Annotated in this window: 193 protein-coding genes and 3 tRNA genes (2 of these 196 running past the window's edge); 67 read left to right on the forward strand and 129 right to left on the reverse strand. The window is 33.2% G+C overall.

What is annotated here, in order from left to right:
- Both BLT80_RS02170 and dprA read right to left on the reverse strand, forming a co-directional pair.
- Positions 1-3,169, reverse strand: the 5' portion of a protein-coding gene (locus tag BLT80_RS02170; protein WP_092465942.1) for a T9SS type A sorting domain-containing protein. It extends 125 nt beyond the left edge of the window; the window shows 3,169 of its 3,294 coding nt (coding positions 1-3,169); its start codon is at positions 3,167-3,169; the stop codon falls past the left edge of the window.
- Positions 3,170-3,536: 367 nt separating this feature from the next.
- Positions 3,537-4,640, reverse strand: coding sequence for a DNA-processing protein DprA (gene dprA, locus BLT80_RS02175; RefSeq protein WP_092465943.1), 1,104 nt, complete (start codon positions 4,638-4,640; stop codon positions 3,537-3,539).
- 264 nt (positions 4,641-4,904) lie between these two features.
- Between dprA and BLT80_RS02180 the strand changes: the two genes are divergently transcribed.
- A complete protein-coding gene (locus tag BLT80_RS02180) occupies positions 4,905-5,840 on the forward strand; it encodes an HU domain-containing protein (protein WP_092465944.1) in 936 nt (311 codons plus the stop codon).
- A 121-nt stretch (positions 5,841-5,961) separates the two neighbouring features.
- Positions 5,962-6,471 (forward strand): acyl-CoA thioesterase, encoded by a 510-nt coding sequence (locus BLT80_RS02185; RefSeq protein ID WP_092465945.1) that lies wholly within the window; start codon positions 5,962-5,964, stop codon positions 6,469-6,471.
- A gap of 9 nt (positions 6,472-6,480) precedes the next feature.
- Here the strand turns inward: BLT80_RS02185 and BLT80_RS02190 are convergent, their stop codons facing one another.
- From BLT80_RS02190 to BLT80_RS02305, 24 genes are all read right to left on the reverse strand, one after another.
- The gene (locus tag BLT80_RS02190; protein ID WP_245710068.1) at positions 6,481-7,659 is read right to left on the reverse strand and encodes a murein hydrolase activator EnvC family protein; all 1,179 of its coding nucleotides are present in this window, start codon (positions 7,657-7,659) and stop codon (positions 6,481-6,483) included.
- Positions 7,660-7,703: 44 nt separating this feature from the next.
- Entirely contained in the window at positions 7,704-8,498 is a 795-nt protein-coding gene (locus BLT80_RS02195; RefSeq protein WP_092465947.1) for a lipoprotein insertase outer membrane protein LolB1, read from the reverse strand.
- A gap of 3 nt (positions 8,499-8,501) precedes the next feature.
- On the reverse strand, positions 8,502-9,863 hold the full coding sequence (locus tag BLT80_RS02200; RefSeq protein WP_245710071.1) for a tetratricopeptide repeat protein: 1,362 nt from the start codon (positions 9,861-9,863) through the stop codon (positions 8,502-8,504).
- Entirely contained in the window at positions 9,856-10,170 is a 315-nt protein-coding gene (locus tag BLT80_RS02205; RefSeq protein WP_175455532.1) for an antibiotic biosynthesis monooxygenase family protein, read from the reverse strand. The genes BLT80_RS02200 and BLT80_RS02205 overlap by 8 nt, the downstream gene beginning before the upstream one ends.
- A gap of 102 nt (positions 10,171-10,272) precedes the next feature.
- Positions 10,273-11,292: a sugar phosphate nucleotidyltransferase gene (locus BLT80_RS02210; RefSeq protein ID WP_092465950.1), complete on the reverse strand. Its 1,020-nt coding sequence runs from the start codon at positions 11,290-11,292 to the stop codon at positions 10,273-10,275.
- A gap of 130 nt (positions 11,293-11,422) precedes the next feature.
- On the reverse strand, positions 11,423-11,857 hold the full coding sequence (dut, locus tag BLT80_RS02215; protein ID WP_092465951.1) for a dUTP diphosphatase: 435 nt from the start codon (positions 11,855-11,857) through the stop codon (positions 11,423-11,425).
- A 33-nt stretch (positions 11,858-11,890) separates the two neighbouring features.
- Positions 11,891-13,351, reverse strand: a complete 1,461-nt coding sequence (locus tag BLT80_RS02220; RefSeq protein ID WP_092465952.1) for an oligosaccharide flippase family protein — start codon at positions 13,349-13,351, stop codon at positions 11,891-11,893.
- A gap of 182 nt (positions 13,352-13,533) precedes the next feature.
- Entirely contained in the window at positions 13,534-14,073 is a 540-nt protein-coding gene (locus tag BLT80_RS02225) for a hypothetical protein (protein WP_092465953.1), read from the reverse strand.
- Between the two features lie 231 nt (positions 14,074-14,304).
- Positions 14,305-15,165, reverse strand: a complete 861-nt coding sequence (atpG, locus tag BLT80_RS02230; RefSeq protein WP_092465954.1) for an ATP synthase F1 subunit gamma — start codon at positions 15,163-15,165, stop codon at positions 14,305-14,307.
- A gap of 111 nt (positions 15,166-15,276) precedes the next feature.
- Positions 15,277-16,857, reverse strand: coding sequence for a F0F1 ATP synthase subunit alpha (gene atpA / locus BLT80_RS02235; protein ID WP_092465955.1), 1,581 nt, complete (start codon positions 16,855-16,857; stop codon positions 15,277-15,279).
- A gap of 64 nt (positions 16,858-16,921) precedes the next feature.
- Complete coding sequence (gene atpH, locus BLT80_RS02240) at positions 16,922-17,458, reverse strand: ATP synthase F1 subunit delta (RefSeq protein ID WP_092465956.1); 537 nt, start codon at positions 17,456-17,458, stop codon at positions 16,922-16,924.
- A gap of 6 nt (positions 17,459-17,464) precedes the next feature.
- Positions 17,465-17,965 (reverse strand): F0F1 ATP synthase subunit B, encoded by a 501-nt coding sequence (locus tag BLT80_RS02245; protein WP_092465957.1) that lies wholly within the window; start codon positions 17,963-17,965, stop codon positions 17,465-17,467.
- 98 nt (positions 17,966-18,063) lie between these two features.
- Positions 18,064-18,264, reverse strand: coding sequence for an ATP synthase F0 subunit C (gene atpE / locus BLT80_RS02250; protein WP_092465958.1), 201 nt, complete (start codon positions 18,262-18,264; stop codon positions 18,064-18,066).
- Positions 18,265-18,302: 38 nt separating this feature from the next.
- On the reverse strand, positions 18,303-19,481 hold the full coding sequence (gene atpB / locus BLT80_RS02255; RefSeq protein ID WP_092465959.1) for a F0F1 ATP synthase subunit A: 1,179 nt from the start codon (positions 19,479-19,481) through the stop codon (positions 18,303-18,305).
- A gap of 88 nt (positions 19,482-19,569) precedes the next feature.
- A complete protein-coding gene (locus BLT80_RS20455; RefSeq protein ID WP_092465960.1) occupies positions 19,570-19,962 on the reverse strand; it encodes a DUF6168 family protein in 393 nt (130 codons plus the stop codon).
- Complete coding sequence (locus BLT80_RS02265) at positions 19,955-20,176, reverse strand: AtpZ/AtpI family protein (protein WP_245710072.1); 222 nt, start codon at positions 20,174-20,176, stop codon at positions 19,955-19,957. The genes BLT80_RS20455 and BLT80_RS02265 overlap by 8 nt, the downstream gene beginning before the upstream one ends.
- Positions 20,160-20,597, reverse strand: a complete 438-nt coding sequence (locus BLT80_RS02270; protein ID WP_092465962.1) for a bactofilin family protein — start codon at positions 20,595-20,597, stop codon at positions 20,160-20,162. The genes BLT80_RS02265 and BLT80_RS02270 overlap by 17 nt, the downstream gene beginning before the upstream one ends.
- A 17-nt stretch (positions 20,598-20,614) precedes the next feature.
- A complete protein-coding gene (porW, locus tag BLT80_RS02275) occupies positions 20,615-23,197 on the reverse strand; it encodes a type IX secretion system periplasmic lipoprotein PorW/SprE (protein WP_449488719.1) in 2,583 nt (860 codons plus the stop codon).
- A gap of 234 nt (positions 23,198-23,431) precedes the next feature.
- Positions 23,432-24,154 carry an ABC transporter ATP-binding protein gene (locus BLT80_RS02280; RefSeq protein ID WP_092465964.1) on the reverse strand — a complete coding sequence of 241 codons (723 nt, stop codon included), beginning with the start codon at positions 24,152-24,154 and terminating at the stop codon, positions 23,432-23,434.
- A 14-nt stretch (positions 24,155-24,168) separates the two neighbouring features.
- Complete coding sequence (locus tag BLT80_RS02285) at positions 24,169-25,647, reverse strand: DUF5687 family protein (RefSeq protein WP_092465965.1); 1,479 nt, start codon at positions 25,645-25,647, stop codon at positions 24,169-24,171.
- 51 nt (positions 25,648-25,698) lie between these two features.
- Complete coding sequence (locus BLT80_RS02290) at positions 25,699-26,388, reverse strand: hypothetical protein (RefSeq protein WP_092465966.1); 690 nt, start codon at positions 26,386-26,388, stop codon at positions 25,699-25,701.
- Entirely contained in the window at positions 26,389-27,111 is a 723-nt protein-coding gene (locus BLT80_RS02295; RefSeq protein ID WP_092465967.1) for a hypothetical protein, read from the reverse strand.
- Between the two features lie 56 nt (positions 27,112-27,167).
- Positions 27,168-27,815, reverse strand: coding sequence for a hypothetical protein (locus BLT80_RS02300; RefSeq protein WP_092465968.1), 648 nt, complete (start codon positions 27,813-27,815; stop codon positions 27,168-27,170).
- A 74-nt stretch (positions 27,816-27,889) separates the two neighbouring features.
- Complete coding sequence (locus BLT80_RS02305) at positions 27,890-28,222, reverse strand: PadR family transcriptional regulator (protein WP_092465969.1); 333 nt, start codon at positions 28,220-28,222, stop codon at positions 27,890-27,892.
- A gap of 139 nt (positions 28,223-28,361) precedes the next feature.
- Between BLT80_RS02305 and BLT80_RS02310 the strand changes: the two genes are divergently transcribed.
- Positions 28,362-29,420: a ferredoxin--NADP reductase gene (locus BLT80_RS02310; RefSeq protein WP_092465970.1), complete on the forward strand. Its 1,059-nt coding sequence runs from the start codon at positions 28,362-28,364 to the stop codon at positions 29,418-29,420.
- Between the two features lie 209 nt (positions 29,421-29,629).
- Here the strand turns inward: BLT80_RS02310 and BLT80_RS02315 are convergent, their stop codons facing one another.
- Positions 29,630-30,646 carry a glycosyltransferase family 9 protein gene (locus BLT80_RS02315; protein WP_245710073.1) on the reverse strand — a complete coding sequence of 339 codons (1,017 nt, stop codon included), beginning with the start codon at positions 30,644-30,646 and terminating at the stop codon, positions 29,630-29,632.
- 48 nt (positions 30,647-30,694) lie between these two features.
- Positions 30,695-31,303: a DUF4254 domain-containing protein gene (locus BLT80_RS02320; RefSeq protein WP_092465972.1), complete on the reverse strand. Its 609-nt coding sequence runs from the start codon at positions 31,301-31,303 to the stop codon at positions 30,695-30,697.
- 72 nt (positions 31,304-31,375) lie between these two features.
- On the opposite strand from BLT80_RS02320, the gene upp reads away from it, so the two are divergent.
- Entirely contained in the window at positions 31,376-32,035 is a 660-nt protein-coding gene (gene upp, locus BLT80_RS02325) for a uracil phosphoribosyltransferase (RefSeq protein ID WP_092465973.1), read from the forward strand.
- Here upp and BLT80_RS02330 read toward each other — a convergent pair.
- Positions 32,024-32,941, reverse strand: a complete 918-nt coding sequence (locus tag BLT80_RS02330) for a DUF6427 family protein (RefSeq protein WP_092465974.1) — start codon at positions 32,939-32,941, stop codon at positions 32,024-32,026. The two genes, upp and BLT80_RS02330, sit on opposite strands and share 12 nt — an antisense overlap.
- Positions 32,942-33,009: 68 nt before the next feature.
- Between BLT80_RS02330 and BLT80_RS02335 the strand changes: the two genes are divergently transcribed.
- Complete coding sequence (locus tag BLT80_RS02335) at positions 33,010-33,237, forward strand: DUF6341 family protein (RefSeq protein ID WP_092465975.1); 228 nt, start codon at positions 33,010-33,012, stop codon at positions 33,235-33,237.
- Here the strand turns inward: BLT80_RS02335 and purD are convergent.
- Positions 33,232-34,503 (reverse strand): phosphoribosylamine--glycine ligase, encoded by a 1,272-nt coding sequence (gene purD, locus BLT80_RS02340; protein WP_092466862.1) that lies wholly within the window; start codon positions 34,501-34,503, stop codon positions 33,232-33,234. The genes BLT80_RS02335 and purD overlap by 6 nt on opposite strands.
- Before the next feature lie 84 nt (positions 34,504-34,587).
- Here purD and BLT80_RS02345 point away from each other — a divergent pair, with 84 nt between their 5' ends.
- Positions 34,588-35,895 carry a phenylacetate--CoA ligase family protein gene (locus BLT80_RS02345; protein WP_092465976.1) on the forward strand — a complete coding sequence of 436 codons (1,308 nt, stop codon included), beginning with the start codon at positions 34,588-34,590 and terminating at the stop codon, positions 35,893-35,895.
- Here the strand turns inward: BLT80_RS02345 and BLT80_RS02350 are convergent.
- From BLT80_RS02350 to BLT80_RS02475, 26 genes are all read right to left on the reverse strand, one after another.
- The gene (locus tag BLT80_RS02350; RefSeq protein WP_092465977.1) at positions 35,879-36,658 is read right to left on the reverse strand and encodes a glycosyltransferase family 2 protein; all 780 of its coding nucleotides are present in this window, start codon (positions 36,656-36,658) and stop codon (positions 35,879-35,881) included. The two genes, BLT80_RS02345 and BLT80_RS02350, sit on opposite strands and share 17 nt — an antisense overlap.
- A 4-nt stretch (positions 36,659-36,662) precedes the next feature.
- Entirely contained in the window at positions 36,663-38,018 is a 1,356-nt protein-coding gene (locus BLT80_RS02355) for an exopolysaccharide biosynthesis polyprenyl glycosylphosphotransferase (protein ID WP_092465978.1), read from the reverse strand.
- 239 nt (positions 38,019-38,257) lie between these two features.
- Positions 38,258-39,370, reverse strand: coding sequence for a glycosyltransferase (locus BLT80_RS02360; protein ID WP_092465979.1), 1,113 nt, complete (start codon positions 39,368-39,370; stop codon positions 38,258-38,260).
- Positions 39,348-40,145 (reverse strand): hypothetical protein, encoded by a 798-nt coding sequence (locus BLT80_RS02365; RefSeq protein WP_092465980.1) that lies wholly within the window; start codon positions 40,143-40,145, stop codon positions 39,348-39,350. Before BLT80_RS02365 ends, BLT80_RS02360 begins: the two co-directional genes overlap by 23 nt.
- Before the next feature lie 465 nt (positions 40,146-40,610).
- Entirely contained in the window at positions 40,611-41,867 is a 1,257-nt protein-coding gene (locus BLT80_RS02370; protein WP_092465981.1) for a lipopolysaccharide biosynthesis protein, read from the reverse strand.
- Positions 41,868-41,912: 45 nt separating this feature from the next.
- Positions 41,913-42,962, reverse strand: coding sequence for a hypothetical protein (locus tag BLT80_RS02375; protein WP_139181000.1), 1,050 nt, complete (start codon positions 42,960-42,962; stop codon positions 41,913-41,915).
- 31 nt (positions 42,963-42,993) lie between these two features.
- Positions 42,994-44,022 carry an O-antigen ligase family protein gene (locus BLT80_RS02380; RefSeq protein ID WP_175455534.1) on the reverse strand — a complete coding sequence of 343 codons (1,029 nt, stop codon included), beginning with the start codon at positions 44,020-44,022 and terminating at the stop codon, positions 42,994-42,996.
- A gap of 214 nt (positions 44,023-44,236) precedes the next feature.
- Positions 44,237-45,256: a hypothetical protein gene (locus BLT80_RS02385; RefSeq protein WP_092465984.1), complete on the reverse strand. Its 1,020-nt coding sequence runs from the start codon at positions 45,254-45,256 to the stop codon at positions 44,237-44,239.
- Positions 45,240-45,854, reverse strand: a complete 615-nt coding sequence (locus BLT80_RS02390; RefSeq protein ID WP_092465985.1) for an acyltransferase — start codon at positions 45,852-45,854, stop codon at positions 45,240-45,242. Before BLT80_RS02390 ends, BLT80_RS02385 begins: the two co-directional genes overlap by 17 nt.
- Positions 45,855-45,967: 113 nt before the next feature.
- A complete protein-coding gene (locus BLT80_RS02395; protein WP_092465986.1) occupies positions 45,968-46,480 on the reverse strand; it encodes an acyltransferase in 513 nt (170 codons plus the stop codon).
- The gene (locus BLT80_RS02400; protein WP_139181001.1) at positions 46,477-47,337 is read right to left on the reverse strand and encodes a phytanoyl-CoA dioxygenase family protein; all 861 of its coding nucleotides are present in this window, start codon (positions 47,335-47,337) and stop codon (positions 46,477-46,479) included. Before BLT80_RS02400 ends, BLT80_RS02395 begins: the two co-directional genes overlap by 4 nt.
- Positions 47,337-48,056, reverse strand: coding sequence for a hypothetical protein (locus BLT80_RS19830; protein WP_139181002.1), 720 nt, complete (start codon positions 48,054-48,056; stop codon positions 47,337-47,339). Before BLT80_RS19830 ends, BLT80_RS02400 begins: the two co-directional genes overlap by 1 nt.
- 574 nt (positions 48,057-48,630) lie before the next feature.
- The gene (locus BLT80_RS02410; protein WP_092465989.1) at positions 48,631-49,974 is read right to left on the reverse strand and encodes a capsular polysaccharide export protein, LipB/KpsS family; all 1,344 of its coding nucleotides are present in this window, start codon (positions 49,972-49,974) and stop codon (positions 48,631-48,633) included.
- Between the two features lie 2 nt (positions 49,975-49,976).
- Positions 49,977-50,513 (reverse strand): GNAT family N-acetyltransferase, encoded by a 537-nt coding sequence (locus BLT80_RS02415; RefSeq protein WP_092465990.1) that lies wholly within the window; start codon positions 50,511-50,513, stop codon positions 49,977-49,979.
- Positions 50,510-51,574: an N-acetylneuraminate synthase family protein gene (locus BLT80_RS02420; protein WP_092465991.1), complete on the reverse strand. Its 1,065-nt coding sequence runs from the start codon at positions 51,572-51,574 to the stop codon at positions 50,510-50,512. Before BLT80_RS02420 ends, BLT80_RS02415 begins: the two co-directional genes overlap by 4 nt.
- Positions 51,549-52,445 (reverse strand): SDR family oxidoreductase, encoded by an 897-nt coding sequence (locus tag BLT80_RS02425; protein WP_092465992.1) that lies wholly within the window; start codon positions 52,443-52,445, stop codon positions 51,549-51,551. The genes BLT80_RS02420 and BLT80_RS02425 overlap by 26 nt, the downstream gene beginning before the upstream one ends.
- Positions 52,442-53,137, reverse strand: coding sequence for a pseudaminic acid cytidylyltransferase (gene pseF / locus BLT80_RS02430; RefSeq protein WP_092465993.1), 696 nt, complete (start codon positions 53,135-53,137; stop codon positions 52,442-52,444). Before pseF ends, BLT80_RS02425 begins: the two co-directional genes overlap by 4 nt.
- A gap of 7 nt (positions 53,138-53,144) precedes the next feature.
- Entirely contained in the window at positions 53,145-54,164 is a 1,020-nt protein-coding gene (pseB, locus tag BLT80_RS02435) for a UDP-N-acetylglucosamine 4,6-dehydratase (inverting) (protein ID WP_092465994.1), read from the reverse strand.
- A 300-nt stretch (positions 54,165-54,464) separates the two neighbouring features.
- Positions 54,465-55,316, reverse strand: coding sequence for a dTDP-4-dehydrorhamnose reductase (gene rfbD, locus BLT80_RS02440; protein ID WP_092465995.1), 852 nt, complete (start codon positions 55,314-55,316; stop codon positions 54,465-54,467).
- On the reverse strand, positions 55,313-55,858 hold the full coding sequence (gene rfbC / locus BLT80_RS02445) for a dTDP-4-dehydrorhamnose 3,5-epimerase (protein ID WP_092465996.1): 546 nt from the start codon (positions 55,856-55,858) through the stop codon (positions 55,313-55,315). Before rfbC ends, rfbD begins: the two co-directional genes overlap by 4 nt.
- A gap of 1 nt (position 55,859) precedes the next feature.
- The gene (gene rfbA / locus BLT80_RS02450; protein WP_092465997.1) at positions 55,860-56,723 is read right to left on the reverse strand and encodes a glucose-1-phosphate thymidylyltransferase RfbA; all 864 of its coding nucleotides are present in this window, start codon (positions 56,721-56,723) and stop codon (positions 55,860-55,862) included.
- Positions 56,724-56,778: 55 nt separating this feature from the next.
- Positions 56,779-57,795 carry a dTDP-glucose 4,6-dehydratase gene (rfbB, locus tag BLT80_RS02455; protein ID WP_092465998.1) on the reverse strand — a complete coding sequence of 339 codons (1,017 nt, stop codon included), beginning with the start codon at positions 57,793-57,795 and terminating at the stop codon, positions 56,779-56,781.
- On the reverse strand, positions 57,788-58,840 hold the full coding sequence (locus BLT80_RS02460) for a hypothetical protein (protein WP_092465999.1): 1,053 nt from the start codon (positions 58,838-58,840) through the stop codon (positions 57,788-57,790). Before BLT80_RS02460 ends, rfbB begins: the two co-directional genes overlap by 8 nt.
- Before the next feature lie 3 nt (positions 58,841-58,843).
- Positions 58,844-60,535: a DUF6909 family protein gene (locus BLT80_RS02465; RefSeq protein ID WP_092466000.1), complete on the reverse strand. Its 1,692-nt coding sequence runs from the start codon at positions 60,533-60,535 to the stop codon at positions 58,844-58,846.
- Positions 60,536-60,563: 28 nt separating this feature from the next.
- Positions 60,564-62,066 carry a GH3 auxin-responsive promoter family protein gene (locus BLT80_RS02470; protein WP_092466001.1) on the reverse strand — a complete coding sequence of 501 codons (1,503 nt, stop codon included), beginning with the start codon at positions 62,064-62,066 and terminating at the stop codon, positions 60,564-60,566.
- On the reverse strand, positions 62,066-62,935 hold the full coding sequence (locus BLT80_RS02475; protein WP_092466002.1) for a M23 family metallopeptidase: 870 nt from the start codon (positions 62,933-62,935) through the stop codon (positions 62,066-62,068). The genes BLT80_RS02470 and BLT80_RS02475 overlap by 1 nt, the downstream gene beginning before the upstream one ends.
- Positions 62,936-63,050: 115 nt before the next feature.
- Here BLT80_RS02475 and BLT80_RS02480 point away from each other — a divergent pair, with 115 nt between their 5' ends.
- Complete coding sequence (locus BLT80_RS02480; RefSeq protein WP_092466003.1) at positions 63,051-63,233, forward strand: twin-arginine translocase TatA/TatE family subunit; 183 nt, start codon at positions 63,051-63,053, stop codon at positions 63,231-63,233.
- A 95-nt stretch (positions 63,234-63,328) separates the two neighbouring features.
- Here the strand turns inward: BLT80_RS02480 and BLT80_RS02485 are convergent, their stop codons facing one another.
- The 5 genes from BLT80_RS02485 to BLT80_RS02500 all read right to left on the reverse strand — a co-directional run bounded on the left by BLT80_RS02485 (position 63,329) and on the right by BLT80_RS02500 (position 68,295).
- A complete protein-coding gene (locus BLT80_RS02485) occupies positions 63,329-64,309 on the reverse strand; it encodes a DUF4837 family protein (protein ID WP_092466004.1) in 981 nt (326 codons plus the stop codon).
- A 24-nt stretch (positions 64,310-64,333) separates the two neighbouring features.
- The gene (locus BLT80_RS02490; protein WP_092466005.1) at positions 64,334-65,893 is read right to left on the reverse strand and encodes a LysM peptidoglycan-binding domain-containing protein; all 1,560 of its coding nucleotides are present in this window, start codon (positions 65,891-65,893) and stop codon (positions 64,334-64,336) included.
- Between the two features lie 228 nt (positions 65,894-66,121).
- Entirely contained in the window at positions 66,122-66,859 is a 738-nt protein-coding gene (locus BLT80_RS02495) for a hypothetical protein (protein WP_092466006.1), read from the reverse strand.
- 63 nt (positions 66,860-66,922) lie between these two features.
- On the reverse strand, positions 66,923-67,093 hold the full coding sequence (locus tag BLT80_RS19980; RefSeq protein WP_175455535.1) for a hypothetical protein: 171 nt from the start codon (positions 67,091-67,093) through the stop codon (positions 66,923-66,925).
- 14 nt (positions 67,094-67,107) lie between these two features.
- Positions 67,108-68,295, reverse strand: a complete 1,188-nt coding sequence (locus tag BLT80_RS02500) for a phosphoglycerate kinase (RefSeq protein WP_092466007.1) — start codon at positions 68,293-68,295, stop codon at positions 67,108-67,110.
- 65 nt (positions 68,296-68,360) lie between these two features.
- Here BLT80_RS02500 and BLT80_RS02505 point away from each other — a divergent pair, with 65 nt between their 5' ends.
- Entirely contained in the window at positions 68,361-69,521 is a 1,161-nt protein-coding gene (locus BLT80_RS02505) for a DNA polymerase III subunit (RefSeq protein WP_092466008.1), read from the forward strand.
- Between the two features lie 33 nt (positions 69,522-69,554).
- Here the strand turns inward: BLT80_RS02505 and BLT80_RS02510 are convergent, their stop codons facing one another.
- The 5 genes from BLT80_RS02510 to BLT80_RS02530 form a co-directional block, all read right to left on the reverse strand.
- Positions 69,555-70,115 carry an OmpH/Skp family outer membrane protein gene (locus tag BLT80_RS02510; RefSeq protein WP_092466009.1) on the reverse strand — a complete coding sequence of 187 codons (561 nt, stop codon included), beginning with the start codon at positions 70,113-70,115 and terminating at the stop codon, positions 69,555-69,557.
- 260 nt (positions 70,116-70,375) lie between these two features.
- The gene (locus BLT80_RS02515; protein WP_394331381.1) at positions 70,376-71,236 is read right to left on the reverse strand and encodes a class I SAM-dependent methyltransferase; all 861 of its coding nucleotides are present in this window, start codon (positions 71,234-71,236) and stop codon (positions 70,376-70,378) included.
- A 692-nt stretch (positions 71,237-71,928) separates the two neighbouring features.
- Complete coding sequence (gene mnmG, locus BLT80_RS02520; protein WP_092466010.1) at positions 71,929-73,800, reverse strand: tRNA uridine-5-carboxymethylaminomethyl(34) synthesis enzyme MnmG; 1,872 nt, start codon at positions 73,798-73,800, stop codon at positions 71,929-71,931.
- An 81-nt stretch (positions 73,801-73,881) separates the two neighbouring features.
- Positions 73,882-74,292 carry an rRNA maturation RNase YbeY gene (ybeY, locus tag BLT80_RS02525; RefSeq protein ID WP_092466011.1) on the reverse strand — a complete coding sequence of 137 codons (411 nt, stop codon included), beginning with the start codon at positions 74,290-74,292 and terminating at the stop codon, positions 73,882-73,884.
- Positions 74,285-77,899, reverse strand: coding sequence for a DUF4175 family protein (locus BLT80_RS02530; RefSeq protein ID WP_092466012.1), 3,615 nt, complete (start codon positions 77,897-77,899; stop codon positions 74,285-74,287). Before BLT80_RS02530 ends, ybeY begins: the two co-directional genes overlap by 8 nt.
- A 464-nt stretch (positions 77,900-78,363) precedes the next feature.
- Here BLT80_RS02530 and BLT80_RS02535 point away from each other — a divergent pair, with 464 nt between their 5' ends.
- The 5 genes from BLT80_RS02535 (at position 78,364) to BLT80_RS02555 (ending at position 84,098) form a co-directional block, all read left to right on the forward strand.
- Positions 78,364-79,407, forward strand: coding sequence for an alkane 1-monooxygenase (locus BLT80_RS02535; protein WP_092466013.1), 1,044 nt, complete (start codon positions 78,364-78,366; stop codon positions 79,405-79,407).
- A 581-nt stretch (positions 79,408-79,988) separates the two neighbouring features.
- The gene (gene gltX, locus BLT80_RS02540) at positions 79,989-81,503 is read left to right on the forward strand and encodes a glutamate--tRNA ligase (RefSeq protein ID WP_092466014.1); all 1,515 of its coding nucleotides are present in this window, start codon (positions 79,989-79,991) and stop codon (positions 81,501-81,503) included.
- A gap of 55 nt (positions 81,504-81,558) precedes the next feature.
- Positions 81,559-82,542, forward strand: a complete 984-nt coding sequence (locus BLT80_RS02545) for an SGNH/GDSL hydrolase family protein (RefSeq protein WP_092466015.1) — start codon at positions 81,559-81,561, stop codon at positions 82,540-82,542.
- 115 nt (positions 82,543-82,657) lie between these two features.
- Positions 82,658-83,584, forward strand: a complete 927-nt coding sequence (locus BLT80_RS02550; RefSeq protein ID WP_092466016.1) for an SPFH domain-containing protein — start codon at positions 82,658-82,660, stop codon at positions 83,582-83,584.
- Positions 83,574-84,098: a hypothetical protein gene (locus BLT80_RS02555; protein WP_139181003.1), complete on the forward strand. Its 525-nt coding sequence runs from the start codon at positions 83,574-83,576 to the stop codon at positions 84,096-84,098. The genes BLT80_RS02550 and BLT80_RS02555 overlap by 11 nt, the downstream gene beginning before the upstream one ends.
- Positions 84,099-84,150: 52 nt before the next feature.
- On the opposite strand, the gene BLT80_RS02560 is transcribed toward BLT80_RS02555, so the two are convergent.
- Positions 84,151-84,639, reverse strand: coding sequence for a DUF1761 domain-containing protein (locus tag BLT80_RS02560; RefSeq protein ID WP_092466018.1), 489 nt, complete (start codon positions 84,637-84,639; stop codon positions 84,151-84,153).
- Between the two features lie 359 nt (positions 84,640-84,998).
- On the reverse strand, positions 84,999-87,008 hold the full coding sequence (locus BLT80_RS02570) for a glutamine--tRNA ligase/YqeY domain fusion protein (protein ID WP_092466019.1): 2,010 nt from the start codon (positions 87,006-87,008) through the stop codon (positions 84,999-85,001).
- A 155-nt stretch (positions 87,009-87,163) separates the two neighbouring features.
- Here BLT80_RS02570 and BLT80_RS02575 point away from each other — a divergent pair, with 155 nt between their 5' ends.
- From BLT80_RS02575 to BLT80_RS02585, 3 genes are all read left to right on the forward strand, one after another.
- On the forward strand, positions 87,164-87,364 hold the full coding sequence (locus BLT80_RS02575) for a zinc ribbon domain-containing protein (protein WP_092466020.1): 201 nt from the start codon (positions 87,164-87,166) through the stop codon (positions 87,362-87,364).
- Positions 87,365-87,595: 231 nt separating this feature from the next.
- A complete protein-coding gene (gene folB / locus BLT80_RS02580) occupies positions 87,596-87,958 on the forward strand; it encodes a dihydroneopterin aldolase (protein ID WP_092466021.1) in 363 nt (120 codons plus the stop codon).
- Between the two features lie 94 nt (positions 87,959-88,052).
- Positions 88,053-88,123 (forward strand) — tRNA-Cys (locus BLT80_RS02585).
- A gap of 256 nt (positions 88,124-88,379) precedes the next feature.
- Here BLT80_RS02585 and BLT80_RS19985 read toward each other — a convergent pair.
- The 8 genes from BLT80_RS19985 to BLT80_RS02625 form a co-directional block, all read right to left on the reverse strand.
- Positions 88,380-88,535: a GldL-related protein gene (locus BLT80_RS19985; protein ID WP_175455536.1), complete on the reverse strand. Its 156-nt coding sequence runs from the start codon at positions 88,533-88,535 to the stop codon at positions 88,380-88,382.
- A 138-nt stretch (positions 88,536-88,673) separates the two neighbouring features.
- On the reverse strand, positions 88,674-88,913 hold the full coding sequence (locus BLT80_RS02595) for a GldL-related protein (protein WP_092466023.1): 240 nt from the start codon (positions 88,911-88,913) through the stop codon (positions 88,674-88,676).
- 12 nt (positions 88,914-88,925) lie between these two features.
- The gene (locus BLT80_RS02600) at positions 88,926-89,609 is read right to left on the reverse strand and encodes a LysE family translocator (protein WP_092466024.1); all 684 of its coding nucleotides are present in this window, start codon (positions 89,607-89,609) and stop codon (positions 88,926-88,928) included.
- Positions 89,610-89,652: 43 nt separating this feature from the next.
- Complete coding sequence (locus BLT80_RS02605) at positions 89,653-90,324, reverse strand: head GIN domain-containing protein (protein ID WP_092466025.1); 672 nt, start codon at positions 90,322-90,324, stop codon at positions 89,653-89,655.
- A gap of 9 nt (positions 90,325-90,333) precedes the next feature.
- Positions 90,334-90,570 carry a hypothetical protein gene (locus tag BLT80_RS02610; protein WP_092466026.1) on the reverse strand — a complete coding sequence of 79 codons (237 nt, stop codon included), beginning with the start codon at positions 90,568-90,570 and terminating at the stop codon, positions 90,334-90,336.
- A complete protein-coding gene (locus BLT80_RS02615; RefSeq protein WP_092466027.1) occupies positions 90,570-90,869 on the reverse strand; it encodes a YbjQ family protein in 300 nt (99 codons plus the stop codon). Before BLT80_RS02615 ends, BLT80_RS02610 begins: the two co-directional genes overlap by 1 nt.
- A gap of 53 nt (positions 90,870-90,922) precedes the next feature.
- Positions 90,923-93,166 carry a ribonuclease R family protein gene (locus tag BLT80_RS02620; RefSeq protein WP_092466028.1) on the reverse strand — a complete coding sequence of 748 codons (2,244 nt, stop codon included), beginning with the start codon at positions 93,164-93,166 and terminating at the stop codon, positions 90,923-90,925.
- Positions 93,167-93,400: 234 nt separating this feature from the next.
- Positions 93,401-95,881, reverse strand: a complete 2,481-nt coding sequence (locus BLT80_RS02625; protein ID WP_175455537.1) for a T9SS type A sorting domain-containing protein — start codon at positions 95,879-95,881, stop codon at positions 93,401-93,403.
- 648 nt (positions 95,882-96,529) lie between these two features.
- On the opposite strand from BLT80_RS02625, the gene rpiB reads away from it, so the two are divergent.
- From rpiB to BLT80_RS02640, 3 genes are read left to right on the forward strand one after another with little or no spacing between them, the layout of a single operon-like run.
- Positions 96,530-96,964, forward strand: a complete 435-nt coding sequence (rpiB, locus tag BLT80_RS02630) for a ribose 5-phosphate isomerase B (RefSeq protein WP_092466030.1) — start codon at positions 96,530-96,532, stop codon at positions 96,962-96,964.
- 23 nt (positions 96,965-96,987) lie between these two features.
- A complete protein-coding gene (locus tag BLT80_RS02635; RefSeq protein WP_092466031.1) occupies positions 96,988-97,899 on the forward strand; it encodes a cation diffusion facilitator family transporter in 912 nt (303 codons plus the stop codon).
- Positions 97,899-98,342, forward strand: coding sequence for a GNAT family N-acetyltransferase (locus tag BLT80_RS02640; protein WP_092466032.1), 444 nt, complete (start codon positions 97,899-97,901; stop codon positions 98,340-98,342). Before BLT80_RS02635 ends, BLT80_RS02640 begins: the two co-directional genes overlap by 1 nt.
- On the opposite strand, the gene BLT80_RS02645 is transcribed toward BLT80_RS02640, so the two are convergent.
- The 6 genes from BLT80_RS02645 to BLT80_RS02670 all read right to left on the reverse strand — a co-directional run bounded on the left by BLT80_RS02645 (position 98,343) and on the right by BLT80_RS02670 (position 105,847).
- Positions 98,343-99,176, reverse strand: coding sequence for an OmpA family protein (locus BLT80_RS02645; RefSeq protein WP_092466033.1), 834 nt, complete (start codon positions 99,174-99,176; stop codon positions 98,343-98,345). It lies immediately after the preceding gene.
- 65 nt (positions 99,177-99,241) lie between these two features.
- Complete coding sequence (locus BLT80_RS02650; protein WP_092466034.1) at positions 99,242-100,876, reverse strand: S41 family peptidase; 1,635 nt, start codon at positions 100,874-100,876, stop codon at positions 99,242-99,244.
- An 86-nt stretch (positions 100,877-100,962) separates the two neighbouring features.
- Complete coding sequence (rnpA, locus tag BLT80_RS02655) at positions 100,963-101,373, reverse strand: ribonuclease P protein component (RefSeq protein ID WP_092466035.1); 411 nt, start codon at positions 101,371-101,373, stop codon at positions 100,963-100,965.
- An 81-nt stretch (positions 101,374-101,454) separates the two neighbouring features.
- Complete coding sequence (locus BLT80_RS02660) at positions 101,455-103,254, reverse strand: M1 family metallopeptidase (RefSeq protein WP_092466036.1); 1,800 nt, start codon at positions 103,252-103,254, stop codon at positions 101,455-101,457.
- A 102-nt stretch (positions 103,255-103,356) separates the two neighbouring features.
- Positions 103,357-104,958 (reverse strand): S8 family serine peptidase, encoded by a 1,602-nt coding sequence (locus tag BLT80_RS02665; RefSeq protein WP_092466037.1) that lies wholly within the window; start codon positions 104,956-104,958, stop codon positions 103,357-103,359.
- A gap of 28 nt (positions 104,959-104,986) precedes the next feature.
- Positions 104,987-105,847, reverse strand: coding sequence for an MBL fold metallo-hydrolase (locus BLT80_RS02670; RefSeq protein WP_092466038.1), 861 nt, complete (start codon positions 105,845-105,847; stop codon positions 104,987-104,989).
- A gap of 196 nt (positions 105,848-106,043) precedes the next feature.
- Between BLT80_RS02670 and BLT80_RS02675 the strand changes: the two genes are divergently transcribed.
- Together BLT80_RS02675 and BLT80_RS02680 are read left to right on the forward strand one after the other, a co-directional pair.
- A complete protein-coding gene (locus BLT80_RS02675; protein WP_092466864.1) occupies positions 106,044-106,364 on the forward strand; it encodes a DUF202 domain-containing protein in 321 nt (106 codons plus the stop codon).
- An 84-nt stretch (positions 106,365-106,448) separates the two neighbouring features.
- Positions 106,449-108,299, forward strand: a complete 1,851-nt coding sequence (locus tag BLT80_RS02680) for a cation:proton antiporter (protein ID WP_092466039.1) — start codon at positions 106,449-106,451, stop codon at positions 108,297-108,299.
- 114 nt (positions 108,300-108,413) lie between these two features.
- On the opposite strand, the gene lepA is transcribed toward BLT80_RS02680, so the two are convergent.
- Complete coding sequence (lepA, locus tag BLT80_RS02685) at positions 108,414-110,210, reverse strand: translation elongation factor 4 (protein WP_092466040.1); 1,797 nt, start codon at positions 110,208-110,210, stop codon at positions 108,414-108,416.
- A gap of 285 nt (positions 110,211-110,495) precedes the next feature.
- Here lepA and BLT80_RS02690 point away from each other — a divergent pair, with 285 nt between their 5' ends.
- Positions 110,496-112,913 carry a TonB-dependent receptor domain-containing protein gene (locus tag BLT80_RS02690; protein WP_092466041.1) on the forward strand — a complete coding sequence of 806 codons (2,418 nt, stop codon included), beginning with the start codon at positions 110,496-110,498 and terminating at the stop codon, positions 112,911-112,913.
- A 57-nt stretch (positions 112,914-112,970) separates the two neighbouring features.
- Here BLT80_RS02690 and BLT80_RS02695 read toward each other — a convergent pair whose 3' ends face one another.
- The gene (locus tag BLT80_RS02695) at positions 112,971-114,074 is read right to left on the reverse strand and encodes a TolB family protein (RefSeq protein ID WP_092466042.1); all 1,104 of its coding nucleotides are present in this window, start codon (positions 114,072-114,074) and stop codon (positions 112,971-112,973) included.
- A gap of 152 nt (positions 114,075-114,226) precedes the next feature.
- On the opposite strand from BLT80_RS02695, the gene BLT80_RS02700 reads away from it, so the two are divergent.
- Together BLT80_RS02700 and dusB are read left to right on the forward strand one after the other, a co-directional pair.
- Positions 114,227-115,471 (forward strand): M28 family peptidase, encoded by a 1,245-nt coding sequence (locus tag BLT80_RS02700; RefSeq protein WP_092466043.1) that lies wholly within the window; start codon positions 114,227-114,229, stop codon positions 115,469-115,471.
- A gap of 108 nt (positions 115,472-115,579) precedes the next feature.
- The gene (gene dusB, locus BLT80_RS02705) at positions 115,580-116,572 is read left to right on the forward strand and encodes a tRNA dihydrouridine synthase DusB (RefSeq protein WP_092466044.1); all 993 of its coding nucleotides are present in this window, start codon (positions 115,580-115,582) and stop codon (positions 116,570-116,572) included.
- A 558-nt stretch (positions 116,573-117,130) separates the two neighbouring features.
- Here the strand turns inward: dusB and BLT80_RS02710 are convergent.
- Together BLT80_RS02710 and rbfA are read right to left on the reverse strand one after the other, a co-directional pair.
- Positions 117,131-118,333 (reverse strand): ABC transporter permease, encoded by a 1,203-nt coding sequence (locus BLT80_RS02710; RefSeq protein WP_092466045.1) that lies wholly within the window; start codon positions 118,331-118,333, stop codon positions 117,131-117,133.
- A complete protein-coding gene (rbfA, locus tag BLT80_RS02715) occupies positions 118,334-118,732 on the reverse strand; it encodes a 30S ribosome-binding factor RbfA (protein ID WP_092466046.1) in 399 nt (132 codons plus the stop codon).
- A 138-nt stretch (positions 118,733-118,870) separates the two neighbouring features.
- On the opposite strand from rbfA, the gene mce reads away from it, so the two are divergent.
- Both mce and BLT80_RS02725 read left to right on the forward strand, forming a co-directional pair.
- On the forward strand, positions 118,871-119,275 hold the full coding sequence (gene mce, locus BLT80_RS02720; protein ID WP_092466047.1) for a methylmalonyl-CoA epimerase: 405 nt from the start codon (positions 118,871-118,873) through the stop codon (positions 119,273-119,275).
- Between the two features lie 90 nt (positions 119,276-119,365).
- Positions 119,366-119,439, forward strand: a tRNA-Ile gene (locus tag BLT80_RS02725).
- Between the two features lie 423 nt (positions 119,440-119,862).
- On the opposite strand, the gene BLT80_RS02730 is transcribed toward BLT80_RS02725, so the two are convergent.
- Genes BLT80_RS02730 through BLT80_RS02745 form a run of 4 tightly spaced genes read right to left on the reverse strand, consistent with a single transcriptional unit; the run spans position 119,863 to position 123,649 of the window.
- On the reverse strand, positions 119,863-121,158 hold the full coding sequence (locus tag BLT80_RS02730; protein WP_092466048.1) for a TRAP transporter large permease: 1,296 nt from the start codon (positions 121,156-121,158) through the stop codon (positions 119,863-119,865).
- The gene (locus tag BLT80_RS02735; protein WP_092466049.1) at positions 121,158-121,622 is read right to left on the reverse strand and encodes a TRAP transporter small permease; all 465 of its coding nucleotides are present in this window, start codon (positions 121,620-121,622) and stop codon (positions 121,158-121,160) included. The genes BLT80_RS02730 and BLT80_RS02735 overlap by 1 nt, the downstream gene beginning before the upstream one ends.
- Positions 121,623-121,624: 2 nt before the next feature.
- Positions 121,625-122,605: a TRAP transporter substrate-binding protein gene (locus BLT80_RS02740; protein ID WP_092466050.1), complete on the reverse strand. Its 981-nt coding sequence runs from the start codon at positions 122,603-122,605 to the stop codon at positions 121,625-121,627.
- A 24-nt stretch (positions 122,606-122,629) separates the two neighbouring features.
- Entirely contained in the window at positions 122,630-123,649 is a 1,020-nt protein-coding gene (locus BLT80_RS02745) for a LacI family DNA-binding transcriptional regulator (protein WP_092466051.1), read from the reverse strand.
- Between the two features lie 162 nt (positions 123,650-123,811).
- On the opposite strand from BLT80_RS02745, the gene kduI reads away from it, so the two are divergent.
- Genes kduI through BLT80_RS02760 form a run of 3 tightly spaced genes read left to right on the forward strand, consistent with a single transcriptional unit; the run spans position 123,812 to position 126,661 of the window.
- Positions 123,812-124,654 carry a 5-dehydro-4-deoxy-D-glucuronate isomerase gene (gene kduI, locus BLT80_RS02750; RefSeq protein WP_092466052.1) on the forward strand — a complete coding sequence of 281 codons (843 nt, stop codon included), beginning with the start codon at positions 123,812-123,814 and terminating at the stop codon, positions 124,652-124,654.
- A 20-nt stretch (positions 124,655-124,674) separates the two neighbouring features.
- Positions 124,675-125,469, forward strand: coding sequence for a gluconate 5-dehydrogenase (locus tag BLT80_RS02755; RefSeq protein ID WP_092466053.1), 795 nt, complete (start codon positions 124,675-124,677; stop codon positions 125,467-125,469).
- A gap of 16 nt (positions 125,470-125,485) precedes the next feature.
- The gene (locus BLT80_RS02760) at positions 125,486-126,661 is read left to right on the forward strand and encodes a DUF4861 family protein (RefSeq protein ID WP_092466865.1); all 1,176 of its coding nucleotides are present in this window, start codon (positions 125,486-125,488) and stop codon (positions 126,659-126,661) included.
- Positions 126,662-126,754: 93 nt separating this feature from the next.
- Here BLT80_RS02760 and BLT80_RS02765 read toward each other — a convergent pair whose 3' ends face one another.
- The gene (locus BLT80_RS02765) at positions 126,755-127,621 is read right to left on the reverse strand and encodes an AraC family transcriptional regulator (protein ID WP_092466054.1); all 867 of its coding nucleotides are present in this window, start codon (positions 127,619-127,621) and stop codon (positions 126,755-126,757) included.
- Between the two features lie 208 nt (positions 127,622-127,829).
- On the opposite strand from BLT80_RS02765, the gene nqrF reads away from it, so the two are divergent.
- The 3 genes from nqrF to BLT80_RS02780 are packed head-to-tail and all read left to right on the forward strand — an operon-like array spanning position 127,830 to position 131,865.
- Positions 127,830-130,163, forward strand: coding sequence for an NADH:ubiquinone reductase (Na(+)-transporting) subunit F (gene nqrF, locus BLT80_RS02770; RefSeq protein ID WP_217630746.1), 2,334 nt, complete (start codon positions 127,830-127,832; stop codon positions 130,161-130,163).
- Between the two features lie 11 nt (positions 130,164-130,174).
- The gene (locus BLT80_RS02775; protein ID WP_092466055.1) at positions 130,175-130,906 is read left to right on the forward strand and encodes a creatininase family protein; all 732 of its coding nucleotides are present in this window, start codon (positions 130,175-130,177) and stop codon (positions 130,904-130,906) included.
- Positions 130,903-131,865, forward strand: coding sequence for an aldo/keto reductase (locus BLT80_RS02780; RefSeq protein ID WP_092466056.1), 963 nt, complete (start codon positions 130,903-130,905; stop codon positions 131,863-131,865). Before BLT80_RS02775 ends, BLT80_RS02780 begins: the two co-directional genes overlap by 4 nt.
- A gap of 149 nt (positions 131,866-132,014) precedes the next feature.
- Here BLT80_RS02780 and BLT80_RS02785 read toward each other — a convergent pair whose 3' ends face one another.
- The 23 genes from BLT80_RS02785 to BLT80_RS02895 form a co-directional block, all read right to left on the reverse strand.
- Positions 132,015-133,742 (reverse strand): hypothetical protein, encoded by a 1,728-nt coding sequence (locus BLT80_RS02785; protein ID WP_092466057.1) that lies wholly within the window; start codon positions 133,740-133,742, stop codon positions 132,015-132,017.
- Between the two features lie 14 nt (positions 133,743-133,756).
- Complete coding sequence (locus BLT80_RS02790) at positions 133,757-135,427, reverse strand: SusD/RagB family nutrient-binding outer membrane lipoprotein (RefSeq protein ID WP_092466058.1); 1,671 nt, start codon at positions 135,425-135,427, stop codon at positions 133,757-133,759.
- A 3-nt stretch (positions 135,428-135,430) separates the two neighbouring features.
- The gene (locus tag BLT80_RS02795; protein ID WP_092466059.1) at positions 135,431-138,616 is read right to left on the reverse strand and encodes a SusC/RagA family TonB-linked outer membrane protein; all 3,186 of its coding nucleotides are present in this window, start codon (positions 138,614-138,616) and stop codon (positions 135,431-135,433) included.
- A gap of 220 nt (positions 138,617-138,836) precedes the next feature.
- Entirely contained in the window at positions 138,837-140,063 is a 1,227-nt protein-coding gene (locus BLT80_RS02800) for a glycoside hydrolase family protein (protein WP_092466060.1), read from the reverse strand.
- Positions 140,064-140,089: 26 nt separating this feature from the next.
- Positions 140,090-141,748 carry an MFS transporter gene (locus BLT80_RS02805; protein ID WP_092466061.1) on the reverse strand — a complete coding sequence of 553 codons (1,659 nt, stop codon included), beginning with the start codon at positions 141,746-141,748 and terminating at the stop codon, positions 140,090-140,092.
- Positions 141,749-144,055 (reverse strand): GH36-type glycosyl hydrolase domain-containing protein, encoded by a 2,307-nt coding sequence (locus BLT80_RS02810; RefSeq protein ID WP_092466062.1) that lies wholly within the window; start codon positions 144,053-144,055, stop codon positions 141,749-141,751. It abuts the gene before it with no gap.
- A 17-nt stretch (positions 144,056-144,072) separates the two neighbouring features.
- Positions 144,073-146,463 carry an alpha-L-rhamnosidase-related protein gene (locus tag BLT80_RS02815; protein ID WP_139181004.1) on the reverse strand — a complete coding sequence of 797 codons (2,391 nt, stop codon included), beginning with the start codon at positions 146,461-146,463 and terminating at the stop codon, positions 144,073-144,075.
- 41 nt (positions 146,464-146,504) lie between these two features.
- Positions 146,505-148,004, reverse strand: a complete 1,500-nt coding sequence (locus tag BLT80_RS02820; RefSeq protein ID WP_092466064.1) for a sialate O-acetylesterase — start codon at positions 148,002-148,004, stop codon at positions 146,505-146,507.
- A 21-nt stretch (positions 148,005-148,025) separates the two neighbouring features.
- Positions 148,026-148,877: a polysaccharide lyase gene (locus BLT80_RS02825; protein ID WP_092466065.1), complete on the reverse strand. Its 852-nt coding sequence runs from the start codon at positions 148,875-148,877 to the stop codon at positions 148,026-148,028.
- 7 nt (positions 148,878-148,884) lie between these two features.
- On the reverse strand, positions 148,885-149,868 hold the full coding sequence (locus tag BLT80_RS02830; protein WP_092466066.1) for an alpha/beta hydrolase: 984 nt from the start codon (positions 149,866-149,868) through the stop codon (positions 148,885-148,887).
- Positions 149,869-149,898: 30 nt separating this feature from the next.
- On the reverse strand, positions 149,899-156,075 hold the full coding sequence (locus tag BLT80_RS02835) for a choice-of-anchor Q domain-containing protein (protein ID WP_092466067.1): 6,177 nt from the start codon (positions 156,073-156,075) through the stop codon (positions 149,899-149,901).
- 317 nt (positions 156,076-156,392) lie between these two features.
- Positions 156,393-158,033 carry a T9SS type A sorting domain-containing protein gene (locus BLT80_RS02840; RefSeq protein ID WP_092466068.1) on the reverse strand — a complete coding sequence of 547 codons (1,641 nt, stop codon included), beginning with the start codon at positions 158,031-158,033 and terminating at the stop codon, positions 156,393-156,395.
- 33 nt (positions 158,034-158,066) lie between these two features.
- Positions 158,067-160,355 (reverse strand): T9SS type A sorting domain-containing protein, encoded by a 2,289-nt coding sequence (locus tag BLT80_RS02845; protein WP_175455538.1) that lies wholly within the window; start codon positions 160,353-160,355, stop codon positions 158,067-158,069.
- A 354-nt stretch (positions 160,356-160,709) separates the two neighbouring features.
- Positions 160,710-162,833: a right-handed parallel beta-helix repeat-containing protein gene (locus tag BLT80_RS02850; RefSeq protein ID WP_092466070.1), complete on the reverse strand. Its 2,124-nt coding sequence runs from the start codon at positions 162,831-162,833 to the stop codon at positions 160,710-160,712.
- 12 nt (positions 162,834-162,845) lie between these two features.
- Positions 162,846-163,997: an alpha-hydroxy acid oxidase gene (locus tag BLT80_RS02855; protein ID WP_092466071.1), complete on the reverse strand. Its 1,152-nt coding sequence runs from the start codon at positions 163,995-163,997 to the stop codon at positions 162,846-162,848.
- A complete protein-coding gene (locus BLT80_RS02860) occupies positions 163,997-165,382 on the reverse strand; it encodes an FGGY-family carbohydrate kinase (RefSeq protein ID WP_245710075.1) in 1,386 nt (461 codons plus the stop codon). The genes BLT80_RS02855 and BLT80_RS02860 overlap by 1 nt, the downstream gene beginning before the upstream one ends.
- Positions 165,383-165,388: 6 nt before the next feature.
- A complete protein-coding gene (locus BLT80_RS02865; RefSeq protein ID WP_092466072.1) occupies positions 165,389-166,660 on the reverse strand; it encodes a sugar isomerase in 1,272 nt (423 codons plus the stop codon).
- A 21-nt stretch (positions 166,661-166,681) separates the two neighbouring features.
- Positions 166,682-168,781, reverse strand: a complete 2,100-nt coding sequence (locus BLT80_RS02870) for a bifunctional aldolase/short-chain dehydrogenase (RefSeq protein WP_092466073.1) — start codon at positions 168,779-168,781, stop codon at positions 166,682-166,684.
- Positions 168,782-169,417: 636 nt separating this feature from the next.
- Positions 169,418-170,044 carry a Pycsar system effector family protein gene (locus tag BLT80_RS02875; RefSeq protein ID WP_092466074.1) on the reverse strand — a complete coding sequence of 209 codons (627 nt, stop codon included), beginning with the start codon at positions 170,042-170,044 and terminating at the stop codon, positions 169,418-169,420.
- Between the two features lie 161 nt (positions 170,045-170,205).
- Positions 170,206-171,093, reverse strand: a complete 888-nt coding sequence (locus BLT80_RS02880; protein WP_092466075.1) for a DUF6268 family outer membrane beta-barrel protein — start codon at positions 171,091-171,093, stop codon at positions 170,206-170,208.
- A gap of 152 nt (positions 171,094-171,245) precedes the next feature.
- Positions 171,246-171,989, reverse strand: a complete 744-nt coding sequence (locus BLT80_RS02885) for a hypothetical protein (RefSeq protein WP_092466076.1) — start codon at positions 171,987-171,989, stop codon at positions 171,246-171,248.
- An 8-nt stretch (positions 171,990-171,997) separates the two neighbouring features.
- Positions 171,998-173,608 (reverse strand): glutamate synthase-related protein, encoded by a 1,611-nt coding sequence (locus BLT80_RS02890; RefSeq protein WP_092466077.1) that lies wholly within the window; start codon positions 173,606-173,608, stop codon positions 171,998-172,000.
- 357 nt (positions 173,609-173,965) lie between these two features.
- The gene (locus tag BLT80_RS02895; protein WP_092466078.1) at positions 173,966-174,733 is read right to left on the reverse strand and encodes a patatin-like phospholipase family protein; all 768 of its coding nucleotides are present in this window, start codon (positions 174,731-174,733) and stop codon (positions 173,966-173,968) included.
- Between the two features lie 153 nt (positions 174,734-174,886).
- On the opposite strand from BLT80_RS02895, the gene BLT80_RS02900 reads away from it, so the two are divergent.
- A complete protein-coding gene (locus tag BLT80_RS02900) occupies positions 174,887-175,744 on the forward strand; it encodes an EcsC family protein (RefSeq protein WP_092466079.1) in 858 nt (285 codons plus the stop codon).
- Between the two features lie 108 nt (positions 175,745-175,852).
- On the opposite strand, the gene BLT80_RS02905 is transcribed toward BLT80_RS02900, so the two are convergent.
- Positions 175,853-176,935 (reverse strand): hypothetical protein, encoded by a 1,083-nt coding sequence (locus tag BLT80_RS02905; protein ID WP_092466080.1) that lies wholly within the window; start codon positions 176,933-176,935, stop codon positions 175,853-175,855.
- 367 nt (positions 176,936-177,302) lie between these two features.
- Here BLT80_RS02905 and BLT80_RS02910 point away from each other — a divergent pair, with 367 nt between their 5' ends.
- From BLT80_RS02910 to BLT80_RS02925, 4 genes are all read left to right on the forward strand, one after another.
- Positions 177,303-177,821 carry an RNA polymerase sigma factor gene (locus BLT80_RS02910; RefSeq protein ID WP_092466081.1) on the forward strand — a complete coding sequence of 173 codons (519 nt, stop codon included), beginning with the start codon at positions 177,303-177,305 and terminating at the stop codon, positions 177,819-177,821.
- 55 nt (positions 177,822-177,876) lie between these two features.
- Entirely contained in the window at positions 177,877-178,782 is a 906-nt protein-coding gene (locus tag BLT80_RS02915; RefSeq protein ID WP_092466082.1) for a FecR family protein, read from the forward strand.
- Positions 178,769-181,267 (forward strand): TonB-dependent receptor, encoded by a 2,499-nt coding sequence (locus tag BLT80_RS02920; RefSeq protein WP_092466083.1) that lies wholly within the window; start codon positions 178,769-178,771, stop codon positions 181,265-181,267. The genes BLT80_RS02915 and BLT80_RS02920 overlap by 14 nt, the downstream gene beginning before the upstream one ends.
- 247 nt (positions 181,268-181,514) lie before the next feature.
- The gene (locus tag BLT80_RS02925; RefSeq protein ID WP_092466084.1) at positions 181,515-181,700 is read left to right on the forward strand and encodes a PID-CTERM protein-sorting domain-containing protein; all 186 of its coding nucleotides are present in this window, start codon (positions 181,515-181,517) and stop codon (positions 181,698-181,700) included.
- On the opposite strand, the gene BLT80_RS02930 is transcribed toward BLT80_RS02925, so the two are convergent.
- On the reverse strand, positions 181,697-182,287 hold the full coding sequence (locus BLT80_RS02930) for a riboflavin synthase (RefSeq protein WP_092466085.1): 591 nt from the start codon (positions 182,285-182,287) through the stop codon (positions 181,697-181,699). The two genes, BLT80_RS02925 and BLT80_RS02930, sit on opposite strands and share 4 nt — an antisense overlap.
- Positions 182,288-182,338: 51 nt before the next feature.
- On the opposite strand from BLT80_RS02930, the gene pdxA reads away from it, so the two are divergent.
- The 10 genes from pdxA (at position 182,339) to BLT80_RS02980 (ending at position 192,459) form a co-directional block, all read left to right on the forward strand.
- Positions 182,339-183,379, forward strand: a complete 1,041-nt coding sequence (pdxA, locus tag BLT80_RS02935) for a 4-hydroxythreonine-4-phosphate dehydrogenase PdxA (protein WP_092466086.1) — start codon at positions 182,339-182,341, stop codon at positions 183,377-183,379.
- A 79-nt stretch (positions 183,380-183,458) separates the two neighbouring features.
- Positions 183,459-183,998 (forward strand): YceD family protein, encoded by a 540-nt coding sequence (locus tag BLT80_RS02940; protein ID WP_092466087.1) that lies wholly within the window; start codon positions 183,459-183,461, stop codon positions 183,996-183,998.
- Between the two features lie 8 nt (positions 183,999-184,006).
- Positions 184,007-184,210 carry a 50S ribosomal protein L32 gene (rpmF, locus tag BLT80_RS02945; protein WP_092466088.1) on the forward strand — a complete coding sequence of 68 codons (204 nt, stop codon included), beginning with the start codon at positions 184,007-184,009 and terminating at the stop codon, positions 184,208-184,210.
- 178 nt (positions 184,211-184,388) lie between these two features.
- Complete coding sequence (locus tag BLT80_RS02950; RefSeq protein ID WP_092466089.1) at positions 184,389-185,384, forward strand: beta-ketoacyl-ACP synthase III; 996 nt, start codon at positions 184,389-184,391, stop codon at positions 185,382-185,384.
- Between the two features lie 35 nt (positions 185,385-185,419).
- Positions 185,420-185,893, forward strand: coding sequence for an acetyl-CoA carboxylase biotin carboxyl carrier protein (gene accB / locus BLT80_RS02955; protein WP_092466090.1), 474 nt, complete (start codon positions 185,420-185,422; stop codon positions 185,891-185,893).
- Between the two features lie 76 nt (positions 185,894-185,969).
- Positions 185,970-187,322: an acetyl-CoA carboxylase biotin carboxylase subunit gene (gene accC, locus BLT80_RS02960; RefSeq protein WP_092466091.1), complete on the forward strand. Its 1,353-nt coding sequence runs from the start codon at positions 185,970-185,972 to the stop codon at positions 187,320-187,322.
- 133 nt (positions 187,323-187,455) lie between these two features.
- Complete coding sequence (locus tag BLT80_RS02965) at positions 187,456-190,158, forward strand: zinc-dependent metalloprotease (RefSeq protein WP_092466092.1); 2,703 nt, start codon at positions 187,456-187,458, stop codon at positions 190,156-190,158.
- Positions 190,159-190,210: 52 nt separating this feature from the next.
- Positions 190,211-191,326 (forward strand): NAD(P)/FAD-dependent oxidoreductase, encoded by a 1,116-nt coding sequence (locus BLT80_RS02970; protein WP_092466093.1) that lies wholly within the window; start codon positions 190,211-190,213, stop codon positions 191,324-191,326.
- A 3-nt stretch (positions 191,327-191,329) separates the two neighbouring features.
- Positions 191,330-192,007, forward strand: a complete 678-nt coding sequence (gene mtgA / locus BLT80_RS02975) for a monofunctional biosynthetic peptidoglycan transglycosylase (protein WP_092466094.1) — start codon at positions 191,330-191,332, stop codon at positions 192,005-192,007.
- A gap of 2 nt (positions 192,008-192,009) precedes the next feature.
- Positions 192,010-192,459, forward strand: coding sequence for a 3-oxoacyl-ACP synthase (locus tag BLT80_RS02980; protein WP_092466095.1), 450 nt, complete (start codon positions 192,010-192,012; stop codon positions 192,457-192,459).
- An 89-nt stretch (positions 192,460-192,548) separates the two neighbouring features.
- Here BLT80_RS02980 and BLT80_RS02985 read toward each other — a convergent pair whose 3' ends face one another.
- Complete coding sequence (locus BLT80_RS02985) at positions 192,549-193,157, reverse strand: superoxide dismutase (RefSeq protein WP_092466096.1); 609 nt, start codon at positions 193,155-193,157, stop codon at positions 192,549-192,551.
- 115 nt (positions 193,158-193,272) lie between these two features.
- On the opposite strand from BLT80_RS02985, the gene BLT80_RS02990 reads away from it, so the two are divergent.
- The 5 genes from BLT80_RS02990 to BLT80_RS03010 all read left to right on the forward strand — a co-directional run bounded on the left by BLT80_RS02990 (position 193,273) and on the right by BLT80_RS03010 (position 202,832).
- Positions 193,273-196,404 (forward strand): UvrD-helicase domain-containing protein, encoded by a 3,132-nt coding sequence (locus BLT80_RS02990; RefSeq protein WP_092466097.1) that lies wholly within the window; start codon positions 193,273-193,275, stop codon positions 196,402-196,404.
- A 42-nt stretch (positions 196,405-196,446) separates the two neighbouring features.
- Positions 196,447-197,640, forward strand: a complete 1,194-nt coding sequence (kbl, locus tag BLT80_RS02995) for a glycine C-acetyltransferase (RefSeq protein ID WP_092466098.1) — start codon at positions 196,447-196,449, stop codon at positions 197,638-197,640.
- A gap of 134 nt (positions 197,641-197,774) precedes the next feature.
- Positions 197,775-199,172 (forward strand): OmpA family protein, encoded by a 1,398-nt coding sequence (locus BLT80_RS03000; protein ID WP_092466099.1) that lies wholly within the window; start codon positions 197,775-197,777, stop codon positions 199,170-199,172.
- A 61-nt stretch (positions 199,173-199,233) separates the two neighbouring features.
- Entirely contained in the window at positions 199,234-201,993 is a 2,760-nt protein-coding gene (locus BLT80_RS03005; RefSeq protein WP_092466100.1) for a PD-(D/E)XK nuclease family protein, read from the forward strand.
- Entirely contained in the window at positions 201,993-202,832 is an 840-nt protein-coding gene (locus BLT80_RS03010; RefSeq protein ID WP_092466101.1) for an alpha/beta hydrolase family protein, read from the forward strand. Before BLT80_RS03005 ends, BLT80_RS03010 begins: the two co-directional genes overlap by 1 nt.
- A 30-nt stretch (positions 202,833-202,862) precedes the next feature.
- On the opposite strand, the gene BLT80_RS03015 is transcribed toward BLT80_RS03010, so the two are convergent.
- Positions 202,863-202,936 (reverse strand) — tRNA-Ala (locus tag BLT80_RS03015).
- Between the two features lie 37 nt (positions 202,937-202,973).
- Between BLT80_RS03015 and BLT80_RS03020 the strand changes: the two genes are divergently transcribed.
- Genes BLT80_RS03020 through BLT80_RS19990 form a run of 3 tightly spaced genes read left to right on the forward strand, consistent with a single transcriptional unit; the run spans position 202,974 to position 205,008 of the window.
- Positions 202,974-203,474 carry a GNAT family N-acetyltransferase gene (locus BLT80_RS03020; RefSeq protein WP_092466102.1) on the forward strand — a complete coding sequence of 167 codons (501 nt, stop codon included), beginning with the start codon at positions 202,974-202,976 and terminating at the stop codon, positions 203,472-203,474.
- Complete coding sequence (locus BLT80_RS03025) at positions 203,471-204,805, forward strand: MATE family efflux transporter (protein WP_092466103.1); 1,335 nt, start codon at positions 203,471-203,473, stop codon at positions 204,803-204,805. Before BLT80_RS03020 ends, BLT80_RS03025 begins: the two co-directional genes overlap by 4 nt.
- 26 nt (positions 204,806-204,831) lie before the next feature.
- Positions 204,832-205,008, forward strand: coding sequence for a hypothetical protein (locus BLT80_RS19990; RefSeq protein WP_175455539.1), 177 nt, complete (start codon positions 204,832-204,834; stop codon positions 205,006-205,008).
- Between the two features lie 107 nt (positions 205,009-205,115).
- Here BLT80_RS19990 and BLT80_RS03030 read toward each other — a convergent pair whose 3' ends face one another.
- Positions 205,116-205,745 (reverse strand): 2OG-Fe(II) oxygenase, encoded by a 630-nt coding sequence (locus tag BLT80_RS03030; protein WP_092466104.1) that lies wholly within the window; start codon positions 205,743-205,745, stop codon positions 205,116-205,118.
- 125 nt (positions 205,746-205,870) lie between these two features.
- Here BLT80_RS03030 and BLT80_RS03035 point away from each other — a divergent pair, with 125 nt between their 5' ends.
- Both BLT80_RS03035 and BLT80_RS03040 read left to right on the forward strand, forming a co-directional pair.
- Positions 205,871-206,323, forward strand: a complete 453-nt coding sequence (locus tag BLT80_RS03035; RefSeq protein WP_092466105.1) for a 6-pyruvoyl trahydropterin synthase family protein — start codon at positions 205,871-205,873, stop codon at positions 206,321-206,323.
- 10 nt (positions 206,324-206,333) lie between these two features.
- Positions 206,334-207,086 carry a UDP-2,3-diacylglucosamine diphosphatase gene (locus BLT80_RS03040; protein ID WP_092466868.1) on the forward strand — a complete coding sequence of 251 codons (753 nt, stop codon included), beginning with the start codon at positions 206,334-206,336 and terminating at the stop codon, positions 207,084-207,086.
- Here BLT80_RS03040 and nrtS read toward each other — a convergent pair.
- The 5 genes from nrtS to BLT80_RS03065 form a co-directional block, all read right to left on the reverse strand.
- Entirely contained in the window at positions 207,083-207,307 is a 225-nt protein-coding gene (gene nrtS, locus BLT80_RS03045) for a nitrate/nitrite transporter NrtS (protein WP_092466106.1), read from the reverse strand. The genes BLT80_RS03040 and nrtS overlap by 4 nt on opposite strands.
- 66 nt (positions 207,308-207,373) lie before the next feature.
- A complete protein-coding gene (locus BLT80_RS03050; protein WP_092466107.1) occupies positions 207,374-208,645 on the reverse strand; it encodes an MFS transporter in 1,272 nt (423 codons plus the stop codon).
- A gap of 79 nt (positions 208,646-208,724) precedes the next feature.
- Positions 208,725-209,819: an OmpA family protein gene (locus BLT80_RS03055; protein WP_092466108.1), complete on the reverse strand. Its 1,095-nt coding sequence runs from the start codon at positions 209,817-209,819 to the stop codon at positions 208,725-208,727.
- Positions 209,820-209,844: 25 nt separating this feature from the next.
- Entirely contained in the window at positions 209,845-211,536 is a 1,692-nt protein-coding gene (recJ, locus tag BLT80_RS03060; protein WP_092466109.1) for a single-stranded-DNA-specific exonuclease RecJ, read from the reverse strand.
- Between the two features lie 20 nt (positions 211,537-211,556).
- Positions 211,557-211,985 carry an OsmC family protein gene (locus BLT80_RS03065; RefSeq protein WP_092466110.1) on the reverse strand — a complete coding sequence of 143 codons (429 nt, stop codon included), beginning with the start codon at positions 211,983-211,985 and terminating at the stop codon, positions 211,557-211,559.
- Between the two features lie 65 nt (positions 211,986-212,050).
- Between BLT80_RS03065 and BLT80_RS03070 the strand changes: the two genes are divergently transcribed.
- Positions 212,051-212,653 carry a carboxymuconolactone decarboxylase family protein gene (locus BLT80_RS03070; RefSeq protein ID WP_092466111.1) on the forward strand — a complete coding sequence of 201 codons (603 nt, stop codon included), beginning with the start codon at positions 212,051-212,053 and terminating at the stop codon, positions 212,651-212,653.
- Positions 212,654-212,670: 17 nt separating this feature from the next.
- Complete coding sequence (locus tag BLT80_RS03075; RefSeq protein WP_139181005.1) at positions 212,671-213,444, forward strand: toxin-antitoxin system YwqK family antitoxin; 774 nt, start codon at positions 212,671-212,673, stop codon at positions 213,442-213,444.
- 13 nt (positions 213,445-213,457) lie between these two features.
- Here the strand turns inward: BLT80_RS03075 and BLT80_RS03080 are convergent, their stop codons facing one another.
- The 4 genes from BLT80_RS03080 to rsmI form a co-directional block, all read right to left on the reverse strand.
- Positions 213,458-214,033, reverse strand: a complete 576-nt coding sequence (locus BLT80_RS03080; RefSeq protein WP_092466113.1) for a uracil-DNA glycosylase family protein — start codon at positions 214,031-214,033, stop codon at positions 213,458-213,460.
- A 3-nt stretch (positions 214,034-214,036) separates the two neighbouring features.
- Positions 214,037-215,398, reverse strand: a complete 1,362-nt coding sequence (locus BLT80_RS03085; RefSeq protein ID WP_092466114.1) for a dihydrolipoyl dehydrogenase family protein — start codon at positions 215,396-215,398, stop codon at positions 214,037-214,039.
- Positions 215,399-215,488: 90 nt separating this feature from the next.
- Positions 215,489-215,833: a HopJ type III effector protein gene (locus tag BLT80_RS03090; RefSeq protein WP_092466115.1), complete on the reverse strand. Its 345-nt coding sequence runs from the start codon at positions 215,831-215,833 to the stop codon at positions 215,489-215,491.
- 3 nt (positions 215,834-215,836) lie between these two features.
- On the reverse strand, positions 215,837-216,508 hold the full coding sequence (rsmI, locus tag BLT80_RS03095; RefSeq protein WP_092466116.1) for a 16S rRNA (cytidine(1402)-2'-O)-methyltransferase: 672 nt from the start codon (positions 216,506-216,508) through the stop codon (positions 215,837-215,839).
- Between the two features lie 91 nt (positions 216,509-216,599).
- Between rsmI and BLT80_RS03100 the strand changes: the two genes are divergently transcribed.
- Positions 216,600-220,013: a DUF7933 domain-containing protein gene (locus BLT80_RS03100; RefSeq protein WP_092466117.1), complete on the forward strand. Its 3,414-nt coding sequence runs from the start codon at positions 216,600-216,602 to the stop codon at positions 220,011-220,013.
- Here BLT80_RS03100 and BLT80_RS03105 read toward each other — a convergent pair.
- Entirely contained in the window at positions 220,010-220,762 is a 753-nt protein-coding gene (locus tag BLT80_RS03105; RefSeq protein WP_092466118.1) for a hypothetical protein, read from the reverse strand. The genes BLT80_RS03100 and BLT80_RS03105 overlap by 4 nt on opposite strands.
- 174 nt (positions 220,763-220,936) lie before the next feature.
- Between BLT80_RS03105 and BLT80_RS03110 the strand changes: the two genes are divergently transcribed.
- The 7 genes from BLT80_RS03110 to BLT80_RS03140 form a co-directional block, all read left to right on the forward strand.
- Positions 220,937-221,584, forward strand: coding sequence for a thymidine kinase (locus BLT80_RS03110; protein WP_092466119.1), 648 nt, complete (start codon positions 220,937-220,939; stop codon positions 221,582-221,584).
- Positions 221,577-222,686 carry an alanine racemase gene (gene alr / locus BLT80_RS03115; RefSeq protein ID WP_092466120.1) on the forward strand — a complete coding sequence of 370 codons (1,110 nt, stop codon included), beginning with the start codon at positions 221,577-221,579 and terminating at the stop codon, positions 222,684-222,686. Before BLT80_RS03110 ends, alr begins: the two co-directional genes overlap by 8 nt.
- 83 nt (positions 222,687-222,769) lie before the next feature.
- Positions 222,770-223,171 (forward strand): large conductance mechanosensitive channel protein MscL, encoded by a 402-nt coding sequence (gene mscL / locus BLT80_RS03120; protein ID WP_092466121.1) that lies wholly within the window; start codon positions 222,770-222,772, stop codon positions 223,169-223,171.
- A gap of 185 nt (positions 223,172-223,356) precedes the next feature.
- The gene (locus BLT80_RS03125) at positions 223,357-224,346 is read left to right on the forward strand and encodes an aspartate-semialdehyde dehydrogenase (RefSeq protein WP_092466122.1); all 990 of its coding nucleotides are present in this window, start codon (positions 223,357-223,359) and stop codon (positions 224,344-224,346) included.
- Between the two features lie 185 nt (positions 224,347-224,531).
- Positions 224,532-226,697: a prolyl oligopeptidase family serine peptidase gene (locus BLT80_RS03130; protein ID WP_092466123.1), complete on the forward strand. Its 2,166-nt coding sequence runs from the start codon at positions 224,532-224,534 to the stop codon at positions 226,695-226,697.
- 152 nt (positions 226,698-226,849) lie between these two features.
- Positions 226,850-228,211, forward strand: a complete 1,362-nt coding sequence (locus BLT80_RS03135; RefSeq protein WP_245710076.1) for an Ig-like domain-containing protein — start codon at positions 226,850-226,852, stop codon at positions 228,209-228,211.
- 9 nt (positions 228,212-228,220) lie between these two features.
- Positions 228,221-230,686 carry the 5' portion of an FG-GAP-like repeat-containing protein gene (locus BLT80_RS03140; protein ID WP_092466124.1) on the forward strand. The gene runs 9 nt beyond the window's last position, so 2,466 of the gene's 2,475 nt are visible here — the first part of the coding sequence; the start codon lies at positions 228,221-228,223; its stop codon lies off the right edge, out of view.

A 230,686-nucleotide genomic window follows, 5' to 3' on the forward strand; every position in this document is an offset into this window, starting at 1 on the left:
CTATTTGCTTACCATTCATGTCAAACACTTCAACAGTTTCTATAGCCTTTGAAGATTTTACGTAAAACATAGCATCACTAATGTAAGCAAAAGTATTTGAAGCAGAAATCTCATTTACTGAAAGCGTAATTGAAGGAGTATATCGTAAGACAAAACGATCATCAAACACACCTGCTTCTCCTGTAAAAGTATAAGGTGATGTTCTTAAGTTATGAATTACACCGGTATATGTATCCTCTAAGTAAATAGCTTGTTCTTGTGCTTCAAATAAGCTTCCTTCTACTTTACCAATGGCAATTTTGTAAATTCCACTTTGAACTAATTCCATACCTAAAGGCACTGTATTAGAATTTACAAAAGGTAATGGAAGACCTTGTATCACTAATTTTTCGTCATCTGAGATTAGAGAATATAAATTAAAGCCTTCATTGTTAGTGTAAGCATCATAAAGTCTATCTTTTCCATCAGTAGCTCCTTCTGCATAGCCTATTAATGTACTAATAGCACCATTGTTCTCATCAGATAAGCTTAACCATACTAATTGTTTTTCGGTAGCTACAGCGGTGTCTTCAGTGTTTCTAAAAAAATCTGAATTGTCATAAGAGACAAAATTATTATGACGCATAGCGTTAGTGAAATTCACAGAAGTTGTATTTGGTGCTGCATTATCAACTCTTACAAAAAAGGCTTGCCCTGAAGCAATATCGCCATTAAACGTTGATGGAGTTGAAGTCCCTAATGCATTATAAGTAATGTATTGGTTTCCGTAATTTACTCCAAAGTTATCATAAAATGGATTAGTAGCCCCAGTATCAAATACATATGTATCATGAGTCCAAATATCTACACGTCCTTCAAGATCGGAATTAGCTGTTAAGAATTTTTCCGCATCGATAGCCGAAGGATAAGGGTTTCCTATTAAGTTCCAACTGCTGTCATGATAATTCATAGCCAAATAATTAGGAGACTTATAAACATCAATACTAAATGGCCCATTATTAGGCGCACCATAAAATTCAGTTGTAAAACCACTCACTTGATTATTAGCGACTCTAACAATATAGCCCTCTCCAGGAGTCATTATGGCATTAGATGCAGATTCCCAATCTCCATTACCTGAGCCATTATTTCCAGCATTTACATTCCACTGATATGTTGGTGTATTAGAAATTTCTGAAATATTAAAATCTTCTACAGGAGATGACCAATAAATATAATCATATTGTTTGACTTCTTCATCACGTAATGTACGTTTCACTGTGATTTCTCCACTATTTTCAACATCATTAATCTGCACTAGACTCGCATCATCTTCTAAAGTAAAGGTAGCTGCAGGCAAATGATTCACGAGTATGATATCATTACCTTCTACGTCTTTTTCAACATTACCAAATTCATCTAATTGCTTAACCTCCAAGACCTCTGGCTCTACCGTTATTTCGTTATAAATTAGCATTGTTTTGCCTTCAGGAATAACAACATTAGACCCAGACGTTACTCTGCAATCACATCCTACTAAATCTTCTGATTGCGTAGTGTAATCACCTGTATAAACTAAACCTCTTTCTTTCTCTTCTACTGCCCCATATGGAGAACTCCAATCAGTACCATTCCAATAATAAGGTGTACCTCCTTCACTTAAAGTAACAGGCAATATTATAGTCCCACCATTATCGTTAGAAATCTCAATCTTGTAAGTAGCTAAATCTTCTAATTTGACACCAGAAATAGTAAAACTCTCATTTGTTTCATCACTAATTTCTGAGTTATATTTTCTCCATTTGTACTTTAATTCCAAATCCGTTTCTCCAACAGGTGGATCTGTTATGCCGCCAAATCCATCATCTATACCTGCATTAACGTTAAAAGTTATGTCTGTAGTTCCATCTGCTTTACAAACAAACTGAGGTAATAATGGTGCTGCAATAGGTGCTTTTATATCAAAAGCAGATTGGTTATACGCAATAAAAGCCATGTCTGCAGAACCTCCCGCTACTGAATTAATGTTTTTTACAGAATCTATATTAGAAGCATCTAAATCAAAATCCTCTAAATTAAGAGCAATTAATTTAATTAGTCGATCCTCATTCTTATCATAAGTTCTAGATTGCGGAACTGCTGTATTAATATCTGCTCCACTAGGAAGTTTATAAAGATCTAATTGCCATCGACCTTGATTATTATGACCATTATTCAAAAACAACTTTATAGGTGTCCCTATCACATTTCCTCTATCATCTGCGTAATAATAAGTATCCCAACTACCAGAATCTGCAATTTGCGTAATCAATAAATCTGGAATTCCATCATTAATAGCACCAACCTGTCCGTTTCCACTAAAGAAACGAATGGATGCTGTTTGATTATAATTAGTTACCCCCGTTCCTAATTCCAAACCGTTCTTCCCATCTATCATTACTTGAAAAACAGTTAAATCGGCAACATCATCAGATGTAATAACGGTTCCTTCATTAACAACACCATCTACTAAATCAGCTGTAGCTATAAAATTAGCTCCGGAGTTAATGGTCCCAGTAATTCCATTTGTAGAATAGGCTTTAAAAACCTCATTACTAATATTTAAACCATTTATTGTTGAAAGCAAAGCATTATCCACTCCTGTAGAATACGTTACTCCATCATATGTAAAACCTATTAATTCATGGTAATCGTTTGGATAAGTACTCTTATCTCGATAAACATAACTAGAAGATCTCCAATACCCTTGTCCGTTATGATTCCAATTAGTAAAGATTTCGGTTACATGCTCAAAAGATTGAGAACCATCACTACGATCATTACGTTTCAATTTAGCTCCTACATAATCAATTTTTACTAAATTTTCTGAGGCATTCGAACCTAAATAGACATTATTACCGTTTACTTTTAAAATAACATTAGAAATATCATTAGTACCATCAGTAGTGATTTCAAAACTTAACTCCGTACCATCTGGAGTAGCTGAAACTGAGCTAGTACTAATACCATAAATGGAAACAGTTGAAGAGTTTGTAAATCCAGAACCGACTAAGGTAACTACACTGCTCTTAGTAACTCGAGTAGGAAAAACGTCACTAATAATTATTTGAGCATAAAAAGACATGCTTAACAACAACATAAACGTAGTCATTGCTTTTTTAGATGAAACGAAAGATAAAATTGGATTCATAGGTTATTTTTATAATTAATCTTTTGAATCGATAGATACAACTAAGTTTAGTGATACATATCTATTCAGCGTAAATTTGGGTTTAACACTGCAAAAATGAGACAGTTTAAATGAGATTTAAAAAAAATTAGTTGATTTGCAGATAATTTCCTTTCAAACACACTATTTCAAATCGTAATTCACACAAAGAAAATATTTTACAATAAAAACAAATAAAGTATTCAGCGTCTATTTTTATGGTTATTTCTAAATTATCAGTTAATTTTTAGCAAAAAAATTAAGTCTCTTGTTAATAATACATAACAAGTGATAATTATGTTATCATATAATCTAAGATTAGTCTATTACTTCTAAAATTTTGCTAAAACTAAATTGCTTCAAATAACTTACCTGGTAAAGGTCTTACAACTCCCTTTAATTCCATATTAAGTAAAAGCCCAGCTAGTTTATAAGTTGGCATTTCGCATCGTAAGGCAATAACATCGAGCATTGTTTTATTATGCTCTTTTAGAAAATTATATATGATTTTTTCATCGGGTTCTAACTCTACAAATAGTTGTTGCTGCACCGCTGGTTTTTTATCTGATTCCAATTCCCAATTTAACATATAAGGCACATCTAACGGATTGGATAATAAATGAGCTTTCTGAAATTTTATCAAATTATTACAACCTATACTTTGGCTGTCTGTGGTTCTTCCTGGTACAGCAAAAACTTCTCTATTATAAGAATTTGCTATATCGGCAGTAACTAAACTACCTCCTTTTTCTGCAGATTCTATAACGATAGTTGCTTCGCTTAATCCTGCAATAATGCGGTTTCGTTTTAAAAAATTATTTCTATCAAAAGCATCCGAACTCCAAAAATCAGTGTAAAAACCACCATGATTTTCAATATCTGCCACGTACTTCTTGTGCACTTTAGGATAAATCTGGTTAAGGCCATGGGCTAAACACCCTATGGTTTGCAAATTGTGTTTTACTGCAGCCCGTTGGGCTGTGATATCTGTTCCGTAAGCAAAACCAGAAACAATTATTGGGTTAAAGGGAGACAAGGCTTCAACTAGTTTTTCACAAAAGGCGATTCCACTTGTGGTAATTTTGCGAGCCCCAACAATACTTATAATGCGCTGTTGCTTCAAATTAATATTTCCAGATTGGAATAATACAATCGGGCCATCAATACAATGTTTTAAGCGTTCTGGATAAGTGTCTTCTGCAAAATAATGGGAGATGATGTTGTTATCTTTAATAAACCTTAATTCTTGTTCGGCTTCTTCGAGATGTATTTTATCAAAAAGACCTTGAATGGTTATTGATCCAATACCATCAATTTTTAAAATCTTTGATTTCTTTTCTTTTAAAACCGCTTCAGCAGATCCGCAATGATTGATAAGCTTTTTAGCAGTTGTAGCTCCAATTTTTGGAACATGCTGTAAGGCTAAAGCATAAATAAGTTGTTGATCTGTCATTGAATACTCAGTACTTAAGAAAAGTAATCATCTATACACGAATATAATTATTTAATTCTGAATGGATTTGAAATCATCTTAAATAGAAATTGTGATGGCTACTATTTGATATAGTCTAATTAAAAAAAATAATATTATTTCATAAAAAAAATGCATTACGAATTCCTAGCAAATCAAACACATAGAAAAATATTCAATTTGATGTTAATAAATAAACGGTACTTCACTTCTTTCAGAAACAAAAATTTTTAACTTTGCCTTAATATGCAGTTAGAGACTTACATTAGCGACCTTTTATACCGTTACGATTGTGTTACAGTTCCAGAATTCGGAGCTTTCTTAACACGTCGTGTTTCGGCAAAAATACACGAATCCACACATACGTTTTATCCTCCAAAAAAGGCTTTGTCTTTTAACGAGCAATTACAACAAAATGATGGCTTATTAGCTAATTATATCGCTGAGGTTGAAAAAATACCATATACAACAGCTTTAAATAAAATCTCTAAGCAGATAAAGTCTATTAAATCGTATTTGGTTGAAGGGGAAACTATTCAATTTAAAAATATTGGTGAGTTAGTTTTAAATGCTGATGGAAAGATTCAATTTGATCCATCTAGTCATATCAATTACTTAACTGATGCTTTCGGTTTATCTCATTTTTCATCTTCGGACATTACGCGCGAAGTTTATAAAGAAACCGTTGAAGTTATTGAAGAGACCGCACCTATCACATTAACCCCAGAAAAACGTTCTAACCGTAACTGGTTAAAATATGCAGCAACAGCTGTTATACTTTTAGGTTTAGGTGGCTTTGGCGCTGTAACTTACTACAACAATACAATTGAAAATCACAACCAATTAGCACAAGAGCAAGCCAATGAGCAGCTCGATGCTAAAGTGCAAGAAGCAACTTTCATCATTAGTCCATTACCTGCTGCGACACTATCTGTAGAAAAACAAAGTGGTAATTACCACATTGTTGCTGGTGCATTTAGAGTAGAAGCTAATTCTGAAAAGAAGGTAAATCAACTTAGAGCACAAGGATTTAAAGCACGTCAAATTGGTGCAAACCGTTATGGACTGCATGAAGTGGTTTATGGAAGTTTTGAAACCAGAGCTGAAGCACAAACTGAACTTTTCAAGATTCGTAAGGAGCATAATCGTGATGCGTGGTTGTTGATTAAGAAACTTAAGTAATAATTCTCTGATTAGACTCTAGCTGTTTTTGACTAGGTTTTTTTTCACTTTTTACTTTTTACTTATAATAATACTCCTCCATCCTAAATTCGCTCTATCTTTGCACAAATTTTAATATTCTATGGCATCTAGAACCGCATTTCAATCTAAAACCATTGTTACAGATTTGGTATTGCCAAGCGAAACTAATCCTATCAATAACTTATTTGGTGGCGAACTATTAGCTCGTATGGATAGAGCTGCTAGTATTTCTGCTAGACGACACTCTAGACGTATTGTCGTAACAGCATCTGTAAATCACGTGGCTTTTAACAGAGCTATTCCATTAGGAAGTGTTGTAATGATTGAAGCTAAAGTATCTCGTGCATTTTCGTCTTCTATGGAAGTGTATATGGATGTTTGGATTGAAGATAGAGAATCTGGTGACCGTGTTAAAGCTAATGAGGCAATTTACACCTTTGTTGCAGTAGATGAAACGGGGCGACCTGTAAAAGTCCCTGAGCTCGTACCTGAAACTGAATTAGAAATCCAACGTTTTGATGCCGCTTTACGTCGTAAGCAATTAAGTTTACTTTTAGCTGGTAAAATGAAACCTTCTGAAGCTACTGAGTTAAAGGCGCTTTTTGAGTAGTACTTTAATTTACTGTCTGGCTAACCAAGATTCTGGATTCAATTTTATATCATTTTTATAGATTCTAAAATCTAGAAGGGTTTCTCCTGTTATTTTATTACTAAACACTTCACCTATAACTTGACCTGTTGTAATTTTATCTCCTTTTTTTACGTAAAGTTTTCCAAGGTTATGGTAAATCGTTAAATAATCTCCATGCCTTATTAAGATCGTTGGATTTCCTCTTTTCATAACATGAATCGAAGATACGACTCCATTAAAAACCGCTCTGACTTCGGCATTTTTCTCTGTTGCTATTTTTACACCAGAATGATTAACTTCAACTGAACTATCCGTTAAAGAACGCGTTTTACCAAATTTTCCTTTAATAACACCTCTTGTTACTGGCCAACCTAACTTTCCTTTGTTAGCCGCAAAACTAGATGCTAGTTTTTTTGCTTCAGGTGTTAACACAAATTTTCCGGTTGATGATTTTTTACCAACTTCTTTATTCGATGCCGCAATCGCTTCTGCAATTAATCGGTCGATTTCCTTATCTAATTGATCGGCTTCTTGCTTCTTTTGTTTAATTTGAGACGCAAATTTGCCCATATCAGACTTAATGGAAGCCATTAAAACCTCACGTTGTTTTAGCTCTCCTTCAAGTTCGCGTTTGGCAATTCTATTTTCCTCAACTAATTTTTGCTTATCTTCTTTTTGTTTAGATAGTTGAATATTTAACTCTTGTAATTCCTTTGTTTTAAGTTTTATGGCTTCACCCTGCTCTTTCTGATAGTCTCGGTATTGCCTTATATATTGAAGTCGTTTATAAGCTTGTTGAAAATTGCTCGACGATAGTAAAAACATCACTTTACTTTGTTCAGACTTGCTTTTATAAGATTTTACAACCATCGCAGAATAGTCGTCTTTTAATTCTTGTAATTGGGTTCTTAAACTCGTAATTTCTTGTTGATTCGTATTGATTTCTCGAGTCAATAAGTTGGCTTGTTCGTTAGTGATTCTGATTAAGTTTTTTCTAACGTTAACTTTATAATTAATGTCTTCAATAAGTGTAATTGCTGATTTTTCCTCTTTCTTTTTGGTAAATAATAACGCATTAATTTGCTTAATCTCTCTTAACTTTTGCTGACGCTGAGCTTCTAACTCTTTTTGTTTGTCGCTTTGAGCAAAAAGTGAAAAACTGGACATTAAAAGCCCAATTACTAAAATAATATAGAACCGATTTTTAGTCATTATTTGATTTCAATTTCTTTATAGCCTGAAGGAATATTAAATGGGAAACGCACTTCATCATTCAAAGATACCGATTTAAACTCCATGGTAATAGCAACTTCGCTAGTATCTTCAACCGCAATTATTCTTATATTTTCTGGAATAATTTGCGTATCGACTAGTTGATAAGATGAATAATCTACCTGAAGCATTCTTTTTTTCAACGCTTGTTGCATTTGCAGGCTATCCATCTTAAAATGCGAAGGGTTAATTAAATAAAACAACTCTATCAACGCATTTTGATCTTTTGGACTTACAGCATACGAGTTATTATTAACCGAAACCTGATAAGGTTCATCATTAAGATCATAAATAGCTTGACCTAAAAGGATATTTTGGACTTTCATAAAATCGAGATCTATCCCTACAACATCACTTAATAGTTTATAGTCTCCATCAAAATATTCATTATCTAGTTTATTATAGAACTTCACTTTGTCTGGCGTAATCATCATACGCGCCATGCCTAATATGGACTCACTTAACCAAATAACCTTATCCTTTTTTATTCTAAGCGTAAAACTAGCACCTTGTGAACTGTTATTTTGAGAAATATCGATTTTCACTCTAGCCTTTAAAGTTTTAAAGTCAGTGTCTTTCTTTTGGTGCTGTTTAATCACTTGTTTTGCCGTAATCTTATCACTAGCTTCTCCTGAAGCTATAACACGCTTAGTAGAATTACAACTGAAAGCAAATGTTATTAAAATAACACTTAGTGTCAATTTCAATTTTTTATATCCTTGAGGTAACTTCATTAATTATTGGGCTTTTAAAGCTTTTGCCTTTTTAGCAAACGTTTCAGATTTACTAATATTATTTAAGGTTTTGTAGGCAATGCTTAATTCGGAATAAAAATCAGCTTCCATACTGGGGTTATCTATTAAAAAATCTAATCCCATTTCTAAATTGTCAATGGCCTTTTTAGGTGCGCCCAAATTATTATTTGCCACAGCATTTACTAAATATAAAATAGGTTGTGCAGGATATAATTCTAAAGCGCGCTCACTGTCTGTTACAACCGCATTGTAATCTTTTAAATCTAATTGAAGTAATAGGACGTCTTTTATTAATTTAAAGTCATTAGGGCTTTGTTTTAAAGCTTCTTTAAAGTTTGAAAGCGCCTTAGCTTTGTCTCCTGCCTTTAAATAATATTGACCTAAATCGCTATGCGTTTGTGCGTCTTTGTTACCATCTATAAGCGATGTAATATCAATTAAATCCGTTTCGTACTCAGGGTTTTTAGCCACAAAAGCCACAAAATCTTTAAGGACTTTGGCTTTAGCATCTGCATTTATCTCTGGACTTGTTAAAACTGTTTTTACAGAACCGATAGCATCATCCACCTTATTATCTTGAAGGTAAAACTTATATAACGCTAAATGCACAAATTTAGAATCTGGCTTTACTTTTAATAAATTCTGAGCCGCTTTATAAGCATTTTTTTGATCGCCAGTTTGACTATATCTATAAATGAGTTTTAAGTGATTATCCTCATTACTCGGATTGTTTGCAATACGTTGTTCTAAGTTTTCAATACGATCATCTGCATTGCCTGTGATACTATAAATATCGTTTCGCATCCCGTCCCTAGACTCACTCAAACCATATTCAGCATCTAACTCATCTAATAAGTCTAAAGCCAGTTTGTACTTTTCTTCTCTTACATAAAGTGCTGCTAAATCTTCCTTATAATCTGGATGATATTTCACCAATTGCTTAATGGTCTTTAAGGCATTCTTAATGTCATCTTGTTGAAAATACACATCGTAAAGCTCATCTAAAAACCAAACATTATCTGGTTGCATGCTTATTGCTTTTTTTAAATTCTCTTCTGCTGCTCCAAAGTTTTTAAGCTTATTGTAGTTTTTTCCGAGTTCAAAATAGATGACTGGTTTTTTGCTATCGAGATTCAAACATTTTTGAAGGGCCTCTACAGCACGATCATAATTTTCAATGCCTTTTTGTTTTAAGGCTTCAAAGAAATGCTCTTGAAATTCATCTTCCACATTACCTAAATCATCATCTGGTCGTTTGTTAAAATCGACTTGGGCATAGGTCGTCTGCGGAACGATTATCATTCCGAAGAGAAAAACCAATATCAAAATAGTCTTACTATTCACTTTGTTGTTGCTTTAACAAGTCTTCAATCATTTCAAATTTTTCTAACACTTCAAATTTTTCACAAGACGCCTTCATTGTATCTCTAAAATGATTGGCGTCTTCTGGTAAATTTCCACCAGCATTATCAAACGTATTTTTATCAGGCCATTGTGCATAAGCAAAGAAGTTTAACGTATCCTTTTTATGTAATCGAGACCCTAAACTTCCTTCGTATTTGTAAATCAATGATGTTAACCCTTTCCAAGCTTCAATAAATTTTTGTTCTTGATTGGGTTTTATTATAATGGTGTACAATACGATATACATTATTACCTGATTTAATAGATATCTTTCAAAAGTTATTCCAAAAATAAGGTTCAAAATAAAATTTGAACTAAAAATCATGAGATTCCTGCCTACGCAGGAATTTTACTCAATTATAGTATAATCACCAATACTAATCTTAGTAAACTCGCCATTATACTTCACATGATTACCAATCATAGCTTCGTCTAAATTAGCGTTTTTAATAGTGGTTTGATTTTGTATTAAGCTATTTTTAACGGTTGAATTTTCAATAACACAATCTTTTCCTATTGATACATGAGGTCCAACAGTTGTATTTCTTAAAACCGTTCCTTTTCCGATATAACAAGGTTCAATAATTGTTGAATTTTCTAAAACCACAGAAGCATCAACTAATTGCTCTTCCTTATCAGCTGTTAAAAAGCCTAACATTCTTGCATTAGTTTCTAAAGTCACGGCTTTGTTACCGCAATCCATCCACTCGTCAACGGTTCCGGTTTTAAAGATTTTGCCATCTGCCATCATGCGTTTTATACCATCATTGATTTGGTATTCTCCTCCATTCATCACATTTTCATCTAAAACTTCTTGTAATTTATCTTTTAAAACCGCAACATCTTTAAAATAGTAGATGCCTATTACAGCTTGATCACTTACAAAGGTTTCAGGTTTCTCAACCAATTCAACAATGTTTTGGTCGTCATTTAGTTTTACAACTCCGTAGGCTTCAGGATTTGCAACACATTTTGTCCAAATTACACTATCTGCTGTCGGATCTAAATCAAACTCAGCTCTAATCAACGTATCCGCATATGCAATCACAGCAGGACCAGATAACGAAGGCTTAGCACTCATTATAGCATGACCAGTTCCTAAGGGCTGATCTTGTCTATAAATGGATGCTTTGGCGCCTAAACCTTCAGCAAGTTCTGTTAAACTATCTACCACATCATCTCCAAAAAATGCTTGATCACCAAGAACAAACGCAATCTCTTCAATAGGTTGCTTTAAAACTTTAGCGATATCCTTAACTAAACGGTGCACTATAGGTTGACCTGCAACAGGGATTAATGGTTTTGGTACGGTTAAACTATGTGGTCTTAGGCGAGATCCTCGGCCTGCCATTGGTACTATTATTTTCATCGAAAAATTTGTTTTTCGTTTCCACTCGAGTGGAAATCTGTTTAATTTTATTTTTAGGTCATTTTTGCAACCTAATCTTTGTTTTTTAGGTTATATACCTACAAGGTTTTTAAAACCTTGCAGGAAATCCCTATAAGACTCCCGTACTTCCAAAACCACCTTCTCCTCTATCGGTTTCAGTTAATTCTATAGAGTCCACCCATTCTGCACGTTCATGTTTTGCAATGACTAATTGTGCGATGCGTTCACCATTCTGAATCTCAAAATTTTCATTTGAAAGATTGACTAAAATCACACCTATTTCTCCTCTATAATCGGCATCTATTGTTCCTGGCGCGTTTAATACTGTTATCCCTTGTTTTGCAGCTAACCCACTTCTTGGTCTTACTTGTGCTTCAATACCCACAGGTAATTCTATATATAAACCAGTACCAACAATACTACGTTCTAATGGTTTTAAAATTCTAGACTCCGATAAGTTAGCGCGTAAATCCATACCAGCAGATGCAATGGTTTCGTAATGTGGTAAATCGTGATTGGATTTATTGATTATTTTAATTTTCATAAATTTAAGAGTATTCACTGTTCTGATAACAGGTTAATTTCTTTTTAATAAATGCTTCAACTCTTTTTTTTCAAGCTGAAAAACAAGGGTTAAAAATACGATTAATGCGCCAATTCCAATAACATAATTCCCTCTAAAAACATAGAAGTACACCATAGAAAATAATGTAGAAAGCCCCAAATACAGTACTATTTTCTTCAGATCATAAGGAATTGGATAGTATTTTCTTCCATAGTAATAAGATAACAACATCATTATTAAATAAGCCGAAAGTGTCGCTATTGCTGAACCTTTAAAACCTATAACAGGAATTAATACATAATTTAATAATAGCGTTGTAATGGCGCCAAATATTGAAATGTAAGCACCAAACTTCGTCCGATCTGTAATTTTATACCACACTGAAAGGTTATGATAAATCCCTAAACAAAAGTTAGCCAAGAGTATAAACGGAACGATCCACATGGCCTCGTAATAAGCTTCACTACGTATGATAAGCGGCTTTAAAACATCTGCAAAAACAACCACGGTTAAAAAGATAACAGAACCAAAGGCTACAAAATACTCTAAGATTCTCGCATAATTCCTTTGTGGGTTATCGGATTTTGAATGACTAAAGAAGTAAGGTTCTATTCCTAAACGAAAGGCTGTGGCAAACAAGGTCATAAATAACGCTAGCTTATAACATGCAGAGTACATACCAACCTGTTCATCTGCAATATCGGCTGGTAATAATTTTTCTAATAAAATTCGATCGAAGGTTTCATTGACCGAATATGCAATTCCTGCGATAAGCACTGGCATAGCATAACGCATCATTTTTTTCCATAAAACAGTATCGAACTTCAATTTAATTTGAGCGTAGAATGGAAGTAATATTAGAAGTGTTAACCCGCTTGCAATTAAATTAGAAATGAAGATGTAACTGGTTTCGAAATCTGGTTTATAAATAGAGTCAAAAACAGAATTACCTTCAGCTAAATCCTTTAAGTATAATAACAGGAAGACATTGAGCCCAAGATTAACAGCAACGTTTAATATCTTAATAATAGCATATCGCATGGGTTTAGCCGTAGCCCGTAACCATGCAAACGGAATGATAACTAAAGCATCTAACAGTAAAATGATAAATACTAAATTGAGATACTTAAGTTCTATATTTATGAGTGCAGAAATTTGATCTCTAAACAAAAAAGCAATTCCTAATAACGCAAATGAGCTAATTATTAAGGAAATGGCAGAGGTACCTGTTACTTTGTCTTGATTGTCTTCTTTATTGAAAAACCTAAAAAATGCGGTTTCCATACCATAAGCCAACACAACATTAAACAATACGAAGTACGCGAATATAAAAGATATACGTCCATATTCTTCAACAGAAAGTACTTCTGGATCGGTATAAAGTGGCACTAAAATAAAACTTAACATTCTAGGTAGCACAGTCGCTAAGCCATAAATAAATGTTTGTTTAAAAAGTGATTTGAATCCGCTCAATTTAATGGTGTTTATTTAGCTCAAAAGTATTGAAATATTATCAAAAGATGAGCTATTTGTATCCGTGATTACTAGAACGCATCAACATAGTAGTAAAGTGTAAGATGTTACTCTAATTTTTGGCAATAAAAAAAGTCTTACCTAAATAGATAAGACTTTAGTCTATTCTATATAAAAAAAATTTAATGCTCTGTGTCTTCGTTTGCAGAAGCAACTACAGTTAATGCCGTCTTATCATTTAGAGAAGGAGGTCCGTTTTCATAATACGTACCTGAAACTTCATTAACATCAGTTATTTTCAAGTATTTTGTTTCTCCATTTTCTACAAAGCTAATAGCACATTCTGCATCCGATAACGTAAAAGGATAGTCATTTGATTTTTCGGCTACTGTAAAAGTATAATAAGGAGAGTCACTTTTTAGAATTGCAACATATTTATCCTTCTTTTGAACGAGTTTACCTTTTAGGTTTCTAAAGAACACACTATCAATTTTGATATTATCGCTCTTATTTGCAACAGGCACAAACATATTAATTCCGGTACCCCCAACTTTAATTCCAGCATACCATTCTTGAAAGAGAACGGGTTTAACTTTAAACGTAGCGGATTCTTCAAATTGGGTAGTAGTTGCAGCAGCAGCTTTTGAGTTTGAACACTGAAAAGTGAACGAAAACATAACAGCTAAAACAATGGCGTAGGTCGCCTTTCTTAGTAGTTTCATTTTATTGTAGGTTAAGGTTTGGGACTGCAATATATAAAAATATACAAATTAAGCGCCCTAAAACCATATTAATCAGTTATTAGGCGCAAAAAAGAAAGAAAAATCTTACTACAATCGACTTATAAACTAAGAAACCCCCTATTAACTTTTGAAACATTAAGACATAAAAAAACCTAACTATTAATAGTTAGGTTTTATATTAAAACTCTTAGTTTAAACTAAGTATATTATTTAGTTATTCAAAGCTTCAGCTCCACCTACAATCTCTAAAATCTCATTAGTAATTGCCGCTTGTCTTGCTTTGTTGTAAGTCAACTTAAGCTGATCTCTTAACTCTGTTGCATTATCTGTTGCTTTGTGCATTGCTGTCATACGTGCACCATGCTCAGAAGCGAAAGAATCTCTAATACCTTTATATAATTGCGTCTTTAATGACTTAGGGATTAATTCTTCAACGATTTCTAATTTAGAAGGTTCAAAAACATAATCTAAATTAACGTTTTCATCACTTTCAAAAGGGACAATTGGTAAAAATTGTTCTGTCATTATAATTTGCGTTGCTGCATTTCTAAAATGATTATAAACAATTTCAATTTTATCAAACTCGCCAGAAACAAATTTATCCATTAACATTTCCGCTATTTCAGAAACATTATCAAACGTTAAGTCTTCGTACAAATCACTTTTGTTCGCGATTACTTTATTCGTTTTTTTGAATGCGTCATTCGCCTTCTTACCAATAGCTATATAAGATACATCTTTAGTCGCATAAGTGTCATTAGTAAGTCTAGTAACCTGCTTAATGATATTAGAATTAAATGCACCAGCCAAACCTCTATTAGAAGTTACTGCAACAATAAGTACTTTTTTTACCTCGCGTTGCTCTGCATACTTACTACCAGAATCGGCATCTAATGTTGCACTTAAACTCTGAAGCAATTCCGTTAACTTATTAGAATAAGGACGCATTGCTGTAATAGCATCTTGGGCTTTCTTTAACTTAGCAGCAGATACCATTTTCATGGCACTAGTAATCTGCATCGTTGAGGATACCGATGATATTCTGTTTCTAATTTCCTTTAAATTCGCCATCTTTATATGATAAAGACTCTTTGCCTAAGCTCAGAGTGACATTAGCTTAATAATTTAAATTTAGAATTATGAGTAAGCTAAATTTTAACTCATAACTCTAAACTTATAACTTTATGATCTATACTTACCTGAAAGATCTTTTGCTACACTTGTTAATGTATCAATAACCTCATCAGTTAATTTACCAGCTTTAAGTAAATCTAGAGTATCTCTATGCTTAGCATTTAAGAACTCTAAATAATCACGTTCAAATTCTTTTACTTTCTCTACAGGAACATCTTTTAATAAGTTCTTAGAACCAGCATAAATGATTGCAACTTGATCTTCTACTTTAAAAGGATCGTTTTGTGCCTGCTTTAAGATTTCAACGTTACGCTTACCTTTGTTAATTACATTTAAGGTAACAGCATCTAAATCTGAACCAAACTTAGCAAACGCTTCTAATTCACGATACTGAGCTTGATCTAATTTTAATGTACCAGATACCTTTTTCATTGATTTAATCTGAGCGTTACCACCAACACGAGATACAGAAATACCTACATTAATTGCCGGACGAACACCAGAGTTAAATAAATCACCATCTAAGAAAATCTGACCATCTGTAATAGAAATTACGTTAGTTGGGATATATGCTGAAACGTCACCTGCTTGAGTTTCAATAATTGGTAAAGCTGTTAATGAACCACCACCTTTAACCATAGGTTTTAAAACATCAGGAAGGTCATTCATTTCTCTAGCAATAGCATCATTATTAATGATTTTTGCAGAACGCTCTAATAATCTTGAGTGTAAATAAAATACATCACCAGGATATGCCTCACGTCCTGGAGGACGTCTTAATAATAAAGATACCTCACGGTAAGCAACAGCTTGTTTTGATAAATCATCAAATACAATTAAAGCTGGTCTACCAGTATCTCTAAAATACTCACCAATAGATGCTCCTGTAAAAGGCGCATAAACTTGCATCGCAGCAGGATCTGATGCATTTGCAGCAACTATTGTGGTGTAAGCTAAAGCTCCTTTTTCTTCTAAAGTCTTAGCAATTAAAGCTACTGTAGAAGCCTTTTGGCCAATAGCAACATATATACAATATACAGGCTCACCTGCATCGAAAAATTCTTTTTGATTTAAGATAGCATCAATACAAACTGCTGTTTTACCTGTTTGTCTGTCACCAATTACCAACTCACGTTGACCTCTACCAACTGGTATCATAGCATCAATAGCTTTAATACCTGTTTGTAATGGTTCAGTTACTGGTTCTCTGTAGATAACACCCGGTGCTTTACGCTCTAAAGGCATCTCAAAAGTTTCACCTGCAATTGGTCCTTTACCATCAATAGGGTTACCTAAAGTATCTACTACACGTCCAACTATACCCTCACCTACTTTTACAGATGCGATACGTTTCGTACGTTTAACTGTAGAACCTTCTTTAATACCTACTGAAGTACCTAAAAGTACAATACCTACATTATCTTCTTCAAGGTTAAGTACGATACCTTCTGCACCACCTTCAAATTCAACTAATTCACCATATTGTGTATTAGCTAATCCGTAAGCACGTACAATACCATCACCTACAGTTAATACTGTTCCTACTTCGTCTAATGAAGCACCCGCTTCAAAACCTGAAAGTTGTTGTTTTAAGATTGCTGATATTTCAGCTGGTTTTACTTCTGCCATCTTTATTTAGATATTAGATATTAAACGTTCACTTCGACTTCGCTTAGTGACCGAATAACATTTTTTAATTTAGTGTAAATTCTCTTTTTAATTTCTCGAGTTTGTTAGCGATACTAGCATTATACTGAATATCACCTACTCGTAATATGAAACCACCTAAAATGCTTTCATCTATAATATTTTCTACTTCCGCGTCTTTTCCTGTAAGCTCCTTAACCTTAGCTAATACTTTAGTTTTTAAATCCTCAGTAAGTGCAATTGCAGTAGTAACTGTTGCTACTTGGCTACCTCTTAACTCATCGTACAACTTAACATAACTTGAAGCTACTTCATTCAATAAAGGTAACCTTTTGTTAGTAATTAAAGTATCGAATAAATTAGTAGTTGTAACATTCGCATTTTTGAATATTGCTAATAATACCGCTTTTTTATCTGAAGATTTTACAACAGGACTTTGAAGCATCTGATTTAAATCTTCACTCTCAGCGATAGCGTTAGTGATTGATTTCATATCACTATTTACCGCTTCAGCAGATTTTTGATCTGTTGCTAAGCTTAAAACCGCTTTAGCATATCGTATGGCCGCTCTTGATCCTGACATCTCTTATTAGTTTAAAGTTGCTTCACCCAACATAGACTCAACTAATGCAAGTTGCTTGTCTTTGTTAGATAATTCATTACGCACTACTTTTTCAGCGATTTCTATAGATAAACCTGCAACATGACTTTTTAATTCTGCCATAGCTGCTTTCTTTTCACTAGTAATAGCCTCTTGTGCTTGTGCAATCATTTTATTGGCTTGCGTTTTTGCTTCTGCTTCAGCATCTGCAATCATTTTAGTTTTAAGTTCGCGAGCTTCTTTAAGCATCGTTTCTCTTTCTAAACGCGCTTCTTGCAATAACTTTTGGTTATCTGCTTGAAGGTTTGCCATTTCACGCTTTGCTTTTTCTGCTGCATCTAAAGCACCTTGAATACCTTCTTCTCTTTCATTTAATGAAGTAAGAATTGGTTTCCAAGCAAACTTTACCATAAGTGCTATTAATGCCAACAAAAGGATTGTTGACACTACAAATAAACCTGGTGAAAAATCGTTTAATAACTTATCCATATTATTAAGTAATTAAGTGTGTTGTCTTTTTTTAATTTAAAAACACGTCCTGCAACCAACCGTTACAGGATAGTGTTTTTGTAAATTTGATTTGGTTCTTATTTTCCTAAGAATAAAGCTCCAAATGCTAAACCTTCTAAAAGTGCTGCAATAATAATCATCGCTGTTTGAATTTTACCTGTCGCTTCTGGCTGACGAGCAATACCTTCCATTGCTTTTCCACCGATTTGACCAAGTCCAATACCTGCTCCGATTACGATTAATCCCGCACCAATTAAATTGTAAGTTACTGGTTCCATAAAAATTGATATATATAGTTAAATTAAAAAAACTCTTATTAAATGAAATCTCCTCTTACGTCTTCTGCATCAGGAGCTTCATGACCGTGTGCATCGTGCTCATGCTCATGATCGTGTTCTGCCACAGCCATACCAATAAATAAAGCTGAAAGCATTGTAAAAATATACGCTTGTAAAAACGCTACTAATAATTCAATTAGTAATATAAAAAATGATAACACAAAGGATAAGCCTGTTGCACCAACAACACCTAATGATTCCTTTAATGTAAACATAATGGCTATTAAACTCATTAAGACAATATGACCTGCAGAAATGTTTGCAAACAAACGTACTAACAATGAAAAAGGCTTAATAATTAAAGCTCCAGCCAATTCTATGATTGCTAAAACTGGACGAATTAAAATTGGCACACCTGGCATCCAAAATATATGCATCCAATAATCTTTGTTTCCACTAACCGTATAGATAACTAATGTAAATATAGCTAAACACGCTGTTACTGCTAACTGACCCGTAACGTTAAAACCTAAAGGTGTTAAACCCACCAAGTTTAAAATCCATATAAAGAAAAACACAGTTAAAAGATACCCCGTAAATCTACGGTAGTGTTTTTCACCAATATTTGGTCTTGAAATTTCGTCTCTAACGTAAAGCACTAATGGCTCTAACACACGACCAAATCCTGTTGGGATTTGTTTTTTCTTGTATTGACTTGCTAATCTAGAGAACCAAAATAACATCAATAAACCAATTACTAAGATTCCAAATACACTTTTAGTAATTGAAAAATCTAAAACCTTAGTACCATTTGTAGCATGATGTTCAGCATCAAAACTAACCGTTGTTGCTCCTTGTTCTAGCTCGTAAATTTTTGAATGAATTTTAGCGAATTTAAGTCCGCCTTTTTCTACAATCACACCTCCATCATCATTATGATGAAACTCAGAAGACATAAATGTCACCAGACCTTCAGAAGACCAAACAATAACAGGTAAAGGGAAACCAACATGAACACGCTCACCCTCACCGTTTGTATAAGAAAACAATGAAAAATCATGAGAATCCTTAAGGTGATGTAAAATATAATCCTCTACTTCCATTTTTGTATCCACCTCACCCTCACCACTTGCTGTAGTAATTGCAAAAACAGACGCAGGAAGAAACACTAATAGAGCTAGTGCTAAACTTTTAAAACCTTGTTGAAATATCTTCATTGTTATAAAATCAAAAAATAATTCTTCTCAAATTCCGTGCAAAAGTACGTAATTAATTAAAATAACAATGCGTTTTTATGCTAATTATTTAGACCTCGTTTTTCGTGATGATTTTAACGACAAAAAACACCTCTAATCCTAAGAATAAGAGTAGTGGAATTAAAAGATTCAATCGTTCAGTGGTTGTTAAGTCAACTAACCCAAATATCGGTGATTTAAACATTATAAAAAACAAAATACCTTTAATAAATAAAGTCGGTAAGTAGATAAAACCCAATTGCGGTTGAAGTTTTTTAAAAAACGAAAAGAATTTTAGATGTAAACAGATTACAATCGAAGCAATGGCAAAAAACAAATTAGTGTCCCATAAACTAAATCGAACTGAGCTATTTAATTGATTAAGAATGAATTCTTGTAAAAAATGAACAATTATGAATACTATCGAAAATGATAGCATATAGACCGTAAGTGATTTAATCATCTTCTTTAGACACTTTTATAACTTGAGAAATCACCAAATACATTGAAATAAAAACCGATAGAAGTGTTATTGTAGTTTCTAAATAATCCTTGTTATACTTCGCGTCTAGCCATTGACCAAAATAATTTCCAAGAAAAATAGTGCCTCCCATCTGAAATGCAACAGATGTAAACCTAATAAACTTATTAGGTCCTTTATTATTTGCTTTGGACACTTTGCGCTGGTGTAGATTCAGATCTAACTGGCTCATTAGATAGCGACTTAACCGTTCCTTTCATACTACAAGTCGCATTAAAAGTAGCTCCAGGTTCTACAGCCAACTTACTTATGTGGACCTCCCCTTCTATATGTGCTGTGGATTTTAAGGATAACGTACCAGATAAAATAAGTTTACCTGAAAATTTACCTTCAAAGTCGGCATTTTCGCCCTGTAAAGTACCTTTTATATAACCCGATTTACCTACAACTATTTTACCCGAAGTCTTTACGTTACCTTCAACAGTTCCATCAATTCTAAATGGCCCTTGGCTTGCAATGTCACCTACAATTTTAGTGCCTTGCGCTATAATATTTTGCTGAGTAGTTGATTCCATAGTTGATTGTTGTTTTGGTTTTTTTCTGTCTGAAGAAAACATGTTGCTTTGGTTTTAAATTACTGTAATTTTAAATACGCATTTAAGTTCTTATGTCGTTGTATAATTGCATAGTTTGGAGAAGAAATAGCAATATAAGGTCGCGTGATTTTAGGTTTTACAACGCGTCCTCTTTTATCTTTTTCTTCCGTCTTAAGCAATTCTCCAAATCCATTTGCTCCAGCGATACTTTTTAATCCATGTACCACCACAAAGGTAGTATTTTCGTCGTATAGATCTTTAGATGTTGTAAGATCAAAGTATTTTATTTTCTCCACTTCTTCATCCAAAGTCGCAATAAAAGCTTCAATATCTTCACCTGAATTATTTTCAAATTGGAAAATAACATTGAATTTTCTAGCATCATCATCTGCAATAAACTCCTTCTTTTGTAAAGCCGGAAGGGCATCTTTTATAATTTCTTGTGCTTTTTTCCCCTCTTCTGTATTAGCGTAAGTCAATGCAATATAGTTAATCCCTTCTTTATAAGCTTCAAATCCATAAAGTCTCCCTTTTGCGGATGCTTTTAAAATTTCGAACTTTGGCACAAAATCATCCCCTTCAAAGCGCTTAATCTGCACTTCGGCTTCTGTAATTACAGCAGCATATTCTTCATTTTCGAATTGTTTATAGAGATTGGTGTAAATGGTTTCTGGACTATTTTCATCCTTTGATAATTCGGATTGTGGGTTTAATAGAATTTCAGCATAACGAGAATCTGGATACTCTTGGATAATCGCAGTTTTCATGGCTTCTGCCTTTTGGTTTAATCCTAATTCAATATACAAACGATATAAGTTATATTTTGAAGGTAAAATTAATCGGTCCTCAGGATTATGGTCTAAAAGGTCTTCAAATCTCGTTTTTGATAATTGAAACTCTTTAAATTTTTCTTTATAAATAATTCCTAGTTGATAATAGGCATAGTTCCGTTCTGTTGCAATACTATCGAATTCACTTTGACTTGTTGGCAATGATGCTAAATAGGTTTCAGGATCAAAACGCTTGTCTTTGGTTATTTCTCCAACTAACTCTTCATCTTTTGTCGTATTTGCAACATCTGCTCGTTGGTTATTAAACCTCCAATTATCTTGAAGCTTACGTTCTCCCCAAAGTTTTAGAAATTCATTTTTACCATAAGCTACAGTAGTTGGGTTGTAAAAATAAAAACTACTACTATTTCTATTACCTATTCCATTAGGTTGCGGAATTCTAGAGGTTCCTGGAGGATTATTCCCTAAACTTCTCGACGCTGTTTTACCTTTTTGATCTAACCTTGTTGCCTGAGATGGTTGACTTTTTTGCGTTTTCGAGGCTTCTTCTTGCTGCTTTTGTGCTTCTAAAGCCTTTAACTGAAGATCCTCTGTGTGTTTTGTATAAATTGCCAATTGCTCAGACTTTGGAAGACTAACCATTCTTAAAATACTGTCATTGGTTTGCGCAATACCTTCATAGTATATAACATCATCAAGATTTTCGCGCTTCTTTTTTATGATTCGATATGGCTTCGTATTTACAACCATTGCGGTCATTGTACTATCATAATAAGCACCTGCAGTTTTATAGATGTTTCTATCAAAATACATGTTCCCCAAAGTTTCATAACTAAGCGATCTTAAATACTTATCTGAGGTGGTTTTTCTGAGTGATTTATTATAGTATACTTCGGAAAGACTATCTGACGCATTACTGCGATGGTATTCTGCAATGCGGTAATAAATTTTATCTAGAAATGGCCTGTTCTCTCTGTTTTCTTCTAATTCTGCAAGGTATTCTTCAAACTCAATTTGATCACCGTTTAATACATCAAAATTATTCGATTTTTCAATATGTGCATTGATGTAAAAAGATCTTGGTATTTGACGATGCATATCGATAATAGCATCGAATTCTATATTTGCACTATCTCTTTTACCAAATTCATTATACAATTGTCCTTTAATAAAATGGTAACGGGCCTTTTCTCGTTTAACCTTAGTGTTTTCGGCAGCAATAGTAAGCTGAGCCAATGCACTGTCTTTAGATTTTATGTTGAGATAAGCTTGAGCCAAAGCTGCTGTGGCATCCGCTAAATCCTGGCCTTCAATGTCCTCTTCTTTTAATAAGCGTTTTAATTTCTCTATGGCACCAGCGTCATTATCTAAACGCATACTTGTTTTTTCGCGCCAGATTTTAACCTGATTAATTTTATCACTAGTTGGATATTTATTCAAGATATTATTGAATGCTGCCATAGCTGGCACAAAACGTTGATCGAAATAACGGGCTTGTCCTAAAAGTAAATATGCTTCGTCTATTTGAGGATTTTTTTCCTTTCCTCCAATATTCATTCCATGTACTTGGATAGCTTTTATAGCTTTTTCTTCGGCACGTTCAAAATCGGCGTTTTTAGTTTGTCCTGGTAGAAAGATATCTTCAGAGACACTCATTCTTTCGACAGGAAGCAGCTCCCAAAAATTTTCTGTAAACTCATTATTAACTTCATCTTTTCCGCGCTCTAATGCAATATTACCATTATAAAGCACATTATATTTTGTGCCCATGGCATGGAAGTTCCTGTTAATAAATTTATCTTTTTTACGCGAACAACTTTGGGTAAGCATTGCCACGCAACATACAGATAATATGATTTTGTAATAGGTTTTCAAACGTTGGTTCTATTTGGTTAATAGATAACTTAAAAACACTCTGTTTAGTGTGTTAAGTGGTAAAAATAAGGATCTTTTTGAATTTTTGATGTTATTTAATCGTTTTTCGAGGTAGCACACTATCTGAAAGCAAAAAAAAGCCCATAATTAAGACATAATTATGGGCTTTTAAATTATATAAAGATATTGTTATTCTTCCTCTTGAGATACTACGGCGCTACTTCCAAAATGCGCTTCCAATTCTTTTAAAGTGGCAGGATTGGTTTCTAAATCTTTAATCACATTTCCTTTTTCTAAAACAACGATACGTTCACAAACATCTGTCACATGTGTTAAATCGTGACTAGATACTAAAACAGTAACTCCTTGCTTTTCGGCTAAATCTTTTATGATTTGTTTTAGTCGTATTTGAGTTGTTGGATCTAAATTAGCAAACGGTTCATCTAAAATAATAACTTCTGGATGACCTATAAGTGCCGCAACGATACCTGCTTTCTTTTGGTTTCCTTTACTTAAGTCTCTCAAGTATTTTTTCTTACCTATGATTTCACCGTTGAAAAAATCTTCAAATTTTGAGGTTAACGTATCTACATCTGCTTTATTCTGTCCTCGAAGTTCTCCTATAAAATAGAAATACTCTTCTGGTGTTAAATAGCCAATTAAAAAGCTTTCGTCAATAAAAGACGATGTAAATGGTTTCCAATCTTCACTTTCATCTACGACAACATTATTACTGGTAATGTTTCCTGTGGTTGGTTTAATTAGATCGAGTAGTAAACTGAAATAGGTTGTTTTTCCGGCTCCATTATTTCCTACTAACCCAAAACTTTGGCCTTTAGGAATGGTTAATTCTTCAATATTAAGTACGGTTGTTCCGTTATATGCTTTGGTAAGGTCTTTTGTATATATCATAATGCGATGTGTTATTAGTTATCTTGACTAAAGGCGTCAATCATTTTGTATTTTGAGTTTAAATATTTCTTAGTAATGCCTTTCATTAATTTTTTATGAAAAACAATCCCGCCAACACCTAAAAGGATTAATAAAGCAGAAGCGGCTTCAAAACCAACAAGCCAATTGGTAACACCAAATAAAGCCATTGGTATGATCATTAATGGAATTCCGATTATCCATTGTACAGCCCCAGTACCTTGGTAATTAAAAGCGGCTTTTTTATCTAAATCTATTTTTTTTCTATTGAAGGATCCTCCATACAAAATAACATGCGTATTAACACCAATGTTATAAATAGCCGCAGCAAAATGCGCGATTAAAATTTTATATCCAAAATACACATAAGGGATTCCTAATACAAAAAGAAGTACCACACTCATGACCATTAGGATAAATTTTGAACGTAAGTATTGCTCGTATTTAATATTTTGACTCATTAGTAATTTATAGTATCCACTATCCCAAGCCGGAATGAATTGACCGAAATTGATAAGGAAGAATCCTGTAGAGAAAATTCCGATAAAAGCATACATAAACTCCATTTTCAAGAACTGTGGTTGTGGATAAAAGAACAAGCCGTAAAGCACACCAACTAGTAATAACATAGCCATTGATTTGGTTCGTTTGTTTCTCCAAATCAATTTTAAATCGAGTTTCATGAATGGCGCAATGTCACCAAAACGTTCTGTCCATGATAAGTCTGAAGCATTAACTTCAGTGACTTTCGATTTTAATGAACTGTCTAAAAATAGTTTGTTTCTTAAAATTTTGAAGTTGATAGTATAACATACTATAAGTACAACTATGGGAATTAAAATAAGGATTGGGCTGTTTGCAATAGCCAAAAATCCACTACCTATTAATGTTGTTAATGAGAAAATTTCGAAATAATTTAATGCAAATAACACTCCTACAACCGCTACTATTGGTAAAAATGATAGTTCAGAATTTGCAGAAAACGCTTCTATTATAAAGTTTACGAAATTGATAATGAGTACCACAACTATCATCGTAAACATCCATGTTAATATCATTGATGTTTCGTAACCTTCTCCGATTAAGATGATACTAAATGGAATAATAGCAAATAATGGCAGAAAGTTAAAAAATGATACTGCCGATTTTCCTAAAACATAATTCACCACTGTAGAACGCTTTATAGGAAGCGTCAATAAGGGTTTTACGCTCATTACAGGTAGCTTTTGTAAAAAGAATCGCATTAGCAAATCTCCAATAATCCAATAAAACAGATAGTTATTTGCAATGACGAACGGATCTTGATCTGGAAAAGTTTTCCTTAGCAAGAAGAACAATCCGAATCCTAATGCTGCAAAAGAAGCAACAAAATAAAGCGCAAAAAATACCATTAAGATATTGATGACCATATTTTTTTGCCAATATGACGAACGAAAATATTGTTTCCATTCGAGATTGAGAAAGTGTTTTATCATAATGTAATGAAAGGTTGGTTTATGTAGTAAGTATGAAAAAACAGGAATTTGTTACAAACTAAATTCTGGATAAGTTTCATTCAGTAGTTTTTCGGCTTTGTTTGGTATGAGTTCAAAGCTGATATAATTGATTAAAACTAAGGCTGTAAATGCCAATGATAAACCTAGGACAGCATATATGTTGGTTAAAAATTCATCTGAAATTATAAACATATTATAGATCTGAGATAGAAAAATTAACGATGTTGCACCAGCTTGTTTATAGATCATTTCTTCCAACATCCATTTTTTGTTAGAAATTTCCTTTCTGCGTCTAAACTGTCTATTCAGCTGAATCGTTTTATACATAACCCATGAGACAATTAGGACATAAAGAACCACAGAAGCAATTGCTACAAATTCAGAAGAAAATGCTAGATAAAACAATAAAAACAAGGCAATCGTTGAAATAATTTGTGGCAACTCAAACCATTTCTTAAGTTCAGTCCACATATAACGCATATAGCGCTTATTCATAGCTTTAGCTTTTTGTTCAATGGCATCCATAAAACCAAAAATTCCGAATTTTTTGAAGGCTTTGTTTTTAGCGTCTTCAAAACTGAGTTTGGGTTGGTTTTGCCATTGCTCTTCAATATCGTTGGCTAAATGATCTACGAGTTCGGTTTGTAAGTCGTAATGCTCTACAAAATGTTGTCTTGTAAAAGCGTAGAGGTCTTGTATTTGAGATTCAGTGAGTTTCATTTATAAAAACTTAAAGTTAAAAGTTTTCTTATTCTCTTTATATACGTTCTGATACACTTCAATATTGGCTCTAATCACAGGATAAAATAAGCACGCTACAATAACAAAGAAACCATGAGGCATATTTGCAACATTCTCATAACGATCCTTTAAGATATAAAACGAAAGATTATATAACGACCACACTGCCATAGCAGAACTTGTAGCCATAGCAAAACTTAATGATTTTCGAGTAGACTTATCTTTTATAGAATAATACGCAGAGTATATGGTAGGTAGAATTAGCACTATTAAACCGATGAGAAAACATGCTTTAGGTTTAAATTGATAAATGGAAACAAATGCCAAAATAACGGCCAAATACTCTAACCAGAACTTAAAGGTGGAAAACTTAGCTTTAAGATGGTTCCATGTCATTGTTCGGTATTTCCTACCCAATTCTTTCTGTTTATTTCTAGTGAACTTCTTAAATCCAATATTACTTTGATATAATCCGCTTTCAAATATTTTGCTTTTAGGGACGCCAAATTCTATAAACTGATTACCAAAACCTTTATGAACTTCGAGTAAGGCTTCATTAAAAGAAATGCCATCATTCGTTATTTTATCTTCAACCGCAGAAACAATGTGATCTAACAATTCTAAACGCACATCCCAATACTTCACCTCGTTTTTAATGAGATAATTGTCAATGAATTGTATTTCTTCTTTGGTTAGTTTCATTGTTAATTTACTTTTAGACCTGGAAGGTTTTAAAAACCTGCTAGGCCTCCTTCTATTTAGGTTATATTTTTAAATTGGCTTTCGTAACTCATAAATAATTTTACACTTATAATTACCAATACCAACATTAAGGTAAGCGCTAAACTCGCTCCGCCAATTGTCCAAAATAAATCGCTTGTTTCATTTAATTCTCTTGTTCTAATTAAAAAAAGATTAGGTAATTGGTAAAAGGCTAAAAAAGGAAAAGCTAATCGCTCAACCACAGAGAACCGTTTATTGTCTTTTACCCCTTGATAAACCACATAGGTCAATATAAATCCTGTCAAACCAATCAGTGGAACAATTGACAAACAGGCCCTAAACGTCTCTAAACTAGAGTTTTGATATAATACGTAAAAGCCAATGCACAACGCTAAAAACAATAAAGGTGTTATTGGGTTTTTAAGTTCCTTTAAAAATGTTTTCCCTATTTTTTTGTCGGCAGATTTTAAAAATTGTTTGTTATCATTTAAAAGTTGCGCTTTATTTTCAACCATATAATCCTTAAATACATAATAAAACCCGCGCATATCTCCGGATTCCATTCTAGATTCTATATCCGAAGCCACATGATCTACCATTTCCATTCGGATGTCTGCGTAAATGACATCAGAATTATCCAAGTAGTTATCTATAAATTGTATGTCTTCTTTGGTTAGTTTCATTTTAATTTTTAATATCTACAAGGTTTTTGACTTCGACTTCGCTCAGCCACCAAATACCATTGTAGGATAAAGATTTATGCCAATTTCGGATTCACTAAAGCCTGCATCGTTTTAATATACTCGGCTAATTCTTCAAGCTTATTAACGGTTTCTTTGGTTCCGGTTTCGGTGAGTTTATAATATTTACGCAATCGGTTATCTACTTTTGCGACCTCAACATCTAACAAACCTTCAGCTTCTAATTTGTGTAACGCAGGATATAATGCGCCTTCCGTAATTTTAAGTTCACCTTTAGTTAATTCCTTTACCTTTTGGGTAATTTCGTAACCATACATTTTATCATTCTCATTTAATAACTTTAAAATGATGGTGGTTAAACTCCCTTTATATAATTTTGAATTGCTCATCGTAGTACAAATATATACATAATTTTCTTATGTATAAGAATCTTATGTATTATGTTTTATTAAAATTTTAGACCTGCTAGGTTTTAAAAACCTGTTAGGTCTGTGGAAGATTAGTTATCTTTGCAAAAAATTATTTTTAATGGCACATTTTCATTCACTCACTATAAAATCAGTTGATAAAGTAACAGACAGTTCTGTTGCGATAACCTTTGATATTCCCGAAAACCTTAAAGAACAATTCAGCTTTAAAGCCGGACAATACATCACCTTAAAAACGACTATTAATGGCGAAGACATCCGTAGAGATTATTCTATTTGTGCTTCTCAGAATAGTGGAAACGTTACTGTAGCCGTAAAAGCGGTTGAAAAAGGAACGTTTTCTGTTTATGCCAACACTACCTTAAAAGCAGGCGACGTCCTAGAAGTTGCAGAACCAAACGGACGTTTTGTATTTGAAGCTAATGCTGCCAAAACAAGAACTATTGCTGCCTTTGCTGCTGGAAGTGGAATTACTCCAGTACTTAGTATTGCTAAAACACTTTTAGAAGAAGAACCGTTTAGCAACTTTATATTAGTTTACGGTAATAAAACCTTAGCTGACGCAATGTTTGTTGATGAATTATTGCAACTAAAAAAACAATACGATAATCGTTTTCATGCACATTTTATATACAGTCAGTCTCAAGAAACGGATGCTTTATTTGGACGTATTGAAAAAAGCACGGTGAACCTCATTGTAAAAAATAAGTACAAAGGTGTTAGCATTGAAAATTTCTACCTCTGCGGACCTGAGCAAATGATTCATACCGTAAAAGATGTATTGATCGAAAATGGTGTAAAAGAAAAAGCAATTAAGTTTGAATTGTTTACTGCTCCTGTTGAAGCAGGTTCTGATGCTACTACTGTCACAGCTTCTGGTGAAACTAAAATTAAAGTCGTGGTTGATGAGGAAGAGTTTGAATTTAACATGTCACAAAAACAAACCATTCTTGAAGCCGCTTTAAAGCAAGATATCGATGCTCCTTATTCTTGTCAAGGTGGAATTTGCAGTAGTTGTATTGCAAAACTTACTGAAGGTACAGCCGAAATGCGTCAGAATAATATTTTAACGGATAGCGAAGTTGCTCAAGGTTTAATATTGACTTGCCAAGCGCATCCTACTTCGGCTACTGTTGCTGTTGATTATGATGATGTTTAATCTAGATTATTAGATTAGTTAGATTTTTGAATCATTAGATATACTGACCTTTCACGTTTTAATAACGTGAAAGGTCTTTTTATTTTCGATAGGTTCTAGATATAAAATTCTAAAAAACGAATTTCACTCGAACTGACGTAAACTTAGTTCTATACAGTTTCGTCACTTCGAGTGATTTTTGAGGTACGAAAAAATTGTATCGAGAAGTTTTATATAACCGCTTTAATTTTTGAAACGATTACCGCTTCAGAAACACTACTCGCCGCCTTCTCGTAACCTTCTGGGAATTTATTGCCGTAAATAGATGTTGGTATTAATGGGAACTGAGTTCTGTCTGCGGTAAGTGCAAAATCTATAGGTTGATTAAAGGGTGCAAACCCAGCAAAAGGATGTGTTACACCCCAAATTGTAATTACTTTTTTGCCCAACATTGCCGCCATATGTGAATTACCAGAATCCATAGCTAGCATGAGGTCTAAATTTGAAATAAGAATTAATTCTTCCTCTAAATTCAATTGTCCTGCAACGGATTTTACGTTAGTGTATTTAGTTTCAAGCTGATTTAAAAGCTCTACTTCTTTAGCACCACCTCCAAATAAAACAACATTATAGTCTTTAGAAAGCTGCTCAATTACAGTTTCCATTTGCTCTAAGGGATACATTTTACTTTCGTGTGCTGCAAAAGGTGCAATTCCGATAGTTTTGAAGTCTTTATTTGAATGAAAAGCACGTAGTTGTGCTGATAATGGTTTTGGTTTTGGAAATGTTGGATTAGATAAATCAACCGTAAAACCTAAATCTTCAAAAACATCAGCATAACGCTGATGTGTGGTTTTTAGTTGCTTAAAAGACACACCTGATGTTAGTGCTTTCTTTTCGGCTCTACCTTTATTTAATTGGACTACTTTTTTTCCGAAGAAAAATAATTTTAAGATTTTACTACGTAGTACATTGTGTACATCTGCAACTGCATCAAAACGAAGCTTTTTTAATTCCTTAGACAGTTTATAAAGTCCTAAAACGCCTTTGTGTTTACCTTTTAAATCCGCCTTATAGAAGCTTACATTTTCTAAATCTTGAAAAAAAGGTCTGAAAAAGGCTCTGGTAACTACTGTAATTTTTAATTCGGGATGTTGTGCTGAAAGTGCTCGCAAAACAGGAACTGTCATAGCCACGTCTCCCATTGCAGAAAACCTAAGAACGAGTATGTGTTTTGGTTTTGGCATAATTTTGTACAAACCTGTCAGGTTTTAAAAACCCAACAGGTTCACGAACTATTTCTGTCCTCTCAAAACAGGGTTTAGTTCATTATCATTGTACATTTTCATTTGCTTATAAACTTTCATGTATTTGTCTCCATTTGAAATATCCGTAAGCATATCGTCTATTGCGGTACTTAAATCTACACGTTGTTCTAATAAAACATTGAGCTTTGTTTGGCAAGCTGCTTTGTGCGCATCACTAGCGTCATCTCTTACTGTTTCGAGATGCATGTGGTAAATCTTTAATGCTAAAATAGATAAACGATCGATTGCCCAAGCCGGACTTTCAGAATTGATTTTAGCATCTGGTTTTACGGTGACGTCTTTGTATTTATTTAAAAAATAACTATCGATATATTCAACCGTATCCGTTCTATCTTGGTTAGAGGCATCAATCATTCGTTTCAACTTTAAAGCTGCAACCGGATCAATGTTTGGATCTCTAATAATATCTTCGTAAGCCCACTGAACAGTATCAATCCAAGATTTTCTATATAACAAATGTGCGATAAGATCATCGTTTTCATCGTACTTGTTAGTAAAAGGCTGATCTACTGTATTTAAAACTTTATAGGTTTTAATAACCTCTTGAAAAATAGCGTTTGCTTTTTGTGAAAACATAATGAAATTGATTTAATGTTTACAAATATAGTAGGAATTATTAACTTTAACGACTGAACCAATTCCCATAATATGCAAATTCATAACCTTTCTGATACGCCTTCAATTTTAAATACCTTTATGTCTGAATTAAGAGATAAAACGGTTCAGAAAGACAGCATGCGCTTCCGAAGAAATATAGAACGTATTGGTGAAATTATGGGTTATGAATTGAGTAAATCACTTCAATTTAATCCGCATACTATTGCAACTCCCTTAGGTAATTCTGAAACTGTTTTACATCAAAATGATATTGTATTATGCTCTATTTTACGAGCAGGTGTACCACTCCACAATGGTTTGCTAAATTATTTTGATGCCGCAGAAAATGCATTCATTTCAGCGTATAGACAACATAAACACAATCCGGAAAGTTTTGAAATCGTGGTTGAGTATTTGGCTTGTCCGAGTTTAGAGGGTAAAACTTTAATCTTAGCTGATCCGATGTTGGCCACCGGACAATCTATGGTAGCAACTTACGAAGCCTTAAAGCCATTTGGAACGCCTAAAGATATTCATTTGGTAAGTGTTATAGGCGCACAAGAAGGTGTTGATTATGTTTCTAAAGAATTTGGTACTGACGTCAAATTATGGATTGCTGCCATAGATGAGAATTTAAATGAAAAAGGTTATATAATTCCTGGCTTGGGTGATGCTGGTGATTTAGCTTTCGGAAACAAATTACAACATTAAACCTATAATTGGCACTATAATAAAAAGAGCTATAAAAACTTCTTTAAACCAACGTTCTGAAATCACTTCGATATAATTTGCCATAATAATTGAAAATGGCGCAAACAAAAACAGAAACTCACTACCGTTTTTAGCTGGAGCAATAATAGCCACTAAAATAGCAATTATTGAAGACCAAGCAATTAGGAAATAAGAAGGTTTTAATTTTTTGTTCTTATCCGGAATATTTTTAAAATAATAGATAAGCGTCCATACATACGACGTAAATAACACGGTGAACTTAAGAATATTTTCCTTGCTATTATACGCTGTAAAATCTAAGCTTGCATAACGTTTAAAATTTGAAGGTTTTACATAGACATCATCTACAATAATATTATAGACCAAGAGTAATATAATCACTGTTGCCACTCCCATAAATGGAATAATAACATTCTTAAAATCATTTTGAGAATGATAAATCAAAGCTACTATCACTAAAGCGAAAAATAATATGGACCAGAAATAGAATAATGCCGCTAGTGCAATCCAAAACGCAGCATCAAACAATTTCTTTTTTATGTGTAAGTTAGAATGTAAACTTATTAACCGTCTTAAAGCAAAAATTATAAACAGATTAGCCAGCAATAAGTTTGTATGTTTCATTACCTCAGGAAACATACCAAACAGCAAACCAAAGGTCATAATAGCATAACTATTTCTTTGTGTTAGGTTATTTTTAGAAACAATAAAGTCTATTAAAAAAACCAAAAACAACGTCACTGCCCATTTAAAAAGCGTTGCTAAAGAACTATTTAGATCCGAAAAAAGTAGAGTATAGTTGGTTACTACAAATAGCAGGCAAACATAAACTGCCACAAATATGAAGTTTATAGGCTTAGATTTACTAAAAATACTTGTTATCATTAACTCTTTTTGTATTTTTGCTGCTCAATCCCAATTCGACATTAGAATTGGTGTAAATTTATAAAGTTATGAATGATTTCTTTAACGGAATAGCGGATTTATTTGTAAATGTGTTATTTGCACCATTTGACGCACTTAAAGCATTAGAGTTAGAAAGCTGGTTTGCTGCTAACACAATTTCATGGATATTTATTCTCGTTGGCTTCGTTGCATTCGTATATTGGATGCTACAGCTTAAAAAATACAATGAGAACGGAGAAGAAGATAAAAGTATTTCTTCCCATTCTTATTTATAGGTCGAAACCAATATCCTTACGATAATACATCTTATCAAAATGTAGATTTTCTATACTTTGATAGGATTTTTTTATGGCTTCTGGGTACGTGTTTCCATATGACGTAATTGCCATAACACGACCACCAGAAGTAACCACTTTACCGTCTTTTTCAATTGCTCCTGCATGAAATACTATAGAATCTGTAATATGTTCTATTCCTGTAATTTCTTTGCCTTTTTCGTAAGCTTCAGGATACCCGCCAGAAACTAACATTATTGTTGTTGCTGCACGCTCATCAATATCAATAGTAACTTCACTTAAAGTTTGATTTGCCATGGCTTCAAAAACAGTAACTAAGTCTGTTTTTAGTCTTGGTAACACGACTTCCGTTTCAGGGTCACCCATTCTAACATTGTACTCAATCACTTTTGGATCGTCACCAACTTTAATTAAACCAATAAAAATAAACCCAACATAAGGCAAATTATCTTTCTTTAAACCTTCAACGGTAGGTTTTACGACTTGATTTTCAATTTTATCTAAAAATTCTTTAGTAGCAAATGGTACTGGGGAAACTGCTCCCATACCTCCTGTATTTAAACCTGTATCTCCTTCACCAATACGTTTATAATCTTTCGCTGTTGGTAGAATTTTATAGTCTTTTCCGTCCGTTAATACAAAACAGCTTAATTCAATGCCGTCTAAAAATTCTTCGATAACCACTTTGGTACTGGCATCTCCAAATTTTGCATCAACCAACATGCTTTTTAATTCGTCTTTGGCTTCTTGTAAATCATTTAAGATTAAAACACCTTTACCAGCTGCTAATCCATCTGCCTTTAAAACATAAGGTGGACTTAGCGTTTCTAAAAACTTGCATCCTTGTTCCACATTTTCTTTAGTAAAGCTCTCATAAGCTGCTGTCGGAATGTTATGACGTATCATAAACTCTTTAGCAAACTCCTTACTGCCTTCTAATTCTGCAGCTGCTTTTTGTGGTCCGATTACAGCCACATTTTTTAAAGCATCTTCTTCTATAAAGAAATCGTGAATACCTTGTACCAATGGATCTTCTGGTCCGACAACCACCAAATCAATTTTATGTTCTAAAACTGCTGATTTAATGGCCTCAAAGTCAGTAACACCAATATTTAAATTGGTTGCAATTGATTGTGTTCCTGAGTTACCTGGAGCTACAAAAAGCGCCTTACAACGGTCGCTTTGTGCTAATTTCCATGCAAATGTGTGTTCTCTTCCGCCAGAGCCAAGTATTAAAATAGTCATGTCTAAAATTTCTTTAGGCAAAAATAATTGGTTTTAAGTTTAAAAAACAATTAATTTACGGAAACCTTAAAGGCAAAAAACACTTTGCGATTATTCGATTTTTCTTTGAAAGTAAATGGCTTTGCGATTAACAAGGCTAAAACGGCTTTAGCTCAAATTCAGGCGAAAACTGATTTGGATTTTGAAACTTATGTTGAAGCGCAAAAGAATGCCATTGTTTCTTATCATTTAGAACATAATCCCTTTTATAAATCTTTAGGAAAATCTATAGATTTTAACGATTGGAATTCTGTACCCATTATTACCAAACGTCATTTACAGCAACCGCTAGAACAACGCTTAAGTAATGGTTTTACACCTAAAAATGTGTATGTAAATAAAACATCTGGTAGTTCTGGTGATCCCTTTATTTTTGCAAAAGACAAATGGTGCCATGCCTTAACTTGGGCAGAAATAATGAACCGGTTTGGATGGTATGACATCGATTTTAATAGCTCTAAACAAGCGCGTTTTTACGGAATTCCACTAGACAAAAAAGGCTATTACAAAGAACGGTTGAAGGATTATTTTAGTAACAGATTCCGTTTTTCCGTTTTTGATTTGAGTGATAGTGCCTTTGAAACTGCATTAACCAAATTTAAAACGACACACTTCGATTTTATTAATGGTTACACCAGTTCAATTGTTCAGTTTGCAAAATATTTGAAGCGTCGTAACATTATTTTAAAATCAGTTTGCCCGAGCTTAAAAGCCTGCATTGTAACATCAGAAATGTTATTTGATGACGATAAACTATTACTCGAAACTCAATTTGGGCTTCCTGTAATAAACGAATATGGAGCTTCAGAATTAGATCTTATTGCGTTTCAGAATACAAAGGATGAATGGCAAGTGAATAGTGAAACCCTCTATGTTGAAATTTTAGATGAAAACAATACAGTTTTACCTTATGGTGAAGAAGGTAGAGTTGTTATTACATCATTATATAATAAAGCCCATCCATTTATCAGATACGATATTGGTGATATTGGTGTGTTATCTGAAAATAGTACCATTAGAAAACCTATTCTTAAAAAACTGATTGGAAGAACAAATAGTATTGTTGTATTGCCAAGTGGAAAAAAAGCTGCCGGATTAACTTTTTATTATATCACTAAAAGTGTGATTGAAAATGATGGTAACGTTTCCGAATTTATTGTTGAGCAATCTCGTATAGATCATTTTATAATTCGGTATGTCAGTAGCAAAGAACTAGACTCGGATAAAAAAGACGTTATTACCGCAGAAATGAAACGCTATTTAGAAACAGGAATCAATGTTAATTTTGAACGTGTAGAACAATTAAAACGCACTAAAGCAGGAAAATTAAAGCAATTTATTTCGAAGCTATAGGTTGAATTAAACGTTTTTTTACAAATAAATGTTCGAATAGAAACTGTATTAAATAGACTAACGACTTTACATTAGAAAAACCTAAGCCTTTACGATACACATTAAAATTATGCTTTATTAAATTGGTTTTATTAGAAGATAATGAGCCCTTTGTGATGCGATAATAAGCAATTGTCTCTTGAATACCAATTGCAGGTTTATCACTTCTTTTTAATGCCTCTAACCACAATAACCAATCTTGTCGTTTCTTTAAATCCTTAGTGTATATTTTACCTAATTTTTCAGAATTATACATTCCTGTTAAATTCCCTATATAATTTGCCTTTAACAACTTTCCGAACTCCAACTGTGGCAAGGCGTGTACTTTTTTGTTTAGTGCTTGATTTTCTTCATCAATCCATTCGTAACTCCCAAAACTAACATCAGTGATATTATTTTGCATTTGAGCTACCTGTAATTGAAGTTTATTCGTTGCCCAAAGGTCGTCTGCATCTAAGAAGGCAATATAATTTCCTGTAGCCATTTTAGTGCCTAAATTCCTAGCCTCTGCTGCACCTTTATTGTCTTTGTGAGTAAATAGCTTAATTCTGGAATCGCTCTCTGTAAATGGCTTTAAGATGGCCTTTATTTGATCTGAAGAGGCATCGTCTACCAAAAGTAATTCCCAATGAGCATAGGTTTGACTAAGGACACTATTAATCGTTTTTTTTATAACATTGGCATTGTTATACATTGGTGTTATAATAGAAACTAGTGGTTGCATATAATTAATAAGCTTTGTCGTCGCCTTTAATTGCGTTAATAAATGTTTGAATTATTATTTTCATGTCTAAAAGTATTGACCAGTTTTCGATATAAAAAATATCATATTTAACCCTACCAATAATATCTTTATCTGTTTCTACTTCACCTCTAAAACCGCTCGTTTGGGCTAAGCCAGTAATACCCGGTTTTACAAAATGCCTAACCATAAATTTATCAATCTTCTTGGCATACATCGTAGTATGACTTACCATGTGAGGCCTAGGGCCTACTACTGACATATCTCCAAAAAGCACATTAAAAAATTGAGGTAATTCATCTATACTCGTTTTTCTAATAAATTTTCCCACTTTAGTAACGCGCTGATCTCCTCTAGTTGCTTGGTATAAATGTGCATCTTTGTTTGGCATCATTGATCTAAACTTATAACAGTCGAATTCCTTATAATTAAATCCATTTCTAGACTGTTTAAAAAATATTGTCCCTTTAGATTCTATCTTTATCAAAATAGCAATAATCGGTGTTAACCACGACAAAAGAAATACAATGACAAAACTAGAAAAGAGAATATCAAAACCGCGTTTTATAAAAGTATTTACAGAATCCTCTAGCGGAATATTTCTTAATGTAAGAATAGGAATATAGTCATAATACTCATATCGCAGTTTTTTAGAATAAATCTCTTTACTATCTGGAATAAACTTTAATATTTTAAGGTTATTATCAGCAAAATCTACAATATCTGCAATTTGTGAGTTGCTTAACTCTGATATAGAACAATAAATTTCATCTATACCTTCTTCTAAAACATATTGAAAACAGTCTTCTAAAGAGTGCATTTTATTTTTTAAGTTAAAGGTCTTTTTATGAGAATAACCATATTCAGGATTCTTATTAAAGAAGTTATCTAAAGCTAAAGTTTTTTTATTCACACCTAAAATAACCGTCGTTCTATAGTTACCTCCAAACGAAGTTCTATATTTCTGCAACAAATAATAAATCGTGAATTTAAAAATTATAATAGGCAGAAAACTTAATAGTGCATATTTTACAATAGGTCTTGGATATAAATGAAGTTCGTGATACAACCCCGAAAATGCAAAAATGACTAATAAAAATAAAATGAATTGCTTTACAATAAGAGATAAAATACTGATTGGTCTTGTATATCGGTATACCTCATAAAACTGTGAATAAACCGAAAGTAGAATCCAACCTATTGAAATTACAACCGAAAAAACGATTGGGTCTTTTCCTTTAAGTAAATATAACACCGCTATACCATTAATGATAATTAAATCAATAATGTAAGAGATAGGTCTTAAATACCCTGAATATCTTCCTTGTTTGAATAAACTCAATACTTTTCTGTGTAACTAATTTAAGGCTATTATAATGGCTACAAACTTAAACTTAAAGATGCAATAACCCCTAATAACTATTAAATTTAATACAAAAATACGGCATTGACAAAGCTGTTGCCGTAATAATAAAAAAAGACATAAATAAAAAAATAAAATAGAAAACTAAATAAGTAGCATTTCAACTAAAAATAAAAGAGCCAAGGGAAAAAGGAGCAGTTGAACTAGTAGAAATCTATTTATTTTGCAGCTTTAAAACGGTTATATTCTTCGGTTACAAAATCGTTCATTTCTTTTTCAAATCGTTCTTTTGAAAATCGTATTGCGTTCTGCCTCACTGCTGCTGGGTGGAATTCTAATTTTTCGAAAGTAGCAATTATATCAATAATAGACTTTTCAGTTTGATGATTAAATAATAGCCCAGTTTTCCCATTTATCACAGTTTCTTTAGAGCCACCTTTATTATAAGCTATAACGGGTGTACCACAAGCTTGTGCTTCCACCGGAATAATTCCAAAATCTTCTTCGGCTGCAAAAACGAAAGCTCTTGCTTTAGACATATAGCCTTTTAGCTTTTCCGTTTGTAAAAAACCAACAAGTTCAATGTTAGATCGAGCTATGGATTTAATTTTCTTATACTCCGGACCATCACCAGCAACAATCAATTTTTTATCTGGCATGTGATTAAATGCTCTTACAATAAGTTCTATTTTTTTGTAAGGTACCATTCTAGATGCTGTGAAATAGTAATCTTCTTTTTGTTCGACTAATTCAAAACTGTTGACATCAACTGGTGGATAAATAACCTTAGCGTCTCTATTATATATTTTTTTTATTCGGCCTTTAATATAATTTGAATTCGCAATGAAAATATCTACTCGATTAGAATTAATAACGTCCCACATTCGTATTTTATGTAATACTCTTTTAGCGTACATCCCTGATAAAAAGCCAAAATTAGACTCTTCTAAATATTGATGATATAAATCCCATGCGTAGCGCATTGGAGAATGGCAATAACATATATGTAATTGATTTTGGTTGGTCATTACTCCTTTGGCAATGGATGCTGAAGAGCTTAAAACTAAATCATACTCATTTAAATCGAACTGCTCTATAGCATAAGGGAACAACTGCAAAAATTTTCTGTGATTAGATCTAGCAGTCGGTAATGTCTGTATAAAGCTTGTGTTAACGGTTGCTCCGTTTAAAATATAATCTCTGTCTGATTCATTTAAAAAGTCCACCAAAGCATAATGCTCAAAGTCTTTCCAAATGGTATTAAAAGAGTGTATTACTTTTTCAGCACCTCCATTAACATAATACCAATCATGTATTAGTGCTTTTTTCATTTGATATCTTTAAAAAATAATAATGAGTAATTAAAACAAAAAGAAACCCTACAATAGGATAAATTCCTGCTCCTCTCATGTAATTTAATATGGGCAAAAATACATTAATTATTGTAAGGTAAATAAGTATTGGAGAATGAATACTACTTGAAAATGATTTATCATACACATACCTTTGAAACATTCCAAAGAGAAAAAAGAAAAGTAATGTAAACCATCTAAAGTCTATATAAAGACTTCCAAATGCAGTTAAGTATACAAATTTCCTAGGTGATGGATTTACATTATCAAATTCGGTAATAAACCCTAATTTATTGAAAAATTTACGAAAAGGATAAAATGTATACATCCCTTTGGTAACTGCTAAATCTGGCATATCAATAATATGATTATACTCAAAAACACCATGCGTTATGTATTGGCTAGACTGCAATATAATTAATGCATAATCCTTTTGCGCAGAAGAAATGGATTCATCTTCAAAATAATTTAAGACCTGATCATTAGGCTTTAACAGGTCATTATATTTACCATTAATAATTTCATTACGGACGTCTACTGATCCTTCTTTACTCTCTTCTCTACTAAACAAAATTGAAGCAGAAATGACCAATAAACCTATTGCAGAAATCAACACAACACTTATACTTTTTAAGTTGATATTAGGTTTTTTATAATAAAAGATTGAGATTATTAGTATAAGAAATACTTCAAAGAATGGTTTTCTACTTCCAAATAACAGACCTTCTACTAAAGGAAAAAGTAAAAGCAACATGACGAGAATGGTATAGAAATTAAAACGGTATTTGCTTTTTAAAGCGATAACAAATGGGAAAAAATATAGTGATTTAAAAAGGGATGCTATAACAAAAATGATGTTGCTTTTATGACTGTGAAATGCACTTTGATTTCTGTTTGTAATAGCATCATTGGATAAGGAAATTTCTCTTAAAAAGAATAAATCAATCCATCTTAAAACAAAACAAAATAATAAAAAAAGAGTGAGGAACTTAAAAAAGGAAGTATTGTGAGTACTTGTATTAACCGTACTTGTTTTAAATTTAAAAAGTATAAACCCCAAAACTGAAGATAAGTAGCAGCTTACAATAAAAAGTATGGTTTTAGGTTTTATGTCTTCAGTAACTTCGACTGGTAAGAAAAAAAATGTGATAAGCCACAGTAGGACCCCAAAGGCTAGGCTACCAAAAAAAAGTCGATATGTTTTTATAATCTTCACGTATTAAAAGAATAAAAAGTAGTAACCGCTTTCCAACAAAAATATAACAGTAAGTGTTAAAGCTGATTTTTTAAAATAAATATTCTTCTTAGACAATGTATAATATTGAATCATACAAGCTATATAAATAGACGTAAAATGAATATAAATTAATTCAGTAAAGGAAAATTTACCATTGAAAATATATAGCAAAAACCCTACAATACTAATCAATATTAAGAAAAATACATTATTCACCTTTGCTGAGTTTTCTCTATCAATGATATTAGAATTTAAGGCACTTGCTATCCACATAATCATTTGTGCAGAGAGTAAAAAGTAAATACTTTTATAAGTGTCAAATGTATCGTTAAAAAAGTTAGAGAATTCAGAAACGACAAATGGTGAAATAAAGTAAATAACTAATGATAAAGTCGTTATAATAATAAAGAACTTATAAAAATACTGATCTAAAATTAATGGTGAAAAGGTGTAAATTTTCTTAAAATAAGCAATATTAATAATCTGATGAATCATTACTACTATTGCGGCAAGCCTAAAATAAAAGGCATATATACCAACCTCATCAAAACCAAAGAAGAATTCTACTAAAATCCTACCAGAAGTTGTAATTAAAAAAATAAGGAATGTTGACACCAACAAATGAATACTGAACCTTAAAATAGCTCTATAATGGCTTGTAAGGTGCTGTTTTTCGCTTTTAATAAAACGAGAGATTCCAAAAATCACATAGATAAAAGCGTAGGCTAAAACAAAGTTATTAATAACTGTAATACTTGACTGAAAAAAGCCTGTTCTATAGCCTATAAAAAATAGAAATAAAACAATATAGATTCCTGAATCCAATAAAACGGCATAACTCGATTTTTCATGAGATTTTAATTGTGTAGAATAAAACACCTGATTAGCTATTATATAGGATATATTAAAAGCTAAATAAAAATTAACATCCAATTGAAAGCACAAAAATGCAATTTGATTGATTACAAATGGAATTAACAAAATAATAGGATGGAGATTAAACCCCGACTTAAGTTTCTCTTTTTTCTCTCTAATTACAAAATAAGGATAAGCACCAGGAACTCCTAAATTAATGAGCGTGTTGACAATGACTCCTACACCTGCAAGGGCATATTCTAAAATACCGTAATCTGATGTGGAAAGCACATCTGCTAAAATTAATGGTGTAAAATAAACTAATGCCTTTGCAATAGTAAATATAACGCCAAAAGCAGCATGTTTTTTTATGGCATTAATCATTTATTAGTCTTCTATAATTTATTGAACGTTAAAATTAACAATAAATTACTCCATTAACTCTACAATTACACCGTTGTTGGTTTCTTCAAGTATTTCTATTTTTGGATTGTTATTAATCACTTTAAATTTACCAATGGTAAAAGGTCTGGTTTTATCTCCAGAATCGAAATGAGCGGTATATTTCGCCTTAGAGTTCTTCTCGTTAATTGTAATACTTTCAATGAAACTATCATAGCACTTATTAATCCATAAAGCTTTAAATTCTATTTCTTCGCCTTTTGATGCGTCTTGCATGCCAGACATCTTATCACTAGAACCGATACCAAATTTATCAATTATAACCTCACCAATTAAATGGTCTTTTCCTGTAATATATATACCATGTCTATCTGTAGATTTAATATGAAGTTTTTCTATTTGAACGTTAACAGGATTGTTTCCATATCCATCAATAGCCAACGCAGCATGGTTGTGTTGATAAGATACGTCACCAGAACCAAAATCATCAATTTCCAAGTATTTAATTTTAATATTGTTACAGCCATGATAAATATGACAACCTCTTCCCCTCATTTTTCTTAAATTTTTAGTAACATCCGATTTTAAATAAACCGTATCAATACTTATATTATGAGCCTCTGTGATTCCCAATCTGTCAAATGAAACTACTTTTCCTTTTAAGTTTATATTTTCAGGAGATATTTTAGATGGTGCATCGTTAGTGATATGTATTACATCAAATTCCGCCATATCAAATCTAATGTTTAAGTTTTTACGTGAATCTAAAACTAGTGCCATTTTATAATAGCCCTTCGGAAAAAATAATTCGATATTATTATTCTCACATAAATCCAAAACGGTTTTAATTTTAGATTCTTTAGTATATGGATGTGTTGATGCTAGGGATGAATCTGGAAAAATACCATAGCGTCTTACATCTCCAACTTTATAATCAATATTTAAAGCATAATCCTTTTCATTAAATGCTTCTTCAATTTGTGTTGAAATAACATCTTCTGTGCTGGTTTTACTGTTACTATCTTTACAGGATCCTAAAAGGAGCATAAAAGCGAATAAAATAATTGTGGTTTTCATTATTATTTTTTTTAACAAATATAATTGATATTTAGTTTTCAACGAATGTCATTTGATTTTCAAACTTATAAAATAATGGTATAAAAAATGCTGTAAAGACTGTACCATGATGCCTAGCAAAAAATGACTCAAAAAGACACATAAATACTATTGCAAAAGCACAATAAAACATATATGATTTCTTTTTATAACTCTCTTTCACTATAATAACCATAAGTATAATTATAGATAAAAAACCCAATATTCCAACTTTTATATAATCTTCAAAATATTGATTGTGTGCATTAAAGCGTTCTTTAATGCCAGCAATAAAATTTAATTTGACATACTCTGCTTGTAAAGCATTTAAGTAATCACCTGTTCCAACTCCAAAAAACGGATTTTCTTTTATAATATTTAGAGAGGCAAGATTAATCATTACGCGCTGCTCAATTGTGTTTTTTGCGAAAGTAATACTGTTCTTTGTTTTTATGATTTCAATATCAAAATCAGTTGATTTTAGTAATATATTGGTTTTCTTTTGTAACTCTGAAGAACTAAAAAAACCCAAGGTGACAATGGCAAAAACGGAGGTTATCACAGTTAATTTAAGACTTATGCTTTTGTCTTTGAATTCTTTTAGAAAAAAAACAACTAATGAAAAAAGTAAAATCACTAGACTAGATCTACTAGAAAATAACAATAGAAAGAAAATTAATGAAACGGAAATAATAACGTTAAAGAATATCTTTTCCTTTAAAAATATTTCGTGGACGCAAAACATTATACTCAATACTAAAATTATTGATACATAATGTTGGCTAATGCCAAGTTTATCGAATGCAAAATGTACCATTGTATTAAGCGAACGTTCTTCTATAACTATTTGGTAAAGACATAAATAAATCATCACCAAAAGTATCCAAAGCGTCATAATTTTTAATAATAACTTTAGTTTATTGTTACTAATTTTCTCTGATATAATAATAGTAGGCAATAGCAAAAATGGTAATAACCGGGTTATTACATTGACTCCTCTTTTAATGTCCTCAGTATAGGTTAATCCTATTAATTGAATCATAAAATAAAGGATAAAAACAATTACTATTTTATTCCTTTTTACTAGACCAAATTTATATTTTAGATTTGCTTTAGTGTCTATAAAAAAGAAGATAGACATTGCAATTAAAATTTGAGAATTTGAATTATACGTTATGGGGTAGGTGATAATAAAAATTATCAGAAAAAGAAAATAGATTTGTTCTCTTTTTATTTTTGATATGTTTTTTAAAAAACTAATCATTGGTCTCTTCAAAGTGCCTAACAACAATATTTGTAAGATCGTTTGGTAACATTTTTATATAATTTGAATTATTAATGACTTTAAGGTTATCAATTATTGTTGGATAACCAGAACTACCTTCATCGAAATTAACTGTAATTTTAGCATTTGTTTGTTCGCAATCAATTAATACCGAATTCAATTCAGAATTTTGGCATTTATTTATCCAAAGCGCTGCAATATGATCAATTTCATCATTAGAAGCATCTTCCAATCCATGATTAAACTCAACAGACCCGAGCCCAACTTTTTTAACTGTTAATTTTTTTATAGTATGATTATTACCCGTAATATAAACCCCATGTCTATCTGATTTTTCGATTATTGCTTCATTTATTTTTATACTTTCAGGATTATTATTCCAGCCATGTATTTGCAGAGCGGCTAATGAATATCTGTAATAATCACTTCCAGAGCCTAAATCTTCAATTTTTAGATAATTTAATCTTAAATTTTTAACACCAGAATATATATTACATCCTAAGCTGCGTTCATTAAAATTATTTTTTAAAGTATCTGAAGAGATAATTAATGTGTCTATAGAAATATTTTGAGATCCACGAACAAAAAACTTATTATACGTTTTTAATTTACCTTTAAAAGTTATGTTTTGGGAAGGTTTTCCAATTGTATCATCTACTATTTGAACTTGTCCAGAAAATTCAGCACTATCAAAATAAACAGAAACATCCTGTTGCCCTTTTAAAATAAGATTAGTATCATAGAAACCTTTAGGGAATCGAATTTTTATACCCAAATCACCTAACTCTAATATGTTTTTTAAATAACTCTGGTTAACTTTTTGATTTGGAAAAACACCATATCTTCTTACATCACCTTTGGTATAATTAGAATTAATGACATATTCACTTTCATTTACTGTACTTATAACCGCAGTAGCTGAATCTGATTTTCTATTACAAGATATTAATGCTAATAAACAAACGAATATATATTTACTTTTGATAAACATTCTCTACCAAATTTGGCAACTTTACCTCAGTAAGCTCCCGTTTAACGTCTTCAATATCCTTTTCAATAAATCTTAATTTTTGTCCGACGTACATACCCGATTCAGTTAAGTCTTTTGATATAGTAGAATTACTTCCTACTGTAATACCCTGATGTATTTTAATACCAGCATTAATGATACAATTAGATCCTATATATACATTGTTCTTAATATGTATTTCACCATCTATTCTGATGCGATCTGGACCATTAACTGCGTGCAGGTATCCATGCGTCCATAATTGTGAAGCTGCTCCGGCAATAGTAGAAAAATCACCAATGGTTATATTTCTAGTTAAATCTACACTATGTCTAGCGGTAATTTTAGCCAATTGCCCCAACTTCAACACTGATTCACCGTAAGTAATACCTAATGCTCCTCTTGATATTATGTTAGAATTACCTACTGCTCCAATTTTGTCAAAATCTAAACTAAAAGGCCCTCTAATAATGTTTAAATGACCTATATATGCTCTTTCAGAAAGATAAATATTATTTATTTTAATAAAATTAAAATGACCAATACTAGATTTGTTATCTAACACCAATTTATTTACCATAACAAAGGAAAATCCAATCTTACAACTCCAGTGCACCTTGTGACCCAAAATTTTCAAGAAAAAAATTGCTATCTTACTTGGGAAAAAGCAAGCAAAAACGGTTAAGAATCTTATCATACTTGTTTCTCTCTTAGATTTCTATTCCTTGCACCAACAATAATTGCATTTGCAGGCACATCTTTCGTAATTACTGCTCCAGCACCAATCAAAGCATTCTTATGAATGGTTACACCTGCCAATATCAAAGCGTTAGCAGCTACCCAAACGCCATCTTCTATAACTATTGGTTTAGAATAATGCTCATAAGGTGGCTCTAACGTTAAATCCAAAGCAGCTGTTTCTACCATAACACCTCTAGACAATCTAACATTATTACCTATTATAATTTTAGATTTTGCTCCAAGACAGCTATTAGGACCAATTGCAACTCCATCTCCAATTGAAATGTTTTCTCCAAACTTAATTTCAACACTATAATGACAAACACTATCACCTGAATTTGGCACAAGAGCTTTGAACTTAAAATGACTCCAAATTCTAGAATAAATCCAGTTCAGTTTAATAAAAAAAAGCGAAATCCACTTAATTATAAAAATTTTAGATAGTACTCTAATTATTTGTTTCATTCTAAAATTAATCTATTAATATAAGGGTCATAATTGTGAGCACCAATATTTATAGGTTCATAATTTTCAATTCCTATTGGACTTAAAGAATACTGAACCTGAAACAACAAACGTTTACCTTCACTTGGTAATAATCCTTTATGAAACCCGTAAGTATCTACTAAAAATGCTGTTCCCTTTGGAAAAGTAAAATATTTTACTTTTTCCTTTCCAAATGCATCGTAAATTTCTGAATCTTCATAGCGTCTAATTTTTCTAAGCTTAGGCGAAACAGAAGAACCTTCAACATATACATGTGGCCCGTTATTCATTTCTACATCTGTAAGATAAATAAATAATTTACAGAATCTGAAATCGTCAACATCTCTATGGAATAACTGAGCTTGCTCTGCTTGTTCCTTTCCAGAAAATGACCACCACATATTTATGTTGCTAATAGTTGGAGTCGCACCTAAAAAATCCTGTGCTGCATTTAGAATATCACTATTGTTGGCAATGTCTAATATTTCTTTAATTGAGGCTAAATCCTTTCTTCTATAATTGGCAACATGCACTTGTTTAGGAGTCTGAGAAAGTTTAAATGTACCAAGTTCTTTTCTAAATGGATCGTAACATTCAAAATTATCTGCTTTGGTTTTAATACTATTAATTGTGTCTTCATTCAAAAACAACCCTAAATTGGTATAACCGTTTTGGATTAGCTCAGTCGTATTCACCTCAATGCTTTTACCAATATTTTTAGGTATCTGTTTTTTTCCAACTTGAGCAATCTTTCTGTCTGTTAAATAATCTTTCATCCCTGAAGATTTTGCTTTTCGCATGAGATGAAACTTTATTTTATTCAATATTTTGTTCATTACACTTTAGATTTTAAAATTTTTACATATTTAACTTTGCCTCCCGCTCTTGATAGTATAATTTTTCCTGATAACAACGTATAAATCCATGCAAATAATATAAATGCTGACATTGTATATAATCCTTGAGCACCATTAACAAAATTAATTACAGGGAAAAAGAAATTAATAATTAAAAAGTAAAAAAGTAAAGGTACATATTGTATTCTACCTCTTAAGACATGATTATATATACTTTTTTGAAAAACACCGAAAAAAAACATAAACACTAATGAAAACCAACCAAAGTCTATAAAAATAGGTCCAAAAAACGTGGTATAAACACCTGTTCTTGGGGGACTAGCTTGTATTTTTTCTAAATCAATCTCAGTGCCTAATATGATATTCAAAAATTTAGCAAAAATGTTAAAGGTATATGCTCCATAGTGATGATCCGATGAATAGTTATTGTACAAATAACCAAACTCGTACATTCCATGAAGATAGTACTGGACAAAATTGATTGTTCCGAGGTATGAGGATTGATATATTTTGCTATCACTATTAATTATAGACTCTTTTGTTGCTGTAGTTGGCTCGATTGTAAAATTATAATTAGCCTTTGTTAAAATATGTTTTATTGACTTTTCATCAGAACCTGTAAAATCCGTAGTTCTTGTTATAAATAAATTTATTGAGTAAATACCTAATGAAAATAAAAGCACAACTAATAAGATCATCTTTTTTAAGGAAAGTTTAATTCTTTTAAAAAAGAAAAGATATAGTCCAAATAATAAGAGCAAAATAAATAAACCAGACCTAGAGCCTAATACTATAAACTCTAATGAAGCCGAAAAGAAAAGAAATAAGCAAACATAAAACAACAGTGGCTTTTTTTCATTAATGTAAAAATATATAAAGAGCGGTATAAAACTTAAGGGGTTTGTTATTGCCGAAATTATACTAATAACAGAAGGTCCAGATTGCGCCAGAAGCACTCGGTTTTCGGACATTGTGTTACCAAATGAAGTGTCTCTTAAATAAAATTTATCTAAAACTTTTAAAAAAAAACCAGTGAATGCTAAAAAAATAATGAAATACATTATCTTTTTTAAGACAAATACATTTACAGAAAAACTCGTCTGCTTATCTCTTTTAACTGAAGTTAAAGACTTTAAACCCATTAAAAAAAAGACGTAGTTAAGTGCAATATAAAGAATTGGCAAGAACTCTAACTCATACTTTACCTTTAACGGAAAAAGTAAAAAAAGAATAAACCAAGCCAAAAAACCAAATAAGGTTGATTTTACTAAATTATATTTCTTTATAAAATCTAAATTCATTTTTATTCACAACAGACTTAAAGGCCTTCATTAAATTATTTATATTATTATCATTAACACAATTTTTATCTGTAAAAGGATCACTCACAATTCCTTTATAACTTGTGGAGTTCAATAAATTAAGAAAATTTATTTTTTCTTGATTAGACAGTTTATAAAAAACCCCTGTTTTAATAGATTCTATTATTGCTGTTATGTCCGTATTAATTGACCTTAAATATAAGCAATTCTTAGCCGTATTATTAATCGTCTTAATCAAAGTTAAAACTGGTTTATTATTTAGAATACATTCAATTGCAATAGTCCCAGTGACCGTGATCACTAAATCTATATCAGGTAATATAACATCCATTTTTGTAGAATGGTGAAGTGCTATACAATTGTCTGCATTAGCAACGACATCTATTAATTCTCTACTGAGTTCATATTTAGATTTTGGATTAGGCTTAACATACAACGTTACGTCTTTTGGTAAGTTTTCTAAAATCTGCCTTATCAATTCATTTTGATTGCGATAAGGTCTTCCCCAAACATCTAAATTAGCTTCTGGTTGCATTTGTAGAGGATAGAGGATTCTAAATTTATGATTCTTATTAACCTTGCCAACGGCATTAGTATCCCAATCTCGTATATTTTTTTTCTTTTGCTTCTCTAACTTATATTTTATTAATGGATTTGGAGTATTGTAATTTTCCCCATCAATGTAAGCATAGGTTTTTTTTATTTTATCTTTTATAGTTTCAAATTTTGAGGCAGGCGAAAGCCTCATATAGTCTGGAGCCGTTTTTCTATTTACTATTTGGTCTATAAGGTCACTAGCTTCATCGTTAGTTAGTGTTTCATTACTACCTAAATAGGGTTCTAAGGTATCATATTTATAAAAAGAAAATCGTCCTATAGGATATCTACAGGTTGATGGGTTCAAATATAAAATACCATGCTTTTTACAATTTTTTATGGCTAACAACTCATGAAAAGAAGTTGATTCCCCAAAAACAAAATTGGGTTGAATTGAAAGTAGAATTTCTTCAATCTTACTATTGTAATAATAAAAGTAAGATTGGTCCTTTATTTGAAAATGATTCACTTGCCTGTCGCTAATAATTACCTCAGCAACTCCATCATCTGTACAATCAATGTTTTCCTTTTTAGTTGGATAATTTATAATATGAATATTGGTATTGGTAGTGGTTTTAGGCAAAAACTGTTTGTTTTGAACAAGCCAATGTACCTCATGACCGAGTTCTTTTAAATGCTCAGTTATGGGCTCATACAAAAAAGTTTTGTGCCTATTTTCTATAAATAAAAGTTTCATCCTTATATATTGTAATCACTTTTTAGTAAAGAAATAATATAAGAATCCCAATATTTACCATCTTCAAAACAATTTTGTCTAAGTAGTCCGTCTTGTTTAAATTTAAATTTCTTAGTAAAGAAATCTATTTTTCTGGTATCGAACTCATATAGTTCCATCCAAATTTTATTTAAGTTTAGATTATTAAAACCATAATCTACTAATAGCTTTGCTGCTTCATTAGACACTTCTTTATCATCTATATAAATATCATCCTTACCAATATAAAACGAAAAATCTGCAGATCTGTTAATCCAGTTAATATATAACAAACCAGCAGCACCTATTGGCTCATTCGTTTCTATATTTACAATAGTAAACATGAAATTTATATGCTTAGTATTCTGAATACTTTCGAACCATTTTTCTTGATCTGTTAAAGACAATTCCCTAACTTCTCTAAAGTTTCTTCTAAAGTCTACATTATTTCTCCAATCTCTTAAAAACTTTAAATCTTCTCTCTCTAAAGCTCTAAGTCCAACTTTTTTTCCTTTTATCATACGATACTTTCTTTTGTGAAATGTTCCCCAAACACAATATCTTTCTGCAGTTTCTTTCCTATTAATGAATCTAGTTGATAAGGTTGATAACCACCTTCGCCTATAGGTCTAAGAGGTTCTAAATCCGTTTTTGATAATACATGTCCAGCTTTTAAATTAGATGCTGCACATATACATCGTCTTTGTACAACATAGGCTTGTTTCTCATTATCTTCTACACGCTTAACTCCATCACCTAATGCGACCAATAACTCATAAGATCTGTCAACCATATCTCTCCAAGTTGTTGGATTCATTGCAAAACCATGATCTGGACCAATTTGATCGTTACTATCCGTAAAATGCTTCTCAATGACTCGAGCACCTAAGGCAATACTACCAAGAACTGTCGCATGACCACTAGTGTGATCTGATAACCCTAACATGGTATTAGGATACATTTCTTTATAGGTATTTAAAACATTTAAATTACAAAATTTAAAGTTTTCTGCACTACCTGTATAATTTGTATTGCATTGCATTAACACAATATCATTGGTTTTGCTTAATGCCAATTTCATCATTCGTTCTACATCTTCAATATCGCAAGCTCCAGTAGCAAGTAATGTAGGTTTGCCTTTACCTAAAACATAATCTATAATCTCTAACCAAGAGGCATCACCTGAACCAATTTTGTATAATTCAACAAATGAATCTACTAAATCAACAGACTCAAAATCATAAGGACTTGTAAAATAATCTAATCCTACTTTATCACATTCAGCTTTTAAAATGGGTGTCCAATCTTTATTTATACTTGCATCTTCATAAACCTCAAATACCGACTTCGCCCAATTAGATTGATGCGAAAGTTTACCTTTCATGTTCTCAAATCCCAACTTGCTAACAATCTTCTTCGCTGAGAAATTTTGAAATTTTGCCGCATCAGCTCCTGCTTCTTTAACTAAATGAATTAATTCAATAGCTTTTTCTAATGAACCGTTATGATTAGCACCTATATCTGCAATAAAATATAACGTATTATCGTCAACTAATTTATTTCCTAATTTTATCTGCTTCATAATATTGGTTTATAGTTTGTATTGTATTTGCAAGCTTTGGTAATTTCCTCTTGTATTTATCTTGATAATAGACACAACTCAAGGTTTGATCATTACAACGCTTGGCTCTGTCTTTAAAAGATGATATTAAACCACTCCTTACAGTCTTCGTTTCTAATTTTAAAGACTTTAATAGCTCTATCCCAAACTTATATTTGGTAACAATTTCAGTGCCCGAAATATGTAATATTTCATTCGGAAAATCTTCTAAAGAGATTATATGCTTTATTTCATCTGCTAGCTCCCAAATAGAAATAGGATTAAACACAACATCGTCAAAAAGAGAGATATCTTCAGAGGTTTTAGAAGCATTAATTATCCATTCTACAAAACCTGCTTTTTTAGAATTTAAGTTTAGCCCAACAATAGTCGTACGGATTACACAAAACGGCCTATCGCTAAATTTAATAAAAAATTCTCCTAGTTCTTTTGATTTTCCATAGACATTTTCTGGTGAAACACAATCCGTTTCTTTTGCTAAATGAAGGTTAGAAGGAAATACCGCATCCGTTGAGATATAGATAAATTTAACCTCCTTATTTGCCGCCTCTGAAAATTTTTTAACTGAAATACCGTTAATGCTAAAAGCCTCTTCAGGGTTATTATTACAGTAATTTCCATTCGTTAAAGCACCTGAAAGTATTATAATATTAGGGTTAGACCACTCTATAACTTCGTTATAATTCTCAGCGTTTAAATCTAAAACTTTATAATTTTTCGGTTGCTCATCAAAGTTAGAATTTCCTGTTCCAAAAACCTCATGTTCATCCTCTAACATATTAGCTAAAGTCGCCCCTAACATTCCTGATGCACCGGTAATTAAAATCCTCATTTAACATTTTTTAAATACTTATACTTAAATTCGGCCATTTCCCAATCGTCCACTGTATCTATATCGTGAGATTCTATTTCTTTTAATTCAATATAGCCCGTATTATCATTCCAAAGTCTGTTTTGGGTAATCATTTTATCTGTTTTAAACATATAGAATTGACCTAAATCATGATATGATGCTTCCAAATCTTGCGTTCTTAATTGCATATTTTCTGGAGCAATCATTTTTATTCTATGATTTACTAAAACTTTTAAAGCTCTTTGAATAGGGTGACCGTATTTTAAAACAGGAAAAACACAATCTAAGTTATCAAATTTTAGCTTCTTATAGCTGGAAGTTAAGATTTGTTCCGTTACAAAAGGTGCGCATGGATAAATACAACAGGTATAATCAAATACTTGTCCTACTTTTTTGTAAGCCTCTATTACCTCAGCAATAACATCAATTGTAGTTGCAACATCATTAGAGTTTACTTCACTTCTTAAAAAAGGAACTTTTGCACCATACTCTATTGCAATTTTAGCGATTTCCTTGTCATCTGTAGACACCATAACCTCATCAAAAAGATTACTTTTTAATGCCGCCTCTATAGAATATGCAATTATAGGTTTACCTAAAAAGAACTTTATATTCTTTCTTGGTATGCGTTTACTTCCGCCTCTTGCCGGTATAATGGCTATTTTTTTCATGTTAAAACTACACTTCAAATGTTGAATCTACATGTTCTTTTATAAGATGTCTTAAACTTTCAACTGTTTCCCATTCTTCGTTATCACCAGAGTTATAACTAAAGCCTTGTTCTACTTTTTTAGCATTAAAGGTTTTTATAAAATCCTCTGTTTTCCATTTATGAGTAGCAGGTAATATAGTGTAATATTTTCCAAGATCATAGGTGTAAAAGGAATCTGATGTTGTTATCATTTCTTCATGTACTTTCTCGCCTGGTCTAATACCAACTATTGGTTTCTCACAATTTGGACCAATAGCTTCTGCAACATCCGTAATTTTATATGATGGTATTTTTGGAACAAACAATTCTCCTCCCCAAGCATGTTCTAGTGCATGCATAACCATATCTACCCCGCCTTGAAGTGATATATTGAAACGCGTCATATTTGGGTCTGTAATTGGTAATTTATTTTCCTCTTTTTTCTTATTGATAAAAAATGGAATTACAGATCCATTAGACCCCATAACGTTACCATACCTAACTACAGAGAATTTAATAGGTCTATCCCCTTTTATATTATTAGCAGCTATAAATAGTTTATCTGAAGTTAATTTGGTTGCTCCATACAAATTAATTGGTGCACAGGCTTTGTCTGTAGATAATGCTACAACACCCTGAACATTAGTTCTCAAACAAGCATCTACTACATTTTCGGCTCCGTTTATGTTGGTTTTTATACATTCGTCTGGGTTGTACTCTGCGATATGTACATGTTTCATTGCTGCAGCATGAATAACATAATCAATATTTTGAAAAGCCCTAACTAAGCGCTCCTTATCCCTAACATTACCTATAAAAAATCGAATTTGTGGATATCGATCAGGTGGATATTCTTGAGCCATTTGGAATTGCTTTTGCTCGTCCCTAGAGAGAATTACCAACTTTTTTATATCTGGATAGGTCTTGAAAATATGCTTTGTTAGTGCCTTTCCTAATGAACCAGTACCGCCTGTAATTAATATAGATTTATCCTTTAAGCTGAACATAAATACGTCTTGTTTAATGTAATACCATCTGAACGTTTAAATGGTATAGCAAAAATACTATTATTAATGGTTTCAGCAATATATTGTGAGACTAAACCTATAAGAATTAATCTTTTTAATCAATAGTTAAGAATCAATAATAACTTAATTAATTTACTATAATTACCCTAATCCAATGCTATATAATTAACAGGACCATAGCGTGTATTAAGAATGTCTAATTTGAGCTTGTAAATTGGTCTTTACAGGTTTTTAATTCCCCAAACGATTGAAGTAATGACAAATACTTATTTTAAATATTCACCCCTTATAGGCTTTAACTATATTTTCAACACTTTTTTGCCAAGTATTGATTTCCTTATAGATACGCTCTGTTTTACTAAGGTCAAAAACACTATACTTAGGACGCTTGGCTAGCGTCTTAAACACTCCTGAAGGTTTTATACTATCTGTTTTTTTCGAATTATAATTTTTAGCAACCTCTTTAGCAAACCCATACCAAGTGGTATTTCCATTTGCTGAAAAATTGTAAATCCCGTAAGGAATTGAATCCTTATCAATCAAATGAATTATAAAGTCTGCCAAATCTATACAACTCGTAGGAGTACCCTCTTGTTCTGTTGTAATATTTAACGAAGCATCGTCTTCAATTTTATTAATAATAGTTTTTAAGAAGTTTTTACCGTGTAAAGAATATAACCAAGATGTTCTAATTATGTAATGAGGTTTTAATTGTTCTTGAATAAAAAGTTCGCCTTGCAACTTTGATTTTCCGTATTGATTAATAGGATTTGTCTGATCAGTAACAGTATAGGGTTTGTTTTTTTTTCCATCAAACACATAATCCGTTGAGATATGTATGAGTTTTACGTGATACGTATTACAAACTTCAGCTATATTCTTTGCCCCTTCTGCATTAATTAAAAAAGCGTCTTCTGTATTAGTTTCTGCACCTTCTACATCGGTATATGCAGCGCAATTGATACAATATTTAAAACCCGAATCTTTAAAAATAGCCTTTAAACTGTTTTTATTCACAATATCTAAATCATTGCGTGAAAAAAAATGAAATTTAATAACTTCTGAGGGACTGTAGTCTTTAATTGTTTTACCTAATTGGCCATTAGCCCCAAGTACAATTACTTTTTTCATAACCTTGCATTCTTAAAAGTTGGTAAGAGTAAATCCTTATCCGAAATAATCAAATCTTCCTCTAAAAACTTCCAATCTATAGCTAAATTTTCATCGTTGTATAATATCCCTGCTTCTGCTTCCTTATTATAAAAATTATCACACTTATAACTAAATATAGTTTCATCTTCTAATACAAGAAAACCATGTCCAAAACCTCTAGGCACAAATAATTGAGTTTTATTTTGTTCTGAAAGTTCAATGGTAAAGTGCTCACCAAAAGTGGTAGAATTTGATCTTAAATCGACAACAACATCCAAAACCTTACCTTTAATTACTCTAACTAATTTTGCTTGTGCGTACTGACCTAATTGATAGTGCAAGCCCCTTAAAACTCCTTTAGAGGATTGAGATTCATTATCTTGAACAAATTCAACATCTATACCCAATGCTTTATTAAACGCTTTTTGATTGTAGTTTTCTACAAAGTATCCACGTTTATCCTTAAAAACTTGAGGCTCTATTACAAAACACCCCTTTAGCTTGGTCTCTTTTACAGTCATACTATTCGGATACTAAACCTAATAAGTGCTTTCCATAACCACTTTTTGTTAATGGTTTAACCACTTTTATAAATTGTTTCTTATCAATATAGCTCATTCGATATGCAGCTTCTTCTATAGATCCTATTTTTAATCCTTGGCGCTCTTCTATAACTTGTACAAATTGTGAGGCTTGCATTAAAGATTTAAAAGTACCTGTATCTAACCAGGCTGTACCTTTATCTAACACACTAACTTTTAACTTTCCTTGACTTAAGTACATTTTATTAACGTCTGTTATCTCTAACTCTCCACGTTTACTCGGCTTAATATTTTTAGCAATTTCTACAACTGAATTATCGTAAAAATAAATACCAGGAACAGCATAATTTGATTTCGGTTTTTTAGGCTTCTCTTCAATAGAAACCGCTATATCGTTTTCATCAAATTCTACAACTCCATAGCGTTCAGGATCGTGAACATGATAAGCATAAATTATACCTCCGTTTGGATCATTATTTTGCTGCAACAAATCTGCTAATCCTGTACCATAAAAAATATTGTCACCAAGAATCAGTGCAACCTTATCCTCTCCAATAAAATCTTCACCAATGATAAAAGCTTCTGCGAGTCCGTTTGGCGATTCTTGTACGGCGTATTGAAAGTTGCAACCATATGATTTTCCATCTCCTAAAAGTTTTTTAAATAGTGGTAAATCTTGAGGTGTAGAAATAATTAAAATATCCTTTATGCCAGACCACATCAATGTAGAAATAGGATAATATATCATGGGTTTATCGTAAATAGGCATTAACTGCTTACTCACGGCCAAAGTTAATGGGTGTAATCTTGTACCAGACCCTCCTGCTAAAACGATTCCTTTCATTTACTAAATCTTTTCCAATATGGTGTTACTTCGTTTTCAAAAAACAACATTAACCCTATTGCATTTTATATTTTTTAATATACCATTTTATGGTTTTAACGATACCTGACTCAAAGTTTTCGTCTGCAATCCATCCTAATTCACTTTCAATTTTAGAGGCATCAATAGCATATCTAAAATCATGACCAGGCCTATCCTTAACAAACGCTATTTGTTCTGAGTATGGTTTGTCTTTTGGTTCTAATTCATCTAAAATATTACAAATTTTATGTGCTATATATAAATTATCACGTTCGTTTTTGCCCCCTATATTATAGGTTTCACCTGCTTTTCCGTTTTGAAAAGCTAAGTTGATACCTTTACAGTGGTCTTCAACATATAGCCAATCTCTAATATTCTTTCCATCTCCATAAATTGGAATAGGCTCATTATTTAAAGCCTTTCTGATTATAGTTGGAATTAGTTTTTCATCGTGCTGTTTTGGCCCGTAATTATTACTGCAATTAGTCGTAACGACATTCATTCCATACGTGTGAAAATAACTTCGAACAATAAAATCTGAGGATGCCTTTGAGGCGCTATATGGACTATTAGGAGCATAAGGCGTTTGTTCTGTAAACAAACCTGTAGATCCTAAAGTACCATAAACTTCATCCGTTGAAATATGATGAAATCTATTAGTTTCACAGCTGTCTTTAAATGAAAAAGGCGCATCCATCCAATGGTTTTTAGCTACATTTAGTAAATTAAATGTACCATAAACATTAGTATTAATAAAAGCATCTGGATGCTTAATAGAGTTGTCTACATGAGATTCTGCAGCAAAATGAATGACGCTAGAAAAATCATAAGTGCTAAAAAGCTCATTTATAAGTTCTGTATCACAAATATCTCCTTTAATAAATGTGTAATTATAATTGTCCTCAAGTTCTTTTAAATTAGAAAGCTCACCTGCATAAGTGAGCTTATCTAAATTAACAACTTTAATATTCTTATAATGTTCTAAAAAATAGACTATAAAATTTGAACCTATAAAACCTGCTCCACCAGTTATTAAAACATTCTTACTCATAATTTTTAATAAAATTAAAAACTTTTACAATAAAGAAACTTAATAGAAATAGGACTAACACTAAAACAGGAAATATAAGTGAGTAACGTTGGCCCCAACCATGACTCAAACTACCAACCTTACCAAATGAAGACAATACATCAAAATAAGTATTTTCTTCCGCTACAGCTTGATTTAAATAATTTAATGACCTCCTGATCTCTTGCTCTTTTAAAAATAACTCATACTCTTTGGTTGCTGTTTTCTCCTCCTGAAGTGGTAATGCTCCACTTATACCTAGAGATAATTTATTATTTTGAGATTGATTTTTGAGAACTTCTAAATACGTTTTCTGAATACTATCTAAGCGGGATAATTCTGTTGTATATGATAATCTTTGGATATATGCCGTTGTATCTCTTATCTTTTTTTGATGTTTCGAAAAATCATTCTCAAATGTTTTTCTAAACCCTTCATGTAACTTTGGGAAGATATCGATTTTAAATGATTTAGCCTTAATAGCAAATAAGTCACCTGATAAAAGATCTCTATTTTTTAAATATTCAACATAACTCAACTCATCAACCAATGAGGTGTCTATTGATTTTACATATCCATTATACTCAACAAATAAGTCATTTTGGCTCTCTGGGCCAGCCTCCAATTCAAAACCCACCAATTCTTTAGCTTCTAATGTGTCTATTTCAAAAATATTGGACAACTCCGTAACATTACCAGAACCTATTAGTGAATTAAAGTAATCAATATGACTAGACAATTGATATTTAGAATCAAAGTGAGGCTTAACCACCATTTTAGAAAAATAAACTGGTTCAACTGTCTTCTCATAAATGTAACCAACTATAAACGTAATTACAAGTACAGCAGCAAGAAGTTTAAAATACTCCACTAAAGGTTTTAGCACATAAATTATTGCAGAAAAAATGCCCTTAAAAATTCTCCCAATAAAAGAAAAGAACTTTTCAAATAGCTTTCCAATTGCATTAAATAACTGCCCTAAATCAACCTCTTCATTATCGGGTTGCTGTGATAATTTCTCACTCATGTGTTATGAATTAAATATTTGTTCTAGTATTTTTTTTGTAATTACGTATGTTGGCTTGACACCAGAAGTTCCTAAACCACCAGAAGCTAAAGTACCTCCTGTTTCTAAAGGGTTATCACTCGCATAATAAGCATATCTTACTTTAACATCTTCGTTTATACTGCCTCTAACTCTAGATGCTGCTTGAATGGCTTTTTGATAATGCGCTCCTTCCATCTCTAAACCAATGACATTCCATGTTGATTTTTTAAAGAATTTTAAAATCTCTTTATTCTGAAGCGATGTACCTAAAACTGTCACCATTGTACCTTCAAAAACAGAAACACCACAGTCTAGCAAATCCTTTTTACTTAATTCATTTTTAAAAGGATAGTTATCTGCTGTGCCTTCAAAAATATGTGCTGTCGGAATCATAACATCTCCTTTACCACCTTCTAAGATGCCTGCTTTTCCCATAATTGAAATAGATTTTACATCTAGATGAATGTCTTTTCCATCGACATGTATTGGTTTCAAAAACTCATCTAAAGTTTCATAGGCTTGTTCTCCAAAGGCATAATCCATTACAAAAATAACAGCTTTATCTTCTTTAGCTTCCTCTAGATAGTTAAACTCAGTTTTAGAAAAATCGATTTTAGCCGTATCAAAAATCTGAATATCTATATTCGTTCCAGAGGTATCATTTATTTGAATCATTCCATTTTGCAACGCTAGTTTTTCAACTTTATTGCGTAGATCCGAATTTTTAGAATTACTTAAGGTCTCGTACGTTTGAAAAATATCTTTTTTAGCATCTGCACCTTTAAGCGCACCTTTAGCAAATAAAGAATTCATAACACTATGCATATTGGCACTAATGATATGGATTGGTCGTTCTAATAGGCCATTTTTATGCAACTCAGCCTTTATGGTATCTGCCCATATTTCACCATGGATATGATGCCCTAGGCGTTCTCTTAAAACAGGACTAAAGGTTATAGTACGTTTTGAATTATTAATGGTTTCTTCTATGGCAAGTTTACCTAACCAATACACAATGTGTAGTAAACGTTCTGGCTGACTTTCGGTAGCAAATTTTGGATACGCCTCAGTAAGTTCATTAAATGTTCTTCCTAGAATATTAGCCGTATGCGTAATCGCTATTTCACGTTCTTTCTGCGTAAGTTTCTTTGTAGAAAGCACAGCATTCTCTAATTTTTGCCAATCTCTAACCGTTGAACCATCTTCATCAATGATAACACGTTTACTGATTTTATGAGACTCTACAAACAGAAAGGTAAGGTGCGTTAATATATCGTAAATCTCAGAGCGACCTCTTGTGATTTCAATATTCATTTGCTCATCATCTATACGATAGCAATTACGTCTTCGTTTTGGTGGAATTATAGCTTTAAAGTGCGAATTTCCATAACCTTCATCACTTGTTAGGTTAATAAATGTACATTCCTCTATTCCTTGTGGTAAACGATCTACCACATAAAGTAAACCTTCTAATTCTGCTTTTTCTTCTCCAATAGAACCATAGATTTCTGGTCGTAATAACAATAATGCTTCACGTAATGTTTCACCAGAAACTCCCATGGGTTTATAAAACCCACGATTAAACAGGTGTCTCATCGTAATATACATGCGTTCTATAGCACTAGAACTCTCTTGAGCTCTAGTTCTTCCTTGTTTCTTTTTATTTGTAATCATAATCTTAATTTGACCTACAAATATAGGCTTATTTGATTAATTTAAGTTGATGCATACTATCTGCAATTTTTCTATCATTAGCGAGTCTTGGAATCTTATTTTGACCGCCTAATTTTCCAATTGATTTCATATACGTTTGAAATCCGTCTTTTTTAATTTTTGTAATTTTTAATGGTCTAAGAACTTTCCCTTTAATCAAATCCAAATAATAACTATTTTGTTGCTGTAAGGATTGCTCTAAGGCTTCAATTAATTGCGGCTCATTCTCTGGTTCATTTTCAAACTCAATTAACCATTCGTGATACGGTAAGCCTTCCTCTGGACTTATTTGAGGTGCAACCGTAAATTCATTCACTGAAATCGAAGTGTCTTCAGTTGCTTCCTTTAAAGCTTGCTCTACTTCTTTCCCAATAACATGCTCACCAAAAGCAGAAATAAAATGTTTTATTCTTCCACTTACAATCACTCTATATGGTTTTAGTGATGTAAACTCTACAGTGTCTCCAATATTGTATGCCCAAAGCCCTGCTGTTGAAGAAATAATCATTACATAATTTACGCTTAACTTAACATCTGCAATTGTTAGACGTGTTGGATTCTCCTCAAAGAAATGTTCTGCCTCTACAAACTCATAAAATATACCTGAATTTAGCTGAAGCAACATGCCTTTTTCATTCTGTTTATCTTGAAATGCAAAAAAACCTTCACTCGCAGGATATAGTTCTATACTAGCTACTTTTCGTCCTATTAAATTCTCGAATTTAGCTCTGTATGGTTCATAGTTAACCCCTCCAAAAATAAATAGATTGAAGTTTTTAAAGAGATCACCAACGTTCTTACCCGACTTTTCAATCAGTTTTTCAAAATACATTTGCACCCAAGATGGAATCCCAGAAATGATGCTCATATCTTCATTTATAGTTTCATCTACAATGGCTTCAACCTTAGTTTCCCAATCATCAATACAGTTAGTTTCTAAGCTAGGTAATCTATTTTTTTGAAGATATTTAGGGACGTAATGCGCTACAATTCCTGAAAGTCTACCGAGCTTTATACCATTCTTTTCTTCTAAAATTGGACTGCCTTGTAGAAAAATCATTTTACCATCTACAAATTTTGCATTTCCTGTTTCATGGATATACATCAGAATCGCATTTCTAGCCGCTTCAACATGCGTTGGCATACTTTCCTTTGTTATTGGAATGTATTTTGCTCCAGAGGTTGTCCCAGAAGTCTTCGCAAAATAGATAGGTTTACCTTTCCAAAGGATATCTTCTTCACCAGCAACAACACGTTCTACATAAGGTTTTAAATCTTCATAATCTCTTATGGGAACATTATTTTGAAACTCTTTATAACTCGTTATTCCAGCAAAATTGTGGTCTTTTCCAAAAGCGGTGTGCTTAGCTTCAGAAATTAAATTTTCGAAAACTTTTTGTTGGGTTTCAACAGGTCTAGAAGACCATTTTTTAATACGTTTTGCCACATATTTAGCAAATGGCTTAGAAAGTACAGCTTTAAATGAAGGCATTATTCGAAATTGATAAAATTAGTTGGATCTATAGCGTATCCTTTACTCCATAATTCAAAATGAAGGTGAGGCCCAGTGGTTAGTTCGCCTGCATTACCAGACATCGCTATGACTTCACCAGACTTTACAACATCTCCTTGAGATTTGGTGATTGCTGAATTATGTTTATAAACAGAAATCAATTCTCTATTGTGTTCTATAATGACTACATAACCTGTTTCTACAGTCCATTCTGCAAAAATCACAGTGCCATTTGAAGTCGCTTTTACAGGAGTATTAACTGGTACAACAACATCTACAGCATAATGTTTTTCTTCTAAATTATAACCTTCAGAAATAGTACCATTTACGGGTGGAAATAAAATATAACTCGATTGGTCTCCAGAAACCTCAAACAAGTTGTACTTATCTTCCTTAGCTACTTTTTCTCTTAAAAGTGAATCTTCTTTATTAGTAGGAACTTGTAAAATATCTAAATCATTTTTAGCTGCTTCAATAACAGAATCTCTATTAAAATCTAAGGTAGCGACATCTCCTGTAAGTACTTTTCTAATTGATGCATAATAGCGTTTATTTAATTCTAATTCTTGAACCAATGAATCCGTTTTGTAATTCAACATGGTTGCCTTCTTTTTTAATTTTGCTGAAGAATACCCTGGAATATATTCTCTTAATGGCGTAAATGCAATCAATAACACGGTAAAGAACACCAATGAAATTGCAGAAAGCGATGATAATATAAAAACGTTTAATCGGGTTAACTTAATAGCAAAACGCTCTTCAAAAGTGTCTTCGTTGAGTATAACCAAACGATACTTATGCAGTAACTTTTTAGTGAATTTCTTTTCTGATTTTTTCTTTTTTGCCATCGAAACAAAATTAGTTAAAATACTCAAATACTCTTATGATAAAGTCTTAAAGTTGCCACAACAACGTTATTATTAAACTATAATTACTTAACTTTGCTGTCTAAATTAAAAAATTATGAGTTTAAGCATTATACCTCTATTCGTTGGTCCATGGCAGTGGGTTATCATAGGTCTTGCAATTCTTTTATTGTTTGGTGGTAAAAAGATTCCTGAATTAATGAAGGGATTAGGAAGCGGAATTAAAGAATTTAAAGACGCTAGTAAAGACGAATCTGCCGAGAATAAAGAAAATAAATAACGCAGAATCAATAGATTTGGATCTGTTGAAAATAAAAAGAGGTCATCTAAAAACATAATTTTAGATGACCTCTTTTAGTTTATTACTACCGTAAATTAATTGATAGTTATCGATTTAATAATCGATTCTAATTCAAAAATATAGTCTCGTTTCTCTAAGGACGGTGCATAAACATAACCATCAGCAATTAAGTAACGGTTATTTATTTTATCTTCTATAGCATACGTAATAAATGGTCCTGCCATAGTGAAGCCTTTCATTACCCACATACCTCTTACTTCGTAAGCTGGTTTATTATCTATTATGGTTTTAAACATTGATGGAGCATAAGCGTCTTCAACGGCCATATAAATACCATCTTCACCTGGAATTTTAGATTTGGTAATCTCATCTCGCATCTTAACAATATCTACAATCGTACTATCTCCTATAGAAATAGTTTCAAATGGCACTTCATAAAACATAAGTTCCATCGTTTTTGTATTTGAAAGGTTTTTACGTACCCAGAAAAAATCATCACCAGCTTTACTGATTCTATACACCGAAGGAATATTAATAGTAATGCCTAATTTATTTTCCATTTCCTTATCATTTAACAATGATAAATTGATACGTCTTTGCTTTTCCTTTACTTCTTCTTTAGTAAAAGCATCAATGATTTTAGCTTTATTTTCTTCTAATTGCGCAATAATCTCTTTGTCGGTTTTACCTCCAACTACAGCTACTGTTTGCGGTTTAGCAAAAGCGTCATTTACAATTTTAGTAGTCGCTTCAATATTCCCTTTTTCAATTTTAAGTACAATTCTACTTCGTGCAGCAAAACCATCAAACACCTGAGTTGGAATTTGTCGCATATTAAATATTGGTTCTTCTGTTGGTAAGCCATTTAAGGGAGCAGCAAAAATATCTCGAACCCTTTCTCCAACTTCACCTTCCCAAACAATATTATCTGCTACAATAGAAATTGTATTCAAATTTCCGTTTGAAGCTGGTAAATAAATAGTTTTATCGTCTTCTTTTTTATCTCCACATGCTAATAACAACACACAAAATAATACAGTGTAAAGCGCTTTCATAAGTTTATAATTTTTGTTGATTTACTATTTAGACACAATTAGCGTCATTCCTATTTTGAGTTTATTACTACTAATATCGTTCCAATCTTTAATATTTTGAACAGAAACTCCAGAAAACTTTTGAGAAATAGTCCAAAGTGAATCTCCAGACTTAACTTTATAGGTTTGTTTTCCTGCGGCATTCAATACTTTTTTAGTAGATGTTGAAGTACTTGAACCACCATGATTTTTAGGGTAAATGGTTAGTCGCTGACCTATATCCAGGTTATTACTCCTTAGATTATTCCATTGTTTTAGCTGACTTACTCTAACCCCATACTTCCTTGCTATTTTCCCAAGATAATCTCCACTTTGAACACGATACCTAATTTTTGTGTCATCACTAACAACCTGAGGTAATGGCTTTTCGCGCTTATTAAATTCGGTATTAGCAAATTCGTAAATTCTATCTTCATGCGTTACAAAAGTACCAATAGCTTCTCGTGGCAATCGTAACGTATAAGTTTTACCTTCGACCTTCGGAATAATATCGAGTTTATACGCAGGGTTTAAAAACTGTAATTCTTCTATTTTTATACCTGTTGCCTCAGACACATGGTTTAAAGAAATCATTTGTTTTACATGAACCGTATCCGTTTGCACAAGCTGAAAAGGTGGTCGTTCTGGCTTAAAGCCATGTTCTTCTGCATATTCAAAAATGTACATCGTCGCTAAAAATGCAGGCACGTAACCAGCCGTTTCTCTTGGTAAGTTATGACGAATATTCCAATAGTTTTTAGAACCGCCAGATCGTCTAATCGCTTTATTTACATTACCTGGTCCAGAATTATAAGCTGCTAATGCCAAATCCCAATCATTAAAAATACGATATACTCTATTTAAATATTCGGCAGCTGCTTTAGTAGATTTTATAGGATCACTACGATCATCTACGTAACTGCTCACATTTAAATCATGCTCTTTTCCGGTTCCGTACATAAATTGCCAGATACCTGTTGCACCAACACGAGAACGCGCTCTCGGTTTTAATGCCGATTCTACAATCGCCAAATATTTCATCTCTAACGGAATATTTTGACTGTCAAATTCTTGCTCAAACATTGGGAAATAAAAGTGACTTAATCCCATTAAGCGCTCTAAAGAACTACGTCTATGTTTAAGGTAACTTTTAATAACACTTTCTAAAGAGGCATTATATTCTACATTAAATGGCGTTCTAGCATTTAGTCTTGCTAGTCTTGCTTTTAACGTATCTGTTGGAAGCTCAGGATAGTCTACAGGTTTATAATCCATCTCTGTTACCGATTTATAAATCGTATCAAAAAGTGAATTACTATACAATTCCTCTAACCACTTTTTATCGAGTTCAGCGGCTTCGGGTAAATCCTTAAGGTTTTTAACCCCAGTGGTATCTATAATAGGCTGTATTTTCTCACCAGGCTTGAATAGTTTACCATCAATAACCGAACCTTTGCTTGAAACAACTTCAGATGACTTTTTTGAAATACTATCCGTTTGAGTTTGAGAAAACCCAATACAAACAGACAAGTACATACAAGTCAATAAAAATCTTTTTAATGTCATAGTTTACAAAAATTGATTAAGTCAACTTTTTACCAATTGAAATGATTTTTATAAAAGAAATAAACACTTCTTTTCCTAAGTCAATTAATAATCGATATCACGTTGCAGGTAATACAACGTTATATCGCTAAAAATAGTATTTTTTTGCTAGCTACCTTACAATAGCTGTAATTTCCAATAATGCGCAACGTAATACCTTGATACGCGCAAAAGCAATCCGTTTATTACCTAATTAGGAACATAATAAAAAATTGGAGAATTTCTAAAGTTTGGCTCCCCAGCAATACTTCTTTTTGTTAGGTCGCCATTTGTAATATTTATTACCCCTGTTTCATTACGGCCGTCTCCTCTATCAAAAAATTCAAAGGCATCTTCATCTTCATCATATCCAATGGAGGAACGTCCTAAAAATGAATACCCATCGGTAATATCATAAATAATATTACCCTGAATATCTGTTAAATATTCATGAGTTTCAAAATTATATTCTTTTCTTCCTATTAAATATTGCCCTTCAGAATTACCAAATCCTTTAAAAAAGTTGAAACTGATATTTGTATGTTCACTTATGAGTGAAAAGGAGTTTATATCTATCAATTTAACACGTTTTAAAGACGAGTTAAATACACTCTCCATCAACATCAATGTATTTGTACCACTAAAAAAACTATTAGCTTCTATACCATAGCGATCCATTCCGAAATCAGTCGTAATGTTTCGTTCTAATACTTCAGTACCATTTTCAAATGTTTTTAAAACAGCATGGTAATTATTGAGTCCGAATATAGCATGAAACCTGTTTTCAGATTCAAAATAGACTTTACTCATAAGTTGCTCGTTTTCATCAAACTCAATTATCGTTTCTTGTGGAGTAAAATAATACTCATCAGAATTGAATATTTCCGATAAATTAATTCTATTCAGAACAACATTATTAGAAAAATCATTTCGAGTTAAAAAGAACATTTCATTAGTGCTCTTTTTGTTATAATAGCCTAATATGGATAAAATACTATTTTGTGAATCGCTTTACTTTACAACTTCGTTTGTTTGATCTCCAATAAATACAATATCACCATCATCACTAAATAATACTTTATACCTTGCATCTGACTGGTTGTTTGCAGATGAATCATCATTAGACGAACAGGCCATAACCATAAAGGCCACCACAAGTAATAGACTATTATTTAATTTCATAAACTGAGCTGTCTTTAATTTAAAATTGCAGCAATACCAGGTAAAGTCTTACCTTCTAAACTTTCTAACATTGCTCCACCACCTGTACTTACGTAGCTTACTTTGTGTTCAAAACCAAATTGTTTTACTGCAGCAACAGAATCACCACCTCCTACTAAAGAAAAGGCTCCATTTTTAGTCGCATTTGCAATAGAATCACCAAGTGCGATAGTTCCTTTAGAAAAAGTTTCTAATTCAAAAACACCCAATGGGCCGTTCCAAAGTATGGTTTTACATTGGTTAACAACAGCATCAAAATTTTCTCTCGATTTTGGACCAGCATCTAAACCTTGCCATCCATCAGGAATTGCATTAACATCACAAATTTGCGTATTTGCTGTGTTGCTAAAATCATCTGCCGCAACAACATCTACTGGTAAATGAATTTTTACACCTTTAGTTTCCGCTTGCTTTAAAATTTCTAAAGCCAGTTCCATCTTATCATCTTCGCAGATAGAATCACCGATTTTACCGCCTTGTGCTTTAATGAAGGTGAAAGTCATACCACCTCCAATTATTAAGTGATCTACCTTATCTAAAATGTTTTCTATCACTGTAATTTTAGAAGATACTTTTGCTCCACCTAAAACTGCTAACACTGGTTTTTCACCATCTTCCATGACTTTTTTAATACTCTCAATCTCTTTCGCTAACAACAAGCCAAAGCATTTTGCATTAGGAAAAAACTCTGCAACTATCGTTGTAGAAGCATGCGCTCTATGTGCTGTTCCAAAGGCGTCATTCACATAAATATCACCTAATTTTGATAATTGCTCTGCGAAATGCCTGTCTCCTTGCTTTTCTTCTTCGTGAAAACGTAGATTTTCGAGTAATAGAATTTCACCTGGCTCCAATGCATTTGCCATTTCTTCAGCCTCTGCACCTACACAATCATTTGCAAATTTTACCTCTACTCCTAAAATGTCTTCAATTTTATTTACAATGTGTTTTAATGAATATTCATCTTGCACACCTTTTGGACGACCTAAATGCGACATTAATACGCAACTTCCTCCATCTTCTAAAATCTTAATAATTGTTGGTTTTGCTGATACAATTCTTGTAGCATCGGTAACCTGAAAATCATCATTTAATGGTACGTTAAAATCGACGCGTATTAATGCTCTTTTATCTTGAAAGTTGAAATCGTTTAGTGTCTTCATATTTTTGGGTTTTGAAACACAAATATAAAGATTAGAAACAGAAATTTTTTATATAGTTTTGCTTTATGCAATTTTCTAAGGTTTTAGGTCAAAAACATATAAAGAATCATCTTACTACAAGTGTTGATGCTGGCAGAATTGCCCATGCACAACTTTTTGTGGGTCCGGAAGGTTCTGGCACACTCCCAATGGCGTTAGCTTATGCACAATATATATTGTGTAGCAATGTAAATGGTGAAAATACAGGTGGAAAAGAATCCTGTAATATAAAATTTAAGAATTTTTCGCATCCCGATTTGCACTTTGCATTCCCTGTTACAACAAGCGATAAAGTAAAAAGTAAACCTGTTTCTAAATATTATCTCGAAGAATGGAGACAACTTTTAGATCAGCAACCTTATGGAAACCTTTTTGATTGGTATAAGCTTTTAGGTGTAGATAATAAACAAGGTCAAATTGGTGTTGAGGAAGCTTTAGAGATTGTAAAGGCACTGACCTTAAAATCATATGAAGGCGGGCACAAAGTGATGCTCATATGGATGGCAGAAAAAATGAATACAGCTAGTGCCAACAAGCTTTTAAAACTAATTGAAGAGCCACCAAAAGACACCATATTTATTCTTATCGCTGAAGAGGAAGAACAAATTATTAGTACAATTAGATCACGTTGTCAAATATTACACTTTCCGCCACTAGCAGAAGAAGCTATTTCTGAAGCTTTAGTGAAAAACTATCATATTGAAGAATCAGTTGCTACAAAAATAGCACACCAATCTAATGGTAATTATAATAAAGCATGTGATCTTATCTATCACGATAGTGAAGACATTCAGTTTGAAAAATGGTTTGTCTTCTGGATCCGCTCTGCATTTAAAGCTAGAGGAAATAAAGCAGCTATTCACGATTTGATTTCTTGGTCGGAAGAGATTGCCAAAACCGGACGTGAAACACAAAAGAAATTTCTTGATTTCTGCTTAAGCTATTTTAGACAAGCCTTATTACTCAATTATAAAGCAGATGAATTGGTTTATTTAGAACCAAAGTCTGATGATTTTAAACTCGAAAAGTTTGCTCCTTTTGTTCATGATTCTAATATTTTAGAAATTTCAGATGAATTACAGGATGCTATTTATCATATTGAACGAAATGGAAACTCTAAGATTATTCTTACAGACTTATCCATTAAACTAACGCGTTTACTGCATAAAAAAAGCCAAGCTTCTTAGGCTTGGCTTTTTAAAACAAATTACTATTTGTTATTATTTCTCTGTAGTTGCTTCAGCTGAATCGTCTTCTACTTTAGAATCCTTTTTACCGTAAGCTGCATTAATCTCTGTTGTTATCACATCTGTAATATCCTTAGTCTCGATTCCATAAACCACACTACCAGCTTGGTTTTTTCCTAGAATAAATGTGTAACCATTCTTTTTACCATAATCTTCTACAAATTTGTTGAATTTTGAAAGAACAGAATCCATCTCTGTTCTAAACATTTGATCCATTTGTTGTTCTTGTATTTGCATCTGTTGCTGAACTGGTTGCCACTTTTGAGAAAAGGCTTGAGATTCTTCTTGTTGTTTTTGTGGCGATAATTGACTTATACGTTGTTGTATTGATTGCATCTCCATTTGATAAACTCTCGCGATACTATCTCTTTGTTTCGCAAAACTTTCATCCTGAGCTTTGAACTTATCCTCAACATCAATTTTCATTTGATAAGCATTAATAATCTCTCCATTATCTATAAATGCAATTTTTTGTTGCTCTTGGCAAGACGCAGCAGAAATCAAAACTGCTAAACTTAAAATTATTTTTTTCATGTTTAATATTGTTTAAATAGTTGTGAATGTTTTTAAAAAACGTTTCGAGTTTTTGGTTCAATTAAATTTTTGCAAATGTATAAAAGTTAGGTTGTGATTTAGGAAATTATTTAACTATTGATAATTTCTATTAATATTTAGATTTACAATTTCTAAAATCAATTCAAAACGAAGCGAAATAAAGCGTTTTAAGAGCTTTTTGAAATTTTCCATTCCTCTAACTTATTACATACACTAATAACAGAACAGAGTTACTTATATTAAGAATTGTCGTTCTGTAAGACATAAATATGCGAAGAGTATTCACCAGTACGTTTTGCTTTACGATTAGATTGCCATCCAACCAAAAATGCTTTCACCGCATTCATAAATCCAGATTTATATTTTTCTGAAAGTAGGCAGACATAATACGCATCAAATTTCATTGGTAAGGTTTTAACCAACCTAATATTTTTTTCTTTGAATAATTCTGAAATTGAAGTTTTAGAAAAATGCCAAAGGTGCCTTGGTACATCATAAGCTGCCCAAAAGTTTTTGTAATACTCAGCATCGTAACTTTTATAATTAGGAACTGCAATTACTAAAGTGCCATTTGGTTTTAAAAGTGATTTAAATAAAGCTGTGTGCATTTCTAAATCTGGCAAATGCTCTAACACATGCCAAAGTGTAATAACATCAAAACTGTGAGGTTTTAATTTTTTTAATTCCTCTGTTTCAAAAACAGAATTATTTGTTTTTGAATTCGCAATTTGTCGTGCACTTTCGTTAGGTTCAATTCCTGTAATTTCCCAATGATCTTTTAAAGCGGTTTCTAAAAAATCCCCAGTCCCGCATCCAATATCTAAAAGTGTTTTAGATTCAGACTGAAAAGAGTTTATTAATTTCAATTTTCTTTTTAAAGAAATTTCTCTCACTTTGTGGTAGGCGAATTCTAGTAAATTTCGCTTCGTATCTGTGTGCGAAATGTAGTCTTCACTTTGGTAATATTCCGAAAGTTTTTCACCTTCAGGTTGTGGATATGTTTCTAACATATCGAGTTCCTTATTATGCACTAATTGGAATTCTTCTTTAGAAACAGAATGATCTTTTAAGCTTAAATATGTTTGGTTATTTTTTGACACAATTACACTTCTACTTTTAAAATGAATTACAATATTAATTATATAAATTCACTTCTATTTGTTTAACAAATGAAATTTTAGTCTTATTTAAACAAAAAAAACTGAGAATTTTTAACTGATTATTGATTCTAAATTACACCAACAGAATTATGAAATCAAACCCTAATCCATCTGATTTCGATTCAGACATTTTATATCGATCAAACGACATAATTATAAATACTGAAATCTAATTTGGAATCATCCGTTTTATAATTCGATTTTAAATCAAAACTAAAATGTCACCTTTATAGCTACTTAATTATAGACTTTAAAGACGTCTATTTCGTCTATTTGTTTTACTGAATACTAAAATACTTTACGGATTGTACAAAATAGTATTCCTCTTTAAAATTTAAAAACTATGTTTTTCATCCTTACAAAACCATGATTCAGATTTACAAGAAGCAAACACTTTATTATCTTTTTTTTACTTCTACCCTATGATGCATAAAATCAAAATTTATAAAGAACGTTTGTAACATAAACAGAAATCAGATTAGACTTCGTTTTATGAAATCTACTGCAATTATTCTAACTAGATTTTAGAGTTTTTTAGATCTAATATTACCATCAAAATAGATTTACATTCTTCAATTGTTTCACGTGGAACATTATAATACTCAATAATGAGATTCCTGCTTCTGCAGGAATTAGCGTCCTAAGTAAACCAACAACACAGAAATATCATTAGGGTTCACTCCACTAATTCGAGATGCTTGAGAGATGGTTACAGGCTGAATCTTGGTTAGTTTTTGTCTTGCTTCAATACTCATAGATTTCAATTTTGAATAATCAAAACCAGCAGGAATTTTTAAATTCTCTAGTCTATTTAGTTTGTCAGCATTGTTCTTTTCCTTCTCAATATAACCAGCATACTTTACTTGAATTTCAGTTTGCTCTATAACTTCAGTATCTAAATTATTTGCTTGTATATACTGTTCAACTGATTCAAACTGCCTAACATCATCGATAGTAATATTCGGTCTTGCATACAATTTAAACATCTTGTCTTGTTGCTTAACAGGCGCCGAATTTTTTGATTCTAAAATCGGATTTGCTTCATCAGGAGTTACACTTGTCTCTCTAAAAAACTGTACAAAAGCATCCGATTTAGATTGCTTTTCTTCCATACGTTTTAAACGTTTTTCAGAAGCTAAACCTAAATTATACCCTTTTGGTGTTAATCTAAAATCAGCATTATCTTGTCGTAATAAGGTTCTATATTCCGCTCGTGACGTAAACATTCTATACGGCTCTTCAGTCCCTTTTGTAATTAAATCATCTATTAAAACTCCGATATAAGCCTCATCACGTTGTAAAGTAAAAGCATCTTTTTCTTGCACTTTTAGACTCGCATTTATACCCGCCATTAAACCTTGAGAAGCGGCTTCTTCATATCCTGTTGTTCCATTTATTTGTCCAGCAAAATATAAACCTTCAACTAACTTTGTTTCTAAAGTATGCTTTAATTGTGTTGGTGGAAAATAATCATATTCGATTGCATATCCAGGTCTAAAGAATTTTACATTTTCAAATCCCACGACAGAACGCAAGGCTTTAAATTGAACATCTTCTGGCAAAGATGTAGAGAACCCATTAATATAATATTCGCAGGTTTTCCAACCTTCTGGCTCAACAAATAATTGATGACTATTCTTATCCGCGAAACGATTTATCTTATCTTCAATCGACGGACAATAACGTGGTCCCACACTTTGAATTCTACCATTAAACATTGGCGAACGATCAAAGCCTTCACGAAGTAAATCGTGAACCAATTCACTAGTGTGCGTCATATGACAAGAACGCTGCTCCTTTAACGGTTGCGTAGTGTCTAAATAAGAAAACTTTTCAGGATGTTCATCTCCTGGCTGCTCCACCATTTTAGAGAAATCTAACGAACGGCCATCAACTCTCGGAGGAGTTCCGGTTTTCATTCTACCAGATTCAAAACCTAAATTAACGAGCTGTTCTGTAATTCCTGTTGCGGCTCTTTCACCTGCTCTACCACCCCCAAAATTCTTATCACCAATATGAATTAATCCATTCAAAAAAGTACCATTAGTTAAGACCACTGACTTTGCTCTTACTTCAATTCCGAGTGAAGTTTTTACACCAACCACTTTATGATTTTCCACAATTAAGCCAGAAACCATTTCTTGATAGAAGTCCAAATTAGGAGTGCCTTCTAACATCAATCTCCAATCTTCAGCAAAGCGCATTCTATCGGATTGCACTCTTGGACTCCACATGGCAGGTCCTTTAGATTTGTTCAACATCTTAAATTGAATGGCAGATGTATCTGAAACAATTCCACTATAACCTCCTAAAGCATCAATCTCTCTTACAATTTGTCCTTTCGCTATTCCTCCCATTGCAGGATTACAAGACATCTGTGCAATGTTTTGAAGGTTCATGGTAATCAGTAAGGTCTTACTTTCCATATTTGCCGCAGCAGCTGCCGCTTCACTTCCAGCATGGCCACCACCAACAACTATAACATCATAAACTTCGTTAAACATATCGTAATTCCTTTTTGTTCCACGTGGAACAATTAAATTTTAAAATTTTGAGTCTGCAAATATACACTGAATTGATGTGTATTACTTTCGCTTCGCTAAGTAGTAATCTTCTTTAGAACGCATCTCCTTTTCATCTGCATCGGTCTTATCTTTATACCCACAGTAATGCAATACACCATGAATGATGACGCGAGCAATCTCATCTTGAAATGCAACCTTAAAATCGGACGCGTTTTCTTCTACGCGCTCTACAGAGATATAAATATCACCATGTAGTTCCTTTCCTACTGAGTAATCAAAACTAATGACATCGGTCAATGTATCGTGATCTAGAAAATCTACATTCAATTTATGTAAATAATAATCGTTACAAAAGATATAATTAATCTCTCCTTCTTTACAGCTTTCTTCTGATATGGTGTTTGAAATCCATTCAGAAAGTTGTTCTGTATTTTGTAATTTAAACTGGGTTTCGTAATTAAAACTAATCATTGGTGCTTTTAAAATACTCTTGAATTTTCTTCTTAAAATGATTTTGCAAAGGTAGTGCTTGGCGATTTAAAATTTCGGTAGTATTAAAATATTGTTTCGCTGTTGGAATTTGACTTGGGTTTGTTGAATTAAAGTCTTCTGTATTTGTTTCAGATTTACGTTTAGAATCTTGGCCTTGCATAAACGTCGCATTTTCTAATTTTAATAAATTATGCTGAAGATCCATCATCTTTTGAAGCGTCTGATTTGTAAATCCAGAGTTTAATAAATCGAGTTCAATATCCTCCATTTGCTTTATTAATTGTCCGGCTGATTCAATTTTTCCTTCCTTAGCAAATCGGTCTTCTAAGGCTTGTCTTAATTGTTGTTGTTGCTGATAAATTTTAAACAGCTCACCGTTTTGTTCTTCGCTTCCACCTTCACCATAGCCATCATTCTTTTCACCTTCACCGTCACCATTTCGATCACCATCGTTTTTTCCATCTTTGCTTCCCTTACCATCTTTGCCATTCTCTCCTTGCTTTCCTCCTTGTTGTCCTTCGCCATTTTGAGATCCATTTTCACCAGATTGACCACCTTCACCTTGTTTACCTTCTTTCTGTCCGCCTTTTCCGCTCTCACCACTTTCACCGTTCTCTCCTTCTTTACCAGATTTTCCTTTATCTCCTGGCTTATCACCTTCACCTTCTTTGCCATCCTTACCTTCTTCACCAGGTTTATCCCCTTCACCTTCTTTTCCGTCTTCACCTTCTTTTCCTTGTTCACTTTTCTTAACACCTTCCTCCATCTTCTTATTAAGCTCTTCTTGGCTCATAATAATATCTGGTAACTGTTCACCTCCACCACTGCCTTCTCCTGGCGATGGATTCATTTGCATTTCCATATTATCTAAAACATCACTTAAAAAATTAGCTAACTCATTCGTCGCCGTAACCGCATATTGTTGCGCACCCACACCATGATACAGTCTGTTTTCTGTCAATTGATCTAAAGCTTTGTCTATATTAAAATATACATCTGTAATTTGTGAATTTACTTGCTCAGAAATCTTAGGCTGACGCAAAGACAATGCAAACAAACTATCATCAATATGCTCAAAATGAGTCCTGAGATTACTTTGCTCTATAATATACTTACCGTATTTATTATTCTCAATGCTAATACTTTCAAAAGTAGTCATAAGTGCTTCTTGATCAAATGAATACAGTAACAAATTCTCTAATATTTGACGTAAAGCATCGATATCTTCAGACATTTGCTCACCACCTCCGCCACCACCTGCAGCTGCCTTTTTCATCATCTCACTCAACTGCTTCATCTTCTTAGCCGCTTTCTTTTGCTTCTCTTTTGCCTTTTTTTGCTGCTCTTGGGCATCTTGTGGTTTGGCTTCAGAATCGATGGCTTCCTTTTTTTCTAAGGCTTCTTTGGCTTCTTTTTGATCGAATTTTATTTCATCTTCTAGAAACTCATCTCTTGGTATATCCATTGGTTTTTGAAGCTTCCTATCATCACTATTTAATTCTTCTAAATCTTTTTGCAGTTTATCAAATTCTTCATTTAATTTCTCTTGAGCTTCCTTTGTGTTCGCTTCATTCTTTTCAGATAACTTCTCCTGCTCTTCAGCTAATTTTTCTAATTCATTAGCCACCTTTTCAGCTTTCTTCATTAAATAAAAACGCTTGGTCAATTCCAATAGCTGTTTCATGCTACGTTTTTTATTCTTGTTTTGCTTGGCTAATTCTTCAAGTTTTTGAGTGAATTCTTCCTTGTTAATTTTATCCTTTAATTGTTCAAGCTCCTCTAAAAGTTTTTCATCCTTTTTAAGTTGCTCTTCATTTTCCTTTAAGCGTTCTTTTAAATCCTCTTTAAATTGATCATCCTTCTTTTCGTCTTTTTGAAATTCTTCTAAATTTTCTTGTAGCTTTTTGTTGAAATTTTTCATCAACTGCTCTTGATTTTTCTGACGCTTTAGAAAATCTTCAAACTTCTTTTTGTCATTAAAATTTAGACTCTCTTTTTCCTTTTGAGTTTTTGATAACTCTTCTAGCTTTTTATCTTGTTCTTGAAGTTTATCAAACGTCTTACTAATATCTTTTATCGTTTCGTTTTGCTCATTCAGTTGCTTCTGCTCTTCTTCGTCTTTAGTTAATTTACGGTAACTGAATACAGAACTTTTTGTGCGTTTATAATTATGAAGCGCATCGTTATCAAAAACTTCAAAATAGAGTTGGTAGCTGACACCATCTTCAAGATTAAACTGATTTGGAAACGCACTTACAAACTCACTAAAATTAGATTTTGAAATATGAATCGGTTCAACTTCTTTTTTAGATTCATCGTCTGACGGATAATACACCAATTGCAACCTTGATAAACCATAATCATCGCTGGCTTGTCCATAGAAATATAAACTTTGTTGGTCTACAGAATCTTTCTGTACCTTAATATTTAGTTCTGGATAAATATCTCTAACCACATTGATATTATAGGCAAGATTCTCATAATCTTTTAAATCTTCATTACTTGTTGTAATACTGTAATTATAATTTTTATACAATCGTTTTGAAGCTTCAAAATTATCGTTCGTATTTAAAGTGAAGCTTAACGTGTCTTCCGCATAAATTTGAACTCCTGTAGTTGCCTTGGTTTTCGCTCTCCAAGTCACATTAGTCCCTTCTGGAACCACAGCCGAACCTGTACTTTTTAAGACCTCATCTTGCTTTTTAGTATGTTCAGGATAATCTAAAACCATTTCAAAATTTACTAAACTAGGCGTATTAACCACGTTTAATTTATAAGGTTTTGAAGTGACATCATTCGCTGTTAAGGTAAATTCTATGGCTTCTTTAGGTAAGCTAAACGTGTATTGAAATTCCCCAGGTGCTATTTGCTGTAAGAAGTATGATTGCCCATTAAATTTGATTTGTGCATTCTCAGGAATGACATGTCCTGCTGTAGACACATTCAATTTAAAATCCTTATTTTCAATAGCTTGTAAGGATTCATTCAATACAAAAAATTGAAAAGGTGCTGGTGGTTCATAAGCCGTTTTATAATTTACAACACGCTCGTAACTATCGCTAAACCAATCAATCTTTCCTGTTACAAATGATAACAGTATAATCGCCAGTGGAATAGCAGCATATTTTAAATATTTGGTGTTCGACTTAAAATTAACAGCTGCTTTAAAAGGAATAGGTTGTAATTCTTGAGACTTTTGCTCAATACTCGCTAATAATAAATCTGATTGATGTGGGTTTTGATTTAATTGAAGAACGTTTAGTAGTTTGTCATTAACTTCTGGGAAATGATTACCAATTAATTTGGAAGCGGTTTCAAAATTAATGCCTTTTCTAAGTTTGAATAAATGGGCTAAAGGAATGGCTATGAATTTTATGAATAAAGCTAATTCTACTCCAATGAATGTCCAAAATAAGATTGTTCTTGCCGTAGGATTTAACCATAATACATATTCTACAAACAAGGTTATAATAAGGTATAACAACCCAATGGCAAAAAATAATATCACACCTTTTAGTAATTCATTGGTGTAATACCTTTTAATGAATTGTTCTAATTTTTGTTTTATGGTTTCGAAATTGTTCATTTAATTTTAAATCTATTTTCAATGTTCATTTTGTCTTGATACAAAACGAACCAAAAAATCAAAACGATTTATTAGGAAATTGAAAGCACCAATCGCTGATACTTTGATAATTATATTCCACTTTAAACCTTATATTTTCAATCCTTGATTTTCTAATTTAACAATGATTATAGCTCATTATTTCTGAAAATCGTTGCGTCCGACGCTGTCGGAACTACAGGCAATAACAATCTTTTGGTTACCAATAATGGTTAATAGTATTTCAGGAATAATGCTCTAAAAATGCTAAACTACACTCTATATTACCTTTAACTGACTAAACTACGATTTTATTTTAATTGCAATTTCGGGAAAATTGGTAAGATTCTGTTAATTTAGAGGTTTTTGGTGTTAAATTAGGTTCAAATTGAAGCATTCTTAACTTAAACGTGAATTTCTACTTCTAAAAGAATGATAAACAATATATGAAAGATCTTAAATATCTAGCCGCATTTTCAATTCCTTTAGTCTGTTTCTTCAGTTTATATTTTAAAGGCTATTGGGTTTGGGCGACTCCTATTTTTGGATTTGTTTGTATTCCAATTTTAGAACTTATTTTTCCTGTTGATAGTCAAAATTTAAAGCCTATCGAAGTTGATACTAAATTAAAACAAAAGCTATTTGATTGGTTGTTGTATTTAAATCTTCCTATTGTTTATGGTTTAGTTATTTATGGATTATTTACCGTATCAAACACCGCATTAGAAACTTACGAATTCGTCGGAATTATAATTTCTGTTGGAATTGTTTTGGGTGTAAACGGCATAAATGTGGCACATGAACTTGGTCATAGACAAACCACAAACGAACGTTTTTTGGGTAAAGCACTACTGCTTCCTTCATTTTATATGCACTTTTATATTGAACACAATTTTGGTCATCATTTACATGCTGCTACTCCCGAAGATCCCGCAACAGCACGTTATAACCAAAGTGTATATGCATTTTGGTTCACCTCAACATTACGGCAGTATTTTAATGCATGGAAGATTCAACTAAAATTGCTCAAAAACAACAAAAAGCACTTCTTTTCGACTAAAAATGACATGTTTTGGTACGTTTTCTTTCAAATTAGTTATTTAATTGCTGTTTTCTATTTATTTGAAACTAGAGCATTACTCTTTGCTCTTCTTGCAGGAATTATTGGTTTTGTGCTTCTCGAAACCGTGAATTATATTGAGCATTATGGTTTAATGCGATTAAAAACGAAATCTGGTCGTTACGAACGTGTTAAAGAAATTCATTTCTGGAATTCTAATCACGTTATTGGAAGAATTGTCCTGTATGAATTAACCAGACATAGCGATCATCATTATAAAACAACCAAAAAATATCAAATATTAGATTGCCACGACGACAGTCCACAAATGCCATATGGCTATCCAACCTCAATGGTATTAGCTATGATTCCTCCACTTTGGTTTGCCATTATGAATAAACGTGTTCCTAAGACTATGATAACCGATTAGTTTTTAGCTATTATCGTAGTTTTTATTGAATTTAACCATAAATGTGAAACACAAATTAACAAACAAATTACTTACTATTCTACCGATCATTTTGCCTTGATGCAAAACGAACCAAAAATTACTCAATTTTCCATTTAATTAGAAAAGGATTTCGTGAATCTTCGATTTCAAAACGATTTATTAGGAAATTGCAAGCACCACTCACTGATACATTAATAATTTTATTTCTTTATGAAGCTATGAATTCCAATCCTTGATTTATTAATTCAACAAAAATTATGGCTCATTATTTCTGAAAATCGTTGAGTCCGACGTTGTCGAAACTTAGGCACTAATAATCATTTGATTTACATTTCAGAAGATTATGTTTCAATTTGAGATCTAACTCAAAATTTTAGCTTTTGAATGAGTGTTTATCCTGAAGCTTTGTCTATTAATTAAAGTATGATGAACGCATTAGTTTTCAATTAATGAGATTAGAAACTTTGAAGTTTAAACTTTGAACATTGAACTTCAAAAATCTATCTTTGCGCTAGATTCTGAAACAAGTTCAGAATGACAAACTATTTCGATTTTCCGTTATGTCTAAAAACGTACGTGTGCGCTTTGCACCGAGTCCAACAGGACCATTACATATTGGTGGTGTAAGAACCGCTTTATTCAATTATTTATTCGCTAAAAAACATGGAGGTGATTTTGTTCTTAGGATAGAAGATACAGATCAAAACCGTTATGTTGAAGGTGCTGAAGAGTATATTGTAAAATCATTAGATTGGTGCGGTATGTCTTTTGATGAAGGTCCAGGAAAGAATGAAAAATTTGGTCCTTACAGACAAAGCGAGCGCAAGCATTTGTACAAACAATATGCAGATGATTTAATTGCAAATGGAAAAGCGTATTATGCTTTTGATACCTCTGAGCAATTAGATGCAGAACGTAAAGGCCATGAAGCCGAAGGAAAAACCTTTATTTATAACTGGCATAACCGTGCAAAAGGACGTTTAGTAAACTCTTTGGTATTAACTGAAGCTGAAACTAAAGCTAAAATTGAAGCTGGTGATGATTACGTCATTCGATTTAAATCTCCGCAAGATGAAACCTTACATCTTACCGATATTATTCGTGGTAACATGAAGATTGACACCAATGTTTTAGATGATAAAATTTTGTTTAAAAGCGATGGTATGCCAACCTATCACTTAGCAAATATTGTAGATGATCATTTAATGGAAATTACACATGTGATTCGTGGTGAAGAATGGTTACCATCTTTAGCATTACACCAATTATTGTATGATGCTTTCGGTTGGAATGCACCAGAATTTGCACATTTGCCATTGATTTTAAAGCCAACAGGAAAAGGAAAATTAAGTAAACGTGATGGTGATAAAATGGGCTTTCCTGTATTTCCATTAGAATATACAGCACCAGACGGAACGGTGTCTAGAGGTTATAAAGAAGATGGGTATTTCCCTGAAGCTGTGGTTAATTTCTTAGCGTTTTTAGGTTGGAATCCTGGAACAGAACAAGAAATATTTAGTCTAGAGCAATTAGTTTCAGATTTTGATTTCTCAAGAGTAAGTAAATCTGGAGCACGCTTTGATCCGGATAAAACAAAATGGTTTAATCACCATTACATGCAACAGCAATTAGATTTGAATTTGGCTGAACAGTTTAAGGCTACACAACCAGAATTAGCTGAAGTGGATGTGAATTACATTGCATTGGCTGTGGGATTAATAAAAGAACGCTCCACTTTTGTGAGCGATTTTTGGGACTTAAGTCATTTCTTTTTTACGGCTCCGACATCTTATGATGAAAAAGCTTCTAAAAAAGCATTAAAAGAAGATACGGCTGATATTATGAACTCTGTTATTGAACGTGTTAATGCTACTGATGATTTTACGGTTGAAAACCTTCAAACTAACATTAAAGGTTGGATTACAGATAACGAAATTAGTTTTGGAAAAGTAATGATGCCATTAAGACTCGCTTTAGTTGGGGCATTACAAGGACCAGATGTTTTTGATATTATGTATATGATTGGTAAAACAGAAACGGTTAAACGTATTGAAAATTTGATTAAACATATTTAATATAATCAAGACCTGTCAGGTTTTGAAAACCTGACAGGTCTGAAACATCAAAATTATGAAGTCTTATTTTTTCCTTTTAGTATTTAGTCTCGGTTTAGCCACGTCTTGTAAAAGTGAAAAAAAAGTAGAATTACCAATAGATACTGTAGCATTACCATTACACAATAAACGTGTGTTGATATTAGGTAATAGCATTACACAACATGGTTATTATGTAGACTTTATAGACTATTATTTACGTAAGCACTATACTGATAATTCATTAGATATTATCAGTATTGGCTTATCTAGTGAAACTATTTCTGGTAGTTCTGAACCTGGTCGCGACTTTCCAAGACCTAATGTTAGAGAACGTTTAGACAGGGCTTTAAAAGTCATAAAACCAGATGTTGTTTTGGCTTGTTATGGTATGAATGATGGGAATTATCATCCATTAGACAGTCTTAGATTTCAAGACTACAAAAATGGGATTTCAGAATTAAAAACGAAGGTTGAAGGTATTGGAGCACAATTAATCTTAATGACTCCTACCCTTTTTGATCCTAATCCGATTGCAGATCGTGTTTCAAAAGAAGGAGAACCTCATGAATATTGGCACCCTTATTATAAATATAACGACGTCTTAACGGTCTATGCTGATTGGTTATTAAGTTTAGAGACGGAAGAGCTTCAAGTTATAGATTTACATCATCACCTTAATCCTATTTTAGCAAATATGAAACGTATAACAGCGGATTCCACGTTTGTTCCAGATGGTGTACATCCTAATAAAATTGGTCATTTCTATATGGCTCAGAAGATTTTAAAAGATTTATATCCTGAGGTTTCTATTGAAAATCCTGTTTCAGAAATTGAACGTTTAAAAGCTGATTCTGTTTTTACTTTAGTTTCTAAAAGACGTGACTTACGTTCTGAAGGTTGGCGTAATTATGTTGGCTATTCTAAAAATGGTGATACCGTGAAGGCTGATTCTATTTCTGCAACGGTAGCTAAGGTTAAACTATTGGATGACGCTATTTTAAAATTATTGAAACCGTAAAATACGTTATCGTCATTTTAAAATGTTGTACGCCGTAATATCTGCTGCATTTCAATTTATCTCATTAAAATAACTTACTTTTAATGACACTTATTTTTAACTAAAAAAACATGTTATGGAAAATTTCATTCTAATTCCAATTATATTTTTTGGATTAGTCATTTTAGCCTCCTCTTTCTTTATGGTAAAGCAACAAACTGCTGCTATTATAGAACGTTTTGGAAAATTTCAGAGTATTCGTCAATCGGGTTTACAGATGAAAATTCCAATTGTGGATAAGGTAGCAGGCCGTTTGAGTTTAAAAATTCAACAATTAGATGTTATCATCGAAACCAAAACTTTAGATGATGTATTTGTAAAACTAAAAGTTTCTGTACAGTACAAAGTGGTCACAGAAAGTGTTTATGATGCTTTCTATAAGTTAGATTATCCACATGATCAGATTACGAGTTATGTCTTTGATGTGGTACGTGCTGAAGTCCCAAAAATGAAATTAGATGATGTTTTTGTGAAGAAAGATGATATTGCATTGGCCGTAAAAGCGGAATTAAATGATGCTATGATGGACTACGGATTTGATATTATCAGAACTTTAGTGACTGATATTGATCCAGATCCACAAGTAAAAATAGCCATGAACCGTATTAACGCGGCAGATAGAGAAAAAACAGCTGCACAATATGAAGGTGATGCACAACGTATTTTAATTGTTGAAAAAGCCAAAGCAGAAGCAGAAAGTAAGCGTTTACAAGGACAAGGTATTGCTGATCAACGTCGCGAAATTGCTCGTGGTTTAGAAGAATCGGTTGATGTTTTAAATCGTGTTGGTATTAACAGTCAAGAAGCTTCAGCATTAATAGTTGTTACACAGCATTACGATACTTTACAAGCTATTGGAAGTGAAACGAATAGTAACTTAATTCTTTTACCTAATTCACCACAAGCAGGAAGCCAAATGTTGAATGATATGGTCGCTAGTTTTACAGCGAGTAATCAAATTGGTGAAGCCATGAAAAATCAGAAAAAGAAAAATGATGAATAACATAAAAAAGATACTGCTATTTATTTTAATAGCGACAAGTGTAAATGGATTTTCTCAAACTAAAACAGACGCCTTAAAGGATGCTAAAATAACGTCTAAAGCAGGTTTAGAAATGGACTATGAAACGGTTCTTAAACACACACTTCCATCAGTATTAGACATGATGGGTGGTAAAGACGCTGCTTTAAAGGTTATAGAATCTACTTTTGAAAATATGAAAGCACAAGGCTTTGTGTTTGAAAAAGCTGATATTAACGGTGTTTCTGAAATTGTTAAAGAACAAGGTCAGTTTCGTTGTATCATTGAAGGTTACAATCAAATGGTGATGTCTGGACAACGTATTTCTTCTAAAAGTTACCTCTTAGGAATTTATAATGAAGCAGATAAATATTGGTGGTTTATTGAAGCTAAGCAATTAAAAAATGAAGCTTTAACAAAACAAATTTTACCAAATTTTGAAACGGCTCTAGAGATTCCTGAAGATGATCTTAAGGTAGAACCCATAGAAGATTAAATTATAAAAAAACCTCGAAAGTGAATTTTCGAGGTTTTTTTATTTCAATTCGTTATAAACCGCAAAGAATACTTCCCATTACGGTCAATGTAACAATCCAATACCCAGCATTTATAGCGATATATTTTGTGCTTTTTCGTTCAAATAAAGCAATGGTTCCAATAATTGGAAGTGCCCCAAGAATCCCAAACATAGCTCCGTGTAAGGCACCGTGCTTAAATGTTCTAAATGTATTTCCATAATCGGCCATAAACGCTTCATAAGATGGTTTTGCCAATTCTGGCTCTCCTCCTACCATGCTTAAAGCTCCCCATTGATGGTTGGTAAATTGTATTAATAAAAAACTCAGCATAGCAGCAAACACTAATGCTAAGCCAAAAATAATTGCAATATTTCCACTTTTTATGCGCTCTTCTGTCATTCCAGATTCTCGCATCCAAGCCATTCCAAAGCCAAATTTAGGATTGTACCATAACGCTCCAATACATAAAGCAGCGACAGCAGCAATGGGAATGGCAATAAAGTTAATTGGTAATTCCATAGTATAGTGAGATTAATTAGTTGTTTTAAATGTACAAAAAAACCTCATAACTATTGATTATGAGGTTTTTAATATATTTATGACGCTATACTTTAGTGCTCTTCTTTGTATTTATCTCGAATTTCCTTTAACTCATTAAGGTAATTTTCTAAATCTGAAGTATCTAAACTAGCGCTTTCATTGGAACCATGAGGTAATGTACTTCTGGTTTCACTTAACTATTTTTGACGTCCTAGATAATGCTTTTCTATATCTCTCTTTACTATAGAGATTTCTGTGGATATTTTTGCGATTTATTGATAATTACTTGGCTTTAACTAAAGTTAAATATTTATAAATTCAATACGTGTCAAAACTTACTAAATCCCAGAAGCTTCAGCCACTAATACGTCATTTTTATCTTCCTTAGCCTTCTCAATAAACACATTAATAGCATCATTTCTTTCTAAGCCATTTTTAAGCATCACTTTCAACGCAATTAAAGTTGCGATACGAGTACCTGCTTTTTTTACAGCTGTGCCAAATAAAGGCTCTAATTCATCGTAACTAACATCTTTAGCAAGCACTTCTATTTCAGCTTTAGCTTTTAGTTGTTTTTCTTCAGCTAAGTTGGTGTATTTCTTCCCTAATTGCTGAATAACACTTATAGCAGAACGCTTTTGTAAATTTGGTTTTGGTTTGTTTTGATTTTCATTAGTCTGGGGTTTTGGCTTTTGCTTTGCCCAACTATCTCTTAAGCCAACTGTTTTATTAAATACTAATTTTTCAGCTGTGGAATCATCATCCACATTAAAATAGCCTAAGCGTTGAAATTGAAACTGCTCCCCTACTTCAACATCTGCCAAACTCGGTTCTAAATACCCTGTTTTAAGCGTTAAAGATTTCGGGTTTACGTATTCCATAAAATCTTTGTCCTTATCGCTATCTGGCGATTCGTGCATAAACAAACGATCATATTCTCTAATTTCGGCAGTAATAGCATGTTTTATAGACACCCAATGCAGTGTTCCTTTTACTTTTTTAGAGGTGTCTTCATCATAGGTACAATGGATTTCTGTTATCTCTCCATTGACGCCTTTTACAACACTATTGGCTTTAATGATATAGGCATTTTTTAAACGGACTTCGCCTCCAAGTTGTAATCTAAAAAACTTAGCTCCTGCTTCCTCTTTAAAATCCTCTTTTTCAATATAAATTTCTCTAGAAAAAGGTACTTTTCTAAAGCCTGCAGAATCATCTTCCTGATTATTTTCAGCTTCTAACCATTCCTCCTTGTCTTCAGGGTAATTAGTAATCACCACTTTTACCGGATCTAAAACGGCCATCACACGATTGGCTGATTTGTTTAAATCTTCACGAATACAGAATTCTAAAAGTGACACATCAATGACGTTTTCGCGTTTAGCAACTCCTACTTTATCAATAAACTTTCTTATAGAATTTGGTGTATAACCACGGCGACGTAAGCCAGAAATCGTAGGCATACGTGGATCATTCCAACCAGAAACAATTCCTTCTTCAACCAAACGTAATAGCTTACGCTTGCTCATTATGGTGTAACTAAGGTTAAGACGTGCAAATTCGCGTTGTTTAGGTGGCATCGGTAATGCTTCCTTAGCATAATCATATACATGATCTCTAAACCAATTATAAAGCTCTCTATGTGGTTTAAACTCTAATGAACATAAACTGTGCGACACTTGTTCTATATAATCACTTTCACCATGCGTCCAATCGTACATCGGGTAAATACACCAATCGGTACCTGTTCTATGGTGTTCGGTATGCATAATACGATACATCATAGGATCTCGCATGAGCATATTTGGACTTTCCATATCAATTTTAGCACGTAAAATATGTGTGCCAGCTGGGAATTCTCCAGCTTTCATACGTTGGAATAAATCTAAATTTTCTTCCACACTTCTATTTCTATACGGACTATTAGTACCTACTTGAGTTGGTGTTCCTTTTTGTTGTGCAATTTCTTCAGACGTTTGGCTATCGACATAAGCTTTTCCATCTTTTATCATTTGAACTGCCCAATCATACAACTTCTGAAAATAATCAGACGAATACAATTCATTTGCCCATTGGTAACCTAACCAAGCAATATCTTTTTTTATAGCGTCTACATACTCCTGCTCTTCTTTTGCAGGATTTGTATCGTCGAATCTTAAATTTACGGGTGCATTATACGTTTCTCCCAACCCGAAACTAATACCAATAGCTTTGGTATGACCAATGTGTAAATACCCATTTGGCTCCGGTGGAAAACGAAAGCGAAGTTTATCTTTTGATAAACCACTAGCTAAATCTTCTTCTATAATATGCTCAATAAAATTGAGTGCTTTTTTTTCTTCTGACATGTTTTAGGTGTTAGCTGTTAGGTATTAGCTGTCAGGTAAAATCCTTATACAGCTACAATTCTCAACATCATTATTCCAGGTGGTAAAATTAAACAAATTGTAACATTTATTTACTTTTTTAGTCTGATAGTATAAATCAATAACCGAATACTGAAATGAATTATAAATGTCCAAAATGCAATAATAACACTTGTACTGTCGATCAGATGCGAGCCACTGGTGGTACGTTTTCTAAAATCTTTGATATTCAGAATAAAAAATTTACATCAGTGACTTGTAAAAAGTGTACATATACTGAATTCTATAAAGCTAAAACTAGTGCTATTAGTAACATCTTTGATTTGTTTACGAGTTAGAAAAGCGCAAAGACTCCTTCACTTTAAGAACCAAGAAAAAAAGACTTATTAGTGGTAACTGATGCTAATTCAGTTTTTATTTGAGTTTTATCTTTTACATAATTATTGTAAATGTCACTTTAACTTCGCTCAGTAACCAAAAACGAATACACTCAGTGAGCCATATTAATTAACTGAATTAAAATTCTATTAGAAATTCACTTTAAGATAACTTAATATTATTTTTGCTTTATGGGAATAATAAAAGTTGAAAATATAAGAGTCTTTGCTAATCACGGCTGTTTAAAAGAAGAAACAGCTATTGGTAGTGATTACCGTGTAGATATTGAAGTTAAGGCGAATTTACAAACCTCAGCAGCGTCTGATGAATTGAGTGATACTGTAGATTATGTATTACTGAATAAAATTGTTAGAGAAGAAATGGCAAAACCTTCTAAGCTTTTAGAAACAGTTGCTAAACGTATTTTGAATCGTGTTTTTAATGAAGAAGCATTAATTACTAAAGCTACAGTTGCGGTTAGTAAAATTAATCCGCCAATTGGTGGTGATGTTGAGATGGTTACCATAAAAATGACCCAAAAGCGAAAAAAGTAGTGCTATTTAGGGTATAACGTATATAATTTTTATATTTGCGCTCTCGTTAAATTAAGTTTAAATTTATGAGATTCCTTTTTTCAAAGGAATAAAGGGTGTCGTGGCCGAGTGGCTAGGCAGTGGTCTGCAACACCATCTACAGCGGTTCGAATCCGCTCGACACCTCAAAAAGCTTCTAAGTTCTCTTAGAGGCTTTTTTTTATTTTTAAATTTTAATAAAATTTAGATTAATAGATACGCCGTTCGAATCCTAACGTTTTAATGACCTCAAAAAACCTTCTATTTACATTGAGGCTTTTTTATTTTCAAATTTTAAGAAAATTTAGATTAATTGATACGCGATTCGAATCCTATCCCTTTAGTGATCTCGAGAGAACTTCAAGCTATGTTGAGTTTTTTTCGCATGAATCTTAACTCATTATTATTCTATAACTCCTCTTCTATCTACTATAAAGTAATCAAAAATCAATAAAAGACTTAATAACAGCACACCAATTGTAAATAATAAAGCGCCATAAGGCCAATGTTGAATTTTAAAAAGTATTCCGAATACTAATGTAAAAATTGTTAATCCCATCAAAATATAGTAGACTGCTTTTAGAAATCTATTCTTCCTATATGATCTATTTTTAAAATACGAAATACCTTCTACATAAAACCAATAAATAAAGAGTATAAGCAGCAGTATTTCATAGATATATGGCACATAAAAAAGCTAGAATGCATTTGCTAAATAATTGAAAACCCATATTAAAATCATAGCCAATTTAGCATAATCTAAAATGGTTTTCTCTTTTTTGTAAACGAAGCGAATAGTATATAATATTCCGATTGAAATTCCACCAAGCAACATTAAATTATGTGCAAAAGGCCAATGCATAATCTTGAATAACGCTCCAAAAATTAAGACAATAATGGCTATTCGTAACGGAAAAGTTAAGATTTTAGAATTCATTTGTTGACGTTATTAATCAAGAGGATTAACATTTTCAATCTGTTCTATCCCTTTTTCATAAAGATCCGGGAATAAACCTTGACTTAATAGTATAACACCAAAAACTAAAATCACTAAGGCTACAATTTTTTTAGTTTTAAAAATACGTCGTGGAGTGAGTTTACTTTTAAGTCGTTTTGCAGCTGCTATTTTAACCAAATCTGTTAAAAAATAAGCTATTAACATGGTTACAATAAAGATAGTTACGCCGTTTTGAGACGTTGTAATGGAAGTTCCAATAACTATAAACCCTAACCAACCTAATAGTACACCTATATTAATAAAATTGAGTAGAAATCCTTTTACAAAAAGTTTACCATAATCCTTTTTAGGCAATTCAATTCTATGATGTTCCCTTACAATAGATCGGAACGATTTAGAGGTTTTTATAAAACTGATTAATCCGTAAATAACTAGTAAAGTACCTCCAAAAACTAATAGTTTTGGATCGTCTTTTATTTTATCTAAAAGCGTATCTGTGCTTTTAAAAATAACTAAGATGAAAACGATATCAGCGAAAATTACACCTAAATCAAATATAATGGCACTAGTAATGCCTTTGGTTACACTAGTTTCTAATAATACAAAAAAAACTGGTCCAATAGTAAAGGCTAATATTATTCCAAAGGGAATGGCTGTTAAGATATCGTCTAACATGTAAAACTTGCGGTTTACACAAATGTAAGAAACTCAACGGAACTTACATACGTTTTATTTTACCACCAAGAATTGTACGTTCTTCAACTTCTTTTGGTTTGCCATAAATATAGACATTTCCACCTGCTTTAATTCTAGCATTGGCAGTTTCTGTAGCATGGACATAAGCTTCACCAGCTGCGTTAATACTAACGTCTGTCTTTTCGGTAATAAAATTTTCACCGTTAAAAACGCCACCAGTATAAATTGAAATATCTTGATTTTTAGAACTTCCGGTTGTATTAATAATACCTCCAGTAACGGCTCTAAAATTAGCATAAGTCGTTTCTAAATCGGCTGTAATCTCTGCTCCTTCTTGTACTCTTAAATCTATTTCGTATTGCTTTATCGTTTCCTTTACAGTCACTTTTGCACCTTCATTGGCATCTATTTCATCTACAGCAATAAAATAAAGTAATACCACGGTATCGTCACCATCGTAACTTTCTCTAAGATTCATGCGTATTTTAAGCTTCCCATTGTTATTAACAACTTCAACATCATTTCTGTTTTTACCCGAAATAATGACTTTATTTTCATCAGAAGCCATCATTTTGAGATGAATTAAATCAAACACCTTTACCGTTGAAAATTCACCAACTTGTTTTTCAATACCATCTTGAGCATTGATAAATAAAGAGCAAACTAACGCTAATACTAAACCTATTTTTTTCATAAAACATCCTTATTTTAAGGTAAATACTTTTTTCATAAATAACCATTTTAACTGAATTTCGTCTCCAGATTGCTTTTTTACAACCCGTCTTTGAGGAGTTAAAATAATGGTGAATACAGCAGATAATACTGCTAATACCATTTGATTAATATCTACAAAAATAGCTTGAATACTAAATCTGATAATCACATAAATAACGGCAAATATTAAAAAAACGTATATACCAGCTTTTGTACTTGTCTTCATTAAACGGCAACTTTTACTGCAGTTCCTGTTACAGAAACCATTGCATAATTAGAGGTTGTTAACTCAATTTCTACTTTAATACCCACAACGGCATTTGCGTTAAGCTTAGCTGCGTTATCTTGTAACGTTTGAAACGCTTCTTCTTTTACAGTCTCAATACTAACTTGTAATTTGTTGTAATATTTAGACATACTAAATCCCATGGCAATAGCTTGCTTGTTTATGGCAACACCTGTTACAATACCTAAATAATCTATGATATTATGGTTTTCTATAGAATTGGTCGTGGTAAGAATCATCTATTAAAAATTTATTTATAAGGTTTTTTTAGGTCGAAATGTTACAGAACTATTTACGCTTCTGGTTTACCTATCATGTAAAAATCTAAATGTTTTTTAACTAAATCTGCATTCTTAACTTTTACAATAACCTCATCACCTAGCTGATACATGGTTCCGGTTTTTTGCCCAATCATAGCATATTGGTCTTGGTCAAACTGATAGTGATCATCTTTCATATCTCTAACACTCACCATACCTTCACATTTATTAGAAATAATTTCTATGTAAATTCCCCAATCTGTAACTCCAGAAATAACTCCTAAGAATTCTTCGTCTTGATGATCTTGCATAAAACGAATCTGCATGTATTTAATAGAATCTCGCTCAGCTTTGGTAGCTAAGTATTCCATATTACTAGAATGCTTACATTTCTCTTCGTAAATCTCTTGATTAGCCGATTTTTCACCATCTAAATACTGTTGTAATAATCGATGTGCCATCACATCTGGATAACGACGAATTGGCGATGTAAAATGACTATAGTAATCAAATGCTAAACCGTAGTGACCGATATTGTGTGTAGTATATTCGGCTTTAGACATGGTACGAATCGTTAACGTATCTACTAAATTTTGTTCCTTTTTTCCAACTACATCTTTTAATAAATTATTTAAAGACGATGCAATACTGCCTTTATCTTTAAAATTTAATTTATGTCCAAAACGACCAACCACAGTTTGTAGCTGTGCTAATTTAGATTCGTCTGGTTCATCGTGTACACGGTATACAAAAGTTTTCTCAGGTTTCTGTTTTCCAACATATTCTGATACTTTTCTGTTGGCTAATAACATGAATTCTTCAATCATTTTATTAGCATCCTTACTGGTCTTAAAGTGAATACCTATTGGATTTGCTTCTTCATCTAAGTTAAATTTAACTTCAACTTTATCAAAAGAAATGGCTCCATCTCGCATACGTGCTGTACGCATTTTTCGAGCCAATTGGTTCATTTTTATGGTAGCCTGAGCAACCTCTACAGACGTTTGATATACTTCACCAGTCAATGAAACTTCAGCCGGAATTGTAGTATCTATTTTATCAGGGTTCTTTAAAACTTCAACCTCGTTAATTGTGGCATTATTTTCAATAATTGCTTGTGCTTCTTCATAAGCAAAACGCGCATCAGAATACGTTACCGTTCTACCGAACCATTCATTTTTAATTTCACATTTATCATTCATATGAAACACCGCAGAAAAGGTATATTTCTCTTCGTGTGGACGTAATGAACAGGCTCCATTAGATAATATTTCTGGTAACATTGGCACTACACGATCTACTAAATAAATAGACGTCGCACGTTCGTAAGCTTCATCATCTAAAATTGTTCCTGGTTGTAAGTAATGCGAAACATCTGCAATATGAATTCCGATCTCATATAAGCCATTATCTAAAACTTTAAAGGATAAGGCATCATCAAAATCTTTAGCGTCCTTAGGATCTATGGTAAAGGTTAAATCTTTACGCATATCTCTACGTTTTGCAATTTCTTCAGCTGTAATTGAGGTATCAATTTTATTAGCGAAGGCTTCAACATCTTCTGGAAATTCTAATGGTAAGCCATATTCTGCCATGATGGAATTAATCTCCGTACCATGTTCACCTGGTTTTCCTAAAACTTCAATCACTTTTCCGTTAGGTGAATCTGCTTTTTCTGGCCAATCTTCTAAAGAGACCAGTACTTTATCACCATCTTCTGCCTTATTTATTTTATTAATAGGCACAAAAATATCGGTGTACATTTTGTTGCTATCTGCTACAACAAAAGCAAATCCTTTTTTATCATGAATTTGAATGGTACCAACATATTCCGTTTTTGCACGTTTTATAATATTGGTGATTTCTCCTTCTTGCTTGCCTCTATGTTTTCGTTTGTAAGCGTAGAATTCTACTTCATCTCCATGTAAAGCTTTGTTTATATTGTTTGAAGCGATGAAAATATCGTCCTCAAAATCATCTGAAATAATATATCCGTTGCCTTTAGCACCAAGATCTAAAATACCAGTATGATATTCGTTATTAACAACTGCTTTAAATTTACCACGATCTACTTCTTCAATCTCTTCTTTTGCTTTGAGTTGTTGAAGTTTTTTTATAATCTGATTGCGACTACTAGCATCATTAACGCCTAGTTTAGCTGCAATTTGTTTATAGTTGAATGTTGCGTTTCTGTCTTTTTTTAAAATACTAAGAATTGTATTTGTAAGGTTGGAAATCTTATTATTTGAAGGTTTCCTGTGTTTCTTTTTTGTCATTTATAATTGTAATCTATTATTGTATTTGTTATTCTATGTAAGCTTACAAATCCTTTAGATTCTGCAATAAGTCTAAGAATAACAACTTATTTAAAACTTAACTTTAGCGAAGAGAGGTTATTAAGTTTGGTACAAAGTTACGTTTTAATTTTTTAATGGTGTTTAGCTAATGTTAAATTAATAAAAAAGCACTGTAAAATTTACAGCGCTTTAATTTAAAATATGTTTAAAAAACTACTCTACAATTAACTTTTTAGCCGATTTTCCTTTATTTGTTTCTACTTCTACTAGGTATAGACCAGAGGCTAGATTTGAGGTATTTATAATTGATTTATTTGAAGCTAATACTTGTTGACCTAGGTTATTATAAATGGTTACTCGTTTTAAATCTATTTCTTGCCTTAATTTTATATTAACCACATTTTGTGCTGGATTAGGATGGATATTGAAATAATCTATCTTAATATCATTAATGTGTAACCCGTTAGAGGAATTAATCCTAATTATTCTATTTTTCCTTGTACCATTATAACTTGTAAAACTACCAGCAGCAACAACCTGTTCGTCATCTTGAATTCTTAATGCAATAACACTATTATTTGCACCAGTACCAATATTAAAATTAGTATCTAAACTACCATCTGTATTTAAACGCGCTATTCTATTTATTGAGGTACCATTATAACTAGTAAAATCACCACCAATAATTATTTTTCCATCATTTTGAATACCTATTTCTCTCACACCAAATACGCCAGAACCAGCATTAAAACTTGTATCTAAACTGCCATCTGTATATAAGCGTGCAAGATCATTTGTAGAAACACCATTATAACCTGTAAAAAAACCACTAATAATAACTTTTCCATCTTCTTGAATACTTAATTCTCTGATAGCATTATTTGGACCAGGACCAACACTAAAACTCCCAACATTAAAACTCGTATCTAAACTACCATCTGTATTTAACCGAGCAAGGTCATTTGTTGAAGTGCCATTAAAATCAGAAAAATACCCACCAATAATAATTTTACCATCATCTTGCATTCCAATAGAAAAAATTCTACCACTTGCACCAGTACCAATATCAAAACTAGTATCTAAACTGCCATCCGCATTTAAACGCGCTATACCGTTCATAGAAACACCATTAAAACCATCGAAAAATCCAGTAATTATTATTTTTCCATCTTCTTGTATTACAATATCATCAATACTATTTGTAGCACCAGTACCAACATTAAAACTCGTATCTAAACTACCATCTGCATTTAAACGCGTAAGATAATCTGTATAAAAATAATTGCTATTTAAAAAATACCCACTAATAATAACTTTTCCATCTTCTTGAATTGCAATATTATTAATATTACCTAATGTAACTGTATCAACATTGAAGCTGGGGTCTAAACTGCCATCTGTATTTAAACGTGCTATATTATTTGAAGTCATATTATTATAATTAGTAAATGCTCCACTAATAATAACTTTTCCATCTTCTTCTATAGCTATATCACTAATAAAACTATTTGCACCATAACCAACATTAAAACTCACATCTAAATTACCATCTGTATTTAAACGCGTAAGGTATCTTGAGAAAGAACTAGCTACTACATAACCTCCAAAAATAACTTTCCCATCATTTTGAATAGCAATGCTAGCCTCACCACTGATTACCTCATTACTAGCGTTAAAACTCGAATCTAAACTGCCATCTGTATTTAAACGGATAAAATTATTTACAGAAACACCATTATAGTTAGTGAAATAACCATTAATAAAAATATTACCATCATCTTGCATTATAATACTATTAACACTAGCATTTACACCACTACCAATATTAAAAATCGTGTCTAAACTGCCATCTGTATTTAAACGCGCTATTCTATTTACAGAAATACCATTATAATTCGTAAAATAACCTCCAATAATAACTTTACCATTATCTTGAAAAACAATTTCACTAATACCATCATTTAATCCAGTACCAATATTAAAACTAGTATCTAAACTACCATCTGCATTTATGCGAACAAAGTAATTTGAAGAAATATCGTTGTAACTAGTAAAAAAACCGCCAATAATAACTTTGCCATCAGCTTGTATTGCAATACTCCTAACACTATTATTTACACCAGTACCAACATTAAAAGTAGTGTCTAAACTACCATCTGTATTTAAGCGAGCTATTCTATTTATTGAAATACCATTATAGCTTGTAAAGCTACCACCAATAATTATTTTACCATCAGCTTGAATAGTAATTTCTTCAATTTCACTATTTGCACCAGTACCAACATTAAAAGTCGTATCTAAACTTCCATCTGTATTTAAGCGAGCTATTCTATTTACTAAAATACCATTAATACTAGAAAACCATCCTCCAATAATAACTTTGCCATCAGCTTGAATGGCTACTACATGAATACCACCATTATTTACACCAGTACCAACATTAAAAGTCGTATCTAAACTACCATCTGTGTTTAAGCGAGCTATTCCATTTATTAGAATACCATTATAACTAGTAAAATCACCGCTAATAATTATTTTACCATCATTTTGAAGCGTAGTTGCACGTATATAGTCATTAGGACCATCACCTTTACCAATATCAAATGGATTAAATGTAAGATCTAAACTACCATCTTGAGCTATTGCACTTATTGAAAAGCTTAAACATAAAATAAAAAGTAATAACTGTTTCATAATTCTAAAATTTAGTTTTTCTAAAATTAGAATTCGTTTATATATCATACAATACCTAGTATTAGGTATATTTTTATCTAAAAAAACACTTATCAACATATATATACATATAATCAGTTTTCTTTTAAAATTTAAAAAAATAAATGGTGGTTATTATAGTATGTTAATAGTGGCTATAACTTTTTGAAGTTTTATTTTGATTAATCGTAGTTTACATTTTACCACATTTTAGTTAACACTAAGTTTACATCTAAACGCTTCATTTTTAAGCTAAATTAAAAAGCTATTAACAACTGTTAATAACGAATGTTAATAGAATTGACTAACATGTATTTTGTAAAATACTGTTCATTTCAAAACTTTTTAGTTTGATAACTTATTTTAAAAAAATGGTTAACTAATTAGGATATGACATTTTAATTTTGGTTTGGAAAAATAACTGAGTAATCCTAATTTTTGTTTTCAATAGTTGTGAACAGATATTAACAATTACTGGTCATTTTATATAGAGTTATGAACAGTGTTAATACACCTAATCTAAAAACGCATTTTCAAACTTAAAACTAATGGATAAGTAAGACCTTATAAGTTATGCTTAGTTGTAAGCAATTATTAACTTTGATGTCTAATAAGTAAAGACAATTTATTATGACTATTTCAATAGGAAACGATCACGCAGGACCAGATTATAAATTTGCCATTGTAAAGCATTTAGAAGCAAAGGGACATACTATAACTAATTATGGAACAGACAGTCTAGATAGTGTAGATTATCCAGATTTTGTTCATCCGGTTGCTAAAGATGTGGAGGCTAAAAAAGTAGATTTTGGTATTCTTATTTGTGGAAGCGCAAATGGAGTAGCTATGACGGCTAATAAATATCAGCACGTTAGAGCAGGTGTATGTTGGACTAATGAAATCACAGAATTAACACGTTTACATAATAATGCTAATATTATATGTATCCCAGCACGTTTTACATCTATACCACAAGCCATAAAAATGGTAGATACGTTCTTAGAAACTAAATTTGAAGGTGGTCGCCATCAGAACCGTGTAGATAAGATTCCGGCGTCATGTTAATATCAATTCTAAATTGATAATAAATGAGTCACAATCACAACCATTCTCACAGTCCTAAGGATTTAAAGGGACAAAAGCTATTAATTTCAATACTCTTAAATATTGTTATTACAGTAGCTCAGGTTATTGGTGGTTTAGTTTCTGGAAGTTTATCATTATTAAGTGATGCCTTACATAATTTTAGTGATGTTGTTTCTTTAATTGTGAGTTATGTTGCCGCTAAATTATCTAAACAAAAAGCGTCTATCAATAGGACTTTTGGCTATAAACGTGCCGAAATTTTAGCAGCATTCATCAATGCTAGTACACTAGTTATAGTAGCAATTATTTTAATTTTTGAAGCCGTAAAACGTTTTAGAAATCCTCAAGAAATAGAATCTAGCTTAGTGATTTGGTTAGCTATTTTAGCTATTATAGGAAATGGTCTAAGTGTTTTGTTATTAAGAAAAGAGTCTAAAAATAACATCAATATGCGGTCTGCATATCTGCATTTATTAACAGATATGTTAGCAAGTGTTGCTGTATTAATTGGTGGGTTATTAATGAAATACTATCAATTATTTTGGGTCGATAGCTTATTAACCTTATTAATTGCCTTGTATTTAATTTGGGTGGGTTATGATTTATTAAAAACATCAACACGCATGTTAATGCTGTTTACTCCAGATACCATTAATATTAAAGATGTTGTAAGAACTGTAAATAAACTACCTAAAGTAAGTAAGTTGCATCACGTACACATCTGGAATTTAAGTGACGATGAGTTGCATTTAGAAGCCCATTTAGACCTAAAAGAAGACATTTCTACGACTGCCTTTAATGATTTACTTTTAGACATTGAAACGGTCTTACATGATGAATTCAACATCAACCACGTTACCATTCAACCAGAGTTTAACAAAGAAGATCCTAAAGAGGTCATAGTACAAGACTAATGCTAGATATCATAACAAAAAATTTCAACGAATTAACAACGCAAGAACTTTATAATGTACTTCAATTACGAAGCGAAGTGTTTGTTGTTGAACAAGATTGCGTGTACCAAGATATCGATGGAAAAGATCAAAAAGCACTTCATATTTTAGGTTATGACAATAATGTCTTAGTGGCTTACACACGTATTTTTAAACCAGGCTATTATTTTGAAGAATCTAGTATAGGTAGGGTTGTAGTGCAGCAAAAAGCACGAAAATTTAAATATGGTTACGCTATTATGAAGGCTTCTATAGATGCTATTAAAACGCATTATAAGGAAACAACTATTAGAATTTCTGCACAGATGTACTTGAAAAAATTCTATAATAATTTACAATTTCAAGAAGTAGGAGAGGAGTACTTAGAAGATGGTATTCCACATATTAACATGATTAAGTCCTAATTATTTTTCGTAAATACGTGTCACCAAAATTTCGACACGTCTATCTAATTGTGGTTCACCGCCTAATGGTGCTTTTCTACGCATACCAACAAATTTCATTCGGTAGTGTTTAACACCTTTATCTACTAAATAATCGTAGATATATTTTGCGCGTGCCACAGATAGATTACGTTTTTTAGTCTTACGATCAATAGCATCTCTTTCGCCTTGCGTACAACACACATGACCTTCAATTGTAAAATACACATTGGTACGTTCTACTAAGATTTCTGCAATTCTATCGAGTACACCTTTAGATTCTTTAGTTAAATAGCTATAACCTGTTCTAAATAATAAGTTGTCGAGCAAAATTTTGTCTCCTTCTTTTAAATCACCTTTTAATAAATCTTCAGTTTTGTCTACTACTGGCTTTTCTTCTTTAGGTTTTGGAGGATAGACAGGAGTTACAATGATTTCAACCTTACGGTTTAAACCCCGTATTTTATTAAGATCATTTTCTTTAATAATATTGACTAAAATTTTACCTTTTCCATCAACATTAGTCATTTTAGACTCATCAAATTCGTTGTTAGAAAAGACTTCTTTTATAGCATCTGCACGATTTTGAGATAAAACAAGATTATAATTATCACTACCGCGATCATCTGTAAAGCCGTAAATTGATACTTTCTCTATATCGATATCTTCAATTTTAGATAAAAAAAGTAATAACCGACTATGTTCTGTTTCGGGAATATCGTGTTGATCAGTTTCAAAATACACCTCGTGCTTCAATTCTTTTTGAGCAAAAGAGACTTGAAAAGTTAGGCATAAAAGGATAAATAGGGGTTTCATGTTTGTATTATTATTTTCTTACTTATAGAAAATATTTATGACGTTAAATATAAATAATTTTAGCGCTATCTCAAAATACTTGCATACTGCGAAGGATTATTAAGAACATTTAAGGCTTTTTTAATTTCTTCATTATTGGCAGTGTAATAGGTATACAAGCCTTCACTGTAAAAATAACGTTTAATAATTTCGTCTGTAAGTAATGATTTTAATTGTGTTTTATTGTCGTCAATCGCATTTGTTTTGTAATCCTTTAAAGCTTCTGTTAATACATTGTATTCCGAATTAATTTCAGTATCAAGCGACTCTTCTTTAGCAATAGTAAGGGCATTATGCAAAGCGATTTCCGTTTTAGTTTCAAAATTAAAACCACTAGATTTTATATAATTTTTAAACGCTTTAAAGTCCGAATCCGAAAGTGTAAAGTTTTTTAAATCATCTATTTGATGATCATAATAGTAATCTGTTGAAAAGTTGAATACTAAATTTTCATTAGATATTGCTTTGGTAATTGTTGAAAGCTTGGAAAATTCGACTTCTATATCTGGTTCTACGCCACCTCCATCAAATACATCGCGTCCATTTCTGGTTTTAAAAGCATTATAATTTTCTTGTTGTGTTCTTGTGGCTTTACCGTTTTCATCACGATTCCAATAATCTAAGGCCTGAATACAACGACCAGATGGGGTGTAATACCTAGAAATTGTAATCTTCATTTGTGTACCGTAAGTCAATGGTTTTGGTCTTTGTACTAAACCTTTTCCAAAGCTACGTGTGCCAACCACTACAGCACGATCCATATCTTGTAATGCACCAGAAACAATCTCGCTTGCCGAAGCACTTTTACCATCAATTAAAACGACTAATGGAATTTCAGTATCTACAGCTTCACGTTGTGTATAATACGTTTTGTTATATTTTTTGACTTTAGATTTAGTGGTTACCACTAACTGATCTTTAGGCACAAAAATATTCGTCACATTCACCGCTTCATGCAATAAACCACCAGGATTTCCTCTTAAATCTAAAATTAATTGGGTTGCTCCTTGATTTTTTAAAGCTTTAATTGCGCTAATAGTTTCAGAAGAGGCTTTATCATTAAACTTTCTCAGCACCACATAACCAGTCTTTTCATCGACCATGGAGTAGTGCGGAACTGCTTTAATTTCTAGCGATTCTCTAATGATTTTTACAGTATTGATATTACCTTGTCTTTTATAAGTTACAGAAACTTCTGTACCTGCCGCTCCTTGTAATAAGTTGGCAGCGTCGTCTTTAAAATCGGCAACGGTAACTTTATCTACTTTAATAATTTCATCTCCAGCTTTAAGGCCAGCTTTATCTGCTGCATAATTTTGGTAAGGCTCAACAATAACCAATTTATCTTTTAAGGTTAATACCTTAGCTCCAATACCTGTATAATCCCCCGCATTGTTAATTCTAGAAGCTTCTACATCTTGTTCGTTATAAAATTGAGTGTAAGGATCTAAATCGTCTAACATGCTCTTAATAGCAGTATCTATTAAATCTCCAGGATTGGTATCATCTACATAATTCATGTTGATTTCTTTAAAAAGCGTGGTAAATATTTCTATTTGTTTCGCTATTTCAAAAAAGTCGTTCTTAAAAGCTGTGGTGCCAAAAAAGATAAGCACAGCCAAAACAGGAACTAGTATTTTTTTACGTAAAAGTGTTTTCATGTGTCGATTTCTATTGTTTTTTATAGGTCACATGCTGTTTGCTATTCATCATTCTCTTGAAAGATAAAATTTTAAACAAGCTCGTTTCATTTGTCAGAAGTGTCAGAATCTGATTGTTTTACCAAAGGTTCATTTTGAGCTAAAAATTTTTTAAACAACAATTTGATGCTATGATCTAGTTTATCAAAAGTTGTTCCATCTTTACTAAGATACAAAATCATAAACGCATAAGATGCAGAACTATTGTTAAAGTATAACGGTTTATTAAGTCTATAAGCTTCGCGAAGCAAACGTTTAATTTGATTTCTAGAAACGGCTTTTTTATGCAATCGTTTACTTACAGAAACACCTGTTTTTAGTTGTGAGCCATCTTCAAACTCCGTTTTAAGATACACCAACCTAAGAGGGTAAGCGGTTACAGCTTTGCCGTCGGTAAAAAGTTGCTCTATGAGCTTTTTACTTTTGAGTTTATCTTTTTTTGAATAATTGAAGTTCACTTTTAGTTAATCAGGTTTAACAAAAATAGAAAACCGAATCAACATGATGCGGTTTTGATTCATTTATATTACAAGTGTGTATTATTTTGTAAACACATTGTTAGTTCTATCAACATCTGCCATCATCTGAGAATTATCAATCTCTACTGATTTTACAGCTTTTTTAGCATCGAATGAATAGGTTGGTATTGCCCAAGCCCAATCCTTAATAATAGTTGCTGAGGTTGGTTTTTCTCCACGCATCATTTGTAGCGGAATATAAAAATCTTCTGTAGTACCATCCGTATAAGTCACAGAAATATCTAAAGGCATTGGCATTAAACCAATACGTTCTAATGTGATGGATTTACCTTCAACTAAAGCAATACCGTAATCAATAGTATTTGTAGTTTGTGCAAAATCTATAAAATACCAATCGAGTTCAAAATCGGTGATACGTTCTGCAGTTCTAATAACATCGAATGGTTTTGGGTGTTTAAATTTAAAATCTTGAAAGTATTTTTTGATCGTTTTATCTAAGTTATCCTCTCCAATGACATAACCCAATTGCGCTAAAAACACAGCACCTTTACTGTAAGCTGCAGCACCATAAACTCTATTGGTAGCATAACGATCAGAATGTGTGGTTAAGGGTTGCTCTACACCAGAATTTGCTAAAGCTAAATAGCCTCTATAAGATCCAGAAAGCGGATTCGATTTTTTATTTTCACTGAGAGAGTTCATCGCTAAGTTAGAAATATAACTTGTAAAGCCTTCATCCATCCATTCGTGTTTAGACTCGTTAGAAGCCAATAAAAATTGAAACCAAGTATGTGCTAACTCGTGTGCTGTAACACCTAACAAGCTACCGTATTTACGTTCTCCTGTAATTAGAGTACTCATGGCATATTCCATACCGCCATCACCACCTTGTATTACTGAATACTGATCGTATGGGTAATCTCCAATATGTTCATTAAAGAAATCCATTAACAAGGCCGTATCTGCTTGTAATTTCTTCCAATTGGCTAAATAGTCTTGCTCTAAAGTGCTTTTATAATAGAAATGAAGTGTTGGGCCATTTGGCATTTGAAAGGTATCGTGAATATAATCGGGATCTGCAGCCCAAGTAAAGTCATGCACTTTAGGAGCTTTAAAATGATGGGTTTTCTTTCCAGATTTTACAGTTGGTTCACCTTGAAGATATCCTGTTCCACCAACAATATAGTCTTTATCGATAGTTAATTTAACATCAAAATCTCCCCAAACACCATGAAATTCTCTTCCTATGTATGGATCTGCGTGCCAACCTTCATCATCATATTCGGCTAATTTTGGATACCATTGTGACATAGATAAGGCCACACCTTCAGAATTATTTCTACCAGAACGGCGAATTTGAACTGGAACTTGAGCATCAAAATCCATATTAAAAGTTACTTTTTCACCAGGTTGAATTGGCTTATATAATTGTACTTCTAAAACGGTACCAACAGTTTCATAAGAAACAGAAGTTCCGTTTTGTTGTAATGAATTAACTTTTATATAACCAATTTCATTTGGAAGCAGTTTGCTAATACGATCACCAACACGACGATCCGGATCATTAATCGTACGCGAGCGTACATCCATTTCACTACCTGGTTGAAAGGCATTAAAAAATAAATGATAGTATACACGATTTATAACATCTGGCGAGTTATTGGTGTAAATCAATTTCTGCTTGCCTTTATACTGATAGTTATTGACATTCATATCAATTTCCATAGCATAATCTACATGTTGTTGCCAATAGCCAAATGTTGAATCATTTACTGAATTAGAGCTTTGGAGCGTTTTTTCAGCAGAAGCACAAGAGACAAAAATTAAAAGTGAAAAAAGACTAAGAATGGAATGTTTCATAACATTTGTTTTTTAGAAATATAAAGATCTTTTAAATAATTGGGCTATTTAGTTATACTGACTAAATAACCCAATCATTTTAATGTAACCCGAAAAGGATTATTATAATTTTGAAGCCATAATTAAAGCGTTGTAAGCATTAACGATTCTACCAGATGTAGATAAATCTGAAAATGACTTAACGTTGGATGCATCACCACCGACAACAACTTTAGATGTTATTGGTAACCCTGATTCTAAAATGACTTGCTTAACTTGTGCAGCAGTTAATTTAGGGTAGTAAGAACGCACTAAAGCAACGACACCAGCAACGGCAGGTGATGCCATAGATGTACCACTTATGCTTTCATAATCATTCTCTGGAAATGTAGAATAGATATCAGATCCTGGTGCAAAAACATCCACATTCTTTTTTCCATAATTAGAAAATCCAGAGACAATTTTAGAACCATATTTTGAGGTTAATGAACCCACTCGGATATAAGTATTTGAAATTTCAACAAAATCAACATTATCATCTGGGAAATTAGCGCCTTTATCCACATTTTTACTGTCGTTACCTGCAGCATGTACAAAAACTACGTCATTATCTGAAGCATATTTAATAGCATCTCTTACCCATTCTGGATGTGGGGAAAATGATTTACCAAAACTTCCGTTTATTACTTTCGCTCCATTATCTACAGCATAACGAATAGCTAATGCAACATCTTTATCGTACTCATCTCCATTAGGAACAGTTCTAACTGACATAATCTCTACATAATTAGCAACACCATTGGCTCCTTTTCCATTGTTCCGTTCTGCAGCGATAATACCAGCAACGTGCGTTCCGTGAGATTCTGATTTTTTAACAGGCTTAATGTTTCCATTTCCATAGCCCATATCCGATAAATCATTGATATCATCTTTCGTAGTACGACCAGAAAAATCAACATTAAAATGATAGTTTAAACGTTCATTAAAACCTTCTAATGGCTCACTAATTTCTACAATTGCGTCTTTAAAAGTACCTCCATTAGCGTTTATATTTTGTGCAATTTGAATGGCTTGCCCTAAAGCTTCATCTTCTGTTTTAATAGTATTAACATCTTCTATGGTATAGTCGCTTTTACCTAAGTGTGCTGCTAATTTTTCATCAGCATTTTTTAATACATTTAAAATTTGTTCATATCTGGTTTTAGCACCAATATAGGTTTCATATTCCTCTTTTTGTAAAGCCACAGCTTCGTCATATCGCGGATTAGAAGTATCTCCACTTGCTATTAAACGAACATATTCTAACTGCTCATCATAGCCATCTCCTAAGAAATTCCAACCATGTACATCATCAATGTAGCCGTTATTATCGTCATCTATCCCATTGTTTGGTATTTCTCCTTTGTTGGTCCAAATTACTCCATCTAGGTCTTCGTGGTCTATATCAATACCAGAATCAATAACAGCAACGATAACTTTAGTTCCTTTTTTGTTTTTAATAATTTCAGTGTAAGCTTTATCAACACTCATTCCAGGAATGGTATCATTTACAAGGTCTAAATGTCCCCAATTTTTAGCTTCAGCATCCGTTAATTCTGTGACTTTTAAAGGTGAAGAATCTATGTTTTCTATTGGTGTAGAAAGAATTTTTCCGGTACTACCACATCCAAAAAAGAGTGTTCCTGCAAATCCTAAATAGGCTATAATTCTGTAATTAAATTTCATGTGTTGTATTTATTGTTGTTTTATAATTTTAGTTAAATAGTTCGTTTGTTGTGAATGTTTCGTTAAGTCGGACCCCCTTCTCAGTGTGTTTAACGGTTATAATTTCGTTATGTGCGTCGTGTTCTAAAAATAAATAGAAGTTGTTGTCTGCAGCCATATTCAAAAACAACTCTTTTTCATCGAGAGTTAATAAAGGTCTCGTATCATAACCCATTACAAAAGGTAATGGTAAATGACCAACGGTTGGCAATAAATCTGCCATAAAACAAATGGTTTTTCCTTTGTAATTAATCATCGGAATCATTTGTTTATCGGTATGACCATTGGCAAAGAAAATGTCAAAACCTAAATCAGAATTCTTTAAAATAGGATTGTCAGGCACTGAAGTGAATTTTAATTGCCCACTATCTTGCATTGGCAAAATGTTTTCTTTTAAAAACGAAGCGACTTCACGTCTGTTAGGTTCTGTTGCCCATTTCCAATGATCGGCGTTACTCCAAAAGTGTGCATTTTTAAAGGCAGGTTCATAACCTGTTCGGTCTTTATTCCATTGAATACTTCCTCCACAATGATCAAAATGAAGATGCGTCATAAACACATCCGTAATATCATCGCGATGAAATCCGTGAGCGGCTAATGATTTATCGATACTATCATCTCCATAAAGAAAATAGTAACCGTAGAATTTATCGCTTTGTTTGTTGCCCATTCCTGTATCTATTAAGGTAAGACGATTGCCATCTTCAATTAATAAACAACGCGCTGCAATATCTATCATATTGCTATTATCCGCAGGATTGGTACGTTGCCATAAAGATTTTGGTACAACACCAAACATTGCTCCTCCATCGAGCTTAAAATTTCCGGATTGAATAGGATATAATTGCATGTGCAAATTTTTTTATAAAGTCATGCAAATTACTAAAAGCTTTAAAACTAATTGTTGTTAGTCTTAATAAATTAGAGGATATTTAACAATTAAGAGTTGTATAATCTTATATCTATTCTAAAAAATAATTACTTTTAGATATATAAAATGAATTACAATGAAACGCATATCAAAATCACCACTAAAAATTAAGAAAATTAAACTCTTACGATTTGGTCGCGATTTTAAACCAGACCAACAAGTTATTCTTAGAGATTATTTAGCAATAGAACGCACACGCTTGGCTAACGAACGCACACTTTTATCCTATATTCGATCTTCTTTATACTTATTATTAGGGGCAATTGCTTTATACCAACTTAAAGAATTTGCCAATTTTAAATACTTAGCACTTACAGCAATTGTCTTTAGTGTGGTCTTTTTTATCATTGGGGTTTATAGATTTACTTTATTAAAGAAAAGTTTAAAACGTGTATATTATAAATCTGAAGAGAAAGAAGAGAATAATAAAGAATAACTTTAACTAAGAATCCTTTTTATAACTTCAAAGGAAGCTTTCTATAAAAATAGAATTTAGTATTTTCACGCAAAAAGTAGATAGATGTTAGAACTAGCCGGAATTATAATTCTTGGAATATTAGCGCAATGGGTGGCTTGGAAATTTAAAATTCCAGCTATTTTACCCTTAATATTAATAGGATTATTGGTTGGTCCGATTGCAGCGGAATTCTTAAGTGAAGATAAAACCAAGTGGATAGAACCCATTTGGAATGGTACAAAAGGGTTATTTCCAGGCGATAGCTTATATTACTTTGTTTCATTAGCCATAAGTATTATTTTATTTGAAGGAGGTCTCACCTTAAAACGTGCCGAAATAAAGAATGTTGGCCCTGTAATTACCAAACTAATTACCGTCGGTTCTGCCATTACGTTCTTTGGTGCCGGTATTGTAGCACGTTATACGTTTAACTTAAGTTGGGATTTATCGTTTCTTTTTGCAGGACTTATCATTGTTACAGGTCCCACTGTAATTACACCTATTTTACGAAATATTCCACTTAAAAAAGATGTCTCAACCGTTTTAAAATGGGAAGGTATTCTTATTGATCCTATTGGGGCTTTAGTTGCCGTTTTGGTGTTTGAATTTATTAGTGTTGGAGGAGATAGCGGTTTTACCAAAACAGCCTTAATGGAATTTGGTAAAATTGTATTATTTGGTACCACATTTGGTTTTACGTTTGCACACGCTTTAGCTTTTGCGATTAATAAAAAGTTGATTCCACATTATTTATTAAATGTCGTATCGCTATCAACGGTGTTATTAGTGTTCGTTGAATCTGAATTATTTGCACACGAATCGGGCTTACTAGCGGTTGTGGTTATGGGAATGGTTTTAGGAAACAGTAAACTAGATAACCTTAAAGAATTACTCTATTTTAAAGAATCATTGAGTGTCTTATTAATTTCAATTTTATTCATTCTTTTAGCGGCAAATATTGATATTGAAGATTTACTTCTTCTTTACACATGGGATACAGCGATCCTTTTTGCTATTGTTGTTTTTGTCATTAGACCATTGGCTGTATTTGTAAGTACTCAGGGTTCCAAACTAAATCTTAACGAAAAGCTTTTTATAAGTTGGGTTGGGCCCCGTGGTATAGTGGCGGCTGGTATTGCCTCTCTTTTTGGAAGTAAACTAATGCGACAAGGTGTAGAGGGAGCAGAATACATTACTCCTTTGGTGTTTATGATTGTTTTGGGAACGGTTTTATTAAACGCCACCACAGCACGGTTATTTGCAAGACTAGTCGGTGTATTTTTAACAAAATCTAATGGGATTTTAATTGTTGGAGCTTCTAAATTACCACGATTATTAGGGCATTACTTGGTAAATAATGGAAGACACGTGGTGTTAATAGACAGCAATCAAAATAATATAGATAAGGCCAACGAATTAGGTTTAGATGCTTTAAACAGTAACATCTATTCTGATACGCTTTCTGATAATATAGAATTAAATGATGTTGGTTATATTATGGCAATGACAGGAAACTCAGATATTAATGCCTATGTTATTGAAAAATTCAGCAAAGAATTTGGTGAAAATGGTTCGTATAGATTGGTGACTTCAGATGAAATGAACTTTCCAGAAAAAAGCCCAGTAGAAGGTTTATTCTCTCCAACAGATGACTATATTAATTTAATGGAGGTAACGCGCAAATATCCCGCAATACAAGAAATAGACATTGACGATGCTGCACATTATGAAAGTCTGATAGAAATGGCGAGTAAAGATAAGTATACGATTCCGCTGTTTATAAAAGATGATGAAGGTGAACTTCATATTATTTCGGTGCATCAGACGAAAACGGAAGCCATAGGACAAGGTTTTAAATTGGTATATTTAGGTAAACCTTTTGATGTTGAAAAAGTGGCTAATGAAGATAACTAATTTTTAAAAAAGACACTAGTTTCTATTGTATATAAAGCAGTATTTATAAAACTAAAAAGATTCCTATTTACGTAGGAATCTTTTTCGTTTTATAATATAATTTTAAAAGGAAGCTTAATCATTCAGCTTTAAAACAGCCATAAATGCTTCTTGAGGTATTTCTACGTTACCTACTTGTCTCATACGTTTCTTACCTTTTTTCTGCTTTTCTAACAACTTACGTTTACGAGAAATATCTCCACCATAACATTTAGCGGTAACATCTTTACGAAGTGCTTTTACTGTTTCTCTAGAAATAATTTTAGCACCAATAGCCGCTTGAATAGGAATATCAAATTGTTGTCTTGGAATTAATTCCTTCAACTTTTCGCACATTTTTTTACCAATGTTCTGCGCATTGTCTGCATGAATTAAAGCCGATAGTGCATCTACAGGTTGTGCATTTAATAACACATCTAAACGTACTAATTTAGAGACTCTCATTCCTATTGGATGGTAATCAAAAGAGGCATAACCTTTAGAAACCGTTTTTAAACGATCATAAAAATCGAAAACAATTTCTGCTAAAGGCATTTCAAAAATTAACTCTACACGTTCTGTTGTTAAATAGGTTTGATTAACAATCATACCTCGTTTTTCTATACATAAACTCATAACGTTACCTACGAAATCAGATTTTGTAATAATGGTAGCTTTTATAAAAGGTTCTTCCACACGATTTACAGTTGTTGGTTCTGGTAAATCACTTGGGTTATTAACGACAAAAGGGACATCTGGATTTTTGTTTGTAAAAGCATTGTATGATACGTTTGGAACCGTAGTAATAACCGTCATATCAAACTCACGCTCTAAACGTTCTTGTATGATTTCCATATGTAACATACCTAAAAATCCACAACGGAAACCAAAACCTAAAGCAGCAGAACTTTCTGGCATAAACACTAAAGACGCGTCGTTTAGTTGCAACTTTTCCATAGAATTACGAAGTTCTTCGTAATCCTCAGTATCTACAGGATAAATACCTGCAAAAACCATTGGTTTTACATCCTCAAAACCTTCAACAATATTGGTTGTAGGCTTAGCAAAATCTGTAATAGTATCACCAACTTTTACTTCTTTGGCTGTTTTAATTCCTGTAATTAAATACCCAACATCACCAGCTTTTACGCTTTGTTTTGCAACTTGAGTTAATTTTAAAGTTCCAACTTCATCAGCAAAATACTCTTTTCCTGTTGCTACGAATTTTATTTTTTGTCCTTTTTTAATTTCGCCATCAAAGACTCTAAAATAAGTTTCAATACCTCTAAACGTATTATAAACAGAATCAAAAATTAATGCCTGTAAAGGTGCATTTATATCTCCTTTTGGAGCCGGAATGCGTTCGATAATGGCTTTTAAAATATTCTCGACACCAAAACCTGTTTTTCCACTAGCATGAATGACTTCTTCAGGATCACAACCTAAAAGATCAACAATATCGTCCGTAACTTCTTCTGGGTTTGCACTTGGTAAATCCACTTTATTCAATACCGGAATAATCTCTAAATCATTTTCTAATGCCAAGTATAGATTAGAAATCGTTTGCGCCTGAATACTCTGAGCCGCATCTACAATTAATAAAGCTCCTTCACAAGCAGCAATAGATCGTGATACTTCATAAGAAAAATCTACGTGACCAGGAGTATCGATAAGGTTAAGTACATATTTTTCGCCTTCATACATATAATCCATTTGAATAGCGTGGGACTTAATAGTAATACCACGCTCACGTTCCAAGTCCATACTATCTAAAAGTTGGGCTTGTTGTTCTCGTGCTGTAACAGAACCTGTGGCATCTAATAAACGATCTGCTAAGGTACTTTTACCATGGTCAATATGTGCAATAATGCAAAAATTACGAATGTTTTTCATGTCTCTTTTCTAAGGCAATAAGTAATTGGCAAAAGTACATGAATTTTTTCATTTGAATTTTTTAAGTTTTCAAATTAAATAAATTTTATGGGCTAACGAAGTGGTTACTGAAGTGAAGCTAAATTTTATACTTTTTAAGTTTATAAAATTAAGATTTTACTGAAGAAATATAATCGATTTCTTGTGCATTAACGTATCAAATTCAACAGTTAAAAGAGTGCTAATTACGGTAAAACCACAGTAGTAAGTAAAAAACAATTTATATCTTGCAGTCAAACCTATTTTATGATTATACGCTTGCGCCTCTTTTTTTGTGTATGTATTTGTATGCTCTCTCATGTATTGGTGGCTCAAGATTATTCTGTTTCAGGCCGTGTTGTTGACGCTGATAGTAATCCAATTGAATTTGCTAATGTTATTATTTTAACAGAAATAGATGGAGATTATCTAAAAGGCACTTCTACTGACGATAATGGATTTTTTAGTCTAATTAATTTATCAGAAACAACATTTTACCTTAAAATAAGCTACTTGGGCTTTGAAGAGTTTGAACAAAAGATCGTCCTAACAGGAGATTTAGATTTAAAAAATATTCAACTAAGCGATATTCCCGAAAATTTAAATGAAGTCACGGTTATAGCCAAAAAACCGACTATAACACGTAAGCCAGATCGCTTAATTTTTAATGTAGAAAACACAGCTTTAGTAGAGGGTTCTACACTCAGTGTATTAAAGCACACACCTGGAATTATAGTTTCAGAAGGCACTATTAATATTAAAAGTACACCAGCAATCGTTTATATAAATAATAGACGTGTACAATTAACTTCCGAAGAACTCATTACGCTATTAGAAAGTGCACCAGCAAATAGTATTAAATCCGTTGAGGTGATAACAAATCCGCCTGCAAGCTATGATGCAGATTCTGGTGCTGTGATTAATATTATAATGAGTAAAAATTTGGTTACAGGCTATAGAGGCAGTGTGTTTACAAATTATACGCAAGGTGTTTTTCCAAGGTATAACGGAGGAACGAGTCATTATTTTAAAAACAATAAAGTCAACCTTAATCTTAATTATAGTTATACTAAGAATAAAATCAATAGAGACCAAGAGGATACGTTCAATTTTTTAGATGACTCAAATGAAGTAGAAGAGATTTGGAAATCTAACATCAATAGAAACACGTGGTCCGAAAACCACCATCTTAACCTTAATTTTGATTATTATATTAATGACAAAAACACGTTGAGTCTTACAAGTACAGGTTTATACACTCCTTATTATAAGTATCAAATACAAAACAATACGAATATTACAGATGAAAATTTAGTTTTTCAACAACGCTTTACAGCAGACAATTTATCTAGAGATAACAAATACAATATTGGCACCGATTTAATTTTTAGACGCGATTTTAAAAATGATGCCAACTTAATGTTTAATGCACATTATACCATTTACGATTATAGTCGCGACCAAAATGTACTCACTAACAATTTTGATGCTAATAATCTGTTTAGTGGAGATTCTGAATTTAACTCAATCTCTAGTCAAAAGACAAATATTATAACAGGTAAAATTGATTACAGTTTGCCGTTAAATGAAACCTCTAGTTTTGGTGCTGGAGTAAAATATTCTAATGTAAATACCGATAGTGACATTACAAAATTAGATATTGTTGGAAACTCAGAAGTCATAGACGTTAATAATACAGATGCGTTTAGATATGATGAAAAGGTGTTTGCTGCGTATTCTAACTATGCTAAATCTTGGGATAAATGGGAATTAAATATAGGTTTAAGAGTAGAGCAAAGCAATATTGAAGGAGAGTCGTTATCCTTAACAGAAACTAATACTCAAGATTATTTTGGCTGGTTTCCTAATGCCAGTTTATCTAATCAGCTACTAGAAGATGTAAGAATTTATGGGAATTACAAACGAAGTCTTTCTAGACCAAGTTATACGGACTTAAATCCATTTACATTTTTTTTAAATGAAAATAATGTTGTGCTAGGTAACCCTAATTTGGTGCCAACCTATTATGATCACTTTAAAATAGGGACCGATTTTTTAGAGCATTTTACTTTTGAAGTCTATTATGTAAATTATGATGGTGATATTGTAGAATTGCCTCGCCAAAACAATACAACTAATATTGTTGCATACACACCAACTAATCTAGACAAGAAAGTAGAATATGGTTTTGATTTTCAATTCATCTACTCTCCAACAAACATTTGGGATTTATATTTTGTAACCTCATTTTATAATATTTCCGAAGAAGCTGATTTTGGAGAGGGTTTTGTGAAACAAGATCAATGGTCTAACTATAGTATTTTATCTAATAGTTTTTCCTTTTTAAAAGATCAAAGTTTAAGTGCGAGTCTAACATTCACTTGGATTGGTAAAAATTTACAACAATTTCAAACCGTTGAAGACCGATTGGTTTCTGAGTTGAGTTTATCAAAAACTGTTTTTAAGAAAAAAGGAGTTATTTCTCTAGCTGTTGAAGATTTCTTTAATCTACAAAACTATGAAACGTCAACACGTTATTTAAACCAGTCTAGCTCTGGGTTTGGAGATATAGATAGTAGATATATAAAATTAGGCTTCCGCTATAATTTTGGTAACACAAAGCTTAATACTAATGAGCGCACTACAAGTGCTGAAGAACGCGAAAGGCTTAAAGATTTAAACTAATCTTGCCATTCTGCGATAAACAAGTTCGTATCTCAATTTGTATATTTCAGAATATCGCTAATCGCGCCATTCTGCAATAAACAAGTTCGTATCACGTCCACCTCCATTATTTCGATTAGAAGAAAAGACTAAATACTTACCGTCATTAGAAAACACAGGAAATGCATCAAAGGTTTCACTATGGGTAACACGTTTTAAATTTTTACCATCAATATCAATTAAGTATAAATTGAAAGGAAATCCACGTTCAGATTCAAAATTAGAAGAGAATAAAATTTTCTCACCAGAAGGGTGAAAAAACGGACTCCAATTCGCGTTACCTAAATCTGTTAATTGACGTAAATCAGAACCGTCAGCATTACAGATATACAATTCCATATCCGTTGGTTCAACTAAACCTTCAGCTAATAAATCTTTATAATTTTTAATTTCTTCTTCAGTTTTAGGACGTGAAGAACGGAAGATTAGTTTCGTACCATCTGGTGAAAAGAACGCTCCACCATCATAACCTAATTCATTTGTTATTTGCTTTACATCGCTACCATCAATATTCATGGTATATAATTCTAAATCACCACTTCGTGTAGAGGTAAACACAATCTTATCTCCCATTGGTGAAACTGTTGGTTCTGCATCGTAACCCACTTCGTTAGTTAATTGGCTTACAATATTACCTTCTAAATCAGCTACAAAAATATCGTAGGTATCATAGATTGGCCAAATGTATTTTCCGTTTTTTCTAAGTGGAGTTTCAGGGCATGCTTCATCTCCAAGATGCGTAGAAGCATAAATAATATGTTTATTATCTGGCATAAAATACGAACAAGTTGTTCTACCTTTTCCGGTGCTTACCATAGGAGGAGCAATACTATCTGTAAACGTTTCGTTCGCATCCATTATGAACATTTGGTCACACTCAACTCCCCATTTTGTGTTATTAGATTGAAATACTAATTGTTTGTCATCAAAACTCCAATACGCTTCCGCGTTATCCCCACCATAAGTAACTTGTCTTAAAGACTTAAAATGTACTTCTTCAGGGTAGATTAAAGAATCGTATTTTTTAGTCGCACCAGAAGTCGCTTCAGTGGTGGTGTTAGTATCGTTTTTACAAGACGAAAATGTAACGAGTAGAATTAAAATTGAGACGATTCTGTTCATAATTAAAGAATTATAATAAGTGGCTTTTATTACCTAATTTTGTGCAAAAGTAAGATTTATAGATGAAATAAGCCACGAAATATCGCTGATATATGATTCAGTGATAGTTGGTAAAACAAGTTTCTCAAATAAATTAAAAAATAGAATTCGAAATGAAAAAAGCACTAATTTTATTAGCATTAGCGGGATTTATATCTTGTAAAAACGAACCTAAAGTTGCTGAAAATAACATTAAAGACGATGTTACATATTTAGCTGATGATAAACTGGAAGGTCGCCAAACCGGAACACAAGGAGAAGTTTTAGCTTCAGAATACCTTATAGAACGTTTTAAAGCTATAGGAGTGCAACCAAAAGGAACGGAAGGGTATTTACAATCCTTTTCTTTTAAGCCTAAAACAGATCCACATAGTGAAGTTGTATTTACGACCAATGCAGATAGTACAATTACAGGACATAATGTTATTGGGTTTATAGACAATAATGCCAAAACCACAATTGTTATTGGTGCACATTACGATCATTTAGGGTATGGTGGAGAAGGGTCTTTATTTCGTGGTGAAGAAAAAGCAATACATAATGGAGCAGATGATAATGCAAGTGGAGTGGCGGTAATGTTGAATTTGGCTAGTCGGTTAAAAGTAAAAAATGACCAGGCTGAAATTAAGGACAAAAACAATTATTTGTTCATGGCGTTTTCAGGGGAAGAAATGGGTTTATTAGGCTCTAATTACTTTTCTAAAAACCCAACTATCGATGCTGCATCTATTAATTATATGATTAATATGGATATGGTGGGTAGAATGAAAGCCGATAGCACTTTGGCTGTTTATGGTACAGGAACGTCTCCGATGTTTAAACAAACTTTGAAATCTAATAATGATAAATTCAAGATTGTAGAAAACGAAAGTGGAGTAGGACCTAGCGATCACACGTCTTTTTATTTAATAGACATTCCGGTGTTGCATTTCTTTACAGGTCAGCATGAAGATTACCACAAACCAGGTGATGATTCTGATAAATTGAACTATGAAGGCATGAATTTAATTTCAGATTACATCTTCGATATTATTACTGATTTAGATGATAATGGAGAATTAGCGTTTCGTAAAACAAAGAATGAAAGCGAAGAAACTCCGCGTTTTAAAGTCGGACTAGGCGTTGTACCAGATTATTTATACGATGGAAAAGGCATGCGAATCGATGGTACGCGAGAAGATACTCCTGCATTTGCTGCTGGTTTACAAAAAGGTGATGTGGTTCTTAAATTAGGAGACAGCATTATAACTGATATGATGAGTTACATGCGAGCATTATCTGTTTTTGATAATGGTGATGAAGCTGGCATTACAGTTAAGCGTGGAGAGGAAACAATAGATACTAAGGTTCAGTTTTAAAAATAAAGCTAAGAACACCATAATTAATATAGAGCTAGACCTTGCAAGTTTTAAAACTTGTGAGGTCTTTTGATAAAAAGCATTAATTTTGCATCAAAATATATACTCTTGGTTAAAATAGGCGACATAGAATTACCAGACTTTCCATTGCTTTTAGCACCTATGGAAGATGTAAGCGATCCTCCATTCCGTGCATTGTGCAAGGAGCAAGGAGCAGATGTCGTTTATACAGAGTTTGTGTCTAGTGAAGGTTTAATTCGTAATGCAGCAAAAAGCGTTATGAAATTAGATATCTACGAAAAAGAACGGCCAGTTGGTATCCAGATTTTTGGTGCCAATATGGAAAGCATGTTGCAAACTATTGATATCGTCGAAAAATCGAACCCAGATATCATTGATATTAATTTTGGTTGTCCGGTTAAAAAAGTAGTCTCAAAAGGTGCAGGAGCAGGTATTTTGAAAGATATCTGTTTAATGGAGCAATTGACTGCCGAAATGGTAAAGCGTACTAATTTACCAGTCACTGTGAAAACCAGACTTGGTTGGGATCACGATTCTATTAAAATTGTTGAGGTTGCAGAACGTTTACAAGATGTAGGTTGTAAGGCAATATCAATTCATGGTAGAACCAGAGCACAAATGTATAAAGGTGATGCTGATTGGAAGCCAATTGCTGAGGTAAAGAATAATCCACGTATGCATATTCCTGTGTTTGGAAACGGAGATATCGATACACCTGAAAAAGCGATGTTAATGCGCGATTCTTACGGATTAGATGGAGCTATGATTGGTAGAGCATCTATAGGAAATCCATGGTTTTTTAAACAAGTAAAGCACTTTTTTGAAACAGGTGAACATTTAGGACCTATTTCATTAGCAGAACGTGTGGATGCTGCCAGACGTCATCTTCAAATGGCCATAGACTGGAAAGGGGAAACCTTAGGTGTTTTTGAAACCCGAAGACATTATACGAACTATTTTAGAGGCATTCCACATTTTAAAAAATACCGTATGAAAATGGTGACTAGCGATGATTCTAAAGATGTCTTTGCAGCTTTTGATGAGGTATTGGATGTGTTTTCTGATTATCAGTTTGTGTAAGAGTTAGAAGCTGGAAGCGTTATGGTTATAGATTCTCGCTAAGTCGCAAAGACGCAAAGCAGGATGAATTTGTTAGTCTAAATTAGTGATAGGATAGTATTTCTTTTTCTCTGTGCAATCTCCGTGTAACTCTGCGTAATAATTTTCTCGCGAAGTCGTTATGGCGCAAATCATGATGAATCTATCAATGTTAATTATTGAAAGTGTCATACTTATCTTTCTCTGTGAACCTCTGTGCAATCTCCGTGTAACTCTGTGTAAAAATTTTCTCGCGAAGTCGCAAAGGCGCAAATCCTGATGAGTTTTTCAGTGTTAATTATTGAAAGTGTCATACTTATTTTTCTCTGTGAATCTCTGTGCAATCTCCGTATAACTCTGCGTAATGATTTTTAACGTTAAGTCGCAAAGGCGCAAAGCATGATGAATTTTTCAGTTTTAATTATTGAAAGTGTCTTACTTATTTTTCTCTGTGCAATCTCCGCGTAACTCTGTTTAATAATTGTTAAGTCGCAACGGCGCAAATTTGGATGAATAGGTAAGTGTAAACCCTAAACTAATTTAGCTATTAATCAAGCTAGGAGTAATTCGCTGAGAGGCAATTTTAGAAGCCACAATTCCTAGTCCAAAAATGGTTATTAAAACAATAAGGACGTTAAAAAAGTTAATACGAACAGGATATGCTAAATCTGGAGTTAGCATTACAAACTCAAAAGATTGTTGTGTAAATACAATGAGTAATCCAAGAGTAACTCCAATAAGTCCACTCACTACCGTCATTAAACTACCCTGTAAAAAGAAAATAGATTTGATAGTTTTGGTTTCCGTTCCTAAGTAATATAAGGTATTGAGTGATTTCTTCTTGTCTAGAATCATCATTATAATGGCACCAATAACATTAAATAATGCAATGATAATGACTAAAGTAAAGATGAGGTAGATGGCAAGGTTTTCGGTATTCAACATTTTGAATAACGCATCATTTAATTCGGCCCTGTTTTTTATATTGAATTTATCTCCGAAGGCAGTTTTAATTTGAGACCTAATAAGATCTTCATTAGCATAAGGATTCAATTTAATCTCAATAGCACTGCGCTGGTTCTCTTTATAACTAAGTAATTGCTTAGCTAGTTCAATATCCGAAAAAACATAATTATTATTGTACTGCTCGTTGATATCAAATAGACCAACATTATTCACATAAACCGAATTATAATACCCTTGAATAGAAGTGGCTTGGCCTTTTCCAACCTTGGGAACATAAAAGGATAGTGGCTTTAAATAATCGAGAACACCGAAAGACAGATTATTAGAAATTCCCCAACCAGAAACAACTTCATTACTATTAGGAGTAATCCAATTTCCTTTAGTGATCATTGAGTCAATACTCGTAACATCTTGGTAGTTTTTATCTACGCCTTTTAAGGTGGCGATAAGATTTTTATTATCAGATTTAATAAAAATGCGTTCTTCAATAATTTCGGAAGAGGCTGCAATACCTTCAATTTTTAAAAGGGATGTATGATCATTTTCTGACCATTGAAACGATTTACCTTCAGAAGGTAATAATTTCAAATCAGGATCTACAAAAGTGGAAAAATTAAGGCTATAATCCTTTAACCCCGCAAACACAGACAACACAATAAAAAGTGCTGCTGAAGCAATAATAACTCCACCAGAAGCTATTAAGGTCATAATATTTATAGCATTATTACTGCTTTTAGAAAACAGATAACGTTTTGCTATATATAAAGGGAAATTCACTTAAGATTTTTTACGCTTGCCTAATAAGTCTGGATTCTCTAATGGATTGTCTTCTCCTTTTAAAGAACGCTCAATACCATCAATATATTCTAAGGAGTCATCGATAAAAAATTCTAATTGTGGCATACGTCTAAGTTGATGACGTGTACGTTGTGCCAACTCGTGTCTAATCAAAGGTTTGTTAGATTTAATACCTTCGAGTAAAGGTTTTGCTTCTTTATTAGGGAAAATACTTAAGTAAACCTTAGCCACAGAGAGATCTGTAGTTACATTTACTTTGCTTACTGAGATAATAACACCTCGCAAACCACCATCGGTAGCTGCTTTTTGTAATACCTCTGCTAAATCTTGTTGGAGTATACCTCCTATTTTTTTTTGTCTTTGTGTAAATTCTTCCATGATGATTATTATAACTAATCATCTGCAAAAGTAGAGGTTATTTAAGGATTATCTTATTTTTGAGTGTAGAAAATGATTATTACTAATGATAATTTTAAGAATTAAATAAAGAGGTACCTGCTTTTGCAGGCATAAAGGATGAAAAAAATAGAACATATAGGAATTGCTGTTAAGGACATTGAAAAATCGAATTCACTTTTTAAAGCCTTATTTGGCGAAGATCATTATAAGATTGAAGATGTTGAAAGTGAAGGAGTAAAAACCTCATTTTTTAAATGTGGTCCTAATAAAATTGAATTGCTTCAGGCTACTAATGAAGACAGTCCAATCGCAAAATTCATTGAGAAAAAAGGAGAAGGCATGCACCATATTGCTTTTGCGGTTGATGACATTGAACAAGAAATAGAGCGTTTAACAAAAGAAGGCTTTACGATGATTCATAAAAAACCAAAGCAGGGCGCCGATAACAAATTGATTGCTTTTTTGCACCCAAAATCAACAAATGGAGTTTTAATTGAGCTTTGTCAAGACATAAAGGACTAAAACGATTTATTTTTCTTGTAGAGTTTTAAAATATGTAGTAATATTGCACACTCTTTTAAATAAGAGTAAAAATTAGCAGCAATGTTAATGGGTCCCATAGCTCAGTTGGTTAGAGCACCTGACTCATAATCAGGTGGTCCTTGGTTCGAGCCCAAGTGGGACCACTTTTTAAGATTGTAAAGCCTTGTAAACGTTAAGTTTATGAGGCTTTTTCTTTTTGTTAGGAGCTGAAATAAGAGACGAATTATCTAAATAGAATATTTTCTACATTTAGAATCTTACTATATTTATGTTTTAGACCTATTAGTTTTAATAATACTATTTATTTTTAAACGATGTCACCTGTTTTAAGTAATTGAGCAGTTCTAGACTTAACATTGAAACCGTTCTATGTTTTTTCAACGTATTTCGTGATATACGATACTATAGAGCGTATGTTTTTTGAGTTTAATTGCCTAACATCAAAAGGCGATGAAGGTTTGTAATCTTTATCCTTGCTTTAATTCTGTTTTCTCATATAGGTCAATCTTTTCAGTTATAGTCGTAAATGAATATAAATCAAAAAAGATGTTTGCTAAAACAACAAGTTATAATCCAAATATACTTGGTAACCATAAACTTAATTCTGGAAAATAGGTAACCAATATTAAGGAAATTATCATGGCGGCAAAAAGCGGTAAAAGTGGCTTAACAACTTTCTCTATGGTTGTATTTGCGACACCAACTCCTACAAATAAAACGGATCCTACAGGTGGAGTACAGAGTCCAATACATAAATTTAGAATCATGACAATACCAAAATGTACGGGATCCATGCCAAGCTTTTCAACAATAGGTAAAAAGATTGGGGTGAAAATAAGAACTGCTGGTGTCATATCCATAAATATACCAACAACCAATAATATTAAATTAATAATTAGTAATATCACTATTGGATTATTGCTTGCTCCTAGTAAAGCTGTACTAATATCATTTGGAATATTCTCGTAAGACATTACCCAAGACATGCTCGTGGACGCACCAATCAATAACATTACAATTGCTGTAGTGCCACAGGCTTCTAAAGATATTTCTGGTAAATCTTTAAGGGTGATTTCCTTGTACCAAAAGCCTAATAATAAAGTGTAGAGAACTGCAATGGCTGATGCTTCTGTGGCTGTGAAAATGCCTGCTACAATACCTCCAATTACTATAACAAGTAACATTAAACTAGGAAAAGCTCTAAAAAATGTAGTTCCAACTTCTTTTAATGAGCTTTTCTTACCGACTTTATAGCCTTTCTTTTTAGCCCAAAAAGACGCTACGATCATAAGAAATAATCCTGTTAAAATCCCAGGAATATAGCCTGCTAAAAACAAGGCAGCGATGGACACACCACCACTTGCCAATGAATACACAATGAGCACATTACTCGGTGGAATTATTAACCCTGTAGTTGATGATGTTATGTTTACGGCTGCTCCAAATTCTTTTGAATAACCTTCCTTTTCCATTTCAGGTCCTAGAATACTGCCCATTGCGGATGCCGATGCCATTGCAGATCCTGCTATGGCTCCCATTAACATGGCAGCGATTACATTAATTAAGGCTAATCCTCCTGGAAGTGCACCTACAAGTGTTTTAGCAAAATCGATTAAACGATGTGCTATACCACCTTTATTCATAAGTTGTCCGGAGAGTACGAAAAATGGAATTGCTAACAAGGCAAAGCTATCTAAACCAGTTGCCATACGTTGAGACACAGTGGTAAGAGCAGGAAGCATGGATATACTTGTCATCATCGTTAACAGTGATGAAATGGCAATACTCCAGCCTACAGGAACACTAAATAATAATAAACCAATAAAACTAAGTGCTAAAACGAGTATAGGTAGATATTCCATTATAATTCTTTGTTTATAATATCAGAAAGTTTGTAATAGATAATTAAGATGCCACTAACAGGAATTACGGAATAAACAACAGCTAACGGAATTTGCAATGCTGGCGAAGATTGTCGTAAGGTAAATGTTATATACACTAAACGTAGCCCGCCAATAACAAATGCTGCAAGACAAAAAATAATAATAACCCAATTGACAAATGTTTTTAATTTTGTTTGTCCTTCTTTATTCAATCGCGATGGCAATAAATCTATAGCTACATGCATACGCTTTCCAGAAATATAAGCAGCTCCTAAAACACCGACCCAAATCATGAGATATCGTGCTAGTTCGTCTGTAAATGAACTTGGAGCACCCATGACGAATCTTGTAAAGACTTGCCACAATACATTTATAACCATCACTCCCATAATTATGGCTAGTGATGTGCCCAATACCTTATCCACTTTTTTTCTGAATTTCATATTTATTGGCTTTCTTGAATTCTTTTAATAAGGCTATAAACCTGTTCATCATTTTTATAGGACTCATAAATAGATTCCACTTTGTTTTTAAACATCGTTTTGTCTGGTTTAATAATGGTTACTCCTGCTTCTTTCACAGCTTCTAACGCATTTAATTCTGCTTTTGCCCATAGTTTTCTTTGATAGTCTACTGAAACATTAACAGCCGATTGTAGCCATTCTTTTTCTTGAGCGTTCAATGTGTTCCACAAATGCGTACTAATAATCAGTACATCCGGAATCGTAGTGTGTTCGTCTAGAGAAAAAAACTTACAAACTTCATATTGTCTAGAAAGGTAAAATGTTGGAGGGTTGTTTTCTGCGCCATCTACAACTCCTTGTTGTAGAGCGGTATATAATTCTCCCGATGATATTGGAGTAGGAGAACCTCCAAGACTTGTAACCATGCGCATGGCTGTGATGCTTTCCATGACTCTAATTTTTAAGCCTTCTAAATCTTCTGGTGTTTCAACAGGTTGTTCTTTGGTGTAAAAACTTCGACTTCCAGCATCATAATATCCTAAACCTTTCAGCCAATATTTTTGTCCACCGTCCAACAACTCCTTGCCAATAGCACCATCTAAAACATTAAAAGTATGTTTGCGATCTTTAAAAATGAATGGTAGACCAAATACTCTCATATCTGGCGAAAAATTTTCCATCACTGCAGCAGATACTTTGGTCATATCTAAACTTCCTATTTGAATCAACTCTAAGCATTGACGCTCTGAACCTAATTGTTGGTTGGGATATATTTCTAATTTTAATTTTCCTTTTGAATTTTTTTCGAGCTCTTCGCCCATAAGTATCATAGCCTTATGTACAGGATGATTTATGTCTAACCCGTGGGCTAATTTGATCGTTTTTTCATTTTGTAACTTTTCACAAGACGTAAAAGTCATTAATAATAAAAATGAAATAAATATCGGAAGAAATGTTTTCATTAAAAATATATTAGATTAAAGCTTTCACTTTTTTGACGATTGACGTTCTATTAAATTCGAATCCATTATGATGGTTTGTGAGTCTAATGCACCATTTTCTTTCGCTATATGCTTCAATAGTAATTCTGTTGCAGCCTTACCCATTTCAATTCCTGGCTGGTTAATGGTAGTTAACGCAGGATTAATAACTGTTGAAATAGGTTCATTACTAAAACCAACAATGGCAATATCTTCAGGGATTTTAACACCTTTACTAGTTAAATATTTCATAGCTCCAATAGCAGCCACATCATTTGCAGAAAATAGACCATCAATAGGATTTGGTAAGGCTAATAATTTCTCGGAGTTCTTCCTACCATCTTCTTCCATTAATTTAGAGGGAAAAACAAACTCTTCTATAAAAGGTAAACCATGTTTTGAGAGGGCATGTTTATAACCGTTAAATCTGTTTTTATAAATTTCTAAGTTTTGTGGTCCTGAAAAATGAGCTATATTCTTGCATCCTTTTAATATGAGATGCTCTGTCGCCTCAAAACCACCTTTAAAATCGTCAATTAATACATTAGAATAATTAGGAATATCACAATGTCTATCAAAAAAAACGAGTTGAATTCCTTGCTTTTTTAAGACTTCTAAATGCTTATAATCTTTAGTTTCCATTGAAATGGACATAAGTACACCGTCAACGCGTTGACCCATAAGGGTGTTCACTATTTTTTTTTCGCGATTGAATTGCTCCAAGGATTGACAAATAATAACAGTGTATCCAGCTTCATAAGCGGTCTCTTCAATACCACTAATTACAGATGAAAAGAAATGACGCGAAATTCTTGGCACAATAACACCTAATGTGTTTGTCTTGTTTTTTCTTAAACTTGATGCCAAATGGTTACGTTGATATCCCATTTCTGTGGCCTTGGCTAAAACAATATCTTTGGTTTTTTGAATAACCCGTGGACTATCGTTTAAAGCTCTAGATACTGTAGAACTATCAAGATTTAATGACTTAGCAATATCATGTATAGTGACCTTATTGTTTTGCATTTGAAAATTATTTGGTAAATATTTAGTACCTCCTAGATTACACTTTTTTACTATGATAATCAAGTAACACTATGAAACAAATATATGATATTCAAAATACAATCGATTGTATTTTGAATATTTTTATTACTTTTACAAAAATTAACTTAAATATATTTGGCAATGACAACTCACTATCAAACACGCTATGCGGCATCACCACAAGACGTGAAAAATTACGATACTAATAGATTAAGAGACGAATTTTTAATTAGTAACGTCATGGAAGATGATGCTATAAATTTAGTCTATTCTCATTATGATAGATTTATTACTGGTGGAGTAGTTCCTGTGAAAAATGAATTAAAACTTGAATCTATAGATCCTTTAAAAGCAAATTATTTTTTAGAGCGTAGAGAATTAGGAATAATAAATGTTGGTGGTAAAGGCACTGTTTCTGTTAATGGTATAGATTATCAATTAGACTATAAAGAAGCATTGTATATAGGTAGAGAAAACAAAGACGTTATTTTTAGTAGTGAAGATGCGACTAAACCCGCAAAATTTTATTTAAACTCTACACCTGCTCACAAAACTTTTCCAACTAAAAAAATTGGTAGAGAAGATGCAGAAGTCGTAGAATTAGGTGCGTTAGAAACTGCTAACGCTAGAACTATTAGAAAACTAATTGTAAATAGTGTGGTAGAGACATGTCAAGTACAAATGGGTATGACCGAATTGAAAACAGGAAGTGTTTGGAATACCATGCCAGCTCATGTACACGATAGAAGAATGGAGGTTTACTTTTATTTTGAAGTACCAGAAGATCAAGCTGTATGTCATTTTATGGGAGAACCAGAAGAAACAAGACACATTTGGATGGCAAATAACCAAGCTGTAATTTCTCCTCCTTGGTCTATACATTCTGGCTCAGGAACTAGTAACTATATCTTTATTTGGGGTATGGCTGGAGAAAATCTAGACTATGGAGATATGGATCACTGCAACATAAATGAGTTAAAATAATTTATTAAAAAACACAAATTATGTCAATTAACTTATTTGATTTAACAGGGAAAGTAGCATTAATTACTGGAGCTACTCATGGTTTAGGAATGGCAATGGCAAAAGGTATTGGTAATGCTGGAGCTAAGATTATTGTAAACGGAAATTCATCGCAAGCAAAATTAGATGAAGCTATTGCAACATATAAAGAAGCTGGTATTGAGGCCTATGGTTATCTTTTTGATGTTACAGATGAGATGGCTGTAAAAGAAAATATTGAAAAGATTGAAAAAGAAATTGGTCCCATCGATATTTTAGTAAATAATGCGGGTATTATTAAACGCACTCCATTAGTAGATATGGAGGTGGTCGATTTTAAAGCTGTAATTGATGTTGATTTAGTAGCACCTTTTATTGTTTCTAAACATGTTGTGAAAGGAATGATTGAAAGAAAAAGCGGCAAAATCATTAACATTTGTTCTATGATGAGTGAGTTAGGTAGAAATTCTGTTGGAGCTTATGCGGCTGCAAAAGGAGGACTTAAAATGCTTACTCAAAATATGGCTACAGAATGGGCCAAACACAACATACAAACAAATGGAATAGGCCCTGGATATTTTGCAACAAGTCAAACAGAACCAATTAGAGTAGATGGTCATCCTTTTAATGATTTTATTATCAACAGAACACCATCAGGTAAATGGGGAAACCCAGAAGACCTACAAGGGGCAGCCATATTTTTAAGTTCCAAAGCCAGTGATTTTGTTAATGGTCATATTGTGTATGTAGATGGTGGTATACTTGCAACTATTGGTAAACCCGCTAATGAAGACTAGTAACACCTATAATATCATGAAAATCACAAAAAATAGTATTTCTTTATTATTGATAGTGCTTTTATGTGCTTGTGCGCAAGAAAAGAAAAGTACCATTATTAGCGTAAAAAACACATTAGATTTTGAGCGCTCTTTTGAAACTGTAGAAATTAAAAAAGCGTTATTAAATGTAGATAACCTAAATACTATTGGTCTTAAAGATGTAAATACAGGAGAGCTTCAAGTCACCCAATTAGTGGATAACGATGGGGATGGAACTATGGATGAAATTTTATTTCAACCAAAAGTAGCTTCAAAATCTATAGCTAAATTTGAAGTGGTTACTATTACCGACACTGAACAACCTAAAGCACCATATTTATGTTATTCTCGTTTTGTGCCAGAACGGACAGATGACTATACCTGGGAAAATAATAAAGTCGCTTTTCGTGTTTATGGACCAACTGCTCAAAAAATGATTGAAGATGATGTTCCTGGCGGGACGCTATCTAGTGGTGTTGATGCTTGGTTAAAAAGAGTTGAATACCCAATTATTAATAAATGGTACAAAAAAGAAACTGAAACTGACGGAAGTTATCATGTGGATACAGGGGAAGGGTTAGATGATTTTCATGTTGGTGCTAGTCGCGGAGTAGGTGGTATTTCTGTAAAAGTTGATACTACTTATTATAACTCTAAAAACTATACCAAATGGCGTACTATAACAACTGGTCCTCTAAGAACTAGTTTTTATTTGGAATATGAAAATTGGGATTCAGGTGGAAACACAATTATAGAATCAAAAGTAATAAGTTTAGATTTAGGTCAGAATTTTTCAAAATTTAAGGTTTCATTAGAAGGTGCTAAAGCTATTTCTGCTGGTTTAACATTGCATGAAAAAGATGGACAGGTTTTTGGTAATAAACAAGAAGGCTGGGTCAGCTATTGGCAACCTCATGCGGATTCTGAATTAGGAACTGCTATTATTGCTTCTGAAGATTATTTTAATGATTTTGAGACGTTTAATAGTGACTCAACAGACCTTAGCAATGCTTATGCACACCTTAATGTAATAAACAATCAGGTCATATATTACGCTGGTTTCGGGTGGAAAAAGAGTGGTCAGTTTAACACTAAACAAGATTGGAAGAACTATATCATTACATTTTCAGAATGTATAAACAACCCTTTAGAAATTAGCTTGAATAATTAGTATTATAAAAACAAGGCACAAAAAAGCATCTAAATCAAATTTCACCTTACATAATGGTGATAACCAGAAAGCCATAGTTTTAATACGATAAAACTATGGCTTTCTTCTAATTTGTCCAGGAGAATATCCCATTTTGTTTTTAAATACTTTTGAAAAATAAAAAAGAGAATTAAACCCTGTCTTAGCAGAAATTTCTTTTAAAGAAAGCGATGTATTGACCATAAGTCGTTTTGCGTGTTCTAACCGCTCTTGAATAAGATATTGCTGTAAAGAAACACCTGTGTTATTTTTAAATACAGTCCTAAATCTGTTATAACTTAAATGATGCTCACTAGCAAGTTTTTTGAAGTCTACCTCAGTATTAAGGTTTTCTCTTATAAAATCTATTATTTTTTTACAAAGCTCTTCTTCGCGATTACTTGATTCTTGATTTTCATAGGAAATAACATAAGCAACTAACTGAAGAACAATACCTGCTAAAATCTTTTTAAATCCTGGACTATTTCTTTTAACCAATTTTATAGATTGATTAAATAAAAATATTAGCTCTTCCTGGTATCCCATTTGTTTAACATAGGACGTATTATTAGGAAACAAATCTTTAAGGATTTTATTAGATAAAACGTCACCTCTTATTCCCATCCAATACTCTTCCCATCCTGTGTCTTCAGCTGGTTTGTAATTATGCCATTCTCCAGGGTATAATAGCATTACATCTCCTGAATTCACATCCCATTTACCAGATTTTGTCTCTAGAGTACCTCTTCCTGTAGGAACGTAAACAAGATAACATCCCTGCAGCGTTCTTCCCATGGCTTGTTCAAAGTCATGTGTGTCCGGATGACCTTCCATTGGGTATGAAGCTCCAGGATAAATATGCTGATATCCACATGTAGGTACATAAACACCCCAAACCTCTGCTTCAGGGTCGTCAGCTAAATAGTGAAAAAAACTGTCCATATCTAACCAAATGTAGACATTTTGAACAACAAAACCAACAAAACGTCTATTGTTTGGAATAGGTGATTCCTCTAAGTTTGTAAATCATCCAAAATGATGGAAGCTTTTCTCAAGTCGTTATAATCAATTTTCATCGCGTCAATTTATAATAGTAATAATTAGCAGTTTGCAAATTTGACATTAGGTATGAAAATAGTAAAAAAGTAAAATGATAGATTCAGAACCAAAGGTTATAATACATAAAATACATAAAGAAAAGACTTTGGCTCATGAAACGTCAATGCCAAATCCTAAAATTGAATTAGACTACTCACTAACAGGAAAAAATGCTACTAGAGCTATAGAATTAGGACTTGCTGAGGCAGATTGGTATCAAACTCCTGTACCTCGTAAAACTATGCGAAAATTATTGGTAAGAAAGGATGGGCCTGCCATTGTAGATACCATGATTCTTGTTGCTATTTTAATTAGTTCAGCTGCAGCTACCATTTTACTTTGGGGGACCTGGTGGGTTTTGATTCCTTATCTTATTTACGCTGTATTTTATAGTACAAGTTCAGACTCTAGATGGCATGAGTGTAGCCATGGAACAGCATTTAAAACCGATTGGATGAATAATGTGGTTTATGAAGTAGCCTCTTTTATGGTGATGAGAGAATCTGTAGTTTGGCGCTGGAGTCACACCCGTCACCACAGTGATACTATTATTGTCGGACGAGATCCGGAAATTCAAATACCGCGTCCACCGAACATTAAAAATCTCATTTTATCCATATTTAATTGGGGTGGTTACAAAACATTCTTTCCTAGTTTAATTCGGCATGCGTTCGGAAAAATTACGGCATCCGAAAAAACGTATATTCCAGAAACTGAATTCGGAAGAATATTTAAAATTGCTCGTATTTATCTAGCAATTTATACTACTGTGATTTGTTTGTCCATAATTTTGGGTTCTTGGATTCCCATATTTCTATTTGTATTACCTCAAATCTTCGGGACTTGGCTCATGATTGTGCATAATACAACGCAACATGCTGGTTTAGCAGAAAACGTTTTGGATCATCGTTTAAATTGCCGTACCGTTTATATGAATCCGATAAGTAGATTCATATACTGGAATATGAATTATCATACGGAACATCATATGTTTCCGCTTGTGCCTTACCATGCGCTTCCTAAATTACACGAACTTATAAAAGATGATTGCCCACCTGTTTATACGTCTATTTACGACGCTTGGAGTGAAATAATCCCAGCAATAAAAAGACAAGTTAAAGAACCTGGTTATTACGTGAAACGCAAATTGCCAGAAGCAAAAACAATAGCACCTGAAGGTTTGGTAAGGTCTAATGTATTACCAGATGCTGAAGGCTGGTTAGAGATTTGTTCTAACAAGGATTTGGAAAAAGAAGATATTATTAGATTCGATCATGTAAAGAAAACATTTGCTCTTTTTCGTGATAATCAAGGCTGTCTTCATGCTACAGATGGTATTTGCACACATGGGAATACACACTTAAGCGAAGGTTTAATTAAAGGTAAAATCATAGAATGCCCAAAACACAATGGGCGTTTTAATATCGAAGATGGCTCTCCGGCACGCGCCCCAATTTGTCAAGGATTGGCAACTTATCCTATTGAAAATCGAAATGATAAAATCTGGCTTAATATTGAAAAGGCAGGTGGAGCGGGTTCGCGCAAGAAAAAAAGTTATAATTTAAAAGTAATTAGTAACCAAAATGTTTCAACATTTATAAAGGAACTTATTCTTGAGCCTATAAATACGAATGAAGAAATAGAATTTGTACCTGGAGATTATATGCAAATTGACATCCCAGAATACAATCAAATACAATTTAATCAATTTGATATTCCAGAGCCTTATGCTTCCGTTTGGAATCATCAGAGAATTTTTGATTTAAATTGCAGTAATACAAAGGTTGGTCGCGCCAATAATTACTCATTAGCCAATAACGGATTTAAAGAACACGCACTTAAATTTAATGTTCGTATAGCGACTCCTCCTCCAGGTCAAGACTGTCCACCAGGAATTGGATCTAGTTATCTTTTTAATTTAAAACCAGGAGATAATGTAACTGCTACTGGTAGTTTTGGGGATTTCCATATAAAACCTACACACAGAGAAATGGTTTATATTGGAGGTGGTGCAGGTATGGCTCCAATTCGTTCTCATATTGCTCATCTATTTGAAAATGAATCTACCCATAGAAAAGTGAGTTACTGGTATGGAGCACGCTCTAAACAAGAAATTTTTTATGATGACTATTTCAAAGGCATTCAATATCAACATGCTAATTTCAATTTCCAAATAGCACTTTCTGAGCCATTAGAAGAAGATAAATGGGAAGGACAAACGGGTTTTATTCATCAAGTTGTTTTTGATACTTATTTAAAAACACATCCCAACCCTAAAGCCCTAGAATTTTATCTATGCGGTCCACCAAAGATGATTAAGGCATGTACTAAAATGTTGACTCAATTAGGAGTGACAAGTCATCAAATTGCTTTTGATGAGTTTTAATACTGAACAATATGAACACTTTTACTGAAACTACAAATACAGCTTCAACTTGGGGACTATACGAACAAATGCGACCTCAGGAAATTGAAGCTATTCAAGAAAAAACACCTATTGCTTACTTGCCTTGGGGAGCTATTGAATATCATGGAAATCATAATCCTACAGGTCTTGATAGCATAAAAGCGTTTAACCTATGCAAAGACTTAGCAGAAAAAAATGGAGGGCTTGTTTTTCCTGTTGTTAATTTGGCTGCTAATTTAATTAAATCCTATCCTGGTGTAAACTTCCCTAAACATTCTATTGAGTTTTCAGAGAACCTCATTAGGCTTGTTTGTGAAGAATATTTAGAACAACTTGTTGCACAAGGTTTTAAGATTGTTGTTTTATTATCTGGTCATGCTGGTGAACCTCACCTCACCATTTTAAAAACTGTAGCAGAAGAGTTTAATAACAAATATCCTGATAAGAGATTTTGGGCATTGGCTGAATTTGATATTTTACCAAATGATTTATTGGTGGCTAACCATTCTGCCATAGGTGAAACGTCTTTACAGTTATTCTACGCACCCGAAACGGTAGATTTAGAGACTTTACCAAAGGATAGATTAATTACGCTAGAATTAGATGCTGTTTCTGGTGACGATCCAAGATTAGCGACTATAGCATTAGGAGAACAAATTGTAACATCGTTTGTAAAAAATGGCTCTATAATTATAGAAGAGCTAAAACAAAAATATTTATGAAGTATAGAAAATTAGGAAGAACAGGTATAGAAATTAGCGAAATTAGCTTAGGTACTTGGGCTTTTGGAAATAAGGTATATGGAGGTGTTGATGAAAAAGATGGGATAAATACCATTCATGCAGGTATTGATATGGGTGTAAATATTTTTGATACAGCACCTCAATACGGAACTCCAGAACAAGATGGTGTTGCCGAAATTGTTTTAGGAAAAGCTCTAAAAGGCAAACGTGATAAGGTACATGTATCTACAAAATTTGGACGAAATCCTACGATTAAAAACGGAGCTTCTCAATTTTATAAATCTCGAATCATAGACTCTGTAGAAGAAAGTTTGACACGCCTGCAAACCGACTATATCGATGTGTTGTTTTTTCATTCCCCTTTTTCTCCCGAAGAGATTAATGACGATGTTTGGGAAGGAATTGAGCAGGTTAAAAAGCAAGGTAAAGTGCGTTTTATTGGGCATTCTATTTCCATGTTTCATCAAACCGAACAAATGGCTCGACACTGGGCAAAAGAAAGTAAAATAGACGTTATTCAAGTGGTCTTGAGTTTAATGAATAAAGAATCTCAGCAATTAATAGAAGATCTACAAGAATATCCTATTGGAGTGTTCGGTAGAGAGTGTTTGGCTAACGGATTTTTATCAGGAGCTATTACAAAAGACACAAATTTTGCAGAAGGCACATTGAATGCACGCTATTCACGACAAGAAATTGAAGAACGGGTAGACCAAGTAAATGCGTTTAAGTTTTTACTGAGAGATGACGTTAAAAATATGCCTCAAGCAGCGTTACGTTGGGTATTAGATCAAAAAGGGATTTCAACAGTTTTATCAGGAGCCAAAAATATAAGTGAGTTAAAAGGTGCAGTCTCTGCCTCAGAAGCAAAGCCATTTACAGAAACGGAATTAAAATTGGCCAAAGATGTATTGAAAAAAGATTTTGAACCTGCTTAAAACGTTTCATTTATCTAGTTAGGCAACATAGCCGAAGATTACATAATGATAGCGTTAAATTAAATAACCTCCAGCACAATTTATTAATTTGTACTGGAGGTTATATTTTTAGTATGTTTTTAATACTATATTATTTTTGATAACCGATTTTACTCATCTTCTAAAGTAACTGTTAGAATAGGAGCGGTAGCCGCTGATTCTGAACTGTCAAACTGTAAATGCGCCCAAAGTGGCATATCATTTCTGTTAGCACCAATTCTAAGAAACATGAACTCTCCTGCACTTGCACCATTTTCATATTGGTCGTTTATAAAGGTCGCTAAGGTTAGACCTGATGGATCATCCATAACAAATTCACCAAGAGCATCTCCATTTTTAATAAACCCTTTTTGAATTCCAGCAGCAGTTGCATCTGTATCATAATCTCCTGCAAAATAATCTGTTGAAAGCACTTCTGAAGTAGATCTAGGTGCTATAGCATACACATCGAACTCTACCGGTACCCAAGAGTTATTATTAATCACATTAACCTTTAAAACGGCTGATTTTACTCTTTTACCTTCAGGAATTTCTGGTAAAGCAAATGGCATAACACTAACTACTTGATCATCACCTCCAACGCCTGTGGCAACATGGCCACCAAATAACTGGGTCCATGTAGCATCCACAGATCCTCCACTCCAAATTGTGGCATCTGCTGCGTCTGCACTTACATCGAACGCCGCGTTTGGATCTACAATCTCAATAGTAAAAGTCAAATCAGATGATTCTACACCATTGGTAGCAACTATGGTAATATCGTAAATACCTAAATCGCATCCTCCACAATTAGTATAAGGATCAAAAGTTATAACGCCTGATCCAAAGCCATTATCAACAAAATTTGCGAACTGTGGTAAATTATTTGCTTCCATAGTAATATTGCCTCCTAACGGATCTACGGCTTCTATTTCTACGTCTAAAACAGCTCCTTCAGCTAATACAACATTATCCACAGGTAGAAAAACAGGTGCTTGATTTTGTGTTAGCGTTGTGATTTCCATATTTAAAACTCTATGCGTTCCTGGGTCGTCTAAATTAAAATTACCAGCTACCATAGACCAGTAATCTTGGTGCGTAATTTTACGTCTAAATTTATAGTTTTCTCCAATTAGAACAACGTCTCCTCCTTGCTTATTCGCGTATATATCATAAGTCATAGTAACGGCATCAACATCCATTTTTACATGGTAAGTTAAACCTGCATGATACTCTAGCTCGTTATCTGCTGCGTACCCAGTATCATCATAAGCATCTATTTTACCTGAAGGATTTAATCTTACGATACATGAATTATCAGAATACGTTGTTGCGATACCATCTAAGATACCTACAACACCATCCATTATATCTTTACTAGGAATCATATCAAACTCAACAGTAAATTTGCCTGTTTGAGTACCTTGTGGAATTAAAATAGATTGCCATTCGTTAATTCTACTAGTATATCCATCTAGATTACCTCTAAAATTAAAGACTACTGTTTTCTCATATCCAGAAGGACGGGTAGCTATAAAATTAACTCTTTTTGATTCTTCCTCTGTAGGAGCATAGGTATAGTTTAAGTCGTTGCTCAATACCTCACCCGTCTCGTCGTCTACCCACTGTACAGTGGTGTCCTCACTTGGAGATACTTGTAGGCTTAGATCTAATGTTTCTCCTATTAAAACGTCATAACCTTCCCATGCAATACCAGTTATATTATCTCCTTCTCCCCAAAAATAAACGGTTAAATCCGTGTCAGATAATGTTGGATTATTTACATCGTCTTGATTACATGATGATGTAAGAAGTAATAAAATACTAAAAATATAGGCACTATAATTCTTTATTTTCATAATGATTTTTTTTATTAATCTGATAAATCAACTCCTCTTGTTAAACTATTATCCCACCAGATAGGTGCTCCCCAAAAATTGACACCATTATCTAAATGTGCTTCTAAATTGTCTCTATTAAAATTCATTTCAGAATTAGGATATGGTAATCTTCTTGGAATTAGACCATTTAATGTTTGATCCGTATAGGCGTTATCAGTGGCTGGTTTAAGTTTTGGGAAGCCCGACCTTCTCCAGTTTGCAAAGCCTTCTATGCCGTTATAAAAGTTATTAATGTAATGTTGCATGTTTATAGCCTCCATTTTATCAGAAGTATTGCTCCATAAATTTTCAGCATAAACATCAGCACTAAGATCTAAATTTGGTTCTGCACCTAATATTGAAACCAGTTCTTCAATGTTAGCAAAAATGGCATTTTTATAATGTGTTTTAGCATCACCTCCAAAATTAATCCAACCTCTTTGAGCCGCTTCCGCCAACCAAAGCTCTACTTCAGAATAAGATTGATATATTGATGGTAAATCTATACGTGTTAAGTGTCTTCTTATCTGAAGAGGTTTAAAATATTTATCAATTTGAACGGTTCTTCCATTTTTTTCCACAAAACGTGGAGACCAAATATCTGCAGGTGCACCTTCAGGCGCTTCAAATAAAAAGTATCCAGGTGCATATCCTTCAAGAATTCCATAGGTTGCTAAATATTCTTGTGTTATCTCTATACTCGTTTCGGTTGAAGATTTCGAATTATATCTAGACGTGGCATCTTCTTGGTAAGCTGCATACATTCCAAACATCATTAATAGTCTTGGATCATTATTTTCCCTTAAGTAAGAGACATAGGTTTCACAGGTAACCATTATTTCTTCTGAAAAATTTTGGACTTGTGAAAATCCATTTCCTCTAATTTCTGAGGTACCACTTGTACTTACAGTAAAATCACCATGTTCTACTTTTGCAGCGTCATCAATATTTTCCATTACACCGTCTTCAATAGCTGATACTGCTTCTGTTTCGGCTTTAGACAAATTAACGTTGACCAATCTCATGGCATATCTTAACCTTAATGAGTTTGCAAACTTTCTCCATCTCTCAACATCACCATTATACATTAAATCACCTTCTAGAGCCTTAGTGTTATCCAATTGTGTGGCGGCTTCTTTCAATTCCTTAAAGAAATCGTTATAAATGTCTTCTTGATTATCATAAGCTGGATGTAAATTATCTTCCTCTGCTTGTGCTCCAGCTTCAAAATATGGTAAATCTCCATATGTGTCGGTTAGTTGAGCAAAGATCATGACTTTTAAAATTCTTGCTACGGCCTCGTAATTTACAAGTTCAGGATTCTGTTCAGCTTCTTGAATGGCGTAAGTTAAATCACTGATTTCACGATAAGAACTTTTCCACATATACTCCATATAACTTATATCGAGTTTATAGGCTTGCCCATGCGATACTGTCCATCCGTCCGAAATCATTTGCGTAATTGACATATGATATGCGGCTAAAGACCTCCACTGTGTTTCTCTATCTCCTGAGTAGCTCGTTTGTACTTTAGAGATTAAGGTTTTAGGATTTGCTATTGTTGAGGTTGTTGGGTCAACATTTAAGTCGTTAAAATCTTCGCAACTTGTTATTAGTGTTAAAGTAGACACTAGTAATATCAATATTTTTATACTTGTCTTCATTTTTTAAAATTTTGCAGTTAAGTTAAATCCGTAACTTCGTCTTTGTGGTAAAGAACCATATTCGTATCCCTGTCCATTACTAATATTGTAAGTTGACTCGGGATCGACATTAGGGACATTAGAATGAATTAACCATAAGTTTCGACCAATAATAGAAAAGGTTAAACCATTAAGATATTTAATGTTTTTCAATGCTTTTGGGCCTAAAGAATATGATAAAGATACTTCTCTTAATTTTACATATGATGCATCGTAAATAAATGGTTTTATAATATGCGAATTTGCTATACTACCCCAGTAATCTTTAGGATCTACGTAAACATCGTTGGATCTATAATTTGGGTTTCCGTCTACACCAACTCCATCTTCAATAACACCTTGTGCTAAATAACCACCTGTGGCAACCCAACTACTTGGTAGTTCACCTGCACTTTCTCTTTCTGATTCGGACATTGCCCAACCCTCTCTTCCTTCTAAGGTTGCAATATGTGCTCCTTGCTGATGTAATTTCTGATTGGTCATAGATAATATATCTGCTCCAGATTTTACTTGAATTAAAGCTCTTAACTTAAATCCTTTATATTGAATAGCATTAGTAATACCTCCTGTAAATTTATATTGTCCATTACCTAATGAAACTTGTTCATCGGATCTTAATGGCAATCCATTTGGACCTATAATAGGGGTACCATCATCAGTACGTTTAAAGTCATAACCTACGATATCTCCATAAGAACCTCCTTCTTCTGCAGTGATTAATGAGCTAATCCAATCTGCTCTTGCAATGGTTTGTGTTTTTGCTTCTTCATGCAGTTCTACAATTTCGTTTTCATTGTGTGCAAAATTGAATGTCAAATCCCATCGCATATCCTCTGTTTTGATAGGAACAATATTTACCATGACTTCCCATCCTTTATTGTTGATTTCACCTGCATTAATACTAGCCGATTCAAAGCCGTTTGAATTAGAAATAGGAATATTCATTATTTCGTCATAGGTAGTTTGATTGTAGTGTGTGATATCTAAACCAACTCTCCAATTAAATAGTTTTGCATCTAAACCAAATTCATAACCTTTTGTTCTTGAAGGATTAATATTGGTAAAATATGTGTTGTCATTAACGGTTGAAAAATTTGCTCCGTTTGATGAATATGGATAATCGAAAAAAGTATTATAAGCATACGGATCTGTGTCTCCACCAACTTCGGCATATGAAGCTCTTAATTTTGCATAAGATATAGTTTTCGATTTTAAATTTTCTATGGCCTTGGTTAAGACTAAAGCACCTGTAACTGATGGATAAAAATACCCGTTATTTCCTTTTTTTAGAGTGGATGACCAATCTTGTCTTCCGGTGACATCTATAAAGGCATAATCTTTAAAACTAACATTTGCAAAACCGTAAAAAGATCTTACTGATTTTCTAGGATTATCTCTTCCTACTATAAATTCATTATAGTTATTTATAGAGATCACATCCTCTGATCCTTGATTTTTACCAAGTATGCTATTTGTTGAGCTTTCAAAATTCATAATGTTTCCCCCAAGACTTGCTCCTATAGACCAATTATCATTTATTTCTTTATTCGCAGAGATTAGAAATTCAGTATTAATTTCGGTAGTTCTTGAATCTATCTTTGTTAATTCTCCCCATTCTGCCAAAGGTGTTGTTCTTGGTGAGTAATTATAATAATCATATGTAAATGTATCTATACCAGATTTGAATTTGAAATCTAACCAATCTGTGATATTGTAATTTAAAGATGCATACCCTAAAACTCTGTTCTTTTTAGATTCATTTTTCATTTGATATAATGAATAATAAGGATTGATAATTCGTGTTGCAGAATTCCAAAACACATAATCACCGTTTGCGTCTACTGCACTATCTCTTAACCATTGTTGATCAATATTTCCTGGTAAGCCCAATAGTGCCAAAGCGGTATTTGCACCAGAATATCCTAAATAAGGTCTATTGTCAACATCTTCTATGGTAAAATTAACTTTTGCATCTAAAGTTAATTTCTCCCACATTTTCATATAACCCTTTAATGTAAAGTTATTTCTATGTAAACCACTGTTTGGAACAATATCCTCCATTTTTACATCAGATGCAGAAAATAATAGGTTAGCCGATTCATTACCACCAGATAAGGAGATTGTATTTTGAATTGTATAGCCCGTTCTAAAAAAGGACTCAATATTGTCTTTTTTTACACCATAATCTCTATACTGACCATCGAAAGAGATAAATTGTAAATCTGGATCCATTTTACCACCCCAACTCCACATGCCTGTAGCGTCACCTATATCCCTTGGAGGTGTTCCGATTCCTTGACCATAAACATGTTGAACATCCTCGTATCCACTTATGACTTCATCAAAAGTAGAATTTGTTGAAAAATTTATGTTGAATTTAGATTTTGAGTTCTTGTTAAACGATTTGGTAGTAATTAAAACCACACCATTTCCTCCTCTAGAACCGTACAATGCCGCTGCTGCTGGACCTTTTAAAACAGATATTGTTTCAATGTCATCTGAGTTGACAGAAGAAATTCCATCCCCTAAATCTTGACCTCCATATTGTCCTGCTTGTCCAAAAGAGTTGTTATCCATTGGCACACCGTCAATAACGTATAGGGGTTGATTAGAACCATTAAATTTTGTGTTTCCTCGAATAATAATCTTAGATGAACCACCCGATCCCGTATTTGGTTGCGCAATATCTACTCCGGCAACCTTACCCGCTAATGAGTTGACAGCATTAATACTCTTTATTTCAGCGAGTTCTTCACCATCGACTTTTGATATGGCATACCCTAAAGCTTGTTCCTTACGCGAAATTCCGAGAGCAGTAACCACTACTTCGTTAAGTGCTTCAACAGATTCAACCAGTTGAATATCAATAACTGAATTATCTCCTATAGTTATCTTTTGTTCAGAGAAACCTATATAACTAAATTGAAGTATGTCTCCTTTATTTGCGTCAATTGAATAAACACCATTAAAATCTGTATTAGTTCCTTTATTCTTTCCAACAACGAGGATCGATACACCTGGCATAGGCATTCCATCTTCTAATGCAGTGACTTTACCAGTTATTTGAATTTCTTGAGCTTGTAAATTACAGAATGATGTAATTATAAAGACACAGAGAAATGCAGTAAGTTTAAAATGTTTAATTCCCATGAAAAATTGAATTTAGAATTATAAGGCTTTTAAAGAAACGTAAAAAAAGTACCCTAAAAAGTTAGTTGTTAGTAATACAATGGATAATTATTATAGTATTCTCAAATATATATATAAAAACTTCTAAATTCATAACAAGACACTTCTGAATAATGAAGAAAAGACAAAACTGATAAAGGTTTGAGCAGTTCGTATAAATTTCCGTTTTTAATTTATGTAGTTAGATATTAGACCATCTAATTAAGGCTTCTAAATAGTAGTAGTCCGCATAATTTAGTGGAGCATCTGTCTCATTATTCTCATGAAAATTGCCTACAGAATGTTTTAAGATAAAGCCTCCGTTTTCGTTTTTTTGAGATAAATACTCATCAGAAGAAAGTGTTCTCAAGATGGTTTCAGCGTAGTCTAAATATTCTTTTTTATGTTCTAAATCAAAAGCTTGTAATTCTAGTAATGCCGATGCTACGATAGCTGCTGCTGAGGCGTCTCGTGGAATCTCTTCTGCACTTACGGCATCATAATCCCAATTAGGGATATTATCATTTGGAATTTTATCGTTATTCATTATATAATCTGCAATTTTCTTAGCTTGCTCTAGGAATATTTTATGCCCCGATTCTTTATAAGCTTCCGTATAACCATACAAACCCCATGCCTGTCCACGCGCCCAAGCAGACTCGTCAGCGAAGCCTTGAAAATTTACTTTTTTACGTACTTCACCCGTAATATGATCATAGTCTATGATATGATAACAACTATAATCAGGTCTATACTGGTTTTTAATGGTAGTTGTGGCGTGTGCATTCGCGATATTTGAAAACGTTGAATCTGCCGTATGCTTAGTGGCTTGATATAACAAATTCAAGTTCATCATATTATCAATAATAATAGGCATATCTAATCCTTTTCCTTGAATCCATGGAGCATCAGTATCCCAAGACTGGATTACTTTTGCAACGGGTCTGTAACGTGTACTTAACGATTTTGCCGCATCAACAACGGCTTGTTTATAGGTTTCGTTTCCAGTAAGACGATAGCCTTGTCCAAAAGAGTTTTGTATCATAAATCCAACATCGTGGTTCCATTTTACAAATTGAGCGGAGTCTAAGGCCTCTGTAAACTTTTCGGCCTCTATTTTCCACTTATTGTCTTTTGTTTGTTCGTATAAATACCACAGTGAGCCTGGAAAAAAACCACAAGTCCAATCTTGTTTATAGGCCATTCTAAGCGACCCATCATTGTTTAAACTTCTGGGATTTAACAATTGTGAAATGGTATCTATTCTACTTATTAAATAATCGTATTGATGTTCTGTAAGTGAAAACACTCTGTCTATAAGTTCTTGCTTTGTTTCCGCTTTATGTTCTTTAACCTCAACCTTGTTTTTACAAGATGTTAACGATAAAATCGAAATAGTAATGGCTATAAACCTTATTGATAACGTCATATCTATTCTATTAATTTTTACAAAAATTATTGTTTTTCTGATAATGCTCTTCTCGATTTCAACTCGCTTTCAATTTTATCCATTGTTTTATTATCGAGTGGATAAAAGCTCATAACACCAGCGACTAGAAAACTACCTGCAGCAGGGATTAAACTTACCATCAAAAGTATCCCAAAAGCAGATTCAGTTGTCTGGGTGGTATTAGCTTTGAATCCATAATATGCTAATATCCATCCCGCTAAAGCCGCTCCGATGGTAAGTCCAAATTTTTGAGCCATTGTAGATGCCGACATAATTAAACCGGTAGCGCGCCTGTTATTCTTCCATTCAGAATAACTCGCCGTATCTGTATACATCGCAAATAAGATTGGGGCTGGTGGACCTGAAGCTAAACTTACAATGATGTTAAGCGCAAATATCATAGTAATATTAGATTTGTCGACAAAGAAGAATAGTGCTGTAAAAGTACCAGCAATGAGTTGGCATGCAATTACAACTTTCTTTTTACCAAATCTGTTACATAATTTCTCAGTAAAAGAAATGGCTATGATGGTGACTATAGTTCCTGACACTAAAAATGAACTCACTAGAGATTCATCTTCTATGTAGTACTTAAAATAATACATAACTGATCCATATCGAATGGCAACATAGGCTAAACTTATAACTCCAACCAACAACAACACCAACCAAGGTTTATTGCTAAATAAGTCTTTAAAATCATTTTTGATATTTGTTTTCTGTTCTTTGGGAGGTGATACGCGCTCTTTGGTGGTATAGAATGTGATTAGAAACATGATAACGGACATAATTCCAAATACGATCATGACACCTTGAAACCCTTTAGCCTCATTTACCACTTCAACTGATAATTCTTTAGATGAAATATCTTCTTCAAAATAAGATGAAGGGTTTAAAGTATATGTTCCAAAACCTTCTTCAAGATATAAAATACCTGTAGTAGCATCAATGTCACTTTCTAAATCTTTTCTATAAACAATTACGGTTACGTTTTTGGTTAAAAGGGTATCTTCACCTAAATCTGCATTTAAAACTAATTTTGATGCGCCAACCCCATTTTCAGTAATAACAATTTGATTGGTATTTAATTCTGCTGAAAATACACTTGTATTATCCATTCCTATGCTATTTACTAGAGGAAGCGTTAATGCTTGTACTAGTAATCCTCCAGTAAACGCAAACATAAATCTGTATTGTGAAAAACTTGCGCGCTGTGAAGGACTCGCAGAAACAACTCCCATTAATGAAGAGTAAGGGATATTTATAGCCGTGTACACCATCATCATAAGTGTGTAGGATACATAGGCGTATATAATTTTACCTGTTAGGCTAAAATCTGGGGTTGTAAAAGTTAGTACTCCTACCAATGCAAATGGTAAGGCTAGCCATAAAATAAAAGGACGGAATTTACCCCATTTTGTATTTGTACGATCTGCAATAAGTCCCATTACGGGGTCATTTATGGAATCCCATATTTTTGTAATTAAAAACATGGTACCTACTACAGCTGCTGGCAAGCCAAAAATATCGGTATAAAAGTACAGTTGAAAAATCATTAAGGTCTGCCACACCAGATTTGAAGCCGTATCCCCTAAACTAAAACCTATTTTTTCTTTTATCGATATATTTTCCTCTACACCAATACTTTGTTTTTCTGACTCCATTTAATTTGTATTACTTTTTCCTATTTGAAAATCTATTGCAATTTCCTTCTTGATTAGTCCAGATTCTGGTACTTCAATAAAACCATCTGTTTGTTCTTTACCGTCAACTAACACCTTTTGTATATCACCTCTTTTTATCGTGACATTGAATGTAGTACCTCTGAAAACTCTTTTATATGATACCGTATTCCAAAACGAAGGTATTTGCGGTTGAATAGTAACTCCTTTTAGTGTTCTTTTGAATCCTAAAAGATTATCAAAACAGTTGAGCATATTCCAAGCCACAGTACCTGTTCGCCATGGGTCGTCAGAGACGTGTCTATCTTTTCGTAATGCCGAAGGTCCTACATAACTATTGGGTTGTGCATAAGGTTCTGATTTCTCCTCAGAAGGTAGAATTCTTTTAAAGGTTTCAAAGGCTTTATCGTTTCTTCCTGCAGCATAATCTGCGGCAATCTTAAAGGATGCGGCATGACAATAGACGTTTCCATTGGTAAAATTACCCTGTGGAATCCCAGTTATAGAACCGATGTCTTTATTGTATTTTGTAAATGGTGGCCAATTATGAACAGGACCAACAGGTGTATCTACCATAGGTTCCACTTTTTTCATGATATCTTCATATTTTTCAGCATCAATAATGCCTGCAAGTACAGCCCATGACTGCGGATTTATGAAAACTTGCCCTTCTTCTGAAGCGTTATCTCCAACTTTATTTCCTGCATCAGTATAGGCATAAATAAAATGATCTTCATCCCATCCGTATTTTAAGATATTGGCTTTAATTTCATGATATCTTTCGGCACATTGTGTTGCTATTTTTGTGTCCCCTTTCCAACGCGCAATTTCTTCAACAACCTTAAGCGCTTTTGCCAGTGCAATACTCATCCAAACACCTTCTCCTTTTCCTTCGGCTCCAACACGGTCCATTAGGTCATTCCAGTCACCATGTCTTATTAATGCTAAGCCATGTTCTCCTCTGTCGTTCCATAGAAAATCTAAAGCTTTTAAGTTGTGATTCCAGATGGTATCTTCGCCACTATCAGAATATGCTACAACTCTATCTAACATACTAAGATCTCCTGTTTCTCGAAGTATTGAATATGTGGCGTGACTGATCCAACTTGGGGAATCTGAATAATGTTTATCTGCAGCAGCGACCTCCATGGAAGATACTCTAAATGCTCTTGGACAAAACCCACTGTTTTTTTGGTTTTCGAGGGCTTTTTCTAACATTTTTAAAGCGCGGTCAGGGTCTATAATGGTGACGCCTGCAGCATCTTGCAGTGTATCGCGATAGCCCTTAAAATAAAACCTCGCCCAATCTGCCATAAGATGTAACTGATGTTTCATCCAAACATTAAACAGATTATTAAAATCCGCATCTGGCGTATTTAATTCTGAAAGGCCTAATCTGGCTATATTTTGTTTTTTAATTGTTTCAAGTTCGGCATCAATACGTTCACTATTGGCATATAAGGCTGTAAACTCATCGGCTTCTGCTTCATCAAATACAATACCCATTACAATATTAATCCGTTGTTCAGCTCCATCATCTAGATTTAAATTGTGCTGTAAGGCAGACACCATATATTCTGTTGAAGCATCACTATCACTTAATTGTCCTTTAACTATACATTCTGGCATTTCAAAACTGAGGCTGTGGCCTAAGAACACATCTCGGCTAATATCAAAGTGATCAAAAGGCACATCGGTATACGTAAATGCACGATATTTCTCAGTCATAACACTTACCGATCGGTTTCTAAAAAATAACCTCTGTTTTTCTGTATCGTGATATCCGTCTACCGCTGAATTATAGCCATAGGTTAAATTTACTCCATCTAAAATCACTTTTGCTACGCTAAATACGGATATATCTCGTGGTCTACTAGACTCATTCAATACATTTAAAGACCATATTTCGCCGGCTTCTTTACGTGGTACAAATATTTGAAATGTGACTTTAATACCATTTTTTTTACTCTCTAAAGTTGTATATCCTAATCCATGAGTACAACTATAGTTGTCTAATTCAACACCAGTTGTTTTTGGTGATACGGACCACACTTCTTTAGTTTCGTTATCTCTTATATAGATATGTCTTGGTGCACTTCTGTCATCTTGTTTTCCAAATAAGTTAGTCAGAACTCCTGCTTCATTTTGATACAATGAAAAGCCATTAAGGTTTTGTCCCACACTAGCCAAGTATGTTGGGTTCCACAACATATTAAACCAATCTCGAGGCGGTTGTGGGTTTGTTATTTTATACTCTAGTCCATTATTTATAAAACTACCGTATTTCATATTAATATTTTATTTTTTTACAATGATATCGTTTGTTTTCCTTCAGCCAGTGCCACCGATTTCCCTTTCCATTTAAACTCACCTGTGAGGTCTTTTGGCATTGAAACCTCTGCATTTATCTTATTATCATTCGTTGCATAGCGAACGACAATCATACCTTGAGGATGAGGGAATTGGACTTCAAGTTTATTTAGTCTTCCTAAATTTGGTTCGATTATAACTGACTTGAATGAGTGTTCGCCTGGATATATTCCGGCAACGGTATGAATAAAATCGAAGTTTGGACTCGAGCTCCATGCATGACACTCTGAGCGCGGATTAATGTCGGTTTCACCATAGGTCGTCATGCCATCATCAATCATGCCCCGCCAAGACCCTAATAAATCGAAATACATATCTCCTAAACCAACCTTTTGCAAGGCTCTGAATACATAAAATTTGAAATAAATGGTCGCTTGAAAAAGGGTCTCGTCTTCAAGTACTTTTTTCATTATGTCAGATTGAACATCTTGTTTAAATGTATCGGTTAATATACCTAAGATATTTGTGTGCTGTGAGAATTCTTTTTTATCTGGTGTTTCAGCAATAAGTCCTTTTTTTGTATCAAAACAGCGGTCTAAAACTGACTTTTTAATGCGTTTAGATAGTATTTGATATGCATTGACTTCTTGTTCTAAATTAAAATAACTGAATACAGCTTGAGCATGATCTAAGGTTTTGGCAAACTGCAAGGCAATATTTGCAGAATAACCATCATCCGATCCTTGAGGAATACCACTTGGAAAATCAGTAGTCCAATCTGTAAAATTCCACCATTTTAAATTTGTAATCATACCTGTTTCATCAACGCGAGAAGCAAACCAATCTATTACCGATTTAATTCCGGGAATAAATTGACGTAAAAATTCAGGATCATTTCGATACATAAAATAATCGTAAATCATATCGACCCAAATCAAAGAAAAAGGTGGTATAATTTGAATTATGTTTGATGGATAACGACTTTGGGTTAAACCTTCTGAGGTGCGTGAGTCATCGAATTGTTGTATGGCTTTTCGCATTAATCTATCATCTCCAGATACATAAATTGAGATTAGCGATGCTATTTTTGTATCACCTATATATTGTAAATTCTCATAATAGGAATCGTAATACATCTCATCGGCAGAATTACGTAATGTTCTCCATGCGGCATCCCAAATTTTACTTAGAAATGGATCGCCTGTCTCCACTTTTGCTTTTTCTTCAAATGGATATCCTGTAAAAACGCCGTGGTAATCTTCTAAAACTAGAGGTTCTTCTTTTGTCGTTATTTCTAACTCTACGAAACGATATGTTCTTCGAGAAAGCGGTTTATAAAATCTATTTTTACCACCATTAGGACAAATGACATCATAATACCCAAATATGGATTTTCCTTTAAAATCGTTGCGATTGCCTTTTAAATCAACCAGGTTTAAATTACCGTCAGAAACTGTTTCATCTGGATTGCTATCTTTTACCAAAGCCTCAGCATAGGTGATTTTTATTTCACTGTCCTTTCCATGGCTGTACGTTAGTTCTGGGTAACCTGTAGTGTGGTGTTTTTGATCTATTAGAATTTTTATTTTCGAATTCTTAGGAATTATTGAGGCTTTGTTATTTAAAAAATCGTCATTTTTTTCAATACCACTCACCCGAATAATTTCAGGAAACCTTTCTACTTTTTCTTCCATAAAAGGAATGGTTCTTGGTACTAAATGCCAAGCTCCTCCATATAAAAATCCTCTCCCAACAGCGAACTCCGTTGTTGTACTTTTTGGGCATAACCAGTTGTGGTCGTTAAACTTTAATTGGTTCCAGCCCCAAGGATATTTTGAATCATCAACTCGGTCTCGCGGTCCGGCAGCATAATAAGCGTTCATCATTTCACTAGTGATATTAATTGGTGAAAATGCATGATTTTTAATCACTTTCCAATCGGCACTTCCGGTATTAATATCTATGTTGAGGTTTCGGTCTGCTTGTAAAATAAAAGCCGTTTGGTAAGTCACTTGCGATACACTTCTGTACTCTCCAAAATTCACTACTTCAGCAGCGATAACGTTTTTACCCACGTTTAATTGATCGGCTATATCTAGAGTTTCATAGCGTTGGTGTGCTGTATCTCCAATTGATGGTCCGTAACAAACACGTTCTCCATTAACGAAAAGTCTATAACGGTTGTCGGCAGATACGAAAATGATGAATTCACTTATATTCTTTTCGAGAGTAAAAACATGACGAAAAAGAAAAACACCATAGTCTAGCGTCGATTCGCTTGGATGTGTTATCCATTGCGCTTTCCATGTATGTTTAAGTAAATTAATATCTTTTCCGGATCCATTAACTTTTACTTTAGACTCTGGATTTATCATATTTCTTTTCAATATTATCTTTTAATTAAAATTGTTGACCTCACTAATATAGATTAATCTATTTTGGCTCGAAAAGTTGATATAGGCAATCCATTATTTGAGGTTAAATTAGCTTCTGTATAGGGTTTCCAAGCGTATCTTATATAAAATGGTTTTTTGTGATTATTTGGTAAGGTAAACGCTATTGTTTTGCCTTCAATTCTAGGTTCTAATTTTTTAAAATGGATGTTGTCCGTACTCATTTCAAAACCAATAATATCTTCTGATGATTTCGTTTTTAAACCACTAAACTTCCCTTTAAAATGAATACTATAAGTGTTATTAGAAAAGGTAATTTTATCAAAAACAGGACTTTCGTAATCCTTAGCCACTTTATAGGTGTCACCGAGTGCTAATAATGCTAATCTTTCTCCAACAGGTTGTTTGTTTTTTGCATGTGTATCTTGCCGATCACCAACATCAGATATTACGGCCATTTTGGTATTGGGCACTTCATTTAATGATTCGCTTTGCGCATATCTAAATTCTGGCCATGCAGGTCTGTCTTCTCTACTGGTTAATTGTGTAAAATAAAAAGGGACGTCTTCATTAAAATCTGTACGCCATAACTCCACCATTTTTTTAAACATAGATTGGTATAACACAGGTGCTTCTGCATTGGATTCTCCTTGGTACCAAATAACGCCTTTAATGGGTATGTTTTTTACAGGTAAAATGCCATTCTCGTAATTGTAACTCGGCATCCAAGGGTGTTTCTGATTGACGTCTTCACTCAATGATATTTGATGTTTTGCTACTGAAATCATCGCATCTTTTTCCTCTTCTTTGGCTTCCCACCGTTGTTTTACAAACTTTGTAAAGGCCGTATCTTGTACAATTACCTTTTTAGATAGCCAAGATTCGATGGGAGAACCAGGAACGGCATTGTGAATAATACCAATAGGAATATTTAATTCACTTTGTAATTTTTCGGCGAAGTAATACCCAACAGCAGAAAAATATAGGACATCTTCAGGCGTTGCTTTTACCCAACCTTTGGTATTAAAATATTTATTGTTTTGAATTTTTTTTAATTCTTCCAAGGTATGAACACCATCTTTACCTGTTGGGTAAGTGGGTTTCATGTTGTAAATCCTTAAGTTAGGATTGTTTGCTTTTTTTGCAACGCTATCTCCATTTAAAGTGCGTTTTAAATCAAGGTGCATATTTGACTGTCCGGAAGCCAACCAAACGTCACCTATTAAAATGTCTGTGAGTTGAATATAATCATCTGTTGATTCAATACTTAATCGATATGGACCTCCAGCTTCTAACGCCTCAAAATTAACGTTCCAGTGACCTTCACTATTAGATATAGTATTAATTGTGGTGCCTTTTAAAGTTGCAACTATTTTTGTGTCTGGCTTGGCTGTTCCCCAGACAGGGATTTTATGATGCCTTTGCAAAACCATGTGACTAGAAAAAACAGGATCTACTTTCAAGTTGTTTTGTGCACCTGAAAAAATGGAATAAAAAGTTAGAAAAATAATAAAACAAACAGTTTTAGTTTTCATAAAATAGCGCGAATATCTTAGTTAAAATTCGGGTTTTAATTTTGTCACTTTTATCTTATCAAACAACGCAAAGGAATCGTTTTGTGGAGCCCAATCCTCTGTAGCGCCTCCATGAAATGTTGAAAAGTAAAAAGAATCAATATCACCTTGATCCCATAAACGATAGCGGACTTCTGTATCATCAATTACTTTTACACCATCGATCCAAACCTGCATAATGCCGTTTGGTAAGTTGTTTTGATTTAATTTGATACGTTGCGTTAAGCGGTACCATTTTCCAGTTTCAAAATATATTCCTGAATTCACTGAATCTCCATATTCTGAAGTCATATCCATATAATAAAAATAGACTATAGCTTCAATGCCTGCGTTTCTATTGACCCACATGTATCGTGCACTCCAGCCTTCACCATTGTCGGGGTGATTTCCACCCGTATAAGTAGAACCACCACTTGTTAAACCAGGTAATTTACCTCCTTCTCTAAAATCAAATCCTTCTTCAAAAAAGACATAATAGTCCAAATAATATTCATTGGAAGCCGGTAAGGTTTTTATAAATTGAACGCCATTTGTTTCTGGTCCAACAGTTCCTTCTGGGTAATCTACTTTTAAAACTTGCCCTTTTTCTCCCTCAGGATCAACAACGATATTGGCTTTATCACCAAATAAGGACCAACGAATTTCTCCACCTTCACTTATTAAATTTTGTGTTGTATATGTTCCTTGCGCTGCGGTTTCAAAATCTAATTCAAAAATTACATTTTCAGCAATAGGTGTTTGATCATCGTCACTATTTTCATTAATACTTTCTTGAGCGCAAGCCTTTAGGATAAACCCATGAATTAAGACTATAAATAAGATTGTTTTTTTCATAATTCTACTATTTGATAATCCCTAAGTGTTTATAAATAAAGTTTTTTGTGTTTTTGATAGCTATTTTTGATTCTGGAATATCATAATGACCTTGCCAAACGTGCCACATTCCTTCATAAACATCTAATTCCACATCTTTATTGTTTTCTTTTAGTTGACGATACATTCTAAGGGAATTGCTTAAAAATATTTCTTTGCTTCCCACTTGAATTAGAGTGGGAGGAAAGGCTTTTGAATAATCTCCATACACAGGTGAAACGTATGGGTTTTCCCATTCCTTTCTTGATGCATAAGCTTCTGCACAATTTTCTAAAAATCCTTTATAAATTAATGTAGGGTCTGTGTCTTTTAATGTCTGATAGGAGTCTCCTATCTCATTTAAATCTAACCACGCAGACCATAACACAACAGCACTTGGTAAATTTATTTTTAAATCACGCATTTTTAAAATGGCGCCAACAGTAATTGTACCTCCTGCGGAATCTCCATAAACTGCAATATGTTCTGCTTTATAAGTTTTTAATAGAGCTTTGTATGCTGTAATAACTTCATCTATTATCTGATGAAATTTTGCTTGTGGTGCTAAGGTGTAATCAATAGCTATTATTCTTAAGTTGCTAACATCTGCTAAAGGAATACTAGATAATAAAGTGACATCAGCAGGATAAAACACAAATGCTCCACCATGAATGTAAATAATGACTTTATCGGATTCTTGATAATTCTTTGGTTTAATATCAATGGCTCTAATGCCATCTAAAAAGATGGTTTCTACTTGAGGTTGATACAATTCTAATAGTTGAGCTATAGGTTTTTCTGCTTCAATTTTAAACGCATGTTGTCTTTCTTCCCACTCAGCAATAGGAGCGTTATGCTTTGGTAAATTAGCTCCAGCATTTCTTCCTTCAATTGACCAACCGTGCAACATAGTCTTTGCCGCTTCTGAAATAGTAGCAGGTATGGGTACTTGATTTTGAGTTTTAGGGGCCATTTTTGTTTTTTTATAAGTAAATCTATTTTTTTAATTAACGATAATTTTTTGAGAATAAGAATTTGATATGGTTCTTAATTGTAAAATATATACACCAGAGTTTAATTGTACATCTAAATGTACTTTATTTGATAGCGTTGTTTTTACGTGCTGCTTATAGACTAACTGACCTGTTAATGAATAAATTTCAAGAATAGGTTTCTGACTTAGCATATTACTAGAAATAGTTACTTTACTATTATTAATCGGGTTAGGGTAGACACTAAAAATGGAATTTTCAATTTCAATTGTTTTGTCCGAATTGCTATTAATTGCTTTGCCTGCAGTTAGAGAAGTGTCAAAATTTAAGACAGGTCTATAACTTGATACTGTATGATCTTGTGATGCAATATCCCAGTAGTTGTAATTTCCAGACCCGTTGTAATCTAAACTAAATCTAAAAAATATAAAGTCTCCTGTAACGGCTCCATTATCTATTTGACTATTAATGTAATTAACAATGTTTTGAGATGAAGAACTTTGAAGATTCCCTTGTAGTGAATTTAAATCTAAAATATCATCCTCTATTGCTGTAGCTGTTGTGTCGGTATCATAAACTCCAGCATAATAATCGGTACTTAAAACAGTACTGCTGCTTCTATACGGTAACCCATAAAGATCGACCTTATGCGCTAGGTTTCCACCACTTTGTAATAGCTGAAAATTTAAGGTAGCAGAGGTAAGCCTTTCGTTTTGTGCTAACGCTGGAATTTGAAAAGGAATTATAGCTGATGTTTTATTGTTTGATCCTATTCTATGCGTATGATATCCTACCCATTGCATTCCTCCATTATAATACACCGTTTGGTCGTTCATGTTTGCTTCTAAGAGGTAGTTATTTTCTTGAGGAATAGCATTAACTTGAATATTTAATATAGCGCTATCATTTAATTCCCCATCATTAACTGTAACGGTTATGCTTGAAGCACCTTCATCGCCTGAAATAGGGGATAACGTTATTGTAGCTGTTCCGTCTGCATTATCAAAAAAAGTGATATAACTGGGTGCATTATTGATTGCAAAAGTTAATACATCAGCATCAGCATCTGTTGCCGATATATTTATGATTTTAACTTCATCAACATTTAGAGTTTGATTTACTAAATTAGACAAAACAGGTGCATTATTAACCGTAGTTGAGTCATTATTTACCACAATATTTAAGGTTTCAGTAGCGGTTGTTGTACCATCATTTACAGAAATAGAAATACTATTTGTAGATGCATCTCCAATAGCAGGAGCAATAGTTAACGTTGCCGTATTATCACTATTATCTATAATTGTTGCGAACGACGGCAAATTATTTGCTGAAAAACTCAATGTATCTCCATCGGTATCTGTAGCAGAAATAATTATATTTAAAGTTTCACCTTCCGTAATGGTTTGATTTCCAATTGATTCTAAAAGAGGGGCTGTATTTGTTGGAGGAGTATATCCTGATGTATTAATAACAATTTCTGAATAATTATTCCACCCATTAACATTACTTCCTGAACCTACTATTCTAAGATATTTTGCTGAGACATCTACAAAATCAAAATGTTCCGCAGCTGTCGTAGTTCCGGTACTCGTAGCTGAATGTACTTGAGTGAAATTACGTCCATCTGTTGAAACTTCAATTACAAAACTATAAGCTCTTTCATCACCTAAACCAAAGGTAATATCTACCGATTGAACCGTTACAATTTCACAAAACCCTTTTTGTATCCACTGATTTCCTTCAGCTGCCCATTTTGTTTGGTTATCTCCATCAAAAGCATTTGACGATGGATTAAATCCCCATTCATCATCTTGAAAAGTACTTGCCCAATCCGTGTCGCATTCATATACAAAAGTTGCCGTAGAATTAGAGGATGTATTACCTGCATAATCTTCTACATTGTTGGCGGTAATAGTATAGATAGAGTTTCCATTTAGAGCAGAACAGGTTAATGTTACCGTTTTATTATCTTCAGATAAAGAGGCTGAATTTATAGTTGCACCATCGCTTAAAGTATAATTTCCTGGCAACTCTGAAGAAGCTTTAGTCACACTTTCGCTAAATGTAATGACAAATTCATCATTAAAAAATGAATTATTTGCATTTACAACAACAGGTGAAGTTATATCTGCACTCGCTTGAAATTCAAAAGCTCCACAGTCTACTGCTGCACCAACAGATCTTGGGTCTCCATTAATATCTAAAGTAGTAAGACCTGTATTTACACCAGCATCAATTGCAGAACTTCCGGTTTTTAGATTAAAGTCCAAATTATTAAAATCTTCATAAGTATTGATAGCGTCAATTGCAGATACTATAATATTATATTCTACTGTATTAGTTGTTTCATCATAAGTCCATGGTGTATATTTTGCGGCTATATTATTTCTTATAATATTCCCTGTACTTCCATTACCTTGCTTATCATTTTTAACTTGTATCCAAGGTATTGCATCACTCACGGGATTGTAAGACGTTGGGGTTTTAGAAACTGTATTATTTTGAATTTTACAATTAATGGCACCTGTAAGTGTGATGCCGTGATAGTGATCAGAAACTACCAAGTTATTTTCTACAATTACATTTTCTGTATGACCGTCGGTAATAATAATACCTTGCATAGAGTACCCTATTAAATTATCATTAACCATGTCTTGAGTTATAGGGTCTGCAAAGTTGAATATTTTATTATTCCTAATAACGACATCCTCTATAATTCCCGCTGCAACATTATCCTTGTCGTACATCTGTATACCATCATCATGATTTATATTGTAATCTTCGATATAAGCATCTCTAATAATATTATTTTCGTAAATAGCGTGTGAACCTAATGCCCTAATAGCATCTGCGCCAAAATTATCAATTAAGTTATTTCTAATTTCAGCATAATCACCTTCTATTTGTAATGCAAAATACACATTTTTGATGGTGTTGTTATTAAAGATTGTATTATCCCCACGAATAATAACTGCATCTTCAGAATTTGCATACCAATCGTTTTTAGACCAAGTTGAAGAATCATTTGCACTAGAGAATGTACAGTTTTCAATTTTTAAATAAGTGGCATCGTCTTTTGTTAAGAACATGTAATCTCTTGCGAAATTACCGCCAGACCCATCAGTTGAAAATGTTAATCCATCATATGCCCAATAAGATCCATTTTCAACTTGGACGGAGGCTAAAACTGGATGCTCTCCACTTAATGGCTTTATAGTTACATAATCTGAATGCGTACCTGTCATATAAGGGCTTCCGTGAGCTCCTGATAGTAAGTAAATTACATCACCAGAATTAAACGTTTTTTGAGCAGTAAATACGTCTTGTAAGCTTTTCCATGGGCTAGCTAGTGTTCCAGGGTTGCTCATAGATCCATTAATTGGATCACAATAATAGGCTGTTCCAGTTACATTGGAGAATTCAGAAACACTTAAAACAAAGCTCAATGTGGTAGTGTCTATATTATCTGTTGCCTGAACGTTAATGTTATAAGTCCCTGCATCACCTTCTAAAGGTGTAAATTCAAATAAGGCTGTACCATCACCATGGTCTGTAAACGTTGCAAAATTTGGAAAGCTTGTAGATGTTATTGTTAAGGTATCATTATCGCTGTCGGTTACCGAAATATTTACATTAAGTATGTTATCTTCTTCGACAGATTGGTTTGTTACATTAGCAATTATAGGAGCATTATTTAAGGGAGTCGTTCCATCTGGGTTTATAGTTACTAGAATAATTTCTTCAATTGAATCCGTTCCATCGGTTACAGAAACGGTGATATTATAAGAATTAGCATCTCCTATTTGTGGAGATAAAGTTAATGAAGCAGTACCATCTCCATTATCAACAAACGTTGTAAAATTTGGTGCGTTTGTTATAGAGAAAGTTAAGGTGTCATTATCTGAATCGGTAGCAGAAATTGAGACTTCTAAGGTTTCAAGTTCGTTCATTGTTTTGCCTCCAATTGAAGCCAAAACAGGAGCAATATTCGCTGGAGGATTTATTGTGCCTGTATACTCATAAGATCCCGCATCTACACTAATTCCGATAGATCTAGGATTGCCATCTAAATCTGTTAAAGCTAAGTCTGTATCTACACCTGCATCTATAGCAGGACTCGTAGCTGATAAATGAAAATCATTATTCACATAATCAACAAAATAATTACTGTAGTTGGCATAATTACTACCATCTATGGTTATATTATGTTCCACTGTTGAGGTTGTGTCATACGTCCATGTCGTATATTTTGCTGAAATATTATTTCTAATTACATTATTAAAATTAGTCTGACCCGTTTTGGTTTGATCTGTTAACATAATCCATGGGACATGATCAGCATCAGAATATAAAGGAGATTGAACGACAGTGTTATTCTGTACTTTACAATTACGGGCACCGTATAGTGATATACCATGATCCTGATTATTACTAACAATATTATTTTCAACAATCCAACCATCAGCGTATCCATCGGTAATTATTATTCCTTGCATTAAATCTCCAACCAAACTATTTGTTTGAATAAAAGGAGTTACAGGATCTGCAAATAACATAAACACGTTGTTACGAAGTATAATATTTGAGATTTTTGGATCACTTTCTAAATTATAGGCTTGAAAACCATCATCATGCTGTATAGCGTAATCATTGATATAGCAATCTCTGATAGTATTGTTTTCATAGGTTGAATTGCTCCCCAAACCACGTATAGCATCGCCGGCAAAATTATCTATAAGATTGTTATATACTTCTGTAAACTCCCCTCTTACCTCTAAAGCATGGTAAGTGTTTTTTATTAAATTATTTTCTAAATAAGCGTAGTCACTTCTTATTTGAATACCACTAGTAACGTTATTATACCAATCTGTTTTGGTCCACGTTTCTATATTTTCAGCAGATGATATTGTTGAGTTAATTATTTTAGTATGATGTGAATTTACGTCAGAAGAAAATAAAACTTGTTCTTTGGTTTTATTATTATTTGTTCCATCGATCTTAATGCCATCAAAAGCCCAATACGAAGAATTTACCAATTGAATTGACTTAATTATTGGAGCATTTCCGCTTAATGCTTTTACCGTAACGTAGTCGTTAAAAGACAGATTGTTGATATATGGATCTCCATGATCACCAGACATTAAGTAAATTATATCACCAGAATTAAGGGGTTTATTTGTATATACTACTGCAGCTAGCGTGCTCCAAGGGTTTGCTTGTGAACCGTCATTATTGATATTTCCGTTTACAGGATCACAATAATAAACTCCAGTTACAGGAGTTTGGTATGCTGATACTACAATAGAAATAGTTTCAGTAACCGTTTCAATACCATCGCTAACAGTAATGGTTACTGAATATGTTGCTGCGTCTCCAAGTTGTGGATTTAAAGAAATAACGGCTGTACCATCTCCATTGTCGGATAATGTTGCAAAACCTGGTAAAGTACTAGAAATTATGGAAAGCGAATCACCATCCACATCGCTTGCGCTGATGTTCACATTTAAGGACGATTGTTCTTCAATATTTTGGTTGCCAATGTAAGTAAGTGTAGGAGTTGTATTGCTAGTATTAGTTATAGCAATTTCTAAAACAGGTCTATTATTAATCGTTCCATAATCTTGCGACGCTAAATTCCAAGTTTCTATACTGTTGACGTCAGCACTAAAACGTATAAAAATAAAATCGCCTCCCACAGCTCCAGCAGTGTATTGAGCATTTATATATGAAACTAAATTTTGCTGAGAATTGGAGTCTAAATTTACCAATCCAGTGACGTTATCTACAAATATATTATCTTTAATTAGTGTTGCTGAAGCATCCAATGCTCCAACAAAATAATCGGTATTTAAATCTACGGCGGATGTTATTCTAAAAGGAAGACCGTATAAATCAATATTTGCGTTACTTGGTTGGTTACTATATGAAATTACTTCAACGGCTAAATCTGCAGATGTGATGGATTCTCCAGGTTGTAAAACAGGTAATTGAAATGGAATAATATAGGCTTGTGCATTATTATGACCTAACCTTGCGGTTGTTTGACCAACCCATCCCCAAGAGGTGTTATCGTTTTTAATGGTAATATCGTCTGAATGTGCTGGAATAATTTGAGAATTTTGTGCCTCTATAGATATAATTCCTATTAATATCATTATAAATGCATATTGAAATTTTATGATGTTCATAATAAACTATTTTAGTTAGACAATCGATTGTATTTTTGTAAAAATGCTTTTAATATTTTGATAACACTTTGCTTGAGGCTACAATAAATTATCAATAGTAATATTTCTTAATCCCCTTTTATATTTTATACCAATACACCACTTAATTATAAGGTTACATAAGATTAATTAAGTCAATTTGTTTGCTGTATTTAATTTTTTAGTCGTTAAACGGATATTTGAGAAGGATCATGTGAGTACTAGATTAATTAAATAATAAGTATTAAATAGAAAACGAGGGAATGTAATGATCCCTCGTTTTCAAAAGTTGCTATTAATTATTGAATGATTAATTTTTGTGTTTTAGAACGTGTTCCATCTTGAAGTTTAACGATGTATACACCTGATTTTAAATTTAATGTTGTGTTAAAAGAATGAGTAGAATTAACTTCAACGTTTTCAGAATGCACTAATTGACCTGTGATTGAGAAAATATTCAATTTAGAATTATTACTAAATCCGTTTGACGTAATTGTTAACCTACCATCAGTTACAGGGTTTGGATATAATTTTAAAGTTGATTTTTCTACGTTATCCACGGATAATGCATTATTAATAGAAATTGATAATGTTGGTGCATTAGCAGTCGAACCATCATCAACTCCAAAGTAATGAGCACCAGTAGTCGCTGGGTCATCTACATTTAATCTTAAAAATACATAATCACCTTCAACCGCACCAGCATCATATTGCGCATTTAAGTAGTCCACTAAAGCAGTATCTCCATTAACATTTGTTTCTTCAAAACGTGCTGTATCTAAAGATCCAGCGTCAACATTTTTTGTAAAGTAATCATCCTGAATTGCTGTAACATCAGCTGTAGCATCTGGATACGCGCCGTCATAATGGTCTGCAGGATAAATAGTGCTAGCCGTATTATAAGGAAGTCCATATAAATCTACGTTAGAAGATATCCATTCGCGACCATAATTAACATGTACTTTTAAATTAGCAGAAACTACCAACTGACCTGATGGACGCGCAGGTAATTTAAATGGAATAATACCACTTGTTGTAATTGGGCTTCCGTCTGCAGCACTTGCTCCTATTTTTAACGAATTTATTCCGCCAACATTATTTCCATTCAAATAAGGATTGTTAGCAGGCAAAGCAGCTATATCAGAAACAATACCATCAACGTGGTAAGCTTGATCTAATACTATCTCTGGTACCAAGTCATAATCTGTTGTTGGGCTTACCTCAGCATCTTCCACTTCTATAGTTAATGTTGGTGCGTTTGCAGTAGAACCATCATCAACTCCAAAATAGTGAGCACCAGTAGTCGCTGGGTCATCAACATTTAGTCTTAAAAATACATAATCGCCTGCAACCGCACCAGCATCATATTGTGCATTTAAGTAGTCTACTAAAGCGGTATCTCCACCAGCATTTGTTTCTTCAAAACGTGCTGTATCTAAAGATCCAGGGGCAACATTTTTTGAAAAGTAATCATCTTGAACTGCTGTTACTCCGGTTGTGGCATCTGGATACGCAGCATCAAAATGATCTGCAGGATATATAGTGCTAACCGCATTATAGGGAAGTCCGTATAAATCTACATTCGAAGATATCCATTCGCGACCATAATTAACATGTACTTTTAAATTCGCATTAACTACTAATTTTCCCTCTGGGCGCGCAGGCAGTTTAAAAGGTATGATGGCACTTGTTGTATTTGGGCTTCCGTCTGCAGCACTTGCTCCTATTTTTAACGAATTTATTCCACCTACATTATTCCCATTCAAATAGGGGTTATTTGCAGGCATAGCAGTTATATCAGAAACAATACCATCGTTATGATAAGATTGATCTGTAACGATCTCTGGTGTAACATCATATGATGTTGTTTGGGCTTGTACTGCAAATGGTGTCAGACCTATTGCAATTCCCAATAATGAATTTAGTAGCGTTGTTTTCATAGTTTATTGTTTTAAAGAATTAGTTTATTTAGTTTATTGTATGATTAATTTTTCTGTTTTTAGGGCTATGCCATCGGTGATCCTAAGAATATACAGACCAGCATTTAGATTTAAAACCGTTTCCAAATTTGAAGAAGAATTTGTGTTAACCACTTCACTATGAACTAAACTACCTGTTAGAGAATAGATATTTAGTTTCGTGTTTTCTGATTGAAATCCTTTCAATGCGATGGTTAATTTGCCTTCTGTTACCGGATTTGGATAAAGACTTATACTCGAGTTATCAAAAGTATCTACACTTAAGATATTCTCAATTTCTAAAGATAAAGTTGGTGCTTCCGTTGTTGATTCGTCACTTATACCATAATAATGGGCACTTGTAGATCCTGTTGTAGCATCTACACTTAGTCTTAAAAAAATATAATCTCCAGCTACAGCACCTGCATCATATTGTGCATTGATATACGCGGTTAAATTTGTATCACCTTCAGAATCTGTGTCTACTTCGCGATCTGTTAAAATCAAAGTGCCGACAGGTTCATTACCATCTACATCTCTAACAATAAATCCATCTTGTATTCCTGTTGCTGTACTTATAGCGCTAGCAAAAGTACTATCATAGAAATCGTTTGGAGAAATAGCGTTTGAGGCATTAAATGGTAAACCGTATAAATCGATATCAGACGAAATCCAATGTCTTATGTAGGCAATATTTACATTTAAATTGGCAGCCGTTACTAATTTCCCAGGTGGACGCACTGGTAATTGAAAAGGAATGATGGCATTGGTTGTAAATCCACCACCAGTTGATGCGCTTGCTCCAACTTTTAATACTTTGGTGCCATCAATATCATTTCCATTGAGCCAAGGATTGGTGCTACCTTCAGCTAAATTAATGACATCAGATATAATACCATCTCCAGTTGGATTAATTATATATTCTGTCGTAGGTTCTCCATTAGAATCTGGACTTACTGTTAAGTTAAAAGACTGTGATGTGATACTTCTTCCGTTATCTGCGATTACCGTAATATCTTGATATTCTCCGGCATCTGATAGGGCAGGAGAGAAAACGATGCTACCTGTATTGTTTCCGTTATCAGTGAATACTCCAAAACTTGGCAGACTAGATGTTGAAAAGTTAATGACATCATTTCCTAGTGTAGCTGCTGAAAAATCGATTTGTATAGTCGCTTCCTCTAGCATAGATTGATTTTCTATGGAAGGAGATATTACTGCCGGATCAGAATCTGCAACGCCAGCGATTGTAACCTGACCTAAATCGGGCACCGTTTTTACTAACGTATATTTTTTACCATTATGTATTATAATTTCAGAATCTACAGGCTCCCCATTTTGAATAGCGGAAACATTTACCCAACTATTATCAATTCTTATTTTAACGGTTAATGGAAAATAAAAGGCAGAATCTAACATGTCGTCTGTTAGTGTGTATTTTATTTCACTTTCTGAAACATTATCTATGGTTAAATTATGAGTTGCAAAAGATTGAGAATATTGTGTGACCTCCGTAAATCCGGCTACCCACAACTCTGGTTTGTCTGCTAAGTATTGTAAAAATTCATTCGTGGTAGTTTCACCAGCTTCATCCAAGCCATGAAAATGTGTACTGCCCCAACCACGATAGTAATTGGTGCCATAGAGCGTATTTACAGTGTTCAAAAGTGGTAAAATATATTGATCTCTGTTTGTGTCATTTCCATAAATATGAACATTAGAAACACTATTGACATTTAAATAATTAACGGTGTTTGATTGATTTAATATCCCTTGTGTTCCTCTAATTCCAATGAATTGTGTTCTAGCTTCAGTTTCATTGCCTTCGCCATAAGGATAGGCATAGGTTAAACATTTATTAGAGCCAGAGGTCACTTCCGTATCAATTGTTGTAACTGTTGCTTGTAATCTTGCGAGATAGTCAGCATCAGATAGGTTGGTTTCCCCTTCAGTTGGGTTATTATACCAATTTCTATCATCATGCCCATCTATTTGACTTCCCAAATTAGCAAGGTCATTAAAAAGACTCCAGTCCTGAACATTGTATTCTGGGTCTGCTTCCGTAATGACGAACCATGTAAAATGGAAACCATATGTAGAAATCATCGTTGTCCAAAAAGGTATATCCTGTTCGTTATTATCATCAATGGTGATTGTAAATGCTGCTAATTTATCATCATTCCACAGACAGACATCACCTTCACCTACTCCTTCTGGCCATACTTTATCTGTTACCGTAAACCTTGTTCCAACGGCTGGATCGAGATTAAAAGTATTTTGTCCAATCGATTGTATTGATATCATTAAGAACACTAAAAGGGCAGTACATTTTCTAAACATTTGATTTTTATTGGGATTTGTTATTTTTTCTGTATTCCATATAGAAATGGCTAAAAAACAGAAAGCGCTATTCTCAAATATAAATACAAATCACTGACTAATCCTAGTGTTTTCAGTGCTTAGCCTAACAAAAAAGACAAAACTAACAAACAATTAAACAGATAGTACAAACTTTAATTATACTCTTTAAGAATAATTTGAAAAATCAAGACGATTTTTAGAGGAAGTTTAAATTTTATGAACTCAATTGTCAATTTAATAACTTTAAGGCGTAATTAAATATAATTTGTTAAAAGCCCTTTATGTGAAATCATGTAATTACCACACAAAAAGAATTTGCTTTTTCGTTTCAGCTTCAGTGGTATATTCTAATAAATATTTACCAATAGGCAGTCTTAAATTTTTACTGCGAAAAACATTGTCTGATAAGTCTAAAGGATTCAGGGTATGTTCAAAAACCTGTTCACCAGAAAAATTTAGCAATTTAAGTTGTACCGCTTTGCCCTGTTTAAAACCTAAAAAGTAAACATTAACCTCTCCATTATCTTTAGGATTTGGAGCAATAACAACATTGTTTTTAATAGACTCTATAGTATTAACGTGCCCTTCATTAAGTTCAGGATATCCAACAGTAATCTCAAGCGTAGGTCGGTTTTCTTTTTTGTCACTGTTGGCACTCACAAAATTCCATCTATTATAATCCGAAACATCTTTGGCATTTGGATTCATTCTTAAAAAGATATAATCCTCAGACTTAGTGCCTGCTTCAAAAATTGTATTTAAGTAATTTTTGAGTCCTTTTTGCCCTATGTTATTTGCTTTAATTTCTCCAGAATACATATTGGAGTCTACAAAATTATTCTGAATGGGTCTTGCTGATACATCCTGGCCAAAAGTTCCTTGATAATAAAGATCTTCTGTAACCCAAAAATTTGATTTTGGAGGCAATGCATATAAATCAATTCCTCCTTCGGGTTGATTATCTAGGTTGGACAAATACACTTTAAAATTTGCTGATAGAATTTTTTTACCTCCAGGAATTACTGGTAATTTAAATGGAAATACACCAGCACCATCAATATTTTCACCTACACCTCCTATGCGAATTTGTGGTTGCCCATCCCAGTCTCCTTTACCTTTAGAGTGAATCTGTCTATCTGAAGATTCCGAAGGGATATTAAAAACTTGATTAGCCTCATCAATTTTAGTATACTCAAAGGCTCCAATATTCACAAAGTTACCTAAAGAACGCTTGTTTAAACTTGCATCTAAATTTGGTGCCATATCCGATGTTCCACTGTTCAGAGCCTTTGAATTAGGACCTAATGAGAAATCAAACAATGCCCAATTTTTAAAGCATTTGTCATAGTCATGCACGGAAACAGGAAGCGTAAGATTATAATCTGCAATGCCTTTTATGTTCTTAAATAGTACATCATTAGACAGGTTATTTCTTATAAAAAGATTTGACGAATCATTTTCGCCTATGACCTGTATTGCAAGTGGCGTATTTGTTTCGTCTTTTTCGTTGAAATTTAAGCCGAAATAGGGATTTACAACCGTATTATTAACGATTTTTAAATTGTTTAATTGACCATTAAGAGATATACCTTTTTCACCATTTGAAATAATAATATTGTTTTCAAAAATACTCTCAGAAATTATGGTTTTCAACCCATAAATACCATTTAATAACCCTAGTTGCGCTCTGTTAGATTTAGTGAAATTGACAATTGTATTTCCTCTAAAAATGTTTCCTTTTGTTTCTTTCTCGGTAAAATAGATACCAGAGTTTACTTCTGAATCTGTGGCTATACTTTCTTTAATTAAATTGTATTCAAACAAATTATAATCTCCTAATACAGTAATGGCATTATGGCTGAAAAACTCGATACGGTTATTCCTAATTTGAGTTTTTTTACTAGAAACTTTAATACCGTTCTTGTAATTAGAAATGACGTTACTTTCTATTTTACATTGCGTTCCTTTTACATCAATTGCAGTAAAATTCTTTGAATTTGAAATGAAATTATTTTCCGTTAATCTGATCTTAGAACTATTTTGATGAATAAAAACAGTATTTAAATTTATGGCTCCATTTAAAGTAATACTATTAAATATCCACTTAGATGCAGGCGATTCTTCAGTTCCAAAAATCACCGAATTTATAGCAGGATTTTGTCCTGTAAGTCCAGAAATAGTAATGTATTTTTCGTTTTGGCCAATTATTTTTACATCTCCATGATTTCCAGAAAGTAAGAATATAGCATCACCTGCTTTAAATTCTATTCCTTTTTCAAAAACACTTTCTAAGCTTCCCCAAGGATTAGCTTTACTTCCGTCATTATTTGAATTCCCGTTTACTGGGTCACAATAGAAATCAGTTGCGTAGGTGGCTTGTGCGAATAAGAAAAAAAGAAAGAAGTAGCCGTAAGTTTTCATAGTAATTAAACGTTATTGGTTGATTAAAAAATTCGGAAAATCTTCTGTTTTTTCGCAGTTCAATTGTTCCATTACTTGTTGTAATTCCGTTTTTAACAACGATATGGTATGGTCTCCTCCCTTTTTTCCTAATGCCGAAACACCATACATAAATGAACGTCCTAAAAAGGTGAATTTTGCACCAGAAGCTAAAGACCTAGCCACATCTGGGCCAGAACGCAGTCCACTATCCATCATAACCTCAATTTTATCTCCATATTTTTCAGCAATGGTTTTGAGTGGTTTTATGGTGGATTGCCCAGCGTCTAATTGGCGTCCACCATGATTGGACACTATAATACCGTCTAAGCCTAAACGTATTGCTTCTTGAGTATCATGCTCTGAGGCGACACCTTTTAATACGAGTTTTCCTTTCCACATGTCTCTGATAGGCTTAATTTTTTCTTCGTTTAATCGACCACTAAATGTTTGATCCATAAACTTGCCTAATTGTCTTAAATCTAAGCCTTTTGGCATGTATGGTTTCAGCGTTTCAAAACTTGGTTGTCCGTGTTTTAAAGTTTCTAGTGCCCAATGTGGCTTTCCCAAAATTTGTAAAATATTTTTAGCAGACATTTTTGGTGGCATGGCCAAGCCATTTCTTATGTCACGAGGTCTGAAACCAAAGGTTGGAACATCACATAAAATAACTAGCACAGGGCAATGTGCAGCTTCAGCTCTTTTAATAATATCATCTCTCAACGTATCTTCAGTAGGATGATATAATTGAAACCATGCTTTTCCTTCCGTAAGTTCACAAGCACGTTCAATACTTGTTGTTGTCACTGTACTGAGAATAAATGGTATGTTGTGTTTAAATGCTGCTTTTGCTAATATTTCAGGGGAATTTGGCCACATTAATCCTTGTAAGCCTACAGGTGCAATCCCAAAAGGAGCATCATATTTTATGCCGAATAGAGAGGTTTTTAAAGACGCACCAGAGTGGTTTTTCAAATAATTTGGTTTCAATTGTACGTCTCTAAGCTCAGAGGTATTCCGATATAAGTTAACATCTTCATTGCAGCCTCCGTCTAAATACTCAAAAGCAAATTTTGGTATTTTTTTTTGCGCCCTTAATCTTAAATCAGTAACTGACGGATATTTTGTGTTTATCTTCAAAGTCATTAGGTTTTATTTAGAACAAATGGGACATGTTTTTTTAAGCCATAATTCTTTTTTAAAAATTTAGAATCCAGTTTACCATCCAAAATTACTATAGCAGCTCCTAATGCTGAACCTAATGAAGAACTGGTTGACCTCACTTTCAGCTTGCTTAAACGATGTGTTAATAATTTTATAAAGACTTCGTTATCGCTAAACCCTCCATCAATATACAATCGTTTTATTGAACTGTTAGTGCCTAATGTGGTTTTTATACTTTGTAGTTGTACATCAATAAGCTCTATCATTAATTGATGATAAGCGTCTTGATAATTGTCATGTTTGAGGTTCGTTTTCTCTGGTGTTTCTGTGTTGACCAAATATTTCCACTTAAAACATGGACTAAAACTATATGATAATCTGTTGAAAATTTGACTATTAAATGTTACTGATTTGTGTCGGTCTAATGGCACGTCAAAATATTGACTTAATTGTGTAATTTGATGTATGTATTCTTTTCCCAGTAACAGTTTTGCCGATTTCACAGGCTTGCCATTAACCTTCATGTAATTAATGGTGTCATTTTGAAGGTCTTCGTTGGTTAAGGGTATTTCGGAATACGGATTTAGTGATACACTCCAAGTACCCGTTGAAACCAAAACAAATGGTTTTTTAGACCCTTTTAAATAAGGTATGAGTGCTGAAGAACTATCATGAATACCCACTCCAATTTTTATGCGTTTTCCATTATAATATTTAGAAATACATGTTTCGGTTGAAACAATTGGTGGAAGTATTTGGTCAATATCTTCTTTATAAACCCAACTGTGATAATCTTTTTTACCATAATCCCAAAGTGAGGTGTGGCAGCCAATACTTGTAAATTCACTAAGCGGAACACCTGTAAACATATAACTAAGATATTGTGGCAAGTGTAAAGAATACATTATGTTTTTGAATACGTCTGGTTGCTTATATTTTAACCAATATAACTGCATTCCAGAATTTAGCATCCCAGATTGTGGTGATCCCGTTTCAGTATAAATATCTCCATACGTGTTATTAAACTGTTCTAAGATATCTGATGGAATAGGCTTTAAATAATTATAAAGTGGTGTTAGTAGGTCTCCGTTTTTATCTAAATGAACAAGACTTGCTCCATATGTAGAAAAATTAACAGCTGTAATAGTGTATGTGTTGGAATCTAAAATATTTTTAAATACTAATTGTATCCATTTTTGAAGCGCATGAATATCTTCCGTTGGAAACCCATCTTCATCAACAATTTCCTCTAAAGTCGTGTACTCTTTATAAACTTCGTTATAGTTAGTATCGAATAGGAAAATTTTTTTATTAGTCTTTCCTATATCGAATATTGCTATAACGTCTTGTTTTATTGGAGTACTCATAGTGTTTTACAAACCTGTTGCTGTAGAATTCATTCCTCTTTCTTTAATCAATACATTTCTAACATCGAGTGACCTATATGCTGAAATAGGATCGATGGCTCCGTCATTTCTTAATCTGGCTTCTGCTAAAATTGTTTTTACATCCGTGTTAAAAGCGTCTTGTAAAATGCGTTGTGCAGTTACAACATCATTTTGTAATTGTGCTTCTTCAAGTGCTTTTTGGTCAATTAGTAATGCTTTTGCATAAGCCGTTTCAATGGCTTCAATGGACTGAATTAAATCCTCTAAAGGATCTTTTAAATTATGACTTGCATCAATCATCCACGCAGGAATTGGGTTATTCGCAGGATTATTTTCCATTCCAAAAACCAACTCATTGAATATTAGAAATAATTGATAGGGTTTCATGACGCCTACACTTAAATCGTCATCACCATATTTACTGTCATTAAAATGAAAACCACCTAACATGCCTCTTGTCATTAATGTGGCAACAATATGCTCAATATTTGTGTTTGGTAAATGATGACCTAAGTCCACTAAAGTATAGGCTTGTTTTCCTAAATCTTTAGCCAACATATGAGACGTTCCCCAGTCTTGAATCACCATAGAATAGAAATTTGGCTCGTAAGGCTTGTATTCTATAAATAGTTTCCAATCTGCTGGTAAATGAGCATAAATCTCTTTTAAACTTGCTAACGTGTTTTCAAAAGCGCGTCTAAAATTTAGCTGTCCAGGAAAATTAGATCCATCTGCCAACCATACAGTCAAAGATTTTGAGCCTAAGGCAACTCCGTAATCAATAACATCTTTATTATGTGCTACGGCTTGATCTCTAACATTTTTGTCTGTATGACATAGTGATCCAAACTTATAACTATATTCTTGGTTTTCTTGATCTTGAAACGTATTGGAATTCATAGCATCAAAATGAAGCCCTAAACGTTTTGCTTTTTCTTTAATGGTATTAGCATCTTCAGGAATATCCCAAGGAATATGTAAAGACACTGCATTTGCAGATTTGGTTAAAGCATTAATAACTCCAACGTCCTCTATTTTTTGTTCTAAATTATTAGGCTCTCCTCCAAAACCGAACCTTCCAAAACGTGTTCCACCAGCTCCTAGTGCCCAACTTGGTATGGCAATATTATAATTTGAAATTGTATCAATAATATGTTCTAAATTGTCGTGTTTCTTTGACAATTGTATCAAATTTTCTTTATGCTCAACTAATAAATCTTTATTTAAGCCTACTATTTGATCTTGATATATTTGCATAGTTATAGTTTTAAAGGCTGATTATCGTACAAAAGCATTAGCCATTCCTCCATCTACATTAATAATGTTTCCTGTGCTTTTATCTAAAATAGCAACCAAAGAAAATACGCCATTTGCAATATCAGCCGGATAAATAATTTCATTTAATAAATTTCTTTTCGCATAATGTGCTGGTAATTCTTCAACTGTAATACCGTAGGCTTCAGCACGTCCTTTTGCCCATTCTCCTTCCCATATTTTACTGCCAACAATAACACCATCTGGATTCACAACATTCACTCTTATTTTATCTGCCCCTAATTCTGCAGCTAATAATCTAGACATATGTTGTTGCGCCGCTTTTGCCGTACCATAACCAACATTATTTGGTCCAGAAACTAGTCCGTTTTTGCTCGCTATATTTACAATATCTCCACCTAGTTTTTGTTTCCGGTAAATTTCAACGGCTTGTTTTGCCAATTCAAATTGCCCTTTAACTAATACATTTTGCAATATATCCCAATCTTTATCGGTGGTTTCCTCTAATGGTTTTGAAATAGCCAAACCTGCACTATGCACTACAATATCTACGCCGCCAAAAGCTAAACAAGCTTGTTTATAAGTGTTTGCAATGGAATTACTATCTGTGACATCGCCTTGAACATAAATTGCCGTATCGTTTTTATAGGTTTCTATGGCTTCTTTTAAGCGGTCTTCTGATAAATCTGTAAGAACAACATTAGCACCTTCTGACGCAAGCTTATCGGCAATGGCTTTACCAATGCCTCCACCAGCACCCGTTATTAGTGCTACTTTTCTAGACAATGATTGCTCTTTAGGCATTCTTTGTAATTTGGCTTCTTCTAATAGCCAATATTCAATATCAAAAGCTTCCTGTCTTGGCAATGATGTGTATTCTGAAATGGCTTCAGCACCACGCATCACGTTAATGGCGTTAATATAAAACTCACTCGCTACACGAGCTGTTTGTTTATTTTTTGCAAAACTGAACATTCCAATACCTGGATACAAAATAATTACAGGGTTTGCATCTCTTATTGCAGGGCTTGTGTCGTTTTTACAAGTCTCGTAATATTCTTCATATTCTTTTCTATAACTATCAAATGCAGGCTCTAGTTTTTCAAAAATTAGTTCTGTGTTATTTACATCTTCTGATGGACTTAAATTTAACACCAATGGCTGAATCTTGGTTCTTAAAAAGTGGTCTGGACATGATGTTCCCATAGGAGCCAAACGTTGCAAATCTTTACTATTTATAAAATCTAAAACTTTTTCATCATCTGTAAAATGGCCAATCATTCGGTTTTCAGAAGCACATAAACCTCTTAGTATCGGTGCTAAAATCGCAGCTTTTTCTAGCCGTTCTTCTTTTGGAAGACTTTCAACTATTTGGCCTCCAAAAACGTCGCCATTTTCAGAAATTTTATTTTCGATATAAGCAGATGCCATCTCTATGACTTCTAAACTGTTTATATAACATGTGTATGAGGTATCTCCCCAAGTGAATAAACCATGAGAACCTAATACAATTCCGCGAATTCCTGGATTATCAGCTAAACATTTTTCAAGCATTAAACCCAATTCAAAACCTGGTTTTTTCCAAGGCACCCAACCCATTGTATCACCCCAAATTTCTTTGGTTACCTTTTCACTGTCTTTTGCAGCGGCTACAGCAATTAAGGCATCAGGGTGTAAATGATCGATATGCTTAAACGGTAACAATCCGTGAAGTGGAGTATCTATTGATGGAGCTTTGCTGTCTAAATCAAAAATACAATGATTGAAAAGCGCGACCATTTCATCTTCATATGCGCCACCTTTGTATACTTTTTTTAAATCTCTTAAGCGATCGGTATACAAGCCAGCTATACCACTTCTTGTAAGGGTGCCAATATCTCCTCCAGACCCTTTTACCCACATTACCTCAACATCTTTATTTGTTAATGGGTCTTTTTCGATGGTTTTGCAGCTTGTATTTCCTCCGCCATAATTGGTGATTCTAAGATCACTACCTAATATGTTAGATCGATATAAGAATTGTGCTACTTCATCGTTTTTTATCTTTTCTACTTTAGTGTCGTCCCATAGATAATCTACATAACGATAATTTTTTATTGACATGTTGGTGAATTTTATATATTAAATAGACATTATTATTTACGTCCTAAAGGATAGATACCTCTAAATAAAATAATTTGAAAACTATTTTTTTGTGACTAAAATTAAGTTTGAGATGAATATTCTTTTCTACAAAAGGTATTGTGTTTTTTAGGAATAAAAATCTTTCTGCTCTTTTCAAAAATACATAAATACCCTACTAAACCTAGATGGAACAGGCTCTGAGGTACAATAAAAGGCAAATAAAACAAGTAATAAATCAGATTGTATAAAATTTGTTACACTATGAAAAAAGTAGAATGAGGATGGGTTTAGTAATTAATTAAAATATTTATAGTATTAATTAGCGGATAACATAACAATTTCAGTTGTCTCTTCTAAAAGTTGAATGAAGTACTTTGAAATTATTATAAATCTGTGTTTTTAAGTTTCTTTCTTATGCATTTCATTCGTTTTTAATTATTGAAAGTAGTTGAGAATTATTATTAAAAACGGTATTGTTTATCAATCCCTTTATTGATTACGTTTAATAATTTGTTTTCTATATTATCGAATTATTACCAATGGTATGGTGATTACAAATGACATGCTCTTCAATTATCAGATTCTATTTTTTTTTCAATATAGTTAAATGCAAGCTCAAATCATCCCTCCAAATAAAACGTGACACCCAATAAATGTTATTACTGATAAAATAATACCCACTAAAAAAATATTAAAGGATTTACGAAGTAATTTAAATTTACGATCAATTGTTTTACCTAAATGGTAAGTGTCTGTTGCAATGGTTTTATATAACTCATCGCCTTCATTCATTAAGTTGGTAATGTTATTTACGTACTCATCTTCTTCCATATCATGAAAGTTTCCGTAGAACATTAAGTTTTTTGTCTCACTTTTTCCATGAACTAATTCTGGTCGTGTTGCGAAAATTGCAAAGGCAATTGAAGCTAGATTCGTAAACAAAATCATGACTACAGGAAAGATTAGGTGAGGGTCTGTGCTTAATTGACTCATTACTGTACCTAGAATTAATGATAAAATTAAAGCGTTTATGGAGATTAAAATATTTGATTTAGTATCAATCATTGTATTTAAGGTATACTGATTTTTAGATAATAATTTAAATAATGTTTCTACTCCTCTTTCAGATCTTGGTGAGACCTTAGCTAATTTCTTTTTTAATTGTTTTAAGGCGTCTTTATCTATATTCAATTCTTCCATTAAATAGTGATCTTCTGCTTTTGCTTTCGACTTATTACCCATAATAATGTATATAAATGTTGTGGTGCTTCGTTAGTGTGTCATTTTAGACATAATCGTTAATATCTTAGTGCTTGATATTATAGTGTTCTTATAATTCATTACGTTGTAAATGATGGGCTTATCTAAATTAAGAGTCATCTGCAATAAGCGGCTTACGATGATTAAATCTTAAGTCTAATCCCTGCTCTTAAATACAATGTATTAGCGTTATCTAGTTCTATTAGATTATCCTTGTGTTCATCTCTTAAATTAACTGAATTGCTCAAAATATATGAAGCTCTAGCATAAAACTGAATATTTTTAGTGATATGAAATTCGTATTGCAATCCACTTAACAGTAAAGACATATTAATACTTTCTGCATTTAAAGTATTATCTATAAGGACACCACGTTGTAAGTTGGCTGTAAAGCCATCAAGTTCAGCATAAATTTTAAACCGATGTTTTCTAGAAGCATGATACTGTAAATTTGTTTTTGGAATCCCAATATTAAAGGACCATTTAGAATGAAATTTTCTATAATAACTAATAAAAGGTAATGGGAAAGGATAACCGCGATTTCCAGAATAGGAAGCTCCCAGAATAAGCCTCCACGGTTTTTCTACATCTTTACATTTTATTTTATCTTTTATAAAAACAAGGTCTCCAGAAATGATAACATCTTCAAAACTTAAATCATTTGCAGTTAAATTAGAACTAAATCCTGGAGTTAATCTTACACCTAAACGCCAGTCATTTTTTAAAGGTGTTGTATAGCCAATATTAAAGTCTAGTAATTGAAAGCCATTAAGTTCTTCTTTGTTAAAAGAAGGATTTTCAGCCATAATTAGATTTATATTACTATAATCTAAACCTAAAAACAAATAGGTACTTTCCTTTGTTAGTTTAATAGGGTAGTTGAATAAGGCACGAACACGATTATACTCAATATTTGAATTTCCTGCAGGAAGTATGGTATAATCTATCCTAGCTAAATCGCTTAATTGGGCGAAACCAAAATTTGTAATACATACAACGATTATAAAACCTATAGATTTTAGATGTTTCATTTTTATTTTTTCCTGCTGAATGTATTTACAAAACTTTAATGCGAATTGAAAATAAGACGATAAAATAGGTTAGATGACGTACCCAATCTCCTGCGCTTTAGCTAAACTTAAAGTTAAGACAATAGAAATTTCACGAGGTCATCCATTCTAAATTAGTTCTTTTTTAGTTGATGAATTGCTTCTTCAAAAAAGGTTACACCTTCCGATTCTACGATACCATCTGCATTGAGAATTGCTCCAGTAAATTCACCAGATTTCCATTCTCCGGATTCTAATTTTGGTAATTGAGACGTGTCTATTTTATTTCCATTTTTGTATCCTGAGATATAAAAATAATGCTTGCTACAAATAGCATCAGGAATTGCTAAACCTAATCCAATAGTAATATCAGAATCGGGTAATGCACTATAAATACCTGAATCAAAGTGATGTGGCCAAACTCTAATTGATGCATTAAGATTATAGTTTTGATCTATTTTTTCAAGAACTGATTGCGCTAAAACACGTAAGTTTTTGAGTGTATTCAATTTATCGGAATCTAACAATTCAAACGTAAAAGAATTGTCTATGGAGTAAGGCAAATCGTAGTGAAATCCATAGTGATAGGTTTTATTTAACTGTGTTTTAGAAGTGTCCGCCAACCAACTTAAAACTTCAACATGCATTGCGCCATCTAGTTCAAAAGTTATCGTTCCTTTATTAGATTTCCATTCTAGTGCAAAGTTGTCATAATTCAAACACAACTGATCGCCTTGATCTGAAAGTGTATGTGTAAAAAGACTTCCATTTTCTTTATCAAACCCTAAGTTAGTATGGCTGTCGTCTGGTTGTTTTTCTAAAAAGCTTATTCCTGCTGCAGCTAAATATTGAGCCGCTAAATGCATTTGTTTTTCCATAGTATCTTTTATTTTATTCCTGCGTAATTAATTCCTGTAAGTTGATGCATATCGTGATCGTATGTGGAAAGATCTTCTTGATTGAATTTAGAGATCGTATCATAGCCACAAGCACGTGCTACAACTTTGATTAAATCGTTGGTAGCTTCAAAGTAGTTTTGTAATTGTTTAGCCGAAGAATCTATAATTAATCTGCTACGTAAAGATTCTTTTTGAGTCGCAATCCCTACAGGACAGTTATTACTTCCACAAGCACGCATCCCTAAACACCCAATAGCTTGTAATGCCGAATTAGATACTGCAATAGCATCTGCTCCCAACATCATGGCTTTTGCAAAATCTTCAGCAACACGTAAACCTCCTGTAATGACTAAAGTGACATCAGTTGCACCAACTTTATCCATGTAAGCTCTTGCTCTTGCCAATGCCGGAATGGTTGGCACATTAATATGATCTCTTAGAATAGTCGGAGCAGAGCCTGTTCCTCCACCACGACCATCGAGAATAATATAATCGACATCAACATCGAGTGCAAATTGAATGTCTTTTTCTATATGACTTGCAGCAATTTTAAACCCGATTGGAATGCCTCCGGTACGTTCTCTAACTTTATCTGCAAATACTTTAAAGTCTTCAACGGTATGAAAATTTGGGTTTGCAGCTGGTGAAATGGCTGTTTCCCCTTCTTTAAGTCCGCGAACAGTTGCAATTTCAGAACTTACTTTATTGCCTGGTAAATGTCCTCCTGTTCCTGTTTTTGCACCTTGACCACCTTTAAAATGAAAGGCCTGTACGTTATCTAATTTATCCCAAGAAAATCCAAATTGAGCGGATGCTAATTCGTAAAAATATTTGGAATTACTCGCTTGCTCTTCGGGTAACATGCCACCTTCACCAGAGCAAATTCCTGTTCCTGCTAATTCAGCTCCTTTTGATAAGGCTATTTTGGCTTCACGAGATAAGGCTCCAAAACTCATATCACTTACAAAAAGTGGCATATCTAGTTCTAATGGCTTTTTTGCTCCTGGTCCAATAACAACTTTAGTAGCAACGGCTTCATGATCTAATAAAGGTTTCGATGCTAATTGTGCCGGTAAAAACTGAATATCGTTCCATTTAGGAAGTGTATTTCTATCGACTCCCATAGAAGCAGAAAACCCATGATGTCCAATATTTTTTAAACCATTTTGAGCCAATTCTTTTATATACCCTGTGTATGGTTCTGTTTCTTCTGGATGCGTATCTGCGTAAGCACCTAAATAGGTGTCGCGATTAAAAGGTTGTGGGTAATTTTGCAAGTACGAATCAATTTCAAAAGCATCTACAAATAAATCATCACCTTCAATTTTAGTTGAAAATTTATGAAGCACTTCTTTATTATTATATTCTGAAACTCCAGAATCTACACGATAATCCCATCCGTGAACTCCGCAAATTAGATTGTGACCATCTACATGACCGTCGGACATTAGTGCTCCTCTGTGCAAACATCTTCCGTAAAGCACAGAAATATCATCATCAAATTTCACGATGACTAAGTCTAATCCGTTGACCAGTGCATGTTCTGGTTGCTTATTTTCTAAGGAGCTTACTTGAGCAATAACTACTGGTTTTTTCATGTGATTATAGTATATGTTTATATTTTATTTAAAAAATTAAGGCTTATACAAAAGTAATTCTTCCTCCATCGCCTGGTAATAGGATGCCTTAAGATACAAATTTGAAAAACTCATTAGGTTCAAAATGATATAAAATGGAAGGGGTATAATGTAGAAAACACGCACTTAATCTTATAAGAATAGAGGCGACAAGACCTAGGTGTCCTAAGGTTTTGATTAGTTTCATTTAATTATTAATTGGTTGGTTTTGAGTTTGTCGAGAACTGTTAAAATTCCTTTCAAATAAAACATAATACTGTCTGTGAGTAGGTTGTGGTTGGTTTTAATCCTCGGTGGCAAAAAACAATTTCGATTTATTTATGGCATGAAAAGGCCTTGGTTATCCTTTAGTGCTGTTAGTGTCGATGTATATCCCAAATTGAAAATAGCATCTACATTGCTCATTCCAAAAGTTCCATAGTTCACTAATTCTTGTGGGCATATTACAAGATCACAGGCTGGAAACTTAGTTGTGGATTCAGCGGCTACCTTAATTTTATAAGCGCGCTCTATAACTGAATAAGAATGTTTTAAGTCTTTCATATTAACCGCTTTTAAAGGATTAACATACACTCCTATAATTTTATCACAATGTTTTTTTAAGGGTTCTACCGGAAAGTTATTTAAGGTGCCTCCATCGACATAGAATTGTCCGTTAATTTCGGTTGGTGTAAAAATACCAGGAAATGAGGCTGAAGCTATAATCGGTTTTATAAGTTGCCCTTTGCTAAACATCTTAGACGTTCCGTCAATGATATTTGCTGCGGGTATAAATAAAGGCTTTTTTAAATCACTAAAATTATCTTTCGGAAAATAGGTTTTAAGGTCATCATAGAAGTTATCAGAATTTAAAAATCCAGGTTTATTTCGCGCAAATCTTTTAGTATGAAAAAGTGGGATGGTTTTAAAGAACGTTAATATTTCTGGCCAAGAAACTCCAGCGGCATATAAGGCTCCTACAATAGCACCCGAACTAGTGCCTGCAATATGTGTAGGAAAGATACCGTGTTCTTCTAATGCCTTAATGACACCGATATGTGCTGCTCCGCGAGCACCTCCTCCAGAAAGTACTAATCCTATATTCATATTGCAAAGGTACAAGGTTGGTTACAAATGTATAGTGGTTTTTGTCTTTTCAATATAAAACAAGCCAAAACAGGGTTTATGATATGTCACTATTAGAGTAGCTTTGTAACAATCATTAAGATTTAACGACAAATCTTAATAAAACCTCAAACCTTGAATCTAATCACAAATCCCATAACACCAGAAGACGAAGAAGCCTTAATGCGCGCCAAATCTAGCATGCAAAATTTAGGTTGGGCAATTCGTAATGTCAATAAAATTGGTAATACGGTTGAAACAGGAATTAGCTACGTGCCAGAAAAAGTATTGGTTAAAGTGCAGAAGATTACAGAATCGGTATTATTAAAAATTATAAAAGCTAATTTATTAACCATTCAAAAAAACAAAACATTTAAAAAGCCTTCAAAAAACACGTATAAAAGTATTGTAACAGGCACAGGAGCTTTAAGTGGTTTTTTTGGATCGTCTACAGGTTTTGGTACTGCTATTTTTGCTTCAGAAGTGACACTTACCACTAAGTTTTTAATGCGTACGATTATGGATATAGCGCGTAGTAAAGGTGAAGATATTTATACTTTAGAAGGGCAAATGGCATGTCTGCAAGTTTTTGCGCTTGGTGGAGATTCTATAGATGATGACGGTATGGAAGCCAGTTACTACACCACGCGTATGGCGTTAAATTCAGCATTAAGCAATGTATCAACTGCGAGTATAAAAATGGGATTGGATAGTTTGGTAAAAGGAGCAAGTGCTTTGGGATCTAATGCTGTGGGTAATTTTTTATCTAAAATTGCTACGAGATTAAGTCTTCTTATCAGTGAGAAATTTTTAGCACAAGCTGTACCTATTGTAGGGGCTATTGGAGGAGGTGGTTTAAATTATGTATTTGTAGATCATTTTCAGAATATGGCAACAGCACATTTTACGATAAGACGTTTAGAACGGAAGTATGGAGAGGCTGAGGTTAAGTCTGTCTATGAGACTATAAAAACGAGTCTTAAAGAAAAGTAGGACTCCAATATCTAAAAAAAAACCAACCACGAATATCCTCATGGTTGGTTTGCTATTAATCAAGTAAAATAGGGACCTTAAGTATAGGCCACTAATTTGACCAACTATTTAGTTACAATTATCGTTTTTGAATTCTAGTTCGTCGTCATCTCCAATTTCAAAGCTGACTTCAACTTCGTTATCATCATCGTCGTTATCGATTTCATGTAAATTCCAAGTGGTATTAATGTCATCAAATCCTGGAATATCAAAGGTTATTGTGATGTTATTTCCACTTCCACTTGTCGTCCAAGTTCCGTTGGCAGTGTTACCACTCCAAGTCACTGTAACGGTATTATCTGTAGAGAAATTAAATAGGTAACCTGTATAGTTGTCTTCTAAGTCATTGTCATTACGTTCTAATTCGTCTATATACCAACCTGAACACGCTGTTAAAATAGATTCTAATTGGCTTGGTGTACAGTTCGTACAATCGTCATCGTCATAATCGTAATCATCATCTTCATCGCAATCGTCACCAAAATCATCAATAGCATCATCGAGCTGGTCGAAATTGTTAATTACAATTTCATTACCATCAGCAATAATGATGATTATAGGGAATTCAAAACCAATTAAATCATCTTCATCTATATCATCTATAAATTCATAAAGGTCATAGTCATTTGTAAATGTTAGTGTTGCAATAACTTCATTATTGGTGTTAAAAACGGAAGCCGAAATTGGATATACAAAATCTAAACATTCTATGTCATCATCAAATTCATTTTCATCATTACAATCATCAGCATAATCTTCAAGCTGATCTAAACTGTTAACTTGAATTTCAGAATAATCTGAAAAAATTATGGTGATAGGAAAATTGAGAACAACAGTATCGTCATCATCATCAAATTCATCTAGAATATCCTCAAGGTCATCATAATCATCAATGTTGGTAATTGTTAATTCTACTCCATTTATGGTTGCTGTTATTGGCAGTTGAATGGTAAAACAATTGGCATTGTAAACGACGTTATCTACAGAACCATCGTTCATGGCAACTCTTTGAATCTGATTTGTCAAAGCTGAATTAGCTTGTAAAGTAGATTCTGCTGGAGGGTCAATACTTATATCATCTTCAGTTCTACAAGATGTCATAGTTAAGAATAAACCAACTAAGGCAAAAAGGAAAGGTTTCATAGTTTTCATAAATAATTTGTTTTTAGTTTTTCAATTAATAAAGCATATTAATTACCGTCTTTATACTTAGAACAACTGATGAATTAAATGTCCCAAGAAATGTATTGTTTTTTTATTTATTTAATTGCAATTTGAGTTGTTTATAGGTGTGAATCATTGTTTTTTTTATTTTCATTAGATGGATTTATATGTTGTGTAGTTTTAAACTGGGCTTATAGTTTTAAAACAATTACATGTTAAAATAGCCTCAATTATTTTATTGATTTTTATGGCAATTTTTAAAATATAAATTTGATGTTTTAGTAACATTATCTTTTGTACGGTCTTTAAAAAAAAGCATACTTTTGGTAATTCAAATTTCAAAACCCACTTTTAATTGCCTAAGTCGCTCCACAAAGATATCTGTGATAAACTACGCTTTTCTAAACTCTACGAAAAGTATGCGCAAAGCATGAGTACTATTTTGTATTACAAATATGGTGATTTATTAAACCCTTCAGATAAAGTGCAAGATGCCTTTATTAAATTATGGGAAAATTGTGCTAAAGTGGCACCTGAAGCTGCAAAATCTTATTTATATACGGTTGCAAATAATATGATGCTTAACGAGGTGAAGCACCAAAAGATTGTTTTTAAGCACCAAGAAGTAAAGCCTAAGGATTATACCAATGAGACGCCAGAATTCATGCTGCGTAAAAAGGAATTTTTAAAGCGTTACGAAACAGCCTTGTCAGCATTAAAAGAAGAAGAACGTGTGGCTTTTCTTTTAAGTAAAGTCGATGGAAAAACCCATAAAGAAATTGCAGAGCTATTAAATATTACCAAAAAAGTAGCTGAACATAGAATTTACGCCGCCTTAAATAAGTTGAAAGATCAATTGGAAGAACTGAATTGAAAATAATTTTGGGACAATTGAAAGTTGAGTTGTTTTAAAAGTATAGCATCAAGTTATGGACAAAGAATATTTACTAAAAAAATGGTTGGACAACAACTTATCTGAAGCAGAGGCGGAAGCTTTTAATGCTTTAGATGATGCGAAGCTGTATAATGAAATAGCAGAAGAAGCACAGCGCTTTAGTGGTCATCAGCATGCAAAAGTGCCTGCGTTTGAAGCTTTAGAAAGCCAGTTGCAAAATAAAAAAGCAGCGTCAATTAATTGGATGAATATAGCATCACGATTTGCAGCTGTTTTTGTTATTGGTTTAACCTTATTTTTGTTTTTAAATAGAGCTAATACAAGTACAATTTCAACCGATTTAGCACAAAAAGAAACCATTACACTTCCTGATAATTCTAGAGTAGAACTTAATGAGTTATCTCAACTTACCTACAGCGCTTCAAATTGGGATAACGAAAGAACCTTAAATTTAAAAGGAGAAGCCTTTTTTGATGTCGAAAAAGGAAAACAATTCGATGTCAATACTGAATTTGGAAAAGTAACGGTTTTAGGAACCGAGTTTAATGTGTTTACAAAGGATAGCATTTTTAAAGTAACGTGTTATGAAGGTTTGGTGCAAGTCAGTTGTAACGATGCGGTTATAAAAGTACCAGCCGGTTCAGAGTTTATTTTAAAATCAGGAAGGGCTAAAAAATCTAACATTATTACAGCAGAACCGTATTGGCTTAAAAACATGAGTGTATTTAAAGATGCGTCAATACAAGCAGTGCTTTTAGAGTTTGAAACTCAATATAACATCACAATTACCGATTCCATTACTGCAAATACGTTGAGATTTACAGGCGCATTTGAGCACGATAACCTTAATAATGCTTTAAAAGCAATTACACAGCCGCTTGGTTTGACCTATGAAATTATAAATAATAAAGAGGTCGTCATACACAATGCTAAAGATTAAGTATATAACTTTTTTAATAAGTGTATTAATTTGCTTTTCAGTAAAAGCACAAGCTAATGACGGAAAAATGTCTATCATACAAGTGCTTAATGAGATTTCTAAAAGTCATAATGTTAATTTCAATTATAAAAGTGACCTTCTAAAAGAGATCTATGTCATTCCTTTAGCTGACGATCTAAGTCTAAATACAAAAATTGAAACCTTAGAACAACAGACCAATTTAATTTTCACCAAAATTAGCGACGTGGTCTTTAGTATCACTAAACCCATTACAATTTGTGGTTATTTGCGAGACAACATGGAAAATCCGCTTTATGGAGCAACCATCAATACTAAACACAATTATACAGTAACTAATGATGATGGCTATTTTGAAATTAAAGTCCCATCATTAGCGACGCTTCTTACCATCCGATTTATAAGTTTTAAAACCATAGAGCGCCAAGCCAAATTTTTTAAATTAAATAGTTGTGACGCTATTACTTTAATTGAAGAAGCTGAAGTGTTTAGTTCTGTAGTGCTCAACGGCTATATTGTTAAAGGTATAGACAAGCAACAAGACGGAAGTATAGCTATTGATTATAGCAAGTTTACCTTATTGCCAGGACTTATAGAGTCTGATGTGTTACATACGGTTCAGGCATTGCCTGGAGTATTAAGCGTTGACGAAACCGTTTCCAATATTAATATAAGAGGAGGGTCTCACGACCAAAATCTAATGCTTTGGGATGGGATAAAAATGTATCAATCCAGCCATTTTTTCGGACTTATTTCAAGTTTCAATCCGCAAATCACACAAACGGCAACCGTAATTAATAACGGTACAGATGCGTCTTATACCGATGGTGTTTCAGGAACTATTGATATGCATTCTAGTAAAACCATCGAATCCAATTATAAAGGTTCCTTTGGAATTAATCTTCTTAATGCCGATTTATTTTTAAATGCACCAATTGGTAAAAAGTCTTCAGTTCAAATTGCAGGACGTAAATCTATAGATGAATTGGTAAGAACACCAACTTATAAAACGTATTTTGAACGTGTGACACAAGATACAGAGGTCGCAGAAAACACCTCTAATGTTAGTAACTCAAATCAAGCCTTCGATTTTTATGATGCGTCTTTAAGGTGGCTTTATAAGCCATCGGATAAGGATTTTTTACGATTAAATTTTATGCTAGTTCATAACGATTTAACCTTTGATGAATCTGCCCTTTTTAATGGAGTAGAAGAAACACGAGAAAGTAGTATTTCTCAAAAAAGTATTTCGGTAGGCTTAAATTATCGTCGGCAGTGGAATGATAAATTAAGTACTGTGCTTAATGTTTATAATACAGATTATACATTACAAGCAGTAAATGCTAACGTTATGGCAGAACAGCGTTTCTTACAAGAAAATATAGTGTCTGAAACTTCAGCAAAATTAGAAGGGTTTTATACTCAAAACTTATGGCAATTCAATTTGGGCTATAATTTTATTGAATCGGAAATTACAAACCTAAATGATATCGATGTGCCAAGATTTGTACGACGTGATTCTGAAGTTTTAAGAGAACAAGCGGTTTTTGCTCAGACACAGTTTGAAAATGACACGAAAGATCTTAGCGTTAAATTAGGAGTTAGGGCGAATTATCTAGAAAAGTTTGATGAATTGATTGTAGAACCGCGTTTAAGTATTCGAAAAGCTTTAGGAAATCATGTTGAATTAGAAGCATTAGGTGAGTTTAAACATCAAAACACCTCGCAAATTATCAATTTCCAAAATGATTTTTTAGGAGTAGAAAAACGTCGATGGCAACTCACAGATAATGATAGTATCCCAATAATTAAAAGTAAACAAGCCTCATTAGGATTGCTTTATAAAAACAAAGGTTGGTTAATAGATGCCAAAGTGTATTACAAAAAAGTTGATGGTATCACCACACAAAGCCAAGGATTTACCACCAAGTATGAATTTGAAAAAGAAAAAGGAAGCTACGATGTTTTAGGAGCCGAATTTTTAGTCCGAAAAAATTTCAATCATCTAAATACGTGGTTGAGTTATTCATATATAAAAAACGATTATACCTTTAAAACGCTTGAAGAAATTGAGTTTCCTAGCAATTTTGATATTACGCATGCCTTTTCATTGGGAACAACCTATAGTAATGAGTCGTGGAACATTTCTGCTGGATTAAATTACAGGCTAGGGAAACCAACATCGATACCATTAGTAGAAAATGAAGTTACAGCCAATGAAATCAATTTTGGTAAGGCCAATAACGAACGATTACAAGATTATTTAAGAATTGATGCTTCAGCACTTTATAAATTTAAGATAAATAAGGTGTTTCGTTCAGAAGTTGGTATGTCTGCTTGGAATATTTCTGATGTTAAAAATCCAATCAACAACTATTATAGAATTGATGGAGATGATAATGCAATAAAGTTTTCCAGATATTCATTAGGGATTACTACTAATGCGGTTTTTCGACTTTATTTTTAGAAACCGTTGGTAGTTAAACGCTTATTTTGTGATTTGAGCGAGTACAGTGTGTTGTTTATATAATTTTAATATTATATTTGCCATATGTAAAAATAAAAATGTAGGTAACTTCCCTATTTCAACCTCATTTTATGCATTTTATCGGATAAATTTACCGTTTGAAGATGTTTTTTAGTTCATTTAATTTTGTTAACTCATTTTTTTTTATACTTTTACACCTATAATTAATAGAATGCACAAGAAAAATATGTTTGCCTCTGTCTTAGTTTTTTTCGTTGGTTTCGCATCTATGGCTCAGGGAGCTACGCCTCCACCGCCAGCACCACCTCCTCCTCCTGGTCTACCTATTGATGGTGGAATAGTAGTTTTATTTTTACTTGCGTTGTGCTATGGTATTTATAAGTCTTATAAATTATCTCACAAAAATGCTTAATATCTTAGATCATTAAGACGTTTTACATATTTCCCAATAACATCAAACTCTAAATTTATTGTATCACCAACTTTTAATGTTTTAAAGGTTGTATGATTAAATGTATAAGGTATTATCGCTACTGAAAAACGATTCAATTCAGAATTTACAACTGTTAAACTCACCCCATTAACTGTAATAGATCCTTTTTCAATTGTAATATTGTTAAGATTCTTATCATATTCAAAAGTAAATACCCAACTACCTTCGTTCTCTTTTATGTCAATACAAGTTGCTGTTTGATCTACATGACCTTGAACAATATGGCCATCTAAGCGGTCGCCTAGTTTCATAGCGCGTTCAATATTTACAAATTCGTTTTCTTTTAGTAATCCTAAATTGGTTTTATCAAGCGTTTCCTGTATGGCAGTAACGGTATAAGTATCTCCTTCAATACCAACAACCGTTAAACACACTCCATTATGAGCAACACTTTGATCAATTTTTAATTCGTTAGTTATAGCGGTATGTACTGTAATATGAAGATTTCCTCCATCTCTATTTAATTTTTTGATTGTACCAAGATCTTCTATAATACCTGTAAACATAATTTGTACTTTATTTAGTTAAATTTGCAGTTACAAAGTTAAAGACAAAAAATGAAAAAAGACGAAAAGATAATTATAGGGATTTCTATTGGAGACCTTAATGGTATTGGTGCAGAAATAGTCATTAAAACTTACGAAGACCCAAGATCTTTAGAATTAAACACTCCTGTGATTTTTGCTTCAGCTAAAACAATGCAGTTTTTTAAGAATCATTTTAATAGTAAAATTAATTTCTTTAGTATTGATACCCCCGAAAAAGTGGTTCACGGAAAAGTTAATGTCGTTAATGTTTGGAATGAAGCTGTAAAAATTGAATTTGGAACAGAAGACAAAAAAATAGGAGAATACGCCATAAAATCTCTCGAAGCAGCGACCAAAGCTTTAAAAGAAGGAACTATTGATGTATTAGTTACGGCTCCAATTAACAAACATAATATTCAGTCCGAAACATTTAACTTTCCAGGTCATACAGACTACTTGGCTAAAGCTTTAAATGGAAAAAGTTTAATGTTTATGGTTTCTGATGAATTGCGAGTAGGGCTTTTAACCGACCATGTGCCTCTAAAGGATGCGAGTAACGCGATTACCGTAGATCTTATTAAAGAGAAAATAGCAACGGTTACCAAGTCTTTAATACAGGACTTTGGAGTAAGAAAACCAAAAATAGCGGTTTTAGCTATTAATCCGCATGCAGGGGATAATGGAGTGATCGGTAATGAAGATGATACGATTTTAAAACCCACTTTAGAAAAAATAAAAGCTGATGGAACTTTAGTATACGGACCTTATTCAGCAGATAGCTTTTTTGGTTCTAATACGTATAAAAATTTCGATGCTATAATTGCTTCTTATCACGATCAAGGCTTAATTCCTTTTAAAACTATTGCTTTTGGCAAAGGGGTTAATTACACGGCAGGTTTAGATAAAGTAAGAACCTCTCCAGATCATGGAACAGCATATGAGATAGCAGGAAAAGGTATAGCAGACGAAAGCTCAATGAAACAAGCCATAGTTACGGCAATCGAAATTTTTAGACATAGAGAGGAGTATAATTACTACAGTAAAAACCCTCTAAAAAAGGGATCTCGATAGTTATAAACAAAATTTGTTGATATCTAGGCGTTAAGTAAGGAAAAAGTTATATATTTGCACGCTCAAATTGAATGTGATAATGAAGGCATTAAAATCTTATACTATCCCTTTTGTAGGATTAAAAGACGGAGTGCATCATTTTGATTTTCAAATTGATAATACGTTCTTTCAGCATTTTGAATATGATGAATTTAATGCAATTGATGTTGAAATTGACCTAGAATTTGAAAAAAAATCAACACTTTTAGAGTTGTATTTTTCGGCTAAAGGCACAGTAAATGTGAATTGCGATATTACTAATGAACCGTATAACCAGACAATTAACGACGATTTTAAATTGGTAGTTAAGTTTGGGAATGAGTATAATGATGATAATGAAGATATCTTAATTATAGCTCATGGAGAATATGAGATTAATGTAGCACAATATATATATGAGCTCATTATTTTAGCGGTTCCTATTAAGAGAATTCATCCAGGTATTGAAGATGGCACATTGCAATCAGATATACTTTCAAAACTAGAAGAGCTGAGTCCAAGTGAGGACCACAAAGTAAAATCATCTGAGGATATTGATCCTCGTTGGAATAATTTAAAAAAACTATTAACGGATAAATAACATTTAAAATGGCACATCCAAAGCGTAAAATATCGAAAACAAGAAGAGATAAAAGAAGAACTCATTATAAAGCTTCTGTACCTCAAATAGCAACTTGCCCAACAACTGGTGAGCCACACTTATACCATAGAGCTCATTGGTTCGAAGGTAAATTATATTATAGAGGTCAAGTTCTTATTGACAACTCTGTTGAAGAAGAAAACGCAGCATAAGTACTATGCATGCATACAAGAAAACGCTCCTATGTGAGCGTTTTTTTTGTTATTATTTTTTGAATACAGCAAAAACCACTTACTTTGCGTTACTATTTGCCAAAAAACGTGGAAAATTGAATTAAATACTACGTTTTTTATCAATTTTTCATACTTTTAATTAATCTAAAAGCTAATAATGAGTAAAATCACAGCGGCAATTACAGCTGTCGGAGGCTACGTTCCTGAATATGTTTTAACGAACAAGATCCTCGAAACAATGGTTGAAACCAATGATGAGTGGATCACCTCAAGAACCGGTATAAAGGAACGTCGAATTCTTAAAGAGGATGGAAAAGGCACATCATATTTAGCCATAAAAGCGGCTGAAGATCTAATTCAAAAAAAAGGATTAGACCCTAAAGAGATTGATCTGGTTATTGTTTGTACAGCCACACCAGACATGAAAGCCGCCGCAACAGCAGCTTATACAGCAACACAAATTGGTGCTGTAAATGCGTTTTCATACGATTTGGAAGCAGCCTGTTCTAGTTTTCTTTTCGGAATGTCAACAGCAACAGCTTATATAGAAGCGGGGCGCTACAAAAAGATTCTTCTAATAGGAGCCGATAAAAATTCATCATTCATAAATTATAAAGACAGAGCAACGTGTATTATCTTTGGAGATGGTGCAGGTGCGGTACTTTTTGAACCTAACGAAGAAGGATTAGGTCTGCAAGATGAATTGCTTAGAAGTAATGGAGAAGGAAGAGATTTCTTACAAGCTACTTACGGTGGTTCTTCTTATCCTATAAATAAAGATACCTTTAACGAAGGAAAACACTATGTTTTTCAAGATGGAAAAACAGTATTCAAAAATGCTGTTTTTAATATGGCGGATGTCGCAGAAAAGATTATGAAACGAAATGATCTTACAAACGATGATATTGCGTGGTTAGCAGCACATCAAGCCAATAAACGTATTATTGATGCTACGGCCAATAGAATTGAATTAGAAGAAGATAAAGTAATGATGAATATTCAGAGGTATGGTAATACGACTTCTGCTACCTTACCATTATTATTGTTTGATTACGAATCACAACTTAAAAAAGGTGATAAAATTATATTTGCTGCCTTTGGTGGCGGATTTACTTGGGGCTCAATTTATCTTAAGTGGGCTTACAATTCCTAACTAAAACAAACTAACTAATCAAAATATCTAAAATTATGGATATAAAAGAAATTCAGAACTTAATTAAATTTGTTGCCAAATCTGGGGCAAGTGAAGTTAAGTTAGAAATGGATGATATTAAAATCACCATTAGAACAGGTTCAGAAAACGAGACTACAATTGTACAACAAATGCCAATGCAAGCTGCTCCAGTAATGCAACAGCAGATGCCAGCCCAACAAGCTGCATCACCAGTACAAGAAGCTGCTGCTCCTGCTGAAGACTCAAAATACATTACTATAAAGTCACCAATAATTGGTACATTTTATCGTAAACCTTCTCCAGATAAGCCAGTTTTTGTAGAGGTTGGTACTGATATTAAAGAAGGTGATGTTCTTTGTGTTATCGAAGCAATGAAATTATTTAACGAGATTGAATCAGAAATTTCTGGTAAAATCGTTAAAGTACTTGTTGACGATTCGTCTCCAGTAGAGTTCGATCAGCCATTATTCTTGGTAGATCCATCATAACCCGATTTAAAATTCCAAAGTATAATTTCTAAATCTATAGGAATTTGGAATTTGAAATTTTAAATACATAAAAGTTATGTTTAAAAAAATATTAATAGCCAATAGAGGGGAAATAGCGCTTAGAGTTATTAGAACCTGTAAGGAAATGGGCATACGAACGGTAGCTGTATATTCTACAGCGGATGCAGAAAGTCTTCATGTTAAGTTTGCAGATGAAGCTGTGTGTATTGGACCACCGCCAAGTAGTGAGTCTTATCTTAAAATATCAAATATCATTGCAGCTGCAGAAATTACAAATGCAGATGCTATTCATCCGGGTTACGGATTCTTATCTGAAAACGCAAAATTTTCAAAAATATGTGAAGAGCATGGTATAAAATTCATTGGTGCGTCAGAAGAAATGATTAACCGAATGGGTGACAAAGCCAATGCTAAAGCTACGATGAAAGCTGCTGGTGTACCTTGTGTTCCTGGAAGTGAAGGTATTATTGAGACCTTTGAAGATTGTATAAAAGTTGCTAAAGAAACAGGTTATCCTGTAATGCTAAAAGCGTCTGCAGGTGGTGGTGGAAAAGGTATGCGTGCCGTTTGGAAACCAGAAGACCTTCAAAATGCTTGGGAATCTGCGCGTTCAGAATCTAAAGCAGCATTTGGGAATGATGATATGTATATGGAGAAACTCATCGAAGAGCCACGCCATATCGAAATACAAATCGTTGGTGATTCAAGAGGAAAAGCATGTCACTTATCAGAAAGAGATTGCTCTATCCAAAGACGTCATCAAAAATTAACAGAAGAAGTGCCTTCTCCATTTATGACAGATAAATTGAGAGCTAAAATGGGTAAAGCTGCCGTTAAAGCTGCTGAATTCATTAAGTATGAAGGTGCTGGTACTGTAGAATTTCTAGTAGATAAACATCGTAATTTCTACTTTATGGAGATGAATACTCGGATCCAAGTAGAACACCCAATTACAGAACAAGTTATTGATTTCGATTTAATTAGAGAACAAATATTAGTTGCTGCTGGAGTGCCAATTTCTGGTAAAAACTATACGCCAAATTTACATTCTATTGAGTGTAGAATTAATGCTGAAGACCCATTTAATGATTTTAGACCTTCACCAGGGAAAATCACAACGCTTCATGCACCAGGTGGACATGGAGTGAGATTAGATACGCATGTTTATGCAGGTTATAGTATTCCTCCTAATTACGATTCTATGATTGCCAAGTTGATTACAACAGCTCAAACTAGAGAAGAAGCAATTAATAAAATGAAACGTGCTTTAGATGAATTTGTGATTGAAGGTATTAAAACAACAATACCATTTCACAGACAACTAATGGATCATCCAGAATATTTGGCCGGTAATTATACCACTAAGTTTATGGAAGACTTTAAATTAGAAAAACCAATTGAAGAATAATATTAAAACCCAAATGTAAGTTTGGGTTTTTTTTGTTCAATATCTCAATTAAGAATCGAGCGTTTTTATAGGGTAACAAGTTTTTTAATATAAAAAACGTAACTTTATAAGCTATTAAAAAAAAAAGAAAATTATGCTTAAGAATTACGTTTTAAAAATTAGCACAGTTGTTATTGTGCTTTTTTCACTGTCCGCTCAAGGTCAGAACTCACCTGAATTATGGACGAGTATAAATGCTGAAAAAGCAAAACAATCTGAACAGGTTTTGAGAAAAATAAATCTTAAATCTGAAAAGTTTTTCCATCTAAATATAGAACAATTAAAAGCTGAAGTTCAGAATATTGGTGATAGAGAAAATCCAGGAAACACTATTCTTTCTTTTCCTAATTCAGAAGGTGAATTAACTACCTTTAAGGTGTTTGAAGCTTCAATGATGGAATCAGAACTTCAGGATCAGTTTCCAAATATGAGAACTTATGCTGGTCAAGGAATTGATAATCCAACAGAAATAATACGATTTAGTATTACTTCAAAAGGGTTTCATGCCATTATCTTAGGAGCATCTAATGGTACTGAGTTTATTGACCCGTTTTCTAAAGAAGGTGATATCTACACTGTGTATTCTAAAAGAAATTTAACGAATAGAAATTTAGACTTTGAATGTGGTGTTATAGACGATCCGCTTATGGATACAACGAACTTTGATACTCCTCAAGCGAGAAACGCAAATGACGGTACTTTAAGGAATTATCGTATTGCAGTAGCCGCTACAGGAGAGTATACACAATTTCATGGAGGAACCGTTGCTGACGCTATGGCCGCTATAGTTGTAACGTTGAACAGAGTTAACAGTGTTTTTGAGCGCGATTTATCAATTACCTTAACCTTAGTTGCAAATAACGCGAGTATAATATATACAGATGGTGCAACAGACGTATTTAATAATGATAATGAAAGTATTTTAATTGGACAAAGTCAGAGTGTTATCAATACTGCTATAGCATCTGCAAACTATGACGTTGGTCATACCTTTAGTACTGGAGCAGGTGGTTTAGCTACTCGTGGTGTTACTTGTAATACTAACCTTAAAGCAAGAGGTGTAACAGGGGTGACACAACCTATAGGTGATGCTTTTGATATAGATTTTGTTGCGCATGAGTTGGGGCATCAATTTGGAGCTCCACATACTTTTAACGGAACAGTGGGTAATTGCTCAGGTGCAAATAGATCGGCTTCTACTGCTTATGAGCCAGGAAGTGGAACAACAATTATGGCCTATGCAGGTATATGTGGGTCGGATAATATACAGGTTGGTAGTGATGCATATTTTCATCAGAATAGTATAAATACGATATGGAATCATGTGACAAGTACAGGTGCTTGTCCTGTAAATAGAACAACTACAGGAAATACTGAGCCAGTTGCAAATGCCGGAGCAAATTATACCATACCTCAAGGAACACCTTATAAATTAAATGGAAATGGGTCTACCGACGTTGACGGAATGGAAACATTAACGTACACATGGGAACAATATGATTTAGGAACTGCAGGTGTACCAACAGAAACAACATTTACTGGCCCTTTAGTAAGGTCTTTTGAAGGCACTGAAGATCCAATTAGATATATTCCAAGACTTTCAGATGTTTTAACTAATGGAGGCACATCAACCACATGGGAGAAATTAGCAAGCGTTAATAGAAGTATGACTTTTGCATTAACTGTAAGAGATAATGATGCTAGAGGAGGTCAAACAGATTCAGATCAAATGACCATTAATAATATTGCCGCAGCAGGTCCGTTTACAGTAACATCACAAAGTGCCGATCAAATAGTTTGGACACCCGGTGAAACTGAAACCATAACTTGGAATGTTGCTGGTACAACTGGTAACGGAGTTAATACAGCCAATGTTAACATTCGTCTTTCTACAGACGAAGGTTTAACGTATGATACTTTTTTAGCGACTAATGTTCCAAATGATGGCTCTCACCAGATTGTTGTACCTAATGTAAGTGGAGCAAAATGTAGAATAATGGTCGAAGGTGCTGGGAATATTTTTTATAATCTTAACGCGTCTTTCTTCGCAATTGGTAATTATGTATATGAAACTGTAGATGTGTGTGAAAGTTATACCTTTGATTTAGGAGTAGCAGTGCCGGAAAGCGCAAATACTTATTCTGGATTGAATCTTAATGTTCCAGCTTCGTTAACAATGACGGATGCAAATATTTCAGTAGATATTACGCATCCAAACAGCGGTGATTTATTATACGGTTTTAGACACCCAGAATATTCAGGTGCATTTCTTATAAGATTAGCATCTCAAGAATGTTCGGGTAGTGCGAATCCGAATTTAGTTTTTGACGATGAAGGTGGAGCTATAAACTGTTCTACTCTTAGTAGTGGCAATAATGTTATTCCAGAAGATGCATTATCTGCTGTAGATGGTACAAATTCTCAAGGAACTTGGACGTTTTTTATTTTTGATAGTACAGTTGACAATACGTCTAGTGTAATTAATTCGGTGACAATTGAGGTCTGTGAAAATTCTGTTGAAGCCGTATTATCAGTTCAAGATAACGAATTAGATCAATTAAGTATCTATCCAAATCCTAATAACGGGGAGTTCAATATTCATTTTAATCCAAAATCAGGTGAAGATATCTCTGTCGCTGTTTATGATATTAGAGGGAGATCTATTTATACTAAAAACTATAATAACGTTAGTAGGTTTGACGAAACGATTCAGCTTAACAATGCACAATCTGGAGTGTATTTGTTAACTATTATGGATGGATCACAAAAAGTGACTAAGAAAATTATAGTAGATTAAGAATATATTTTATTACTTTAAAAGCTCCTAAACAAGGAGCTTTTTTTATGCTATGAACTTATCATATTGGGAAATAAAAAACTGGTTAACTGACATTGATTTTACAATTGTTGGAAGCGGCATTGTGGGTCTTAATTGTGCCTTAGAGTTGAAGCAACGCTTTCCCATGTCTAAAATTTTAATTCTAGAAAAAGGGATACTTCCACAAGGGGCTAGTACAAAAAATGCTGGTTTTACGTGTTTCGGAAGTTTAAGTGAGATTATAGATGATTTAAAACGACATTCAGAGGAAGAAGTCCTAGAGCTAGTGAAAAAACGTATTAATGGCCTTCAAATTCTTAGAGAAACTCTTGGAGATACTATTATAGATTATCAAAATTTAGGAGGTTATGAATTGTTCCTAGATACTGATGAAACATTATATAATTCATGTGTTGAAAAACAGTCACAAATCAATCAACTATTGTATCCACTTTTTAATACTGAAGTATTTTCTTTTAAGGAAAATAGCTTTGGATTTAAAGAGATAAAATCCCATTATAGTTTTAATCCTTTTGAAGGGCAAATTGATACAGGAAAAATGATGGATGCTTTATTAGATAAAGTCCAATCTTTAGGTATAAAAACATTAAATAATACTACAGTTGAATCATTTTCAGAAGATTCAAATTCGGTGAAAATAAAGTCGAATCATTTCGATATAACAACAAAAAAACTATTTATTGCCACTAACGGATTTGCAAAACAGCTCAATATCTCTGAAGTAAAACCCGCTAGAGCACAAGTGTTAATTACAAAACCAATAGAGAATTTACATATTAAAGGCACGTTTCATTTAGATGAAGGCTATTATTATTTTAGAAACATTGACAATAGACTATTGCTTGGAGGGGGGCGAAATTTAGATTTTAAAACCGAAGAAACTACAGAATTAGGACAAACCCAAATCATTCAAAATAAGCTTGAAGAACTTTTAAAAACTACTATTTTACCACACACTAATTTTGAAATTGATCATAGATGGTCTGGAATTATGGGAGTTGGTAAACAGAAAAAGGCTATCGTAAAACAAGTCTCAGATAATGTGTTTTGCGGAGTGCGTTTAGGCGGAATGGGAATTGCCATTGGTAGTACCATTGGTAAACAGTTAGCGGAGTTATTAGATTAAGGAATGAAGAGATTGTTTCGGTTTATTGGTAAATTATTTATTTGGAGTATTATACTTTCAGTTGGTTTAGTGGTGCTATTTAAGTATGTTCCAGTTCCCATGACACCCTTAATGGGTATTCGCTATTTTGAAAGTACTGAGGAATCAAAAACATGGAAACATGATTGGGTTTCAATAGATAACATCTCCAAAAACATGCAATTAGCGGTTATTTGCAGTGAAGATCAAAAATTTTTGGAGCATAATGGTTTTGACATTGAAGCTATTGAAAAAGCGTATGAACACAATAGGGAAGGCAAACGTATTAGAGGTGGCAGTACCATAAGTCAACAAACAGCTAAAAATGTGTTTTTATGGCCAAATCGCAGTTGGTTGCGAAAAGGCTTAGAGGTTTATTTTACGTTTTTAATTGAAACAATCTGGAGTAAAGAGCGTATTCTCGAAGTGTATTTAAACAGTATTGAAATGGGACCAGGTGTTTACGGTGTTGAAGCCGCATCCCAACATTGGTTTAAAAAGTCGAGCGCAAATTTAACGGCATATGAAGCCGCTGCGATAGTTTCAATTTTACCAAACCCAAGGAAATATCGTGCAAACCCCGCATCTACTTATATTCAAAAACGAAAAGAGTGGATTGTAAAACAGATGAGATTCTATGGGGAATTTGACTTAAATAAGTAGAAATGAATATAAAAGAAGCGCTATATAAATCTTGTTTAAAGTTTATAGACGACCGTTTATTAATGGTTAAAAATACCATTTTAGATATTCAAAATTCATTGCAATCAGAAACTAAAAGTAGTGCAGGTGACAAGCATGAAACCGGAAGAGCGATGTTGCAATTAGAACGCGAAAAAGCAGGTCATCAATTGGCTGAAATAGAAAAACAGCAACACATACTTCATAAAATAAATTTGGAATTAAAACACCATAAAGTCGCTCTAGGCAGCGTTGTTAAAACAACACAATCCAACTACTTTATAGCCATAAGTGCTGGCGAAATCACCATAGACAATGTGTCTTATTTTGCTATTTCTGCAGCAACACCAATTGCACAATTATTGCTGTCTAAAACTATTGGTGATGAGGTTGTGTTTAGAGAGAATAGTTTTAAAATAGTTGAGGTGTTCTGATGATTTTAGAACTTTAACATAACTATAAAACAAAAAAATCCAAGCCTTTCACAAGGCTCAGATTTTTCAATTTATATATAAGTTTTTGCTTATTTCGCTTCAGCGTAACGACGCTCAACTTCATTCCAGTTAATCACATCAAAGAATGCGTTAATATAATCTGGTCTTCTGTTTTGGTAGTTTAAATAGTAAGCGTGTTCCCAAACGTCTAACCCTAAAATTGGTGTACCTTCACAAGTTACGCCAGGCATTAATGGGTTATCTTGGTTTGGTGTAGAACATACTTCAACTTTTCCACCTTCATGTACACATAACCAAGCCCAACCAGAACCAAATTGTGTAGCAGCTGCTTTAGAAAAAGCATCTTTAAAGGCCTCAAAAGATCCAAATTCTGCTTCAATAGCATCCTTTAAGTCACCAGATAAACGACCCTTTCCTTCAGGATTCATAACCTCCCAAAATAATGAATGATTGTAAAATCCACCACCATTATTTCTAACCGCTTTATTATCCATATCAAGGTTGATAAGGATGTTCTCTATCGTTTTTCCTTCTAAATCGGTGCCTTCAATAGCTGCATTTAAATTGTTTGTGTAGCCTTGGTGATGTTTAGTATGATGAATCTCCATTGTGCGAGCATCTATATTTGGTTCTAAAGCATCGTAAGCATATTTTAATTTCGGTAGTTCGAAAGCCATAATATTTCTGATTTTAATTAGTTATTTAATTCTTTGAACTCAAATTTACAATTTTGTCTGTAATTTTCTCTTAATAAACTATTAAGATTCCCTATTTTGGTATAAAAATTATCTCTTGCAAAATTCAGCTTTCAAAATATACAACGCTTCTGCAGGCAGTGGAAAAACATTTACACTAGCTAAAGCCTATCTAAAAATACTGATTCAATCTAAAAGTTTAGATCAATTTAAATCTATTTTGGCAATCACTTTTACCAATAAAGCGGTTGGTGAAATGAAGGAGCGTATTATAGATATGTTAAAATCCTTTTCTGCGGAAAAGAGTTTGACAGAACCGCATCCTATGTTTGTTGCCATCTGTGATGAATTGGAAATTAAGCCAGAAGTTCTTCACACAAAATCAAAACGGATATTAAAACATATCATTCATAATTATGGTGCTTTTGATATTTCGACCATTGATGGTTTTACACATAGAGTGATTAGAACATTCGCACACGATTTAAAATTACCTATAAATTTTGAAGTCGAACTCGACCAAGAAAGACTTCTTAACGAAGCAGTAGATAGTTTGATTGCAAAAGCCGGAAGTGACAAAACCTTAACTAAAGTCCTTGTGGATTTTGCGATAGAAAAAGCAGACGACGACAAAAGTTGGGATATTAGTTATGATTTTAACAAGATTTCGAAATTATTAGTGAATGAGAATGACTTATTTGCCATTCAGACTTTAAAAAATAAAACACTAGACGATTTTAAGATTTTAAAACAACAGTTGTCTAAAGAAATCTTAGAGCTTGAAGAAAATATTATAAATACCGCAAATACAGCTTTAACTTTAATTGAAGAATCTGGTTTAGAATTTAATGATTTTAATAGAAGTTCGCTACCTAAACATTTTGAGAAGTTGAGTACTGGTCAATTTTCCGTTGGATTTGATTCGGCTTGGCAAAACGATTTAATTGAAGGAAACACCATGTATCCAAAACGTGTTACTGATATCGTGGCTTCAACCATAGAAAGTATTCAACCACAATTAGCGCAATATTTTGTGGACTCTAAAAGAATTGTTTTCGACATAAAACTCAAAAAAGGATTTTATAGAAATATCACGCCATTGTCGGTTTTAAATGCCATTAAAAATGAATTAGATGCTTTAAAAGCCGACCAGAATAAAATGTTGATTTCAGAATTTAATACCATTATTAGTAAAGAAATTAAAAATCAACCAACGCCTTTTATTTACGAACGGTTGGGTGAAAAATTCAAGCATTATTTTATAGATGAATTTCAGGATACCTCAAAAATGCAATGGGAAAATTTAGTACCCTTATTAGAAAATGCACTATCAGCAGCTAATGGCACTGCGATGTTGGTTGGTGATGCTAAACAAGCCATTTACAGATGGAGAGGAGGTGAAGCAGAACAATTTATCAAGCTTTATAATAAAATTGAAAATCCGTTTCAGCTAGAAGCTGAGGTTTTGACTTTAGATAGTAATTATAGAAGTTCTAAAGCAGTTATTGAATTTAATAATTCGTTTTTTGAATTTTTAAGTAAAACGGCTTTTAGTGAAACGGCTTATGCTGATCTTTATGAAAAGGCAACCCAAAAAATGCATAATAGTTCTGAGGGTTATGTGAATTTGAATTTTTTAGATATTCAGAAAGACGATGATAGCCACGAGTTATATGCTAGTCAAGTTCTTCAAACGATTAAAGAATGTCAAAACAATGGATTTCCCTTAGATGATATTTGTGTTTTAGTCAGAAAACGGAAAGAAGGTGTTGTCATTGCAAAATATCTCAATGAAAATGGTATTAAAATTACGTCTTCGGAAACCTTGCTTTTGAAAAATTCGGATAAGGTTAATTTTATTAATTCATTTTTAAAACTGCTTATTCAACCTAATAATGATAGTCTAAAGGTTGAGGTGCTTTCTTATTTAGCAGAACAACACCATATTGAAGATAAACACCAATTTTTTGTTACCTATTTAAGGGAAGATCTTGACGCGATGTTTTCAGAATTAAAACAACTGAATATTTATATAGATAAAAACCAATGTCTTCAATTACCACTTTACGAATTAGTAGAACACGTAGTACGACTCTTCAATCTTAATGAAACTTCGGATGCCTATCTTCAATTTTATTTAGACGTTGTTTTAGAATTCACACAAAAGCAAAATACAGATGTTGCCGCTTTTGTCAACTATTTTGAAAAGAAAGAAGATAATTTAAGCGTTGTGACACCAGAGAATATGAATGCCGTTCAGATTATGACGATTCATAAGTCGAAGGGTTTAGAATTTCCAGTGGTAATATTTCCTTATGCAGATCTTAATATTTATAGAGAATTAGAACCAAAAGTTTGGTTTCCTGTTGAGGCTGAAAATTATAACACCTTTGACACCTTACTACTTAATTACAATAAAGATGTAGAGAATTTTGGGGATACAGGCACACTTATTTACAACACACATCAATCCCAATTAGAGTTAGATAATATTAATTTGCTTTATGTGGTTTTAACAAGAGCGGTTGAGCAGTTGTATATCATTTCAAAAAAAGATATGAGTTCTAAAGGTGTGGTTAATGAGAATACTTATGCTGGTATGTTTATAAAATTCTTACAATACCAAGATAAATGGTCGGATGACCAACTTAATTATAGTTTTGGGATATTGAAACCAAATGAAAATAGTTTAGAAAAGGAAATAACAACAAGTCCTCTAAAGCTAATTTCGGTACCAAAAGAAGCTCATAATTTAAACATAGTAACCAAATCTGGATTGCTGTGGGATACGCAACAAGAAGCAGCAATTGAACGTGGAAATTTAGTCCATTTAATACTATCTAAAATTAAAACGAGTGAAGATCTTGATTTTGCGTTTAATGATTTATTAATATCCGGAGATGTCACTAAAACTAACATAGATGCTCTAAAAGTATTAGTTCTAGATGTTTTGGAGCATCCAAAGTTAAAAACTTATTATACAAGTGATTTCAAGATTTATAATGAACGCGATATTATAACTAGTTCTGGTCAGCTTTTAAGACCAGATAGGCTGAATATAAACTCAAAAAATGAAGCGATTATTATTGATTATAAAACAGGGGAAGCTAAAGCGTTTCATGGAGCACAATTAAACGATTATGAAGCTGTTTTAAATGATATGGATGTAAAGGTAATTCATAAGTTACTGGTTTATATAAATGATACAATCGAAGTTCTTGAAGTCTAATTTTTCATAGTATCTTTGTTTAACTTTCAAAAATAAACTAGTATGTACGGAGACATAAAAACACATTTACAACAAGAAATAGAATCTATAAAAGACGCAGGTCTTTTTAAAGAAGAACGTATTATAACATCCCCTCAAGGAGCTGAAATAACCCTTAATACTGGACAAAAAGTTTTAAATTTTTGTGCGAATAATTATTTAGGTTTATCATCGCATCCAGATGTTATTCAGGCCGCAAAAGATACTATGGATACGCATGGTTTTGGGATGTCTTCAGTACGTTTCATTTGTGGAACTCAAGATATTCATAAAGAACTAGAACAAAAAATTGCCGATTTCTATGGTACTGAAGATACTATATTATACGCAGCTGCTTTTGATGCGAATGGTGGTGTTTTTGAACCTTTGTTAACTAAGGAAGATGCTATTATTTCGGACTCATTAAATCATGCCTCAATTATTGATGGTGTACGATTATGTAAAGCTGCAAGATATCGTTACCAAAATAACGATATGGCAGATTTAGAAACACAATTAATTGAAGCAAATGCCAATGGAGCACGATTCAAAATTATAGTAACTGATGGAGTGTTTTCTATGGACGGCTTAGTCGCTCCTTTAGATAAAATTTGTGATTTAGCGGATAAATATGATGCTATGGTTATGATTGATGAGTGCCATGCTACAGGATTTATTGGTGAAACAGGTATTGGAACTCTTGAAGAAAAAGGCGTTTTAGGTAGAATCGATATCATTACCGGAACTTTAGGAAAAGCATTAGGTGGAGCAATGGGTGGTTATACTACAGCTAAAAAGGAAATTGTTGAGCTTTTGCGTCAACGTTCTAGACCTTATTTGTTTTCAAATTCTTTGGCACCAGCAATTGTTGGAGCTTCTCTAAAGGTTTTTGACATGCTTAAAAACGATACAACATTAAGAGATAAAGTAGATTGGAATACAAAATATTTTAAAAAAGGTATGAAAGAAGCCGGCTTTGATATTGTGGATGGGGACTCAGCCATCGTTCCAGTTATGTTATATGACGCCAAACTATCTCAAAACATGGCAAATAAGCTCTTAGAGGAAGGGATTTATGTCATAGGATTCTTTTTCCCTGTAGTTCCAAAAGATAAGGCCAGAATTAGGGTGCAACTCTCTGCTGCTCATGACAAAAGCCAACTCGATAAAGCTATAGCTGCCTTTATTAAAGTCGGAAAAGAACTAAATGTTATCTGAAATGGTTATAAATTTAACTCAAACGCTCTGTTTTAGGGCGATTTTCCAATATTTTTATATATTTGTCTTTGTTAAATCAGTTTAACAACTTATTTTTGCCAACAATTAACACTTAAAATTAAATTAATTAGAATATGAAAAATCTTAGCAGATTATTTTTTGTCGCAGTGCTTATCGCAAGTTTTAGCACTTCTAATGCACAAGACAAGAACAATCCATGGGCCATTACTTTTGGAGCCAACGCAGTTGACTTTTACCCAGTAGGAGAAGACACACCTCAAGGAGAATATTTTGATGAGTACTTCAATGTATCTGATCATTGGAACATTCTTCCTTCAATTTCAACACTTTCTGTTTCGAAGTACCTTAGTGACGGTTTTACATTTACTGCCAAAGGTTCTATTAACAGAATAGATAAATTTGGTTCTAATTTCGATCCTATTACAGGTGAAGAATCAACTAACAAAGTTGATGATTTAACGTATTACGGTTTAGATGGTAGAGTTTCTTATAGCTTTATGGATGTAATCAATTCTAAAACTATTGACCCTTATTTAGGTGTTGGTGGTGGTTACACTTGGGTTGATGAAATCGGAGCTGGAACTGTAAACGGAACTTTAGGTTTTAAAGTTTGGTTCTCAGAAAAATTAGGTTTAGATATTCAATCTACTTATAAGCATTCTTTCGAAGATTACTTACCAAAACATTTCCAACATTCAGTTGGTCTTACTTTCAAGTTTGGTGGTACTGATACAGACGGAGATGGTATATACGATCAAGATGATGCTTGTCCAGAAGAAGCTGGTTTAGAGATCTTCAATGGTTGTCCAGATTCTGATAATGATGGTATCCAAGATTCTAAAGATGATTGTCCAAATACTGCTGGTTTAGCTGAATTTAACGGTTGTCCTGATTCTGATGGTGACGGTGTAATGGATAAAGATGATAAGTGTCCAGATGTTGCTGGATTAAAAACTTTAGCTGGTTGTCCTGATGCTGATGGTGACGGTGTTTCTGATGCTGATGATAACTGTCCTAATGAAGCAGGTCCTGCTGCAAACAGTGGATGTCCTTGGCCAGATACTGACGGTGACGGTGTATTAGACAAAGATGATAAATGTCCTAACGAAGTTGGAACTGTTGCAAATAACGGTTGTCCTGAAATTAAGCCAACTGAAGAAGTAATGGATACTTTAAATGAATATTCAAGATCTATCTTATTTAATTCAGGTAAAGCAACTTTCCAAAAACAAACTGATAAAGTATTACAGTCAATGGTAGCAATCTTTAAAGATTATCCAAAAGCTAACTTCTCTTTAGAAGGACATACTGATTCTGATGGTTCTAAATCTATGAACCAAGCATTATCTGAAAGACGTGCAAATGCAGTTAGAGATTATTTAATCGCTAATGGTATTAGTGCTGATAGATTAACTGCTGCTGGTTTCGGTGAGTCTAATCCTATCGCTAGCAACAGTACAAGTGCTGGTAAAAAAGAAAACAGACGTGTAGAGGTGAAGTTGAAAAACTAATCACATCTAAAATATATTAAAAAAACGCCCCGATATTCGGGGCGTTTTTTATTTTTATAGAATGATAAGTTTTATAAAATCGGTTCTCGTAGATCTTCAAAAGAAACACTTAAATCTAGAAGATTTATATTTCATTCTACCTAGTAAACGTGCTGGTGTTTTTCTTAAACACCACCTCTCTACATTAATCAAGCAACCCATATTTGCTCCTCAAATACTCAGTAGTGAAGAATTTGTAGAAGAATTATCTGGTTTACAAAACCTACCAAACACAGATTTACTATTTAGACTTTATGAAACTTATAAAGCCTTAACAACAGACGAAGAACAAGAGTCTTTTGAATCGTTTTCTAAATGGGCTCAAATCTTGTTACAAGACTTCAACGAAATTGATCGTTATCTCATACCACAAGAACACATCTTTGATTACTTAAATGCTATAAAAGAGATTCATCATTGGTCGCTAGATCCCAATCAAACGGATCTTATTAAAAATCATTTAAAGTTCTGGAAACAGCTTAAAAATTATTACAAAGCGTTTACTGATAATTTGATTCAGTCTAAGCAAGGCTATCAAGGTTTAATTTATAGGGAAGCCGTAGATAATCTAGAGTCTTATATGGAAAATTGTAATGGAAAGATCCATATCTTTTTAGGATTTAATGCTTTGAATACTGCTGAATCTCAAATTATTCAAGGTTTACTGAAAAATGATTTGGCTCATATTTACTGGGATATAGATAAAGCATTTATTGATGACTCTGTACATGATGCTGGTTTATTTACGAGGCAGCATAGAAAACAATGGAACTATTTTGAAACACAACCTTTTAATTGGGTTACTAATTATTATAATGAACCAAAGAATATTCGAGCAATAGGTATTCCTAAATTGGTTGGCCAAGCTAAATATATTGGTCAATTGCTAGAGGAACTAACAGAAAAGGAGACTAATTTATCTACTATTGCGGTCGTTTTGGGTGAAGAACAATTATTACTTCCGGTATTAAACTCAATTCCTAAAAACATAACCAAACTGAATGTTACGATGGGTTTACCATTACAATATGTCCCTTTGGCGTCTTTTTTTGAGCAACTATTTAACGTTCATAAAAACAATCCGAAGCAGTTTTATTATAAGGATGTTATAGGTTTATTATCTCATCCTTCTGTTTATCCTTTGTTTGAAACGGAATCTGGTAATATTTCAAACGACGTTGTTGCTCATATTCAAAAAAACAATACAGTTTACATTACTGTAGATGAGCTTAAACAACTCGCTAGGTCACATAAAGAACTCGTAGCTTTACTTTTTAAATCTTGGGATGATCATCCTGAAATTGCGTTAAAATATTGTTCTGAACTGATTTTAAAAATGAAAGTAAATTTTGAAAGCGATAAACAGAATCACAGTTTAGAATTAGAATATTTATATCGCTTTAATACTTTATTCAATCAACTCTCGGAATTAGATACGAACTTTAAATATCTGAAGTCCATAGTTGCATTACAATCAATTTACAAAGAACTACTAAGCTCAGAAACTCTAGACTTTAAAGGAGAACCATTAGAAGGACTTCAAATTATGGGGATGTTAGAGTCTCGTGTTTTAGATTTTGAAACCGTGATTATAAGTTCTGTAAATGAAGGTATTCTTCCTTCCGGAAAAACAAATAATTCCTTTATCCCTTTCGATGTAAAAATTGAAAATAAACTACCAACCTTTAAAGAAAAGGATGCGGTTTACACCTATCACTTTTACCGACTTTTACAACGTGCTAAAAACGTTTACATTTTATACAACACGGAAATTGATGCATTAAAAGGCGGTGAAAAAAGTAGATTTTTAACACAGTTAGAAGTGGAAGGCATTCATGATATAAAGAACACAATTATATCACCGGATGTTCCGATAATAGAACAGAAACTAATCGAAATAGTAAAAACGCCTTCAGTAATTGAACAAATAAAAGTAGTGTCTGGTAAAGGCTACTCTCCGTCGTCATTAACAAGCTATATTAGAAATCCTATGGATTTTTATTACGACAAAATTTTAGGAATTAAAGAATTTGATGAGGTTGAGGAAAACATCGCAGCGAATACTTTAGGTTCTGTTATTCACAATTCACTTGAAGATTTTTATAAACCCTTAGAAGGCTCTATTTTAACTATTCAGCATCTTAAAGATTTTAAAAGTCGTACTAAGAAAATGGTAACTAAACATTTTGAAGAACTCTACAACAAAGGTGGTTTTTCTCAAGGTAAAAACCTTATCATTTTTGAAATTGCCCAACGTTACATTTCAAATTTTTTAAATTTAGAATTAGAGAGCCTTAAACAAGGAAATGAAATTAAAATCCTTTCGATTGAAGCTGATGAAGCCATTGATATTAAAATTGAGGGTCTCGATTTCCCTATTAAACTTAAAGGAAAAGTAGATAGAATTGATAGCTTTAATGGCATGACTAGAGTTATAGATTATAAATCGGGTAAGGTGGAACAAAATAAAGTTGAAATCGTTAATTGGGAAGACTTGACGTCAGATTACGATAAGTACAGTAAATCGTTTCAGATTTTGTGTTATGCGTACATGATGCGACAACAAAACTTAATAGAATTACCAATTGAAGCTGGAATTATTTCATTTAAAAACTTAAGTGAAGGCTTATTGAAGTTCGGAAAAAAAGCGTCGTCTCATGCCAGGTCAAAAGACCAATTAATTACGAATGAAACCTTAGATAATTTTGAAATAGAACTTAAAAAACTCATTACAGAAATATGTAATCCAAAGCTTAATTTCACTGAAAAGGAACTGGACTAATGATAATTGATAAAAACATAATTTTAGAAAGAGACGGTAAAAAACCGATTTTAATTGATGCCTTTTATTCTGAAGATAAAACGAATCAACCTATAATCATATTCTGTCATGGCTATAAAGGGTTTAAAGATTGGGGAGCATGGGACCTTATGGCAGAAGCATTTGCCAATGCTGGATTTTGTTTTATAAAATTCAATTTTTCACATAATGGTGGCACTATGGAAAATCCTATTGATTTTCCTGATTTGGAAGCATTTGGAAATAATAATTACACGAAAGAACTAGACGATTTAGATGCGGTTATAACTTGGTCTCAAAATCATTTCAAATCGAATTCAAAAATAGACACCAACACTATTTGCTTAATTGGTCATAGTCGCGGCGGAGGTATTGCGCTACTAAAATCTTCGGAAGATCAACGAATCACTAAACTGATTACTTTGGCTAGTGTAAGTGATTTTGCGAGTCGGTTTGGCTCTGAAGAAGCACTTAAAACATGGAAAGAAGACGGTGTTAAATACGTAGAGAATGGTAGAACGAAACAACAAATGCCGCATTATTACCAATTCTTTGAAGATTTTGAAACTCATAAAGCGAAGCTTGATATCAAAGCCGCGACAACACAAATAGACATCCCAATGCTCATTATTCATGGTGATAACGATAATTCTGTAAATATCAGTGAAGCAGAAGCGTTACAGCAATGGAATCCTAAGAGTCAACTAAAGGTTATTGAAAATGCAGATCATGTGTTTAATACAAAACACCCTTGGAGTAAAAGTGAACTTTCTGAGGAATTAAAAACTGTTGTCGAAACGGCTATTCAGTTTATAATATAAAAAAAAAGCATGCCTTAAGCATGCTTTTTGTGGAGAAGATCGGGCTCGAACCGACGACCTCTTGACTGCCAGTCAAGCACTCTAGCCAACTGAGCTACATCCCCAAATTATTTTTTTAAAAAAGTAAAAGTAAGCAATATAATGATTCGTTTAGCAGAAGAAAGAGATATTCAATCAATTTTAAAAGTCACAAAATCTTGTGCTAAATTCATGATTTCTAATGGAGTTTTTCAATGGAATGACGATTATCCAAATAAATCTGCTTTTCAAAATGATATAAAGCGTAACGAGCTTTATGTTTTAGAGTTAGATGACGGCATTAAAGGTTGCATTGTGATTTCGACACTTATGGATTCAGAGTATATACCTATTGAGTGGTTGACTAAAAATGAAAACAACATTTATATTCATCGTTTAGCTGTTCACCCTCAATTACAAGGCAAAGGTTATGCACAACAATTGATGCATTTTGCAGAGCAATTTGCTATTGATAACAACTATAGTTCTATTCGATTAGATACCTTTTCGAAGAACAAAAGAAACCAAAAGTTTTACGAACTTCGCGGTTATAAACGATTAGGAGATATTTACTTTCCAAAGCAAAGTGAATTTCCTTTTCATTGTTACGAACAAGTATTGTGAGTACAGCTATAACTTTAAAACAAATTAACAAATTGGCGATTCCTGCTTTAATTGCGGGAGTGTCTGAACCTATTTTATCTTTAACTGATGCTGCAATCATTGGTAATATGGAACAGAATGCCACAACATCTTTGGCGGCAGTTGGTATTGTAACGACATTTTTATCCATGCTAGTTTGGGTCTTAGGTCAAACTCGAAGTGCTATTTCTTCAATTATTTCGCAATACTTAGGTGCCGGAAATGTGGAAACCGTGAAGAATTTACCAGCCCAAGCTATTTTTGTAATTACAACACTCAGTCTTGTAATTATAGCTATTACCTATCCCTTAGCTTCGCCTATTTTTAAACTTTACAATGCCTCGGGCGACATTCTAAATTATAGTGTAGACTATTATCAAATTCGGGTTTTTGGATTTCCCTTTACTTTGTTTACCATCGCTGTTTTTGGAACCTTTAGAGGACTTCAAAACACCTATTTCCCTATGCTAATTGCTATTTCTGGTGCATTGGCCAATATTATTCTCGACGTTGTGCTTGTCTATGGTATTAACGGTTTTATTCCTGCCATGCATATCAAAGGTGCTGCATATGCCAGTGTTATTGCGCAATTAATTATGGCTTTACTTTCGGCTTATTTTTTACTTAAAAAAACAGATATTCCGTTAATCGCAAAATTGCCTTTTAATCCTGAAATGAAACGTTTCGCGTTAATGATTCTCAATTTATTCATAAGAACGATTGCCTTAAATATTGCCTTGTATTTTGGAACGAGTTTTGCCACAAAATATGGTGAAAGCTACATTGCGGCTTATACCATTGCTATTAATTTATGGTTTTTAGGGGCTTTTCTTATTGATGGCTACGCAAGTGCGGGTAATATTTTATCAGGAAAATTATTTGGAGCAAAAGATTATAAAAACCTTTTAGAATTAAGTAATAAACTGATTAAATATGGCATTGTCGTCGGGCTTTTTATTGGCGTCATTGGTGCTGTATTCTATTATCCTTTAGGCAATCTATTTAGTAATGATGAAGCAGTATTAACGGAATTCTACAGCGTGTTTTGGATTGTTTTAGCCATGCAACCTTTATGTGCTCTAGCTTTTATTTTTGATGGTGTTTTTAAAGGGCTAGGCAAGATGAAGTATCTTAGAAACGTTTTGTTATTTTCTACAATTGTAATTTTTGTTCCTGTTATATTTTGGGTAGATCGCCTAGATTATAAACTCTATGGTATTTTTATCGCCTTTACATTGTGGATGATTGCTCGAGGCTTACCATTAATTATAAAATTTAGAAAAACATTTATTCCTCTAGCGCAAAACACTTAAATTTGATTATTAATTCAATTTCTATAATGAGCTTATTAATAACAATACTACAAGACGGTAATATAGACGAAAAACTTAAAAATGCACCAGACAGCAGTTATGGTGTTGGCGTGTTTATTGGTACACTCTTACCTTTTGTGGTTTTAGTTCTCATCGCTTTTGCGATTTATAGATATAACAAAAACAGATATAAAGACGAATAGTATGGATATTCTTGGCTTTTTAGGCGGAAACGGCTTATTCCTTATATTAGGATTAGTACTTGTAATTGTATTTTTCTACAACAAATATAAAAGACGTTAATATAGATTTACCGCGTTTTTAACCAACCTGTAATACTCAATCGCTGTGTATTTACGGGTTTTACTTCATGCTCTAATTCTTGGCTTTCAAAAATAACAACTTTGCCAGGAAAAGGATAAATAACCTTGTCTTCACCGTCTAAATAAAGGACTAATTCACCTCCGTTTTCAGGTTTCCAGTCTTCACTATTTAAATAACAAACAAAAGATAATTTACGTCGATCATCATTCTGAAACGTGTCTAAATGACGTTTGTAATAGGTGTCCTTAGGATAAATGGCATAATGGAATTCCTTCTGATTAATACCAAGAAAACAGGTGCGATTGAGGTAATCTTTTAAGTCATTGATTTTATTGAAGAATAATTGCTCTGCAGAATTGATAACGTTTTCATCTATCCAAAGAATAATATCTCCGCGTACTGCTTTTTTAACAAGCACATTGGTTTTATTCCCAATAGCCGATTTTTTAAACGCATCTTCTTCATACTTTAAAAGCAATGAATGCCGTAAAGCAACAACCTCATCTTCTGAAAAAAAATCATCAACAATACTATATTTTTGCGATGAAATGTCTGAAATAACACGCTCGTAAAGCGGATTTTCAACAAACGGAATAGCTTCGAAAAGGCTACTCACCGTGACTTTTAAAGAAATTCAATCCTTTCATTATTTTTTAAAAATTTAAAAAAAGTGCGCAAATGTAATCTAAAAAGCCATTCCTTTTACATTTATAATATCTTTGCACTATAATTTAAAATCGCATGAGTAAAATTCGCATTACAAAACAATTTTCTTTTGAAACAGGTCACGCATTATACGGTTACGACGGAAAGTGTAAAAATGTTCACGGTCATAGTTACCACCTTTTTGTTACTGTAATTGGCATACCAATTTCAGATTCTACTAACGTGAAATTTGGAATGGTCATCGATTTTGGTGATTTAAAGAAAATAGTAAAAGAAGAAATTGTAGATGTTTTTGACCATGCTACTGTTTTTAATAAAAACACACCACACGTTGAATTAGCTAGAGAATTAGAAGCTAGAGATCACAACGTATTGCTAGTAGATTATCAGCCAACAAGTGAAATGATGGTGATTGATTTTGCTGAAAAAATAAAGCAACGTTTACCAGAAACGATAAAATTACATTCTTTAAGGCTTTCAGAAACCACTTCTTCTTTTGCTGAATGGTATGCTAGTGATAATGAGTAAACCGAACCACATACATATTGCCGACGGAAAAAAAATCTATTTTGCATCAGATAATCATTTAGGAGCACCTACAAGTGAAGCCTCTCGACCTCGAGAAAAAAAATTCGTTGCTTGGTTAGATGAGATCAAACATGATGCTGCTGCTATTTTTTTGATGGGAGATCTCTTCGATTTTTGGTTCGAATATAAAACCGTAGTACCTAAAGGTTTTACAAGAACTTTAGGGAAACTAGCAGAAATTAGTGATTCCGGAATTCCGATTCATTATTTTGTGGGTAACCACGATTTATGGATGAATGGCTATTTTGAAGAAGAATTAGGTATTCCTGTTTATCATAAGCCTGAAGAATTCACGTTTAATGACACCTCTGTCTTTATTGGTCATGGTGATGGTTTAGGACCTGGAGATAAAGGCTATAAACGCATGAAAAAAGTGTTTACGAGTCCCTTTTTTCAATGGTTATTCAAATGGATGCATCCTGATATTGGAGTTAAAATCGGACAATATATGTCTGTAAAAAACAAAATGATTTCAGGCGATGATGATGCAAAATTTTTAGGAGAAGACAATGAATGGTTAGCGGTATATTGCAAACGTAAACTCGAAGATAAACACCGAGATTATTTTGTATTTGGTCATAGACATTTGCCTTTAGAAATTGACTTAAATGAAACGTCTAAGTACATTAATTTAGGCGACTGGATTCAGTATTATACCTATGGAGTTTTTGACGGTGAAAATTTTGAACTGAAAACCTATTAATGTCGTCCTGTTTTTACTTTAACAGAAGCGTAAGTAGATACAGAATACGGCACTACAAAACATAAGCCAAGCTTTACCCAATTTACCTTTTCAAAATTCAAATGATATAAAAGGTCTCCTTGGTTGATAATATTTAAAATACAACCAACCACTATAGCGACTTTAATTGAAGAGATGACGATGTCTTTTTCTAAAGCTATTTTAAGCAGTTTTAGAATCATGCTAAATGAAATGTTTAAATATTTTGCTGGCAAAAGTAATAAAAATGATAAGCCTTAAAAGTGATTTTATACTCCATCTTTTTCGTGTTCTTCAATATCTTTAGTGAGATCTAGTTCACGTAATGATTTGTTTTTAAAATGCATTGTTGTCACCGTGATAAGTGTTACGGTACCTCCAAGTATTACAGCCAATGGTGCTCCAAATAGTTTTGCAGCGACTCCACTTTCAAGCGCTCCAAGCTCATTAGAAGACCCAACAAACATAGAGTTAACGGCACCAACTCTTCCTCTCATATCATCTGGAGTCTTAAGCTGAAGAATGGTTTGACGAATTACCATAGACACACCATCAAACACACCAGATAAAAATAAAGCAACCAGACTCAGCCATAACAACTTAGAAGCTCCAAAAATAATCATACATATTCCAAAGCCAAAGACTGAAATTAGTAGTTTTTTTCCAGTGTTTTTTGTGATTGGTAAATAGGTAGTTGCCACCATAGTAATAATACTTCCAGAAGACAACGCTGCATTTAGAAAACCGAAGCCTCTTGGACCTGCATCTAAAACATCTTTAGCAAATACAGCAAATATGGCCACAGCGCCACCAAATAAAACAGCAATCATATCTAGGGTTAGTGCTCCTAAAATAACCTTATCGTTAAACACAAATCGTAGTCCAACTTTTAAACTGTCCATCACCGATTCATTCGTTTTTTTATTGAGAACAGGTTTCTTATTTATTCCAAAGACTAATATTAATGCTAACATCACGAGAGAAAATATAATTCCAAGCGTATAATGCACACCAATCCATGCGATTAAAAATCCGCCACAAAGTGCACCAAATACATTAGCCCCTTTCCAGGTACTACTACTCCATGTGGCTGCATTTGGGTATATTTTTTTAGGTACAATTAAGGCTATAAGCGAGAAAATAGTAGGTCCAAAAAAAGCTCTTAAAACACCACCAAAAAACACTAAACTATATATGCCATATAGAATATAGTTGACAGTCCAAGAACTTTCAATAGCTTCTGAAGTGAGCCAAAACAAGCCAAAACTGATTAATGAGAATAAGGCAATGCAAAGTGTAAACAAGTTTCGTTTTTCTTTTTTGTCAACAATATGGCCTGCAAAAGGGGCGAATAAAAATGCGGGTAAAAATTCACAAAGCCCAATAATGCCTAGACTTAATTTATCATTAGTTAAGGCATACACTTGCCATTCGATGACAATAAATTGCATAGACCAACCAAAAACCAATGCAAAACGCACCAATAAAAAGATGTTGAATTCCTTGATTCTTAATGCCGCGTATGGATCGTTTTTAGCCAAGATGATTTAAGTTACGAGACCTAGTAGGTCTATAATTGATTCAATACAAATGTATAATAAGCAAAGGTTTTATTTAGTTTTAAATCAACTTAAAAGCAACACGTCGATTTAATTGGCGTCCTTCTTCTGTGTCATTATCTGAAATAGGTTGCGTACTTCCAAAACCAAATGATTTAATTCTAGTTGCATTCAATCCTTTTTCAATTAAATAATCTAAAACCGCTTTGGCACGTTGTTCTGATAATTCTTGGTTTCTAGCTTCTAATCCTATGGAATCGGTATGACCATAGATTTCAACTTTTAATGTAAAATTAGTTTCTAAATGTTTGTAAAGTTGATTGAGTTCTTCTTTTGAAACAGCTAACAATTCGGCTTTATCAAAATCGAATAATACATTTTTAAAGGTGTAAATCTCATTAGTTTTAATGGTGGGTTCTTCAAGCGTTTTAAGGGTTTCTTTTTTGATGTTCTCTTCTTCTTTTTCTAAGGGTTCAATGGAAACGTCATCGATATAGTAATAGGAAAACGATTCATATTTAGTTTGTCTAGCTTTACTTTTTTTAGTGTCGGCATTCGTATTAAAATTTCCTATAGCAAAATAATTTTCAAAACCATTTGCGGTATATAGAAAGGAAACCTCCATCCAGTCTTTATCATTATCGTAGAATTCTTTGCTGAACGTTGGTCGAAATGTTAAATTAGGAATTCGTTTTGCAAAGTGTCTTGCATTGATATTCGTTTTACTTTTGGATGCATTGAATTTCTCAGACGTCATCATAATCCCCAATTCTTTGAGGGCATATCTTGAGTTTTCCGCTAAACTGATATAGAATTTAACTTGATATTTCTTCCCTCGCTCTAAGGTAGTTTTTAATGTGCCTTGAACATATTCTCTATAGTCTTTCTTGAAATACGCATATATACCAGCATAACCATTTCCGGTTCTGGCTTTTTGATAACCATTGAAGTTTTGGAAACTCATTTTCTCGCTACACGAATTAAAATAATCCGTTGTGCCATTATTGGGAATCGTCCAGTCTTTTACATTCCTATGAAATAAGCTCATATCTCTAGGGCAATCATAGAAGTGTTCAAAACTTGGATTTAAAATTAGGTTTTGACTATTTGAAATAAAGCCACAAAGAAAGAAGAGCAATACGACTGGTTGTTTCATATACAATCAAGAAGAGTTATCAGTTTTATTCTTTTATATCCTTCAATTTCAACTGTAAACTGACTTTGCCATTCCAATGATTTTCATCAATAGCATAGGCAGCACTAAATGGTCTTTTGCTTTTAATAATATCTATTTTATCGCCTAAGCCAAAACCAATACAGACAATTTTATCATTGAAGGATTGCGTCACTGTTAATCTAATGTGCTTATCATCTTCACCAACACATTTTCCCCAGCCTGTATCTTTTATATTTTGAGACATAAACGTTGGTGACATATTCCCAGGGCCAAATGGTGCAAATTGTTTTAGGATTCTCATCAGTTTATCATTGATTTGACCAAGTTCTATTTCTAAATCAACTTTAAGCTCTGGTGTTAACAATTTTGGGTCAATGGTTTCCTTAACTACACTTTCAAACTTAGCTTTAAAGGCGTCGTAATTTTTTGGATCTAAAGTTAAACCTGCAGCATATTTATGACCTCCAAATTGTTCAATATGTTCTGAACAGGCTTCCAATGCATTATACACATCAAAACCTGAAACGGAACGTGCCGAAGCCGCTAATTTATCTCCACTTTTGGTGAAAACAAGCGTGGGTCTGTAATAGGTTTCTATTAAGCGTGATGCTACAATACCAATCACTCCTTTGTGCCATGATTCGTCATAAACAACTGTGGTAAATCCTTCTTGCTCGTTATTCTCTTCAATTTGAACTAAAGCTTCTTGTGTAATGCGTTTATCGGTTTCGCGACGGTCTGTGTTAAACTCATCAATATCTACGGCATATTTTGCAGCAAGGTTAAAATCGGTTTCGGTTAAAAGCGTTACGGCGTGGTTACCATGTTTCATTCGCCCGGCGGCATTAATTCGAGGTGCGATAATAAAAACCACATCTGTTATAGTAAGAATGTCCTTTTTAACCTCAGCGATAATCGCTTTCATTCCAGGTCTTGGGTTGGTATTTATAATGTTTAAACCCATATAAGCCAAGGCTCTATTTTCATCTACAATGGGTACAATATCTGCACCAATGGCAGTAGCTACCAAATCGAGATATTCGGTTAAATCTTCTACGGTTTGCCCTTGGTTAGATGCCAAAGCAGTAATTAGTTTAAAGCCCACACCACAACCACAAAGTTCTTTAAATGGGTAATCGCAATCGTCGCGTTTAGGGTCTAAAACAGCAACCGCATCTGGAATTTCAGCTCCTGGTCTGTGGTGGTCACAGATTATAAAATCGATGCCTTTTTCTTTAGCATAAGTGACTTTATCAATGGCTTTTATACCACAATCGAGCGCTATAATTAGTGAAATATCATTATCGTCTGCAAAGTCTATTCCTTTATACGATATACCATAACCTTCATCATAACGATCTGGAATGTACGTGGCAACAGAATCCGTTCTTGTTTTTAAATAGGATGACATTAAAGCCACAGATGTTGTGCCATCAACATCATAATCGCCATAAACCATAATGTTTTCGCCTTGCTCAATCGCTTTTTCGATTCTAGCAACCGCTTTATCCATATCTTTCATTAAGAATGGATCATGAAGCTCGCTAAAACTTGGCCTGAAAAATGTTTTGGCAGCGTCATAAGTATCGATGCCTCTTTGCAATAATAATGTGGCAACAATATCGTCTACTTGAAGTGCTTTTTTTAGTTCTTCAACTTTTAATGGTTCTGGTTTTGGTTTTAATGTCCAACGCATAATTTCTTATATCGCGATTATTACTTTGTGCTTTCGTGAAAATAAATATTAGTTTTAACAGTTGCAAAACGACGAAACATTTCCATGACTCCACAATATTTATCAACAGATAAATTTACAGCACGTTCGCATTTTTTTTGATTTAAATCCGCACCATAAAAATGATAATCCACTACCACAGTGTGGTAATATTTAGGATGCTCATCGGTTAATTCGCCTGAAACATCCATTTTAAAATCATCAATTTCAACTTTCATTTTATCTAAAGTAGAAATCACATCTAAGCCAGAACAACCAGCTAGTGACGATAACATCATAGCCTTAGGAGCCATTCCTGAGTTGGTACCTCCAAAATCTTCTGAAGCATCCATCATAATTGATGGCCATCTTGGATTATCGGATTCAAAGACCATGTTTCCTTTCCAATGTGTTGTTATTTTATCTGCCATTTTTTTTAGTTTAAAAATTAGAACTAGTATCTTGTACAATCAAAAATACTACTAAAAAAATAACTATGGCATTAGTAACACCATTGTCTGCGGACCATGATTTAGAAACCAAAGAATTAGCTGAATTTTTTAATGAAACGCTTGGGTTTTGTCCAAATTCGGTTCTAACCATGCAACGTAGACCAGCAATAAGCAAAGCATTCATCAACTTAAATAAAGCCGTTATGGCCAATGAAGGCAAAGTAACCTCAGCTTTAAAACGTATGATTGCTTGGGTGAGTAGTAATGCTACAGGTTGTCGTTATTGCCAAGCACACGCCATTAGAGCAGCAGAACGCTATGGAGCAGAACAAGAACAATTAGATAATATTTGGGAATATAAAACGCATACTGCTTTTTCTGATGCAGAACGTGCTGCACTCGATTTTAGTTTAGCATCTTCACAAGTGCCAAATGCTGTGGATTCGGAAATAAAAGGACGTTTATATCAACATTGGGACGAGGGAGAAATTGTAGAAATGTTAGGCGTCATTTCTCTTTTTGGATACTTAAACCGCTGGAATGATTCTATGGGTACTGATATTGAAGAAGGCGCTGTAGAAAGTGGAAATAAGTATTTAGGGAAGCATGGTTATGAAGTTGGGAAGCATGATGGGTCTTGGTATTAATTAAAACAAAATCTTTTATGAAGCTATTAAAATTCACGTTTCTAATCTTAGTAACTGTGTTGTTATTTTCTAGGTGTAAATCTTCTGAAAAGGATAAGAATGATGATTCTTTTACTTTTATAGAAAGGCATGCTTATACTATTAATAATTATAATGGATTAGATTATTATAGGCTTAACAAGACTAAGAAGTTTATGGATGGCTACTATGTTGTTGGAAATAAAATGTCTAAATGGGAGGAATTTGAATTTGATGGTGGGTTATTAAATGGCGATTATATTGTGTTTCATCCGAACGGTGAAATGTTTTCTCATACCAAATATTCTAAAGGGAAAAGACATGGTGATGAACTAATGTATTATCCTAATGGTGTTTTAAATAGTAAAAGCACTTATGATAATGACATATTAGTAGGGGGTAAATACACATATTTTAATAGTGGGAAAGTATTATCAGAATCGAAAATTGAAGATGGTAAATCTATAGAAACACAACATTTTGATGTATTAGGTAATATTGCCTCTCAAAGTTTTATAAAAGACGGTAGAACTATAACCCAAAGAATTGTTGAAGGGAAAATTTATTCTGAAATGGTATCCTCTAATTATGACAGCTATGAAACTGTAAAATTTTATAATGAAGATGGAAGTACTAAGATTTATTTACAAAGAGAAGAAGAAAATGATACGATGTATATTATAGAATTAAATGACAACGGAAAAGAAATAAAACGTGTGAATCTTAAAGCTAATCCTGAAGAAGGTATGAAATACGCTGCATATTTTAATTAGGTTTTAGCATCATCTATTCCTTGAGTATGTTTTTTACTTGTTTCTCTAGTTCAGGCACCACCAACTCCTCAAACCAAGGATTCTTACTTCGCCAAAACCGATTCGTTGGTGATGGATGCGGAATTGGAAAATAGGTTGGTAAATACTCTTTATAATCTCCTATTGTTTCTGTCAAGGTTCGTTTAGCTCTTTCTTTTAAATAATATTGCTGTGCATATGCACCAATTAAAATAATCAATTCTACATTCGGCATTTTATCTAATAATTGCTGATGCCATTGTGGTGCGCATTCTGACCTTGGTGGCAAATCTCCTGTTTTTGCTTTTCCGGGATAGCAAAATCCCATTGGTATAATCGCAAAATTCTCGGAGTTATAGAATTGTTCATCAGTGACATTAAGCCATTGTCTTAGTTTTTTTCCGCTTTGGTCGTCCCACGGAATTCCAGATTGATGCACTTTTGTTCCTGGAGCCTGACCAATAATAACAATTTTAGATTTTGGGTTTGCCGTTGCTACAGGTCTCGGCCCTAAAGGTAAATGTGATTTACAAATGGTACATTGACTGATATTATGGAGTAATTCTTTCATTTTTTAATCCTCATCCTTCAACATACTCTTTAAATCATTCGTATAAGATGGATATGTAAATATCTGCTTTTTAAAATCACGAATTGTTAAACCTTCATTCATGGCTAGAGTCAAAATATTAATCGTTTCATTCGCTTGAGAACTTAATAAATTGGCACCCACAATTTTTTGAGTACGCTCATTAACAATAATTTTATAAGCGTAAGCATCGGCATTTTCTTTTTTAGAACTGTACCAATCCGAAGTATCTCCTTTATAAACGATCACATTTTTGTATCTGCTTTTAGCTTCTTCTTCAGAATAACCTACACTCGCCAATTGCGGTTTGGTAAAAACAACAGAAGGTACTAATGGGTTTTCAAACTCCTTAGAATTACCATTTATAATGTTATGGCCTGCAATATAACCTTGTAATCCAGATAAGGGTGTTAATGGTAAAGATTTACTCGATACGTCTCCACATGCATACACATTTTCGTTGCTTATACTTTGCATAAAATCATTGACTAAAACCCCAGATTCATCAGCTTTTATATCAGCATTTTCTAAATCTAATTTTTCTACTGCTGGCACACGACCTGCGGTATTAAATATCTTTCTGGCTTTTATTGTTTTTGTTTTACCGCCTTTTTCATACGTCAGTTTTAAGTTTTTCTTCAGTTTTTCTATGGAGATCGGTGTTGTGTTAAACATAAATTTAACTCCATTCTTTTCTAAAACCTTGGTTAATTTTTCAACCAAAAACGAATCAAACTGTGTTAACGGACTATCACCAACTTCAATCATAGTAACGTCACATCCTAATGTTGAAAGCATATAACAAAATTCCATTCCAACATAACCTGAACCAATAAATATGGCTGATTTCGGAATTTTTTTCAAATTGAGAATATCATCACTGGTCTTTAATAAGTCCGAACCTTTAAGCTCTAATGGTCGCGGGACATAACCTGTTGCGATTACAAATTTATCTGCAGAAATGGTTTTACCTTCAACTGTAATTTCATTTTTACTAATGAATTTTGGGGATTGATGATATAAATCAATGCCTAAATCCGTTAAGTTATTTTCGGTTGAAGATGGTACAGGTTTAGTGAAAGACGTTTTAAATTTCTGAACAGCTTTCCAATTAATTTTAGGTGACTTTTTAATTCCAAAACCTTTGAGTTGATTGGAGTGCTGCACTAAATCTGCAAATTGCATTAGTATTTTTTTTGGATCGCAACCTCGTGTTGCACAAGTGCCTCCATATTCGCGTTTATCTGAAATAGCCACTGTTAATCCTGCTGCGATACAAGCTTTTGCTGCTGTTTGGCCTGCAATACCGCTACCAATAACAAATACATTATAATGTTTAGTCTCCATAATTTAAGTTTGAATTAGAAAATTAAGGAAAGAAAATGATAATGACTGATGCTGTCGCTGTAAAGGTTAACCCAATTACGAAACGTCCTTTTATTTTTTCTTTAACGGGAAGGTTTCAAAGTAGAGACCTTCATAGCCTGTTTTAATAAAATTTCGGATGTTTTGATGTCCTGTTCCGTCCGGATGTATTAAAACATCTTCAAAATAATAGTTGCCAAAACAGGCTAAGGCTTCTTCTGCTGTTAAATTTTGATCTACAGCAAAGGCAAATAGTTTACAAGAGCCTGAGTTTTCATCTTTACCATTGTTTAATGTTCCATTTTTAAAAGCTGTTGGAGTATACTCGTAATGGGCTTCTATGATGTTCATGGTTTCAGAAAATTCAATCTGTTTAGGAGTAGATTTAAGTGTCTCTAAAAAAGTATTTAAAGTCATGTTTTATTTCTGTTTTCCGTCAACTACAATCACAATTTCTCCTTTTGGTGGCTTATTTGTGTAGTGTTCTAAAACTTCTTTTGCTGTTCCTCTAATGGTTTCTTCGTACAATTTTGTTATTTCTCTTGATACAGAGACCAAACGATCTTCTCCAAAATATTCGCAAAAATGACCAAGAGTTTTTATCAGCTTATGAGGACTTTCATAAAAAATGATGGTTCTAGTTTCTTCGGCTAAGAGTAATAATCGCGTTTGTCGTCCTTTTTTTACAGGCAAAAAGCCTTCAAACACAAATTTATCGTTTGGTAAACCGCTATTGACTAGGGCTGGGACAAATGCTGTTGCTCCCGGTAAACAATCGACTTCAATATTGTTTTCTACACATGCTCTAACTAACAAAAATCCAGGGTCTGAAATCGCAGGTGTACCTGCATCACTAATTACTGCAATTGTTAATCCTGCTTTTAGTTTTTCAATTAAATGATTCACCGTTTTATGTTCGTTGTGCATATGGTGACTTTGCATTTGCGTGGTGATCTCAAAATGCTTCAAAAGTTTTCCAGATGTTCTGGTATCTTCAGCTAAAATTAAATCGACCTCCTTTAAAACATCTATGGCTCTAAAGGTGATGTCTTTTAAATTTCCGATTGGTGTGGGAACGAGGTATAACTTCATGTTTAAATAAACTTAATATCAAATTTACAATCTTTTCTATATCTTAACGCAACCATTTGTAAGAATCTACATCTTATATAAAAACCAACCTGTGACTAAACCGCTTTGCTTTTTATTAGTTCTCTTTTCAAGTATCTATGTTTCATATAGTCAAACTACGGATTTATCTATTGCCATTGAGGCTCAAAATTTAAGTGGCACTCCTGTGTCTCAAGTCAATATTTATGAGGATTTTCAATATGTGATTACCGTTTTAAATTCTGGAAATTCAGTTGATAACGCGTCAATATCTATAAATTTTGATACGGATTTAACGATTAATTCATATGCTTCACAAAATAATACGAATGGAGCATCTGATGTTGCTAATATTAGTATTGTAAATAATGTTTTAACGGCTTCGATTGCGGCAATGCCAAATAATTCGAGCGTAGAACTGATAGTTTTGGTTACTGCACCTACTAATTTAGGAGGCATTGCAGCGAATGGAACAATTAATCCTCCCGACAACATTGAAGATACTAACACAAGCAATAATCAATCTATAATATCTATTGATGTCTTAGATATAGATATTGATTTTACAGTGATTCATGAACAAATTAGTCCTCCAGAAGGAACAGCGATTAACGCGTGGGGAGATACAGTAACATATCAATTTACGATTACCAATAATAGTGTTATAGATTTTCCAATTACACAGATTGAAGGAAATTTAATTCTGGCATCTTCTAATTTTACTGGTCAGCCTTTTGCTGAATTTGTTTCATTAGAATGTATTGGAACAAATAATGGAACTGTATGCCCTGATCTAACCGATGTATTAGGTAATTCTACTACTGTTGGTAGTTCAAATGTTTCAATTCCAACGACACTCTTTGTTAATAGTGAAGAACTTGAAATAACATCAGGAGGGAGCATCACATTTGAAATGGTTTATCGTTACTCAAACTTTTCGTGTACAGTAGATCCTATGCCCATACAGGTGAATAGTTTTATTAAGATTTCAATAGATCATCACATTCTCTCATCAATAAATTCAAATTTTGTAACTACTCATTTATTAGAGGCGAACTTATGTCCAGAAACAGATATTTGTATTGAAACGGTACAGGTTGACCCTGAAATAACTTCCGACATAGCATATAACCAAGAGATCACATTTATTACTACAGTTTGTAATATGGGCTCAGTAGAAACTCCTATGCGGTTTTTTCTCCAAAATTTATCCTTTCCTAATGCCATTTGGAATATCATTTCGGTTAATTGTATAGAGACATCCGGACCTGTTTTATGTAGTGACTTTATACTAACTAGTGAAGGTGGTCAAGTATGGTCGAGTAGCAGCTTTATTCTACAACCTAATACTACAATTACAATAGAAACTGTTCTTGAATATATTGAACCCGAGTGTGCTACTAATACTAATTCAATGTCTGCCGTTATTAGAAGCGGTACTAATATTTTAGACACTCAATTAGTGGATAGTAACCCTTTAAATAATTATTTTACTAATCAAATAGAACTTCCTCCTGTTCTTAATCTTTGTGTGGAGTCTGATTTAAAGGTAACTAAAGTTCAAACAAGTCCAGAATTACCAATTGGTAGCTCACCAAACAACACAACGGGATGGGGGTTGGTGTCCTATGAAATAACGGTTAACAATGATGGAGATACAGATGCTATTATTGAAGTTAGGGACTATATGCCAAGTGTTGATAATGGTGATGTTTCCGTTAATGGGATGTTAGTTTCGGTAGAATGTACTGGTACTACTGGGACAGCTTCTTGTTTTGAAATAGAAAATACAAATATTGGCGAGTTATTTGATGGAGTTCCCGAAGAGGGGCAATTGGATATTTTTTGGCAAATTATACCTGAAGATAACTGGGTATTGCCTGCCAACAGTTCTGTTAATTTTAGTGTTGCTATAGATTGGTTGCCCGAGTGTTCTACATCTCCTATTGAGGCAACTAATGAGGTTGTAGCGTATTATGTAAATGATATAACAGATTATAACATTACAAATAACAGAGCTGAGGTTCATACATATTTTGCTCCTTGTGTAGATTTAGTAACCCAAACATATCCAGAATTTACACAGGTTAACACTAACCAAGCTTTTAATTGGGTTATAGATATTAGTAATAGTACCACGAGCTCTAATGCTACAGATGTTCTTTTCGAAAACACCCTTAATTCTGCCTTTACTATAGTGGGATCTCCTAGTTGTATCGTTGCTTCAGGTGCAGCTTCATGTATGTCAAATTTTAATATTACAGGGAATTTTATATCAGGGATAATTCCAAATATGGAAGCGGGTTCCACGGTTAAAATTAGTATTCCTGTAACTGCTCCAAGTTATGGTGGTGCCTTTAATAATATTGCCGAAGCCATTCCTAGTGCTGAAAATAATGAAGAATTAACACCAGAGACTAATATTTCTATTAATAGCGTACAAGTTATAGCTCCTGTTTTACAAAAATCATTTGTACCCGAAACTATTATTGAAGGAGGTGAAAGCGAATTAATATTTACCGTTTTTAATATTGCTTCAAATCCGACTCAAACTCAAATCTCTTTTACAGATAATCTGCCCAATGGTGTTTTTCTTATAGGTTTACCAAATTGGATTGAAGCCAATGGTAGTATAACAACATTTATTGGGGAAATAGGAGATGCGTTTGTCGGAATCGAAAATTTAGTGTTTCCAGAGGGTGTTGATAGTTGTACCTTTTCTGTTATGGTGAGCTCAGATGTTTCAGGAACTTATCTCAATAATTTTCAAAATTTTACTAACAATAATAATTTAGATATCTCTCAAACGAGCGCAACATTAAATGTTATTGTGGACACGTCTGATGTCGATATTGAAATCACTAAAACTGTAATGCCTGCAGAAGCTTTTTATGGTCAAAATGTAGATTTTACTATTACAGCAACTAACTTAGGAACGACAACAGCAACTCTAATTGAAGTGATTGATATTTTACCTCAAGGTTACGAGTTTGTTTCAGCAACTACTAGTTCCGGTGTTTTTGATGACACTACGTTTAATTGGAATATTCCAAGTTTAAATCCAAATACCCCCGAATCTTTAGTGTTAACCGCAAGCGTAATTTCTTCAACCGATTTAACCAATTTAGCAATATTACATAGTGTTAACGAACCTGATAGAGATTTAACGAATAATGAAGATCATGCTACTGTAGAAATTTCTAATTGTTTAATTATACCTGAAGGTATTTCACCAAATAATGACGGTAAAAATGATACGTTTGATATTCCTTGTATTGAAGATTATATGGATAATACCCTTAAAATATACAACCGTTACGGCACCCAAATTTATGAAGCAAAAAACTACATAAATACATGGGATGGTGAAGCCAACATGGGACTTTTAAAAAGCTCAAAAGTGTTACCGGTTGGTACGTATTTTTACGTTTTAAACATTAGAGGTATTGATAAACCTTTTATAGGTTACGTTTATTTGAATTATTAATTAAACCGACCCTCAACAAGTTCAATAAAACGCTCTTCGTATTCTTCTTTACCACTCCAATTGTTATAGTCTGGCTTAACATATTCTAAAATTAATGTTCTAGCTTCTCCTAAAGAATGGGTGGTGTTAATTTGAGATATTACTCGATCGTAATCTTCGTTTTTGCCTTCAAACAAATGCTTAATAAAAGCTAACTTATCATTAAGACCTATCTTTAATTGTTGACCTTTCAGTTTGTCATTTAAAGATTTATTAGTGTTTTCAACTTCACGTTTTTGTGCCTCTTCAATAGGTTCAAACTCCGGAATCTTATCAAAACCAGAGGTGATAGTTTCAAATTCTATAGTCTCAGGTGCTTCCGTTTCTTTTTGTAGAATTTTCTCCAAAATAGGATCTGTAGGTTCCGTTTCTTTGGGCATATGTTCAAACATATCCTTAATTTTGGCCATCACAGGTTCCATAATTTCATCATGTTCAACCTCATCTACATTGACATAAGTTCTATCTTCAACTTCGATATTATCACTAACCTTATTATTAAATGCGGTATCTAGCATATCAAAAAATGAAGAGTCATTACCAATTGTTGGCATATGGTCTTCAAAATTTTCTTGGGCAAATTTTAAAACAGTAAGTTTTTCATAGAGTGCAGCAACTTCTTCGTGAAGTTTATCTACATCCTCTCTACCTTTTAATTTTAGAATCCTGTGCGCAATGCTCACTAATTCTGATTCTAATTTCTTTTTCATAGTTCTAAGTTATTTTATAATTCTTCAAGTATTGAAAATCAATTCATAAATCTAATAAAAAAGGAATATAATTTCTTTATGCTCTTTTCGTAAGTTTTACTTTTGATTTTTAATAAATTTGCGTGACCTTTATAAAATCGAAGACTAGCTTCGATTCAGTGCTAAAATTACAAAATGTTTCTCGAAAATACAGTAAATCAGAAAGAACAATTTGGGTGGATTGAAGTCATTTGTGGATCGATGTTCTCAGGTAAGACCGAAGAACTAATCCGACGACTAAAACGCGCGCAATTTGCTAAACAAAAGGTGGAGATTTTTAAACCCTCAGTTGATGTGCGTTACGATGAAGAGATGGTCGTTTCTCATGATGCGAATGAAATCCGTTCTACACCAGTGCCTGCTGCTGCTAATATTCCAATTTTAGCAGATGGATGCGATGTGGTTGGTATAGATGAAGCGCAATTTTTTGATGATGAGATTGTTCGCGTTTGTAATGATTTAGCCAACAAAGGTGTGCGTGTCATTGTTGCAGGATTAGATATGGACTTTAAAGGAAATCCTTTTGGGCCTATGCCAAATCTTATGGCGACAGCAGAGTATGTTACTAAAGTACATGCCGTTTGTACAAAAACCGGAAATTTAGCACAATACAGTTATAGAAAAGCATTGAGTGATGATCTAGTTTTACTCGGAGAAGTTGACGAATACGAACCTTTAAGTAGAGCTGCTTATTATAAAAGTATGCAAAGAGATAAAGTAAGACAGATGAAAGTGAATGATGCAGAGGAAGTCGATTCTAAAGACGAAAACCGTAATGTCTAAAGCTCTAGAAACTATTCTCGAAATTGATTTAAGTGCACTAACACATAACTTCAATTATTTAAAGTCAAAACTTCAGCCACAAACAAAATTTTTAGCCGTAGTTAAAGCCTTCGCTTATGGTAGTGATTCTGTAGAAATTGCAAAACATCTTCAAAAATTAAACGTAGATTATTTTGCTGTTGCGTATACTCAAGAAGGAGTGGTTTTGAGAGATGCCGGAATTACGACACCCATTATTGTGCTGCATCCGCAGTCTGTAAATGCGCAAACACTAATCGATAGATGTTTAGAGCCTAGCATTTATAGTGCTCATGTTTTAAGTGAGTTTATTAAAACTGCTGAAGCGCAATCTCAAAAAAAATATCCGGTTCACATAAAGTTTAATACAGGATTAAACAGACTCGGTTTTAAAAATAATGATATTGAAAGCTTAGTTGCTTCGCTTAAAAAGACATCATCGGTTAAAGTAAAATCTCTGTTTTCGCATTTAGTGGCTAGTGAAGATGCCAACGAATCAGAGTTTTCTAACCTTCAAATTGAACGGTTTAAAACGATCGCAAAAAACTTTGAAGAAGGAACTGGTATTAAGCCTTGGTTACATATGTGTAATACGTCTGGTATTCTCAATTATCCCGAAGCACATTTTGATATGGTGCGCAGTGGCATTGGACTTTATGGTTTTGGTAATTCTATTGAGGAAGATAAAAATCTCAAACCTATAGCGAGTTTAAAATCTGTGATTTCTCAAATTCATGAGATTGAAAAAGGAGAAACCGTAGGTTATAATAGAGCCTATACATCTCAAGGTGTTGAACGAACAGCAACCATTCCTATTGGGCATGCCGATGGTATTAGCCGTATTTATGGTAACGAAAATGGCTTTGTAATTATCAATGGTGAAAAAGCTTATATAATTGGTAATGTGTGCATGGACATGATAATGGTAAACATTACTGGTATAAATTGTAAAGAAGGAGATGAGGTTATTGTTTTCGATGCTACCCATACAGCAAGTAATCTAGCAGAATCAGCACATACTATTTCTTATGAAATTTTAACTGCAATATCGCAACGTGTAAAACGTGTTTTTTTACCTGAATAATATTTTTTTTAAGATATTGTGACTTTTTTAACTAACTTAGGGTCATATCAACATATTAACTAACTAATAAAAAACACGTAATTATGTTAAAAGAATTTAAAGAATTTGCAATGAAGGGCAACCTTATAGACATTGCAGTCGGTTTTGTAATGGGTGCTGCTTTTAAAGAAGTAGTTACTGCATTTACAGGAGGTATTGTGTCTCCTTTAATTGGTATGATTTTCGACTCAGACTTTAAAGCATTGAGATATCAGTTAAAAGAAGGTTCATTAAATGACGCTGGCGAAATGGTTGGTGATGTTTTCTTAGAATACGGTACATTTTTAACTAATGTAATTGATTTTATCATTGTAGCATTTGTAATGTTCCTTGTAGTTAAAGGAGTTAATAATATGAAAAAGAAAGAAGAACCTGCACCAGCTGCGCCTACAGGACCATCTGAAGTTGAGTTATTAATCGAAATCAGAGATTCATTAAAAAAATAAATTAGGTATAGCGTCATCGCTACACTATTGTTTTTAACTAAACCCAGACTGTAATAGTCTGGGTTTCTTTTTGTAATTACAAATTCAATAATTAAAACCCTATATTTTTATTAGATTTTTAAGCCTAAATAGAATGCTTTACTTAAAGAAATATTATAATTTTGAAAGTTCTAAATATATGATTTATGAAAGTAGCAATTGTAGGTGCAACAGGCATGGTTGGTAGTGTAATGCTTAAAGTATTAGAGGAACGCAATTTTCCTTTAGACGAATTATTACTAGTAGCTTCAGAACGTTCTGTCGGTAGTAAATTAAAATACAAGGGTAAGGATATTGAAGTGATTAGTATTCCTACTGCTATTGAAAAACGTCCTGATATTGCTTTGTTTTCTGCAGGTGGTAACACGTCTTTAGAATGGGCTCCAAAATTTGCTGAAGTTGGTACAACGGTTATCGACAATTCTTCGGCTTGGAGAATGGACTTATCAAAAAAATTGGTAGTTCCAGAAATTAACGCTAGTGAGTTAGAAAAAACAGATAAAATTATAGCTAATCCTAACTGCTCTACGATTCAAATGGTGATGGCATTAGCACCACTTCATAAAAAATATAAAATTAAACGCGTCGTTGTTTCAACCTATCAATCGGTATCTGGTACAGGTGTAAAAGCTGTTGAACAGATGGAAAATGAAATTGCAGGTATAAAAGGTGAGATGGCATATCCGTATCCTATTCATAAAAATGCAATTCCACATTGCGACGTTTTTGAAGATAATGGTTATACCAAAGAAGAGATGAAATTGGTAAATGAAACTCAAAAAATTCTTAATGATCGTACAATTGCGGTGACTGCAACTGCTGTTAGAATTCCTACAGCTGGTGGGCACAGTGAAGCAATTAACGTGGAGTTTGAAAATGATTTTGATCTTAATGAGGTAAGACAATTACTAAACGATACAGATGGGGTTACACTACAAGATAACTTAGATGTTAACTTATATCCTATGCCTATGTATGCGCATGGTAAAGACGATGTTTTTGTAGGTCGTATTAGACGAGATGGCTCTCAACCTAACACACTAAATCTTTGGGTTGTTAGTGATAACCTTAGAAAAGGAGCTGCAACGAACACCGTTCAAATAGCAGAATACCTTATTAAAAATGGTTTAGTGTAGTTTTATAAAATCAATTTAGATTATTTGAAAATAGCATATATTCAAGGATTTCAACTCATTATTTATATAGTTAGTTGAAATTCTGCATATATTGTCGTTCCAAATTTACTTTTAGTGGTTTGTTATTAACAAGTTACTAAATCCTTATATTTGAGGTAACGATGTTTATTTCAAAAAATCTAATTATGAAAAAATTACTTCTTCTTGCCTTAGTGCTAACATTTTTTGTGTCTTGTAAAAATGAAACCGAAACTGTGAAAACAACTACAATAGATTATCCTGAATCGAATAAAATTGATACTATCGACACGTATTTTGGTGAGGCAGTTACAGATCCTTACCGTTGGTTAGAAGACGATAGAAGTAAAGAAACGGAAGCTTGGGTTAAAGCGCAGAACGAAGTTACTTTTGGTTATTTAGACCATATTCCATATCGAGAAGAATTAAAAGAACGACTGACAAAACTTTGGAATTACGAAAAAATCAGTGCTCCCTATGTAGAAGGAGATTATACGTATTTCTCTAAAAATGACGGTTTACAAAACCAATCTGTAATTTACCGATACAAAACAGGTGAAGATCCTACAACTGCTGAGGTCTTTTTAAATCCTAATACGTTTAAAGAAGATGGAACGATTTCATTAGGTGGTATGAGCTTTTCTAAAAACGGAAAAACATTAGCTTATGCTATTTCTGAAGGAGGAAGCGATTGGAGAAAAATTTTGGTAATGAATGCTGAAACCAATGAGATTGTTGAAGATACATTGGTCGATATCAAATTTAGCGGCATGTCTTGGTATAAGAACGAAGGGTTCTATTACTCTAGTTACGATAAGCCAGAAGGAAGTGAGTTGTCTGCAAAAACAGATCAGCATAAAGTGTTTTATCACAAATTAGGAACAAAACAATCCGAAGATAAATTAGTCTTTGGTGGTACACCTGAAGAAAAACACAGATATATTGGTGGTGGAGTTACGGAAGATGATAAGTATCTTATTATTTCTGCAAGTGTTTCAACTTCTGGAAATAAGTTGTTTATTAAGGATTTGTCAAAACCAAATGGCAAACTTGTAACTATTTTAGATCACACTAATAGTGATTCAAACATTATTGAAAACGTTGGATCTAAGCTTTACATTATGACGAATTTGGGCGCACCAAATCAAAAAATTGTAACTGTAGATGCTTCAAATCCAACTCCAGAAAATTGGGTAGATTTTATTCCTGAAACAGATAATGTTTTAAGCCCATCAACGGCTGGTGGTTATTTTTTTGCTAACTACATGGTAGATGCAGTTTCAAAAGTATTGCAGTACGATTATGATGGGAAACTAATAAGAGAGGTTGAATTACCAGGAATAGGTACGGCTTCTGGTTTTGGTGCAAAGAAGGACGAAACAGAGCTTTATTATTCATTTACAAATTATGTAACGCCAGGAAGTATCTATAAATATAATATAGAAAAAGGAATTTCAGAATTATACAAAAAACCGAATATAGATTTCAATCCAGAAGACTACGAAAGCAAACAGGTGTTTTACAAGTCTAAAGATGGAACAAAAGTACCTATGATTATTACACACAAAAAAGGTATAAAGCTCAACGGTAAAAACCCAACGATTCTTTATGGTTACGGTGGATTTAATATTAGTTTAACACCAAGTTTTAGTATTGCTAATACGGTTTGGTTAGAGCAAGGAGGTATTTATGCCGTTCCAAATCTTCGAGGAGGTGGAGAATATGGAAAAGCATGGCACGATGCAGGAACGCAGCTTAAAAAACAAAACGTTTTTGACGATTTTATTGCTGCTGCAGAATACCTTATTTCAGAAAAATATACATCATCAGATTATTTAGCTATTAGCGGTCGCTCTAATGGAGGTTTATTAGTTGGTACAACTATGACGCAACGCCCAGAGTTAATGAAAGTAGCTTTACCTGGTGTTGGTGTTTTAGACATGTTGCGCTATCATACATTTACTGCTGGAGCTGGTTGGGCTTACGATTACGGAACTGCAGAAGATAGTAAGGAAATGTTTGAATACCTTAAAGGGTATTCACCTGTGCATAATGTTAAAGCAGGTGTAGAATATCCTGCAACACTAGTTACTACTGGAGATCATGATGATCGCGTAGTGCCTGCACACAGTTTTAAATTTGCGGCAGAATTACAAAGCAAACAAGCCGGAAAAAATCCAACCCTTATTAGAATAGAAACAGATGCTGGCCATGGAGCTGGTACACCTGTTAGTAAAACTATTGAGCAATATGCAGATATTTTTGGTTTTACACTTTATAATATGGGATTTGAAGTATTACCAACAAAAACGGAAGAAAAAGTAAAAGACTAATATTAGTTTATTTGTCACTTAACCTACGTCAGAAACTACAGAATGAAAAGAGTATAAAAATCCTTTTTTCAGATAACGCATTATTTTTTTGTCAGCTTTTGTAGGACTTTTAAACATTAAACTGTCTTATTAATAGTGCATGATTATTGTATATGAAAAAAAATTACATCTTATTTTTTCTTTCAATTTTGTTTCTGTTTTCTTGTGGTAATGACGATGGCTTAAATCCATTAGTTATTGAAACAAATCCGGATAGTCTAACTATTGTACAAAATTCAGAAATTGAGATTTTTATATTTCTTAACGATTCTAATATTCCTTTAACGGGAGAATTGTCACTAAGTCAGCCTACAAAAGGTAATGTTGTAATCATAGATTCTAATAATACACCTAATAACCCAAGTGACGATCATATAAAATATACTGCAAACCCAAATGAGGTTGGTATAGATAATTTTGAATATACCATATGCAGCACTTCGGGCGATTGTAAAACAGAAATCATTTCTATTACAATCACAACGAGTTCAAGTGTGCTTTATGATCTAGAGAACATGCCATTTTCAGCATTATCAGACTATCAATTTTTTGAAGGGGAATTAAAAAATTTAGAGCCTAGTAGTGGTGTAATTCCTTATACTTTAAATTCCACACTGTTTAGTGATTATGCTAAGAAGAAACGGTTTGTATGGATGCCAAACAACAGTAAAGCTACATTCTTAAATGAAAATGAACTTTTAGATTTTCCTGTCGGAACGATTTTAATAAAGAACTTTTACTACGATAACGTTCTTCCCGATAATTCAACACAAATTTTAGAAACCCGATTAATAATTAGAAAACAAGAGGGTTGGGTTTTTGCAAATTACGCTTGGAATGAAACACAATCTGAAGCTAATTTAGATATGAACGGGAGTTATGTAGATCTGCAATGGCAACAAGAAGGGGCGACGAAATCTGTACAATATAGAATTCCATCAGCAGCAGAGTGTCATACCTGTCATAAAGTGTTGGAAATAGCAAAACCAATAGGGCCTAAACCTAGAAACTTAAATTTAAGCTATGATTATAGTGATGGTACGGCTAATCAATTAGAAAAGTTAGTAAGCCTTGGGTATTTAGAAAATACACTTCCGGAAACAATATCAACTATTCCGGATTATAGTGACCATAGCAATTCTTTGAGTCTAAGAGTAAGAGCTTATTTAGATATTAATTGTGCGCATTGCCACTCAGAAAACACACATTGTTCATATAGACCAATGCGATTAGACTTTTTGTCTACAGAAGACATTACCAATATGGGTGTTTGTGTTGAGGCTGATACAGAACTTGGTTTTGGTCTTGGGCATATTATAGAACCAGGGGATGCAAGAAATTCTGTAATGCATTTTAGAATAAGTGCCACAGAGCCTTCTACCAGAATGCCTTTATTAGCGCGTACAATTGTACATACGGAAGGTGTTCAACTTATTGAAGAATGGATAAACTCATTAAATATAAACTGTAATTAAAATACTGATATGAAAAAACTATTACTCTTTACATTACTGTCAACTTTGTTTTGTGTTCATAGCAATGCGCAACAATTAAACCAAGGAGCTAATTGGCCTAACAACCAATGGACGCTTTCAGGTAGCTATGATGCTTCATACTTATTTGAAGACCCAACATCATCAGCAAGTGGATCATTTTCGTTTGATGACAATCTAGCTGGTGGAGCTTCTTATAACACTATTGCAGCAGAGTCTCCTGTTATTGATCTTAATGCAGCTTTTAATGCAAATGAAACCGAAATAACAGTTGTGTTTCCGTATGTTTTTAACATATGGCAGAATGATCAATCTTTACACCTTCAATATTGGGATGGTAGTTCTAGTGAATGGGTAAATTGGGGAAATGAAATTGAGGATAATTCTTCAGTTTCTGTCGATTTTTGTGATGGAACTCCAACAAATTTCATAAGTGAAAGTTTAAATATCGCTTCATTTACAACCACGCAATTAACAGGTTTTAAATATCGCATATATTTTGATGATCACAATTCTTATGGCTGGGGCTTTTGTATAGATTCTCCTTCAATTAGCTCAGCAGCACCTCCAGCTTGTCCTAAAGTAACTTCAGTATTGGTAAGTAATATCAATGCGGTAAGTGCTATTATTAATTGGACTGCAGGCTCATCGGAAACCTCTTGGGAAGTTGCTATAATGTTAGCTTCAGAAGGTATTCCGTCTTCTGGGAATACAGTAACAACTAACACCTATAGTTTAAATAGTCTAGCGTCAGAAACAAACTATATCGTATATATAAGAGCAAATTGTAATGCAGGTGGTTATAGTAATTGGGTAAGTGAAAGCTTCACAACCGGAATAGATACGTCTGGTTATCCTGTAGCGTTTACAACAAACCCAATAAATACAACAGGGTCTTACGATATTGCTCTTGTAGATTTAAATGGTGATTTTTTAGACGATGTTGTGTCAGTTAGTGCTGATAATTTGAATGTGCATTACCAATTAGCCTCTGGTGGTTTTAACATGAGCAACATAGCAACTCCTGTAGCAGATAATTCTCCGGATTGGAGTTTAGCTGCAGGTGATTTTGATCGCAATGGCTATAATGATCTTGTTTACGGAGGTTATGGAGGTGTTACATTTATGAAAGCAAACAATACAGGGACAGCTTATACAGAAATTTCTGGATCAGAATATGTGTTTTCTCAACGTACTAATTTTGTTGATATTAATACAGATGGGCATTTAGATGCTTTTGTTTGTCACGATGTTCAGGCTAATGTGTATTACATTAATGACGGATCTGGTGATTTAACGTTTTACCAAGGTCAAAGTACAGCATTGCCAAATGGTGTTGGGTTAGTGCCTGGTGGAGGTAATTATGGTACAGTTTGGATCGATTTTGATAATGATAGAGATATGGATTTATTTATCGCAAAGTGTAGAGGTAATTCTTCTATTAGTATTAATGAGTTATGGAGAAACGATGGAAATGGTGTATTTGTTAATATTGCAGATAGTAATGGTTGGTACGATACCAATTATCCAGGTGTAGGTCATAATAATTCTTCTAATTTAGGAGACTTAGTGCAAACATGGTCTTCTGCTTGGGCAGATTTTGATAACGATGGGGATATGGACGTTTATGTTGGTGCTAGTAGTACTGTTGACGGAGATTCTAAATTAATGCGTAATAATGGAGACGGTACGTTTACTGATGTAACGGCTGGTTCTGGAGTTTTAGATGCGTCATTAGGACGAGAAAATGCTCCAGCAGATTTCGATAATGATGGTTATATAGATATTTTAAGTAATGGTGATATATTATTTAATAATGGTGATTTCACGTTTACAAATTATTCAACAAACATGCCTCCAAGTGGTGCGATTGGAGACACAAACAACGATGGTTTTTTAGATGTTTTTCGTAACGGAAATATTTACTTAAACAATACAAATGCTAACAATTGGATTAAAATTAATACCATAGGTACAACAAGCAACATAAATGGTATTGGTGCTAGAGTAGAAATACAAACAACTAATGGCACGCAAATAAGAGATGTTAGAAGTGGAGAAGGTTTTGAATTTATGAGTTCATTAAATACACATTTCGGTATTGGTGCCTTAACGAGTATTAATAGCATCACTATTTACTGGCCATCTGGTACGGTAGATTTTATTGCGAGTCCTGCGATAAATACGACACATACTATTACTGAAGGCTCTGCATTGAGCGTTATAGACGAAACGTTAGTTGATGTAACCATTTATCCTAATCCGGTTGAAGCAGAACTTACTATAAAAACTTCAGCAGATGTTATTAATAAAATCGCAACGGTTTTTGATGTTAATGGAAAACGTATTCTTAACCAGAAACTTAAAACAAACACGGTAAACGTTTCAAGTTTAACAAGTGGAGTTTATTTTTTAAGATTAGAATCTGAAGGGAAAATTATCAAACGAAAGTTTATA

Origin of the sequence: Winogradskyella thalassocola (assembly GCF_900099995.1) — a bacterium.
Classification (GTDB): Bacteria; Bacteroidota; Bacteroidia; order Flavobacteriales; family Flavobacteriaceae; genus Winogradskyella; species Winogradskyella thalassocola.

Coding starts and splice junctions, on each gene's coding strand:
- BLT80_RS03080 (WP_092466113.1), bottom strand. CDS start 214,033: ATGAAAGAATTACTCCATAATATCAGTCAATGTACCATTTGTAAATCA.
- BLT80_RS03075 (WP_139181005.1), top strand. CDS start 212,671: ATGAAGCTATTAAAATTCACGTTTCTAATCTTAGTAACTGTGTTGTTA.
- ybeY (WP_092466011.1), bottom strand. CDS start 74,292: ATGATTAGTTTTAATTACGAAACCCAGTTTAAATTACAAAATACAGAA.
- BLT80_RS02650 (WP_092466034.1), bottom strand. CDS start 100,876: ATGAAAACACTTTTACGTAAAAAAATACTAGTTCCTGTTTTGGCTGTG.
- pseB (WP_092465994.1), bottom strand. CDS start 54,164: ATGTTCAGCTTAAAGGATAAATCTATATTAATTACAGGCGGTACTGGT.
- BLT80_RS02700 (WP_092466043.1), top strand. CDS start 114,227: ATGAAAAAAGCACTAATTTTATTAGCATTAGCGGGATTTATATCTTGT.
- BLT80_RS02360 (WP_092465979.1), bottom strand. CDS start 39,370: ATGAAAAAAGCACTAATACATGATTGGTATTATGTTAATGGAGGTGCT.
- rfbB (WP_092465998.1), bottom strand. CDS start 57,795: ATGAGTAAGAATGTTTTAATAACTGGTGGAGCAGGTTTTATAGGTTCA.
- BLT80_RS19980 (WP_175455535.1), bottom strand. CDS start 67,093: ATGAAATTAAATAATAGTCTATTACTTGTGGTGGCCTTTATGGTTATG.
- BLT80_RS02840 (WP_092466068.1), bottom strand. CDS start 158,033: ATGAAAACAACGCTACTAAATTCATTATTGGGAATTGCAATAGGTCTG.
- BLT80_RS02570 (WP_092466019.1), bottom strand. CDS start 87,008: ATGTCAGAAGAAAAAAAAGCACTCAATTTTATTGAGCATATTATAGAA.
- rbfA (WP_092466046.1), bottom strand. CDS start 118,732: ATGGAAGAATTTACACAAAGACAAAAAAAAATAGGAGGTATACTCCAA.
- BLT80_RS02950 (WP_092466089.1), top strand. CDS start 184,389: ATGAGTAAAATCACAGCGGCAATTACAGCTGTCGGAGGCTACGTTCCT.
- BLT80_RS02385 (WP_092465984.1), bottom strand. CDS start 45,256: ATGTTTATCAAAAGTAAATATATATTCGTTTGTTTATTAGCATTAATA.
- BLT80_RS19990 (WP_175455539.1), top strand. CDS start 204,832: ATGAGCTTATTAATAACAATACTACAAGACGGTAATATAGACGAAAAA.
- BLT80_RS02425 (WP_092465992.1), bottom strand. CDS start 52,445: ATGAGGATTTTAATTACCGGTGCATCAGGAATGTTAGGGGCGACTTTA.
- BLT80_RS02490 (WP_092466005.1), bottom strand. CDS start 65,893: ATGACATTAAAAAGATTTTTATTGACTTGTATGTACTTGTCTGTTTGT.
- BLT80_RS03135 (WP_245710076.1), top strand. CDS start 226,850: ATGAAAAAAAATTACATCTTATTTTTTCTTTCAATTTTGTTTCTGTTT.
- dprA (WP_092465943.1), bottom strand. CDS start 4,640: ATGACAGATCAACAACTTATTTATGCTTTAGCCTTACAGCATGTTCCA.
- BLT80_RS03085 (WP_092466114.1), bottom strand. CDS start 215,398: ATGGAGACTAAACATTATAATGTATTTGTTATTGGTAGCGGTATTGCA.
- accB (WP_092466090.1), top strand. CDS start 185,420: ATGGATATAAAAGAAATTCAGAACTTAATTAAATTTGTTGCCAAATCT.
- BLT80_RS02695 (WP_092466042.1), bottom strand. CDS start 114,074: ATGAACAGAATCGTCTCAATTTTAATTCTACTCGTTACATTTTCGTCT.
- BLT80_RS02390 (WP_092465985.1), bottom strand. CDS start 45,854: ATGGTAAATAAATTGGTGTTAGATAACAAATCTAGTATTGGTCATTTT.
- BLT80_RS03090 (WP_092466115.1), bottom strand. CDS start 215,833: ATGACTTTAAATACTTTTTTAGAGACACTTAAATCTACTCCTAAACAG.
- BLT80_RS02755 (WP_092466053.1), top strand. CDS start 124,675: ATGTCAATTAACTTATTTGATTTAACAGGGAAAGTAGCATTAATTACT.
- BLT80_RS02370 (WP_092465981.1), bottom strand. CDS start 41,867: ATGATTAATGCCATAAAAAAACATGCTGCTTTTGGCGTTATATTTACT.
- BLT80_RS02985 (WP_092466096.1), bottom strand. CDS start 193,157: ATGGCTTTCGAACTACCGAAATTAAAATATGCTTACGATGCTTTAGAA.
- BLT80_RS02855 (WP_092466071.1), bottom strand. CDS start 163,997: ATGACTTTGAAGATAAACACAAAATATCCGTCAGTTACTGATTTAAGA.
- BLT80_RS02980 (WP_092466095.1), top strand. CDS start 192,010: ATGAATATAAAAGAAGCGCTATATAAATCTTGTTTAAAGTTTATAGAC.
- rsmI (WP_092466116.1), bottom strand. CDS start 216,508: ATGAAGTTATACCTCGTTCCCACACCAATCGGAAATTTAAAAGACATC.
- BLT80_RS02535 (WP_092466013.1), top strand. CDS start 78,364: ATGAAAGATCTTAAATATCTAGCCGCATTTTCAATTCCTTTAGTCTGT.
- kbl (WP_092466098.1), top strand. CDS start 196,447: ATGTACGGAGACATAAAAACACATTTACAACAAGAAATAGAATCTATA.
- BLT80_RS02305 (WP_092465969.1), bottom strand. CDS start 28,222: ATGAGCAATTCAAAATTATATAAAGGGAGTTTAACCACCATCATTTTA.
- BLT80_RS02965 (WP_092466092.1), top strand. CDS start 187,456: ATGCTTAAGAATTACGTTTTAAAAATTAGCACAGTTGTTATTGTGCTT.
- BLT80_RS03105 (WP_092466118.1), bottom strand. CDS start 220,762: ATGAAAAAGAAATTAGAATCAGAATTAGTGAGCATTGCGCACAGGATT.
- BLT80_RS02740 (WP_092466050.1), bottom strand. CDS start 122,605: ATGAAAACATTTCTTCCGATATTTATTTCATTTTTATTATTAATGACT.
- BLT80_RS03130 (WP_092466123.1), top strand. CDS start 224,532: ATGAAAAAATTACTTCTTCTTGCCTTAGTGCTAACATTTTTTGTGTCT.
- BLT80_RS02880 (WP_092466075.1), bottom strand. CDS start 171,093: ATGAAACATCTAAAATCTATAGGTTTTATAATCGTTGTATGTATTACA.
- BLT80_RS02280 (WP_092465964.1), bottom strand. CDS start 24,154: ATGATATATACAAAAGACCTTACCAAAGCATATAACGGAACAACCGTA.
- BLT80_RS02290 (WP_092465966.1), bottom strand. CDS start 26,388: ATGAAACTCACTGAATCTCAAATACAAGACCTCTACGCTTTTACAAGA.
- kduI (WP_092466052.1), top strand. CDS start 123,812: ATGACAACTCACTATCAAACACGCTATGCGGCATCACCACAAGACGTG.
- atpA (WP_092465955.1), bottom strand. CDS start 16,857: ATGGCAGAAGTAAAACCAGCTGAAATATCAGCAATCTTAAAACAACAA.
- BLT80_RS02780 (WP_092466056.1), top strand. CDS start 130,903: ATGAAGTATAGAAAATTAGGAAGAACAGGTATAGAAATTAGCGAAATT.
- BLT80_RS02730 (WP_092466048.1), bottom strand. CDS start 121,158: ATGGAATATCTACCTATACTCGTTTTAGCACTTAGTTTTATTGGTTTA.
- BLT80_RS02830 (WP_092466066.1), bottom strand. CDS start 149,868: ATGGCCCCTAAAACTCAAAATCAAGTACCCATACCTGCTACTATTTCA.
- BLT80_RS02500 (WP_092466007.1), bottom strand. CDS start 68,295: ATGAAGACACTAAACGATTTCAACTTTCAAGATAAAAGAGCATTAATA.
- BLT80_RS02885 (WP_092466076.1), bottom strand. CDS start 171,989: ATGGAAAAACAAATGCATTTAGCGGCTCAATATTTAGCTGCAGCAGGA.
- BLT80_RS02495 (WP_092466006.1), bottom strand. CDS start 66,859: ATGTTCTTTTTAACTCGAAATGATTTTTCTAATAATGTTGTTCTGAAT.
- BLT80_RS02475 (WP_092466002.1), bottom strand. CDS start 62,935: ATGGCAAAAAAGAAAAAATCAGAAAAGAAATTCACTAAAAAGTTACTG.
- atpG (WP_092465954.1), bottom strand. CDS start 15,165: ATGGCGAATTTAAAGGAAATTAGAAACAGAATATCATCGGTATCCTCA.
- pseF (WP_092465993.1), bottom strand. CDS start 53,137: ATGAAAAAAATAGCCATTATACCGGCAAGAGGCGGAAGTAAACGCATA.
- BLT80_RS02925 (WP_092466084.1), top strand. CDS start 181,515: ATGTTTGCCTCTGTCTTAGTTTTTTTCGTTGGTTTCGCATCTATGGCT.
- rfbA (WP_092465997.1), bottom strand. CDS start 56,723: ATGAAAGGAATCGTTTTAGCAGGAGGGTCTGGTACAAGATTACACCCA.
- BLT80_RS02555 (WP_139181003.1), top strand. CDS start 83,574: ATGATGAATAACATAAAAAAGATACTGCTATTTATTTTAATAGCGACA.
- atpH (WP_092465956.1), bottom strand. CDS start 17,458: ATGTCAGGATCAAGAGCGGCCATACGATATGCTAAAGCGGTTTTAAGC.
- pdxA (WP_092466086.1), top strand. CDS start 182,339: ATGAAAAAAGACGAAAAGATAATTATAGGGATTTCTATTGGAGACCTT.
- BLT80_RS02485 (WP_092466004.1), bottom strand. CDS start 64,309: ATGAAAGCGCTTTACACTGTATTATTTTGTGTGTTGTTATTAGCATGT.
- BLT80_RS02560 (WP_092466018.1), bottom strand. CDS start 84,639: ATGGAATTACCAATTAACTTTATTGCCATTCCCATTGCTGCTGTCGCT.
- BLT80_RS03035 (WP_092466105.1), top strand. CDS start 205,871: ATGAGTAAAATTCGCATTACAAAACAATTTTCTTTTGAAACAGGTCAC.
- mtgA (WP_092466094.1), top strand. CDS start 191,330: ATGAAGAGATTGTTTCGGTTTATTGGTAAATTATTTATTTGGAGTATT.
- BLT80_RS03010 (WP_092466101.1), top strand. CDS start 201,993: ATGATAATTGATAAAAACATAATTTTAGAAAGAGACGGTAAAAAACCG.
- BLT80_RS02940 (WP_092466087.1), top strand. CDS start 183,459: ATGAAGGCATTAAAATCTTATACTATCCCTTTTGTAGGATTAAAAGAC.
- BLT80_RS02800 (WP_092466060.1), bottom strand. CDS start 140,063: ATGACGTTATCAATAAGGTTTATAGCCATTACTATTTCGATTTTATCG.
- BLT80_RS02635 (WP_092466031.1), top strand. CDS start 96,988: ATGAGTCACAATCACAACCATTCTCACAGTCCTAAGGATTTAAAGGGA.
- BLT80_RS02225 (WP_092465953.1), bottom strand. CDS start 14,073: ATGAAACTACTAAGAAAGGCGACCTACGCCATTGTTTTAGCTGTTATG.
- BLT80_RS02620 (WP_092466028.1), bottom strand. CDS start 93,166: ATGACAAAAAAGAAACACAGGAAACCTTCAAATAATAAGATTTCCAAC.
- BLT80_RS02615 (WP_092466027.1), bottom strand. CDS start 90,869: ATGATTCTTACCACGACCAATTCTATAGAAAACCATAATATCATAGAT.
- BLT80_RS03125 (WP_092466122.1), top strand. CDS start 223,357: ATGAAAGTAGCAATTGTAGGTGCAACAGGCATGGTTGGTAGTGTAATG.
- BLT80_RS03055 (WP_092466108.1), bottom strand. CDS start 209,819: ATGAAACAACCAGTCGTATTGCTCTTCTTTCTTTGTGGCTTTATTTCA.
- BLT80_RS02895 (WP_092466078.1), bottom strand. CDS start 174,733: ATGAATATAGGATTAGTACTTTCTGGAGGAGGTGCTCGCGGAGCAGCA.
- rfbC (WP_092465996.1), bottom strand. CDS start 55,858: ATGACTGTAAAAGAGACCAAGCTAAAGGGGTGTTTTGTAATAGAGCCT.
- BLT80_RS02745 (WP_092466051.1), bottom strand. CDS start 123,649: ATGCAAAACAATAAGGTCACTATACATGATATTGCTAAGTCATTAAAT.
- nrtS (WP_092466106.1), bottom strand. CDS start 207,307: ATGATTCTAAAACTGCTTAAAATAGCTTTAGAAAAAGACATCGTCATC.
- mscL (WP_092466121.1), top strand. CDS start 222,770: ATGTTAAAAGAATTTAAAGAATTTGCAATGAAGGGCAACCTTATAGAC.
- BLT80_RS02205 (WP_175455532.1), bottom strand. CDS start 10,170: ATGTATATCGTATTGTACACCATTATAATAAAACCCAATCAAGAACAA.
- BLT80_RS02625 (WP_175455537.1), bottom strand. CDS start 95,881: ATGAAACAGTTATTACTTTTTATTTTATGTTTAAGCTTTTCAATAAGT.
- BLT80_RS02610 (WP_092466026.1), bottom strand. CDS start 90,570: ATGAAGACAAGTACAAAAGCTGGTATATACGTTTTTTTAATATTTGCC.
- BLT80_RS03020 (WP_092466102.1), top strand. CDS start 202,974: ATGATTCGTTTAGCAGAAGAAAGAGATATTCAATCAATTTTAAAAGTC.
- BLT80_RS02775 (WP_092466055.1), top strand. CDS start 130,175: ATGAACACTTTTACTGAAACTACAAATACAGCTTCAACTTGGGGACTA.
- BLT80_RS02545 (WP_092466015.1), top strand. CDS start 81,559: ATGAAGTCTTATTTTTTCCTTTTAGTATTTAGTCTCGGTTTAGCCACG.
- BLT80_RS02245 (WP_092465957.1), bottom strand. CDS start 17,965: ATGGATAAGTTATTAAACGATTTTTCACCAGGTTTATTTGTAGTGTCA.
- BLT80_RS03000 (WP_092466099.1), top strand. CDS start 197,775: ATGAAAAATCTTAGCAGATTATTTTTTGTCGCAGTGCTTATCGCAAGT.
- BLT80_RS02185 (WP_092465945.1), top strand. CDS start 5,962: ATGGCATCTAGAACCGCATTTCAATCTAAAACCATTGTTACAGATTTG.
- BLT80_RS02300 (WP_092465968.1), bottom strand. CDS start 27,815: ATGAAACTAACCAAAGAAGACATACAATTTATAGATAACTACTTGGAT.
- BLT80_RS02210 (WP_092465950.1), bottom strand. CDS start 11,292: ATGAAAATAATAGTACCAATGGCAGGCCGAGGATCTCGCCTAAGACCA.
- BLT80_RS02530 (WP_092466012.1), bottom strand. CDS start 77,899: ATGAACAATTTCGAAACCATAAAACAAAAATTAGAACAATTCATTAAA.
- BLT80_RS02860 (WP_245710075.1), bottom strand. CDS start 165,382: ATGAGTACTCCAATAAAACAAGACGTTATAGCAATATTCGATATAGGA.
- BLT80_RS02835 (WP_092466067.1), bottom strand. CDS start 156,075: ATGAACATCATAAAATTTCAATATGCATTTATAATGATATTAATAGGA.
- BLT80_RS02795 (WP_092466059.1), bottom strand. CDS start 138,616: ATGGGAATTAAACATTTTAAACTTACTGCATTTCTCTGTGTCTTTATA.
- lepA (WP_092466040.1), bottom strand. CDS start 110,210: ATGAAAAACATTCGTAATTTTTGCATTATTGCACATATTGACCATGGT.
- BLT80_RS02920 (WP_092466083.1), top strand. CDS start 178,769: ATGCTAAAGATTAAGTATATAACTTTTTTAATAAGTGTATTAATTTGC.
- BLT80_RS03065 (WP_092466110.1), bottom strand. CDS start 211,985: ATGGCAGATAAAATAACAACACATTGGAAAGGAAACATGGTCTTTGAA.
- BLT80_RS02970 (WP_092466093.1), top strand. CDS start 190,211: ATGAACTTATCATATTGGGAAATAAAAAACTGGTTAACTGACATTGAT.
- rfbD (WP_092465995.1), bottom strand. CDS start 55,316: ATGAAAAAAGTAATTGTACTTGGGGCTAATGGCCAATTAGGTAAAACA.
- BLT80_RS02380 (WP_175455534.1), bottom strand. CDS start 44,022: ATGATTCAATTAATAGGATTAACCTATACTGAGGACATTAAAAGAGGA.
- BLT80_RS02465 (WP_092466000.1), bottom strand. CDS start 60,535: ATGATTACAAATAAAAAGAAACAAGGAAGAACTAGAGCTCAAGAGAGT.
- BLT80_RS02915 (WP_092466082.1), top strand. CDS start 177,877: ATGGACAAAGAATATTTACTAAAAAAATGGTTGGACAACAACTTATCT.
- BLT80_RS02395 (WP_092465986.1), bottom strand. CDS start 46,480: ATGAAACAAATAATTAGAGTACTATCTAAAATTTTTATAATTAAGTGG.
- BLT80_RS02595 (WP_092466023.1), bottom strand. CDS start 88,913: ATGAATTCTAAAATCTTAACTTTTCCGTTACGAATAGCCATTATTGTC.
- BLT80_RS02890 (WP_092466077.1), bottom strand. CDS start 173,608: ATGAAAAAACCAGTAGTTATTGCTCAAGTAAGCTCCTTAGAAAATAAG.
- nqrF (WP_217630746.1), top strand. CDS start 127,830: ATGATAGATTCAGAACCAAAGGTTATAATACATAAAATACATAAAGAA.
- BLT80_RS02790 (WP_092466058.1), bottom strand. CDS start 135,427: ATGAAGACAAGTATAAAAATATTGATATTACTAGTGTCTACTTTAACA.
- BLT80_RS02905 (WP_092466080.1), bottom strand. CDS start 176,935: ATGAAAACTATGAAACCTTTCCTTTTTGCCTTAGTTGGTTTATTCTTA.
- BLT80_RS02315 (WP_245710073.1), bottom strand. CDS start 30,646: ATGCCAAAACCAAAACACATACTCGTTCTTAGGTTTTCTGCAATGGGA.
- alr (WP_092466120.1), top strand. CDS start 221,577: ATGTCTAAAGCTCTAGAAACTATTCTCGAAATTGATTTAAGTGCACTA.
- BLT80_RS02600 (WP_092466024.1), bottom strand. CDS start 89,609: ATGTTAGACGATATCTTAACAGCCATTCCCTTTGGAATAATATTAGCC.
- BLT80_RS03110 (WP_092466119.1), top strand. CDS start 220,937: ATGTTTCTCGAAAATACAGTAAATCAGAAAGAACAATTTGGGTGGATT.
- BLT80_RS02660 (WP_092466036.1), bottom strand. CDS start 103,254: ATGAAACATTCCATTCTTAGTCTTTTTTCACTTTTAATTTTTGTCTCT.
- BLT80_RS02415 (WP_092465990.1), bottom strand. CDS start 50,513: ATGATAAAAGGAAAAAAAGTTGGACTTAGAGCTTTAGAGAGAGAAGAT.
- BLT80_RS02845 (WP_175455538.1), bottom strand. CDS start 160,355: ATGATATCAATACAATCGATTGGACAAAATACTTTTAATCTCGATCCA.
- gltX (WP_092466014.1), top strand. CDS start 79,989: ATGTCTAAAAACGTACGTGTGCGCTTTGCACCGAGTCCAACAGGACCA.
- BLT80_RS19830 (WP_139181002.1), bottom strand. CDS start 48,056: ATGATCTTATTAGTTGTGCTTTTATTTTCATTAGGTATTTACTCAATA.
- BLT80_RS02810 (WP_092466062.1), bottom strand. CDS start 144,055: ATGAAATACGGTAGTTTTATAAATAATGGACTAGAGTATAAAATAACA.
- BLT80_RS02375 (WP_139181000.1), bottom strand. CDS start 42,962: ATGAAAACCACAATTATTTTATTCGCTTTTATGCTCCTTTTAGGATCC.
- BLT80_RS02820 (WP_092466064.1), bottom strand. CDS start 148,004: ATGAAAACTAAAACTGTTTGTTTTATTATTTTTCTAACTTTTTATTCC.
- BLT80_RS02350 (WP_092465977.1), bottom strand. CDS start 36,658: ATGCAACCACTAGTTTCTATTATAACACCAATGTATAACAATGCCAAT.
- BLT80_RS02480 (WP_092466003.1), top strand. CDS start 63,051: ATGAGTTTAAGCATTATACCTCTATTCGTTGGTCCATGGCAGTGGGTT.
- BLT80_RS02575 (WP_092466020.1), top strand. CDS start 87,164: ATGAATTATAAATGTCCAAAATGCAATAATAACACTTGTACTGTCGAT.
- accC (WP_092466091.1), top strand. CDS start 185,970: ATGTTTAAAAAAATATTAATAGCCAATAGAGGGGAAATAGCGCTTAGA.
- BLT80_RS02510 (WP_092466009.1), bottom strand. CDS start 70,115: ATGAAAAAAATAATTTTAAGTTTAGCAGTTTTGATTTCTGCTGCGTCT.
- upp (WP_092465973.1), top strand. CDS start 31,376: ATGCAAATTCATAACCTTTCTGATACGCCTTCAATTTTAAATACCTTT.
- BLT80_RS02735 (WP_092466049.1), bottom strand. CDS start 121,622: ATGAAATTCAGAAAAAAAGTGGATAAGGTATTGGGCACATCACTAGCC.
- BLT80_RS02930 (WP_092466085.1), bottom strand. CDS start 182,287: ATGTTTACAGGTATTATAGAAGATCTTGGTACAATCAAAAAATTAAAT.
- BLT80_RS02850 (WP_092466070.1), bottom strand. CDS start 162,833: ATGAAAACTTACGGCTACTTCTTTCTTTTTTTCTTATTCGCACAAGCC.
- BLT80_RS02365 (WP_092465980.1), bottom strand. CDS start 40,145: ATGTTGCTTTTACTTTTTCCTTTAGTAGAAGGTCTGTTATTTGGAAGT.
- atpE (WP_092465958.1), bottom strand. CDS start 18,264: ATGGAACCAGTAACTTACAATTTAATTGGTGCGGGATTAATCGTAATC.
- BLT80_RS02640 (WP_092466032.1), top strand. CDS start 97,899: ATGCTAGATATCATAACAAAAAATTTCAACGAATTAACAACGCAAGAA.
- BLT80_RS02665 (WP_092466037.1), bottom strand. CDS start 104,958: ATGAAATTTAATTACAGAATTATAGCCTATTTAGGATTTGCAGGAACA.
- BLT80_RS02410 (WP_092465989.1), bottom strand. CDS start 49,974: ATGAAACTTTTATTTATAGAAAATAGGCACAAAACTTTTTTGTATGAG.
- BLT80_RS02330 (WP_092465974.1), bottom strand. CDS start 32,941: ATGATAACAAGTATTTTTAGTAAATCTAAGCCTATAAACTTCATATTT.
- purD (WP_092466862.1), bottom strand. CDS start 34,503: ATGACTATTTTAATACTTGGCTCTGGCGGAAGAGAACACACATTTGCA.
- rpiB (WP_092466030.1), top strand. CDS start 96,530: ATGACTATTTCAATAGGAAACGATCACGCAGGACCAGATTATAAATTT.
- BLT80_RS02335 (WP_092465975.1), top strand. CDS start 33,010: ATGAATGATTTCTTTAACGGAATAGCGGATTTATTTGTAAATGTGTTA.
- BLT80_RS02865 (WP_092466072.1), bottom strand. CDS start 166,660: ATGCAAATATATCAAGATCAAATAGTAGGCTTAAATAAAGATTTATTA.
- BLT80_RS02195 (WP_092465947.1), bottom strand. CDS start 8,498: ATGAAGTTACCTCAAGGATATAAAAAATTGAAATTGACACTAAGTGTT.
- BLT80_RS03070 (WP_092466111.1), top strand. CDS start 212,051: ATGGCATTAGTAACACCATTGTCTGCGGACCATGATTTAGAAACCAAA.
- BLT80_RS02875 (WP_092466074.1), bottom strand. CDS start 170,044: ATGGGTAATAAGTCGAAAGCAAAAGCAGAAGATCACTATTTAATGGAA.
- dut (WP_092465951.1), bottom strand. CDS start 11,857: ATGAAAATTAAAATAATCAATAAATCCAATCACGATTTACCACATTAC.
- BLT80_RS02180 (WP_092465944.1), top strand. CDS start 4,905: ATGCAGTTAGAGACTTACATTAGCGACCTTTTATACCGTTACGATTGT.
- porW (WP_449488719.1), bottom strand. CDS start 23,197: ATGCTTACCCAAAGTTGTTCGCGTAAAAAAGATAAATTTATTAACAGG.
- BLT80_RS02285 (WP_092465965.1), bottom strand. CDS start 25,647: ATGATAAAACACTTTCTCAATCTCGAATGGAAACAATATTTTCGTTCG.
- BLT80_RS02460 (WP_092465999.1), bottom strand. CDS start 58,840: ATGAGTGAGAAATTATCACAGCAACCCGATAATGAAGAGGTTGATTTA.
- BLT80_RS03005 (WP_092466100.1), top strand. CDS start 199,234: ATGATAAGTTTTATAAAATCGGTTCTCGTAGATCTTCAAAAGAAACAC.
- folB (WP_092466021.1), top strand. CDS start 87,596: ATGGGAATAATAAAAGTTGAAAATATAAGAGTCTTTGCTAATCACGGC.
- rpmF (WP_092466088.1), top strand. CDS start 184,007: ATGGCACATCCAAAGCGTAAAATATCGAAAACAAGAAGAGATAAAAGA.
- BLT80_RS02680 (WP_092466039.1), top strand. CDS start 106,449: ATGTTAGAACTAGCCGGAATTATAATTCTTGGAATATTAGCGCAATGG.
- BLT80_RS02190 (WP_245710068.1), bottom strand. CDS start 7,659: ATGTCCAGTTTTTCACTTTTTGCTCAAAGCGACAAACAAAAAGAGTTA.
- recJ (WP_092466109.1), bottom strand. CDS start 211,536: ATGCGTTGGACATTAAAACCAAAACCAGAACCATTAAAAGTTGAAGAA.
- atpB (WP_092465959.1), bottom strand. CDS start 19,481: ATGAAGATATTTCAACAAGGTTTTAAAAGTTTAGCACTAGCTCTATTA.
- BLT80_RS02295 (WP_092465967.1), bottom strand. CDS start 27,111: ATGAAACTAACCAAAGAAGAAATACAATTCATTGACAATTATCTCATT.
- BLT80_RS02270 (WP_092465962.1), bottom strand. CDS start 20,597: ATGTTTTCTTCAGACAGAAAAAAACCAAAACAACAATCAACTATGGAA.
- BLT80_RS02645 (WP_092466033.1), bottom strand. CDS start 99,176: ATGAAACCCCTATTTATCCTTTTATGCCTAACTTTTCAAGTCTCTTTT.
- BLT80_RS02785 (WP_092466057.1), bottom strand. CDS start 133,742: ATGAAAATAAAGAATTATAGTGCCTATATTTTTAGTATTTTATTACTT.
- BLT80_RS02505 (WP_092466008.1), top strand. CDS start 68,361: ATGCAATTTTCTAAGGTTTTAGGTCAAAAACATATAAAGAATCATCTT.
- BLT80_RS02310 (WP_092465970.1), top strand. CDS start 28,362: ATGGCACATTTTCATTCACTCACTATAAAATCAGTTGATAAAGTAACA.
- mce (WP_092466047.1), top strand. CDS start 118,871: ATGAAAAAAATAGAACATATAGGAATTGCTGTTAAGGACATTGAAAAA.
- BLT80_RS02670 (WP_092466038.1), bottom strand. CDS start 105,847: ATGCAATTATATCCTATTCAATCCGGAAATTTTAAGCTCGATGGAGGA.
- BLT80_RS19985 (WP_175455536.1), bottom strand. CDS start 88,535: ATGGGATTAACAATTTTTACATTAGTATTCGGAATACTTTTTAAAATT.
- BLT80_RS02470 (WP_092466001.1), bottom strand. CDS start 62,066: ATGCCTTCATTTAAAGCTGTACTTTCTAAGCCATTTGCTAAATATGTG.
- BLT80_RS02760 (WP_092466865.1), top strand. CDS start 125,486: ATGAAAATCACAAAAAATAGTATTTCTTTATTATTGATAGTGCTTTTA.
- BLT80_RS20455 (WP_092465960.1), bottom strand. CDS start 19,962: ATGATTAAATCACTTACGGTCTATATGCTATCATTTTCGATAGTATTC.
- BLT80_RS02400 (WP_139181001.1), bottom strand. CDS start 47,337: ATGAACAAAATATTGAATAAAATAAAGTTTCATCTCATGCGAAAAGCA.
- mnmG (WP_092466010.1), bottom strand. CDS start 73,800: ATGTTTAACGAAGTTTATGATGTTATAGTTGTTGGTGGTGGCCATGCT.
- BLT80_RS02550 (WP_092466016.1), top strand. CDS start 82,658: ATGGAAAATTTCATTCTAATTCCAATTATATTTTTTGGATTAGTCATT.
- BLT80_RS02870 (WP_092466073.1), bottom strand. CDS start 168,781: ATGTCAATAAAAAATTATCGTTATGTAGATTATCTATGGGACGACACT.
- BLT80_RS02420 (WP_092465991.1), bottom strand. CDS start 51,574: ATGAAGCAGATAAAATTAGGAAATAAATTAGTTGACGATAATACGTTA.
- BLT80_RS02605 (WP_092466025.1), bottom strand. CDS start 90,324: ATGAAAAAAATAGGTTTAGTATTAGCGTTAGTTTGCTCTTTATTTATC.
- BLT80_RS02690 (WP_092466041.1), top strand. CDS start 110,496: ATGATTATACGCTTGCGCCTCTTTTTTTGTGTATGTATTTGTATGCTC.
- BLT80_RS02825 (WP_092466065.1), bottom strand. CDS start 148,877: ATGAAAAAAACAATCTTATTTATAGTCTTAATTCATGGGTTTATCCTA.
- BLT80_RS02765 (WP_092466054.1), bottom strand. CDS start 127,621: ATGGACAGTTTTTTTCACTATTTAGCTGACGACCCTGAAGCAGAGGTT.
- BLT80_RS02320 (WP_092465972.1), bottom strand. CDS start 31,303: ATGTTTTCACAAAAAGCAAACGCTATTTTTCAAGAGGTTATTAAAACC.
- BLT80_RS02805 (WP_092466061.1), bottom strand. CDS start 141,748: ATGGAGTCAGAAAAACAAAGTATTGGTGTAGAGGAAAATATATCGATA.